This is a genomic window from Paraflavisolibacter caeni (assembly GCF_025628885.1).
GTDB classification, from domain to species: Bacteria; Bacteroidota; Bacteroidia; order Chitinophagales; family Chitinophagaceae; genus Flavisolibacter; species Flavisolibacter caeni.
Map to the genome: position 1 here is coordinate 115,344 of NZ_JAOTIF010000003.1, position 182,004 is coordinate 297,347.

The following is a 182,004-nucleotide window of genomic DNA, read 5'->3' on the forward strand; positions in this document are numbered from 1 at the left end:
TTTGTTTCACAGGGCAATGATTGAAGTGTCGTGGTCTATTGAGAATTTTGGATACAACCTGCCGGTTCTTATATCTACACTGCAGGGAAATTTGTATGAATTGACTCAGTTTACAGGTTTAAAGCTGATGGACCTGGACGTGCCGCCTTCCTTTGCACAACATTTCCATGGCCCCTGCTTTGGCATAGAAGGCTGCCGCCGGCTGACCAGTGTTGCAGACCGCCCTTTGATTGGTACCATCATCAAGCCAAGCATCGGCCTCTCGCCGGAGCAAACAGCTGCTTTGGTACAAACGCTAGTCGGAGCAGGAATCGATTTCATTAAAGACGATGAATTGCTTTCTTCTTCTGCTAATTCACCTTTTGATAAGAGGGTAGACGCTATCATGCGTGTAATTAATGATCATGCAGATAAGACCGGTAAAAAAGTAATGTACGCCTTTAATATCAGCGATGATACAGATGCCATGCTGAGAAATTATGAAAAGATCGTCTCTGCTGGAGGCACTTGTGCTATGATCAGCTTGAATAGTGTCGGATTGTCAGGGGTGAAAAAGATTTGTGATCAGGGACAACTGGCCATACATGGTCACCGCAATGGCTGGGGCATGTTGAACAGGCATCCACTGTTGGGCATTGAATTTCCTGCTTATCAAAAATTATGGCGATTAGCTGGTGTAGATCAGATCCATGTAAATGGCATCCAGAATAAGTTCTGGGAATCTGATGATTCGGTGGTGCGTTCCATTGAAGCATGTCTGAAACCGATGCTGGGAGGTTATTCTATTCTTCCGGTGGTTTCTTCCGGCCAGTGGGGCGGACAGGCACCCGAAACTTATCGCCGTACGCAAACCGTTGACTTGCTCTATATGGCTGGGGGCGGTATTATGGCTCATCCCGAAGGTCCTGCAGGTGGTGTTGTAGCTCTCCAACAGGCATGGCAAGCCGCAGTTGAAGGATTATCAATTGAAGAAGCTGCACAGCAGTATCCGCAATTTGCCCAATCAGTGGTAAAATTTGGCAAAATGGATAAAATAAAAAATGTGCAATAGGCAATCAATCATTACTCATCACTGATCATTCATCATGCGCTCCCTTCTTCTCACATACTACGGCGATGACTTTACCGGCTCTACCGATGCCCTGGAGTTCTTAAGCCGTGCTGGCGTTAAGACAGTGCTCTTTATAAAACCGCCAACACCAGAACAACTCGAACAGTTTCACGGCCTGCAGGCCGTTGGTGTTGCTGGCATTTCACGGGCTATGAAACCGCGGGAGATGGAACAGGAACTGTATCCTGCTTTTACAGCCCTTAACCAAATAGGTGCAAGGCATGTTCATTATAAGGTTTGCTCCACGTTCGATTCTTCTCCTTCCATCGGTAGCATTGGCAAGGCGATCGATGTTGGGGCGGAGATCTTTCAATCCCACTTTGTACCATTGCTGGTCGCGGCTCCGGCATTAGGGCGCCATTGTGTCTTTGGCAACCTGTTTGCCCGCTTGGGGATAGGGAGCAAGGGAAATATTTATCGACTGGACCGGCATCCTTCTATGAGCCGTCATCCGGTTACTCCTGCCGATGAAAGCGACCTTAGGCTGCATTTAGCACGGCAAACAGATAAGAAAATTGGTTTGTTGGATATTCTGCATTTACAACTTCCTTTGGATGAGGCTGCTGCAGTCTTGGAAAATATCATTGATGGCGGCAGTGAAATTGTCTTGTTCGATGCCATCCAAGAAGATCAAATGAGCAGGATTGGACAGTTAATTGACGCTTATGCTGAAAATGGAAAAACCCTTTTCTCCGTAGGTTCATCAGGCATAGAAATGGCCATCGGCGCATATTGGCAGGAACAGGAAATAGTGCATCCTCAAAAAAGCTGGCCTGATCCGGGAAATGCCGGTCCATTGTTGGTAATTTCTGGTAGTTGCTCACCTGTCACCGCCGGGCAAATTACCTGGGCGGTGGCTAACGGCTTTGTAGAGGTGCCTGTAACCATAACTGCTTTATCAGGCGAAAACGGAAATGAATTATCACTAAGCTGCGATCTTGAAGCTGTAATATCTTATTTGCAAAAGGGCCGTAGTGTGATTGTGCATACAAGTCGTGGCGCTGATGATGAAAGAATAATCCAAACAGCAGCATTATGCGCTCAAATAGAAATGGATAAATCAGAAACTGCAAGACTGTTGGGGACCTTTCTGGGCAGGATAGCACGGGAAGTGGTCACCCAGACAGGTGTCAAACGCCTTGTGATCGCAGGCGGTGATACTTCTGGTTATGCGGCCAGGGAAATGGGCATTGAAGCAGTGGAGATGATGGCGCCACTTGCTCCCGGCGCTCCATTGTGTAAGGCTTATGCGCCCGGATCTCCACTGGATGGCCTGCAGGTAAACTTCAAAGGTGGTCAGGTAGGAGGGGAGGATTATTTCGGACTGGCACTCCAGGGGACTACAACGTTAAATGCAGTAAAATAAACGATCTGCAATAGGCAATTAATCATAACTCATAACGAATCAAAAACTATAAAATCGTGGCAAAAACACTTGGACTGATACACACTTCGGCTACGCTGGTACCTGTTTTTCAGCAACTTTGTCAGCAATCACTACCTGGGGTAACCGTATTTAATATTGTTGACGACAGTCTGATCAAAGACGTCATTGCTAAAGGTGCATTAACAGCAAATACAGCAAGGAGGGTAGTTGATTATATTGGTTCTGCAGAAGATGCTGGTGCAGATTTTATAATGGTTACCTGCTCTTCTATCGGGGCCGCTGTTGAAGCTGCCGCCCCTTTAACAAAAGTACCTGTGTTAAGGGTAGATCAGCCTATGGCCGACCAGGCGGTTCAGTCCGATTCAAAAATAGGCGTCATAGCAACATTGCCTACAACCTTGAATCCTACCTGCGACCTGGTAAAGCGAAGAGCTGCTGCTATAGGAAAGGAAATTCAATTGATTGCTCATCTCTGCGAAGGCGCTTTCGAAGAATTAATGAGCGGTAATGCAGCCAAACACGATGAAATGGTTGCCGGCGCTTTACGTAAGCTTTCTTCTGAGGTAGATGTGATCTTGTTGGCCCAGGCTTCAATGGCGCGTGTTGTTGACACCCTTGCTCCGGAAGACAAAAAGGTGCCTATTTTGGCAAGCCCCCCATTAGCCGTACAACATCTTTCTTCTGTTTTATTAGATAATTAGACACCATCCCAACTGCCATTATGAAATCTCTACGAAAAATTTGCCTGGGCCTTAGTGGCCTTTCTCTTATTCTGTTAATTGCAGGAATTGTTTCAGCACAGCCTCATATCTGGCAGCCTGCGGCCGTTTGCCTATCTGTATTCTTTGCTATTGGGATTGGTTCGATTCCTGCTTTAAAAAGCTATCAATACACAGCCTGGATCATTACTGCGGTCGTAGCGGGCATGATATATCCGGCCGCTTTTCAAAAGTGGGGTGACTTTGACCTTCGCAACAAATGGTTGATCCTCTTGGTAATCCAAATGGTGATGTTTGGTATGGGTATTCAAATGAGTTTGCGTGATTTTACAGGTTTAGCAAGCACAGGCAAAGGAGTCTTGATAGGATTGATTTGTCACTTTTCAATCATGCCCCTCGTTGGCTTTTTGTTGACAAGGATCTTTCATTTTGATATGGAGATCGCTGCCGGCATCATTTTAATTGGCTCCTGTTCGAGCAGCCTGGCTTCTAATGTCATGGTATATATAGCACGCGCAAACCTGGTGTTATCTGTAACTGTAACGGCAATGGCTACTCTTGTTGCTCCTATTATGACACCATTCCTGATGAAGTTATTAGCAGGTACTTTGATCCAGGTACATTTTATCGACATGATGATGGAGATCATTAAGATAGTGATCGTTCCTATTGGTGCAGCTCTCTTGCACGATTACCTGAAAACTGCTTCACCTCAGGGCTGGAGAATTGTAAGGAATATAATAATGGCTTCAATTCTTTGGTTAGTTGCTCTGCCCTTTGGGTTGTGGCAGTTTTTGAAAGCGCATTTATCAGTCTCTATCCTTCAGTCATTCGAGATCCTGAGTTTTTTTGCAGGTGCTGTTCTGGCTGGTGTTGGTTATAACTTGCTGGCTAATCGGGTCTCGCGTTTCGACTCCTTTATGCCTTATTTCTCCATGTTTGGTATTGTTTATTTTACTACGGTCACTACGGCTGCAGGTCGCGATAATCTCATGCAAGTTGGCTTGCTGCTATTCTTTACCTCTGTTTTCCATAATGCAGCTGGCTATTTCTTTGGCTATTGGTTAAGCAGGATATTTGGTCTGGATAAGAACTCTGCTCGTACCATTGCTTTTGAAGTGGGACTGCAAAACGGTGGCATGGCTTCCGGTCTGGCTGGTGCCATGGGTAAGTTGGGTACTGTAGGACTTCCTGCTGCAGTTTTCAGTCCATGGATGAATATATCAGGATCTATACTTGCCAATTTCTGGCGTCGCAGACCAGTAAATGAAAGCGAGATAGTTGTTGAAGAAACAAAGGTTGCGGGCCCGGGCCCGGGTACTTGTACTACCACGTATGGTTAGTGATGCTGATGGTCTTCCTGATGACTGGGAAAAATCCAATGGATTGAATCCTCATGATCCAAAAGACAGTTCGGAAAAAGCAAAGGGAAAGCAAGGTTATACGAATATTGAAGTATTTATCAATCAACTTGGTGGCTTTACAAAACGTTTTTAAAGTAATTTATCAAAAGCCCCTTGATGAATATGCTGATTATCTAAAATAAGTTTCAAATAGAAATGGAATATTTGTTTTTTTTTAATAAATAAATAACATATAGCTGGAGGTTCAAATCATTTATATTTTGTTAAACAATAAAATAATTCAGCTTTCGTTTCTGCTAGTTGGCTTTAACCGCGCCTTTGAATTTAATATTTGAAAAATAAGAGATCTAATTGTTGGCAGAGTATTTGTTTATTAGGCCTCAACATCGTTAACCTGATTAAAACCAGGAAACATCATTAACCTTAAAAACACCAACATGAAGAAGAATCTTTTATTAGCAACTACATTCGTTGCAGGCTTAATTACCATGGGCGTTGCTCAATTACCTTCTAATACAAGTGCATCAGCCAAAAACTTAAATGGCTACATGACTTTAGATACCGTGCCTCAAAAGGACACTGTTCCTGGTAAATCTGATAGCAGCTCCGCTAATTTAACTAGCTTTAATAGCTATATGGCAAAGGATACAGTTCCTCAAAAAGATACTGTTCCCTCGAAGCCTGATAGCAGTTCAGTAAATCTGTAATCAGTTTTCATTAAAATAAAAAAGCACAATGACATATTATTTAAAGTCATTGTGCTTTTTTTTACTGCAATTTCTAGCCTCTTTGGTACTTAATGTGTGCAGAATTAATTGATAAATTCGTAATTTATCGCACTCAATTGCTTGCCGATGCCTAACGATTCTACTAACATCAATATCAATACTAAGAGCGTTGCACAAAATTCTTTTGATGCCATAGTGATTGGTTCAGGGATTAGTGGTGGCTGGGCCGCCAAAGAACTGTGCGAACACGGATTGAAAACACTGGTATTGGAAAGAGGCAGAAATATCGTTCACAATAAAGATTATCCAACAGCTTTCAAACACCCATGGGAGTTTACCCATAGGGGTCAAATGGCCCGGGATTTCAGGAAAGCAAATCCCTTGATCAGTAAAGCGGCTGGCTTTGGTGAGGATACCGCTCATTTTTTTATCAAGGATGCTGATCATCCTTATGTTCAGGAAAAACCGTTTGACTGGATCCGTGGTTACCAAGTGGGAGGTAAGTCCCTTACCTGGGGGCGCGCCTGTCAACGGTGGAGCAACTTTGAGTTTACAGCACCCGCACGATTGGGCTATGGTATTGAATGGCCTATCAGCTATTTGGATATTGCTCCGTGGTACAGCCATGTGGAGAACTTTATCGGCGTCTGTGGTCACAAAGATGGCTTGGAGGCTATGCCCGATGGAGAGTTTCTCCCTCCATTCGACTTGAATTGTGTCGAAACGCACATGCAGCAAAACATTAGGAAACATTATAAAGATCGCTACCTGGTTCATGCACGCTGGGCACACCTGACTTTACCTAAAGAGATTCATTTGCAGCAGGGTAGGGGCCGATGCCAGGCGCGAAATAAATGTATGAGAGGATGCCCGTTCGGTGGCTATTTCAGCTCTGTTTCATCTACTTTACCCTGGGCAGAAAGAACCGGAAACCTTGCCATTCGTCCGTTTTCTGTAGTCCATTCCATTATATACGATGAACAAAAAGGGAAAGCAATTGGCGTCCGGGTGATCGATGCAAATACAAAAGAATCAACCGATTATTATGCCCGCATTATTTTCTTAAACGCATCTGCTTTAAACAGTAATTTGGTTTTATTAAACTCCACATCTAACCGTTTCCCTAATGGTCTGGGAAATGAAAATGGGGTATTAGGCAAGTTTGTGGCTTTTCATAATTACCGCGCTTCTGTGAATGCAACAATTGATGGTTTTGAGGATAAATATTACTACGGCCGTAATCCTACTGAGCCGATTATTGCTAACTACAGGAACCTGCACACCCAGGATACGGATTATGTAGGAGGGTTTACCACTTTTATGGGGGCATTCCGTTCCGGAGTAGATGAAAGTACAATGACTGAAACCATAGGAGGTAACTATAAAGATGCCCTGACCGAACCTGGAGGGTGGAAAGTTTATATGTATATGCAGGGAGAAACCATTCCTAAGGAAACAAATCATGTCCGCTTGAGCAAAGACCAAAAAGACCAGTGGGGTATACCATTACTGGTGACAGCAGTAGACTATGATCAAAATGACGAAAAAATGATTAAGGATTTTTTAACGCAGAGTACTGAAATGATGGAAAGGTCGGGCTGTAAAAATATTAATCAGAATGACAGTAAGCAACCTCCTGGTTTGGATATTCACGAAATGGGCGGTGTGAGAATGGGAAAAGATCCCAAAACTTCAATGCTCAACAAATGGAACCAGTTGCACGCATGTCCGAATGTGTTTGTTACCGATGGTGCTTGTATGACCAGTACCGGGAACCAAAGTCCTTCTATTTTATACATGGCACTTACTGCAAGAGCTGCCAATCATGCAATAAATGAATTGAAAAAAGGAAACTTGTAACACCGTCAAACCATTTCATTACTAAGCCGGTTCTTTGGTAACTGGGCCGGTTCCATCTTAACGTGAAGGCCAATGATTTGAATTTTAAGCTTTCTTAACTAATATTTTGTTTTGATTACCAATCATTATTTATCTTCCCGCCTATTCAAAGAGATATTTATATATTCAATAGAAAACCAACCATTTTAAATCAAAACAACGATTGTTAAAATGTCAAAAACTAACGGCAAACGTCTGGCAATAATTCTTGTTACCTCATTGTTTTTCCTCTGGGGATTTGCACTCAATTTGAATCCTATTTTAATTCCTCACCTCAAAAAGGCTTGCCAACTGTCAGATACGCAGTCGGCATTTATTGATTCGGCTTCCTATATTGCCTATTTTCTAATGGCGATACCTGCCGGCCAGTTTATGAAGCGGTTTGGATATAAAGGGGGGATCATTGTTGGATTACTGCTTTTTGCATTTGGTGCCTTTCTGTTTTACCCGGCATCAACCACAAGGATGTATGGTTTCTTTTTGACGGCATTATTTATTATTGCGTGTGGACTTACTTTCCTGGAAACTGCGGCCAATCCATATATCACTGTGATTGGCGATCCTGATCAGGCTACCCAGCGTATCAACTTTGCCCAGTCATTTAATGGATTGGCAGCTACATTGGCTCCTTTAATTGGCGGTAATTTTATACTTTCAGGTAAAACACTTTCGGCAGAGCAGGAAGCTGTCATGTCTCCGCAGCAACTGAACGATTACTTGCAACATGAAGCATCTTCTGTTCAACTCCCTTTTATCATTATCGGGGTAGTGGTGCTATTGGTCGCCATTCTATTGATTAGAACACCTCTCCCTGAAATTGAGGAAGAGGAAACGACAGAGACAAGTCACAAGTCGATATTTAAAGAGAAAAACTTAATGCTTGGCGTACTTGCGCAATTCTTTTATGTGGGTGCGCAGGTTTGCGTCAGTAGCTTTTTCATTCGTTTCTCTCATCAGGTTGCTGGTATTGAAGAAAAATCGGCTGCATTCTTCCTGTCAGCTGCACTTCTGGGTTTTATGGCCGGACGTTTTATAGGTACCTTCCTGATGAAATATATTGCACCATCAAGGTTGCTGGCTGTCTATAGCGTTATTAATTTCTTGTTGTTGATATTGGCTGTAATGCTTGATGGTAAATTCTCCGTGTATGCGCTGATGGGAGTAGAGTTCTTCATGTCCATTATGTTCCCAACTATTTTTTCTTTAGCCATTCGCGGACTTGGACCAAAAACAAAAGAGGGGTCATCCCTGGTGATCATGTCTATAGTTGGAGGCGCTATTTTCCCTGTGATCATGGGACGTGTTTCTGATGCCACCAACATTCAGACTGCTTACTTGGTACCGGCTTGCTGTTTCCTGGTTATTCTTTATTTCGCTATGAAAAACATTACTGTTACCAAATTAAAGCTCGCTGTTTCCCACTAATCCTGGATGAGAACAGCAACCATAAAACATCTTAATTGGTTTAATATCCATATTACAGCCGCTCTTTATTGGAGCGGCTTTTTTATTATCTTCCTGCCATGGACCATTTTCCACCCCTTTGCAGTGCAGTAATGTGCCCACGGTACTAATGAAAAATGAATAATGAGTTGTCTGTAATGAGCATGCTTACTGATAACAGATCATTCATCATTCATCAACTTCCTTGGTTCCACTCTTTTCAGTTTCAGGTTGGTAACAGGTGCCACGATCAGCGGGAACTTTTCTACGGTTACCGTACTGACATCCAGTCCAAAGCCCCTTTCTTCTGAAAGACTCACCTCCTTCAACCAGAAGTAAAGTTTCATGACCATGCGCTCTAAGATCGGCAGGTCGTTATCCTGGCTGAGGTATTTTTCCATGACAATAAAGGAGAAGTCTCCCACAATATTGCTGCGCTCCAGGCTTTCATAGCGACTGGTGATGTTCACTTCCCTGTTGGCTACCAGGTCTTCCACCACTTTGCGGAACATCAGGTTGATGCGGGGCTGAACCCTGAAGCCTAATCTGAATTCCACACGGATGATATCGTTGGGAATGATGTGTTCAACTGTGTACTCTGAGGTATAAGGATCATCCAGGGTGTCCACATGCACAAACCAGTAGATATCCGCCCTTTTGGGCTTTTTGTTCAGTATAGAATAGATGATCTTGTGCTCTATTTCTTTAGGGTTATCGGCACTGGTCAGGTACACCAGGTGGGTAGCATACTTGGGCACAGAGCGGTCGTTGCTCAACTCCTGGATCTTGGGAATATAGTGCTCCAGCCGTACAAACTCCACATAGCGGTTCTTGATCTTACGGGCTTTGAACCAGGCATACATCACTAAGAATAAGGCGCCTCCAACAAACAGGGTAACATAGCCACCATGAGGGAACTTATCCATGTTTGCCCACAGGAAACTAAATTCAATGGTAAAGTAAATTGCCAGGTATAGATAGATCAAAATAGCCTTTGCTCTGTGCAGCACCAGGTAATTGGCAAAGAGAATGGAGGTGGCAATCATACAAAGTGTAATGGCCAGTCCATATGCAGCTTCCATACTCGAGGCTTTCTCAAAATGAAGTACAATCCCAACACATCCCGCATACAGTAAGAGGTTAATAGCCGGGATAAAAAGTTGACCTCTTTCCTCGGTTGGGTAAACAATTTTAAACTTGGGCCACAGGTTCAGGCGCATGGACTCACTGATCAGGGTAAAGGAACCGGAAATCAGTGCCTGGCTGGCAATGATGGCCGCTGCTGTGGCAATAGCAATACCAAAATAAAGGAACCACTCTGGCATCACACCATAAAACGGATTGAAACCATGCTCGATCATTGTGGAGGTAATAGGTTTACCATTGTAGTGGCTTATTAACCAGGCACCCTGTCCCAGGTAGTTCAAAATCAGGCAGGACTTAACGAATATCCAGGAATAGCGTATGTTCCATTTCCCACAGTGGCCCAGGTCCGAATAAAGCGCTTCGGCACCCGTGGTACAGAGGAAAACACCACCTAGGATATAAAAGCCTTTGGGATATGTTGTGAGCAGTTTGATCGCATAATAAGGATTAAATGCCTTAAATACTTGCAGGTCATCTGAAATGTGAATGAGTCCAAATAAGGCCAGCATCAGGAACCATAAGGACATAACCGGCCCAAAGAAACGGCCGATGAGGGCTGTACCAAACTGCTGAATGAAAAATAATACTGAAATAATGCCAATGACAATATAAACGATAGTGGTTTGTGTGATGCCGGAAAAAGCAGGTAACTGTTTCAAACCTTCAATAGCGGATGTAACTGAGATAGGAGGGGTGATCATGCCATCTGCCAGTAAAGAGGCTCCCCCGATCATGGCAGGTACCACAAGCCATCTGCGCCTTCTTCTTACTAAAGCGAAGAGTGAAAATACGCCGCCTTCACCCCTGTTATCCGCCTGGAGGGTAAGGATAACATATTTGACAGTGGTTTGCAAGGTAAGCGTCCAGATAATACAGGATAACGCGCCCACAATGAGCTGCTCGGTGATCACTTTCCCGCTGATGATGGCGTTCAGTACATAAAGGGGAGATGTTCCAATGTCTCCATAAATAATTCCCAGTGCAATCAGAAGTCCCGCAAATGTGACCTTATGATGTGATGTTGGCATTTTGATCTTTTAATAGAGCTTTAAAATTTATTTCTTTTCATATGGCCAAACATTAGATGTTATATCTACAATATCTTGCTATTTTATTTATTGTTCTTTACATATAAAACGATAACCAATTCCTGATTCCGTTACAATGATTTCCGGGCGGTTTGGATCTTTTTCTATTTTCTTTCTGAGTTGAGCAATAAATACCCGAAGGTATTGTGATTGGTTGATATAACCCGGACCCCATATATCACGTAAAAGGTATTGGTGTGTCAATACTTTACCTTCATTCTTGGCAAATAGTGCAAGTAAGGCATATTCTGTTGCGGTTAGCTTTACCAGTTCGTCATTCTTTTTAACAGTCCTTTCTGCCAGGTCAATTTGCAAGTCATCGCAAATGATTACTGGTTTGCTTTCCTCTAAAACAGAAGTCCGTAAAGCTGACCTGATGCGGGCGAGTAATTCCCCAGTACGGAATGGTTTAGATAAGTAGTCATTAGCACCATTATCAAGAGCCTTGATGACATCTGATTCGCTGTTCTGGACCGAAAGAATAATAACAGGATTTGTAAACCATTCTCTAAGCTTCTTTAATATGGTATGACCATCTTCATCTGGTAGCCCCAGGTCAAGAATGATCAGGTCAGGAGGGTGGGTGGCTGCAGTAATGAGTCCTTCTTTAGCTGTACTGGCGTGCCTGACTGTGTATCCATTACTTTGAAGTGTAATGGATAGCAGTTTTCTTATCTGCGCTTCATCATCTATAATTAATAAATCCGCTTTTGCCATTGATCAGTTTTTTTTAAGAGGGTGGATTCAGCAGGAATTATCAATGTAAATCTTGCTCCACCGGTGCTGACATTCTGAAGCAGAACGGATCCGCCCATCGCTTCTGTAAAACCTTTGACAATGGACAATCCAAGTCCCGTGCCCCCTGTTCTGGAAGTCTTTAAACGGTAAAATTTTTCAAATACATTTTTGATTTCTTCCTCCGGAAAACCATCTCCATTGTCCTCAATGACAATCTCTAAAAAATGGGGCTTATAAGTTGCCTTGAGTTGAATCATACTGTCTGGCGCAGTGTACTGACAAGCATTGTTTAAAAGATTATAGATGATTTGCTCCAACATGACTTTGTCCAGTTTAAGAACCGGCAAATTGGGACTGATATTTATAGTTATATGTTGCGTAGCTTTATTTTCTTCTATTCTTTTAACTGCATCATAAACAAGCTCATTGATATCGCACCAGTCTTTTTTAGGCTGTATAAAACCAGACTCCAACCTTGACATATTGAGTAGGTTTTCCACTTGCTGGTTGAGGCGGAATGAGGCAGTGGATATTTCAGCAAGGAGTTCCTCTTTGTCATTAGGAGTTAAATTGCTGCTGTTGGTTTGTAAGTTATCTGTAGCTGCAATAATAGTTGCAATTGGAGTCCGTAGTTCGTGAGATAAGGAGTTGAGTAATGTATTATACAGCTTTACTGTGTTGCTTTTCTCTTCTTTCTCTCTGGCTCCTTTTTCAATAAGTTTAATCTTATTGGTCAGTACAGCATTTACCATTGCAATGATAAAATACATAACAAACAAGATAGTATCTTCCGTTGACCCAACATGAAAAGTAAAACGGGGAGGAATAAAAAAGAAATTCCAGATCAAGGCACTGAGTACGGCGGCAGTCAATACCGGGAAGATGTCAAAAGTAATAGCGATCAGAGAAACAGTTACCAGGAGTATAAATGCTACTATTTTGTAGTCTATAAAATTTGCGAATACAAAGCATAAAAACGATACAATGCATACGAACAATAAACTGAGAAAATATTGCCTGGATTTGCTGACTTTATTAAAAAAAAACTCCGCCATTAATCTCTAATCAAACCACAAATGTAGAACAGCGTTCATAAGTGAAGTATAAAATATTTCCGTTCATGCATAAAGATTTTATAAAGAGGGCTTCAGTTGTGGATTACTTTTTTATGCTGCACTTTAAAAAAGAATGCGCATTTTCAGGAACAATATTATTCCCTGTTTATAAGTCTTTGCTTTTCATTGTATTAAGGTTAGAATATCCCGGTAAAAGGTGAGGCCGAATGTATATTGTGAGATACATATAACTCTGTGGAAAAATATTTGGAAGTATCTTAATGGGGGGAATGACAATTCTTGTTTTATCAAAAAAACTTCGGCCAAACCACTGCCTGGGGCTTTTAATTCTGCTCTTCTTTTAATATTTTTAGCCAGCACGTACTCTTTTGATGCGAAACCTAATGCAGCCGTCTTATGGGGTTTTTGGCCACCGTCCAACGAAGATTATTTTTATTAATATTAGTTATACTAGTATCTAATACAAACGCCTTTTGCCAGCTTAAAGCGGCTTTTACAGCGTCTCCTGTATCTGGATGTGCTCCTATAGTGGTTCAGTTTACAGATGAATCGACAGGAAATCCAACACAATGGCAGTGGGATTTGGGTAATGGGGTTATTTCATATTTACAAAATCCTTCCGTAACATATTTTACACCTGGTACCTATAAAATAAAACTGGTAGTGCGATCTGCCGATGCAGAGGATGTACTGATCAAGGACCAATATGTTACAGTTTATCCCAATCCAGCTGTTGATTTTAATGCTTCCGATACCATGGGTTGCTTCCCTTTGTCTGTACAGTTTAAAGACTTGAGCACAACTTCGAGTGGAACGCTTACAAATTGGAGCTGGGACTTTGGTGATGGGATAACTTCTCAGGATCCTGATCCAATCCATACGTATTTGGATGCAGGCGACTACTCTGTAACATTAAGAGTCACCAACAGTTTTGGATGTCAGAAGATTTTGAAAAAGACTCAGTATATAAAAATAGGAGATGGTGTGGATGCTGATTTTTCAAATAACAGTCCTGGAATATGCGGGGCTCCGGTATCGCTACAATTTACCAACCAATCTTCAGGACCTGGGTCCCTGACATATCAATGGGACTTTGGCGATGGTATTCGATCAACTGATAGGAATCCTCAGCATACCTATACAACAGGGGGAACCTATAACGTAAGTTTGGTAACAGTCAGCTCAAAAGGCTGTAGGGATACGATGTTAAAGGAAAACCTGGTCTCTGTGGGCACTGTTTCATCGGATTTTAATCTCCCCGATACTGTTTGTGCCGGACAAACCTTTTCTTTGACCAATGCGTCTTCCCCTGAACCCGGGCTTGTAACCTGGAATTTTGGTGATGGGACAATTTCTGAATCATTTATTCCTGTAAAAAAATACTCAGGTCCCGGAACCTATAAGATCAAACTGGTAAACAATTTTGGTGGCTGCCTTGATTCTATTACGAAAAGTATTATTGTGACTCCCAATCCAAAACCTTCTTTTACCGCTCCTCTGGTTTCCGGTTGTATAGCTCCTTTTACAGTTAAGTTTACAAATAATACTTCGGGTAACAATACTTATAAGTGGTTTTTTGGCGACGGTACTTCGTCTACCGATCGACAGCCGGAACACACCTATAAGGATACAGGCAGGTATACGGTTACCTTGATTTCTTTTAATGAGAACGGTTGTAGTGATACAACAGTGATGGATCAATTTATTAAGGTTCTGAAACCAACGGCAATCGTAAGCAACGTGTTGAAATCAGGGTGTTTGCCACTGGAATTTTCACCAATGGCAACTGTTGTTTCTAGTGAGCCTGTGACTTCCTATCTCTGGAAATTTGGCGATGGCACTACAAGCAATGATGTGCATCCGAGTCATATTTTTACAACTGCCGGTAAATTTGATATCACCTTAATTGTTGCTACTCAAAGCGGGTGTGCAGATACTGTTGTCATTAAAGAGGCTGTAAAGACTGCAGAAAAGGCAAAAGCAAATTTTTCAGTCAACCCCAAACTTGTTTGTGCAAGGGACCCGGCTACGTTTACAGATAACAGTACCAGTACTGGGATCATTGATGAATGGTTTTGGAAGTTTGGCGATGGCACGACTTCAACACAGCAAAATCCGGTTCATGAATACCAGGATACCGGATGGTTTTCAGTGACACTGATCGTAAATGGCAAAACTTGTCCTGATACTATTACTATTGACGATGTGGTATATATTAAGCCGCCGATACCAAGTTTTTCTTTTATCAATAGCTGTGATGATAAGTTTACTAAGAACTTTACAGACAAATCTGTTGGTGCACTAACCTGGGAGTGGACTTTTGGAGATGGATCAGGCTCAAAAGAAAGGAATCCCTCACATACGTATGCTTCACCGGGAAATTATTCTGTGAAACTGGATATTTCAAATGGATCCTGCACCCATACGACTGCACAAATTGTAAGAGTGATCAATGAAAAAGCTGCGTTCAGCCTCGATCCAGCTATCGTTTGTAAGGGAAGCCCTGTAAATTTTAAAGGGAAGGACTTCAATATAGCTAACATTTCTAAAATGGAATGGAATTTTGGCGACGGAAGTAATGCAATCGGCGCCATCAACATTGCACATACTTATTCTAAAGCAGGAAAATACGTTCCTTCATTGACTATCACAGATTTACTGGGATGTTCCGACACTACCACTGCTCCAGTTTCTGTTTATGGTCCAACGGCTGATTTCTACCCTAATGTTGAAGGTGCTTGCCTGGGTAGCAGCCTTATTTTATTTGCTGATTCTTCCAAAACTGACGGCATCAATGAAGTAGTCAAAAGAATATGGAATTTTGGTGATGATTCCATTGACTCCACATCTGGCGCCCCTTACAAGCATTTGTATACGAAAGCAGGTGAATATACCGTAACGTTTAAAGTAGTGGATAGTTATGGCTGTACAGACGTGATATCCAAGCCAAAAGTTGTGACCATTGCGCAACCTAAGGCCGATTTTATTTCTTTTGATTCTTCTTCCTGTACTGGTAAACCAGTTCGCTTCATTAACAGGTCAATTGGTTACAACCTAACGAGTCAATGGAGTTTTGGCGATAGTTCTTTTTCTGATCAGCTTAACCCCATTTATAGTTATAAGGATACGGGTTTATATTCTATAAAATTAGTAGTGACAGACAAATATGGCTGTAAGGATAGTTTGCTAAAAAATGAATATATTAAAATCACTTATCCAAGGGTGTCCTTCCTGGTTTCAGATACTTTTGCAACCTGCCCACCTTTATTGGTAAACTTTACTAATACCTCTGTCAACTATACAACAATCAAATGGAATTTTGATGACGGTGATCTATCAACATTTGGTTCACCTTCGCATTATTATACTTATCCTGGTGTTTACAATGCCAGTCTTACAGTAACCAGTCCGGGCGGTTGTGTGGAAACTAAGATCCAAAAGATTGTTGTAAAAGGTCCAACTGGCACATTGGAATACCCGGAACAAATTGGTTGTAATCCCCATACTGTTACATTAACGGCGCATACTTTAAATAACATTTCATTTATATGGGATTATAGTGATGGCAGCACTTTGGCGACAATAGACTCTGTAGTAAAACATACCTATACTCAAATTGGCAGTTACGTTCCCAGAATGATCCTTATCGATGACGCTGGATGTAAAGTTCCGGTTCAAGGGAAAGATACAATCAAAGTGGTGGACGTTATTGCAAAGTTTGGCCTTGATAATTTCAAGTTTTGCGATTCCGGATATGTCCGGTTTTCAGATTCCTCTTCTAGTGTTGAACCGTTAAAGTCATGGGAATGGAGCTTTGGTGATGGTAAATTCAGCAATGAACAGAATCCCGTATACCATTATAAGAATCCTGGTTCATTCACAGCACAACTGATTACCACTTCAAAAACCGGTTGTAAGGATACCGCAGTTATCAACAAAAAGATTGATGTATTTGAAAGTCCAATAATCGATATAGCAGGAGATCTTGAAAGTTGTAAGCCTGGGAAGTTTTTATTTAAGGGCAAAGTTATAAGGGGAGATTCCATGGTCCTGAAATGGACCTGGGACTTTGGAAACAGAAATACCTCCACCGTTCAGTACCCGGCGGAGCAGGTTTATACAGAAGATAAAACTTACCTGCTCACAGCAAGTGTAACAGATGATCATAACTGTAAATCTATTAATACAAAGGAAGTGGTCATTCATCCTCTTCCTATTGTAGATGCCGGACCTGATATTTTAATTTGCCGAGGCGATTCGGTGCAATTGAAAGGTTCAGGGGCAGTAACTTATGGATGGAGTACAGCTAAAGAATTGACCTGTTACAATTGTGCCAGTCCTAAAGCCTCTCCAATTGACACAACAATTTATGAGGTCACGGGGTATAACCAGTTTGGTTGCCTGGACATTGATTCCGTTAAGGTGGTTGTCAGGCAAAGGTTTGAAATCGATGCAGGGCCAAACGACAGTGTATGTGTAGGAAACAGTGTCCTTTTATCGGCCTGGGGTGCGGACAGTTTTTCCTGGTATCCTGCAACTGGTTTGGACAATCCCAATATTCATAATCCCAAAGCAAGGCCGCTTACTTCCACTTTATATACAGTGGTAGGGCGGGATATAGACAAGTGCTTTACTGATACTGCAACAGTATTTATTAAAGTGAATCCATACCCAAAGGTTGATGCGGGCCCTGATGTGACCATTCCCGTTGGAAATTCTGTACAGATCAAACCTGTTAGTTCTACTGATGTGGTCAGTTGGCAGTGGACACCCCCTTATAACCTGAGTTGCTTGCATTGTGAAACGACAAATGCTACCCCTAGAAGAAATACAAAATATACGGTAACGGTGAAAAACATAAGTGGTTGTACAAGTACTGATTACATGACGGTTTCACTGGTTTGTAATTCGGGTAATCTTTTTATTCCAAACACGTTTTCTCCGAACAATGATGGTAGCAATGATAAATTTTATCCTCGGGGTACAGGTATTTCGCTTGTACGTTCTTTAAGAGTTTTTAACCGCTGGGGTGAATTGGTATTTGAAAGGATGAATTTTAATGCCAATGATGATAAGTTAGGGTGGGATGGCATCTACAAAGGACAATTACTGACGTCTGATGTTTATGTATACACATGTGAGGTGATATGTGATAACATGGAAGTGTTATCCTATACAGGGGATATTGCCCTGATTAGATAAATGCTATTGATTCATAAATCAAAGTCCGTGACAATGGTGAAATTTTATATAAGAAGGCTGATGATGTGCATGGTCGCATTTTTTACAATAGCAGCAATGGCACAGGATATTCATTTTTCACAATTCACGGAAGCACCGCTTAGCCGCAACCCCGCGTTTGCAGGAATCGTCAATGGTGATATACGGGTACAGTCTGTATTCCGGTCTCAATGGAATAGTGTGGCCAATGCCTATAAAACAGCCTCTCTGGATGCTGAATATAAAATGAGGATTGGTAACTTTAATGACTTCATTACTACCGGTATCCAGTTGTTTCAGGATAGGGCTGGTACCATCGAAATGAATACTACTCATGTGTTGCCCGCTTTAAACTACCATAAATCGTTAAGCAGTGTCCACAATATTTATCTTTCTATGGCTTTTATGGGGGGATTGGTGCAACGGCGTTTTGACAAGTCAAAAATGACAACCAATAGCCAATATGAAGGTAGGGGGGATGGCGAGAGCATCACTAAGGCACGTTATTCTTATTTAGATGGGAGTGTGGGAATGAGCCTGAATGCAAACTTTGGCCAGAAACCGGAAAACAACTTATTGATTGGTGCTGCATATCATCATTTCAACCGGCCAAAGAACTCTTTTTACCGGGTAAACGAAATTGTGCTCAATCCTAAATATGTCTTTTCAGCAGGGCTTAAGTTTGGTGTTACAGAAATGACAACACTGAGGCTGGAAGCAGATCATATGATGCAGGGTACATACAGGGAAACATTAGCGGGGATATTATATGGATTAAAGATGGGAAGTGACTTTGAACGTCCGGATTATATGCTGCATGGGGGAGCATTTCTACGCTGGAATGACGCCCTCATCCCAACTATCAGGCTCGATTATAGCCCCTTTACGTTTGGGTTGAGCTATGATGTAAACATTTCCAAACTCAGAACAAGCACCTATGGCCGCGGGGGCTTTGAATTGTCTGTAGCATATATTGGTTTTCTCAATAAAGACAATTCCAGTATTGATGCCACATTATGCCCCAGGTTCTAAGAATCTTCAGTTTAATAATTGAACTTTAAAGTTTGATGCAATTAATTGCATTTTAATAGTTAATTTGACCTTTATTATTAAACCAAAAGCATTTTATAACTAAATGAAAAGATTGCTCTTCTACCCGGCAATGATCGGAATGCTCTGCCTCACCTTATTGTCATGCGGTTCAAATGACGCTAAAAAAGATGCTGCTGCTACTACAAAACAGGGAGTAACTCAAACCAGTTGGGGGCAGGCTGATGGTAAAGATGTTAACCTGTATACACTTACGAATAAAAATGGTGTTCAGGTGAAGGTTACTAATTATGGTGGTATTGTTACATCATGGCTGGTTCCGGACAAAAATGGCAAACAAAGCAGTATAGTAATAGGGTTTGATAGCCTGCAGGGGTATTTGCAGAAGCCTCCTTATTTCGGCGCACTGATTGGCCGTTATGGCAACCGTATTGGGAATGCCCGCTTTACGCTTGATGGAAAGACTTATACACTTGCTGCTAACGATGGTAAGAATCACCTGCATGGTGGTAATAAAGGCTATGATAAAGTGGTTTGGGATGCCGCATTTGCTGACAGTATTCCAGCTTTGACCCTTAATTACTTAAGCAAGGATGGAGAAGAAGGATATCCCGGAAACCTGAAAATTTCTGTTACCTATTCTTTGACTGATGATAATGAATTGGTGATTGATTACAATGCGGAAACGGATAAAGCAACACCTGTTAATTTAACCAACCACTGTTACTTTAACCTGTCAGGCGATGTGAAAAATACAATCCTTGACCACAGCTTGCAGATCGATGCGGATAACTATACTCCGGTTGATGCAACGTTGATTCCAACAGGGGAGATCAAAGCTGTAAAAGGCACGCCATTCGACTTTACCCAATCAACTAAGATTGGCGCCCGTATCGACCAGGTGCAAGGAGGTTATGATCACAATTTTGTATTGAACAGTAAAGACTCTACCCTTCACTTAGTGGCAACGCTGGCAGACAGCATCAGTGGCAGGAAAATGGAGGTTTATACTGTAGAACCTGGCCTGCAATTCTATTCAGGTAATTTCCTGGACGGTACTTTCAAATTAGCTGATGGCACACCCATCAACAAACACACAGCTTTGTGCTTAGAGACTCAACATTATCCTGACTCTCCAAATAAGCCAAACTTCCCAAGCACCATTTTACAACCTGGACAGAAGTATCATACTGTAACAAAGTATAAAGTTTCTGTAGAGAAATAGTAAGGCCGAGACTTTGTCTTAAAGAAGTTTTCAGAAATCCCATATCACACGATATGGGATTTTTTATTTAGCAGCAATATTTGCTACAGCTTCGAGGAGCTGAAGTTGATCGTTGATATGATTATGCTCGGCTTCAATATTGGTGTAAGCTATCTTTCTTCTGCCAAATAGAATACTTAGTGAACCGTCATCAGTAGCCGGTATTTCCTTTTGTAATACTACACTGATATCCCGTTTTTGCAATCCATTAAAAATTCTATGGTCTGTGGTAAAAACAAAATCATCCGGGTCCATTTTTTTGCTTACATGCACCTTTTCGGCTTCGCCCTGTAAGGAACCGTTGGGTAGGTAGGAGAGCACTGAGTAATTGTTCGCAGTATTGTTATGCATGGCAATTACATAACTTTTTGCCGGGATTTTTTGAAGAAGAGAATTGGCAAATCTTTCAACCTCCGGAACAGCTTTCTCGTCAAAAGGTTGAAGGATTTGCAGTGATTCAATGATGCCTTTCCGGGTGAGCATCCTGTTTGGATCGAAAGTATATGACCTCCCGTTAAAAGGAAAAGTGATCAGCCGTTCTCCATTATTTTGAATACTGATCAAAGTGCCACCTTGATGTTCCAGGAATCTGTGGGTTGCATTTTTTGCAGTCTGTTCATCATCGTGTATATGAACGAATATCAATCTGCTTGATGAATCAAAAATGCTAACCTGTATGGTAAAGGAGGTATCTCCTAAAGCAACGGAAAGATTACTTACAGCAGGTGTAAAATCCTTTGCCGGAGAATCGGTCCGTGCACAGCTACAAAATATAACGGTGCAGGTAATGAAAATAAAAAGGCTTCGCAATGGTGAAAAGATTTACCGCTTAAGCTACTAATTCTGCCTGTAGCTTTTGCAATATATCTTTTTCAATCATTTTTTGTGCCAATACAATCATATTCTTAAAAGCCTTTGCTTTTGAAATACCATGGCCGATTATTACTGGCTTGGATATGCCAAGAACAGGTGTACCGCCTACGTTTTCAAAATTAAAGCGTTCGAAATATTCGTGTTCGATTTGCTTGCGGTTGGTAATTTCAAACAATGACTCAGCAAATTTTAAAATAATATTGCCGGTATAGCCATCGCAGACCATTACATCAGCTTTATCAATCAAAAGATCACGGCCTTCAACATTACCAACAAAGTTGATATGTTTGTTTTCTTTTAAAAGAGGATAAGCGGCTTGAGCCAACAGGTTTCCTTTTCCTTCTTCCTCACCAATGTTCAGCAATCCTACTTTAGGATTTTCTATGCCAAGAATATTTTGAGCATAAACGCTTCCCATGACAGCGAATTGGTTCAGGTGTTCTGGTTTGCAATCGGAATTGAGACCAACATCCAGTAATAAGCCAGTTTTGCCGTCTTCTTTGGGAATAATGGTGGAAATCGTAGGCCTTAGCACGCCTTCGATAGGCTTTAAGCTATACACCGAACCTACCAGCATGGCACCTGTATTGCCGGCGCTAATAAAAGCATCGGTTTTACCGGTTGCCAGCAAGTGAAAACCAACCGAGATGGAAGATTTTTGTTTTTCTTTCAATGCCCGGGTGGGATGTTCGTGCATATCAATAACCTGTGGGGCATGCACAATAGTAAATGCCTCTTCAGGAAAGGAAAAATCTGAAAGCAGGGGCTTTATGACCTCTTCATTCCCAATCAAAAATAACTGTGCCGGATCTGCATTCTCTGAAAAATAACTCTGAATGCCCTTTAGGGCTTCCAGAGGGGCGAAGTCGCCGCCCATCATATCAATTCCAATCTTCATGGCAATCAGAAATAAAAAAATCCATAACCTAACTTTGACCGGTAAAGCCAAAGGTTATGGATTTTTTGTTCAGAAGTACTTTACGCTTTTAGAGGGGCTTTTTCTGAAACCACCTGTCCTTTGTAATACAACTTGCCTTCACTTACGTGAGCACGGTGGCGAACGTGGATTTCTCCAGTTGTTTTATCAGTAGAAAGCGTAGCAGCTTCTGCTTTATAATGTGTTCTGCGCTTTGCGCTCCTTTGCTGCGAGTGTCTGCGTTTAGGATTTGGCATGACTTAATAATTTAATAATTCTATTTTTTATTCACTATCCAGGCCTTTGAACTTTTGCAGGTTTTTCCAGATTGGATTTTCCTGCGGGTTCTCATCAGGCTTCATGTTATTGAGCATATCCCGTGCTGCTGGATTACAGTAAGGCCCGTCCATATTTTCATATTCACAGGTCTTCTGCATGGGAATACTCAGGTTAATAAATTCATAGATCCAATTCTTTACATTAATATGGCTTTCGCCTCTTGAAATGTAAAAAACATCAGCATCTTCTTCCTGCTCATTCATTTCATCCGGCTCTTCCACCATTTTAACGGTCATGGTGAATTCTTCGAATAACTGCATGGGCAGGTCGCTGTTACAACGGTCACAGGTTACTTCGGCCTGTCCGCCTATTTCAAAGCGGAGCCTCATAAAACTGTTGTTCTTTTCCAGAAACAGCTTTACATGTGCATTGCTGCTCCTGAAATCCTGTTGTTCATAACCCTCAAAGAACGAATCGTCGATTTCGTAATTAAACTCATGAATCCCGGGCTTTAAACCAACAAAAGCTATTTCAAATTCCCGGCGGCTGCTCATCTTTCGGTTTTTAGAGTTTGCAAAGGTATAGTAAATCCGACAAAATCTCATAGTTTCACCCAAGAAATTAACGAATTTGGAATATTAAACTATGTTCAGAAGTCTTTTACGTGATTATAAGCTGCTGTTGTTGCTCTTCCTGGCCCTTCTTATTAAAATTTTATCCTTTCAAAAGGCATGGGTAGAGCGTTATTACACTTATGGTTTTTACCCTTATATATCAAAAGTATTAAGAATCTTATTTGGATGGATACCTTTTTCTATTGGAGATCTATTTTATCTCTGTTTAATTTGTTTTTTGCTGTACAAAGCAATCCGGTTCGGTATTTTTTTAAAACGGCGAAAGGAGAAAAAGTTTCTAATCAGGGTGGTAGTGAAGCAAATTTTACATTTTGCCCTTTATGTTTATTTGGCTTTTAATATTCTTTGGGGACTTAATTATGACCGGCAGGGCATAGCAACCCAGTTGCAATTGGATGTTCAGCCTTATTCTGTAGAAGATCTGAGGTTGCTGACCTCTGTTTTGCAGGAGAGGGTAAACAACTATGCTACAGGAGTTGATTCGTTAAAGCGGGTAGAACTCAATAAGAGCAGGAATCTCTTTCGGGCAGCAGTGGCAAGCTACCAGCAGGTTAATGGCAAGTATCCATTTCTTGCTTATGAAGGGCCTTCTATTAAAGCATCTTTTTTCAGCAATATTGGCCATTACTTTGGATTTACAGGATATTATAATCCCTTCAGTGGCGAAGCCCAGTTGAAAACAACGATCCCTTTCTTCTTAAAGCCTTTTGTGGTAACTCATGAAATTGCACACCAGTTGGGCTATGGAAAGGAAAATGAAGCCAATTTTGTAGCCTTTCTTGTCGGTAGGCAAGCGTCCAATATCGAGATCAGGTATTCCATTTACTTTGAAATGTATCTGTATGCATTTAGTGATCTTTCGCGTAAGGATACAGCAGCTGCCAGGAAATTCAGGGAAACTTTGCATCCACAGGTAAAAAGGGATCTGGAAGCGTTTTCCAATTATTTATACCGTACCCGCAATATCATAGAACCTGTCGTCTCCAGTTTTTATGACCAGTTTTTGAAGTGGAACAGCCAGCCTAAGGGGAAAAAGACCTATAATGAAGTGGTGACCTGGCTGATTGCTTATGGGAAAAAATATGGCCTGAACGCAATCTAATTACTTCATTATATAAAAGCCCTCTTTAACTGGTAAGTCAAGGGCTCTTATTTATAAATATAATATTTCCTAGGCATTGCGACTCGGATGCGCTCCGCCCAAGGTGAACCGGGGTGGTAGTACTTAGCTTTGTCTAAAAAGAATTCTTCCACATCATGCTTTCAACCGGGCGGTTAGGTTGGCCGCTGTATTTCGCATTTGCCTTCTGGTTGTATTTTACCTCAATGTCACCCTCAACAGGGAAATAGATCAACTGGCCTACAGGCATACCGGCATAAACCCGAACGGGCTGCTTTACAGAGATCTCCAGGGTCCAGTTGCCACAGAAACCTACGTCGCCTTTACCAGCAGTGGCATGAATATCGATGCCCAGGCGGCCTGTAGATGATTTACCTTCCAGGAAGGGTACGTGGGCATGGGTTTCTGTATATTCGGCTGTGACGCCCAGGTAAAAAATATGTGGATATAATACAAAACCTTCTTCAGGTATTTCGAAATATTCAATCTGGTTGTGCTTTTTGGCATCGAGGATATGATTGCTGTAGGTTGCCAGCACTTTGCCAAGGTGAACATCATAGCTGTTACTACCCAGGCACTCGCGGCTGAAGGGCTGAACTTTAATCGTGCCTTTGTCCATTTCTTCCAAAATACGCTTATCAGAAAGAATCATGAATATTTGTAGTTTATATGTTTTAATTTTCTCCCGCTGGTTGTCGGGATTGCCGGCGGCAAAGTAATTCTGAAATTTTTAAAGATGCCTATTTTTTTTCAACAAGACATTGATAAAGATACAAGGCTGGCCATTTGGAAGATAGAGGAGGGAGAAGATTTCTTCCTTCAAAAAGCTGTGCCACAACGCAAGGTAGGGCATCCTCATAAAAGGGTACAACACCTGGCCGGCCGTTATTTGCTCCGGCATCTATTCTCCGATTTCCCTGTAGAACTGATCCGGATAGCAGATACAAGAAAGCCCTTCCTGGAGGATGAAGCCTATCACTTTTCCATTTCCCATTGTGGTGATTTTGCAGCGGCTATCGTAAGCAAAACCAAAAGAGTTGGTGTGGATATTGAAGAAGTAAGGCCAACGGTTGGAAAGGTACAGCATAAGTTTGTGGCAGAAATGGAATTGGAAGCAGAGAAGTGGGAGCTAGGAATAAAGACTACTAAGGGGGGTAGCGAATTTATAGAACAGCGTCAATCTCAAATAAATGGGTTGCGAACAATCGCTCCTGACCTGGAGACCCTGACTTTAATCTGGAGTTGCAAAGAGGCTGTTTATAAGTGGTTTGGCTGGGGCGAGGTGGACTTTAAGGAACATATTGTATTTCAGAGCGTAAAGCGGCTATCTGATACGCTTTATCATTCAACCATCCACTTTCAGAAAGTTGAGCCGGTTATACTTCAATTGAATTCCCGTTCTTTCGACGGAATCGTTATGAGTTATGTAGTGACGTGAAGCGGCAAATGGAAAAGGAATACGTTGGTTCGTTTTCCATTTGACGTTTCAAGATTCCTGTTATTAGAACTTTAATCCAGGCATTTCTTCTTCCACTTCACCATCTTCCAATAAAGGAATTTCTCCTATTGAAGCGCCGGCAATGCCTTTGATGGAGCCATACAGCCCGGAGGTGCTCAATAAAACCTTTTCCAGCTGTTTTTCCCGCTCTTTCCAAATTTTTTCCATTTGAACCCGTTCTTTGGAGATAGCATTTTTCATGGAAAGGAATCCTTCTACAATCGTTTCTATTTGCTGGCGGAATTCGGTGCCAGTCAGATAGCTATACAGCATCTGCATCTTCTCACCCTTGTTCTCTTCGGCCTTCTTGGTTTCTGAAACCCGGATAATGGTGTGACGGAGGGCGGAAGTTAATGCGATCACTTCGCTAAAGGAGCAGATCCAAACGCCGTCCCTTTCGCCAAAGCAGTGCATGTCTTTGGGGTAGATCTGTGTTACTATGATGGCCACATCTGCCTGCTGGTTGCGCATGTCTGTTTTCAGCTTTTCAATCCATACATTCTGGAACGCCTTTGTACGCTTACTTTCAAAGATGATCTTGCCACATTCAGCCCCGATGTGATTGCGAACTGTTTGCATACAATCTGCCCCTTCAACACCTTTGCCTACTTCGCTTATCTGGTCGTAAGGGAAATTGTCACGTAGCAATTCCTCTAAGAGCAGTTCCTGAACCTCTCCCTGAAGTTGCATAGAGCCTTGCTCCGCACGGCGTTTCATTTCTTCTGCCAGTTTGCGCTGGTCTTCCAGTTGTTTCTCCAGTTCTTTCAGTTTCAACTGGTATTCGGTTTCTTTCAGCATGATCCGCTCTGCTTCTTCCTTCCGGATCACCTGCATCAATTGATCCCTTTCGTGCAACAGCTTTTTCTGGAGCACGATTTCCAGTTCCTGTTCTTTATTTATTAGTTCCTGTTCTTTCTTCAGGTATTCAAACTCTTTCTGGCGGGCCGACTTTAACTTTTCCTCATTCTCCTGGATGTTTTGCTGTAAGAGCCTCAACTGGTTGTCGTAATCAGCGGTTATCGATTTGCGCAGTTGCTGCTGGATCTCAGATTCCAATTTGATCTTTTCCTGTTGCAGCTTTTGCTGGAACAACTCATTTTCACGCCTGCGTTTTTCTTCGAACAGCCTTTGTTCTTCCTGTAGTTTTTTCTTCTCCTCGTTGATCTGGCCAAGCGACTGCTGCAGCTGCTTTTCATATTGCTGCTTTATTTTCTGTTCTACATCGGCAGACAGTACGTTCTCGACGTCGAAAACAGTAGCACAGGCAGGGCATTTAATATTCGTAGGCATCCGGAAATATTTGGTACAAAGTAACGATGAATCCTAAAGTATTTAGCAGGGTGTGGATAATTTGAATGACGAATGGGGGAGAAGATGATGGATGATAGATGATAGATGATAGAGTTGATTTGGGATTTCGGATTTCGGAATATTGAGGTTTGGAATTGGGAGTTGTGGGCTGTAGGAGGGCAGTTGATACGGAGTAGACAGGGAGTTACTAGGGAGTTCCTATGGAGTTACACTGCAGTAATGTCTCTATAAAGTCTCTATAAGGTCTCTATAACATCTCTATAAGGTCTCTATTAGGTTGGGGAGGAAATGAGAAAAGTAGTATCTAAAATGTAGCATTTAAGCTGAGGGTTTGGGGCAAGGCAAATAAAAAATGTTAGGGAAAGGGAAGATAATGAAAATTGGATAGTGTGGCAAAAAGGATGTAGGGGCAAGTGTTTGAAAGTTCGAAGGATAGAGAAAATTCAAGATGTGTTAAAAAAAGTAGAAAAAAAATTTGTTTAAATGTTAGAATTACGTTTAAATTTATGTCTCGATCAGGAAATCATGCTGAATTCGCTGATTGACACTATAATACGATCCTGATTTTAAAAGTTTAAGTGACATTTAGAACATTGACTGAATTATAATTAGAACTTTTTAACCAAAGGAATTGCCATATGGAATTGACTAGCACATTACTACAATGTAGCACAGCTATGTTTGTGCGATCTCAGCAATCTTCTTGTCTTCAATTCTTTCAAGATTCATAATGAGGTTTAAGCAATAGCTTATTGCTTTGGTGCAAACATGTGTATTGTTCCTCTGAAGAGCACCAGGTAAAACGGCTGTAGCTGAAGATTAACATCGTTATTCCTTACTAAACAATAAACAAAATGAAACTTGTCTTGCCACAATGGACAAATTGTTTGTCCTGGAATGGGTATGCTATGTACCATTCCAAATTTTTCAGGCTATTAGTTTTAGCTTCTCTTGTTTTATTCACTTCAACTGTATTTGCCCAGCAACGACCCGTCTCCGGGAAGGTCAGTGTCGGTGATACGGCATTGTCCGGAATAACTGTACAAGTGAAAGGTACAGCCATCGCTACTCAGACAGATGCCAATGGCCAATATACCATTAATGCTCCGGCTGACGCTACGCTGATTTTTAGTTCGATCGGCTATGGAGTCCAGGAGGTGAAACTGGGTAATCACACTACGTTGAATGTCCAAATGAAATCCACTACGCAACAGATGAATGAAGTGATCGTAGTAGGATATGGTACGCAACGGAAGGGTACAGTAACAGGCGCTATCAGTAACCTGAAAGCTGAAGATATTGTAAGAACACCTGCTACATCGGTATCGGCTGCATTGGTAGGTAAAATGCAAGGTATTACTGCCCGCGCCCCAGATGCAAGGCCTGGTAATGGTACTAACATTCAAATCCGGAACATGGGTAACCCGTTGTTTGTAATTGATGGTATTCCATATACAGGTGGAAATACCGGTAATACTGGATTTGGTTTTAACCAGAGTTCTGGCCAGGATGTTTTTAATGATATAGGACTGGAGGATATAGAAAGTGTAACGATCTTGAAAGATGCCTCTGCCGCAATTTATGGTTTGCGGGCTGCCAACGGTGTGGTCTTGGTAACCACCAAAAAGGGTAAAAAGAACGAAGCGCCTACCATTAATCTTTCGGGCTATTATGGCTTGCAGGATTTTACACGTTATCCCAAGCCGGGTACGGCACCTCAATTTGTTCGCGCCAAATTGGAAGCAGAACAAAATAGTGGAGGTAATCCCGCTTCTGTGTTTACAAAAGACCAGTATGCTAAATGGCTGGCCGGTACTGATTCCGGATATAAGAGTTATGATTATTATGGAATGGTTACCCGCCGCAATGTGCCACAATATTATTTGAATGCCAGCGCTTCTGGTGGTTCTCAAAGGTCTAATTATTATTTCTCTATCAGTCATATTGATCAGGATGCTATGATCAGGGATTTTAGCTACCAGCGCACAAACCTGCAGGCTAACCTGAATACTCAATTAGCCAACAGGTTCCAGATTGGTACCCAGATCAGCGCCAAAGTTGAAAAAAATCACAACGTGGGTGTGCCTGGGCTGGATGACTATTTCAATCCCTTGCTGAGTGTTTTTACTATGTGGCCAACAGAAGCCCCATATGCTAATGATAATCCCAATTATATCAACCAAACGCATAACGTGAATGTGAATCCTGCCACGTATAAGGATGATGTAACCGGTTGGATCGATCAATATTGGCGCAGCATGAACGTGAACCTGAATGCGCAGTACGATTTCAAGTTTGGCCTGACTGCCAGAGGAACCTATTCTTACAATTTCCAGAACGAAGATTTTGATGGGTTTGAATATACCTGGAATGCTTACAAATATGATGCTGCAACAGGCACTTATTATACACAGCCTGGCTTTGGCAACCAGAATCCCTGGCGTGAAAGGCATAAGAGAAATGTGATTAACCGTTATGCCCAGTTCCAATTGAACTATAATAAATCCTTCGGCCTGCATACTATAGCTGCCGTTGCTGCTTACGAGCGTTCTGATTATGACAACTCCTATTTTGTTGTACATACCGTGCCTACAAGTAATTATGTGGAACTCCAGACTTTCGCTGAGCAAGATTATCTTGATGATGCATGGGGGTTGGAAGCCAGAGCCGGATATATCGGACGTTTCAATTATAACTACGGACAGAAATACCTGGTGGAGTTGATTGGCAGGTATGACGGGTCTTATTTATATGCATCGGACAAAAGATGGGGCTTTTTCCCTGCTGTATCAGTAGGTTGGCGATTGACTGAAGAAAGCTTCTTTAAGAATAACCTGGGCAGGATATTTAATGATTTAAAATTACGTGCATCTTATGGTGAAACTGGTAGTGAGAGTGGTATCGGTGCATTTGATTACTTGCCTGGATATAATTTCAATAATGGTAGTTCTGTTATAAATACTAATCTGAACAATAATGTATTGACAAATGGTTATGTTATTGGCTTGCGGCCTCGTGGATTACCTATAACCAACTTATCCTGGGTAACTAACCGTACCAAAAACATAGGTATTGACTTTAGCATATTGAATGGAAAAATTACTGGTCAGTTTGATTTATTTGAGCGCAAGCGTACTGGTTTGCCTGCTGCTAAATACGACGTATTGTTGCCAAGCGAAGTAGGTTATACTTTGCCGAATGAAAACCTGAATTCAGATGCACACCGAGGTGTGGAAGGCATTGTTACCTATACCAATAATGTAGGTAAGGTGAATTATTCTATCGGGGCAAATGCAACTGTGTCTCGTTTAAGAAGCCTAAGTACTTATAAACCCCGATTTGAAAATTCATGGCACGAATACCGCAACTCAATCGAAGATCGTTGGGCGGATGTGTACTGGGGCTATCATGTGATTGGCCAATTCCAAAACCAGGAAGAAATTGACAACTACGAAATCGATAATGACAGGAAAGGTAACCGTTCCATGCTTCCAGGTGATTTTAAATACCAGGATGTGAATGGTGATAAGATCATCAATGCGATGGATGCACGTCCAATCGGTTATGCCAGGGGTGCGCAGCCTTATATGAGCTTTGGTGTGAATGGTGATGTAAGTTGGAAGAGTTTTTCACTTGCCTTTGATTTTGCAGGTGCTAATATGCAATCGTTTATCAGAGATTGGGAGTTGAGATACCAATTCCAAAACGATGGTTCTGCTCCTGCTTATATGCTGGAAGACAGGTGGCATCGTGAGGATCCATATGATCCAAACAGCAAATGGATACCAGGAAAATATCCTGCGATCAGGAAACCAGATGGTTCACACTCCAATCATTTCATTGATGGCTTAACGAATGATTTCTGGCTGACCAATGTTCGTTACTTCCGCCTGAAGAACCTGGAACTTAGTTATACACTTCCAAAAGCATTAACCAAAAAAGCAGGTATATCCAAAATGAGGGTATATGCAAATGGCACCAACCTGTTTTCCTTTGATAACGTAAAAGATCTTGAGATTGATCCTGAGATCAGTTCCGCAAACGGTTTGGTGTATCCGCAACAAAGGCTGTACAACTTTGGTTTTAATGTAACCTTTTAATTTCTGCAATTATGAAAAAAGTAATATTCGTTTTTATATTAGGAATCAACATCCTTTTGCTCCCGGGGTGTAAAAAGAACTGGCTGGACAGGGAGTCTAAAACATTGGTGACAAATGAACAGGTGTGGAATGATCCCAAACAAATACTTGCCTTATTGGGCAACTATTATGATCGTTTACCTACTGATTTGGGTTTAAGGGACATTAACCAGAATGGTAATGGTAGTATTACCAAGCAGGAACAATGGCGCAATATGGCGAATTATGATGATGCGATGTGGTCGGGTTATTCCGGTGAAGATGGCCGGAACAACATCAGTTCTTATGCATTCAGTTCATGGCGCTATTGGGATTATACATTTATCAGGGATTGCAACCTGGCTTTGGAGAATATGGAAAAATATGGTACAGCTCTTTCTGCAGCTGAAAAGAAACAATTTACTGCCGAGTTCAGGTTCTTAAGAGCATTCATGTATTTTGAAATGGTGAAAAGAATGGGTGGTGTGCCATTGGTAACAAAGCAGCTGATCTATGATTACAGTGGTGATCCTTCACCATTGCAACAACCACGGGCTAAAGAATCGGAGGTATATGATTTCATAGGCAGTGAAATGGATGCGATCAAAGTAGACCTGGGGAATTTTGATGGTACTAAATCTGAGGCCAGCTATACACGCGCCAATAAATACACTGCAATGGCATTGAAAAGTCGTGCTATGTTGTATGCAGGTTCTTTGGCTAAGTATAACAGTCAAATGGCTTCGCCCATCACAACACCAGGCGGCGAAGTGGGTATTCCTGCTTCTAAAGCCAATGAGTATTATCAAAAGTCGCTTGATGCATCGAAAGAGATCATCAATAGTGGCATATATTCTTTGTATAAGTCAAATCCAAATTTGGGTGAGAACTTTTATGAAGCAATTACCAAGAAGACTAATAATAAGGAAGTCATTTTTGTTAAGGATTTCCTGACTTCCAAGGCAAAGAAGCATGGCTTTTCATATGATAATATTGCACGTAGTATTCGTGAAGATAACCTTGGATCTTCAGCTGTAACACCTGTATTGAACCTTGTTGAAAGTTTCGATTATACAGATGGAACCACAGGCACTTTGAAAACCAGAACTTCAGATAACAGTGATTTTATTTATTATGACAATCTTGCAGACATCTTTGCAAACAAGGATGCAAGGTTATATGGCACTGTTATTTATCCTGGCACGACCTTCAAAGGATTGCCAGTTCAAATGCAAGCAGGTGTAATGGTTTGGAATGGCAGTTCTTATACTACTGTAGAAGGAACAGACCTGAGTACGAATTATCAACCAGATGGTAAGTTGTTAACAGGAAGTGCAGGCCCGCACAGGTCTATTCAGGAAGTTTCCAATACAGGTTTTTATCTTAGGAAATTCATCGATCCAGGTGCATTGACTTCCTCGAGGGGTATTCAAAGTGATATATGGTGGATCTGGTTCCGCCTTGGTGAGATTTATATGAATGCAACAGAAGCCGCTTTTGAGTTGAACCAGGTTACTGATGCCTTAACCTATATCAATGCCCTTCGCGCAAGAGCAGGGATCACTGTTCCGCTTACTTCTGACAAATTAAGCATTAACAAAATCCGAAATGAGCGTCGTGTTGAGCTGGCTTTTGAAGACCACCGTTTGTGGGATTTGAAACGCTGGAGAGTAGCTCACGAAGTTTGGAATGGAGATGCAGGCAATCCTAATGCTATGTTGTATGCTTTGTATCCTTACAGAGTTGTACGTCCGGGCGATCCAAGAGATGGAAAATATGTGTTCGTAAAATTGGTCGCTCCAAGATATAAAGCTCCAAGGTTCTTCCAGATGGGTAATTATTATTCATCTATTGATCAGGCTGTCATCAACAACAACCCGAAAATCATTCGTAATCCATTCCATTGATATCAATTATTATTCTATCCATGTCAAATCAGTAGAGGTTTGATATGGATAGATTCGATGAAGATTAATAAACACTAAAAATATTTCAGATGAGAAACAAATTTTTTTCACTTTTAAGCGCCGCCATCCTTCTATTTTCTGCAGGATGTAAAAAGGATAATTACGAGGCTCCCAAATCGGTCCTTTCAGGCCGTGTTGTTTTCCAGAAGCAGGCTGTGAACGTACGTTCTAATGCTGTGCAATTGGAACTATGGCAATATGGATATAAGTTGCTTGGAAAAATACCAGTTTATATTGCTCAGGATGGAACTTTTTCAGCTGAGTTGTTTGATGGTAATTATAAACTGGTGCGCTTAGCTGGAGGGCCTTGGTCAAACGGCACTGACTCCATTGATGTAAAGGTAGATGGAGCAACAACCCTGGATGTGCCAGTTGATCCCTATTATATGGTAGGAAATGAATCGTTTACCTTCAACAAGGCAGATACCACCATTAGAGCGATTTTTAAAGTCAGCCAATTGTCATCAGCAAAAGCCATAGAGAAGATTTCCTTAAATATGGGCTTGACTCAAATTGTTGATCTTACGAATAGAATACCAATTACAGGTGATGACTTTAATCCGCCTTCTGATATTAGCCAGCCAATCACTTTAACACTTAGTGTTAATCCTGACAGGTATCCAGATCAGCAAGGCCTCAACAGAGCTGAGTTAAGACGTCAATTGAGCATGGCTCTGACAAAGAAATATGGGTATTTACGTGTAGGTGTTAAGGCAGCCGGTGTTGCTGAAAGAACTTATACACCAGTTAAAATGATTACATTACAATAAGAGCTTCTGTTTTTATAAATGAATTATACCAAAGCAATGCTTTGGTATAATTCATTTTTTTGGGAGATATAGCAAGTTGCTTATGACTCTTTCTAAACTCTTAATAATTAAACAATGAATAAATACCTTTTGATTTTTTCATCCTTACTGCTTTATTCTTTCAATGGTCATGGGCAAAAAACGGATTGGAAGATTGCAGAAGGAAAGATCATTACAGCCTGGGCTGAGAAAGTGGATCCCGGAAAACCTTTACCCGAATATCCCCGTCCGCAAATGGTGAGGGGAGAATGGAAAAACCTGAATGGGTTATGGGATTATGCGGTCATACCAAAGGCAGAAGCTAAACCTGCTGCATATGGAGGTAAAATATTAGTTCCATATGCAATAGAGTCGGCTTTATCGGGTGTTGCCAAAACTGTAGGTAAGGATAGTTCATTGTGGTATAAGACTACTTTCACGATGCCATCTTCCATGCAAAAGAAAAATGTATTGCTTCATTTTGGAGCCGTGGACTGGGAAGCGGAGGTGTTTGTGAATGGTATACCGGTAGGTAAACACCAGGGCGGTTACGATCCTTTTTCATTTGATATTACACCAGCCTTGAAGAAGGGCACACAAGTGCTTGAAGTTAGGGTGTGGGATCCTTCTGACGATGGTCCTCAGCCAAGAGGCAAACAGGTGAAAAGGCCTCATGGTATTTGGTATACACCTGTGACTGGTATTTGGCAAACCGTTTGGCTCGAAGGTGTTCCAAAAGCTTATATCGCTTCCACGAAGCAAACGCCTGATATTGATCAAAAGACCTTACGTGTTGCTGCTGCTGTTGCTAACGGGCAAGCGACTGATCGCATCCGTATAACTGCCTGGGATGGTAATCAGAAAATAGCGGAGCAGGAAGTTGCGGCCAGCAGCGAAGCCGTCCTGGCAATTGACAATCCAAAATTATGGTCGCCCAAAACTCCTTTTTTGTATGATATAAAGGTGGCCCTCGTACGCAACAATAAAGTGCTGGATGAAGTGAAAACCTATTCTGCAATGCGTAAAATTTCTATGGTGCCAGATGTAAATGGAGTGCAACGTATGCTGCTGAATAATGAGTTTGTTTTCCAGTATGGTCCGTTGGACCAGGGGTGGTGGCCTGATGGACTGTATACGGCGCCAACAGATGAAGCCTTGTTGTTTGATATTGTGAAGACGAAAGAAATGGGTTTTAATATGATCCGCAAGCATGTGAAAGTGGAGCCTGCCAGGTGGTACCGCTATACGGATAGTTTGGGGATACTGGTTTGGCAAGATATGCCTAGCGGCGATCTGGGTGCGCGTTGGGAATCCAGACCAGGAATCGTGGGTCTTGGAAGAGATATGGAAAGAACGGAGGAATCGGAAAAGATATACAGGACAGAGTGGAATGAGATCATGAAAGACCTGTACAACTTCCCAAGCATTATAGTTTGGGTGCCGTTCAATGAAGCCTGGGGACAGTTTAAAACTGAGGAGATCACTAAATGGACAATGGAGCAAGATCCTTCACGACTGGTGAACAGTGCCAGCGGAGGAAACTTTCATGCTGTTGGCCACATTATGGACCTGCACAATTATCCTGAGCCTTCAATGCCTGATCCAGGTATTTATGGTGGAAAACGTATTGTTGTTTTGGGAGAATTCGGAGGTCTTGGTCTGCCTGTAGAAAATCATACCTGGCAGAGCAAGGATAACTGGGGATACCAGAGTTTCAAAAACGCAGACGACCTGTTTAAAAGGTACGCTTCCTTTATTGACCGTTTTCCGGCATTAATCGAGAAGGGGCTTTCAGCAGCTGTGTATACACAGACTACAGATGTGGAGGTAGAAACAAACGGGCTAATGACCTATGACAGGAAAGTAATCAAAATGCCTGTAGAGCGGTTGAAGGAAATACATCAGAAGCTGTATGATACAAGAGTGAAAACTGTTGCAAACAGGTAGACCGCTCAGTCTCATATAAAAATAACAGCCGTTAAAATCCTCTACAATAAAGGACTTTAACGGCTATCGTTGTAATTGTAAAATCTTATTGCAACTTCATTTGTTGCTTTACAACATTCCAGCCACTCACTTGCAATACGGAACTTTCTTTCAGCGTATTTAAAGGAACAGTTACAGATACAGTCATGCTTTCTTTTGGTGCAAGTGTAACATAGTTAGATGACCAAAAACATGGCGCAATTTCATCGTTGGCGTTGTTCAACGATAAATTAATAAAGAATGCCAGTTGATTGGATGTATTGATTAACTGATAAGTAAAGGTCTTTTCATTTTTATTTACAACCGATTTTAGCAACTTAACTTCCACATTGCTTTTGCTCATATCCTGCATGGACTGGCAATTATTACCCGGCGCCAGCCAGTATATATTTCTTGAAATAACATTTCCATTGGCATCTTTAAGTCTCAATACAGCAAAATTGACACCTTTCGCTGATGTAAGTACATTAGCTAACGAAAGTGTTTCTTTCACATCAGTCGCAGGTAAATTAAGGTTACTGATATTCTTATTAAAAACAGATGTTCCATTTATATCATATACATTCACTTCTGCCGAAAGCCCCTGCTGTGCAACATATGATCGATTTACAAGAATAATGGAAGAGTCGTCATAGCAAAATTGGATATGCACGGGTTCACAGGCATTCTGCATGAAATAATAACCAGCATTGGGCTGCAAATACCAGTCGTAAATCTGCCATGCAACACTTGGAAATGCCGCATTCAGTTTCCACAACATCACACCGCCGGTTTCATTAAGCTTGTGATTTACCGCTTCAAAAATACCCCTGTAGCCAATGGCATTCAAAAGTTGCATTTTAATTGAAAAATCTTCAAGGCTTACCGCTTTTCCATAGCGGGTTTCCATTTCATTGTAATACCTATTGTAAAACATCGGGCTTGTGCAGGCATCATGATAACCCCATGTGTGGTTGAGCGGATAAGGCAAAGTAGTATCCCACACAAGGTTGGGTATAATTTTATGCAAGGTGGAAATTGGGGGCTGTGAAGGCAGTCCTGTTTCATCTTTAAAAACCCAATCTTTTCCAGAATTTACTAAATTGTAATAATCCATTGGGTCGCGCCATGCATAAGGTCCGCCGCTATACACGCCGGAAGCTTTATCGTCAGGCCAGGAGCGCTTCATATCTTCCGGAAATTTTGCAAAGCCGGATGAATTTGGAATAAAAGGTCGCGTGCCATCTATGCTTGCAACAGCATCACGCATGGCGTTGTAAATTTCTTTACGGGCGTGCCCTTCGTTTCCCCCGGTCCACACTAGCAAGCTGGGATGATTGCGAATGCGGTATATCGTATTCACCATATTGCGGATAAACACATTGGACTGGAACGGCCAGTCGGGGGATCCTTTAAATTCGCCCTGCGTATCGCCGGTAATCCAAAAGTCGGACCATACCATTAATCCCAAACGATCCGCTATATCAAAAAATACATCTGGCGGTGTAATGCCACCGCCCCAAATTCTTACCAGGTTTACATTGGCATTTTTGCAAAGACGCAGTTCATTATCAAAGCGAAGGCTGTCGCGGTTGAGCATCATATCGGGTACCCATGCGCCACCTACAAGATGAACTTTTTTTCCGTTTACATAAAAATCCCTGCGCAGCCATCCGTTAACATCAGTAGTCTTTGTGTCAATACTTCTTATACCAAACACAAAAGAGGTATCGTCGGAAGTAACACCGTTGCTACTGTAATTAATGCGCATACGATACAATTCCGGTTTACCATAACCTGCTGGATTCCATAAATGCGGATTTTTCATCACCAATTCTTTAGCGGTGTTTTTGTCCAGCGTTACTTTTGTTTCAGCCCATAAAGCAAGATTTATATTTTTAGTAATGACAACTGGTTTTCCTGTAAATGATTCAGGCGAAACAGTAATGGTAAGTTTCCCGTTTGTAACTGGTACCGGGCTGTTGTTTTTCAAAAACAAAGAAATTGATAAATCTGCAACGCTTGTATCGGGCAAGTTGGGCAGCTCCGTTTTGATTTGCACATTTTTAATTGTTGCATTGCCCGAAGTTCTTAAATAGATGGGTTGCCAGATGCCCATGTTGCGGTCGCGCACAGGAGGCATCCAATCCCATCCCACACTGCAAAGCATGGTAACGTTTTTACCAATATCACCTGTGGGGCCGCCATTGAGATAAAAACTTTCCAGTGCTTTCAGTTGCTCTTTATCAGGCTCGCCTGGAAAATCCAGGGGGAAAATTTTAACAGCCAGAGCATTATTCTCTCCTATTTTTATTTGTGGACTTACATCAAAATTGTAAGTGGCAAACATACCTGCCATCATTGAAGAATCAGCTACTTTTTGTCCGTTCAGCCAAACTTCAGCTCTGTAATTGATGCCTTTAAAAATTAGTTCAAAATGGCGTCCCTTATCGCTTTGGGGCACGGTGAATGTAGTTTTGTACCAGTAGGGTTTTGCCCAAGGGTTAGACTGATTGGGTAAATGACTGTATTGAAATAAATTATAACGCTGATTGAAGCTATCCGAAGCATCAGGTATTCGCATATTGTTCAAACCCTGATAAGGGTCGGGATAAACATTATTGGCCACAAGCCCTGTAAGTACCGTGCAAGGCACTTTTACAGGAAACCAGTATTCTTTTTCTTTAAATCCAGTAGTGGATAAATCCTTGCCGGAAGCCACAACAATTGATGATGACTGCAATTTAAAGTCCGTAAGTTTCATTTGCTTTACTTTGCCGTTTTGCGCAGCAGCATAAAACAAACCACCTTGTAATAGAAGCAACAAAACTATATTGTAAATTTTTCTTGTCATTTGAGAATGATTAATGTAAAATTATAGGGATGAATATCCAAAAATAATGTGATAATATAAAAGTAATTAGGTGTTGGGCTTTTAAAAGTTCAAAGTTTGATTGCTCTGATTCCTGGATAGGATTGAGACTTTTTGATGAAAAAATGATAAGATTTGTAGACATAAAACCATCTACTTATTTCGAACTTTAATCATCGAAAACTTGTAACGATTTACCATGCCAAATAAAAATCTCCTTACCAACATCCTGCTTGTCGAAGATGATGAAGATGATTGCTATCTTTTCAAATTGGCGATGGCGGAAATTAGTCCTCATACTATTATTAACTGCAGCCAGGATAGTGATCAACTGTTGGAAATGATAGGTAATGTAAAGCCCTCTTTGATATTTATCGATTACCATTTACCCTGCATAGGTGGTATTAATTGCCTGGAACAAATTAAAGATCACCCGGTTTATAAAGATATACCTGTGATCATGTGGAGCACAAGCTGGTACCAAACCAATGTGGCCGCCTGTTATCATATGGGAGCTCAACTATATATGGAAAAACCATGCACTAAGAGATCCCTGGTGGAGCAATTAAAATTTGTGATACAGCAAAATGGCCTGTCAACTATTTCAACTGCAACACCAGCAAATGATCAATATACAATTACTTTCTCTTAGGTTGTTTCATGTTCTGGTAATCTGAAGGCGACATCCCAAATTGCTTTAGAAAGTTTCTTCCAAAGTTGGTCTGGGAGCCATAACCAACCATTTCAGCTATTTCATAAATCTTGTATGATCCTTCTGCCAATAATTCTGCTGCTCTTTTTAAACGGGTTATATTGATCAACTCATTTGGTGTCAGGTCTGAGATCGATTTGATCTTACGATACAAGGTCGGCTTGCTCATGATCATGATCTTAGCCAGTTTTTCTACATCAAGTTCTGCATCTTCCAGGTTGTTGTAAATGACTTCATTCAGCTTTTCTAAAAATAGTTCATCTGCTTTGGAATAGGCCATGCTTTTAATGTGTACCAAAGGGGAGGAGGCAAAATATTCTTTGATCTTGCTGCGATTTGCCAACAGGTTGGCTATTTGCACTTGCAGGAACTCCGGTGAAAAAGGTTTTTCTATGTAGGCATCGGCACCTAATTCCAACCCCTGTATCTTGGATTGTAATGTGTTTTTTGCAGTCAGCAGAATGACAGGAATGTGGGTGTAGTCAAAAGTACTTTTTATGATCTTGCACAATTCAAAACCATCCATTACCGGCATCATCACATCGCTAACCACCAGGTGCACGGCTTCTTCATGCAACCGGTCCAGTGCTTCCTTTCCGTTGGTAGCTGTAATGACGGTGTATTTCTCGCTCAATACTTCGCCAACAAAGTCCAGAATATCTTCATGGTCGTCTACTAATAGAATAATTGGCTTCATCAGTTTTCTTTTGCAGATGTAATTAACGTTTTTTCATTATTACTCTTCATGTCAAATTCGTTTTCTTGTTGCATAGGCAGTTTCAATGCAAAAACGTTCATATTGTTTTGAGAATCCTTTAGTTCTAATACACCTTTATGAAGCTGCACCAGTGATTGGGCTAATGCCAGCCCTATTCCAGTGCCTTTTTGTTTTTCAGTTTCTCTTAAGCGGATAAAAGGCTCAAAGATCTTTTCCTTCATTTCTGCAGGGATCAGGTACCCATCATTACTCACTTCAATTGTAAAGAATTGATCCTGTTGATTGAAGGGTAGGAGGCGTACTAATACTTTGTTCTCTGCATACTTAACTGCGTTGCTAAAGATATTACTGAGTATTTTCTGGAAGGCCTCTGTATCAATTGATGCAATTAATACTTCTTTTGGCATTTCTAACTGATAGTCCAGGTTCTTCTGCTCTGCTAAAGTCTTAAAGTTGCAGAAGTGATCAGCAAGAACTTCAGAGATATTTGCCTTTTCAAAATTTAAGCGGAATCCCTGGATCTCTGTTTGACGGAAGTCAAGCAATTGATTGGTCAATTCGATCAATCGCTCAGTATTCCGTTCCATAATTTTCAGGCTGTTTTTGATTTCTATGATATCGCCGGCCTTTTGAATTACTTTCTCCAGAGGCCCCTTGATCAGTGTCAGTGGTGTCTTGATTTCATGGGCTACATTAGTGAAGAATTCAATTTTAGCATTCAGGATTTCTTTTTCTTTTTCGGTTTCGAGCAATTCAAATTTTCGCTTGTTTTTTTCTTCAACTTTTTTATGGTAGCTGATAATAAGGATGTAAAAACCTATAATCCCTAATAAGAAGTACAGACCATAAGCCCAACTACTCATCCACCAGGGCGGAAGAATCTGTATCAGCAGTTTTGTTTCCTGGTCATTCCATATGCCACTATTATTGGAAGCTTTTACCTTGAAAACATAGTTGCCCGGAGCCAGTTCTGTAAAATACACCTTCCGGTTCCTTTTCAGGTAGGTCCAGTCTTTTTCGAGCCCCTCCATTTTATAGGCATATTCTGTCATTTCCGGAGCAGTAAAACTCAGGGCTGCAAAGTCAATGCTAAAGGTTGACTGATTGTGTTCCAGGGTAATTTTTTCAGTGTAAGTAATGGATTTATGTAAAGGAGACCCATTTTGTGCAATAGCCAGTTCCTGGTTATTCAATTGGAAGCCGGTAATGTAGACAGGCGGGATGAATGTGTTTTGGATAAATTGATTAGGCTGAAAACTGATCAGGCCTCTGCCGCTGCCAAAATACATGGTGCCATTTTTGTCTTTGAAGGCAGAGTTAAAATTGAACTGGTCGCTAAGTAAACCGTTGGTCCTGGTATAAATAATAAATTTCTCCGTTTTGGGATTGAAACTTACCAAGCCTTTGGATGTGCTGATCCAAAGATTCTTTAATTCATCTTCCAGTACACAAAGAATGAAGTTGCTGGGCAATCCATTGAGTGTAGAATACCTTTTGAAGTTGTTTTGCTCGCGGTTGAAGAGGCAAAGGCCGTTTTCGGTAGCAAACCATAAGGTCTTGTCACTGGCTTCATAAATTGCATTTACCCTGTCGCTGCTTAGGCTGTATTTATCCTTGATATCATATTTGAAATTGCCGCTTTCATTAGTAGCAGTGTTATAGAAGTTCACCCCGTTACCATAGGTGCCGGCCCATACAACATCTTTTGAGTCTTTCAACAGAGCTGAATACCAGTTGTTCTGAGGCATACCATGAAGGGGCGTAAAATCGTCACTTGCGCGGTTATAAACAAAGGCGCCGCGGGTGGTGCCCAGCATGATATCGCCTTCCGTAGTCTGGTATATCGTATAAATAAAGTTGCTTTTTAGTGAGTTGGGACCTTGCCCCATTTCGTAATGACGCACCACTTTGCCCGATTTGATATTCAAGATATCAAGGCCATGTTCGAAGGTGCCAATCCATAGCTCATCATTATTGATCAAAAGACCATGTATGTTGGTATAGGATATGCTTTCCTTATTACCTTTTGGGAGGAAGTGGATAAATTGGCCAGTGGTTGCATCCAGTTTGTTTAAACCTGCATCTTCTGTACCTATCCATAGATTACCCGATTGATCCTGGCGTATTTCGCGTACAACATTTCCGCTGAGGGAATTTTCCCCAGTCATAGGAAAATACTTTTTGAAAGTAGTGTACTGTTTCCTGTAATAACTGATACCCCCAAAATAAGTGCCCACCCAAACTCCGCCTTCCTTGTCTTTGCAAAAAGTATAAATGGCATTGTCGGAAATGGAAAATGGGTCATTGTATTTTTTCTGCAGGTTTTCAGCCTTGCCCGTGGTAAGATTGTATATGAAAATGCCTGATTCTGTGGCAATCCAGAATTCGTCTTTGGCCGTTTGTGCAAAGTCCCTGACAAAAATGGCCGTTCTGTCCGTGTTGTAAGTGAGAATGTCCTGGTAGGTGAATGTTTTAGGATCGAATATTTTGGCACCCTGGTTGGAGGTGCCAATAAAAATGGAGCCATTGGAAGCGTGGATCTTTTCAATCCATTGAGCAACAACAGGTTGGGAATGGTCAAACAGATCGTAACTGGTAAAGGAGTTCTTGGCCGGATTATATTTTTTTAAGAGCCCGTTTGATGTAGATACCCAAAGTGTACCGTCGGGAGTTGTACATAGTGAGGTAGCTTCAAAATATTGGTTTTGATTGTAGTCTTCTAATTTCCTCTTTGCTTCATTGTATTTGTAGAGTGTAAACTCTTCAATAAACCAAAGGTTCCCGGACTGATCCATCATGATTTCCCGGATATGACCATGTGCTGTAGGTTCAACCAGTTGGAAACTTTCCGTGCTTTCATCATATTTATAGAGGCCTCTCTCTGTTCCAACCCATATTTTTCCATTTCTGTCTTCATATAAGCTATGTATGAAGTTGCTGCCCAGGCTGCCCTTTTCGTCTGGGTTATTACGGAAAACTTTAAAGGTATAACCATCAAACCTATTCAGTCCATCTTTGGTACCAAACCAAAGGAATCCTTTTTTATCCTGGATACTACAAATCACCGCGTTATTGGAAAGGCCGTTTTCTACCAGGTACCGCCTGAAATAATACGGTTGTGCACTAAGGCTGCACCAAAAGAAGAAACAGCAAGCTGCAAGCAAAAGTCCCTTATTCACAAATGCTCATATTAATGATGTAAAGATAAACTTCTACTAAGAACGGTATTTTTTACGGTTTAGAAGTCATGCAATTGCCTTGAAAATCCGTAATAAGCCATTTTGATAATTTTTGAAGAAAAACTGAGAAGATATGGATATACGAGAAAAGAAATAAGCGTCAATTTCACATTACCATTTGGAATTTAATTACTAAATCTTACAGTTTATGCGATTGACTTGTCGTTCGCTGTTGAAGAGCGGCTTATGCAGCCTTCTCTTTGCAGCACTAATCGTTCAGAGCCACACTGCTTCGGCTCAACAATCAGTAAAAAGAGTTTTTAAAGGAGTTGTTACTAATGTAAAGGGCGAACCTGTGTCGGGTGCTACTGTGATTGTGAAGGGAACATCCAATGGTGTCAGCACTGATGCGAACGGAGCTTTTATCATTGAGGCTCCTGAAAATGCTACAGTTGTTGTAACCAGTGTAGGTTTCCAGGGAGAGGAAATGGCTTTGAGAGGCCAGCAAATTTCAGTTCGGCTTAATGAAATTGCCAATAATTTGAATGAAGTAGTCGTAGTTGGTTATGGTACACAACGTAAAAAAGACCTGACAGGATCTGTGGCAGTGATTAAAGTGGATGATGCTAAGAAAACGGCCTCGTACGATGTTGCCAGGCAACTGCAAGGCCAGGCTGCAGGTATCTCCGTGCAAGGCTCTGGTGAGCCAGGCGGCTTTGTAAATATCCAGATCCGCGGTGCGAGCTCTTTTGCGGATAACAATCCTTTGTGGGTTGTGGATGGAGTGCCCTTGGGTGCCCCTTATGATTTTAACCCCAATGATATTGAAAGTATCCAGGTATTGAAAGATGCCTCTGCCGGTGCTATCTATGGCTCCCGTGGTGCCAATGGTGTTGTCATCATTACAACGAAGAAAGGTAAATCAGGTGCCTTAAGAGTTAATTACACCGGAACTTATGGTTTTCAGAGTGTTCCCAAGAAAATTCCTGTGCTGAACCGGGAGCAATACCAAAAATATGTATCGGTTGCGGAAAAGAATGCTGGAATTGCTACCCTGGCTCCAGCCAACGATCCTGCAAATCCTGCTTATGTCAATAACATCAATACCAACTGGCAGGACGAAATGTATAAAACCGGCACTATCCAGGACCATAATATCAACTTGTCGGGTGGTAATGAATTCATTTCATTCAATACATCGCTCGGTTACTTCGATCAAACCGGTACAGTAAGCGGTCCTCAGAAATATAACCGCTATACATTGAATAATGTTTTCCAGGGTAAAAAAGGCAGGTTAAGCTTCGGCGGAAAAGTAGCGTATACGCAATCGCATAAAGTGGGTTATGGTGTTACAGACGGACACGCTGTATTTGGTGGCACTGTCACAGGTATGCTGACCGCTATTCCAACAATACCAGTTTATGATGAAAAACGTTTAGGTGGTTATGGTGGTAGTGACCAGACAATTCACCGCGCTATCTCACAAAACCCCGTAGGTCTGAATAACATAGTGGAAGATGAGAACGACCGCAACAGGATGTTAGGAAACATCTGGGGTGAAGTAGAAATCGTTAAGAATCTAAAATACAAGTTAAACCTGAGTTATGATCGTGCAGACTGGTTCAATACGCACTTTGAGCCAAGATTTGATATGGGTTTTTACTACCTGAATAACAATTATTATTTCAGGGAACAAAGAGGATTTGATAACTCAAAGCTTGCTGAAAACACACTAACATACCTGTTACTGGCAGGAAAACACAAGGTTGACTTTTTAGCAGGTTATACTTACCAGGAGGACAACAATTCATGGACTTTAAACAAAGCCCAGGATGCTACAGATTTGCCAAAAAGAGCATTTTCTCAAATTCCTGGTAGTGCGAAGTCTACAGAAGACTGGAAAGCAACCCGTGTGTTACTTTCTTACCTGGGACGTATGAATTATAACTATGATGACCGTTACCTGCTTACAGTTAACGTGAGAAGAGATGGTTCTTCAGCCTTTGGCCCAGCAAACAAATGGGGTAATTTCGGTGGTTTTTCAGGAGCCTGGAACCTGAGTAATGAAGATTGGATTCAGCTTCCTGCCTTTATCAGTAGTTTGAAATTAAGAGGTGGTTATGGTTCACTGGGGAACCAGGGTCCTTTGCCTAACTATTCTTATTTGTCTTATATCAATACCAGCGCAAATTATTTGTTTGGCACTACCGGTTCCAGCAGTCAGCTTCTTGCTTTAGGTACATCTACAGTGACACAGGTAGATCCATCCTTAAAGTGGGAAGAGCGGAATACTACCAGCGTAGCTGCCGATATGGCTTTTTTGAACAATAAGCTGACTTTTACAGCGGAATATTACAAAAACGTATCAAAAGATATGTTGGCTACTATTCCAATCCCGGCTTCTGTAGGTTCTGTGCCTAGTTCTATCTGGACCAATGTTGCTTCCATGCAAAATACAGGTATGGAATTCACATTAGGCTATAATGGACAGGCAGGCCAGTTGAAATATAATGTCAATGCCAACGCTTATACACAAAAGAATAAGGTGATAGGCCTGGGGCCGACTGTAGAGTATATTGAAGGCGCAGGAAGCCGCACTGTAGTAGGCCGTTCTATTGGTGAATTGTATGGCTACCAGGTAGAAGGCATATTCCAAAGTGCCAGCGATATTTCCAAACATGCTTACCAGCAAGCTCAAACAGCTCCCGGGGATATCATGTACAAGGATATTAATGGAGACAAGAGAATAAGCGATGACAGTGACCGCGTTTACCTGGGTTCGGTAATTCCAAAGTTGTCTTACGGCTTCAACTTTAGCGCTACTTATAAAAACTTTGATTTCTCCTTCTTTATCCAGGGGCGTTATGGCAACAAAGTGAATAATGGTGTTTATGCTGCCCTGATGACTGGCGATTACGGTAACCAGCATGCTGATGCTTTGAACTACTGGACGCCGACAAATACCAATACCAATGTTCCGCGTCCGGTAATTGGTGATCCTAATAAGAACAACTGGTTCTCCAGCCGCTTTGTTCAGAATGGATCTTATGCACGCCTCCAGAGTATGCAGATCGGGTATACTTTGCCTGCCAGCTTATTGGAAAGAACTAAGGCGATTAAAAGCCTGCGTGTAAACCTGTCTGGTCAGAATTTGCTAACCATTACCAAGTATAAAGGTTACGATCCGGACTTCATCAGCAATGGTACGTTTGACAGGGGCTTTGACTATGGTTCTTTCCCTAATCCACGTTCTATCATTTTTGGTTTGCAATTAGGTTTATAAAATCATTTTTCAACACCAACTTATTATTATGAAATTCTTACGTTCAACATATATCGCCCCAATTTTAGGTCTGACGTTGCTTGCATCAAGCTGCAGCAAGAAGCTGGACCAGGAAAATCCAAACGCCGTTACTTCCGGCGACTTCTGGAAAACATCTGATGATGCCGTTAAAGGTGTGAATGCTGCTTACGGTAGCTTGTTGGTAGAAGGTACTTATATGCGTAGTACGCCTTTCTTACTAGATACACGTGGTGATGATGTAAAGAGTAACAGTCCCTGGGGCCAGATGCGTAATACAGGAAAGTTCGCTCTGGATATCAACGATGCGGCTCTGTTTGGCTGGGCCTTCAACGCCTATTATGAAGGTGTAGCCCGCTCAAACCAGGTTATTGATAATGTTCCTGGTATTGAAATGGAAGCGGCATTAAAAGATCGGGTTTTAGGTCAGGCATATTTCCTCCGTGGTTTGTATTTCTTCCACCTGGTGAATATGTATGGTAACGTTGCACTTCCTACGCACTTTCCCAAATCAAACGATGACTTCTTTGTGCTTCAGTCTACTGAGCAACAAGGATGGGAACAGGTGATTGCTGACTTTAAAAAAGCAGCTGAATTGCTGCCAGTTTCCTATACCAATGTTTCAGGTCCGGATCAAAACCAATTAGGTCGTGCTACCAAGGGCGCTGCTATAGGTTACCTGGGTAAGGCTTACCTGTTTACTAAAAAATATACTGAGGCTGCCGCCCAGTTCAAGGCAATCATTGACCTGAATGTATATGACCTGATGCCAGCCTACCAGGATAATTTCAGACTGGCTACTGAAAACAATAAAGAATCCATCTTCGAAGTGCAGTTTGACCGTGATGCAGGTGGAAAGGATCTTGGCTGGCAAGGTGTTCCCAACTCTTCATGGGGTAAAACATCTGCACGTGCTATTACCTATGGTCCTCCCGGCTTTGGTTGGACAGACGTACAGCCCACTCGCTTTATTTTTAACGAGTTTCAGAAAGAGAAGACCACTGCTGGTGCTGAGGATCCCCGCCTGACGGTTACCTTGTTTTACAACAAACCAGGGCTGAAACTGTATGGACAGGATTTTGCTACCTACTATGCAAATGATGCTGTCAAACTGAACGACCTGTTTGTTGCTAAATACCAGAACAGTGAAACAATGGCCAATGAATTTGACTGGCGCTCTGGTATGAATGAAAGACTGATGCGTTATTCAGACATCCTGTTGATGTATGCTGAATGTTTGAACGAACTGGGCCAAACTTCACAGGCTTATCCATATATTCAGAAAGTAAGAAGTCGTGTAGGTTTAGCCGACCTGGCTACAGTAAAACCCAATATGACACAACAACAAATGCGCGATCAGCTAGCGCATGAGCGTTTACTGGAGTTTAGCCTGGAAGGTCACCGGTTTGATGATATCAAACGCTGGGGCTGGCTGCAGGATGCAACAAAGCTGACGCAGTTAAAACAAAACGATCCAGAGTTTGAAGGCTATGTTCCTGGAAGGGAACTACTGCCCATTCCTCCAAGCGAGCTGAAAGTGAATAAAGGTTTTAAGCAAAACAAGGGCTGGTAATCCGTTTGAATCATTGTAATGTGCATGTCGTAGTATATATTGACAATAAGGGGAAACTGTTTGTCTGTTTCCCCTTATTCTTTAGAAAATAAAAGATGTAAAAGATTCTTTATAAATTAAAAAGCTGAGCAATAAGAAATAAGTTTATATATATGTCAAAAAGACAATTATATTTATAAATTATTCTAACGTTGTTTATTTTCTAACCATCAATTTTTTGAATCTTTTCATGAAAAAGACATTTTCAATTCTATTGCTTGCTTTCACTGCAAAGTTTTCTATTGCCCAAAACTCCGTTGTATTGCAAGCCGATTCTGCAAAAATTACCATCAGCCGTCATATTTACGGGCACTTTGCCGAGCACCTTGGCCGGTGTATCTATGATGGATTTTATGTTGGAGAGAATAACACTAAAATCCCCAACACAAATGGAGTACGCAATGATCTTGTGGAAGCTCTCAGGAAACTAAAGATCCCGAACCTGCGCTGGCCGGGTGGATGCTTTGCCGATACCTATCATTGGAAAGACGGTATTGGACCTAAGGACAAACGCCCATCCATGGTGAATACATGGTGGGGAGGTGTTACTGAAAACAATTCCTTTGGAACCCATGACTTCTTAAATATGTGTGAACTGCTGGGCACAGAACCTTACCTGGCAGGCAATATCGGTAGTGGAACAGTGGAAGAACTACGTGAGTGGGTGCAATATGTGAACTTCAGCGGTAAAAGCCCCATGTCAGATTTGCGCCGTGAAAACGGTCGCGATAAACCCTGGAAAGTAAAATTCTGGGGCGTGGGTAACGAAGCCTGGGGCTGTGGCGGTAACATGAAGCCAGAGTACTATACAGACCTTTACCGTAAGTATGCAACCTTCATGGTTGATTGGGACAATACAGGTGGTCTGTTCCGCATTGCTTCTGGTGCGAATTCTGCTGATTACGCATGGACAGAGACCCTGATGAAAAACATTCCGATCAATATGCTGAGTGGTGTTGCTTTGCACCATTATTCTGTGATCGACTGGAATAAAAAAGGGGCTTCAACAGGATTTGATGAAAAACAATATTTCACTACCATGAAGCGGGCCACCTTTATGGATACCCTTGTTGTAAAACACTCCGCCATTATGGATAAATACGATCCCAGCAAAAGGGTAGCCTTGGTGGTAGACGAATGGGGTGGATGGTATGACGTTGAGCCCGGCACCAATCCTGGCTTTCTTTACCAGCAAAACACAATGAGGGATGCTATGATTGCCGGCGTTACCCTGAACATCTTTCATAACCACGCGGACCGCGTGCGTATGGCAAACCTGGCGCAAGCTGTAAATGTATTGCAGTCGGTGATACTTACAGAAGGAGACAAGATGCTGCTTACGCCAACTTATCACGTGATGGAAATGTATAATGTGCACCAGGATGCCAAGCTCATTCCTATTACACTGAAAAGCAATGATTATGTTTTTGAAGGAGAAAAACTGGCGGCTGTTTCTGCTTCAGCATCGATAGATTCCCTGGGACGCACGCATATTTCTTTGGTGAATATTGATGCAAAGAAAGATCAGGAGATTACAATTGACCTGAAAGGTGCCAAATTCAGCAGCCTTTCAGGACGGATACTATCCTCCGCCAAGTTGCAGGATTACAACTCTTTTAGCAATCCGGATAAAATAAAACCACAAGCATTTAAGGGCGCAACTTTAAAAGGAAATTCACTTCAGGTAAAAATGCCGCCTTTTTCTGTTGTGGTGCTTGAATTGAAATAAAGTCCAGGTTAAAATAACTTTTAAAGAACATGAAAAAACAATTATTAAAACTTGCCGCATGTGGGTTATTGCTTGCATCAGTGAATGCATATGCTCAAACCCCCACAAAGACATTTGTGGTGAAAGCAGGTGAAGTGAAAGCTCCCATACAATCAACAATGTGGGGTGTGTTTTTTGAAGACATCAATTTCGGTGCTGATGGCGGCATTTATGCCGAGTTAGTCAAAAACCGTTCATTTGAATTTTCCAAACCTATGATGGGATGGACAATTCAACGGAAGGAATTCAAAGAAGGCGATGTGCTGGTTTTGAACCGTCAGCAAACAAATACTGCCAACCCTCGTTTTATACGTGTTACCGCAACCAATGCCGAAAAAGGCAGCCTGTCTTTAACCAATGAAGGCTTTCGCGGTATAGGTATCAAAAAAGATCTGCGTTATGATTTTTCAGTAATGTACCGCCAGCAAACGCCTGGCGTAAAGTTGAATGTTGAATTGATAAATGCAAAAGGTGATGTAATTGGAAGTACCGTTGTGAACCCTGAAGCTTCGGCAAGTGATTGGAAAAAAGCAACTGTCAGTTTCCTTGCAACAGCCACTGAGCCAAATGGAAAGTTCAGGATTAGCTTTGAAGGAAATGGAGTGATAGACCTGGATATGATCTCCTTATTCCCTGAAGATACCTGGAAGGGCCGTCCTGGTGGCATGCGTGCTGATATGATTCAAATGCTGGCGGATATGAAGCCTGGCTTTATCCGCTTTCCTGGTGGATGCATTGTAGAAGGATTCGACCTTTCTCAACGCTATCAATGGAAAAAAACCATTGGACCTGTAGAAGAACGTCAATTGTCCATCAACAGGTGGAATTTTGAATTCGCACACCGTCCTGCTCCGGATTATTTCCAAACATTTGGTTTAGGTTTCTTTGAATATTTCCAATTGGCTGAAGACATTGGCGCTGAGCCACTGCCTATCTTAAACTGTGGCATGTCCTGCCAGTTCAATACAGCAGAAGTAGTGCCTCTTGACCAGTTAGGGCCCTATGTTCAGGATGCCTTGGACCTGATTGAATTTGCTAACGGAGATGTAAACTCTACATGGGGTAAAAAGCGTGCAGAGTTGGGCCACCCTGCTCCATTTAATTTAAAGATGCTGGGTGTGGGCAATGAAAATTGGGGTCCTCAATATGTTGAGCGTCTGAAGATATTTACCAAGGCCATCAAGGAAAAATATCCCGATATCAAGATCGTGAACAGTTCTGGTACTGATCCCAATGGCGACCGTTTTGATTATCTGAACACTTCTTTAAGGAGCATGAAAGCCGACATTATAGATGAACATTACTATCGTCGTCCGGAATGGTTTTTACAAAATGCAAAGCGTTACGATCAATATGATCGCAATGGATCTAAAGTATTTGCTGGTGAATATGCTGCACAAAGCGACAAAACGGTTAGTGTAAATAACAGGAATAATTGGTTGACAGCTTTGTCTGAAGCTGCATTTATGACTGGCCTGGAAAGGAATGCTGATGTTGTGTTTATGGCTTCCTATGCACCTTTGTTTGCACATGCAGAAGGCTGGCAGTGGACGCCTGATCTGATCTGGGTTGATAACCTGAATGTGATCGGGTCGGCTAATTACCAGGTGCAAAAGCTGTATTCTATCAATAAGGGTACACATGTTGTTCCGATGTTGTTGAAAAACGAGGCAATTGCCGGACAGGATAGCCTGTATGCTTCTGCAAGCCTCGATAAGAATACAAATGATATTATCCTGAAAGTAGTGAATGCATCAGGAAAAGAACAGCAATCTGAGATTACATTGGAAGGTGTGAAAAAATTAGCAGGTAAGGCAACATTGTACCAATTAAGCAGTGAAGAGCTGGATAAAGTTAACACTTTAGGAAATCCACCTTCAATTGCACCTGTTGAAAAGCAACTTTCTTTGAAAGGCAAAAAAATGAAGCTTTCCTTAGCTCCATACTCATTTAGTGTGGTGCGGGTTAAAATGTAATAGTGAATGGTGAATTGACCATTCTCTAATAAACATTATCTGTATGCGTAAACTTTTGTTTTTATTCATCGCTTTCTCTGCTTTGCAAGGTTGGGCACAGCCTGTTCCGGTTGGTACGGTTACTGAAACTTTGCAAACACCCGTGCACGATCCTGTAATGATCAAGCAAGGCGATACCTATTACGTGTTTTGTACAGGTTTTGGCATTTCTGTTTTTTCGTCCAAAGACATGAAATCATGGAAAAAGGAAAAAGCTGTTTTCGACAAAGCACCTGAATGGGCGGTAAAAACTATTCCTGGCTTCAAAGGACATATCTGGGCCCCGGATATCAGCTACCAGAATGGAATGTATTATCTCTATTATGCAGTATCTGCTTTTGGTAAGAATACTTCCTGCATAGGGGTAGCGGTCAATAAAACATTGGATCCAACATCTCCTGATTTTAAATGGGAGGATAAAGGCAAAGTAATCCAATCAGTACCTGGCAGGGACATGTGGAATGCTATAGACCCTAACCTTGTCGTGGATGATAGGAGCACACCCTGGCTGGCATTCGGTTCCTTCTGGGAAGGTATGAAGCTGGTGAAGCTGAATACAGACCTGTTGTCTGTGGCAGAACCCCAAGAGTGGTATACTATTTCAAAAAGACCGCGTGAATTTTCCATACCGGATTCCTTGGCGGGGAATGCAGCAATTGAAGCCCCATTTATTTTTAAAAAGGGAAAGTATTACTACCAATTTGTTTCGTTCGACTATTGTTGCAGGGCTGAAAAAAGTGATTACAAAATTGTCGTAGGCAGAAGCGAAAAAGTGACCGGTCCTTACCTGGATAAAAACGGTACGCATATGGACATGAATGGAGGATCACTGGTGTTACAAGGGGATAAAGAATGGCATGGTGTGGGGCATAATTCTGCTTATACTTTCGATGGTAAAGACTACCTGATCTTTCACGGCTATGATGCCAAGGATAAAGGCCGGTCGAAATTGAGAATCGAAGAATTAAGCTGGGATGCAGAGGGCTGGCCTGTAGTCGGCAAAGCTTTGTCTGCTAAACTGTAGTGTAGTTAGTAATTGAATAGAAAAGACCTGTCGGTGTAAACCTGGCAGGTCTTTTTGTTTATTTGATGTACAGGTTTATACAACTTTTCGTTGAAATCTCTTTCGCCAATAAATTATCAGCCCTGTGAGTGCTATCAGCATCAATCCAAGTGTTGATAACATCAAAACAGCATTGCGAACAGTCTTGCCACTGTCTTTTCCCAACCACATTTCCCAGTAATGATGCATATGGAGATTGCTAAAGCTAAAACGCTCCAGCTTGTCGGAGGCGCTCGTGACAGCAGCCAGCCTGCCTGAAGAAGTTTCAATGAAATAACTGTTGCCATTATCAATACTTACTTGTACAACAGGCAATATTTTGTTCATCATGCTGTAATTATGGTCAAATGCATTGATGTTTTCTGTCTTATTGATATTGTGTGGTGTGTTTCCGGTGAATTGTTTGACTAGATAAATCGCATAAGCAGCATCGCCATTTTTCATTTCCTGTTGATCCTGCATGTTGAAATATCTCTTGTACCTTTTATTTCCCTGTTGAATGGCTACTTGCCAAAAGCTTTGATCATTTATTTTTATTGGAGAAATGCCAATGAGCTTTTCTTTCTTGTCCAATGATTCCTGGATTTCTTTCCATGAAAGATTCAGTTCTGTAGCTTTAAAAGTAGATGGGTTTACAATAGTTTTTGATGAGGGTTTCTGGGGCGCCTTGTTCCATGCATGCCAGGCACCACTGAAAGAAAAGAGTAGGGTAGTGGTAAGGAAAACTATACCCAGGCTCCGGTGCCATTTGCGATTCTTATGGGTAAAGGAAATGGCCTTGATTTTTTTCCTGTTGCTGATATAGTATGCATAAAATCCAAATACAGAAGTAAGAAAGCTTAGAGCAGAGAAAGCACCAAGCAATATACTTTTGGTCTTTCCAAGATCATTCAGGAAGCTCCAACTATGTGCCCAGGAAAAAAAGATATTGAATGCAGCTTTTCGGTCATCCATAGCCAGAGATAACCTGTCAGCGCCTGTTTCGATATAGAGCCGGATGTGATCATCCCGGTCAAAATCAATTCTGTAAACAGGCAGCAACTTGTTACTGCTTTTATACTCCTGATCAAACTGCCTGATCAGCTTAACGCGAGTAACAGGAGCCTGGTGAAACTGTGAAGGCTCAGTCATGGCAGTAACAACTTCCAGCGCACCTGCGGTTGCATGGTGATGGCCTTCATTTTTGTTTTTGTGTTCAGTAATGGGCTCAGATAAAAACCTTTGTGCCAGGTAAGCTGCGTATACTTGATCACCATTATTTAAAATAGAACCCGATTGGGTGTTAATATAAGTGAGCGTATCAGCCTTTGGTTGCTGCACCTGGTAATAGTAGTCCTTGTGAAGCCTCACAATCCGGAAATTATTCAGCGTCTGAATGCCGTTTTGCTGCAAAGCTTTTTGCAAAGGAATGCTTATCCTTGATGAATCAATTTCATTTGCTGGCAATGCCTGGTTTTTTACTGCAGGCTTAAATGAACTCATGAGCGGGTGTAAAAATCCGCTGATAGTCCACATCAGCATTGGCACCATCACAATGAGACTGGTGATCAGGTGCCATTTAAGAATATTACGTCTGATCACTGGAAGAAAATTTGAATGTTTTCACATGCACTCAATAAAAGAGCTTTCCGAAATCATAAGAAACACCAACATTGAAATGCCTGGGTTCAGCAGGGGTGTAACTATAAGATGTTGTACTTCTACTGGCATTGTAAGCATAATACCGGTCTGTTGCGTTCATCATGTTCACCCAAACCTCAACACCCTTGAATTGGTAACCTGCACGCACATGAAATACATCATAACCCTCGTACTTAGTTGTGTTTAAAGGGTCCATAAAGTAATTGCCTATTTTTTGCCATTCAATACCCATACGAAGGCCTTTTACAAAAGCAGGTTTGTACCATACTTCTGCATTATGCATCCAGCGGGGTGCTCCATTCATTTCATTTCCGTTATAATTATTACCCTTTTCAATGAACTCTGTAAACCGGTGTTCACTATAAGCTCCGCTGAAACGAATACTTACATTCTTGATAGGCGTTGCATTCATGCCTAATTCAATGCCTTTATGCGAAGTCTTACCAGTATTGCGATTCTCTGTAGAACCATCATCAAGGCGAACAGAAATGATCTCATTGGTGCCATTAAGCAGGTATGCGCTGAAATCCGCGCTTAACTTGTTTTTGATCACTTCCATCCATCCTCCAATTTCATAGTTGTAAAAAGTTGAGGGGTTCAGATTGGGAACTTTTACACCCTTGTACATTTCTGTTACCTGGGGCGGTACAAAGCCCTGGCTGTAGTTAGCATAAAAGCCTGACCTTTCAGACAAGTTGTAAGTAAAACCAACCTTAGGGCTGAAGGCGCTGAAGTTGTTAACCGTATCAGGCGAACCGCTGAAAGACGATGGCTTAAGATGATTGTCGAAGTGAAATTGAAAGAGGTCATAGCGAACGGAGGCCACAACTCTTAATTTTTGTACAGGGCTAAACTCAAAATTGACAAAACCCGCATAGTTGTTAATATTTGTTTTGTAATCAGTCAGCGTGCTGTCCTTTTGTTCATAGCCAGTATACTTGCGGCTAATCGTATCTTTTTTGATACGGATGTACTCAGCAAGGTAAGTGGAAGGGCTGAGGTCCGCACTTAAACCTCCAATCAGCACTGCATTCTTCCAGGCCAGGTTCTGACGGTGCTGTGCAATCAATGCATAGCTATTGAAACTGCTGTTGTTGATCTCTCCATGCGCAAGATCTTTTTTACCAGTAAATCCAGTGCTTGTCTTGCGGTAATCATCTTTGATACTATAGGCCGGATTTTGACCGATCGTATTATCACGGTAAATAAGGGAAGCCGATGTTTTGCTATTATTGTTCCATTGATGCGTCAAGGTAGAACGGTAGCGCAGCGCAGCAACTTTTCGGTATGTAAAAGTTTGCTGGCTTTTGAATGAATGGTTTGCAAACATGGTGCTGTCTATACTTCCAGACATATCGCTGTAGTAATCCATCCAGGTAAGGCTGTTAGACAAAGTTGTCCGGTCTGTAAAGTGGTAATCGATTTTTGCAGAGACAGTACTTTTGTTAAAGTCACTGAATTCAATAAAGCTATTTTGCTTTTTGGCGGTATAGCCGCTTAGAACAAAGCCCCACTTACCGGAAGTAAAACTGGCCTGGCCATCCAATCTTTTATAGCCGAAATTATTGCCTTGCAGGGAAAGCTTGGCTACAGGGGTGGCCGTTGGCGCCAGCGTGATGAAATTGACCACTCCCCCAATCGCTTCACTGCCATAAAGTGATGAAGAGGGCCCCTTGATAACTTCAATATTTTTTACGTTCGCCATGTTCATTTCCAGCAGTGCATTGTGATTGAACAAGCCAGTAGTGCGAACGGGTATGCCATCCTCCAGGTATAAAAACAAGCTCTTGGTGGTCATTGGCTGGCGTATGCTCATTTGGTGCTGTTCGTTGCCAAGATTGACCATATATACTCCGCTGACCTTGTTTAGTACCTGGTCGAATGAAATGGCTTTGGCATCCTGGAGTGTTTTTGCATTGATGCTGGCTATAGCAATCGGCGCTTGTGAACGCTGCATGCTTTCCCGATTGGCCGATACCACAACTTCCTGCATCAGCGATTGGCTGGGCACCAGGGAAATGACCTGTTCATGAGCCGACAGCTGTACATTTTGGGTTTCATATCCAATAAAGCTGACCTGTACTTCCGGCTTGTTTTCCGGTGACGTAAAGGAAAATGCGCCACTCTGGTTGGTCGAGCAGCCTGTTTTGCTGTTACTGTAGTTTACAGAGGCACCAGCAATGGCTTCCCTGGTTACAGCATCAATTATTTTTCCTTTATAAACATTTTGTGTGAACGAGGTATAGCTAATAAGTATTGTAAAGACAGCAATTGCCATCCTTTTTATGGTAGACATAAATAAGCAGTTTGAAGAATTGAGAATTGACCTCAAACAGGCATATATTTCCCATTAGGAGTCATTTAATCAATTATAAATAAGCAATAATTAATTAGCCTCACTTGAGGCATGAATTGGCATTAGATATTGCACAATTATCCAAGCGGCGGATGAAAAACGGAAGGTATAGGCGCAGTGTACGCTTTTAAGATATAAAGTGAATTGTGGACAATACTTTCTGTTGAAGGAGCTATTAATTGGATATTGCAAAAATCATCAAAGGGGAGCACTTCTGGTAAACTGCTCTTAGCCATCCCGTTTTCTGACCCCGAATTGCTGTTTTCAGTATCTTCTGCCATTTTTTTCATTAACTGGCACTTGCCATGGCATTTCAATTTTGGCTTCTCTTTATTGACACAAAGATTTTTAGCGATGTATTCCTTATTTACCGCATACTCCGCCAGCAACAGCCATTTGCTGAATACTTGCGTCATTACAAGCAGGACTAGTATGGATGCGATAAAAAGTCTCATCTGGGATACAAATGTCTTTTATAATTTAATATGAGACTTGATTATTTTCATAGCCGAATGATGATTTAAATCATCTTTTTTGCTGAGGCAACAAAAAAGATGTTAGGCAGGAATAACTCATTTTTGCATGATGGAAACGAGCGGGGCCTTTCTTTTGGGGCGTCAAAAAACAACGATATGTACTATTGACCGTTCAGAACGGTTGCAGCAAAGGCTATTATTATTTTCATTTGTCAACTTGTTTTTGACTTCCTGCCTGGGTATTTTACTGCGAACATTTCCGTACCTGTCTTTATTTCCCCTCAACTATAAAAATGTCTTACATGGACATTCTCATTTTGCTTTTGGCGGCTGGATAATGCCAGTATTGCTGGCTTTGGTATTAAAATGTTTCCCGGAATTGCGACAAACTGTTGCTTTCAAACATTGGCGCAACATCGCAGTGTTGATGCTGATCTCTGCCTATGGAATGCTGATTTCTTTTCCCTTGCAGGGCTATAAGGCAGTTTCTATTTCTTTTTCCACCTTGTCTTTAATATCCGGCTTTTACCTGGCTATGGTGTCATGGAAAGCCAGCCGGATCCTTTCACCCTCACTTTCTCAAAAGTTTTTGAATGCAGGCCTGTTTTATCATGTGTTGTCTTCTGCGGGACCTTTTGCTACAGCTCCTTTGATCATTTTGGGCAAGGCAGGCACTCCTGTATATTATGATGTTATTTACTTTTTCCTTCATTTCCAATACAATGGGTTTTTCACTTTTACGGTTCTTGCCCTGATCTATAAAATGCTGGAAAGGCAAAATGTTTCCATTAAAAGCGGTCAAAAGGTCTTTCTGTTACTCCAATTGGCTTGCATACCTGCCTATTTTTTGTCAGTGCTATGGCATGGACCTTCCCTCATTTTTAATATAATAGGAGGGGTGGCTGCCGGGCTACAGGTGATTGCAATGGTATTCTTGATCAGGGATGCCCGCTCTTTACAGTGGAAGAACCGTTTCATCAAGTTGCTCTTTACATTAGCAATCAGTGCATTTATATTGAAAAATATTCTTCAGTTTATGGGGGCTTTCCCATACATCGCCTCTATTAGCTATGGGTACAGGAACTTTGTCATTGCATACCTGCACCTTGTGCTTTTAGGTTTCATCAGTCTTTTTTCTTTCGCTGCAACATTTCAAAGCTTTGCCATCCGCATCACCAGGACTCTTTGCCTGGCAGTAATTTTATTTTTAGCTGCTTTCTTCACTACTGAATTACTCCTGGCTTCCTCAGCCTTGTCAGCCCTTTTGAAATATTATTTTTTCGGCATTACGCCATTACTGCTTATATGTAGTTGCCCGTTTCCCCTGGGTATCCTGATCATGAATCTGGAGCTCAAAACACAATTGGCCACACCCCAGTCCCATGTAGACTGATGATATATGTATTTATATCTCAATATCTTAATTTCCTGAATCTCACTTAGCTTTGGAGCCCATTAAATTTGAAACCAGTGAAAAAGTTATTGATCCTGTTTTTAGGTATTTTGAGCATTATCAATGTTCAAACTGTCTTGGCCAATGATAGTACAGTGGTAAAAACTACCCTTCCTGTTGACGACATTAAGCTTCCTCCCGGTTTTAAAGCAACAATTGTTGCCGGAAAGTTGGGCAGGGCGCGACACCTGGTGGTAAATACAAACGGAGATATATATGTAAAACTCGAACGTCTTAGGAATGGTAAAGGCATCGTCCGCCTTCGTGATACCAATGGAGATGGAAAGGCTGATGACTCCATGTATTTTGGTAACTATGTGGGTACAGGTATAACCATCAAGAATGGTTACTTGTACGCATCTTCTAATAGCGAGGTCTTCCGTTATAAATTAAATGAGAAGAATGAAGTAGCAAATCCTGATGCTCCGGAAAAAATTATCACCGGTCTTGTAGACCAGCGGACGCATAATTCTAAGTCAATTGTCCTTGATAATGACGGGAATATTTATGTAAATATCGGAGCCCCAACCAATGCTTGCCAGGTGCAGGACAGGACCAAAGGCTCTCCGGGACAGGAACCCTGCCCAATATTGGAGAAAGCTGGAGGTATCTGGCAGTTCAAGGCTGATGGTAAGAACCAATCTTATGGAGAGGGTGTTCGTTTTGCAACTGGCTTACGCAATGTGGTGGGCCTGGACTGGAACGGGCAAACCAATTCTTTATTTGTGATGCAGCATGGACGCGACCAACTCAGTAACCTGTATCCTGAGATGTTTAACGATCAGCAAAGCGCAGAACTACCTGCCGAAGAGATGTTTGAATTAAAGAAGGGTGCTGACTGTGGCTGGCCTTATTGCTATTATGATCAGCAGCAAAATAAGAAGGTCCTTGCGCCTGAATATGGCGGAGATGGTAAACAAGTAGGACGGTGTGAAGGCGTGACTAAGCCAGTGGTTGCATTTCCCGGCCACCTTGCTCCCAATGGATTGCTGTTTTATACTGGCAGTCTATTCCCCGAAAAATATAAAAACGGGGCTTTCATCGCTTTTCATGGCTCCTGGAACCGCGCACCCTTGCCTCAGAAAGGCTTTTTCGTAGCCTTCGTCCCCTTTAAGGATGGAAAGCCCAGCGGCGAATGGGAAATCTTTGCCGATAACTTTGCTGGCATGGAAAATATATCTTCACCAGGCCAGGCTGAATACAGACCCTGTGGATTGTCCCAGGGGCCCGATGGCGCTCTTTATGTTTCTGAAGATGCCAAAGGAACGATTTGGAAAATCACTTATAAACCATAAGCAACAAATAGATTCTTAATCATGAAAAAAAATGTGCTCCCTGTTATAATGTTTTTGTTTTTGGCTCCAGTCATATTGCATGCACAAACCAAAAAGCCAATTAGCCCTAAACCAAAGGCTGCGCCTGTATCCAAAGCAGTTATGGATCGGGGTAAGGAGGTTTATTTAATGAATTGCCTGGCCTGTCACCAGGCCGATGGTTCTGGCGTCCCTAATCTGAATCCACACCTTGTGAAAACGAAATGGGTGTTGGGCAGTAAAACCGTATTGGTAGAGCAAATATTGAAAGGCTCACAGGGAAAGGTTGAAATTGATGGCGAGACATTCAATAATGCAATGCCTCCGCTACCTCAATTAACCGACCAGCAGATTGCTGATGTGCTTACCTACGTACGTAATAGTTTTAGCAATAAAGCCAGCGTCGTATCAGCTGGAGAAGTAAAATCAATAAGGGCAAAGATCAAATAACTTAAAAGAGGAATAGATTCACCGTTATATAATGAAAAAAGTATTATTTATAGACCGCGATGGAACGCTGATCAAAGAAGCACCGCCTACCTACCAGATCGACTCCTGGGAAAAACTGGAATTTTATCCGTATGCTTTTAAATACATGAGCCTTATTGCCGCTGAATTGGACTACGAATTAGTGATGGTAAGCAATCAGGACGGCTTAGGTACGAATACATTCCCTGAAGAAGATTTCCTGCCCATACATAAGCACATACTGGCTTCATTCGAAAATGAAGGGGTTCATTTCCAGGCAATTCATATAGATCGTAGTCATCCTTCGGACAACCTCGATACCCGCAAACCTGGTATAGGTATGTTATTGGAATACCTAAATAGCGACAAATACGATATTAAAAATTCATACGTGATAGGGGACAGGATAACAGATGTTCAATTGGCTAAAAACCTGGGCTGCAAGGCTATTTGGTTGAACAGCAATCCCAATCTCGGGGCTTCGGAAGTAAGTCACCAGGCTGAAGAATTGCAGCAGGTGGTTGCTTTAGAAACCACAGATTGGAAGGAAATCTATGAGTTTTTGAAATTAGGTGAAAGGGTTGTCAGGCATACCAGGTCAACAAGCGAAACCCAGATTACAGTTGAAATCAACCTGGATGGTAAAGGAAAGGCAAACATCAAAACCGGACTTGGCTTTTTTGACCATATGCTCGATCAGATTGCCCGTCACGGTATGATCGACCTGACCGTGGATGTGAAAGGTGATTTGCATATCGATGAACACCATACGGTAGAAGATACCGGCATTACATTGGGCGAAGCTTTTGCCCAGGCTCTGGGTAGCAAAAGAGGTATTGAGCGTTATGGCTTTGCATTGCCTATGGATGAAGCGGAAGCCAAAGTGTTGATTGATTTTGGCGGTCGCAACTGGATCGTTTGGAACGCCCATTTTAGCCGCGAGAAAATAGGTGATGTGCCAACAGAAATGTTCTTCCATTTCTTTAAGTCATTCTCTGACGCAGCGAAATGTAATCTGAATATCGAGTGTAGGGGAGAGAACGAGCACCATAAAATTGAAGCCATTTTCAAAGCCTTTGCTAAAGCCATCAAAATGGCTGTAAAACGTGATCCTTTCAGCAATCAGTTACCATCTACCAAAGGTCTTTTATAGATGGAACAACAGACAAGCCATTAATCTATACATACAAGAGTTACAAGATGACCGGTTTATTCCAACCTGTCATCTTGTAACCCAAATCCGGACAATAACCCATTTATAATTCCCGCTATCTCATCACCATGTAAAACCTTGTCAGCAGCTTTTTGTCTGATGGCTTGAATCGGCATGTAGTTGACATTTGATGAATTGGGATATTATGGTGTCTATGAGCTTACAATAAATGTAGAACTATTGTTGCTTAACATGCGGATTTCTTTCTGTAAGTCTGTAGGGAAACCTTGGACAATCGTGCTGAGTATTCTTATTAATTCTTTCATGCTCGAGGGTTTCGTAATAAAGCATAATGCTCCTGACATCATGGTTTCTTCAATGTCTTTAGCCTGTGAAGAAGTTGTATACATAATAACTGGGATTCTGCTTAATTCTGAATCCAGTTTTAGTAATTTTAGACATTCTTTGCCATCCATACGGGGCATATTCAGATCTAAAAAGATAAGGTCCGGCAAAGAGGAATTTCTTTCCTTTAAAATTTCTATTGTTTCCTGGCCATCCCTGGCATATTGAAGGCTAATTGAATGATCAACTTCTAATAGGGCATCCTGAAATATTGAAGCATCATCTGCATCATCGTCCGCAAGTAAAAACGTGAGTGAATTCCGCATAGTTTAGTTTGCCTGGGTGTTTATTGTTAAAAAACTAAACTATAGTAAAAATCGCGCCTGCTTTATACATTGAATAAATAATCATTGTACTGCCGGGCTTGTTTTGTGATTGGCCTCACCTTCTTCTATAGATCCTGCCATCCTTCACCACTAATTTTACCTTTCTGATGTTTTTGATGTCGCTTAAAGGGTCTCCTTCCACAGCAATTACATCAGCCAGGAGGCCCTTTTTTAGTCTTCCGATTTTATCACCATAACCAAAAACATCCGCATTAACAGAAGTGGCTGACCGAAGAATATTTAATGGCTTCATTCCATATTCAGCCATCAATTCCATTTCTCTTGCATTTTCACCATGTGCAAATACACCAGCATCTCCTCCCATGCAAATGGTTACTCCACTTTGTAATGCTAATTGAAAGCTTTTCTTTTTGGTCGCTACTTTAATTGGCTCCGGGTCTATACCTTTTCGCCAGCCTTTGTATATTTCGTAAGCTTCTCCGGCTGCAAGAGTAGGGCAGAGCGCAACTTTCTTTTGTTTCATGAGTTGGTATACATCTGCTGTTCCCCCATCGCCATGCTCAATTGTCGCAGCTCCTCCCAGAACGGCTCTGCGCATGCCTTCAGGAGTGGTTGCATGTATGACTACCGGCCTCCCTCCGTTATTAGCTATTGCCGCAGCCGAAGCAATATCATCAACACTAAATGTTGGTAATACAGCACCGTCGATGCCCCAACCAAAATCTCCATAGATCTTAATAATGTCAGCACCTTTGTTAATTTGAGTTCTCACTTCTTCCATTAAGTCTTCAGTGCCTGCCACTTCTGCCGCACCTTGTGGTAAATCAAGATCCGGATTTACACTTCTGGGTGCATAAGTCCCCTTTGCTACGATTGCCCTGGTTGCCACGATCATTCTTGGACCGGGAATGACTCCCTTTTCAATAGCTATCTTTAGACCTGCGTCATCATAAAATGCACCTTCTGTTCCCAAGTCTCGTACAGTAGTAAAACCTGCCAGTAAAGTTGCCCTGGCGTGATTTACTGCCCTGGCTATCCGTTCTGCACGGCTTTCTTTCAATACCTGGTCCTCCCACAATGTTTCGTTATACGGATGTAAAAACAAATGTGAGTGACCCTCTATGAGTCCCGGTAACAGTGTACAGCCTTGAAGATAGATGACTTCCGCATTGGATGGATAGGACTGGATATTGCCGACATCTTCAATTTTGTTGTTCTTGATAAGCACTGCCCAATTGTTATGCATGCTTTCTCCATCAAATACACGGTCCGCTTTGAGTAAAATAAATTGATCACTCTGTGCAAGACCGGAGATAGATATAATTGTCAGCATAGCCAAAACGAAGACTCTCATATAAACAGGATTATAAAGCCAAAAGTTAAACCAAATGAAGAATAAGTACAAATGGACAGCCTCTTATCAAAGCCGCATTACAAAGGCGGCTTTTTTTATTGAAAAATATATTGATTCGTATTGTGTAGAAAGAAAAACTTTTCGGACATTTATAATAACCCTTCCTTTATAAACCAAATACCTATATACATGCGCACTCTTAATCATGCACTTTTTGCTGTGATTATCCTAGCCTTAATCTCTGGTTGCAGCAGCAATGAATCTAAAACAAAAGAGAAGGATATTTCTGCTGTAAGGCAGCATGAATCCGATGACATGGTTGCCAGGGGAGAGTACCTGGTTACGGTCAGTGGCTGTCACGATTGTCACTCGCCTAAAATTTTTAATGAAAAGGGAATGTCACTTGATTCTACAAAGTTACTATCGGGCCATCCAAGCACAGCACAATTACCTCCCATACCTGCAATAGCTCATCAGCCAGGACAATGGATTATTATGTCACCCGACCTCACCGCATTCCTTGGCCCATGGGGAACTTCTTATACCGCTAATTTGACACCAGATTCAGCTACTGGTACAGGGACATGGAGCGAAGAAAATTTCATTAATGCAATTCGTACAGGTAAACATATGGGACAAGAAAACGGGCGTCCAATAATGCCTCCTATGCCATGGGAATTTATAAGGAAAATGACAGATGAAGACTTAAAGTCAGTTTTCGCTTATTTGAGATCACTTCCACCAGTTAATAACCGTGTTCCAGCACCAACACCTCCTCCAGCTGCTGCTGCTGCACCAACAAAGACCCCTTAAAAGTAAAAGATAAATTTTTTTTGCTTAATAAAGATTCTACCCGATATTTGCAACTCAATGAAAAAAACAAATAATCAATACTGGTGGTGGCATACAAACTCTTAGGGGTGCTGTATTGTCATTTCTGTACTTGATGATTATATTCAGGCCCCGGCAAAACCGGGGCTTTTTATTTGCTTTAAATCGTAAAAATGAGTTCGCAAACGCTGAAAGAAACTTCTGGTAATAAAACCTCCAATTTAAGTTCTGGAGGTAAAAAGATCATCATCAAAACGGTGGTGAAAAAAATGCTGGCAGATATGTTCACGCCAGTGGGCATTTACCTCCGGCTGCGCGACCGCTTCCGTGATACGATTCTTCTGGAAAGTGCCGATTTTCACGTGGCGGAAAACAGTTATTCTTTCATCTGTATCAACGCAATTGCCGGTATAGAAGTAAATAATGAAAGTAATATAGAATATAAACTTCCCGGCCAGGCTCCTCAGAAAACCTCGTTACAAGATGAGCGAATTGAAGACCTGTTGTGGAACTTTATGCAGCGATTCGAAGGCGAAAGCGAGAACCCTAAGGCCGCTTCTTTTGCTCAGGGATTGTATGGCTATACCACCTTTGATGCCGTGCAATTGTTTGAAACTGTTCGTTTTAAGGGCGAAGGCAATGAACTAACCGGAATTCCAATGGCCCGCTACAGGCTGTACCAGTATGTGATTGCTATCAATCACTTCAGGGATGAATTATTGCTCTGCGAAAATGTGATCAGTGATGTTGAAAGTGAGGTAGTTGTCGTGGAGTCGTTGATCAAAAGCAAAGATGTGCCGGTCTATCCTTTTAAAACCGTTTCGGAAGAAACGTCCAATATGATGGATGCTGATTACAAGGATATGGTAAGGAAGGGAATCGCCAGTTGCTACAGGGGCGATGTATTTCAAATCGTGTTAAGCCGCCGTTATCAGCAATCATTCATTGGCGACGAGATCAATGTATACCGTGCTTTAAGAAATATCAATCCTTCTCCATATTTGTTCTTCTTTGATTACGGAGACTATAAATTAATAGGATCTTCTCCCGAATCACAGATCATTGTAAAAGATGGAAAAGCTATTGTTCATCCTATAGCGGGCACGTTTAAACGTAGCGGTGATGATGCTATAGATCAGAAAATGGCAGAAGCACTTTTAAAAGACCCTAAAGAGAATGCCGAGCACGTAATGTTGGTCGATTTGGCCCGCAACGATCTGAGTACTGTTTGTAGCAATGTTCAGGTAACCCATTACAGGCAGGTGCACTATTATTCTCATGTAATTCATCTGGTCAGCGAGGTGACTGGCGACGTGTCCGAAAAGACCAATCCTTTCAAGGTGCTTGCAAAGACTTTTCCTGCAGGAACTTTGAGTGGAGCTCCAAAATATAAGGCCATGCAGCTGATCAACGAATTAGAACCTACACCACGTAGCTTTTATGGCGGAGCTATAGGCTTTGTTGGACTGAATGGAAACTGCAATCATGCTATCATGATCCGTACATTCTTAAGTAAGGACAACACTTTATTTTGTCAGGCAGGCGCCGGTGTTGTTGCTGCTAGCAAGCCTGAAAGCGAATTGATGGAAGTGGAGAATAAACTAAATGCTTTGAAGAGCGCTATTAAAATGGCTGAAACTATAAGCTAGTAATTAATTATTGATTGAATAATCACCCCAATCCTGAATTGTAGAACAATGCCTAAAATATTAGTTTTCGATAATTACGACTCATTCACCTACAACCTGGTACATATGGTGGAAAAGATTTTGGGTCAAAAGGTGGATGTGTACCGTAACGACCAGATCCCATTGGAGAGGGTTGCTGAATATGATAAGATCATTCTGTCCCCAGGTCCTGGCATTCCAAGTGAAGCTGGTTTATTATTGCCATTGATCAAAGAGTACGCAAGTAGTAAATCTATTCTGGGTGTGTGTTTAGGCCACCAGGCTATTGGCGAGGCCTTTGGCGGCAAGTTGGTAAACCTGTCAACAGTATACCATGGCATAGCTACTCCGGTAAGAGTTAGCAATCAGCAATCATCAATTGGCAATGAGATAGATCCACCCGTTACAGTTCATCATGCACCTGTAAACCTGTTCGAAGGTCTGCCGGAAGAATTTGAAGTGGGTCGCTACCATAGTTGGGTCGTAAGCAATGAAAACTTTCCGGATGAATTGGAGATTACCGCTCTGGATGCCAACGGCCTCATTATGGCCTTACGCCATAAAACATATGATGTCCAGGGCGTACAGTTCCATCCCGAAAGTGTTTTAACACCTCAAGGCGAAGTCATTTTAAGGAATTGGTTAAAAAACTGAACAGCACTCAATTCACGATGATCTGAAATCCTATTTGTCCATCCTACAAAAAGCTCAGGTAAGCCTACGAATAAGATGAAAAAAATACTTCAGTTTTTATTTGAATATAAAACGTTAAGTCAATCCCAGGCCAAAGAGGTCATCATCAATTTGGCAAAAGGTCTCTATAACGATAGCGAAATAGCATCCTTTATCACTGTCTATTTAATGCGCAGCATTACTATAGACGAACTCCACGGATTTCGTGATGGCTTATTGCAGCTTTGTGTTCCGGTTGACCTCAACGGCCACGAAGTAATGGACATTGTTGGGACTGGTGGCGATGGAAAGAACACATTCAATATTTCAACCCTTGCCTGTTTCATCGTGGCAGGCGCAGGTCAAAAAGTTGCCAAGCATGGCAACTATGGCGCTACCTCTGTGAGTGGGGCATCCAATGTAATGGAGCAAATAGGCTATAAATTCAAGAACGATAATGATCGCTTGAAAGCAGAAATTGAAGAAGCCAATATCTGCTTCCTGCATGCCCCCATGTTCCATCCGGCCATGAAAATGGTGGCTGGTATTAGAAAGAACTTAGGACTGCGCACCTTCTTTAATATGCTGGGGCCAATGATCAATCCGGCTTCTCCTTCCTACCAATTAGTAGGTGTGTACAATCTGGAAATGGCTCGCATTTACAACTACCTTTTACAACAAACAGGTAAGCCATTTACAATCATAAACAGTTTAGACGGATATGATGAAATTTCGCTGACCAACGATACCAAAGTCATTACAAACCGTGGCGAGCGGGTAATGACGCCAATTGAATTAGGCAAAAGAATGGTTAGTGCAGAAGATATTTATGGGGGTAATACAGTAGATGAAGCTGCTGCGATTTTCAAAAAGATCATCAAAGGCGAAGGTACCTGGGCTCAGAATGCTGTCGTTTTAGCTAATGCAGCTATGGCTTTACATTGTACTGGTAATTATGCGTCTTACGAAGATTCGTATAATGCAGCCATCGAAAGCCTTGAAAGCGGTAGTGCTTACCAATGTTTACAGAAATTAATTGCATTACAGTAACAACTGAAATATAACAATTATTCACCATTGACCATTCACCTTTCACCATTCACGACCGCACCAAATACCATGAACATCCTCGATAAAATAATAGCACAGAAAAGAATTGAAGTTGCCCAGCGTAAGGCAGAAGTAACCATTGCGGAATTAGAAAAAGGTCCTTTCTTCAAGAGTGAGACCTATTCGCTCAAGGCCGCTTTATTGGACAATACGAAAACTGGCATTATCGCTGAGTACAAAAGAAAGTCTCCTTCAAAAGGAATTATCAACGACAAAGCCACTATTGAAGAAGTAACAATGGCTTATGCTACGTATGGCGCTTCCGGAATTTCAGTGCTTACAGATCATGAATTTTTCGGTGGTTCTTTAGCCGACCTTCAGAAAGCGGCAATTATCAACAAAATACCACTGTTGCGGAAAGACTTTATGATCGATGAATACCAGTTGCTTGAGGCAAAGGCTTATGGTGCTTCTGTGATATTATTGATCGCCGCTAACTTGTCGGTTGGTGAGGTTAAAAGTTTGGCCAGCGCTGCAAAGAACCTGGGATTGGAAGTGTTGCTGGAAATACATAATGAACAGGAATTGGAACACATCTGCGATGAGGTAGACCTGGTAGGTGTGAACAATCGTAACCTGAAAACTTTTGAGGTAAGCCTCGATACCTCAGTTCAACTGAGTAATCTGATTCCATTGGATAAACTGAAAATATCCGAAAGCGGTATTCATAAAGTAGAAGACATCCATTATTTGGAGCAATATGGTTTCAAAGGATTCTTGATAGGAGAAAATTTCATGAAGCAGGAAGTTCCCGGTGAAGCCTTCAGGTCTTTTGCCGAAGAGCTGAAAAACTACAAGGTTTCGAAAACTTCATAGTTAAAAACGATTGCCCATGCACAATTAATCTAACTTTTAAAACGAAAAACATTAAAAGATGCGAGTAAAAGTTTGCGGCATGACACAGACAGAACAAGTGAACGAGCTGGCTGGTATGGGCGTCGAGTTTGCCGGTTTTATTTTTTATCATAAAAGTCCCCGGTATGTGCTCAATCACATGACCACGGCACAGGTAAGAAAAATAAATAACATCAACAAGGTTGGCGTATTTGTGAATACTCCACTTGAAGAAGTAATGCGTATTGTTGATGAATGCCGTTTGCATATGGTTCAGCTGCATGGCGACGAGCCACCTAAATATTGCGAGCGCATTGCAGACTATATTTCTGTAGTAAAGGCTTTCCGGTTAAGTGATAATGACAGCATTGAATGGATGACCCGCCCTTACCTGGATGTATGTGATATGTTCATGTTCGATACGCTGGGTGCAGGCTATGGTGGCACCGGAAAGAAATTCGACTGGAGCATTTTAAAGGATGTCTACATGCCAAAGCCTTTCTTTCTTAGTGGGGGCATCGAACCAGGAGATGAAGAAAAATTGCATGAGTTTACACACGAACCCATAGCTAAACATTTATTTTCTATTGATATCAATAGCAAGTTTGAAGTGAGCCCGGGAGTGAAGGACCTGAAAAAAGTAAAGATTTTTGTAGATCAAGTTCATAATAATAATTCCAAATAATACATAAGTCCCAGTTTAACCATGGATCATAAAGTTTCATATCAGCGACCCAACGAGCAAGGCTACTACGGTAGGTTTGGTGGTGCGTTCATTCCTGAGATGCTGCACCCCAATGTAAAAGAACTTCAGGAACGGTATCTTGACATCATGTATGATGCTGCTTTCCAAAAAGAATATACAGAACTGCTCCGGGATTATGTTGGACGCCCTACTCCGCTCTATTTTGCGAAACGTCTGAGTGCACAATACAATACCAATATTTATCTGAAGCGGGAAGATCTATGTCATACAGGCGCCCACAAAGTGAACAATACTGTTGGGCAGATCTTATTGGCGCAACGCCTGGGCAAAAAACGTATCATTGCTGAAACTGGTGCTGGACAGCATGGTGTGGCAACAGCTACAGTTTGTGCACTGAAAGGAATGGAGTGCATTGTATATATGGGTGAAAAAGATATTGAACGCCAGGCTCCTAATGTTGCCCGCATGAAGATGCTGGGTGCAACAGTGATTCCTGCTACCAGTGGTAGTAAAACCCTGAAAGATGCTACGAATGAAGCGATTCGCGACTGGATCAATAATCCTACGGATACGCATTATATCATTGGAAGTGTTGTAGGGCCGCATCCTTATCCCGATATGGTCGCTCGTTTTCAGAGTATTATTTCTGAGGAAACGCGCTGGCAGTTAAAAACCAAAACCGGGAGTGAGTTGCCCGATTATGTAATGGCATGTGTAGGTGGTGGTAGTAATGCTGCCGGGGCATTTTATAATTTCCTTGATGAACCTACGGTGAAAATTGTGGCTGTTGAGGCTGGGGGCATGGGCATAGAAAGCGGCATGAGTGCTGCTACTACCCGTCTTGGCAAACCTGGTATTCTGCACGGTAGCAAAAGCCTGGTTATGCAAACTGAAGATGGACAGGTTGTAGAACCACATAGTATTTCTGCAGGCTTGGATTATCCGGGTATCGGACCTTTACATGCACACCTTTTTGATAGTGGTCGTGGTACTTTCTTACATGCTACTGATGATGAAGCTTTAGAAGCAGCTTTCCAGCTGGCCAAGTTAGAAGGTATTATTCCAGCACTGGAATCTTCTCATGCGCTGTCTGCATTAAAGCAGATACAGTTTAAGCAAAATGAAGTTGTGGTTGTTTGCTTATCTGGCCGTGGCGATAAGGACCTGGCTACTTATATGAAAGCAATGGGTGTGCATTCAAACGAAGTGACCGGTTAGTCACACATGCGCTTTTAATTTCAAAACCTGGGATTAATATCTCATTATTCACACTTTACAATGAGCCGAATACAAGAACTATTCAATCGGAAGAACAAAAAAATACTGAATGTTTATTGCACCGCGGGTTATCCGGAATTAGACAGTACGCTGGAAGTGATGAAAGCCTTACAGGATTCTGGTGCAGACTTGATTGAACTCGGTATGCCTTATAGCGATCCTTTAGCCGATGGTCCAATTATTCAGGAAAGCAGTAGCATTGCGCTGAAAAATGGCATGACCATTTCAAGACTGTTCAAGCAGTTAAAAGATTTTCGTACTGACGCCGCTGCCGGTGGTGCTGGCATTCACGTGCCTGTGGTCCTGATGGGCTATCTAAATCCTATATTACAATATGGCTTTGAAAGATTCTGTGCTGACGCTGAAGCAGTAGGAATTGATGGCCTTATACTTCCCGACTTACCGATTTACGAGTTTGAGACGGAATATGGCGAGATTATAAAGAAGCATAACCTTGATTTTGTTTTTCTGGTAACACCAGAAACATCCGCAGAAAGGATCAAAAAGCTGGATAGCTTGAGTTCTGGATTTTTATATGCAGTTTCATCCTCTTCAACAACCGGGAAGAACAAGGAGTTTGCATCCGCAGAGCAGTACCTGCAAAAACTGGCTTCTTTGAATTTAAAGAACCCGGTATTGGTTGGGTTTGGTATTAGGGACAGGGAAACTTTTGAAGCTGCTTGCAAACATACGAATGGTGCAATAATTGGTAGTGCTTACATCAAAGCTTTGAGTAACAGTTCAAATGTTCAGGAAGCTACAAAAGAATTTTTGGAAAGCATTTTAACTGAAGAGTGACGAAAAAATGAGCGGAAGACGGGACTCGAACCCGCTACCTACAGCTTGGGAAGCTGTCGCTCTACCAGGTGAGCTACTTCCGCGGTACAATTAATATGATTTGTAATGGAAAATGATTCTTAGGATACATTTTCAAATCACAGGTGAAAGATACAATGAACTTAGCAATAATAAAATATAACGCAGGAAATATTCAGTCAGTTTTGTATGCACTAGAAAGACTAGGCATACAGGCTGAGGTTACCGATGATGCGGAAAAAATCAAAAGTGCAGATAAGGTCATTTTTCCTGGGGTTGGTGAAGCCGGAAGCGCCATGCAAAGCTTGAAGGAAGGTAATCTCGACCAGGTGATCAAAGACTTGAAACAACCTGTCCTTGGCATTTGTGTGGGCATGCAACTCTTATGCAATCACTCCGAAGAAGCTGATACAAATTGCTTAGGTATTGTGCCTGTAGAGGTAAAGCGTTTCCCTGCAACTAAAATAGGGGAGGGGGTGTTAAAAGTTCCACAGGTTGGCTGGAATAGTATATATGACCTGAAGTCACCACTATTCCGGGACATTAAGGAGCACAGCTACATTTACAACGTACATAGTTACTTCGCCGAGGATAGTGAATACACCATTGCTCACTGCAATTATGGAATCCAATACGCCGCAGCCATTAATAAGGATAACTTCTATGGCGTCCAGTTCCATACCGAAAAGAGCGCACAAATAGGCGATCAAATCATCCAGAATTTTTTGAATATTTAAGCAACTTACACAACATGACAGATCCAAATAAAAAGAGCTCAGGAGCCCAACCGCTCTCCGCCTCAGGCGGAGAGCGGGGTGTGAGTGCCATCATCCCCGCCATCGACATCATCGATGGTAAATGTGTTCGCCTTACCCAGGGTGACTATAACCAGAAAAAGGTATACAACGAAAATCCTTTAGAAGTTGCTAAAGAATTTGAAGATGCTGGATTGAAACGCCTGCATCTGGTTGACCTTGATGGTGCTAAAGCTGGGCAGGTGCGCAACTGGAAGGTTCTGGAATCCATTGCCGGCAAAACAGGTTTGGTCATCGACTTTGGTGGCGGTGTAAAAGCTGAAAAGGATGTAGAGATTATCTTCAGCTCCGGCGCAGCCCTGGTTACAGTAGGGAGTATCGCTGTGAAAGATGAAGTTACCTTTGTAAGCTGGCTGAAGAAGTTTGGCGGTGACAGGTTTTTGTTGGGAGCAGATGTGAAGGATGAAAAGATCGCTGTCCATGGATGGTTAGAAACAACCGATGTTTGGATCTATGACTTTATCGAGAAGTATATCGAACATGGCGTGCAGCAGATTTTCTGTACCGACGTAGCTAAAGATGGTGCCTTACAGGGCCCTTCGATCGATCTTTATAAAAGCATCATTCAGAAGTTCCCTGACCTTCATTTCATAGCTAGTGGCGGTGTCAGCAATATCGGCGATGTCCATCAATTATTAGACATCGGTTGCAAGGGTATCATCATTGGCAAAGCCATTTACGAAGGCCGCATATCACTGAAAGAGTTGCAAAAGATCAATCTTCAATAACTTCTACATTAATTTAAAATGGATAATCAAAATAACACAAGCCCGGTGGCCCAGCCCTCCCCTTTAGGAGTAGGGGGTGAGCCTGGGCTCTTCGGTCTCACCAAACGCATCATCCCATGCCTGGATATCAAAGATGGGCGTACTGTAAAAGGTACCAACTTCGTTAACCTGCGCGATGCAGGAGATCCGGTTGAGTTGGGTGCAACATACGCGCAGCAGGGTGCTGATGAACTTGTGTTCCTGGATATTACGGCAACCGTAGAAAGAAGAAAAACACTCAGTGAATTGGTAAAGCGTATTGCCCGTCACATCAATATCCCTTTTACAGTGGGCGGTGGTATTAAAAGCGTGGAAGATGTCAGCGTTTTACTGAATTCTGGCGCCGATAAGATATCCGTAAATACTGCGGCTTTCAATTCTCCGGAACTGATTACTGGCATTGCCAATGCTGCAGGTAGCCAGTGTGTGGTTTTGGCCATTGATACCCGCCAGGAAGAAGATGGCGAGTGGTATGTTTACCTGAATGGTGGACGTACCAAAACAGATAAAAAATGTTTCGACTGGGCCAAAGAAGCCGTGGAAAGAGGGGCCGGAGAGATACTGCTGACTTCTATGAACCATGACGGCACTAAAGCTGGCTTTGCTTTGGATATTACGCGCAAACTTTCAGATAATCTGCCAATTCCGGTAATTGCATCAGGTGGTGGTGGCAAAATGGAGCATTTTGAAGACGTATTTCAACAAGCTCATGCAGACGCGGCATTAGCTGCTAGTATTTTCCATTTTAAGGAAATCGATATTCAGGATCTGAAACATTATTTAAAAGAGCGGAATATTGCGGTTCGACTCTAGCACTAAACTCTAAACCGCAATCCATTGCCATTCAATGTACCTTTGTGCACTTGTAGTTCAAAACTGAGGCTAAGAATTGCTAACATTAATTATATAAACAAACTTAAAAGCTCCCCTTTTGGGGCTGGGTATGAAAATAGACTTTGCTAAATATGCTGATGGGCTGGTTCCTGCTGTAATTCAGGACTATACAACAAATAAAGTGTTGATGTTGGGATTTATGAATGACGAAGCTTTGAAGAAAACAGAAGAACTGGGACTGGTTACTTTTTACAGCCGTTCCAAAAACCGTCTGTGGACCAAGGGGGAAGAAAGTGGTAATCACCTGCAGCTTCGTCAGATCCTAGTGGATTGTGATAATGATACCCTTTTGATTAAAGCTGAACCTAAAGGACCGGTTTGTCATACTGGAGCGGATACATGTTGGAGCGAAAAAAACCACAAGGACGATTTCCTTTATTATCTGGAGGATATCATCCGTCTTCGGCGGACCAGCAATGACGAAACTTCCTATGTAAGAAAACTGTTTGGCAAAGGAATTAACAAAATTGCCCAGAAAGTTGGTGAAGAAGCTGTAGAAGTTGTCATAGAAGCAAAGGACGTTAACCAAGAGTTATTTTTGAACGAAGCTGCGGATTTACTGTTTCATTATTTGATATTATTGCAAGCTAAAGGAAGTTCCCTTTCAGAAGTGATTGATGTTTTAAAGCAAAGACATCAGCCAAAGTAAATTCTGTAAGCCCTTTTGTAATTAAATAAAAGAGCAATGGGAAGCTCCACTTGAACAGTTTAAATAAAGTGAACAGTTAAATAATTTAATATAAATACTGGCTGATGAAAAAAGTGCTATTGGCCCTTGCCCTGCTTCCCTCATTATTGTTTGCGCAGACGTCTGGCTTTGTTCTGAATGGTAAGGTATCAGATTTGCCGGATGGCGCCGAAGTGAAAATTACGGACGCATTCACCAACAACCCGGTCGCTTCCTCAACAGTAAAAGGTGGAACGTTTACCGTCAAAGGCTCTATTCCTGAACCTGGTTTGTTTTGGATAACCATTGGGAAAGAACAGGCGCAGCATATTTACCTGGAAAATAAGAACATCTCAATTACCGGTACTCGTACAGACCTGAAACATATGAAAGTGGAAGGTTCCCAGTCTCATAAAGACTTTGAAGAGTTCCGGGACATTTTCAATCCGTTGGTTGGTAGCCTCAATGCGACCGCTGCCCAAATTGAAAAAACAGAAAATCAAGCAAAACGTGACGAATTAATGCAGCAATATTTTGCGCTCAGTCAAAAAGTTAAAGACGAGGTCGCAAAATTCATTGCTTCTAAACCATCATCATTTGTTTCTCCCTTCCTGCTTCACCTGACAGGTCAGTTGATTGACGATGTGAGTGTAACGGAAAAATATTACAATAGCTTATCTGAGAATGTCAGGAATTCACAAATAGGCAAAGCCCTGGCTGAGCAGATCGCGGAAAGTAAAATTGGTGCTGTAGGCACTGAAGCCATGGATTTTACCCAAAGCGATCCTGATGGCAAGCCGATTTCACTCTCTTCTTTCCGTGGTAAATATGTCCTGGTTGACTTTTGGGCAAGTTGGTGTAAACCTTGCCGGATGGAGAATCCTAATGTGGTAAAGGCTTATAATAAGTTTAGTAACAAAAACTTTACTGTTTTCGGCGTTTCTCTCGATAAAGAAAAGGATTCCTGGGTAAAGGCTATCGAAAAAGACGGACTTGTCTGGCCTCAGGTAAGTGATCTTCAATTCTGGCAAAACAGTGCAGCTGTTTTATACCGTGTTCAGGGCATTCCTCAAAACTTCCTGATTGACCCCAACGGAAAGATTGTAGCCAAAAACCTCCGCGGCGAAGAACTCGAATCCAAACTGTGCGAATTGCTCGGATGTAATTAAAAAATAAAAATCTAATTGATATAAAAAAAGGCTGGCTCCTATTTTTGAGCCAGCCTTTTTTTATATGATTCGCTACCAATGCTCAACATCCCCAAGCCAAAACCTCCTCGCCTCGCCACCCAATCCCACCATCATTCCCCTCCCTGCTCTTTCCGCTTTTGGACGCAAATGACCGGCTATAACATGTTTTGTCCGCTCTGGCAGAATCCATCCTTCGTACCTTAAGTATACCTGAAGCATACCATCAGTATACCTAAAGTATACCTAAAGTAGGGCTAGAGTATTCCAACAGCATCCCTCCATTCCCCCTACTTCCCCCATACTTACTCCATAGCTAAGCCGTACCATAGCCGTACTTAAGCCTAGGCTAGTTCGACCATCCTTCGATCATCCTTCGATCATCCTTCGACTATCCTTCGACCATCTTTCGACTATGCTTCGATCTGAATTGAGCAAATGCTCCTAAATATGGGAGGAAAACAACCTACAGGCAGAACGCCTTCAATGCCCTGAACGGAGTTAGGTGGAGCTGTGCCTAAAGATACAAAACCAACCCCCACCTTCCAAGTTTTGACCCATCATGGTACACTTCCCTTTATTCCTCATTCTAACCCCTTCTCCCTTTCCTCCAATTCACAATTCACGATTGACAATTCACCATTCGCACTTGTCCGCCCCTGGCGGATTCAATTCATTTGTTATTCCTTCCTCTCATCCGCGCTAAAGCATACCTCCTGTATAGATACTCCCAGGATACTCCCTACCAAAGCCCACCCAAAGCCCAGGATAAAGTATGAAAATGGCAATTTTTCTCCTTCCTGATCCACTAAATCCTTCAACTCATCCCTCATTACTCATCATTCCTTCCTCACTTCACTTCCAGATACCTGGCTCCATTTCACCCTTTTATTAATTCCATATAATACCGACTCCCCAATCTTTTTATGCCAGCCCCCAATCTTTCTTACTATCTATTCCTACACGCAAACATCCTCTTCCTCCTAATCTCCTTAATCCCTCAAATTCAGGTCTAGGTATCCTTCTAACAAGCTTCAGAAAATCTTAAAAATTTACTCCCAAGTCCTTTTTCTCCCTTCTTTCATCGTTCAAATCCGCGGTTTCTGGAAATCTGTGGTTAATTTTGCGCCCTTATGGATAATCAGCGCACGGTAGCATTTCATACATTGGGTTGCAAACTGAATTTTTCAGAAACTTCTATGCTTTCCAGGAGCTTGGAAGCTCAGGGCTTTTTGAAAAAGGAGTTTGAAGAAGAAGCTGATGTATATGTCATCAATACTTGTTCTGTTACAGATAATGCAGACAAGGAGTGTCGCCAGATTGTGCGTCGTATTCAACGAAGAGCGCCCCAGAGTATGGTGGTGATAACTGGTTGTTATGCACAGTTAAAACCGAAACAGATCGCTGAAATTCCGGGTGTAAACCTCGTATTGGGCGCAAAAGAGAAGTTTAACTTGGCTGCTCACTTAAAAGAATTGACAAAAGGGGACTCTGCCAAGATCTCCAGTTGCGATATCGAAGACGTTACCGGTTTCAATGCTTCTTACTCATTGAACGACCGTACAAGAACTTTCTTAAAAGTTCAGGACGGCTGCGATTATAACTGTTCCTTCTGCACCATTCCAATGGCTCGTGGTAAAAGCCGCAGCGACAGTATTGCTAATGTATTACGTAATGCCCGGGAACTGGCTCAAAATGGTGTAAAAGAAATTGTGCTAACGGGTGTTAACCTTGGCGATTTTGGAAAAGGTCCTGATGGTGCTAAAAAAAGTGAAGAATCCTTCTTTAGCCTGATTCAAGAACTGGATACTATTGATGGCATTGATCGTTACCGCATTTCTTCTATTGAGCCGAACTTGCTCTCAAAAGAGATCATAGAGTTTGTGGCAGGTAGCCAAAAATTTATGCCGCATTTTCATATTCCTTTACAAAGCGGTAGCAATGATATACTGAGCCTGATGCGCCGCCGTTATAAAAGGGAGTTATATGCCGAAAGGGTAGAGGTGATCAAATCATTAATGCCACATTGCGCAATCGGGGTTGATGTAATTGTTGGCTTCCCTGGCGAAAGTGACAATCATTTCCAGGAAACCTTCAATTTTTTGCATGACCTGGATATTTCTTACCTCCACGTTTTTACCTATTCAGAAAGAGACAATACCAAAGCGTTAGAAATAAAACCTGTTGTGCCAGTAAACCTCAGGCATGAACGAAATAAGCAATTGCGCAATCTTAGCTATATGAAGATGCAACACTTCACGGAACAGCATGTTGGTCAAACGCGGAAAGTATTATTTGAAGGCAGTGAAAAGAACGGCATGATGGAAGGGTATTCCGATAATTACATCCGGATTAGCACGCCTTACAAAGTAGAATGGGCAAATAAAATTGTTGATTGGAAAATTTAATTGAAAAAGTTCAGCAAAAAATTTGAAAGAATAAAAACATCCCTATATTTGCACTCCCAAAACGGGAATAACGGTTAGAAAATCAGTTCTTTATAAAATATTCGGGAGCATAGCTCAGCTGGTTCAGAGCATCTGCCTTACAAGCAGAGGGTCCGCGGTTCGAATCCGTGTGCTCCCACTAAATTCAGTTCAAAAACTGAATTCTACAAGTTCTTAAATAATGGGAGCATAGCTCAGCTGGTTCAGAGCATCTGCCTTACAAGCAGAGGGTCCGCGGTTCGAATCCGTGTGCTCCCACAGAAAAACCTCAGTGATAAACACACTGAGGTTTTTTATTTTATGCCATTTCCTCAGCTTCATATATCAAGATTCTTAACTTTGTAACGTATGGCAGGAACAAAGGAGCGCATAAGTCCCTCAGAAGTAGAAGATCTTCTTACCGATATAGAAGCTCCATACCAATTAATTGTGTGGAACGACGATGTAAATACTTTCGATTGGGTAATTGAAACCCTAATGGAAGTGTGCGACCATTCTTATGAACAGGCAGAACAGTGTGCATACATTATTCATTTCAAAGGAAAGTATGCAGTTAAAGAGGGCTCTTTCGACTTTTTAAAACCTATGTGTGATGCAATAACTGAAAGGGGTATTGGCGCTACCGTAGAAACTGTTCTTGCCTAAAAATGGTATAATTATTTTATATTATAAAATCCAATTGCTACTTCTGAAATACCTAAGCAGTTCTTTACAATTGCAGACAAAGATCCTATCCTGACAAGTATTATCCTTGTACTTCACCGGAAAATTATCCTGATCGTTTTAAATTTTACATTTAAATATTATCTTTCTGATCTTAAAAGCGTAAATCTAACCTCTTTACGTTTAGATTTATGTTTTTATAGAACACTGTTTATTTGAATTTATTGCAGAAGTCGCAGTTGTTTTATTGAAAATAAATTTAAAAAACAGCATTCTTTTATTCACCCTATTTTAATTATCTACCAAAAGCGCTTTAACCATAGTGAAAACACCAGGGATGAAGGATGGGAAGAGCAATAAAGAGTTTAGCTCTATGCAAGATATATTTCAGAAGAAAGCAAAAGTAAACCCCTTGATAAAAAATAATGATCGATATGAAAAGTTAACACTGGCGACTTCAGACATTATTTGGGATTGGGATTTGGAAACTGATGAAATTGTTTGGTCTGGAAATTATGCGCATTTATTCGGTTGGCAGTTGCCGGAAGATAATAAATTAATAGCTGCAGATAGCTTCTCAAGGTTTCACCCCCAGGATTATAAACGTGTATTTAATAAATTAATGGATGTTATCCATGATCCTGCAGAAACAAAATGGCAGGATGAATACCGCTATCAAAAAGCAGATGGCAGTTATGCATTCGTGATAGACAGAGGGTATGTTATCAGGGGCCAAAATGGAAAAGCCTGGCGTATGGTGGGCGCCATGCAGGATCATTCAGAAAAATATTATCAAACAGAGTTACTTGCACTAGAGCGTAAAATTTTTGAGCTATCCTCTAACCCTGAAATACTATTTATAGATATCATACAACAATTCCTGCGAGGTATTGAAGTGATCTACCCTCAAATGTTCACGGCTGTTATATCTATAAATAATGGTACAATTGAACAACTAATAGCACCAAATATTCCTGATGAGTTATTGGCCACTTTTTATGGAAGAAAGACCAGTATAGAGGAAAGGTATTGGGAGGATGCTATACGTAAGAAGCAAATGATCGTTGTAAAAGATATTGCTGCCGATCCTTTATGGGTAAATAATAAGGAGTTGCTCTTGAATTATGGCCTAAAGTCATGTTACGCATTACCTGTTATTCATAACTTGGGACAGGTAATTGGATGTTTCCTGATCTTTCATAAAGTAAAAGCTTTTGACTTATCAAAAGAGGAGTTCCAGATCATTGAAAGAGCGGCGAATATATTGAGAATTTTAATGGAAAATCGTCAGTCATTACGTGAGTTGAAAATGACAAATGAGAGGTTCGATGTCATTATGAAAGCTTCCAATGACCTTATTTGGGACTGGAACCTCGAAAAAGGCATAGTTTATCGCGATGTAGAAGGTGTGCAAAAGGTTTATGGTATAACCGACGATACAACAATCAGCGATATAAACGCCTGGATACAACGCATCCATCCTGATGACCGCTTGAAAGTGCAAAAAACTATTAAATCCATAGTAAAGTCTACAGAGCAGAACTCCTTTGAACTGGAATACCGGTTTATGCGTGAAGATGGTACTTATGCATTCGTATACGATAGGGGCATATTATTGCGAAATGAAAAGGGCAAGCCGTACCGGATGATTGGCGCAGCCCACGATATTACTGAGCGCAAAAGGCTGGAAAGAGAGTTGATTAATAAGGAACTTGAAAAACAAAGAGCCATCAACCAGGCTACTATTGATACGCAGGAGCAGGAGCGGACCGAGATAGGAAAGGAACTGCATGACAATGTGAACCAGGTTCTTACTACCACAAAACTTTATCTGGAACTGGCTTCAAGCAATCCGGAAATGAAAGACCAGTTAATAGAAAAGTCAATCAAAAATGTCATTTATGTTATCAATGAGATCCGGCAGCTTTCCCGCTCATTGATGAACCCGAGTTTAGGTGATTTAGGATTAATCGACGCTTTGAGGGATTTGGCCGAAAATATTCACTTTACAAAAAAACTTCACTTAAATTTAGATTTAAATGAGGAAGTTGATTCAAATTTAAATGAAAACCAAAAAGTAATGCTCTTCCGTATCGCTCAGGAGATTTTGAATAATACCATTAAGCACGCTCAGGCTACAACTGTTGACATGAAATTGGATCAATTAAATGATCAGGTAGTGCTGATGATCAAAGACGACGGGAAAGGATTTGATATTTCGAAAGTAAAAAAAGGTTCAGGGCTGAAAAATATCCAAAACAGGGTATATTTAGCCGGTGGAAACTTAGAAATTCACAGTAAGCCTGGAAAAGGTAGTACTACAATCGTAAAATGTCCTATAAAAACTCATTTGTAACCTAAGAACTATGGAAAAAATCACAATTCTTATTGCTGACGATCACACCCTTGTAAGAGAAACCTGGAGTTTTATTTTAAACACCGATCCTCGTTTTAGCGTAGTTGCCGAAAGCGGTAGCGGCGAAGAAGCCGTGGAGCTGGCAAATAAACTGCGGCCTCACATTGTTATTATGGATATCAACTTGCCCGGAATGAATGGTATCGAGGCTACTCAGTTGATTCGCAAATACTCTCCTGGAAGTAAAGTCCTGGGTGTATCTCTCCATACTCAACCTACATATGCCCGTAAAATGATCCAAAAAGGGGCTATGGGATATGTAACCAAAAATTCTTCCCGCGAAGAAATGTTTAAGGCACTTATGGAAATTCATAATGGCCGCAAGTACATCTGCGATGAAATCAAGAACATCTTATCTGAGCAGGTAATTAGCGGTGAAGATGCTCAAACAGGCCTGAATGCATTGTCTCAACGCGAAATTGAAATTATTGCTTACATCAAAAAAGGGTTCTCTTCTAAAGAAATAGCCGATGCCCTGCATATTTCAGTAAAAACCGTCGAAGTACACCGTTACAATATTTTAAAGAAGCTGAATCTGAAAAATGCTGCAGCACTTGTCAATTTTATTAACAATAGTCAATTGGACTTTGAAAGTTAATATACAAAACAGTATTTTCACTATATAACATCGTGAAAATACTGTTTTATCTTTTGTAACTGCATTGAAGCTGCGGTTCCATTAAATCCCGATATCATGTTAATGGATATCAACATGCACCCCATGAATGGATTTGAAGCTACCTCCGAAGTACTAAAAGTGAATCCCCAAATAAAGATCATAGGAGTATCAGTGAATAACTAGGTTTCCTATGTTCGCAATATACTTGATGCCGGAGCAAGGGGATATGTCACTAAAAATTCCAGCCGCGAGGAAATGATTAAAGCAATCAAGTTAGTATATGAGGGGCAAATTTATATCTGCGAAGAAATTAGAGGAAAAGTGGCAGATAATATATAATTAAATCTATAGACTCTAGAAGGTGTGCAATTGACTAACTTTGCACACCTTTTTATTTAATACAGCATGAGCAATACACTCCCTAAGAATTTTGAACCGCAGCAGGTTGAAGAAAAATGGTACAAGCATTGGACCGAACAAGGTTATTTCAACAGTACTCCCGATGACCGTAAACCATTTACAGTTGTCATTCCTCCACCAAATGTTACCGGCGTATTGCACATGGGCCATACGCTCAACGAGACTGTGCAGGATGTATTGGTCCGCAAGGCTCGTATGAGTGGTTTTAATGCGTGCTGGGTTCCCGGCAGCGACCACGCTTCTATCGCTACTGAAGCTAAAGTGGTGCAATTGCTTGAAAAAGAAAAAGGTATCAAAAAACAAGACCTTTCCAGGGAAGAGTTTTTGAAACATGCCTTTGAGTGGAAAGATAAATACGGTGGCATCATCAACCATCAGATCAAGAAGTTGGGTTGCAGCGTTGACTGGAATCGTGTCACCTTTACCATGGATGATCACTACTACCAAGCCGTAATTAAGGTATTTATTGACCTCTATAATAAGGGGCTCATCTACCGTGGTGCCCGTATGATCAACTGGGATCCCCAAGCCAAAACAGCTCTGAGTGATGAGGAAGTTGAATACAAGGATATCCAGGGTAAATTGTACTATGTTCGATACAAGGTTGCTAATGGAGCCGGCGATGAAAGTATATTGATTGCTACCCAGCGTCCTGAAACCATCATGGGTGATACTGCAGTTTGTGTCAACCCTAACGATGAACGCTACCAGCATCTTAAGGGTAAAAAGGTAATTGTGCCACTTGTTAACCGCGAGGTTCCGGTAATATTTGATGAATATGTAGATCCTTCTTTTGGAACAGGTGCTCTGAAGGTAACACCTGCTCATGATATTAATGACTATAATCTTGGTTTGAAGCATAACCTGCCTGCAATTGATACTCTGAACGAAGATGGTACGCTCAGTGCCGCTGCCCAGGTATTTGTTGGTATGGATCGTTTTGAAGCCAGGAAAAAGGCGGTTGAGCAATTAAAAGCAGAAGGCCTGCTGATGAAAGAAGAAGAATATCAAACCCGTCTTGGTTTTTCTCAAAGGACCAATGCAGTTGTTGAGCCTCGCATTTCCACTCAATGGTTTGTGAAGATGAGGGAAATGGCAGATGACGCTTTAAATGCCGTAACGAGTGGAGACGTTAAGATCCACCCGGAAGAACGCTTCCTCGCAACCTATAAATACTGGCTGGAAAATGTAAAGGATTGGTGTATCAGCCGTCAATTGTGGTGGGGACAGAGAATTCCTGCCTGGTATTTACCCGATGGTACATTTGTAGTTGCTGCAACGAGAGAAGAAGCATTTCAAGAATTTCAGAACCAGTGGGCTAAGGCAGGCAATCAATCCAATAGTACAGCAAATGATCATTCACCTTTTACTATCGACGACCTTACCCAGGATGAAGATGTGCTTGACACCTGGTTCTCTTCCTGGTTGTGGCCTATCGAAGTATTCAATGGTATCTCTCAGCCTAACAATCCTGATATCAATTATTACTATCCAACTTCTGTATTGGTAACCGGGCAGGATATTATTTTCTTCTGGGTAGCTAGGATGATCATGGCTGGCATGGAATACATGAAGGAGAAACCCTTTGAATATGTGTATTTCACTGGTATGGTGCGTGACAAGCAGGGCAGAAAGATGAGTAAAAGCCTGGGTAACTCACCTGACTTGCTGGAATTGATTGATCGTTTCGGAGCGGATGCAGTAAGGTTTGGTATCATGATCTCTGCGCCGGCGGGTAATGATCTGTTATTCGATGATAGCAGTTGCGAGCAAGGCAAGTTCTTTAACAATAAGATTTGGAATGCCTTGAAACTCTTAAAAATGTGGGAGACTAATGGCATTGCCTCTTATGACAGGAGCAAAGAGGGTTTTGAAAAAGCAACCTTTGCTGCTACCTGGTTCCAGGCAAGGTTAAACCAGGTAAAGAATGAAGTAGAGGCCCTGTATAAGGAGTTCAAGTTAAGCGAGGCGCTCAAAACCATTTACTCTCTTATTTGGGATGACTTCTGCAGTTGGTATCTCGAATGGGTTAAACCTCCTTTTGGGCAGCCCATCGATCAACATTTGTACAACAGTACATTAGACTATTTTGAGCAACTGATGCAGCTGTTACATCCGTTCATGCCTTTTGTAACTGAAGAAATCTATCATCACCTGCGCGATAGGGAGAATGGTAATGATTTAGCAATTAGCCAGTTTGGGGATTTAGGGGAACAACAAGCTGTAGTATCAAGCTTGCAGGATAATGTAGTATTGCTTTTGGGTAATAGCCTAAAAGATGCCATTACAGCCATCAGGGATGTTCGGAATAAGAACAATATGAAGCCTAAGGATGCGATCAAACTTTATATACAATCTGACAATCAAAAAGGATATGAATTGGTTGCTGATATATTGGCCAAGCAGGTCAATGCTGATGAGGTGAATTTTGTTGCAGATGCAGTTGCAGGTTGCATTACAACTGTTGTTGGTAAGGATAAGTTTTATATACAATCAGAGGTTGCGGTTGATGCTAACGTACAAAAGGATCAGTTGTTAAAGGAATTGGAATATCAGAAGGGCTTTCTGGAAGCGGTAAACAAGAAACTTTCTAATGAACGGTTTGTACAAAATGCAAAGCCTGAGATTGTAGAAAATGAACGCAAGAAACAAAATGATGCAGCGCAAAAGATCAAGGCTATAGAGGAAAGTTTGGCCACTTTGGGGTAAGAACTGTTCGTCCTATTCTTTTGCTAAAAATATAGCTTACGCCTTCGCAATTTCTGCGAAGGCGTTTTCTTTGCACTATGCCAGAGGCAAAGCCTATAATAAATAAAGAGCAACTCAAGGTCTTCAAGCAGTATTTGCAAAAGGCGGATAAAAACAAAGTGCTCCGCCAATTGCCAGACTTGCATGAAGAGGCCATGGAGAAAGTGGATTGCCTGCAATGTGCTGCCTGCTGTAAGAATTACTCGCCCCGTTTCAAAACGCCTGATGTAAAACGCATTAGTAAGCATTTAAGAATGCGTGAAAGCGAGTTTATTGATACTTATCTTAGGGTAGATGAGGACGGTGACTTTGTAGTCAAAGCTTCTCCTTGTCCTTTTTTAGGTTCTGATAATTTCTGTTCTATTTATGATGTGCGGCCTTCTGATTGTGCCCGTTTTCCTTATACAGATGAAGATGTTTTATTAAAGCGCCAGGCTTTAACCTTAAAAAATGCAACTTTCTGTCCCATCGTATTTCATGTATTGAGCCGCCTTTCAGTTTAGAATTGGGGGATTTTTTTGTTACATTTAATATTAAAACCCCTTTTATGCCACGCTACATTATTGAAAGAGAATTGCCAGGTGCTGGCAATTTGTCACACGATGAACTCCGCGCAATTTCACAGAAATCCTGCAGTGTTTTGGATGAATTAGGTCCAAAGATTCAATGGGTGGATAGTTATGTTACAGAGAATAAAATCTACTGTATTTATAACGCTCCTAACAAAGAAATTATTGAAGAGCATGCCAAAAGAGGAGGTTTCCCTGCCAATAGAATTGAGGAAGTGAAAAATATGATTAATCCTGTAACGGCGGAGTGAGTTAGCTATTCAATTCATCGTAAGATTGCAGCTAATGGGCATTCTATGTCATCTACCTGCCTGGCGGTGACGCTGGGCAGGTTTTTTTTGCTGCGACGCATATTGGAAATTTAAGGGTGAATTGATTAGTATTCGAATTTGCGTAACCCCGGTGCTCTTAACCATGTAATTATAACAACAAGGAGTGTCATGGAGCCGCCGAAAATAACAGCAGGTGCCGTACCAAAAAGGCGTGCAGTGAAACCACTTTCGAATTGCCCCAACTCGTTGCTTGAATTAATGAACATCGAGTTTACCGAACTTACGCGGCCACGCATTTCATCGGGTGTGGTTAGTTGTAAAATCGTTCCCCTTATCATCACACTGATGCCGTCCATCATACCTGCAATTAACAGGGCCGCAAAAGACAGGAAGTAAATGTTGGACAGTCCAAAGGTAATAATACAAATACCAAAGCCTGAGACTGCAAACAGCAGTATCTTTCCCTGGTTTTTATGAAGCGGTTTTAAAGTAAAAGTTGTAATCATAATAATAGATCCAATGTCAATGGCAGCGTTCAACCAGCCAAAGCCAATGGGACCCACCTGTAAGATGCGCTCAGCGAATTCCGGGATCAGGGCCACTGCGCCACCAAAGAGTACAGCGAATAAATCAAGAGATATGGCACCCAGCATGATCTTGTTTTTGAAAACGTATCGCAAGCCTTCTTTAACGCTTTCCCAAGCGCTGATGGTAATATTGGTATGTACGATTGGTTTCTTTTTGATCCTGGAAACAAAGAATGAGGCCATTAAGATATAACCAAGGATTATTATAAAGGTGTTATTGACTCCGAACCATGCGATGAAGAAACCGGCTGAAGCATGGCCAAGGATGGAACCTGCTAACCAGGTTGTAGAGCTGATGTTTGCTGCATAATGAAGAATTGGCCGCCGTACTAACTGTGCGATAATCGCGTTAGATGTTGGTCCCGCAAAAGAGCGGATAATTCCTGTAAAGAATATAACTCCATAAATACATAAAGGCAATGCCCTGGTACTTAGCTTGCTTTCTACATATGGATGCGTGACTGTGATCAGGGCCAGGATGCAAGCAGAGTAGGATAGTATGCCTTTTAATAATAGGGTGCGCTTGTCCGATTTGTCAATCACATGACCTGCATATAGTGCTAAAGTAAATACAGGTATAAATTCTGACAGACCTACCAGGCCTATTGAAAAGGAATCTTTAGTGATCTGAAACAGTTTGTAGGCTACTACTGTAGTCACCATGCGCAAAGCCATGATGTAAAAGAAACGGGAGCCTATGTACCATCTATATTCGGTTTCTTGTAAAGGTGCTAAGGAAGAATTTGAACGTATTAATCCTTGGAGGTTAAACATAAGTTTGCAATAAAAGCTGCAAAGGTGCGAAGAAAGTAGGTTCAAACAAATAAATCCAATATTAAAACTCCTACCAGGCCTATTATAGCCACTAATGTTTCCATCAATGTCCACGATCGAAAAGTTTCCTTCATGCTTAGGTTGAAGTATTCTTTGAACATCCAAAAGCCTGAATCGTTGACATGCGAACATACCAAACTGCCAGCACCAATGGAAAGTACCATTAGGCTTGGATTGACATGTGCTTGTGTAATGAGCGGGGCTATAATGCCTGCGGCTGTTAAACCGGCTACCGTTGCAGAACCGACGCAAATGCGAATGAAGGCTGCAATCAGCCAGCCTAAGATCAGGGGTGCGATGTGCAGGTGTTGCATCATTTGTGCAATTTCTTTACTGATACCGCTATCAGCAAGTACCTGTTTCAATGCACCGGCTGCACCAATAATGAGGAGGATCAATGTAATATCCTTTAAGGACTCTCCGTAAAAGGACATGATCTCTTTGATGCTTTTACCCATGCTTACACCCAGTGAGAAAGTGGCGACAATCAATGAAATCAGCATTACGATTGTTGCATCGCTCAGGAAGGAAAGGGCGTTTTTGATAATAGAGTTATTGATAGTTACAAAGTAGGTTAAGGAGGTGACTACCAGCAAAAAGACAGGTAATAAAGCAGTGAGAAAACTGTTTGCTGTTCCCGGTAATTTATTAGGGGGCAAGTCATTTGGTCGAAAAGTTTCAAGTGGCGTTGCTGTAATGCTTTTTACAGTTTTGGCGAAAATTGGACCTGCAATGATGACTGTTGGGATAGCGATGATAATGCCATAAACCAATGTCAGGCCAATGCTTGCTCCGAATTGAGTGGCCAGGGCTACAGGAGAAGGGTGTGGAGGTAGAAAGCCATGTGTTACAGACAGTGATGCGATCATTGGCAAGCAGATGTATACAGCAGGCAGCCTGTACTGATAGACAACGGAGAAGGCCAGCGGTACCAATAGCACAAAACCAACTCCATAAAACAGGGGGATACCCAGGATGAATCCTGTTATCATCAATGCCCATTGAATGTTCCTGGGACCAAAAAGGCGCATTAACACGTCTGAGATTTTTTGTGCAGCCCCACTTTCTGCAACTAGTTTGCCTAACATGGCGCCCAGGGCAATGATCAATACAATTGATCCCAATGTATCACCAAAGCCTTTTTGAATGGATGCTGTTACCTTGTTGGCAGGAATCCCCAATAGCAACCCTGCTGTAAAAGATATTAATAATAAAGCAAGAAAGGGATTGACTTTACCCCAGGAGATCAGCAAAATCAGTAAGATGATGCAGACCAGAATTATGAGCAGGGACATGGAGGGTTGGGAGTTTGAAGTTAGGGGATTAGGAGTTCGTTTAAGGGAGGAATCTTGTGCTCACTTTCAGGTCTTTACTTCCTGGTGTATAGGTATAGAAGCCTTCTCCACTTTTAACACCAAGCTTTTTGGACATTACCATGTTTACAAGTAGAGGACAAGGTGCGTATTTAGGGTTGCCAAAGCCTTCATGCAATACATTTAATATACTGAGACAGACATCCAGACCAATGAAGTCGGCCAGTTGTAAAGGGCCCATAGGGTGAGCCATACCTAATTTCATGATCGTATCTATTTCTTCAACGCCCGCAACTCTTTCATACACACAGTAAATGGCTTCGTTAATCATGGGCATTAATATCCGGTTTGAAATAAAGCCTGGGTAATCGTTGACTACACAGGGCACTTTCCCTAATTGCTTGCTCAGGGATACGATTGTATCGGTTACTTCCTGCGCTGTTGCGTAACCGTTAATAACTTCCACCAGCTTCATTATGGGTACCGGATTCATGAAGTGCATACCGATTACTTGCTGGGGACGGCTGGTAGCCGCAGCGATTTTTGTAATAGATATAGAAGATGTATTGGTAGCAAGAATACTTTCCTCTGAGACTATTTCATCTAACTGTCTAAATAAGTCCAGTTTTAATTCTGTTAGTTCTGTAGCCGCTTCTATAATTAATGAGGCATCCTGTACGCCTGCCGCCATAGAGGTGTGCAGCGCGATATTTTGGAGGGCCATTTCCTTTACTTCTGCAGCAATACTGTTTTTTGCCAGCTGGCGGTCAAGGTTCTTGGTTATAATGTCCAGTGCCTTATTCAACTGGTTCTGTGAAATATCGATCAGGGAAACAGAAAATCCATTCTGGGCAAACACATGTGCTATGCCGTTACCCATAGTACCTGCGCCAATGACAGCTATTTTCTTCATGCAACCGTTTTATTGTAACAAGTTACATGAATTTGGGATTAGAAGTTGAAAGATCCGGATATTGTTACAATTGCTTAATTACATCATAGGTAAAGCGTAGGAGAGTGGCTATGACGATGCAGAGAAAGAAAATGCGGATGAATTTATTTCCTTTTGCAATGGCCAGGTTTGCACCCAAGTAGCCGCCAAGTGCATTACTGGCTGCCATTGGCAGAGCTATGGCCCAGATGATCTTTCCTTTGATAAAAAAAAGAAATATGGAGCCGAGATTTGTAGCCAGGTTTACCATCTTGGCATGTGCTGATGCATTTAGAAAGTCGAAGCCCAGCCAGGAAATAAATGCCAGTATGAGGAAGCTGCCGGTACCAGGACCTATAAATCCATCATAAAAGCCAAGCAGCAAGCTGGTGGTAATTGCTAAAAGAAGTTCTGTTTGAGGAGAATGGTTCTTTATGACCTTTTGACCAAAGTTTTTCTTAGTATAGGTGTAGATGGCTACACCTAAAAGTACTATTAACAAGACTGGTTTCATGAACTGATTACTGACCAGAGTAAGCACTTGTGAGCCAGCAAAAGAGGCAAAAAATGCAAGAGTACAAATGATGGTGATCAGCTTCCAGCGAATAGGTACCTGGCGTACATATTGACTTGTGGCCATGCTGGTTCCGCTGAAAGCGGGAATTTTTAAAGAACCTATGACATTTACAACTGGGAAATAGGGAAGTATTACAAGTGCTGCCGGTGTTTGTATCAATCCGCCCCCTCCAACAATGGCATCAACAAAGCCTGCTGCAAAAGCTGCTATACACAATAGAACAATTTGCCAGAAATGGATCTCCATAAAAAAGTAGGCAAGCTAAGAAAGAAAATGCTTAGAAAGTGGGAGAGAGGTAAATGACGAATAAAGGGAAGTGTAAAGGGAGGGGGGGCAACACTTGGAAAGTGGGGATTGGTGTTGTACCTTTAGGCGCAGTTCCATTGCCTCCGTTCAGGGCTTTTCAGGGCGTTCTGCCTGTAGGTTGTTTTCCCCTTATTTATGAGCATTTGCTCAATTCAGATCGAAGCATAGTCGAAGGATGGTCGAAGGATGATCGAAGGATGGTCGAAGTAGCCTAGCCTTAAGTACGGCTGATGTATACTTAAAGTACGCCTATGGTACGGCTTAGGTATGGAGTAGGTATCGAGTCAGTATGGAGTAAGTAGAGGGAATGGGGGATGCTGGTGGAATACTTTAGCCCTACTTTAGGTATACTGATGGTATACTTATGGTATACTGAAGCTACGAAAGATGAATTGGTTTTGGTGGACAAGACAAGTCAAAAGCGGTCGTTTTCGGTTAAAAGAGACATGGCTAACTTGTATATGTATAGGTAGAAAAATTGATATTGAACTGAAATGTTTAAAATGAAAAAGTGCACTTATACAAGTGCACTTTAAAATGTTTTATTTCCTTCAACTTTTCACATTATTCCTTCCTCATTGCTTAGTTCCATGTTTCCACGGTTTTCGGAAGTAACTCTACTGCTTCCACGGTTACGTCCACCGCCATGTGAGTTTTGGCCACCTTTTCTGCCTGCTTCTCTAGCTTCATCGGAGTTCCATTCATGGGCTACACCCTGACGGTGTGCCGCACGACCGCCCTCGCTAGCGATAGATCTTTGTTTTTGGGGATCCATAGAAGCAAACCCGCGCCTGGAAGTGTTTCCACGGCTTGAGGGTTCCCGCATAGAGGATTCCTGCGGGCTGTTGTCAAGTCTGTCTTCTGCCATGATCGATAGTTTTTAGTTAAACAATTACATCAATAATGTTTTCTTTCTAATAGGATGCCAGCCTTTTTCAGGCAGGACACATGTAATTGCTGAGGAAATTTTGCTATACAGATGCCCATTTTGTTGACCTTTGGGGAATGCAGCAATCTTAGCACCAAAAAGCAGAGCTTTTCGTATTTATTAGCAAAAAAATAGTGATGTGCTGCTGAAAAGGATCTAAAAGGCGTTTGATTTATTGCGCTGGTAGATATTTATTTTCTTTTTTATTGCTGATTTGCAGTGCCTTACAGTTTAATTTCTATTTTAAATCATTGATTGTTGAGTTATTTTAAAATTTTATAGATTTTAAATTTTTTTTGCACGATTTTTTTCTATTGAATATAACAAGCTTGAAATTTTTGAAGTGGATAATATAGAAGTCAGTAGAATTGTAGAAATGTTAATGGTCCAAGGTGAGCAATAAACTTTTTCAGGTCATTGGAGTCAAAATTTGTAGCGTAAAAACTATGAAAATGAAGTTATTATTTATTATATCAGGATTTCTTTTCTTTTCGGTTTCTTTAAATGCTCAGACTGTACGCGAAAAAATTGATCAGCAAGCGAAGGATCCTAAAGCAAAGGAAAATGCCGCCAAAGCAGATGTTTATATTGCTAAACAAAAAGAGATAGCTGACAGTAGTAAAATGAAATCTGATCGTTACAATAGTTGTAAAGCAAGGAAGGAACGAAAAGCAGAAAGCCGGAGAGCGCGCAAGAGTGTAAACAAATAGGTTCACTCTTGCCGGCTTCCGGCTATATTTAGAAAGTATTTTAATCTATTACATGCCTCTAGGATCAATCAAGCCTTTGAAAGATGATCTTTCTAAAACTTCATTTCCAGCTTTAACCTTTGGTTGTTCAACATAAGAGTTGTCTTCTTCTCTTGAAGCAATTCTTGATGTAAATGAACCAGTTGTGAGGTAACGAATTGACCGGGCCAAACAAGCTTCCTCTAAATCGCCCCAGTCTTTGTTCAGGTCATCTTTAACCTGGCTATTGACTGCGAGCCCATTAAAGAAATTGCCATCTCCATTCTTGTTAGTACTTCTAAATGATATAGGGAAAATATCCCAGTCACCAACCTCTATAGGGAAATAACCGACGGGTTTACCATAAGTATTGCTTGGGCCAACCAGTTTCACCTCCATGTATGGCTTCAGGTTGTTGATCAGCAGTTCACTGGCGGAGGCTGTACTATTACTTACGATGAAGATAATGCGAGGGAGGTTTAACGTTCCGATTTTTTCAAAATAGTCCGTGGTGTTGTAATCCGGGAACTTGTCATTAAATGTTTGCTTCATCATCAAGCCGCCATTGGCTGAATTTGGTGCCAGATAATTGGCCAACTTTTGCTGAACAGATACATAACCACCACCATTGTATCGCAAGTCAACTATTAGGTCTGAGATCTTGGCATTAGCAAAGCGGTTAAATGTTTGCAGGAACTGTTCATAGATTTTTACTGTGTCGCCCAGGAATGAATTGAAAACAAAGTAACCAATCTTTTTACCTCCGTAATTATAAACAGTATCTAAATAAACTGAATGGTCCTGGGTAGAAGTTGTAGCCAACCTGATGTTGGTTGTAGTACCATCAGGCTTTAAAAAGGTAAATGAGGCGGTAGGGCTATTTAAAACATTGTTTGCAATAAAGTCTGCATTATCCGTAGAAATGTTGGAGTTGCCGTTGATAGCAATTATTTGCCAGCCTCTGCGGATGCCTGCTTTCCCTGCGGGAGAAGAAACGTCAACGGCTTTTACCCGTAAGTCCTTTTCTTCATTGAAAGATACGTTTAAGCCAAAGTTGCCAGAGCCACCAGAACTAATTTGAGCCCATTCTTCTTTTTTAATAGCAAAACTCCAACGGTCTACCGGGTTGGAGAAACCGCTTTCCTTGCTGTATTGGCGTATACCTTTCATTAAGCCAGCGAGATCGCTATAGCTTCTTGCATTGAAGGTCGATGGAATTTGACTGTACCACAGGTAGAGGTCCTTTGAGAACATCAAAGCCGTGTCTTTTTGCTTGTTTGCAATTTCTGTTAAAGTATCGTTAGTGTTGGGTTCCGGAGCAAGCGAATCCGTCATGTCTTTTTTGCATGCCGATAAAATGCTTATCACCAGCAAAGCAGTTAATATAAATTTTGAGGTTTTGATCTGCATAAAGTTAATGGGAGGTGTTTTTATAATGGTTTATATAACAGCAAATAATAGGCAGAAATTGTGGGACGGGTTAGTTTTAACAAGAAGTAAGGCAATAAAGGTACATGATGGAAAGGATAATTGGATATGGCTTGTGGTGGAGAAGAGCAAGATTGCTTTAAAAAATGTTAGTGTTCAGATAAATGAGCGGATGGGATAAAATATGGCCTTATGTTTGTGTTTTTTAGACATACTGAATTGATGACATACATTTGTACTTCCAATTCTATCTTTGCGGGCTCCAAAATGTCCTGCTTTGTATTGTTCCCGCCGTATGGAAGTTTACATTAAGTTTTAATTAGGATTTCACCCGTTAATAATTCACGTTTAGATATGTCTGAATTTGTTCTTTCTCTTCGGCATTCCAATAGGGCTTACAGGATTGCAGTTGGCTTACTATTTTTTATGCAAGGTTTGTGTTTTGCCAGTTGGGCATCACGTATTCCGAGCATCCAGGAACATTTACATCTTTCTGATGCAGCCTTAGGCATTGTTTTGTTTGCCTTGCCTGTTGGTTCTATGGCGGCTTTGCCCCTGGCTGGTTGGATGGTCAGCAAATTCGGGAGCAAGAGAATGGCGGCCAATGCCATAGTACTTTATAGTATTATGCTGGTTGCACTAGGACTTGCATCCAATATTACTGTTCTTGTACTCAGTTTAGTTGTGTTTGGAATGGCTGGAAATGTGGCCAATATAGCTATTAACACCCAGGCTGTTGGCGTGGAAGCAAGATATGGGCGGAAAATTATGGCTTCATTTCATGGATTATGGAGCCTGGCCGGGTTTACTGCTGGTGGTATTGGGACTTTGATGATCGGAAAGGGCATTATTCCGTTTCATCATTTCCTGGTAATCATGTCGATCATACTTTTTGGGATTGCAGCAAGTTTTCAATATTTATTGCCTCATGAAAAGGGCAGTACCGGTACAGGCCGGCTTCTTGCAATGCCTGACAAAACACTATTCAGGTTGGGAATTATTGCTTTTTGTTGTATGATCTGCGAAGGTGCGATGTTTGACTGGAGTGGGATTTATTTTCAAAAAGTGGTAAGGGCGGAAAAGGAGTGGATTGGACTTGGGTATACAGCTTTTATGTGTACTATGGCAGCCGGGCGTTTTATAGCAGACTGGGTGACACATCACATAGGTTTTAAGAAGACCATTCAGGCCAGTGGCTTATTAATTACAACTGGCTTGGCTATTTCTATACTGTTTCCATTCATGGTTCCTTCCGTTATTGGATTTTTTCTGGTAGGATTTGGTGTTTCATCTGTAGTGCCATTGGTTTATAGCGAAGCTGGTAAATCGAAGCGATTATTACCAGGTGTGGCATTGGCTGCGGTTTCGAGCATTGGATTTTTAGGTTTCCTGATTGGGCCACCATTAATTGGTGTTGTTGCTGGCATGGCTGGTTTGAGAGTGTCTTTTATGATTATTGCCATCATGGGCTTTTGTGTGAGTTTGATGGTAAATGGGAAGGAAAGATAGATGTAGTGTTTCAAGTATAACAAATAAAAATCCCTCTACGTAAATGTAGAGGGATTTTTATTTGTTATTCCTATAAGTTTTAAAGGTTGATGAATTTCGTTTTTGAACCTCAGGAGGTGTTAATTGTCTGAAGGCTGTGTTTGATTTAGGGCCTTAGGCCAGGCAATAAATCCTCCGTTTCGTGTCCGGCGTTTTAGTTTTTCGTCAATGTTAACTGTTTCATTGATCTTTTTTATTACCAGATAATTGTTGTTTATGCTGGTATTTTCTTGCTTATAGCTTTTGTTTTCTACATTACCGTTCATAAGTTTTCGTTTTTTTGTTACGAGTTATGCACAGTAAACCAGTTTAAAATTGCTATTAAAAATCTTACAATGGTTTTACTACGCTACAACCCAAATGTTCCTCTTTCCATGGCAAGTTTTAATACAGCAAACGATCATTTTTAATTGTTTTAGGTTTTGAGTTTTTATTGTTTCCTTCTTGTTGACTGCAGAACTAAATGATTGGCGCCATAGATTTATTTTACATGATTCGCACCTGTTTTCCTGCTTGCAACGCTTCCCCGATAAAATTCATGTCATCTGCTTTGGGTGAAAGGACAAGAATAAAGTCAATGGTTTTATCTTCCAGGATTGCTGATTTATCTTTAACAATCTCTGCTTGCGGGCATTTCATCTGGATAATTCCTTCAGAAGATTTATCTATTACATATGCTTTAGTAATTGAATAGCCATTCAGATGGCTTGTATGCTCAAGGTGAAATATTTCATCCGAGACGCCACATTCAATGAGCCCGGTATTATTTATAGCTGTTTTATTTATAGTTGAGTTCATGATTTTAAGTTTTAATGTTTTGCTTTGGTTGATTAATAACTTCAAATTTAGTTATTTTGTTTAAACGATTAAACACTACTGTTCAAAAACTAGGCCAACAATAATAATGAGTATTATGCACTGATCCCGCAAGGATTTTATTTGTTAGAGGAACATTTGTAATTATTGATTGAACTGAACCTGAAGTTTTGTGTTTTTGAGTTGCTTTAGGTGTTCTGATCTTCTTATTTAACGATGAGATACCGTTTGCAGCTATCTGTAAATGAGTAGTTTAAACTAAAAATATAACTATAGCATAACTTAAGTAGCTTTGCTTTAATGGTTGAGTTGTCAATCAGCCATATTTACTGAAATATTCCTTTTGCAGCAGATCGTCATCTGAAGTAGACAAAATGGCGCTTATTTTGAAATCTCGACAAATAGGTAGCTATTACGGTATCATTCAATTGGCAGAGTTTTAACTAAAATACATTGTTTAAAGTGATGTTAACAGGTCAGTAATCATGGTAAAAAGGATTTCTTTAAAAGACATAGCTAAGAAGGTGGGTGTATCCACTGCATTAGTTTCTTATGTGCTCAACAATAAAAAGGAAGGTAGGATCAGCAAAGAGGTTGCCCAGAAAATAAAAGATGCGGCAAAGGAGTTGAATTATACGGCCAACCAGATAGCCAGGAGCCTGAAAACAAATAAAACCTTTACCATTGGACTGATTGTATCGGATATTTCTAATCCTTTTTCATCAATTCTGAACAGGATCATAGAAGATGAAGCTGAAAAAAGCAATTATCTAGTTCTTTCCGGAAGTTCTGATGAAAGCAGTGATAAATTATGGAAACTTACGAGGGTATTGCAGAATTATCAAGTAGACGGGTTCATCATTTCTCCGGCTGAGCATTCAGCGCCGCTGATACAACAACTTCAGGAACAAAATATCCCATTTGTATTAATTGACCGTTATTTTCCAGAGATCAAGACGAATTATGTAACGATAGACAATTATAAGGCCGCCTATGAAGGTGTGAAGCATATGATTGAAAATGGTTACAGGCAAATTGGATTGGTGGGACTTGATATTGCGCTCTTTAACATGCAAGAGCGCAGGAGAGGATATATGGACGCATTAAAGGAACATGATCTGCCCATAAAGGAGGAGTGGATCAAGAGGGTAAAGCGTGAACATGTTAAGGAGGCTGTTCCTAAAGCGATCGATGAACTGATGGCGTTGGATGAACCAGTTGATGCCGTTTTGTTTACGAACAATGTTGTTTCTACGCAGGCATTGAAGTATATCAACACTTTGCCGATCAGGGTTCCGGATGACCTTGCTATTGTATCATTTGATGAATCGGATGCTGCAGATCTTTTTTATGCTCCAATAACGCATATCAAACAACCCTTGCAAGAAATGGGGCGATTGGCTGCTGATATCTTATTGGAAAATATTGCAGAAAGGCAAGAAATCAAGCAGGTAAAAATGGAGGCAAAGCTTATTGTGAGAAAGTCTACAGAAAGAAAGGGTAAATTAGGGCGGATACTTTAAAAGGATGCTGATACAACAGATTATTCATTATTTTTTACACTTTATTTTCCCAGTTGTTATTGCTTATGCTTTTTATAGGACAGAGTGGAGGAAGGTTTATTTTGTTCTGCTTTTAACAATGCTGGTGGATATAGATCATTTGCTAGCCAATCCTATTTTTGCACCCTGCAGATGCAGTATTGGATTTCATTTATTACATAGTTACCCTGCAATTGCTGTTTATATACTACTCTTATTTTTTAAGCCGACCAGAATAATAGCAATTGGGCTGCTGTGGCATATGATCACCGATTCTATTGATTGCATGATGCAGGCCGTTCATTGTAATTGAAACCAATAAAATATGATGAATTGTGTTTGAAGGTGTATAAAAGATGAGTAGCTTAGAAGGGCAAAAGACGATTTTATGAGAACAACTTCGAAGATCCTTTTAGGCTTATTGATTGTATTAATTGCTATTCAGTTTATTAAACCTACGCGCAATATCAATCCACAAACACAACAGGGTAGCATTATCAACTACATGAGTGTTCCTGAAAATGTACAAGGCATCTTAAAAAAAGCTTGTTATGACTGTCATAGCAACAATACCAAGTATCCATGGTATGCTAATATTCAGCCAGTAGCCTGGTATTTGGCTCATCATGTAAATGAAGGAAAAGAGAAACTGAATTTCGATGAGTTTGCCAGTTATAAAGCCAAAAAACAAGACCATAAGCTGGAGGAAGTTGTTGAAACCGTTGAAAAGGGAGAAATGCCTGTATCTTCCTATACCTTCATCCATAAAGAAGCTAAGCTCTCGGAACAAGAAAAGACTCTACTTATTGGTTGGGCAAAAAAAGCAAGAGCCAGTTTATCAGTTGCGGCATTAAATCATTAAAAGACTTTGAACATCGGTCAAGTATTGATTCGGATGTTTACTTGAAGCAAATGGGAGGATTTTATAATAGGGTAAATCGCAATTTCAGTTATGCAATACTGAAATTCCAATTTGCAGGAACCTGGTTAAGGCAGTGAAAATGAGATTTTAGGACTTATATTTACTGCGACAAAAATTAATACATTATTTACTGTTTAAGTTCCCATGAAAAAAGTATTTATTCTTTTGCTCCTGTTTTTCTTTGCATCTTCCATTTTTGTTTCATCTAACGCACAATCTGCACCCGATACCCGAAAGAGTCAGCACAAGGAGAAGAAGTGGTTCAAGAAAAAAGAGTGGCTTGGCGGATTAAAAATACAACCGCATTCATCAGTTAATGTCCATGAGTTTGCCCGACAATACCAACTCAATAAGGCGTATTGGGATAAGGCATTCGCATTTCTTAAGGAGAAGGATCTAAAAACTTTGCCTAATGGTAAGTATACTATTGAAGGTGACCAGGTTTTTGCGTCCGTAACTGAAAATCCAACCAAAAATTATGATAGTACGCAATGGGAGTCTCACAAAAAATATATCGACATCCAATATGTTATAGCAGGTGAAGAGCGCATGGGTGTAAATCCAGTGGCACAATCTACAGTAACCAAAAGCTATAACGAAGCAAAAGATGTGGCTAATTATTCTGGAGAGGGGAAGATCTATAGTGCTACTCCTGAATATTTTTTCATTTTTTTTCCTACAGATGCACACCGTCCTAATATAACTCCAGGAGGAAACAAGCCGGATAAGAAAATCACCATCAAGGTCAGGTATACTGAATAAAAGAGTTTAATTAAGTGCCCTTTGTGGCAACCTATTCATTTAAGGAAGCTGGTATCGACGCCAGCTTTCAGTCTTTATAAAATCTTTATTCCATTTGAAGGTTTCTTTATAACTACTTTACAAGCGTTGATTTAATTTTGTTCTGCTGTTATATAATGGCAGAACTCTTCATCAATAAGATCAGTAAACCTAAACAAAGCCTTCTTAGTTTATTATCTGTAGGTGTTGTATCGCTTGTTTGCACCATTTTTTCTGCATTTTTAGGATACAGGGTAGTGGCATTGATATTATTAGTAACCGTTTCATTGCTAGCTATTTCTTTTGATATTTTACCCGTATTGATTGCAGCAGTGCTCAGTGCATTAGTCTGGAACTTTTTCTTTATTCCTCCCCGATATACTTTTCATGTTGGTTCAACAGAAGATTTGATCTTATTTGTAATGTATTTTGTCATATCGTTAGTGAATGCTGTGCTTACCTATAAGATCAGACTCATACAAAAGGGCACGAAGCAAAAAGAGGAAAAAGCAAGTACAGTTAAGCTGTACAATACTTTGCTGAATTCGTTGTCGCATGAATTGCGAACACCTATTGCCACTATCATTGGTGCTACAGATACTTTGCTTGCCAATAATACAAAACTTAAGCAGGAAGACAGGGGAGAGTTGTTAGCTGAAATTTCAAAAGCATCCTTTCGTTTAAACCAACAAGTAGAAAATCTCCTGAGTATTTCCAGGCTTGAATCAGGCTTTATTGAGCCCAAAATGGACTGGTGTGATATTAATGAGGTGGTTTATAATGCTATAAAAAGAATTGAGGAACATAAGTATACCCAACTGATATCTGTAAACATTAACCCCAATTTCCCGCTCTTCAAACTAGACAAGGGAATGATGGAACAGGTGATATATAATCTCCTGAATAATGCCTGCCTTTATACACCCTGGAACAGTGAAATCAATATTACATCATTGAACCATGCCAATATTTTAGAAATCATTATTGAAGACAATGGGAATGGCTTTCCTGAGGAAGAAATCAAAAAAGTCTTTGATAAATTTTACCGATTGAAGGATTCCAGTACAGGGGGCACAGGTTTAGGTTTATCCATTGTTAAGGGATTTATAGAAGCATTAGGAGGAAGTATTTATCTCGAAAACGTGCGCACAGGTGGAGCGCGGTTTACCATTAATATTCCCGCAGATACAGTGCAATTCGATAGAAAACCAGAGTTATGGCTAAGACGGAAATTTTAGTAATAGATGACGAACCCCAGATCAGAAAGCTGCTGAGTATTACTTTAGGCAGTAATGGATATTTTGTAAAGCAGGCAGCTTCGGCAAAGGAAGGTATGATGAATATAGCTAATGATCCTCCGGATATGGTGATCTTGGATTTGGGTCTCCCTGATGAATGTGGACATACAGTACTACAAAAGCTAAGGGAATGGTATACCAATCCTATCCTCATTCTTTCTGTTCAAAATAGTGAAGATGATATAATTAATGCCCTGGATAGTGGCGCTAACGATTACCTGTCAAAACCTTTCCGGACAGGTGAATTATTAGCCCGAATACGTTCGGCCCTAAGAAGTACTATCCAGGAAGAATGTTCGCCTATCATTACCTGTGGGGAATTACAAATTGATTTAAGTGAAAGAACAGTAAAAAAGAATGGAGAACTGATCAAGTTAACGGCCACAGAATATGCATTGCTGGCATTATTTGTCAGAAACGAGGGTAAAGTTTTGACACACCAGTATTTATTGCGAGATGTGTGGGGGCCTGGTTATATCAATCAATCCCAATATTTAAGAGTATTTATTGCACAACTCAGAAAGAAAATTGAAAACGATCCTAACCGCCCGGAACTGTTCCTGACAGAGTCGGGCGTTGGTTATCGCTTTATCTGTAAAAACAATGAATTGTAGGAAACAATTGTTAAAACCTTATTTAAAATTAAATGTCTACAAGTCAAAATAAAGTTACTCTAGCGGGTCTCCTTATTGCTCTTGGAATTATTTATGGAGACATTGGTACCTCGCCACTTTATGTATTGAATGCCATTATGAATGGTAAATCAATTTCAGAAGAACTAGTGATAGGGTCGTTGTCTTTAATTATCTGGACACTCACACTACAAACGACCTTAAAGTATGTAGTGCTGACGCTGCAAGCTGATAACAGGGGGGAAGGTGGAATCTTTTCCCTGTATGCACTGGTGCGGAGAAGGAAGAGGTGGTTAGTCATTCCTGCAATGATTGGAGGGGCTGCACTTCTGGCTGATGGCATGATCACTCCCCCGATCTCTGTTACATCCGCAATAGAGGGTTTAAAGCAAGTACCTGCCTTGTCGCATATTACTCAACAAACCATTATTTATATTGTTATCGGCATCTTATCAGCCATGTTTTTTTTACAACAGTTTGGAACTGCTTTTATTGGCAGATCGTTTGGGCCTATCATGTCTATTTGGTTCCTCATGCTGGCAACTTTGGGCATTGTCCATATTTCTGATGATTTGCATGTATTTAAGGCGCTCAATCCATACTACGGAATCAATTTATTGATTACTTACCCCAAAGGTTTTTATATCCTAGGTGGTGTTTTCCTCTGTACCACGGGTGCCGAAGCGCTTTATTCGGACCTGGGCCACTGCGGGAAATGGAACATACGCTATTCCTGGATATTCGTTAAAAGCTGCCTTATAATGAACTATTTGGGACAGGGTGCATGGTTATTGAGCAATTATATGGGGCAACGTATTTCACCTGAATTAATTGAAAAGGGCTTCAATCCCTTTTACGGCGTGATGCCAGAGTGGTTCCTTTATTTTGGTATTGCCATTGCCACAGCAGCGGCCATCATTGCCAGCCAGGCACTGATTTCCGGTTCTTTTACCCTGATCAGCGAAGCCATGCGACTGAACCTGTGGCCTAAGTTCAAGATTGTCTATCCAACTGAGGCAAGGGGGCAGCTGTTTATTCCTGCTATTAATATGTTGTTGTTCGCAGGGTGTGTTGGCATTACACTTTATTTTAAGAAGGCTTCAAATATGGAAGCTGCTTATGGACTGGCCATTACACTTTGCATGATTGCCACCTCCATGCTCTTTGCCAATTACCTGGTGCTGCACAGAGCAAAGGCTGGTTTGATATACTTATATCTTGTAGTTTATCTTACCATAGAGTTTAGTTTCCTTTCTGCAAACATGGAGAAGTTTCATCACGGTGGATATGTTACCCTGTTTGTTGGTGGCGCCTTATTCTTAGTTATGTTTGACTGGTTCAAAGCCCGTAAGATCAAGAACCGCTATGTGGAGTTTGTACGGCTGGAGCACTATATTCCCAAGATCCAGGAATTGAGCAACGACCGCTCGGTACCCAAGTATGCCACCCACCTGGTGTACCTGACCAGTGCCGACAACCCTAAAGAAATAGAGCACAAGATCATTTACTCCATACTGAACAAAAAGCCCAAAAGGGCGGACATCTACTGGTTTGTGCATGTTGACACCCTGGATGATCCTTATACCTCAGAGTATGCCGTAGAACACATTATTCCCAACGATATTATCCGAATTGAGTTTAAGCTTGGCTTTCGTGTACAACCCCGCATCAACCTGATGTTCCGCAAAGTGGTGGAAGACCTGGTGGCCAACAGGGAAGTGAACATCACCAGTCGCTATGAAAGCCTGGAGCGCAGCAATATTGTGGGAGATTTCTCCTTTATTGTCATGGAAAAATTCCTCAGCCAGGATAACGACCTGCCGATCTTAGAGCGCATGGTCATGAAGTTTTATTTTTGGCTGAAGGAGGTCAGTCTTTCAGAGGAAAGGGGCTTTGGACTGGATGTCAGTACGGTAACCGTAGAAAAATTCCCGCTGATCGTGGCACCTGTTACCGATCTTAGGCTGAAGCGTTTAAAATAATGAGTCTAAGGCTTTATAATAAAAAAGATTAGCATGAACATTGGCAAGATTCTGATTGTTGATGATGAGGCGCAATTACGTAGTTTATTAGCACGGATCATCAAATTGGAAGGATTCCTGGTAACCGAAAAAGAAGATATAAACTCTGCCGTAAAACTTCTTGATAAAGAAGAAATAGATGTTATCCTTTGTGATGTTAAACTTCCGGATGGCAATGGTGTTGATTTTGTAAAGGAAGTAAAATCCAAATACCCTATCATTGAGATTATCCTGCTTACTGCATTCGGGAATATACACGATGGCGTTCAAGCAATGAAAAATGGCGCTTTTGATTATATTACAAAGGGTGATGATAATGATAAAGTGATTCCTCTCTTACATAAGGCATTGGAAAAAGTCATGCTTCAAAAAAGGGTATTGCAGTTAGAAAAACAAGCTGGAAAACGATACAGTTTTGAAAACATCATAGGTAAGTCTGATGCCATTAGAGCGGCTATTTCTTTTGCTCAAAAAGTAGCGCCTACTGATGCTACTGTTTTGTTATTAGGAGAAACGGGAACCGGCAAGGAAGTGTTCGCACAAGCAATACATTATGCCAGTCCCAGAGCCAAGAAAATGTTCATGGCACTCAATTGCAGTGCATTTTCCAAGGAGTTGCTTGAAAGCGAAATCTTTGGACATAAGGCAGGAGCTTTTACTGGTGCTACAAAAGACAAAAAAGGCTTGATTGAGGAAGCTAATGGTGGTACTTTATTCCTGGATGAAATTGGTGAAATGCACCTCGACCTTCAAAGCAAACTGTTAAGGGTACTAGAAACTTCCGAATTTATCAAGGTAGGGGATACTAAGCCTACAACAGTAAATGTGCGGATTATAGCTGCTACCAACCGGAACCTGGAAGAAGAGGTGAAAATTGGCAGATTCCGGGAGGATCTTATTTATCGCCTGAATGTTTTTACAATCAGTTTGCCATCCCTCCGGGACCGCAGGGAAGATATACCCTTATTGGCTGAAAATTTTTTGCAGATGTATGCACTACGCTCTAACAAACGCATTACCGGAATGAATAAAGATTTTATTCATCATTTGACGAATCATTACTGGCGGGGAAACATTAGAGAACTGAAAAATGTAATTGAACGATCTGTTATTCTAACGGAGGGAGATGAATTAACAACTGATTCATTACCTCTGGAACTTCAAATATCTTCATTAGCTCAATCGAGTTCTTCTTTTGATTTAGCAACAATTGAAAAGGTACACATACAAAAAGTATTACGACATACAAAAGGTAATAAAACCAAGGCGGCAGAACTCCTGGGTATTGGTTTAACTACTCTTTACCGTAAAATGGAAGAATACCAGTTGTCTGCAAATTAGTTGTTTTTGCAAGGGTGCAAAAACAAGCATGATCAAACCCTTTCAAAATGAAAAATGACCATTTCATTTTGAAAGGGTTTTCTATTCTACGTTTTTCTATCTCTTTACATAATACATCTTAATGAGAGCCACCAGCCTGCATTTCCAAGCACTTCGCTCTAGAGATTAAGTTTTGGTACGCATTTATGCTATCTAAAGCAAAGAGAAAATAAAAACAAAGTACCAAGTAAATATCCAAATGGGAATTAGAAATCCAAATATCAAGTCTATAATGATAATTACCCTTGCCTGGCTGTTGTCCATAGCACTTATCATTATTGCAGTTGTAAAAATCAAAATACTATTTCACTAAATAAATACTATATGTTATTAACCATTTTGTTGTTTTTGGCCGGTCTAATAAGTTTCTGGCTATTTTATAAATCGATCCACTTTTTTGAAAACATTTAAGCTATGATGAACGCATTATTCATTTTATCCATTCTGGTTTTTTTCTATCTCGTTTACGTTTTGCTGAAACCAGAAAAATTCTAATTGTAAATCCACCCCTTACAACTCACAATTATGAATACAGAATTATTAGGAGTAATTATTACATATGTTCTAACGGTCTTACTCGCCATTCCGTTAGGAAAGTACATTGCAAAAACTATTAAAGGCGAGCGGACCATTCTGGGCTTTATGGCGCCGGTAGAAAGGTTTATATTCAAGATTTGCGGTATTGATCCAAATAAGGAGATGAACTGGAAGCAGCACCTGAAAGCCTTGCTTACTATCAACTTCATCTGGTTTATTTATGGGTTTATTATGCTCATTACACAAGGCTCATTGTTCTTAAATCCGGATGGCAATCCATCGCAAACACCCGACCTGGCGTTTAACACTGTTATCTCATTTATTGTAAACTGCAACCTGCAGCACTATTCCGGGGAATCTGGCTTGACTTATCTGACACAGCTATATGTGGTTATGTTTTTCCAATTTGTTTCGGCCGCAACAGGTATTGCAGCCTTATTTGTGTTGTTTAAGGCTTTGAGGGATAAGGTGACTGATCAACTGGGTAACTTCTGGGTATTCTTTGTACAATCAATCACCCGATTACTGTTGCCATTGAGTATTATTGTTGCTATTGTCCTGGCTTTTAATGGTACACCCACTTCTTTTGAAGGAAAGGATAGTATTGTAACACTGCAAGGCGATAGCGTGCAAGTAAGCCGTGGGCCTGCGGCCGGTATGATAGCTATTAAACAATTAGGTACGAATGGAGGAGGATGGTTTGGTGTCAACTCTGCGCATCCGCTGGAAAATCCCAATTATTTCACCAACGTAGTTGAGAATATTGCTATTCTGCTGATACCTATCGCACTTGTATTTGCGCTTGGTTATTATTTGAATCGAAGAAAACTGGCAAAGGTTATTTTCGGAGTAATGACGGTTGGATTCCTATTCATTCTATCTACTTCAGTATACTCAGAAATCAAGGGCAATCCTGCTCTTTCAAAAATGGGTGTTTTACAACCTACTGGTAGCATGGAAGGTAAAGAAGCTCGTTTCGGGCCGGCTGCATCCGCTCTTTGGGGTATAAGCACTACAGCCACTTCCAATGGTTCTGTAAATGCGATGCACGACAGCATGACGCCAATGTCCGGCGCTATGCAAATGCTGGATATGATGATCAATGCTTTTTATGGCGGTATCGGTGTAGGCATTTTGAACTATTTCGTTTTTCTCATTGTAGCTGTTTTTATTTCTGGTTTAATGGTGGGAAGGACACCAGAATTCCTGGGCAGAAAGATAGAAGCTAAGGAAATGAAGATTGCCTCTGTCATTGCATTATTACATCCACTGCTTATTTTGGCAGGAACAGCCTTGTCTTCCTATATCATAGTGCATCATCCAGAAGCAGACTGGGCAGTCAAACCTGCTAACTGGCTGAACAACCCAGGATACCATGGCTTCGGCGAAATGCTGTATGAATACACATCCTCAGCAGCAAATAACGGTAGCGGTTTTGAAGGCTTGGGTGATAACAATATTTTCTGGAACGTAACCACAGGTTTTGTGCTGATTTTGGGAAGATTCCTGCCCATTGTTGGGCCAATAGCCATAGCCGGTATTTTAGCACAAAAGAAATATATTCCGGAATCGGCAGGTACACTGAAATCTGATAGCTATACTTTCGGTCTGATGACGTTTGCTGTAATTGTCATCATTGCAGCCCTTGCTTTCTTCCCGGCCTTAACATTAGGGCCTTTAGCTGAACATTTTTCACTTAAATAATTCCGAACTCGTTATGTCAATACATAGAAGAAAAACGCACGGTTTATTTGAACCTGCGCTCGTGAATACGGCGCTTAAGCAATCTTTTGTCAAACTAAGTCCACGACTGATGGTGAAGAACCCCGTCATGTTCACTGTGGAGATCGGCACGCTTGTGATGATGCTGGTTGTAATTTACTCTATTGTTACCGGAGATACCAATGAAGGTCCATTATGGTACAACATCTCCATATTTATTGTGCTGTTCCTAACTGTTTTGTTTGCCAACTTTGCTGAGGCCATTGCGGAAGCAAGGGGCAAAGCACAGGCTGAAAGCTTGCGCAAAACAAGACAAGATACACCGGCAAAGAAGATATTTCCAGTTGGAGAAATGTATGTAAATGAGGTTAGGGTGGTACATTCATCAGAACTCCAGTTAGGAGACATGTTTGAATGCGAAGCCGGAGACATCATTCCTATGGATGGTGAAATAGTAAAAGGTATTGCTACTATTGATGAAAGCGCCATTACAGGAGAGTCCGCTCCAGTAATCCGCGAAGCTGGTGGAGATAAATCTTCAGTTACGGGTGGTACCAAAGTGTTGTCAGATAAGATCATTGTGAAGGTAACCACACAACCTGGTGAGACCTTCCTGGATAAGATGATTGCATTAGTAGAAGGTGCTAACCGTCAGAAAACACCTAATGAAATTGCATTGACCATTTTGCTGGCAGCTTTTACACTGGTGTTCATTATCGTATGTGTGACACTGAAGCCTTTTGCCGATTATGCAAATACGCCAATAACCATTGCCGCTTTCATATCTCTTTTTGTCTGTCTCATACCCACAACAATTGGGGGTTTATTATCAGCTATTGGTATAGCAGGCATGGACAGGGCGTTAAGAGCCAATGTGATTGCAAAATCAGGTAAAGCGGTGGAAACCGCAGGTGATGTGGATACGCTTCTGCTGGATAAAACAGGGACCATCACCATTGGTAACCGTAAAGCTACCCACTTTTATACTGCTAATGGAATCGGAGAGCAGGACTTTGTCGAACTGGCTGTATTAAGCTCTTTAGCCGATGAGACACCGGAGGGTAAATCCATCATTGAATTAGCCCAGGCAAAAGGCATTAACAAAAGCCGCGAAGAAGATATGCACTTCATCAACTTCACTGCTGAAACAAGAAGCAGTGGTGTGGATTTAAAAGACGGCAGAAAAATACGCAAAGGCGCTTTCGATGCTATCCGCAACATGGTGACAAAACATGGTGGTACTGTTCCTAAAGAAGTGGAAGAAAGAGTGAAAACCATTGCTGCTAATGGAGGAACACCTTTGGTAGTTGCTTTGAATAATGAAGCAAAGGGTGTGATTGAATTGCAAGATATTATCAAGCCAGGTATGCAGGAGCGGTTCCAGCGTTTGCGCAAGATGGGTGTGAAGACAGTAATGGTGACTGGCGACAATCCGCTGACAGCCAAATACATTGCTGAAAAAGCTGGTGTAGATGACTTTATTGCTGAGGCTAAGCCGGAAGATAAAATGAACTATATTAGAAAAGAACAGCAAACCGGTAAATTGGTAGCTATGATGGGAGACGGTACTAACGATGCTCCGGCATTAGCACAAGCTGATGTAGGCGTGGCCATGAACAGCGGAACACAGGCTGCCAAAGAAGCCAGTAATATGGTGGATATGGACAATGACCCTACCAAACTGATTGAAGTGGTAGAAATTGGTAAGCAGTTACTCATTACCCGTGGTACGCTGACTACATTTTCTATTGCTAACGATGTGGCCAAATATTTTGCCATTGTTCCGGCTTTGTTCGTAGCCTCTATCCCGGCACTGCAAGGCTTGAATATCATGAACCTAAAAAGCCCGGAAAGCGCTATTCTTTCAGCCGTTATTTTCAATGCCATCATCATTCCATCGCTGATTCCGCTGGCTTTGCGTGGCGTAGAGTATAAACCAATTGGCGCTTCAGCATTGCTACGCAGGAACCTGTTGATTTATGGATTTGGTGGAATCATCGTACCATTTATTGGTATTAAGTTGATTGATTTAATTATTGGATTTTTTATTTAAAAGTATTTACAAAATGAAAAAATATTTATGGCCTTCTCTTAAAATGACCCTTGTGATGCTGGTTTTGTGTTGCCTGCTTTATTCACTTGTGGTTGCCGGAATTGGCAAATTGACACCAGGCGGCGGTGACGGTGAAAAAATCACAGTAAATGGTAAAGTGGTGGGCTATGCCAACATTGGGCAAAAGTTCACTGAAGATAAATATTTCTGGGGCCGACCTTCTGCCGTTGATTACATTGCTTCCGGTTCTGCCGGCAGCAACAAAGGCCCCAGTAATCCTGACTATTTAAAAATTGTTCAGGATCGTATTGACACATTTTTAGTACACAATCGTGGCATCACCAAGGAGCAGATTCCAGCTGAAATGGTAACGGCTTCGGGTAGTGGATTGGATCCCAATATTTCTCCGGCTTCCGCATATATCCAGATAAAAAGGGTTGCAGCAACCCGTGACCTGGATGAAAGCAAGGTAAAATCATTAGTTGACCAGCGTATTGAAAAAAATCCTATTGGCCCGGATGTGATAAACGTTTTGAAACTAAATGTGGCTTTGGATCAGTTGAATCAAAAATAGGCTAACTTAACTAGTATTACCATTAAGCAAAACAAAATGAAGAAGTTGATGGCAGGCTTGGCTGTAACCTTGGCACTTTCTGCTACAGCACAAGACAGCACCGTACAAGCACAAGCTGAATCCAATCCTTTGAATTTTAGCGGTTTTATTGAAGGCTATTACTGCTACGATTTCAACAAACCTGAGGACAATACCCGGCCGGGCTTTCTGTACAGCCATAACAGGCATCATGAGTTTAATGTGAACCTTGCTTTTTTAAAAGGAAGCTATAATACGGATAGAGTACGGGCCAACCTGACATTAGCTGTTGGAACATATATGAATGCTAACTATGCTGCAGAACCGGGCGTATTGAAAAATATTTATGAAGCCAATGCCGGATACAAGTTAAATCGCAATCAAAACCTATGGTTTGATATCGGAATAATGCCATCGCACATTGGCTGGGAAAGTGCTCACGCTCCAAGTTGCTGGACATTAACCAGAAGTATCGCGGCTGAGAATTCACCTTACTATGAAAGTGGTGCAAAATTGACCTATAATACCAATGATGGTAAGTGGCTATTCAGCGCTTTGGCATTGAATGGCTGGCAGCGAATACAAAGAGTAGATAGCAATTCACTCATGAGTTGGGGCACACAAGTACAATTCAAACCTTCGGACAAGGTTTTGATCAATTACAGTACATTCTTTGGTACAGACAAACCAGATGCAGAAAGAAAATGGCGTTATTTCCATGACCTGTATGCTATACTCCAACTCACTGATAAAATAGGTGTGATTGCCGGGTTGGACTATGGTCAGGAGCAAAAGGTGAAAGATGGCGACGACAAATCAGACTGGTTCACACCCGTTGGAATTGTACGCTTCACGCCAAACGATCATTGGGCAATGGCCCTACGTGGTGAATATTATAGTGATGAAGATGGCGTAATTATCAGCACAGGTACTCCAAATGGTTTTAAAACTGCCGGATTCTCTGCCAATGTTGATTACTGGCCAATGAAAAACATTTCACTGCGGTTAGAAGGAAGAACATTGAACAGCAAGGATGAAATTTTTGTAAAAGAAGGAATATCCAGAGACAACAATACAGCTATTACATTTTCAACTGCTATTAATTTTTGATGGACGAAAAAAATCATACAGCAGAAGAATGGTTGCAGCGTGTAAAGCAATCAGAAAAAGGGAAATTGAAGATTTACATTGGCATGAGTGCCGGTGTAGGTAAAACATACCGCATGTTACAGGAAGCGCATGCTCTTTTACGCAACGGAGTCAATATCAAAGTAGGGTATGTAGAAACGCATGGCCGCAAAGAAACAGAAGCATTAATTGAAGGCTTACCTGTAATACCGAGAAGAGAAGTTTTTTACAAAGGCAAAAGACTTGAAGAACTGGATGTGCAGGCTATTCTATTGTTGCAACCGGAAGTAGTCATTATTGATGAGCTGGCTCATAGTAACATACCCGGTAGTAAAAATGAAAAGCGCTGGCAGGATGTGCTGGATGTGCTTGAAGCTGGCATCAATGTTATTACTGCTGTGAACATTCAACATATAGAAAGCATAAATGAAGATGTGAAGGCTATTACTGGTGTTGAAGTAATGGAACGGGTGCCTGACAAATTGCTGCAAATGGCCGATGAAGTAGTGAATATTGACTTAACTGCAGATGAACTGATCACTCGTTTAAAAGAAGGAAAGATATATGACCATGGCAAAGTACAGCAGGCATTGACTAACTTCTTCCAACCACAGAAGATTCTGCAGCTACGAGAGCTCGCTTTAAAGGAAGTAGCAGGACAGGTTGAGCGTAAAGTAGATTACGAGATTACAGCCAGGCAAACTCCCTTTCGGCATGAGCATTTCCTGGCCTGTATTTCTTCCAATCATGAAATTGCACAAAAAATTATACGCAAAACAGCGCGTTTGGCTTCTTATTATAATAGTCAGTGGTACGTACTGTATGTACAGACACCAAAAGAAACTCCTGATAAAATTGCCTTAGCTGCTCAACGGCATTTAATCAATAACTTTAAAAATGCCATAGATTTGGGTGCTGAGGTGATTCAAGTAAAGGCAACCAACGTTGCCGAAGCTATTATGGAGACTGTTCAGGCAAAAGGTATCACTACCGTTTGTCTGGGAAAGCCACACCTAAGCCTTTTTCAGATCATATGGAAAACAGGTGTGTTCAGCCAGTTATTAAAGACGCTTTCAAAAAATGATGTTGATCTTGTAATCTTATCTTAATGGCTGCGAGTGTAAAAAATAAAATCCGATTCGGCACGCTTTTCCTTTTCTTCCTTCTGTTGCTTTCTGGCGGTGTAGGCATCTTTTATTTAGTGAAATTTAAAAACGATGCCAAGGATATTTTAAAAGATAACTATGAATCACTGGATTATTGCCATACGATGCTAAATGCATTGGATAGTATAGCTTTAAATCCGCCAATTTATTTAGCCAAATTCGAAAAGGTTTTGCATGATCAAGAAGCAAACCTTACAGAACCTGGTGAAGAAAAAGCTACAACTATATTACGAGTTCAATTCGATAAACTCAAGGCAGGTGATACTTCTTTTGGGGTAAGACCAATCATAGCTCAACAATTGCAACATATCCTAGCGGTTAATATGGTGGCTATCTATCAAAAGAACCAAAAAGCAGAAGCTGCAGCAAATAAAGCATTAGCGTATATTTCATTGATCGGTGCCGTTGTTTTTTTAATTGCCTTTACTTTCACAATCAATTTTCCTTTTATAGTTACCGAACCAATAAGACAACTAACTGAAGCCATAAAACAAGTTGGGAGTAAAAATTATAAACACCGGATACATATTGACAGTAAGGATGAATTTGGCCAACTGGCAGATGCTTATAATGAAATGGCAGAACGATTAGAATATTTTGAAAGTAGTAACCTTAATAGATTAATGTTTGAAAAAAGCAGAGCTGAATCTGTGATTAACAGTTTGAAAGATGCCAGTATTGGTATTGACAAAAATAACAACATACTATTCGCCAATTTCCAGGCTCTGCAATTATTGGGTGTTGAAGCAAGAGATGTTGTAGGAAAATCTGTTGACGAAATCACTAATAAAAATGACTTATTCCGCTATTTGATTGATAATAATAATTCCATGCCCTTTAAGATCGTTGTAGAGAATAAGGAAAATTACTTTGTAAAAGAGGTAATTGATGTGCCGTTACAAGATTCAAAAAGTACGGTTATTGTTTTGAAAAATATTACTTCCTACAAAGAACTGGATGTGGCCAAAACAAATTTCATTGCCACCATATCACATGAATTAAAAACTCCATTGGCTTCATCTGATTTCAGCTTAAAATTGTTGGAAGATGAACGAATTGGGCATCTTACTCACGAGCAAAAAGAATTGATACAGCATTTAAAACAAGACAACCATCGCATGCTGCGTATTCTAAGCGAGTTGTTAAACATGTCGCAGGTAGAAGCGGGGAAGATGCAGTTGGATATAAAAGAGGTGCATCCTCATTCAATTGTCGATAATGCCATCAATGCAGTCAACACCGCTGCAAAAGAAAAGAGAATTATCATTCAGAAAAATATACCGGAGCAAATGCCCGCCATTGCAATTGATGCAGAAAAGACAATTTGGGTATTAAATAATTTTTTGACCAATGCCATTAAATACAGTCCGGAGAACAGCAACATAAACATATCAGTAAAAAAGGCAGATCACAAAATTGTTTTTACTGTAACTGATCAGGGTCCAGGTATTCCGGAAGAGTACCTCCCAAAAGTATTTGACCGCTATTTTAAAGTCCCCGGTTCAAAAGCAAAGGGCACAGGTTTAGGTTTGGCCATCAGTAAAGAATTTATTGAAGCACAAGGCGGAAATATCTGGGCCGAAAGCGAATTGGGAAGGGGATCTTCTTTTAATTTTAGTTTAAATGCCTTATAAGGTTGCTGTAGTTGACCTTCACGTGGATGGATTCCTGATAAAAGGTATCGCCAGGATGGCATCATTTTTTTCGATGTATTTCAATTTTTAAGCTGGACAAATCCTATTGCCGGCTTATCTTTGCTTAAGATTGATCCTTTCATGTGCAGTTCAGATTTAAGTTGTCAATTTCCGATCCCAAACTCTGACAATAAGACTGCATAGTAACTTAAATTGAAACGATTTGACACTTCACTCCATATTTAAAGAGTCTGTCAATTTACATGGCCAACTTTTTGAAGATAATTTAGAATTATTTATTAAATGCAGTTCAATAGATGATGGAAAAAGTTCAAATCGACCCAGATGTAATGATACCAGAAATCCCAAATGTGTATGGAGGAAATGCGCAGGGGGAGGATCTTGTAAAGCAAGGAGATGGGCATAGCCATCATAGGATTCTGGGACCGAAGACTGAGTTTATTTTTAGTTTGATTTGTGGCTTACTGTTATTAACAGGTTTTTTTCTTTCTCTTCATAAGGGAGCCGCTCCTGCGATTCCCATTTACTTTTATATAGGGGCATATCTCTTTGGTGGCTTTTATACAACCAGGGAGGCTGTCGAGTCTATTAAAAAAGGCGAATTTGAAATTGACTTTTTGATGCTTGTAGCAGCGATCGGAGCAGGCATATTAGGGCAATGGAGTGATGGAGCCCTGTTACTTTTTCTATTTAGCATGGGTCATTCGCTTGAACATTTTGCCATGGAGAAGGCCCGCAAATCGATTGCCGCTTTGGCTGACCTGGCGCCCAAGACAGCTTTACTAAAGATTGATGGAGATGTGAAGGAGGTTGGAATTGAAGAGCTTTCTCCCGGCGATATTATTGTTGTGAGGCCCCATACCAAAATATCCGCTGATGGTATTGTTGTTGGGGGTAACAGTTGTGTGAACCAGGCGCCCATCACAGGTGAAAGTATTCCTGTTGATAAAAGAGCGGTGATTGATCCCAATTTTGATATTTCCAAAGCCAAGGAAATCGATGCTGAGCACCAGGTGTTCGCTGGTTCTATCAATGGCAATGAATCTTTAGAGGTGAAAGTAAGTAAGCCAGCAAGTGATTCCACTATTTCACGCCTGGTCAGGATGGTTCATGAAGCCCAATCACAAAAGTCGCCCACCCAACATTTCTCCGATCAATTTGAAAAGTACTTTGTTCCTTTTGTATTAATCCTGGTAGTGCTTCTTTGTTTTGCCTTTTTGGTGATCGATGAGCCGTTCAGCAAAAGCTTTTACCGGGCCATGACGGTACTTATAGCTGCCAGTCCATGTGCATTGGCTATATCAACGCCCAGTGCCGTATTAAGTGGTGTAGCAAGGGCTGCGAGGGCTGGTGTATTGATCAAAGGAGGTAAGCCTCTTGAAGATGTGGGAACTCTTAAAGCGATCGCTTTTGATAAAACAGGAACCCTTACTGAGGGTAAACCAAAGCTAACACACATCATTCCATCACAGCATACTACAGAAAAGGAGTTATTAATCATAACGGTTGCAGTGGAAGCATTGAGTGATCATCCCCTGGCGAAAGCTATTGTTCGTGATGGATTGGGTAAGCTTGGAGCACAAAATATACCACAGGCACAAAATCTTGAAGCAATCATAGGGAAAGGAATAAAGGCGTCATTAGATAATGATGTCGTATATATAGGCAACCTCAGATTATTTGACTCTTTGGATGCTTTCAAGCCTTCTGATGAGCTTATTAAAGAAGTTAAAAAACTTGAGGATGCGGGTAATACGACAATGATTGTTCGAAAAAATGAAGAATATGCTGGTATTATCGCTGTTATGGATATTCCAAGAAAAGAGGCGAAAGAAACCCTAAGGCAGTTAAAAGAAGTTGGCATCCACAGGATGGTCATGCTGACCGGAGATAATCAAAAAGTTGCAGATGCCGTAGCCAAACAAATAGGTATTACTGATGTCTGGGGCAGTTTATTACCGGAACAAAAGGTTGAAGCTATCAAAAAGCTTAAACAAAAGGAGAAGAAAGTTGCTATGGTAGGTGATGGTGTAAACGATGCACCTGCAATGGCGCTCAGCACAGCAGGGATTACTATGGGGGCTGCCGGAAGTGATGTGGCTTTGGAAACTGCGGATATCGCTCTTATGGGTGATCAATTGAACCTTTTGCCTTTTGCCATTGGTTTAAGCCGGCAAGCAAAAAGGATCATCAAGCAAAATGTATTTATCAGCTTAGGTATGATTGCAATCTTAATTCCATTAACGATTACAGGAATGGCAAGTATTGGCCCCGCAGTTATTGCACATGAAGGTTCTACGATTGTAGTTGTTTTAAATGCTTTAAGATTATTGGCTTATAAGAAGTAAAAAATTATAAACTGAGTAGATTCTGAAGGATCGTAGAAAGGTTGAAAGATGGAGAGCATTTCATTTTTAAATGAAATCCATTTGATCATTTCCATGCTCTCCAATTATGATTTTGATTAAGCATTGATCCAGCTGAACTTGTAGGAAGTTGGCTGGGGTGTCATTCTTTCTGTCAGTTTATGCAACCTTGCGGGTAAGGCCATTATATAATCTCTTGCCTTTTCACCTGCTTCATTCAGGCCGCAAATTTTTTCAATGTGCCATTCTTTAATCAAGGAATGCAATATATGGATATAGTCTTTTCCTGTATACACGCCAATTCGTTGAGCTACTTCAGAAAAATGGCGGAAGGCGTCACCTCTAGGCGTTCCCTTTTCGCGCAGGAAGTGGGCTGGCATTACAATTTTTTTTCGCATCATGTCTTCAAAGGCAATCATCATTTCGCTTGGATCTACTTCAAATATCTTTGACACAAATGATTTATAGGCACTGGCATGCCTGGCTTCATCGGAAGCTACATTACCACAAATTTTCGCCAGCAGGTCGTCTCCTTCTTTTTTAGCAAACTTCGCCACTCGTCTATGTGATAAGTTGGTTGCTAATTCCTGGAAGGAAGTATAAACAAAATTCCTGTAAGGGTCTTTGGTTGTACCGATGTCGAAGCCATCTGCCAACAGGTATTGGGTAGAAATTTCCATTGCCCGCATATTGATGCGGCCTGAAAGGTATAAGTACTTGTTTAAAATGTCTCCATGCCGGTTTTCTTCTGCTGTCCAGGCTCTTACCCATTGATTCCATCCTCCTTCTCTTTCTTCATTTATAGGGTGCAATGAAGAGAGCCAGGACTCATATGTAGGTAGCGCTTCCTCTGTAATTGTATCGCCGATCAGGACTACAAGTAAATCATAAGTGAGGTTGCTTGCTTTTTTCTGAAGTTCTTTTATCTGATCATAAAATTCTTCATGTTCAGACTTTGGTAACAAGTCTGCAGGTTGCCAAATGTCATCGATTGGTTTTAAGTAAGCAGGAATTGCATCTAAAACTCCTTTGTCCAGGTGTTTCATTACTTCTGCCCGGGATACCTTTTCTGCCATTGAGTAAATTTTTAATGCATATTAAATAATATTTATCAAATGATGTACCGTTCTATTCTCAGCGGTATGAATTACAATGAGTTGAGCATCAGGGAGGCTGAGGGCAAAGCCTAATATTGATGATTTATTATTAATAATTTATATATTGTTTCGTTTTGGTTAAAACAACTATGGTTTGTAAGTTGTTGAGGTAAAATTAACTATAATCTACATACGCTGAATTACATTAATAACTAATTTGGTAGTCTTCTCCTAGCCGTTAAAAATCAGCGAGTTGAACACGGTCCTATTAAATTGTGTCTATGAAAACTAGTATTGTAATTCTCCTCTTTACTTTACTATTTTGTACAAGTTGCGTTAAATCAATTGCAGGTGAAGAAGAAACTATTGATGATGAGTTCTTGCACAACAGGGAACTCCAATGCAAAATGGGCATCAAGATGAAACTCACTCTAGCCATTGTAATAACCGTAAATGTTTGATGTATTATAGTATTGGTACCAAAGATAAATTTGGATATCTGATCAAAAGTAACATTCCGGAACTGGATGAAAACTGTTTGGCTGATCTTAGGGCAAATGGTGGAAAATAAGTGGAATGACAAATGAATCTAATGACGAATGGGGGAGTGATTATTGTTTTTGGGATTTGGTGGGATGTGGGAAACTGGTTTTAAAGCCATAGACTCTACTTTGATTTATGAGTAGTGCCTATGGCATATTATTTTAGTAAGATTGTAAATATTAGATTCTATAACAAATAGCGTTTATGTTCATGCCTGCGCCTACGGAAGCAAACAGGACCACGTTACCCTGATCTACACTGTGATCATCATCTTTACCTTTTAATACAATGTCATATAGCGTTGGGATTGTGGCTACTGAGCTATTCCCCAGGTAATGTATGCACATTGGCATGATGTCGTTTGGAGCTTCGTTGTAGCCATAGAGGCGGTACATGGACTGAACGATTGCTTCATCCATTTTTTCATTTGCCTGGTGGATGAATATTTTTTTGAGGTCTCTGATATCAACGCCACTATTATCAAGGCATTCTTTCATGGCTTCCGGCACGTGTTTCAGGGCATACTCATATACTTTTCTGCCTTTCATTTTAATGAACCTTGTATTGGCGTCGACTTCTGGATTATTAGATGGGTGCATGCTGAGGTAATATGTTTCATCTATGCAGTGACTGAGTGCGCAGCTTGACAAAATACCACTTCCATTTTCTTCTACATCTTTGTATTCTATAACAGTTGCACCAGCTCCATCGCTGAAGATCATACTATCCCTATCGAATACGTCAATCACTCTTGATAAGGTTTCCGCACCGATGATCAATGCTTTTTTTGCCATGCCAGCTTTGAAAAAAGCATCAGCCTGGATAACTCCCTGCACCCAACCGGGGCAACCAAATAAAACATCAAAAGCAACACACCTTGGATTGCTGATCTTTAAGTTGTGTTTGACACGGTTTGCTAAAGAAGGAACTACGTCTGTTTGAATTGAATTCTTTAAGACGTTACCAAAATTATGGGCAACAATGATCAGATCGAGGGTTTCCATGTCGATCCCGCTGTCTTTAATTGCGTCCCTGGCTGCAAGTGTAGCTATATCAGACGTGTTGAGATCGTCTGTGACATAGCGTCTTTCCTCGATACCAGTAATTTTTTTGAACTTATCGATAATGATATTCGACTTGATACCTATTAGCGTGTTATCTTCAGCATAAAAGTTTTGAGCAATAAAGTCTTCATTAGTTTTAGTGTGAGAAGGAATATAGCACCCTGTTCCAGTTATTACAGACCTGAGCATGTTTTTTATAAGATTTTTTGGAGCGCTCAAGATATTTATTTCTTTCTAATTATTTCTTGATTTCCCTCGTCGTACTGTTATTTCCCAGGTCTATAGCATTATTTAACTTGAAATTGTTTATTTCCGTTATACTTAATTATGCCTAATCTTTTGCTTGTTTTCAATTATATTATATTCAATATCTGTGATTTCCAATTTGTACCAGGTAAAGTCTCCTTCTGCAAGTTGCCAGGTAGCTTCTGATTTTACGGGCATTCTAATGCCATTCATGACGGCGAATCCTGTTGAGTTCACTACCCATTTTTCCAGAGTAGCACCTGGGCCGCTTCCTTTAAACCTGTCTGCTTTGCAACTGACCATATCGCCAAGTTTATTAAAGTAAAATGTTACGCTTCCTTTAGTGCCATGGTAAGTCATTATAGCGGTAGCTGTACTATCATCTATGGGTTGCCATATGATGTATGGGCTCAATGCCGCAGAGGGAAACCAACATATTTCTGCCAGGTAGCGTTGCAGTGTTCCCTGGTCTATTTTTTCATCTTCGTCATTTACTATGTTTACCAATGAAAACGCTTTGATCAACATTTGCCCTTTACCATCAACAAACTTATCGCGTCCAGAAACAGAAACTAGAGGCATCATCTGCATTTTCACATGCCAAATGAATGCAGGTTTGTCTGTAGTAAAATATTGTTCTGAGGTAGCTTCTATCCAGTTCTTCTTGTCTGGAGCCATACGCATCCATCCTTTTTGCTTCAGGTGCACAGAGTGGATCATTTCCCTGCCCATAATTCCTGAATTCCTGAGCCATCGTTGCACAGGTGTCGGCAAATTTTTGATCATATCTTCTGTAACAATATTTTTTTTAAAATGATCAATTTGCCGTAGTGCCCGGTCTTCCTGTTGCATGACCTGTCTGATCTCCTGTTGCACTTTTTTGTTGAAGTCCCATTTTGCCCATGAAACCAAAGCAACCAGGAAAATTATGATATTCGCTACAGTTCCAGCTTTAGCATCATGCCAGTAGATAACCACCAGTATTTGAGATAAAAGCAATGCCATTGCGGCCAATATCCACCAACTGCCTTTATCTAAAAGAAAAACAAAGGCAGAAGTAATAAATAAGAAACAACTTAACAGCCAAAGAAGACCTGCGGGTTTTGAAATATTGCCAGTTATTCCAGAGGTTTCATTATACTTGAAAGCCTTCGTAAATCCCATTAAGTGTATCAAACCGTGAAGAATCATGAGAGCTGCAAAAATGTAGCGTATCATAGCGGTGATTTTAAATGGTCAAAATTGTGATTTCACGGAGATGATCTGAAAAGGATGGATGGAATGACGACTGATTTGAATGACAAATTGAGGAGCAGTAATCGTCATTCGAATCAGTCGTCATTCGTTTATAATTGTGTTTTATAGTTTTTTACCAATTCTTCTATGCCTTCGATGGAATAGGCGTCTTTGAGGAGGAAGTTGCCGATGCGCGTACGACATAATTTGCTTAAGTGACCGCCTACTCGAAGCATTTTGCCAAAGTCGTTAGCCAGGCTACGTATGTAAGTACCTGTAGAGCAAACCACGCGAAAATGTACAACCGGCATTGCGATTTCTGTAATTTCAAATTCGGAAATTGTGACTGGCCGAGGTTCCAGTTTTACTTCTTTTCCTGCACGGGCCATTTCATATACCCTTTTGCCTTCTTTCTTTATTGCTGAATGAATAGGTGGAATTTGTAATATGTCACCTGTAAAAGATTGGGCAGCTTGCTGCAGTTGTTGTGCCGTGATGTGCTCATAGGGTTGAAAGTTTTCCGGTTCACTTTCCAGGTCATATGTCGGCGTTGAGGAGCCAAGGGTTATGCTGCCCGTGTATTCTTTTTCCTGCGCCATGTATTCATTTATCTTCTTGGTATATTTTCCGGTACACACAATGAGCATTCCTGTTGCCAGGGGATCGAGTGTGCCAGCATGGCCAACTTTTTTTGTTTTGGTAAGATAGCGCACTTTGCGAACCACATCGAAAGATGTCCATTCAAGTGGCTTATCGATTAACAACATTTGTCCTGTATCGAAAATTGTTTCAGCTTTCATCGGTGCAAAAGTAAACCACGAATTTTAAGGATGAAGCAGGAATGGCAGGAATTCTAGCGAGGTGGTTATTTTTATATATTTAAAATCTGAAATGGTATTAATATGCTCGTCAGATCGATTGCCTGTTTTTTAATTCGAGGTATTTGTTTAGTGCATTGATTGTCAATTTTTGGGGGGCAGTGAGAATGGAGATGATACCGTGTTTCTGGAGTTCTTTTGCGATCAATCTTTTTTCATGGTTGTATTTTTCACCAATTGTTTTTATATAGATGTCTTCAATTGTAGCAGTATTGCCTTCTGTCAGTAGTTTCAATTCGGTATTTTCAAAGAAAATCAACATCAGTAAATGATAATGTGCAATCCTTTTCAAAGACGGAAGGTCCCGTTCCAAACTTTCGATTGATTCATAGTTCGTAAAAAGGACCAGGAGGCTGCGTTGCGTAATGCGGTTGCGAATAATGGAAAATAGCTTTTCAAGGTCCGGTTCCATAAATTCAGTTTCCTGTTGGTAAAGCAATTCCAGCAGCTGATTCATCTGTCCAGGTTTTTTATCTGCGGGCAGGAAAGTATCAATTTGTTCAGCAAATGTGATCAATCCTGCTTTATCCTGTTTAAAAATGGCAGTATTAGAAAGAACCAGTGTAGCATTTATGGCATAATCCAAAAGCGTCATCCCATCGAAAGGCATCTTCATGGCGCGTCCCTTGTTCACCAGACAATAGATCTGCTGGCTTCGCTCGTCAGTGTAGCTGTTGACCATAAAATCGCCTCGACGGGCCGTAGCTTTCCAATTGAGCGTGCGGTAATCATCACCTCTTACATATTCTTTAATTTGTTCAAACTCCATACTATGACCCAATTTGCGTAATTTTTGCACACCAGCCTCCTGCAAACGATTAGCGGCGGCAAGCAGTTGGTACCGGCGCATTTGTAAATAGGAGGGATACACTTTTACGTTTTCCTCCTGTTTGAAAGAAAACCGGCGGATACTCAGGTTTAAGGGAGTAGACACATATAAATTGATGTTTCCAAAGTTAAAGACGCCTCTTTGTACAGGTTTTATTGAATAATCTATTGTAACGGCTGTTAAAGCCTCCATATCAAATTTACGTTTCCAGTTCCTTTCCTGTAACTGGAAAGGCAGTTCATCTATGAGCTGACTATGAATTTTAAAATGGTAATCGTTTACGACTTCTATAGATATTTTATTATCATCACCATTGCTGAGGCGTTCAGGAGTCACTCTTTTTGCGGTAATAGCGTTCTTATGGCTGTACAATAGAAAAATATCAATCAATATCGCAACCGATATTAGTGCAAGGATTGCTATTGCCAGTTCGAACAAGAAAACAATAAAATAACTAAGTACAAACAATACCGATACCATTAAGAGAGTGTAGTACACTCTGCGATGGAGATAAAAAGAAGAAGTATCATAAAACCGTATGACTGATCTGTACGTCATTAGCCGAAGATTTTCAGGAATATTTTATGGCTTTGATTTTAAGGATTCTACCCAATTATATTATCTCGGAACGTCCATTGACTGAATAATTTGTTTGATTACGGCATCTTCGGATATGCCTTCCATTTCTTTATCAGGTGATAATATGATGCGGTGTCGTAAAACCGGTGGTACCACATCGAGGATATCTTCCGGCGTAACAAAGTCGCGGCCTTTGATTGCGGCCATAGCTTTTGATGCATTCATTACAGCTAGAGAAGCCCTGGGAGAAGCTCCCAGGTAAATATCCTTGTGATTACGGGTATGGGTTACCAGTTTTGCTATAAACTCCAGCAAGCGTTCTTCAATAATCAAGGTTTTTACTTGCTTGCGTATTTCTGCAATCTGCTCAGCCTGCAACACAGGTTCTATTTGTGCCACTACATCAATATTGCCCATCTGGTGAAAACGGGTAAGTATTTCCAGTTCCTCAGCTTCTGTTGGATATGGAACTATGATTTTGAATAAGAAACGGTCCAGCTGCGCTTCAGGTAGACGGTAGGTACCTTCCTGTTCTATAGGATTTTGCGTTGCTACTACCATAAATGGAGGTTGCATGCGATAGGTCCTGCCATCAATAGTGGCTTGTCGCTCTTCCATTATTTCGAAAAGGGCTGATTGGGTTTTTGCCGGAGCCCTATTGATCTCATCAATTAATACTATGTTGCTGAATACCGGGCCACGTTTGAACTCAAATTGCGCTTCTTTGGGATTAAAAACCGGTGTACCCAGCACGTCGGAAGGCATGAGGTCGGGTGTGAATTGTATACGGGAGAAATGGACATTAAGGCAACGGGCCACCAATTTGGCTGTAAGCGTTTTAGCTACCCCTGGTACTCCTTCAATCAGTACATGCCCGTCGGCCAACAGAGCAGCAATGATCAGTTTTACCATTTCATCTTGTCCAACAATGATCTTTTTTATTTGTTGTCTTATAGAAAGTACAGCTTCACTCAATTGCGTCAGGTCGGTACGTTGTATAAATAGTTGCTCTTCCATTTTATGCGTTTTGATAAAAGTTTTCAAGTTGAAGGTAGAATTCAGATAATTGTTCGTCTGAAATAAACTTTGCGGTATCTGTAAACCGGATAAATCGGGTAATCTGTTTCAGGTCTTCCTTAGGATAGTCTGTTTTAGAATGAACAGTAGCTACAAAAGACTCATCCAGCACCTGCGTTGTTATTTTGTAGTGATTTCGCAAGTGGTCAAGGAAATATGCGGACATTTTCTTTGCGAGGTTCACATGGTCATTCTGATCATAATACAACCGTCCAATGGTTTTTATAAAGTCAAGCGAATCATTTATTGGAGGTGTTATTTCAGGAATCATCCGTTGCTTACGGCGCATTTCGAGTAATATAAAAAGCAATAACGCCCCAAGTGCTGTAAGCAGGCCCCATTTAAAAGCCGGGTATTGAAATAACACACGGTAGAGGCTTGGATCCTTTTCCTTTTTATTGCTTCTTTTTACCAGAAAATATTCATTCCATACAATCTTGTTAACTTGTGGCGGAATTACTGAAAGCACTTGCTCGTAGTAGTGAATATTGTCTTTATGCAACAGGAAATAATTGCTAAATGCAAGGGGGGCCAGATGTAAATAAAAGTGCCCCTTGCCCGTATTCATTTGTATAAAATTGACCTGTTTTTTTTCATTGCGGCCCATAATATTAGTACGCAATGTATCTATTTCAATAAAGGAGGCTTCATACTTTCTTCCAGGGTATTGATAGGCAAGATGGTTGATAAAGGGTGGGTTTTCCAGATTAAGTTGCAGGCTATCCAATCCTTCACCAAAGTATTCATCAAATACCAGGTCTTTTGTACGCGTGTGGAAATACCGGTTGGCCTCATACGAAAATGTATTGGCAATGATGAAAACATAATTGCCATTTTGTGCAAAGTCTTTTAGTGGCTCCAATTCCCATACTTCAGCATTGAAATCTTTTGTTACAATAATAACTGCCTGGTTGCCAGTTTTATAATCTAGGGAGTCCCAGTCGCCAGGGCGTTTTTTATCGTAACTGACACTGGCATTTGGAAATAATGCAGGTAGTAATTGGTATGCAACATTAGTTCCATAAGGGATTTTTTCATTATGCCTTAATGTAATCCGAGGATTAAATTTACGAGGTCTGTTTTTAGCTGAAATTAGCAGCAAGCTCATAAATGCTATCACCGACACCGCAACTATAAAAAAGAGGCTGTATTTTTTCATATGCGGTTATTGAAGGATGTGAAATCTTTAAGAATGGTTTGAAAAGCTTCTGCTGAGATATCGAATTTACCATACCAGGTATAATCAAAATCTCTTGTAAGGCGAAAAAAATCCTTGTAGAAAGCAGTTCCCTGTAATTGCCATAAATAATCACTATTTGTTTTTTCAGCTTTGTATTGAATAATATCTTTATCTGCCATCAATTTTAATGTTTGTAAATATAGGAGGCGGATGGCAAGGCGATAATTGTTTGTATTTAGCGCATTTTTGATATCTGTATCATAATTGATAGAATATATATCATTAGTCTCCACTTCTTTACTCGCATTGCTAATACTGATAGCGGATTTTCGGAACAGGCGGACATTACTCACCTCTAGGTACCAGATCAATACAGCAACAAATGTCCCTATAATAAAAATCCATAACATTGTTTTGAACCAGGGCTGACGATAGAATGATATACCTTCTGATGGTTGTTCTTTAGCTTCTGTCTTTTTCATTTTTACAGGTGCTGTATTTGCATACCAAAAGTCCGGATTATTTTTCAGCGTATTGACAAGGCTGTCCGGCACACTGCGCAGGTGTATATAAGGTGCTACGGATATATTATCAAAGTAGAAAGTAGTGTCATCACTTGCTGTTACAACCGAAGGCACATCTATCAAGGTGTCAAGTAGTGTAATTGTATCATCCTTTTCCTGTGCGTGAATGTTCGGTGCTGCAATCGTAAGCATTGCCATGTAGCAAAACCGGAATATTATGATTATATGTTTAGAACTCTTATTCATGTATTTTAGGGAAACGGTTTTGCCGGGTATTTACCAGCTTACGGTATAATTTAACAGGATAGATTATAAAGTACCAAATGATAAAAGATGCAGATGCTGCTAATAATAAAAGGCTAAGCGCAAGTGGCATGTTATAATAGCGAGTGATAAATCCTTCAAAAAAAGCTGCGACGATAAAGATTGGCATTAATCCTACAACTATTTTAACTCCATCTTTGAGTCCAATGCGCAGAGAGTCCCAGCGTTTGATAGTGCCTGGGAACAAAAAGCTTTTACCAAGGACAATGCCCGCGCTACTGGCAATTATGATGGCAGTTAATTCCAGAATGCCATGAATTAAAATTGTAATAGTCGCTTTAGTGCCAAGGCTCTTAGCATAAAACATGAACTCAAAAGCCCCAAGTCGCATAGCTTCCTTGATGAGCGATGAAATGGTAGGGATACCAAAAAAAATGCCTTTTGCAAAATACATAAAAGACACAACGATATTGTTGATCATCAGTCCCAGCCACATTAAAAAGGAATTACCCATCATATAGACTCCGAAAGGGTTGCCTTCTTCAATATTACGTTCGGTCATGTCCACATAAGCATCGCTGAGTACTTCTCGTACAAAGGTTGGGTCTTTGTAGGAAGAGAAGAAGCCTACAATAAAGAAGATGATGAAGAGTACAAATGCCAAAAGTATGATGAGGTGATGTTTTTGGATTGTTAAGGGGACATCATACTTCCAAAATTTGATCAACCGGTTGGATTCTTCCTTTCGGTTTTGATAAATGTTCAGGTAAATGCGGGCTGCCAGTCCATTGATATATGGTGTCACTTTCCCGTTGGGGTAAAAGGTTTTGGCATAGGCCAAATCATCGACAAGCCGGGTAAAGTCTTTTGCCACCTCATCGGCATCTTTAGAGGCCCCATTTTGAATGCGTTCCCAGCGATCTTTGTTTTTCTTTATGAATAATCCTTCACGCACTTAGAAAGTTTGTATTAAATAGTTAGTTATTTGGGGTTTGAAGCTAATGAAAAAATGGATAAGCTGTGTCTGATTGGTAAATCAATCTTCAGTCATTTTGTCATTGAAAATCGCTGGTAGAGATTTTGTGCAGAGATTCCAAATATTCTTTATGGAAAACAGTTATTCTGAAATAACCGATGCCTATTTATTGGATGAATATTCCAAAACAGTTGTGGGGGTGGCTGAACGCACAGCGGAGAGTGTAGGTCATATTGAAGTACTGAAGCAGGTATTCAATAACCGAACTGGTAAAAACCATTTGCAGCCAGCATCCGGCTCAGGTTTTTTGATTTCTTCAGACGGATATATGATCACCAACAATCATGTTATTGAAAAAGCTGAAAGCATTTTGGTGACATTTCCGGATGGAAGAAAAATTTCTGCCGAAATAATTGGTGCTGACCCCTCTACAGATATTGCTGTATTAAAAATATATGCTGAAGGTTTGAAGGCTTTACAATTTAGTGATTCCAAGCAAATAAGGGTTGGCCAGATAGCAATTGCCTTAGGCAATCCTATGGGCTTGCAACATACCGTAACAACAGGAGTGGTGAGTGCACTCGGTCGATCATTACGTGCCAACAATGGCCGTTTGATTGATGATGTGATCCAGACTGACGCAGCTTTGAATCCGGGTAATAGTGGTGGCCCTTTGCTGGATTCTTCAGGCCGGGTGATTGGCGTAAATACGGCTGTAATTGCAGGTGCCCAGGGGCTGTGTTTTGCAGTTTCTTCAAATCTGGCAGCTACCGTTACAGGTCAGCTGATCTTGCATGGAAAAGTAAAGCGGGCGCAATTAGGTATAGCCGGACAGTTGGTCAACTTGTCAGCAAGGATGATCGCTGTTAATCATCTTAACAATGTAACTGGTGTTTATGTTTTTGAAATTGTTGCAGATTGCCCTGCTGATAACCAGGAATTACGTGTAGGAGATATTATTGTTGCTTTTGATGGCGTTAGTGTTTCCAGCGTTGATGATTTGCACCGTTTTTTGAATGAAGGAGCTATCGGCCGTAAAGTGGGGTTGAGCGTACTGCGTGGAGGTAGAGCACAGGAGATTACCGTTGTTCCAGGCGAGATATGCTAAGCAGCATTGATATTCTTATTAGGAATTGGGGACGTTGCGTAAATAACATGGTGTATTCAAATAAAATGATAACTTCAAATTATAAATCGTAATCTTTTAAGTTCAAACCTGCTCCATGTCGATTGTCCGCATCAGTACCAACTTTAATATTGATATTGATTTTGAGACGCCGCCTTTTCATCAAAGACTGTTTGCTTGGGCGATTGATTTATTCCTGCTTGTTTTTTACATTATCGTGGCCAGCAAGTTTATTAATTGGCTGGAACAACGGGTAGGCTATAGTAAGGATAGTTTATATAATCTATGGGCAGTGGGATTGTTGCTCATTTTGCCTTTCTTTTTATATCACATTGTTTGTGAGGTGACCATGAATGGTCAGAGTATTGGCAAAAAGTTGATGGGTATCAGGGTTGTAAGTGAAAATGGGGGTAGGCCAAGCATCAGCCAGTATATAATACGGTGGCTGATACGCACCTCTGACTATACAGTGCTTATTATTATCATTTATGCACCTTATATAGCCGTTTACGGTCCAATGTTCTTTTGGGCCCTGGGTGGATCTGTTCTTTTGTTGTTTGTTGATATTGTTTTGGTTAATTCCAGAAAGCAACAACGGCTGGGTGATATCCTTGCGCATACTTTACTGATCAGGACAAAGCAAAATATGACCATCAATGATACTATTTTCCAGGCTATAGCCAGTGATTATATCCCTTATTTCCCACAGGTGATGCAATTGAGTGATCGAGATATTAATACCTTGAAATCAATACTTACCAGGGCTCAGAAAAGTAATGATCTATTGTTAGCAGCTAATACAAGTGAAAAAATTAAAAAACACCTGCATATTGAAACTTCAATGTCTCCGTTCGATTTCCTAGATGCATTGCTGAAAGATTATAATTATTTATCAGGAATATAAAGGTTTGCCTGGTTTTAAGAAAACATAGAAGTCCCGATAACAGCGAAAATGATTCCGATGGCATAGAAAGCTAATAGAATGATCGTAATTATACCCAGGTAGCGAAAATAAGCTTTCAAATTTTGAAATGAATAATTCAACGCATGCTGGTCGTTTCCATTTAAAGAAGCGCTCATTCGGTTGGCAAAACGTAACAAATAAAGAAGTGGAAAAAATATGATTAGGGCGCTGATGATATAAATAAAAGCGAACGCTCCCATGCCAAAAGTTCCAAAAATATTGGAAGAGCCGTATTCCTGACTTATGCTGCTACTCATTTCAGAGGACATGCCAATCAACATAAAAATACCCATGACCAACATAAACGCAAGAAGGATGAAACCGCAGATTGCCAGGAATTTTGCCCACCGGGCAGTATCAGCAAGATGAGCTTTCGTTACAGGGTCGATGGACAGGGAAAATAAAGAAGAAGTAGGTTCCATAATTATTAGGGTTTGATAAGATTAAATTTAACAGCATCTGTGTATTTATGCAAGTTTAATTTATCACCCAAGAGTCCCCAGTCCCTGCAAAAGGGCACCAGGTTATTGTTGTAAACTGTTATAGGTGTTTTAAAGAAGATATAAAAGAAAAGGTTCTGAGCCTTATGGCTGCAGAACCTTTTAAATATTAGATGTAGAAAAATGAATTGCTCTTTTTCACTCCCGTTAATAGGCCCGGGCAAAGAGGACGCGTTGTTTGGATGGCTTACCGGTTAGTATGCACTTGCCTTCTTCATGTGTATTGTTCAGAGGAATGCAGCGAATGGTCGCTTTGGTCTTTTCCTTGATCGCGTCTTCCGTTTCTGGTGTTCCATCCCAGTGAGCTGATACAAAACCTCCTTTTTCGTCCAGCATTTTTTCAAATTCTTCCCAGCTATCTACTATTGTGGTATGTTCCTCGCGGTAAGTATTAGCTTTTTGGTACAGGTTCTGCTGGATATCATTCAATAATTTCTGGATATTCTCTGCCAGGTTATCTAATGAAAGAGATTGCTTTTCTTTTGTATCCCTACGGGCAACTTCGGCAACATTGTTTTCCAGGTCTCTTGCTCCCAATGCAATCCGCACCGGAACACCCTTCATTTCATATTCGGCAAATTTCCAGCCTGGTCGGGTGTTGTCATTGTCGTCGTATTTGACACTGATGCCCATAGCTTTTAATTGGGAAATAATCTCGCCCACCTTGGCGTCAATTTTTGCTTTTTGTTCTGCGCCCTTGTAAATGGGAACGATTACTACCTGAAGCGGTGCAATTTTGGGTGGCAGAACTAAACCATCATCATCGCTGTGCGCCATAACGAGGGCTCCAATCAGTCGGGTACTCACGCCCCAGCTGGTAGCCCACACATATTCCTGTTTGTTTTCGCGGCTGAGGAACTTAACTTCAAAAGCTTTGGCAAAATTTTGTCCCAGGAAGTGGGAAGTTCCAGCCTGCAAAGCTTTCCCATCCTGCATTAGTGCTTCAATGCAATAGGTGTCTTCAGCACCTGCAAAACGTTCATTCGGCGTTTTTACGCCTTTTACTACAGGCAATGCCATATACTCTTCGGCAAATGTGGCATATACATCCAGCATTTTCTCTGTTTCAACAATGGCTTCTTCGGCAGTAGCATGGGCCGTATGGCCTTCCTGCCAGAGGAATTCAGCTGTGCGCAAAAAAAGCCGGGTACGCATTTCCCAGCGTACTACGTTGGCCCATTGGTTGACCAGGATAGGGAGGTCGCGATAAGATTGTATCCAGTCTTTATAAGTATTCCAGATAATTGCTTCACTGGTTGGACGTACGATCAGTTCTTCTTCCAGTTTTGCCTCAGGATCTACAATTAATTTGCCTTTGTTGGAAGGATCTGTTTTCAAGCGGTAGTGAGTAACAACGGCGCACTCTTTTGCAAAGCCTTCTGCGTTTTTCTCTTCAGCCTCAAACAAGCTTTTGGGGACAAAAAGAGGGAAGTAGGCATTTTGATGCCCGGTTTCCTTGAACATTTTATCCAGCACATCTCTCATATTTTCCCAAAGCGCAAAGCCATAAGGTTTTATCACCATACAGCCTCTGACAGCAGAGTAATCTGCCAGTCCGCCTTTGATCACGAGGTCGTTATACCATTGTGAGTAATCCTGTGACCGTGAAGTAATTTCCTTGCTCATATATTGGTTTGAAGTTTGGAGTTGTCAGTTTGGAGAACTGATAACTATTCTTTTCTTTATCATTAGTTTAACAGCAAACTGCTGTAACTTAGATAAGGATGGTAATTAAATTTGATGCGCAAAAGTAGGCATCTTCCACGTTTAAATACGACTGCCATGAAAACAGTTTTACCGCTTCTCGCCCTTATTACCTTCTTCACCAGCTGCTCGACCGCATATAAATCAGGACAAACACCTGATGACGTATATTATTCACCTGAGCGACCACAAGTTGTCCGTAATGAATATGCCCAGGTAGATAAAGAAAATGACCGTCAGTATCGCGGCAGCAGAAGAAATGAATACCAGGATGATTATTATAACGACAATTACTACAATGACCGGTACCTGCGCATGATGGTACGTAACCGTAGAACATGGTCTGATTTGGATTTTTATTATAGCGATCCTTATGCTTACAGGTATAATTATCCTAACTATTTCTCCAACTACTGGAGTCCGTATAGTGCCTGGAACTCGAATTCATACTGGAATTATTACTATAATCCATATTGCAGCCATTTTTATAATCCTTACTATTATACCAATACTTATTATGGCGGTAGTTATGGCAATGTAATTATCGTGAATCCGAAGAGTCCGGTTTATAACCGGCCTCGAACTGCTAACCTGCAGGTGTACAATTCACCGCAAAAATCGCAGGGCACTCGCCAGCAGAGTTATGGAAATTATAAAAGTGGAGATGCTCCTGTTTACTCTACTCCTGCACCAAGACGCAGCAGTAATACAGGAAATGAGCTGAGAGATATTTTTGGAAGCAGTAATTCATCTTCCTCTGGCAATAATTCCTCTATTTCGCCCTCAAGGCCCTCCAGTAGTAGTTCTGGTAATTCAGGTAGCTCCGGAAGCTCTAGCAGTAGTTCGGGAGGTGCAAGCCGGGCCCCATCACGCAGTTTTTAAAGATATTTGAATCGTAAAAAGGTTTTATGGGTGTTGGCAGCGGCATCTATAGAACCTTTTTTATAAAGCATAGTTTGAAAAGTACAATATGAAAAAAATATTACTATTAACAGTCGGTTATTTACTGTCACAATCAATATTGGCACAAGAGCCTTCTGATGCGCTCAGGTTCTCCTGGACAGTGCCCAGTGGGACAGCCCGCCAACAGGCAATAGGGGGCGCTATGGGGTCTTTGGGAGGGGATATTTCAGCTGCTTATGTTAATCCTGCAGGCTTAGCCTTTTATAAGACCGGTGATTTTGTTTTTAGTCCTATATACCAGGTACAAAGGGCAAAGGGATCTTATCTGGGCTATAATGAAAGCGAGGTGAAAAGGAAAATGCTTTGGGGAACAACAGGATTTGTGACCGGATCGGGTGGAAATGGACGCAAAGTAAAGAGCACTTCTTTTGCGCTTGCTTATAACCGCAGTGCAGATTTCAACAGCAATTTTACTTACAAGGGTGCAAATAATACCAGCTCTTATTCGCAGAAATATCTCGAAGAAATAGCTGGTGATAAAAGCGGTAATAGTGTGAATGTCAACTATCCATTTGGGGCCAGCCTGGCATTTAGAACCCTATGGATCGATACCGTTGGTGGAGGTACTGAACCAAACTTTGATTTTCAAAGCCGGTCCCAGAATATTTTGACTTCCGCTGGCCTATTACAAAGGCAAACATTTCAATCGAGGGGTGGTATCCATGAATTTGCCATTGCGGGTGCAATTAATTTAAATGATAAAGTGATGCTGGGCGGAACTCTTGGAATTCCTGTTTTAAGTTATCATCGTAACACGCAGTTCGCAGAGGCCGATGCCACCGAAAACAGCTCGAACCAATTTAATTTTGCAACAGTAGATGAGGATATTGATGTAAGCGGGGCTGGCATCAATCTGAAGGCAGGTGTGATTTTTAAGCCGGAAGAATACTGGAGGATAGGTTTCGCTTTTCATACACCTACACTTTACAGTTTAACGGATCATACGATGATCACTGTTACGGCAGATGTGGAATCGGCTGATGGGACATTGTTTACCAATAACGAAGATATTACCGGCGCTCCTTCTGAGTTTAAATACACTTTTACTTCTCCATATAGGGCAATAGCCAGTGTTTCGTATGTATTGCGGGAAACCCAGGATATTTCACAACAGAAGGGATTTCTTACCGCTGATATTGAATATGTGAATTATAAGGCTTCCTCTTATGAGCCCGATCAGGAAAGTGCATACGATACAGGTACCACGGAATATTTGAAATCCCTTAACCGGGCTATTGACAATGCTTATAAGGGCGCTTTCAATATCAGGGCCGGTGGCGAACTGAAGTTTACCACTTTTATGGTTCGTGCTGGTGCTGCGTACTATGGCAATCCGTATCAAAACATTAATGGTGAAAAAGGCAGCAAGCTAAATCTGAGTGGTGGGATTGGCTATCGGGATAAGGGTTTTTTTGCTGATCTTACCTATGTGCATTCTATACAGAAAGATACTCATTTTCCTTACCGCCTGATTGATCCCAGTCAGTATTATGGAGCTCAAATCAAGTCGAATGTGGGCAATGTGCTGATGACGGTGGGATTGAAGTTTTGAAAGGTGAGTGTTGATCATGAAAAGTCCTGAAGTGGATTTGTTTAAATGAACAAGGCACTTCAGGACTTTTTATTTATAGATTAGCTGGATCGCAGCCATCGATATTAGTTAAGTAATTATTGCTTTTTAAAGGTCGCGGTAACATCAACCTGTCCCAAAAGAGGGGCATTTTGCTTGTAACCAACTCTTAAATTTGTGCCATCAAAACTTATGATGTTTAATGTTTGATCCTTAATGGTGATGGTAGAGCTATTGGGTAAACTCCAAGTTCCATTATCACTTCCATCGGGAGAACATTTTGTACCAGCATCTGTGGAAACGAAGGTGTTATCTGTTTTTAAGGTTAAGATATCATCTTTTTTGCAAGCAGGAAGAATGGTTGGGTAGCTAGTAATATCTATATCTATACCATTGACTTTTCCTGTTGCAGAAACTAACATGTAGCTGCCGGCAAGGTTTTCTTTTGTAATGGCTGAGGGGTCATTATTGTTGTCATCATCTTTATTACAAGAAGAGACCAAAAGCAGAAGGCTACAAATGGTTAAGAGGTGTTTTATCATTTTAGATAGATTTAATTGTCTTTGTATAACTATAAATCTAAGGTTGGAATTTAAAAATTACTGGCACGAGTAACTATAGCTGGCTAACACAACACCTCCTATTTTTAAATCCTTTAAATTCTTCTTATCATCTGAAACATAATCAATCTGGGTGTTCTCAAGTTTAGTTACATTATTTTCACTGAAAGCCATTGGCAATAGAGATCCTTGTGAATCAAATAAAAGAGGGTTGAAGAAAAAGTCAATCTGATATGTCTGGCTATTTTGTTTTTTGAAAAGATTGGGATTCGTATCATAAGTATAATTGATAGTTCCCTGGGTAGTATCGGTATAGTCTACATAACTTAAAGAAGTGATGTTGTTCCCTGTATAAGTATAGGTATTTTCCACCAGGAGGTCAGAAGCCCCGCCAGTCACATCTAAATACCTTACTTTACTGAGTTTTCCGCCGGTATAAACGAAGTCAAGCCGATAGACTGATGAATAAGTGGAACTTGTATTTGATTTAGAAAAGGTTTCAATTTTGCTAACTGTATTATCACTATTATAACTTATCTGGTCATAAGCTTCTGGAGATGATCCCGCTGAAAAGAAATAATTGCGTTTAGAGACATTATTACCAGTATACTCGAAAGTAAAATTGTAATCGTTGAATTGGATTTTCGATACCTGGTTGCCTGTATAAGTATAAGTACCAGTTTCAATAACCTGGCCGCTGTCGAAATATTGCACATTTGAAACCTTACAAGCATTTTCTGAATTTCCCCCATTGTCATCATCTTTCTTACAGGCCGCAAAAAAAGTTGAAGAAAATAGAGTGAGAATCAAGGCGATTTTAAGGTGATTCATGAGAGGGTGTTTTGAAATGTTAAATTAATTACAATCTACAAAAAAATAACATTTAAAACTAATGTAGATAAAAGTATATTATAACAAGGTGGGCAAAATATTGGCTAGTACTGAATAAATTTTTAATTATTAATTAATAATTTACAGATGGTGTCAACATCGCGAGGGTCTAACCATTGATATTCCTTGTCTTTCCGGAACCAGGTCATTTGTCTTTTTGCATACTGGCGGGTGTTTTTTTTGATGTCTTCTACAGCCTCTGACAATGTGATCTCCCCTGAGAAATAAGTAAAGAGTTCTTTATATCCAACTGTTTGTAAAGCATTCAGTTGTTGATAGGGAAGGAGGGACTGCACTTCTTCCAGCAGTCCTATTTCCATCATATGATCCACCCGGTTATTGATATTTTGGTGCAGTAGTTCTTTGGGAAGTTCCAGGGCAATTTTTTCTATTTTGAAATCCCGTGTAGCTTTAGCTCCCTTTCTATAATCCAGGATTGACCTCCCGGTTGCTTTTTTTACTTCCAAAGCCCTTATCAGGCGGTGTGGATTTTGGATATCGGCTTTCAGATAAAATTCTTCATCGAGGTTCTGCACCTGCTCCTGTAACCAGGTTAATCCATGCTGTCGATATTGATCGTTGATTTCATTTCTTACCTGTATGGGTATATCAGGCATTTCATCCAAGCCATCACAAAATGCTTTAATATATAGCCCTGTTCCGCCTACCATTACAGTAACATCATACTTTGAAAAGATCTCCTTGCATTTTTCCAAAGCATACTGTTCAAAAGTGGCAGCATTTACATTTTGATGAACGGAATGGGACGCAATAAAGTGGTGTTTTACTTCGGCGAGTTCTTCTTCCGAAGGTCTTGCCACACCTATATTCATTTCTTTATAGCACTGACGGCTATCAGCGGAAATGATCTCTGTGCCCAATTGTTTGGCCACAGAGATAGCAACAGATGTTTTACCTACAGCTGTAGGACCTGCGATTATAATGACGGTTTTCAAATATTTTTTTTAATATTCGTCCTGATGATCTTCGTGTCGTTCCTCAGTGTCATTGCCGTGGGTGTCGTCCTCGCCTTCTTCGCCAAAGCCTTCAGCGTCTTTTGTGAGGTCATACTTTTCTTCAACATCAGCAAAGCGTTCGCCCAGCAAACTTTTTGTACCGTACTGACTAGGTGGAATACCTTCTTTGCGTACAACGGCCGGGTAAGTAAGCTTAGGATTTTCTTCTTTGGTAACATTGATCAATTGAACCAGAAACGTCCAATTTTTATTGAAATCATAGACATAGATGAATTTCTGATTTGGATCCCGAATTTCTGAACCTATGGCTGTCTCCTTCATGAGCAGCGGCGGCGCTTTGTACTGTTTGTTGTACACGTCCAAAGAGATTTCCCGACCACGCTGCCAGTTATCGTTACTGCGGTAAAATGTAGCATCATGCTTTTTGTCAAATTCATATGCCTTCAGGATTGACTCGTGCAGGTCAAAGAAATTTTGGGTGTGGCGAATGGCAACATCTCTATAAATGCTATCATCTTCTTCGAAATAGATCCTGAATTTCAATATAGCCATGTAGATATTTTAAATAATATATCAAACAAAAGTAAGAGGGAATAATTTGAAAATATGAAAATGTAACAATTAGCAAGTAAACGTACCCCCTATGCCTTGTCTGTGGCCTTCAAATTTCGTTCCTTGCCTTTTGCGAGCATAAATTGAAAAGCGGCTTCAAATTGGTTAGGAATATGACCGTCCAAAATTGCCTCTCGTATTGCATTCTTAATATCACCAACATGCCTGCAAGGTCCGATGCCAAAGGTCTGCATTATCGTTTCTCCAGTTATTGGTGGCTGCCAGTTACGGAGGCGGTCTTTTTCTTCTACTTCGTGGCAGCGTTCGCGCACATGTTCGAAGTTTTCAAGGTAGCGCTTTACTTTTTGCTTGTTCTTAGAAGTAATATCCGATTCGCATAGTATCATCAGGTCGTCAATGTCTTCCCCGGCATCGAAAAGCAATCTTCTTATTGCAGAGTCTGTTATGTTTTCCTTACTTAGGCTTATGGGACGTAGGTGCAATTCCACCAATTTTTTCACATACTTCATATTTTCACCCAAAGGAAGTTTGAGTTTATTGAAAATCTTGGGGACCATTTTGCCGCCCACCACTTCGTGCCCGTGGAAAGTCCAGCCGTGTTCTTCTTCAAATTTTTTTGTTGCAGGTTTGCCAATGTCATGCAGAATAGCAGCCCAGCGTAACCAGAGATCGAGTGACTTTGCAGCAACGTTATCCAGCACCTGGAGGGTATGGTAGAAATTATCTTTATGTCCGATGCCGTCGATGTTTTCGGCTCCGGAAAGCGCTTCCATTTGTGGAAAAATATAGTGCAGCAAACCAGTTTCAAACATCAATTTGAATCCTATTGATGGTTTGGTGCTCATGATAATTTTATTCAGCTCATCGGTTATGCGTTCCTGGGAAATGATCTTGATCCGGTCGGCATTTTTAGTAATAGCATTTAATGTATTTTCTTCAATAGTAAACTTTAACTGGGTTGCGAAGCGTATTGCCCTCATCATGCGTAAGGGATCATCGCTAAAGGTTTGTGAAGGATCCATGGGGGTTTTGATGATCTTGTTTTCAATATCATCTAAACCAGTGAATGGGTCGATCAGTGTTCCGTAATCCGCTTTATTCAAACTAATTGCAAGTGCATTAATAGTAAAGTCGCGACGGTTTTGATCGTCTATGAGCGTTCCTGGCATTACTTCCGGATTGCGGGAGTGCGACTGGTAACTTTCTTTGCGAGCACCAACAAATTCAATATCAAAGCCACTGCTCAGTTTAAAATGAGCAGTGCCGTAGTGTTTAAATAAATTAACCTGCGGAGCAGGGTGAAACTGTAATGAAGCTGTTTTTGCCAATTTCAGACCGTCTCCCACACAAACAATATCAGCATCTTTAGTAGCCCGGTGCAGAATCTTGTCGCGCACAAACCCACCTATAAGGTAGCAAGGCATGTGCAATTGTTCTGCAGCTGCAGATATCTTTTTTAATATAGCCTCTTCCTTTTCTGTAAAATGAATCTCCATAGATCAACAAAGATAGGTATACACTTCCCGACAAAACCATACCCCAGTCCGCCTGAGGCGGAGAGCATCAGTACACAACGTCTTGTGCATAATTGCTACCATAGAATTAGAATGGGGAGTATATTATGCTCTGATGATGGTTTTCGTGCCATCATTATTCCACTTAATGATTTGGGAAGGCAGAGACGGTGTTACATCGTCCTTGCGCCATTGTACCACATAATCTACCTGTTGGCGTACAATCTCCGTGATTTGTGAAAAAGTTTGTGGTGTTGGTTCCCCGCTAATATTGGCCGAAGTGGAAACTAGTGGCTTATGCAATCTTTTAATGAGGTGCCTACAAAATTCATCACGAACGATCCGAATGGCAATGGAGCCGTCCTGCGCTACCAGATTTGAAGGTAATCCTATAGCATTTTCAAAGATGATCGTTGTTGGTCTTGTTTGTTCCTGTATAAAATCGAAAACGCCTGGATCCGGAGCTGCTACGTATTGAAGGATATCCCGTTCATCTGCCACCAGTACGATCATGCTTTTGCTGTCTTCTCTTTTTTTTATTTCGAACACTTTGCGAATAGCGAATTCATTGGCTGCATCGCACCCTATGCCCCAAACAGTATCGGTAGGGTATAAAATTGTACCCCCATTGCGCAGAACCTGCAAGGCTCTTTCTACTTCCTGGTCAAAAAGTTGTTTCATTGTCTCATTGGCTAATCCCGTAGAGCGGGAGAGGTTAAAATAATATTATGATTCAGAATATTATGATTCAGTTTTCTAATTAAGGGTTCAATTGTTTTACTACTTTCGAAATGATCATTTCCATATCCAATTGTTGCATACATTGGGGGACTTTGTACAACTTGCAAACATTTTTTACGCAGGGCTCACAAGATAATTTTCCAAGTCTTATACCAGTTAGCAACTTTGCATTATAAGGCGCTGTATTGGCCTCATTGCCTGCACCGAAAAGAACAATAGTATTTGTGCCTAAAGCATTTGCCAAATGTGCTGGACCAGAGTCGGTGGTCAGCATCAGTTGCGCAGAAGCTAATAATTCAACAAGTTGGGGAAGGTTCGTTTTTCCAGCAACATTTTCTATGTTACTCTTATTTTCTAACTTGTTCAAAACTTCATCTATAAATGGTTTTTCTTTAGGCGCCCCAATCAAATAAATAGGATGTTTAATATTCTTCCGCAACAATTTGAGCTCTTCGACAGCTTTGGGCACAGTAAGTCTGCGTGAAGAAGCTTCGGAGTTGATATTGACAACAACGTATTGTTTCTTTTGAAAGTTATGGTGAAGTGAGACATTGGGAGTTATTGCTTTTTTTCCTGTAAACATTTCAAGTAAGGCAATATATTCTTCAACACGGTGCAAGTGTCCCGGCTTTGTGTATGTATGTGTCATTACCAAGCCCCGCATCTCTTTTTTAAAGCCTATTCTCTTTTTGGCACCAGAAGCCCAGCCAATAATGGCGGATGAAAAAGAATCGGGTAATGAGAAGAAAAGATCGAACTGATCCGTTTTTTGAATTTCTTTTCCAAATTTCCAAAGGCCTTTTATTCCCTTGTATTCATTTTTATTGAAAATAAACTGATGTTCAAATGAAGGAAAATATTGTAATAGGTCGTGAATTCCTTTTTTAGCAATTACACTAATAGATGCACCAGGATAAAATTGTTGCAATTGGTGGATAAACCCTGTTGACATGACCAAATCTCCCAACCAGTTGGGCAAACGAACCAGAATCTTCATGCAAAAAATTGAGGTGGCAAATTGTGTAAAGTTGCGCTATTTTCAAATTCTGCTATGTTTGCAGCGCAAAAACTTCACATTAAACTATAAACAACAATGAAAGTACGTGAGTCTATTGAACAGGTATGGCAAAACAGGGAGCTGTTATCACAAAAGAATTTCCAGGATGATATTCGTTCTGTAATTGATCTGGTAGACAAAGGCCAATTACGTGTGGCAGAACCTACAGAAAATGGCTGGCAAGTGAATGAATGGGTAAAACAGGCCATCCTGCTTTATTTTGGCATTCAGCCTATGCAAACATGGAATGTAGAGCCTTTTGAGTTCTATGACAAAATGCTTTTGAAGAAGAATTATAAAGAAATCGGTGTGCGCGCTGTTCCTCATGCCGTTGCTCGTTATGGTGCCTTCCTGGCAAAAAATGTGGTATTGATGCCGTCTTATGTGAATATTGGCGCATATGTGGACGAAGGAACTATGGTTGATACTTGGGCAACAGTTGGTAGCTGTGCACAAATTGGAAAAAATGTGCATTTGAGTGGTGGCGTAGGTATTGGTGGCGTTTTAGAACCTTTGCAGGCTTCTCCTGTTATCATTGAGGATGGATGCTTTTTAGGGTCCCGTTCTATTGTTGTAGAAGGTGTTCGGGTTGAAAAAGAAGCTGTATTGGGTGCAAACGTCGTTTTGACCCAATCTACTAAAATTATTGATGTAAGTGGTAGTGAGCCTAAGGAATACAAAGGTGTAGTTCCTGCACGTAGTGTTGTAATTCCGGGTAGCTATCCGAAAAAATTCCCTGCTGGCGAGTACAATGTAAACTGTGCCCTGATCATTGGACAACGCAAGCCTAGTACAGATTTAAAAACAAGCTTGAATGATGCACTGAGAGATTTTAATGTCGCAGTATAATCAGTAAGACAAATGATTTGATTGACGAATAAGTTGGGGCTGTAAAGGCCTTACTTATTCGTCTTTTTTATGGTGTACTGTCCCTGGCAATTTTTAAAGTATCTGGCCGAGTTGTAACCCGGCTACAGGCAGTTAAGATCAAAGAAATGATGGCTGTTATGAATAAACTTTTCATACTGGTCTGAATTGATATAAGTTTTATTTATCCAATAAAGTGCCGGTATGATGTGATGGCATAATTCTTTCATCTTTTATTGCTATTGGTCAACTTTAAAATTTTGATTATGCAGGATCACAAGAAAGAAAATACTGGTGAAAAAGATAAATCCCAACAAATTGGGCAAGATCGCCCTACACAGGAAAGTTATGGTCCCTTTGAACCAATTAAAATTGATCGACAGGAAGGAAATATGAACCATGGAACTTTAGGCGGAAATTTTGGAGAGGATGCTGCAACCAAAGCTGATGATCAGTTAATGAATGATCATACGGATGAGCCTTTTAGTCCACCTTAATAATTCCATCTTAATAATAATATCACATAGGTGTGGGGTTAGAAGCACTGAGTTAAATTATATAATTTATAAGATAATCAGTAAATAAGCCCCCGCAATACGCGGGGGCTTATTTACATCAATTGGAAAATGGATTGTTCCTTTATTAAAAACTTAAGGTCTATAATTATCGTTTTTGCTGTTGGTTTTTCTTAGGAACAGGTACTAAAGCTGGTTTTTTCAATCCCAACAAAATCGCTATAAAATCTCTCAGTCTCATAGTATTATTTTAGTTATTAAAGTTTGATCAATCTGCGGTTATAGGGGTAACCACTCGTTGAAAACTAAATTACGGAATTAACGTTGAGTTTTATGTTAAAGACAAAAGAAGTATGGATTTTAACAAAGAAGACTTAAGTTTCTTGTCTTAATACTTCTAAAGGCGGTTTTATGAATACACTGCGGCTATTGGTTAGGCCTATGATTACTGTGAGACAACAAACCACTATAAAAACGACAAATATGGGTAATAATTGAGGCGTAAAGGTTGTTTCAAAAGTGTAATGAGCTAAGGCCCAGCTTGCTGCAAGTGATAAAACGATGCCTGTTGCTGCAGCCAGTGCACCTAAAAAGAAATATTCAAGGGCTGTAATAACCAGGATTTGCTTACGGCTGGCACCTAAAGTGCGCAATAAAACACTTTCCTGCATCCGTTGGTACTTACTGATGAGAACCGAAGCTATTAAAACTACTAACCCGGTGAAAATGCTAAATCCCGCCATGAACCGTATGACAAATCCAATTTTGTCCAGTATTTCATCAAGAATATTGAGTACAAGGCCCAAATCGATTATTGAAACGTTTGGAAACTGGCGCACCATTGCCTGTTGGAAGCGGGCTGAAGCCTGAGGGGATTGTACACGGGTAAGGAGGACATGAAACTGCGGAGCTTCTTCCAGCACCCCTTTGGGGAATACTACCAGGAAATTGGTTTGGATTCGGTTCCAGTCAACTTCTCTAAGGCTTCCTACAATAGTAGAGATCAATGCTCCCTGCACATTAAAAGTCATCGTATCACCAATTTTTATTTTATTTCGTCGGGCGAAATTTTGCTCGAGAGAAATAGGAATGGTAGCGCTTTTGGAAGTTCCTGCCCATTTACCTCCAACTATTTTTTCTGAGCTGATCAGTGAATCGCGGAATGTAACGCGGTATTCACGAATAAAGATTCTGCGCGGAAGATCCAGGGTTGTGTCCTTTAATAGTTGTGCATCGGTAACACCATTAACAGCTTCCAATCGCATATTGACAATAGGTACACTTTGGAGTACCGGAAGTCCAAAGGAATGTGTTAATTGCTCAACTTTTTCTTTTTGTTTTGGCTGTATGTCGAATAAAACAAAGTTAGGTTGATTGCCACTTGCAGATAATTGTACCCTATTGAGTAAAATTCCTTGAACTAAAAACAAGGTACAGATGAAAGCCGTTCCCAATCCGATAGAAACCAGCAAAATAGTTGTTTGGTTATTAGGTCGTTGTAAGTTTGCCAGGCCTTGGCGCCATAAATAACTCCATGATACTGGAAAAAAACGGCGAACCATCCAAATGAGGATAACAGCTATTGCGGTAAGTATCAGGAAAGATGTCAGTAGACCTGCTGTAAAAAAGAATGTTTCTGCCCAGTTCTTTAACTGCAGGTAAGTAAAACCTATAACAAATAGCAGGATCAGGCCATAGACCATCCACTTCAAAACATCTTTCTGCAAGCTATGATGTTCAAAAGAAAGACGAAGGGTATGCAATGGAGATATTTTACGGATCGATATCAATGGGCTGAGGGCAAACAGGACAGAAATAATCAGTCCTAAAGCAATGCCTTGTCCGATAGCACTCCATGAAATTTGGGTAGTCAGCGAAATGGGGAGAAAGTCCTGGAAAACTGTAGGCAGGAATCTTTGAATGATACTCCCTAATAGAGCACCAACCAGCGAGCCTAACAATCCGATGCCTATGATCTGGATAAGGTAGATCAGAATTGCTTGTAAAGCACTTGTCCCGAGGCAACGCAGAATTGCAATTGCAGCAACCTTTTCACGCACGTAAATATGTATGGCACTAGCCACACCAACACATCCCAGTAACAAGGCTATGAAGCCAACAAGTGCCAGAAAATCTGCGAGGTCCTTGAAAGCCCGGCTGGTGTCTTCTTTCTGACTTTGGATGGTATCATAGTTCAGGCCTTCTGCTTCCAGTTGAGGTTCAAGCTTTTTTACTACCTGCTCTATATTGACTTTGTGGTCATATTTAAAATAATGACGGTAGGTAATGCGGCTGCCTTTTTGAGACAACCCGGTCTGATCCAAATAGTGAAGTGGAATATATACAGGTGGAGAAACGGAGGTTGAAAAGCCTGTTTGTCCCGGCATCTTTAGAAGTGTACCTGCAATAGCAAATGAGAGGCTCCCCAACTTAATGGAATCGCCAACCTTTACGCCAAATTGAAGCATAAGCGATTGATCAACCAAAGCCGCTCTGGCATTACGGAATGTTTTATGGGCTGTGGCAGGTTGGGTTTCCAATTTGCCGTAATAAGGAAAATCACCTTCTAATGCCCGTACCTGTACCAATCTTACTCCATTGGTCTTAGGAAATAAAGCCATGGAGACAAAGCTTCGTTCCTCGGACCTGCGGTCGCCTAGAGATGCAAACAGGTTTTGAGCTTTTGGTGTGGGGCGGTTATTGCCTGAAATCTCTAGATCTGCTCCAATTAATTCTGCGGCCTGGTTGTCAATTTCCTGCTGCATATTATCTCCCAGTGAATAAATGGCAACTAAGGCTGCTATGCCCAGGATAATTGAAGATATAAACAGTAATAATCTTGATCGGTTTCGGCGACTGTCACGCCACGCCATGCGTATGAGCCAGGAAAGATGTAAAGAGGAGTTGGGTTTCATGGTGAAAATGAAATGGTGAATTGGCTTTAATTAAATTTCCTGAAGGAACCTGCTGCAGAGGCCTGGAATACATCGGTGTTTTCATCAGAAATTAATTTACCTCCTTTCAGGCGAATGATACGTCTGGTTTTGGAGGCTAATTCAAGGTCATGGGTTACAAGAACCAAAGTGGTTCCTGCTTGTTTGTTAATTTCAAAGATCAATTCGATAACCTTTTCACTGGTTTCAGCATCGAGATTGCCAGTAGGCTCATCTGCAAAGAGAATACGTGGCCTGTTAGAAAATGCCCTTGCAAGGGAAACTCGTTGCTGTTCGCCTCCACTTAACTGAACAGGGTAATGATGACTGCGTTCTGCAAGCCCCACCCTGCCTAACAGGTCCATTGCACGTGCCTTAATGTTTTTTTCGCCCCTTAATTCCATCGGGACCATTACATTTTCCAATGCAGTTAAGGTGGGCAATAATTGGAAGTTTTGAAAAATGAAGCCTACATATTGATTGCGTATCTGTGCCCGCTGATCTTCATTTAAATGATCTAAGCGGATGTTCTCTAATTCAACAGTGCCGCTGCTAGCACGGTCCAGGCCGGCACAAAGACCAAGCAATGTCGTTTTCCCACTGCCCGATGGTCCGACTATTGACATGGTAGATCCATGTTCAACAGAGAATGTAATGTTGTCTAGTACGGTTAGGGTATGTTCTCCGCTCTGGTAAGTTTTGCTGACATTTCGTATGTTAAGAATCGGTTCCATTGTTGCTGTTGTTCTGCTAAAAATACTTTTTTAGTAGAACAATAAATGTTGCAGGAATGTTTATATCTTTTTGGTAAAAGCTGACAGTATGTATAAGATCAATGTATTAGGGCTTTTTTTTATGTGGTTGGTGATGGCTGCTTCATGTGGGGGTAAGGAAAAGACTGCCAGTGAATCAAAGAAAACAGTCCCGGTATCAATAGGAAGTAGTAATCTAAAAACGATTCTGTTTTTTGGGAATAGTCTTACGGCTGGTTATGGCGTAGAGCCTTCACAGTCTTTTCCTGCACTCATTCAAGATAAAATTGATTCTTTGCAGCTTTCATATAAGGTGATTAATGCTGGCGTGAGCGGGGAAACATCTGCTGGTGGAAATAGTCGGATTGACTGGATTTTAAAACAGCCTGTAGATGTATTTGTTCTGGAGCTGGGAGCCAATGATGGACTAAGGGGGGTGCCGGTAGATGAAACCCAAAGAAATCTCCAATCTATCATTGATAAAGTGAAAGCAAAATATCCTGATGCCAAACTGGTGTTGGCTGGCATGCAGGTGCCACCCAACATGGGGCAAAAATATGCTTCTGATTTCCAGTCTATTTTTCCTGTTTTGGCAAAGAAAAATGGAATGGCTCTGATTCCATTTTTACTGGAAAAGGTAGGAGGGGAAGCAAAACTGAATCAGGAAGATGGTATACACCCTTCTCCTGAAGGCCACAGAATTTTGGCGGAGAATGTTTGGAGCGTATTGGAAAAGGAATTATGAGCGTGATGAAACTCGGCAAATGACTGGTAAGTTGTCAGGTTATTTTTTCTGAGATTTTCTATCCCTGATATTGAGCCACAAGCTCATTGCCAGGCTGATGATGAAACCTATCAGGGTGACAGTTTCAACCAGATGTTCATTAAATTCAATACCAGTAAGCTTGAATAACAGGAAACGTATATAAGATCCTTGCTGGTCATGGTATCCTAATATTTCTCTTACTTTATAGTGCCAGTCAGTACATAGGCAATAACCCCAGCCATACCAGATTCCTAAAACAAACCAGGAGAAAGCTGTTAAAATAAGTGTGAAAAGATTCCACTTCCGGGTAGCTGGAAATATCCAGCCTGATAAATTGAACAGGGTGAGTAGGGTATGAAATATAAAGAAGAAGGAATTAAGGAAATAATACCACATCTGGGGTGGGTTGAAATTTTTATTTTTCTAAAATACAACTTGCATTTTTAGGAAGGAAGGTCCCATGGCGGGATGGGGAATTAGGCTCTGGAAAAAAAACTTTTAAAATTTGCATTCTGGAATAGGGGTAAAAAACAGTTGTGTTGTTATCATAGAAAAGACCAATTGGCGGAAGCTGTTTTTCAAATACCGGTGTTCCAGGCATTCAGGATGGAAAGTAACGAAAGAGAATTGATTTCATTACTTGAGTCAAGGAACGAAGCTGCTTTTGAACATGTGTTTAAGTCACATTTCAAAGGTCTGCACGGTTATGCATGTTCAATACTGAAAGATGAGGCGGCCGCTGAAGAAATGGTGCAGAATGTCTTCTTCAAACTTTGGGAGCGCACTGGCAATCTTTCTTTAAGCGGTTCATTGACTGCTTACCTGTACAGGGCGGTAAACAATGAATGTCTAAATTACCTGAAGCATCAAAAAGTAAAAATGAAACATGGTCTCTTTGTTGCACATAGAAAAGAAGAGCTGGCAGAAAGTGCTTCCGGAAAATTGCAATTAAGAGAATTGGAAGCGCGCCTCCAAAGTGCGATGAATGATTTGCCTGAACAATGCCGTATGATTTTCCAGCTGAGCCGGTTTGAGGAATTGCGCTATCGAGAAATTGCAGAACAACTAGGGCTTTCCATAAAAACTGTAGAGAATCAAATGGGCAAAGCCTTAAAGATATTACGGGAAAAATTGGCAGACCTACTGCCTGCAGCCATACTTTTTCTTTTTCAAATTTTAAAAAATATTCCTTGAGTCCGGAATTGAACCATATTAACGATGATCTCCTTGTCAAATACCTGTTGGGGGAAACAACCCAGGAGGAGGCTTTGCTGGTAAGAAGTTGGATATCTGCCCATCCTGATCATCAAAAGCAGTTTGATCAATTAAAAATAATATGGCAAGAAAGCGGGAAGTATTCTAGCAGTGTAAATGAAAACGATGCATGGGTCCGGTTTAAAAACCGTATCCAGCAATCTCAGAATAAAAAAGGTTCTGTCCGTAAAATATATCGCTATAGCTGGCTGCGCATTGCTGCATTGTTTGTGGTGATTGCCGGAAGTGCTTTGGCCTATTTTCTATCTCAAAAAGAACCTGTACAGACTCTAACGGTACAAACTAGATCACAGCCCTTAACAGACACTTTACCTGATGGTTCTGTAGTGACATTGAACAGGAACTCAGCAATTAGCTACCCTGAAAAGTTTGCCAAAGAAAGTCGTAAAATAGCTTTGAAAGGAGAAGCTTTCTTTAATGTAACTCCAGATAAAACTTCACCTTTTGTGATACAGGTAAATGATGTCACCATACGGGTAGTAGGTACCTCTTTTAATGTACGTAGTGAAAAGGGGACAACAGAAGTGATCGTAGAAACGGGCGTAGTGCAGGTGATTAAAAATCAAAAAGTTGCTGAATTGCACCCTAAGGAACGTATCCAAATTGACCAAAATGATTCAGTACTTGTTAAGTCCGTAGAAAAAGACCAGTTATACAATTACTACCGTACTAAGGAGTTCGTGTGTGATAATACTCCATTATGGAAACTCGTGAATGCGCTGAATGCGGCTTATAACAGTAATATATTGATAGGTCGGGCTTCTTTGCGAAACCAGCCCCTGACGGTAACTTTTGAAGATGAATCACTGGATACCATCCTGAATATTATTAGCGAAACCTTGCAAATTGAAGTCGTAAAGAAGAATGGGCAAGTGATTTTACAATAACGTTCAATCAGTAATCGATCTGCAGAAAGATGATCTGATCATTTACCATATCCATTTTTATTAATAAATCTTTCAATTAATCAGCTTTTTATGAAGAACTCGGCTTTTGCCTGGAAAGCGTTTTTCTTATTCCTTTGTTTTAGTTCTATGGTGCTCGTTGGGATGGCTCAAAGCAATCTAAATAAAGTGATTCCTCTGAGTGCATCCAATCAAAGAATAGATAATGTTTTAGAGATTTTGAGCAACAGGGGTAATTTCTACTTTTCTTACAATTCCAGTATTATCAAAAGGGATAGTGTGGTTTCTATTGATGCAACCAACAAAACGGTAAAGCAGATTTTAGATGAATTGTTTGGAAATGGGTATGAGTTTAAAGAAAGTGGCAATTATATTATCATAAGGAGGGCACCTGTAAAATTGACAATGGTAACCAATAAAGCGGTAACTGAAGATAAGTCTTACGTGGTTAGTGGTTATGTATTGGATGACAATACAGGAGCACAAATTGAAAATGCCAGTATTTATGAAAAAAAGCTTTTAGTTTCAGCGCTTACTAATGAAAATGGCTATTTTAAGCTCCGGTTAAAGAATAAAGCCAAATCAGCTGCATTGACCGTAAGTAAGGAATTTTATGAAGATACGACTGTGTTCATTGAGCCAAAGTATAACCAACAGATTACTATTACCCTTTTACCTTTGGGAGCGCCGGATATAACAATAGTAAAGCCTGAAGATTATTTTGTCCCAGACTCATTACGTGTACGGATTACTACTCCGTCAGGGATCACAGAATATACTTATGTGAAGTCTCCTGATTCTGCCAGGCTTGAGAAAACAGCTGTAGGTAAATTTCTGATTTCATCTGCACAAAAATTCCAAAGTCTTAACCTTAAAAAGTTCTTGGCTGAACGTCCATTTCAGGTATCCCTTACGCCAGGGTTAAGCACACATGGAAAAATGAGTGGTCAGGTGGTTAACAATGTTTCATTTAATGTGTTTGGAGGATACGCAGGAGGTGTTGATGGATTTGAGCTGGGTGGCCTTTTCAACCTGGACAAACAAAATGCTCAATATGCCCAAATTGCAGGACTGTTCAACATTGTTGGAGGTAATGTGAAAGGGGTGCAAATTGGTGGTATCAGTAATACTGTATTAGGAGATTTTAACGGTTTACAGATTGGTGGCATTAACAACTTTGCCAAGAAAGGATTTAATGGCTTTCAGTTAGCTGGCGTGCACAATCATACCCCTGATAGTGTTAAAGGTTTACAGATTGCAGGGGTGAGCAATTTTTCTATGTATAAGACAGGTGGTGTACAGATATCAGGAGTTGCTAATATGGCTCATGGAAATATGGATGGAGTGCAAATCAGTGGTGTGTTCAATTATACAAAACGCTTAAGGGGTTTACAGATCGGCCTGATCAACATTGCCGATACATCAGAAGGATATAGCCTTGGATTGGTAAATATTATATTGAAAGGATATCACAAACTATCTTTCTCTTCAAATGATATTACGAATGTAAATGCTGCCTATAAATCCGGTAACAGGAAATTATACAGTATATTACAGGCAGGGGCAAACTTAAAAGAAAATGAAAAGGTGTATACATTCGGTTATGGTTTGGGTAGTGATTGGCCACTGACCAACTGGCTTTATATTAATCCCGAGCTTTCTGCGAATTATTTGTACTTGGGCGCCTTTGATTATGTAAATATATTAAGTAAAGCAAACCTTCACCTTAACTTCAGACTGAGTAGGAACTTTTCAATTTTTGCAGGACCTACATTTAATGCCTATTATACTGATCAGGATGTAGAATTTAAAGGATACAAGTTTCCTGTTCCAGATGTCCATCGTAATACTTTTAAATTGCATAATAAGGTGGTTGGGTGGATTGGTTGGAATGTCGGAATTAATTTATTCTAAAAAAAAGGAAAATGAATAGGGGTAAAGAAGGATTTGGTTGTTGATTATATAAAGACAAGTATTTCGAGGGAATCATAAATCCAGTAGGGAATACTTGTTTTTATAATCTAACAACCAACAAAAAAATGAACATGAATAAAGTAACGATCCTGCTTTTTTTAGTGATAGCGATTTCAATTTTTTCTTCTTGTAAGAAAGTGATAGGTAAGGGTCCTGTTGTGACTGAAACAAGAAACATCAGTAATTTTTCTGGTATAGATCTGCGGGTTTCCGGTCGGGTGAATTACATCCAATCTCCTGATTATAAAGTGGAAGTAAGTGCACAGCAAATTATCCTCGGTTATCTCGAAACCTACGTATCGAATAATAAGCTCGTGATTAGATTTGATAATGATGTGCGCGTGCGTTCTCATGAAGACGTATTGGTAAATATTAGTGCACCGGATTTGAGCAGTCTAAGGGTAAGTGGCTCTGGTGACATCATGGCTAACGGCAACCTGACACCTGAATCAATGGACGTAGAGATCAGCGGTTCTGGTAACATCACAATAACCAATCTGGAGACTGGTTACCTGGGATCTGACATCAGTGGCTCTGGAGATATTAAAATATTACATGGCACCGCTACAGAAGAAAAGTTAAAGATCAGTGGTAGTGGAGGTATGGATTTTTCCAATGTTTTGTCTAAATATGTAACCACCAATACAAGTGGGTCGGGTGATATGCGCGTTTATGCAACTGACAAGTTGAATGTAACAATATCAGGAAGTGGATCAGTGTATTATAAAGGCCAACCTCTGATTAGTACACAAATATCTGGCTCCGGAAAAGTAAGGCCAATGTAATAATGTATCCAGAAGTTACCGCCTATGGCATTTCCTGCCATTTATATACAAATTGTCACCCCCAATGGCTCAGTTTTAAGATACACATTTTGCTTTACAAAATCCTATATTCCTTTTCTGTTTAGTCCAAAGACTTTAAATAGCCTCATATTATAAAAATATATCTGTAAGGTATTTATGTTCTACAGAGTTGATGTGAGTTAGGATTGAGCGATTTTCTTTCCGCAAAATGCTAGTAGTTACTATTCCTATTTAAAAACAAAGGCAACCCGGAGAAAAAATATACGTACTGTTTAAGCATATAGCCAATTAATGGACAATAGGAATTTAATAAAAAATGTCGGAGCCCAGCAGCCTTCAGAAGTTGCTATTGTATCTGTAAAGAGGAATAAATTATCTTTTATTAAGAGCAAAAAAACTCCCTTGCCAATAAAGTACGTCGGGTTTTATTCGCCACTTGATAAACATGTAAATGTTGTAGGTAAAAGGCTGTTTGATTTTTTCTTGTCTTCTATATTCATATTGTTTTTTCTTTCCTGGCTGATTCCCGTTTTTGCACTATTGATAAAACTTGATTCTAAAGGCCCAGTCTTCTTTTTACAAAAACGATATAAAAGGAACAAACAATTATTTACTTGCATTAAGTTTAGAACGATGATTGTAAACGATAATGCGGATATACAGGTGGCAGGTTTTGATGATGCCCGGATTACATCTATCGGCAGATTTTTAAGAAAATTTCATTTGGACGAATTGCCACAATTATTTAATGTTTGTTGGGGTGATATGTCCATAGTTGGTCCCAGGCCTTATATGATTATTGAAAATGACAACTTTGAAGAAATGAGTATCTCCTACTTGTTTCGATATAAAGTGAAGCCCGGAATTACAGGATTAGCGCAATCTTTAGGAAATTTTGGCCCTTTGATGAGTGCAGATAAATTGATGGAAAGATTAGAGTTAGATCTCCAATATATTAGGAAGTGGTCGGTAGGGTCGGACCTTCTAATTATTTACCGGACGCTATTATTAATGATTTCATCCAGCAATTGCAAATACAATTAATTATAAACAATAAAAAACAAGAATTATAAGCCTGAAAAAGATTGTACATAGTATGCTTTCAATTTTAAATGCCAGGGAAAGACGTCGGTTTTTCTTTCAGATAGCTATTGACGTTTTTATGAGTTGTATAGATATAGTTTTCCTGGCCTTACTGATTTTCATAGTTAATTCATTTGTTCAGGATAATGTTGCCGGGCGTTCTGCTGAATTGAGGAAATTATTGAACCAGAACGCATTATTATACCTCGGCGCTTTTGCTTTTCTATTCTTCATAAAAAATTTATTAGCTTGTTTTCTAATTGAAAAACAACAAAGATTTGTTTATAACGTTGCTTCCAGGATCTCCCATCATCAGCTTTCCGTGTATTTTCATTCAGACTTTAGTCATTATGTAAAAATCAACTCATCCCTACACATAAGAAAAATCAGTCAGGAGCCAATTGAGTTTTGTCATTATGTTTTAAGCGGACTTCAACAAATGGCTAGTCAATCTATATTGGCTTTAATAACTATAACGGTTATACTTTGTTACAATTTGCAATTATGTGTCCTGCTTTTTTTGATATTAGCTCCTCCCATTTTCTTCATTGCCTTTCATTTCAAAAGAAAGGTTAGTTGGTTACGCGGTAATATTAAAGACAGTAGCGCTAAATCTCTCCAATATTTACAGGAAGCTCTATCCGGATATGTGGAAAGCCACCTCTATGGTAAAAAAGATTTTTTCGTTAACAGGTATTCACAACAACAGGACCAGCTTAACAGGTATCTTGCTATACTGCAAACCATGCAAAGTTTTCCAACACGGCTGATGGAAGCATTTGCCGTTTTAGGTTTTTTTGCCATGATAGTAATTAACCAGCAGATTTTTAATGGAACTGTTTCTTTTGTTACTATTGGTGCTTTCATGGCGGCTGCATATAAAGTGATTCCTGCTATTGTTAAAATATTCAATTCAGCCGGGCAAGTGAATGCCTATGCTTTTACGATCAATGATTTATCTAATGACAGTCATACAGTAACAAAGAATAGATCACCTGAAACGGGGGGCGAAATAGAAAAGATTTGTTTTAAAAATGTATTTTTCTCGTATACGCGTCCAGTTCTTAAGGATTTCAACTTTTCCTTTAAACGTGGCGATTTTATTGGTATTTCGGGTGTTTCTGGTATAGGGAAAACAACTTTGGTGAATTTGTTATTAGGTTTTTTAACACCTGATTCTGGTGAAATTATTTTTAATAATACAGTTACTACCAGTGCCATCCGGAAAACTTTTCATAAAAGGATATCCTATGCAAAACAACAGAGTTTTTTATTATACGATTCATTACTGAATAATATTGTTTTTGAAGAAGCCGGGTATAATGAAAGAAAGTTTATGAAAGCAGTTTCTGCTGCGGGCATTAATAAAGTAGAAAACATACATAGTTTCATAAATGTTAATGAAGTAAGTGAAAACGGGAAAAATATCAGCGGCGGACAACGTCAACGAATCGCATTGGCCAGGGCATTTTATAAAGACTTTGATTTAATTATTTTAGACGAGCCCTGCAGTGAGTTAGACAAACAGTCAGAATTAAAATTGCTCCAAAATTTACAACAACTAACAAAAGAAGGTAAAATAGTATTGTTAATTACCCACAACCAAAATAGCTTATCTTTTTGCAACAAAATTATTTCAATGGATGAAGGCGCGTGAGGCTTTTGTAATTCTTACACCTGGTTTTCCTGCTAGTGAGTCTGATGATACATGCTTGCCGGAGCGGCAGGTATTTGTTCGATCATTAATAAAACAATATCAGGATATAGATATAATTATATTAACCTTTCATTATCCTTATACCGCAAATCAATACAAATGGTATGGCGCAGAAGTAATCAGCTTTGGAGGTCAAAATCACGGTAAATTCAAAAAACTTAATATTTGGTTTCAGGTATGGCAAACATTAACTCGCCTTAACCAACAAAAAAGAATAATTGGCGTACTTAGTTTTTGGTTGGGAGAATGCGCGTTTGTTGGCAATTTTTTTTCTCGCCGTTATCATAGAAAACATTTCTGTTGGTTGTTAGGACAGGATGCAAAAAAGGGAAATCGGTATATACAATTAATAAAACCTCATTCAGAATCATTGATCGCAATCTCTGATTTTATTGCTGAAGAACTTCATCGTAATTATAAAATCAGGCCCGCTCACATTATTACTTCAGGAATTGATACAGATCTCTTTACTCAACAAAGTTTCGATAGAGAAATTGATGTTTTGGGGGCTGGTTCCTTAACTACTTTAAAGCAGTTTGATATTTTTATAAATATTATACATGAATTGAATAAATTCATTCCTGGATTAAAAGCTGTTCTTTGTGGTAAAGGGCCGCTAAAACAACACTTATTACAACAGATAAAGGATCTCCATTTAGAATCTTCTATCACCTTACTGGATGAAATCCCACACAAAAATGTGTTACAATTGATGCAAAAGACAAAAGTATTTTTACATACTTCCAGCTATGAAGGTTGGAGTACTGTGTGTATGGAAGCATTGTATGCTGGTGCCCACGTTATAGCCTTTTGCCGGCCTATGAATGAATCTATGCCTCATTTCCATATTCTTTCTTCAAAAGCAGATATGATTAAAGAAATTGGAGCGATCCTGCAAGATCAGGAGAGAGCGCATACATCGATATTCCCATTTCCTATACAGCAAACTGTCAAAAAGGTCATGGACCTTTACGCTCGATAAGACTTTTGCTTGTTGCATAAATTGTATCTGCAATATGCTGAAAAGAAAGGTTTTCTTGGAAATGAAGTTGAATAGCTGCTGTAAGTTGGGTTTTGCAAATTGAATTAGTAGCACAAAGTGATTGATATAAAGAGTCAATATTCCCTGTTTCATATAGAAATCCGAGTTTTCCGTTGCTTGTAATTTTTCTGAATGATGGAATGGAAGTAACAATTGGAATGCAGCCGCAAGCCATGGCTTCTATCAATGCATATCCACTGCCTTCCTTATAACTGCCAGAAATGTAAAAATCTGCACTGCTGTACCAATATACAAGTTCTTCGTGCGCTTTCTTGCCCACTAAAACAACAGATTGCCTTTTTGGATCTTCTTTTTCTAAGATTGATAACAACTCCTTTTCAAGATCATTTTGCTGGTAGATCATATAAAGCCGGGCAGATGGATTTGATTGGGCATATTTTAAAAAAGCCTTTACTACCAGGATTGGATTTTTATTATGGTCAAGCCTGCCAACCCATAAGAAATTTTCATCGCCGCTGATACCTGATATGCTTTTTGCCTTTTCCTTGTTAATTCGGGCAAAGTGTGTAGAACCTTCTACCATTTCTATTACTTTATTTAGGCATTTGATCACTCCCTTTTCTACCCATGGTAATGCTAGTTCTTTTGTTGTAAATAAATAAGCATCAATACATTGATCTGCCATTTTTTGAAGGAAACCTCTTTTCCCGCCTGTAGGTATTTCTGCATGATGCTGTACAATGATTTTAACATCCTTTCCCAACTGCCACCTGAGCAATATGGTTTGCAGTGGATATACCAAACCATGAAGGATAATAACAGTAGGTTTTAGTTGCTTGATAAAATTGTGTTTGGAATAGGGTATCCAGTATTTTGATGAATGACCATGGAAATAATAATAACTGACGCCATTCATTTCTTGGCTGCCTTCGGAATTCATAAACTTTATAATGGAGGTATGGCAACCATAAGGTAGGTATTTAACGTATTCAATGTTTGGGCGGTGCTGTTGTAGCAACAGGTCTGGATCCTGAATGTTTACTGAATGATAATAGGAGAGATCAATAATATTCATGTTTGATTCTATATATGGTAGTAATAAATGAAACTTTTTAAAAAAATATTAAGCAAGTTCAATGGCTTACAATATAATCAGGAATATTTGTGCCTTGCAAAGGAAAAACTTGTCTCTCCGCTTCATGTATATATAATTAAAAATAATCTGGTATTGGATGATATTACCTCAGATCATTTGTTTGTTGGCTATAGTCCTTTGATTTTTGCATTGCCCGATAAAAAAGAGCTTGACACACACATAACCGTTTGTCTAACTGCTAAGCCACAACTTCCTAATACATCTATACGTAAAAAAGAGGTGATCGCACAACTCGTACTCCAAAAAAAATATCGGCAGTGCTGCGAGGGTATAACAATTTTGTACTACGTCGGTTTAAATGGCCGGCACCAGTTTTTATCGCCTCTGCAACAAAGTATTAATGATATTTATAATCTATTATATAATCAAAGGAAGGATAATGTATTTTTGAATAGTAACTTATATAAACAGGTCCAGATTGCTTATTCATTGCCTAGGGTTATTTCTTTAATTACAGTAGGCAATACCATTCAATTGTTTAATCTTTTTCCTACTGATCTGCAAGGGCCATTTGAGGACCATTATCTCATTTCTTTACGGCACGAAGGCAAAGCATGCGCCCAGGTAGAGGATGCAAAAAGGATTCTTTTATGCAATGTAGATGCATCATGCTTTTCTTATGTGTACCAGCTGGGTAAAAATCATATGCAGCCGCTGAAAGAAAAAAGTAGCTTTCTTTTTAGCAAGGTCGAATCAATCACATTCAACTTGCCAATACCTCAGCATGCATTAAAGTACCAAGAATTAGAATTGAAGGACGCTTTTATTTGTGGGATACATAAAATACTTCTCTTTAAAGTGATCCATGTTGAAACTTTGAACAATTCGCCATCTACTTTGGCCCATATCCATAACTACTATGCAACCTGGCGAAAAACAAAGCAGTTGGAAGGCAACTATTTATTTCGCTAACCGTATGTATTATATCGATATAAACATACCGGATGCCTAAAGTTTTATTATTTAATCCAAGAAGTGCGCAGTATAAGCCAAGAATACCTAATTCCATACTGAGTATTGCAGCATCCATAGATGGCATTTTTGATTATGTGATCGTGGACGGAAATTTGGAAACTGACCCCGCGTCTAAAATTCTTGGATATTTAGCGAAAGGAGATTTTAAGTATTTTGGTTGCACCTGCATGCCGGGCCCACAGTTAAAACAAGCCATTCCTATTTCCAGAAGTATACGGCAGATTTTTCCGGATGTAATTACAATATGGGGTGGTTACTTTCCTTCCAATCAACCGAAAGTCGTATTAAATTCCGGGTATGTTGATTTTATTGTAAATGGCCCAGGAGACAAAAGTTTTCTGGCCTTACTGCATGCTATTGAAAAAGGAGAGCCCTATGAGCAAATCCGTAACCTGATTTACAAAAAGGGCGACCAAATGATCAGAACTCCAAAAGATGAGTTGTACGACCAGGATGAGCTGCCATTGTTACCTTATGAAAAGCTCGATAGTTTTTATCCTATCAAAAAGTACCTGGGCAAGACCTACCTTGGTACAAAAACAATAGCATATCATTCTAGTGTTGGTTGCCCTTTTAAATGTTCCTTTTGTGCAGTAGTACCTATTTATAATGCCAGGTGGAAAGGCAAATCAGCCAGGTTAATTTATCAGGATATAAAATTTCTGAAGGAACGTTATGGGGGGAATGCTATTGAATTTCACGATAATAATTTTTTTGTTTCTGAAAAACGAACGCTCGAATTTTCAAAGTTGATCGAAAAGGAAAATATGATATGGTGGGGCGAAGGTAGAATCGATACTATCGACAAATATGCCGATGAAACTTTGGCTCTTATGAGGAAGTCAGGCTGCAAGATGATTTTTTTTGGAGCAGAGACTGGCAATGATGCTATATTAAAGAAAATGGCTAAAGGCGGTACTCAATCCAGCGCTGAGATCAAAGCGTTTGCTGCACGGATGGCAAAGTTTGATATCGTTCCAGAGTATTCATTTGTGTTAGGTACGCCAGCCGATTCTCCTGATCAGATGATGAAGCAGATAGATGATGATATAGCCTTTATAAAGGAAATAAAAACCATTAATCCAAAAACTGAAATCATTATTTATGTATACAGCCCGGTGCCGAATGAAGGATCAGAAATGTACCAGGAGGTATTGCAAAAAGGTTTCCAATTTCCTGAACAATTGGAAGATTGGATCAGTCCTCACTGGGAAGCATTTGATTTGCGAAAGAACCCTTTAACGCCCTGGCTATTGCCTGAAATGATCGATAAGATCAAAGATTTTGAAACTGTACTTAACTGTTACTATCCTACAGTATCCGACCTGCGGTTAACAACTTTCAAACGGAAATTCATGCGTGTAATGTCTTCATTGCGATACAAAACAGGTATTTATTACAAGCCATATGAATTAAAAGCGATGCAGCTGCTGTGGAAATACAGGCAACCGGAAATAGAAGGATTTTAAACCATTTTCGTGAATAAGATGATTAAATATGTTGTCGAAACTACTTATAAGCCAATATTGGATAAATACCTTTCTTGTACCCGTAATTACAATTATAAGGGGATAAGACTGCAAATACCTCCACAGGTATTTCATCCAGGCTTCTTTTTTAGCACTCAATTGTTATTAAAATTTATCAACCGTTTGCCTCTACAGCAAATGAGGGTTTTGGAGTTAGGAGCCGGCAGTGGTTTGATAGCCATAGAAGCAGCACGGAAAGGGGCCTGTGTGACTGCTTCTGATATTAACCCCATAGCCATTGATTATTTAGAAAAGAACAAAAAAGCTAATGGTGTTGAATTTACGATCATTTATTCTGATTTATTTGCATCTATCCCGGAACAGCATTTTGACATGATCATAATTAATCCTCCTTACTATAAAAAGCAACCAATTACGTCCTATGATTATGCGTGGTACTGTGGGGAAAATGGCGAATACTTTGAAAAGTTATTTAGTAGTATAGGGAATTATGTACTACCTGAATCAACAGTGATTATGACCTTGTGTGATGGATGTGACATTGAAATGGTAAGAGCATTTGCTTCAAAAAATAATTTTCAAATGAAGTGTGTTTATTCCAGGAAGAATCTTATTGAAAGAAATTTTATTTACCAGATAAAACCAGTCGGATACTGGTAAATGTGCGTATCACAAGTGTCAGTTAACCATTTTGTTCTAAATTGATTTAACTCCCATGAATGTTGCAGCAATCATTATTACATACATATAAAAGATATCGTACACTGCATACAAATGATATTAAGGCGTTGCCTATTGTTATACTCATGCCACATAGCGCCTGTAATTGCCGTTGTATCATGTGCGACATCTGGAAAAGCAACCTGCATTTAAGGCAACTGAAAGAGTCTGATATCAGGGATTTGATTGCAACTTTAAAAAAGTTAGAAACAAGGCAGGTAGTGATGTCTGGTGGGGAAGCCTTGCTTAACCCTGATTTTTTTCTTTTTTGTGAAATGCTTCGTAAGGAAAATTTGCATATAACCCTTTTAACGACTGGACTTTCGCTTAGTAAACATGCTGCTTCATTGTTGCAACTGGTGAATGATATTATTGTTTCCCTGGATGGTGATGAACAGACGCATGATACCATACGAAATATTAAAGGTGCTTATCAAAAGATGAGCGAGGGTGTTCAGTACTTAAAAGCCATAAACCCTTCTTACCGTATTTCAGCCCGAACTGTTATTCATAGGCTTAATTATAAAGTATGGAAAAGAATAATCAAAAGCGCAAAAGAAATCGGTCTGAACCAGATTAGCTTTTTACCGGCAGATGTAAGTAGTCATGCCTTCAACCGCCCAATCCTGTGGAATGACGACCGGCAATTGGAAATAGCCCTGCACGAAGAAGAACTGCCTGAATTGATGCAGATAATCGATGAATTACTTAGTGAATGTCAGAATGATTTCTTACAACATTTTATTGCCGAATCACCAGAAAAGATAAAAAAGATTTATAACTTCTACAGTGCCTTATATAACAAGTGTGATTTTCCTTACAAAAAATGCAATGCACCATGGGTTTCAACAGTAGTTGAAGCAGATGGTGTGGTAAAACCTTGTTTTTTTCATTCAGAAATAGGCAATATCCATAATAATTCCTTGATCGATATTTTGAACGGCCAAAGAGCTAAGCAATTCAGGAAGAATTTAAATGTGGAAAAAGACGAAACCTGCAAACGTTGTGTTTGTTCCCTAAATCTGCCTGCCTGGTTGAATCCTGTTGTTACAACAAAAAACTGAAAAAGATGAAGCGAATTTTGTTTACTCATTCTTATTTTTTAAAACTTGATGTAAAGCAGTGGCAACTAGGACAGCCTTATGCTCCTTTAGGAACTTTATATGCAGCGGCCTTGATGCGTGAAAATAAATATGAAGTAATGCTGCATGATACAATGTTTGCCGACGCTTCAGCGGAAATCATTCCTGTTATTAAATCCTTCCAGCCGCATTATGTTATTATTTATGATGATGGGTTCAATTACCTGACAAAGATGTGTTTGTCCAATATGCGGAATGCGGCTTTTGAAATGATAAGATTAGCAAAAGAAAACCAGTGCACTGTAATTATATCTAGTTCCGATTCAACTGACCATTTTGAAAAATATCTTCAGGTAGGGGCTGATTTTATAATCTTAGGTGAAGGCGAGCAAACACTTTTGGAGTTGATTGATTCACTGGAAAGTAAAGTTGATGATTTTTCAACCATTCCGGGAATTGCTTTCAAGTTGGATTCTGAAATAAAAAAAACAGCAAAGCGACCGGTTTTAAAAGATTTGGATATCCTGCCACTACCTGCATGGGACTTGGTCGAAATAGAATTGTACAGGAAAACCTGGATGAAACATGCGGGGTACTTCTCCATGAACATAGGCACCACCAGGGGATGTCCGTTTAAATGTAACTGGTGTGCCAAGCCAATATATGGAAATCGCTATCATGCCCGTTCTCCGGAGGCAGTTGTAAAAGAGTTGATCTTTTTAAAAGAAAGTTTTGGTTTCGACCATATCTGGTTCTGCGATGATATTTTTGGATTAAAGCCTGGCTGGGTAGCTGAATTTGCTGAATGTCTTCAAAAGGAAAACTTGAAGTTTAAGTTCAAGATACAATCAAGAGCAGATTTATTAGTGCAGGAAAACTATGTGTATCATCTTTATAAGGCAGGTTGTGATAATGTTTGGATGGGAGCTGAGAGTGGGTCACAAAAAATCCTAGATGCAATGGATAAGGGCATCACTATAGCCCAGATTCGGGATGCGACTACTTTATTGAAAAAACATCAGATAAAACCTTCATTTTTTATTCAATTTGGTTACCTGGGAGAAACAAAGGAAGATATAGCCTTAACCATTAAAATGATTAAAGAATTGCAGCCATATGAGATAGGAATTTCAGTCTCCTATCCACTACCCGGAACAGTTTTCTATGAAAAAGTAAACGCTCAAATGAAGGAAAAAACTAACTGGACAGACTCGGATGACCTGGCGTTGTTATTTGTAAATACATACCCTCCCTCTTTTTATAAAAATCTTCATCGTTATGTTCACCATAGCTTCAAAGTATACCGGGGAAAAGCTTTAATTCTGAAAGCCTTCCAGTCTCCTTTTTCATTGAATGGAAAGGACTGGAAAATAGCATTAGCAACTTTTTGGTATGCTTATAAGCAATTGATCAATAAAATACAATTAAAAAGCTATGTGCCAAATTGATGAAACGCCCTTCGATGCTGTTGCAGCAACGTATGATGACTCTTTTTCTCAGACACTTATTGGACAGCAGCAACGTCTAGCTGTTCGGAAAAATATAATGCCAATTTTAAAAGGTAAAAATGATTTAAAAATTTTAGAGATAAATTGTGGTACAGGTGATGATGCTTTGTGGCTGACTTCATTAGGACATGAAGTAATGGCAACTGATGCGTCGGCTCAAATGATAGAGAGAGCTATAATGAAGGCTTCCATGGTTGTTGCTCCTGGCAATGTTAGTTTCCTGCAATGTCCTTTTGAAAGATTGTATTCTTTATTAAAAGGGCAAAAGTTTGATGTTATCTTCTCTAATTTTTCCGGATTAAACTGTATATCTTTTGGGGAATTACAAATACTGAATAATGATTTAAGTTCTTTACTAAAGCCTAATGGCTACTTGGCTGTTATTTTATTTGGCAAATATACATTTTGGGAAACCCTTTATTATCTTGTTCAGTTGGATCTAAAACAAGCCTTTAGAAGGTGGAGTAATAAAGCGGTAAAAGTGAATTTAAGTTATGGTATAACGCAATCTGTATACTATTACTCTGTTGGTCAATTTCAAAAATTAATGTATCGTTTTCAATTAGTGCAAAAGAGGCCTGTTGGTTTGTTTGTCCCGCCCTCTTATTTAGAAAATTGGGTAGTAAAAAAGCCTGGCTTTTTTAAAGCATTAAATAAAATGGAACTTAAGTTTTCGAAAGTACCTCTTTTATCAGGCCTCTCAGATCACACATTTTTACTTTTTAAAAATAAAGTACGATGAAGATACTTTTCACGCACGGGTATTTTATTCATGAAGATGAAAGAGAATTAAAGATAATGCGCCCATATGTTCCTCTGGGCATTTTATATATTTCTGCATACCTGGAGCAACATGATTATCCAAATGCTGTATTTGATAGTACCTTTTCTTCGTTTGACAAGCTTTGTGATGAACTGTTGCAAACTAAGCCTGATGTGGTAGGCATTTATACGAACCTTATGACGAAGCTGAATGTATTACGCATCATACAATTTATAAAAAATCAACCAGAATTAAATCATACATCCATTGTTCTTGGCGGGCCTGAAGTTAGAAACCATATTCATAATTTTTTGGAGAACGGTGCAGATTACCTTGTGTTGGGAGAAGGAGAACAAACTATGTTGGAACTAGTAAAATGGTTGGATGGAGAATCCTCTGCTGTGCTAAGTTCTATTGATGGCATTGCTTATAAAGACAAAAATCAACTCGTGCAGCAGAACAATGAAAGATCTAAACTTAAAAATCTAGATGAATTACCATTACCCAACAGGAAAAAAGTAAATCTGCAGAATTATTTTGATGTATGGAAAAGTAAGCATGGAACGAGTGCTATTTCAATTAATACAATGAGAGGATGTCCTTATAGTTGCAAATGGTGTAGTCGTGCAGTATACGGGCAAAGTTACCGTAGAAGAAGTGCTGTGAGAGTTGCGGATGAAATTCAATCAATCAAAGAGAATTATCAAGTTGATAGCATTTGGTTTGTTGATGATGTCTTTACAATAAGCCATAAATGGATGCATGAATTTACCGAAGAGGTGATAAGACGTAATTTAGTTACCCCTTATGAATGTATTACCCGCGCCGATCGTTTAAATGAAGAGGTGTTGAAAGACTTAAAAAGGAGCGGCTGTTTTCGGGTGTGGATTGGCGCAGAAAGTGGTTCCCAAAAAATTATTGATTTGATGGACCGCAGGGTTGAGGTGCAACAGGTTAGAAATATGATTCGATTAGCAAAGAAATTTGGATTACAGGCTGGTACCTTTATAATGGTTGGCTATCCAGGTGAAACAAAAATAGATATATGGGAAACAGTGAATCATTTAAAACTATCCGATCCTGATCTGTTTACTATTACAATCGCTTACCCAATTAAAGGAACCCCATTATACGCAGAAGTGGAAGAACGGTTTATCAAATCCTTGCCTTGGGAAAAGAGTACCGATAGAGATATTGATTTCAAAAGAACTTACAAGAGAAAGTATTATGATTATGCAGTTAAAATGATTAATAACGAAGTAAGCTTCCATAAAGCATGGAACAGTGCTGAACACAATTGGCGCGAATTGATAAGATTTAAACTGAAGTCCATGTGGGCAAAAGGTCGAATGTTGATGTTAGAAAAATAATAGGATTTTAAATAAAACTTGAAAACTAATATTAGGAACGATCAATTTATAGGTTCCAGGTAATTTTCATATTTATTCATTATAGATAGAAGTCGTTTTTTATAGATTTCAAGCAACTGTGTCTGAAAAACCATAGGATTTGGTTTTGCGTATTTCTTTCCCGCATCCATGCTCATAACGATTCCTCGGTTATTTAATTTTCTTTGTTGTGTTTTCTTATGCCATCTTCTAGTTGTTATTTTCATAAACAGATTATCTAAATAGTTGCCCACAACATGGTTAAACATAAACTCTATAGTTCTCTTAAATAAAGGAAGAGGCGTTTCCTGAATGCAGGTAGTACTTATGAATTGATTGGGTAAATACACGCTACTCCAGGTATTGCTTTTATAAAAGTTAGCAAAAACTGTAATTCCATATAAAGGCAATAGGGTAACCACTTCGATGGCTGTATAGATGTTTTTTTCCCTTATTTGAAGCATCTCTTCATCTATGTAGTAATTCATGCAGAAAAAATGCTGCTTATGAAGCAGAAAAGTTAATTTCTTAAAACAGTGCATCATTGTTCTTGCTAACCATAATCTATTGCTTGCCGTTATAATAAACAAATCAATATCAGATTGATCATCTGCAAAGTTTTTTGAAAGTGAACCGGAAATGCCAATACCACGGACAAAAGGAAAATAGGATAGAAAATGAGCTATTTTATGCGCTGTTTTTAATAACTTTTTGGCTTTGTCATTTCCGGCTTTTCTTCTTCTTGACAGGTTAGCTTTATTTTGGATAGAATAAAATTCATCAAACTGGTAAATGCAATTTTTTAATTCAAGGGCTTCGATTGATGTTTTTACAGATGTGATTGGATATTTATTGGGTAGAAATAAAAATATTTCCTCTTCTGTAAGAGGATAATCAAACATGTCAAAATAAGATAGAACCGCTAATATGTCTCGCTTGATGCACAACTGATGATAAATTGATATTGTTATTAAATATCGTTATTATTATTACGTTAGTATTGATTGACAGGTTGCCGCCTGTATTTGATTGAAATATAAGATCATTGTAATCGTTGCTCAGGCCTGCAGCTGAATACAAAAAATGAAAAGAAAAAGCTGTAAAAAAATAAACTTTTATTTGCGTCTAAAATGCTTTCGGAAAAAGATACAATTGTAATTAGTAATAAAAAGCTAAGAAATAATATATTTCTCGATTGCAATGCTAGTTTGTAACCATATAATAACGTATATAAATAAACCAGTAAACCTATAATTCCAAACTTGATCCATATACTAAGATATTGGTTATGTGCATTTAAATGGTGTAAATAGGAGTCATAGAGCTTTTTCTGGAAATACTTGGCTTTTAATAGATCTACTTCGTCTCCCGATCCATAGCCCACGATTGGAGAACTCCAGATCAATTCTATAGCAGCTTTCCATCTTTCTATACGGGGGTCGGCAATTGTTGTTATGGCTTCAGTGCTCCATTCGGTCTTTAATCCATCAACATACCTGTTCCTGAAACTGCCCAAATTTAGGATGGCAATGACGGCTATAGATGAAACCATTAATGTGACTAATGCGGCTTTAATTCTATTGGACGAAGAATAACAATAAAAAGGTATTAAGATGTTTAAGATGAGCAACTCAGTGAACCAAATTGATTTACATCCTAATTGAACCAATCCGCACCATAAGATAGCGGATCCCATTAGCAAAAGTATTCTATTTGTGATGGTTCTGGATTTGATGAACAAAAGCAAATAATAATTTAATGATAGTGCTACATAAAATGAAAAATAAGTAGCATGTATATCAATTGGCTTGGAAAAATTTTGGTTAATAAAGTGATAGGAGAAAAGGTAGGATATTGGAAAGTGATTGAATATGATCACATTCAACGCATCAAAATATAAATAAAGAACGATAATAGTAACGGATAGGGAAAAGCCTGTTAATAGTTTAAATTGATATTTATGAAAGTTCAATCCATTTAGTTCAAATAAAATAGGAAAAAGAAATGCCACTAATAATCGGCCCCAATCAGAAAAGGCTTGTTTAAAATTAGAGGTGTATACAGACCCAATAATAGTAAGTAAATAAATCGATTGTAGAATGAGAACTTTTCGACTCCATGCACCTTTAAATTGGCCCTTTTTTAAGTGTATCATGGTGTGGATGAAGAAACTCACTAAAATTAATTCGCAATAAAAACGATCAAATGGAAGAGTTACCAGGAAAAACAGCAAATGATAAAAGCTGATTTTATTGGTGAGTGTATCTTCAATATTCAGATTCATAAATTCTTTTTAAATTGATGATAACAAGCACAAATAAATTCATGATACGAATCAATTACTTTTTCCCAGCTAAACTGTTCTTGTATCTTTTTATAGTTATTGTTGATCATATTAATTTCTGTATCGTTTCTTTCAACTGAGTTGATTAAGTATTGCGCATCTTGAAAGTCAGAAAAATAAAATGCATCATTATGTAATACGGATTTGTTGAAGTCATTTTCATGTGCAGCAATCAACACCTTGCTTGCCATAGCCTCAAGTAAAGAAGGATTAGTGCCACCAACACTGTGACCATGGAAATATAAATGTGCATTGGTTCGTATGGCATGTACTATAGATTGGTCAAATACGCCTCCTAAAAACTTAATACGATCATCTCTAGTATATTTATGAGCTATATATTGACCATATCGCTCCTTGATATTGCCTATAACCATAAATTTCTTTCCTGAGTTACTTTTATGAAATCCTTCAAGAACTGTTTCTATATTATTTTCAGGCTCCATTCGGGCCATTAACAAAAAGTAATTCCATTTGGTTAGGCTATAATTATCCAATGCGTCCTCTTTGCAATTATTATATAAATCAGCCCCATATGGAATGTATTTACACTGAATTTTATAATGATTATCTAAATAGTCCTTTATTACTTCAGAATCGGCAATATAATATTGGCTGAACTTGACAGCCAGGTATTCTGCATATTTTAAATAGTATTGTACTGGTTTTGAGTATTTCGATCTTTTCCATTCCAGGCCATCCATATTAGAAATAATAGCACAGTTGTTTGGAAAGATTTTGCCCCAGATAGAGCTGCTTGTATAGCCCATAAAGAGTACAACATCAAAATTCCTTTTCCTGGCATCCCTGATGCAGTTATAGTCATAGATAAACTGGCCTGGCGTTTTGATGATGTATTCCGGATCATAACAGTGAATGATATGCACGCCATTCCAGGTGCTTTTTTGATAGGGGTGGTTATGCGAATTATATACGCTTACCTCATGTCCTCTTTTCATTAATCCCTCAGAAAGGAATTCTGTAGCCTGCTCAAAGCCTCCATAGTGATTTGGAATGCCTCTTGTACCAATTATGGCAATCTTTAATTTCATTGAACGTAGCTTTGCTTAATTAGTTGGTAGAATTTTTGAGCACTTTGCGCCCATGAATATTGATCTAGAATCTTTTTTTGTATGGAGACAAGAGTTTGGTGTGTCAAAGGCTCTTTAAGCATGCGATGCAACTTTTCCTTGAACTCTAGTACATTGTCAGGGCAGAAAGTGTAAGGGTTGAAGAAAGAAAAACTTTCCATAGCAGTAGTAGAGGAACATAATACAGGAACATTACACAATGCTGCTTCTAATGGTGGTATGCCAAAACCTTCTGCTTTGGAAGGATACACAAACAAAAGGCTGGCATTGTAAAAAGCCTGTAGCTCCAGGTAATTTACTTGTTCCAGCCAATAAACCTGACTTTCACTACTTTCTAATTGTTCCTGAAGTTTCTTCCGGAATTTTGGTGTTGGAATAGATTCTTTTCCTATAAATACAAGCGCAATATTCTGGTTTTGTAAACCTAGTTGCAAGTAAGTATCTAAAAGAAGCAGTTGATTTTTCCTGGGTTCAATCCGGCTGACACATAAAATAAAGTTTTGAATACCATATTTTGTACTGATATAATTTTGTGCGGCCGATTTTGATGAAAAAATAGTGGTTGCTGGTTTGTTTACCGCATTTGAAATAATGGAAATTTGATGTGGTGATATTTTATAATGATAGCATATTCTTTTTAATGAATATTGTGAAACTGTAGTTTTTATCTGCGCTTGTTTGAAACTTCTCTTAAATAGCCAATTCCTTGAGTAACGATAGCTTTTGGGAAAATCCTGTTTATAATCATTAAACAAAACGTCATGTAATGTTACAATGTGTCGACTCCTTCCGTTAAAGACAGGCGCAATATTTTGAAAATGGGCAAAGTGAAAGGCATGTTTGGAGAGGATAGCAGGGATGTCAAAGAATAACCGGAAGTAAGGCAGTTTATGCTTTTGATAGGGTAGAATCTTTGATGGCTCGATAAAGGGCAAAGCTTGACTGATTCTATCCGGATAACGGCTTCCAAAGTAAATATCTAAATCATCCTGTTGTTTGCTCAATTCAGTATATAGTTCTTTTACAAAAGTTTGGGTGCCTTGGTACTCTGTGTCAAAGCAATGAGCGTCAACAAATAGTTTGATCTTTTTTCTCATTTTTAAGCGTTCAAAAGTTTTTGATCTTATCCCATACCACGTTTTGTACAACTTGCACAATTTTCAATGAGTGTATTTTTAATATCTTTAGCTGTGTAAGTGCTGTTTTATTCTTCTATAAGTTTTTTGTAAAAGCGAACTTGGTAAAAAAGAAAGTATATAGAAAATATAGCCGTTCCAGTTCCACTTATTTAGTAATAAAGCTTTTCTTAGGTTCAATCTGGCTCTTTGTGGTTGCGGGTTATTCCATAAATATTTCTTGGCAAGTAATGCGTAATAAGCCCCCTCTTTAATTTGCCTTTTATTTTGTTGCAGAAGTGCCTGCTGCAATTTTTTGGCTTCAGCTTCTGTTATTTCGTTTTTTCTCAGTGCTTTATATTTAATTCTCCGAAAGTCATGGGTGCGCCACTTTTCATCAATTGTAATGGAATTAGGATTCAGTCGTACTTTTACCATTGGCTCCTGTAAATTATATCCTTTGCTTTCTTTTAAAACATTAATCCATAATAAGTGATCTTCAAAACTTAAAGCGAACGAATTATATCCTCCATGTTTCAGAATTGTATTTTTATGATATAATACACTTGAATGTATAAACGGACAAGTATGATGCATGGTTGCCTTCAAGGATTCAAAAGACCGTGCAGAAGGGTAGTAGGTAAAAATATATCCCCCTTGTTGTTCTATGTAATCTACAGCAGAGCCTACGATAACATATTCAGGATGACTTGAAAGAAATTCATATTGCTTTTGCAGCCGGTATGGATAACAAATATCATCTGAATCAAACCTTGCTATATACTCAGCGCGTGCATATTGCAGGCCTGTATTCAGCGCACTGGCAATGCCTTTATTTTCTTGCTGAATAAATACAATTCTGGGATCATGAAAAGATTGAACAATTGCAGCAGTATTATCTGTTGAACCATCGTCAATGATAATGAGTTCAAATTCGGTAAAGGTTTGGTTAAGTACCGATTTAATGGCTTCTGCAATAAATTCGCCGGTATTATAAGCAGGCATTAAAACAGAGATTTTTATTATTGCATCCATCATCTTTATTGTTTTAATAACGCTTCTTTTTTATCCAATAAGAGCAATAACTCAAAAAGAATGACAATGGATAATTGCTCAAACCAATAATCTATGAAAAAAAGGCTGAACAATATGCATGCTAACGGGAGTCCATAACTAAGTTTGCGATATGATTTCAATATGTAACCGGCGTAAAAAATAAGGAAGACCCCGAAGCCCAATATTCCGTATTCACTAATTAACTGATCATAAACAGAATTTGGACTATTCGTAATCGAATGTTCATCTGCTGTTTTGCTAAAATAGGATAGGTATAAGCCTAAATGATTCTCCTCGAAATCAGGATGCATGTAGGCGAATTTTGCTGGGTATCCACCAGCAAAATGTAGTGCCGTTGTTCGAAAAGCAAGTTTTGAGGAAAAATTGCCCATACCTGCACCTGTCATTAGCTTTTGAGGATTTTGCTCAAAGAAATGAATGGTTTGATTTAAGGCTAAAAGCTTCCCGATTGAGGCAATTGAATGATGATTGGAGGCTGTTGTGATTTTAGTATGTTCTGAAATAAACTGAAGCAATTCTTTGCGGACAGCATTAGTATCGTTTCTATGCTGATAAGGAGCACTATGAATATTGGCCTGCGGTATTGTAGGCCTTCCGTTTACATAATTTGCAAATTCAAACGATTGTTTCTTTTCTTTAGAATCGCTAAAATAATTTTGGTAGCGTATCTTTCTGATACTATCTAAATACAAAGTAGCTATCTTCTCTTTCCGTTGCTCAGTAGTTAACTGATTGTCAGGTTGCTCTGTAATGGGTATTTCTTTAACTGGCTGTTGTCTGGCAATGAGTTTTTTATTCGTTATTCTTTCTAAGGTTTCCATTATATAATTGCCATTTTGCGGTGATATTTTACCAAAAAAAATGGCCATAAAGAGACAACAGGCGATAATAATACTCTTTTGGTCTTTATCAATTTTAAAAGCAAACAAAGCCGCAAAAGTTGCAATCAGAAGTATGTTAACCAAATTGCTGGCAGCCATCAACAGTGTTGTCATGCACAACAGCACCATTAATATATTTCGTTTATATAAAAAAAAGATAATACCAAAGGCATTTAAGGCGGCATTTGTAGTGGAAGTATCGAATGTTATGCCTTTGATATAATCACCTGTACTGATAAAATATTTCTGAAATTCTCCCTGGTAACGGTATGGATTGATAGCTCCTGTTTCCAAAATAATTTGTGTTATTTGTACAAACGACCATAAAGAATTTATAATGAAAAAGACTGCAATTGTTCGATAAATAATATGGGGGTTTTGTTTTTCTGTAAAAGCCTTTAGTTGATGTATTGCCAGCAGACATAGTAACCAATGTGCCATTCCTACTATAAAGACCACATCATAATTTACCTGGAAGAAGCCTTGATAAATAATGAGATTGATGATTGCTATGAGACAAATAAATGGATAAAATAATGGCAAGCGTGAATCCTTCCACCTGAAGTCAAATGTAAAGTCAGGTTGCATCAAAAATACGATGATGATGGCTGCTACCTTAACAGCCAGCTTAACATTTAGAAATAGTAAAAGGAAGACGAGCAGTTTCCAATCTATTTCTTTTAGCCAGTTTCTTATCCTAAGAACACCATTTTTAGTGTTCATTCCATATTATTTAAGAGTGCTGAAAAAAATGATATAATTTATTGAATACGGAAGAATGTAAAAGGAGGTTGTCTGTGAAGTAAATTCTTTTGTTACTCTATGGCTCTTTTAAGCATTTTCCAGTCGTTTTGCTTTAATTGAGTAGTTAACAAAAGAAAGACGCTATAACTGAGCAGAGCCACACCTAAAATGAACCAAAGATTCATTGGTAAGCTTTTGCTGATAATGCCACTGAGTAAGGCGCAAAAGGCGCAAATTATAATGGAAGGCCACGGAACAGTAAATGTTCTCTTAGTTTTTAGAATGTAAAAGAGGCTTTGGGAAAATATGGCTAAAAAATAAGCGGTAGCGGCACCTTCATTCTGAAAGGTGGGAATGAGTAAAAGGTTAGATAATAAGTTTACAAAAAAGGTTACAGCAAAAATTTGAAGGATCATCCTTAGATTTCCCTTGGAGAAATGAAGGCTCCATAAAAAATTATTCAGGTAAAGAAAGGGCATGGAAAGCGTTAAAATAAATAGGGTATAACGATTTACTTCCCCATACTTGCCATTGGTCAGCGGATCAATTACCGGCGACCATGCTAAATTTAAAATTAAAGCAATAAAAGATGCAATGATGATTTCGAAGCGTAATAAGGTAGATAAGGAGGAATTCATTGGCTCCATATCTTGCTTCAAATGCATCCTGGTAAACCTGGGGACTAATATGGGAGCAATCGCGAGCAGTGGTAAGGTGGATACTTCAATGATCTTATACGTAAAACTATACTCAGCCAGTTTAGAGGTAGAGGAAAAAATCCCAATAAGTATCCAGTCCAGGCGGGCCAATGCAGAAGAAAATAAAACCACGCCCAGTTGGGGTAAGGCTTCTTTTAAGAGCTGGGTGTAAGCTTTTATTCGAATAATGCCAAAGCGGATGTTTGCTTTTAAATTGTTTTTTATAATAAAATGGCAAGCTACCATTTCTGCAAAATCGCCCAATACAAAGATGAGAACAACATTTCTAAAGGTAAAGGTGTTCAAACTTGCGATGATGATCAATCCTATGCCTTTGATGAAATTCGAGCAGGTTGACATGAACAGGAGCAAATTGAACTGCTCCAGTCCATTGGCTGTTTGCTTGTATGGTGTTGAAAAAAAGAAGAATAATTTTCCTATTCCTAGAACAAGTAGAAAATAGTGTTGTTTGAGGCTAGGAAAGAAAATAAAACTGGTAAACAAAAAAATGTAAAATAGTAGCCCAGTGATGACCACATGTAAGAAATATAAAGAAAGTTGTAATGTGGCATCTTTGCCTTCTGCAATCCTTTTTATCAATACCTGGTCAATTCCAAATGAAAGGATATTGAAAGCAGTCAGGAGCACCGCCAGGCACCAGTTTAATTCTCCAAAGTCTTCCTTGGTAAGACCTTTAGATAAAAGGTAAAAAACAATTAAGCCAAAAAACTGATTGATTACAAGTTGGAGTACATTAAAAGAAATATTGCGAATAAATTTTTGTCTCATTTTATAAACCAAACGAAGATCTGGCTCGAGGGGTTGCCTTATCGTAATTTTAGTATTGTACCAATAGGACTTATAAAGCTATGTATCAATAGGAGAATCGATTAAATAATCTGACAGGGTCAGTAAAATATAAAAGTCATAATAACAAGTGATTTTCCAATATACCTTTATGAATATTAATAAAATAACGCTTGTATATATGAAATGGATTATTTATGCGATAATGCTTTTCCTGTTGACAGGAAATGCATATGCTCAGAAGAAAACTGATGTGCCCATGTATAAAAATGCTACCCTGCCAATAGAAGAGCGTGTCAAAGATTTGCTTGCAAAAATGACGTTAGAAGAAAAGGCCGGTCAATTGAATCAATTGAATGGCGGCGCTTTTACTGGTCCTGCACTTAATGATGCTGGGCAAAAGGCAAAGATGCAAATGGTGCGCGATGGTAAAGTTGGCACCTTGCTCAATGTAATTGGAGCTGCAGAAACAAAAGCAATTCAAACCATTGCTGTTGAACAAAGCCGCTTAGGGATACCCTTGCTTTTCGGCTACGATGTAATACATGGTTACAAAACAATATTTCCTATTCCATTGGCAGAGGCCTGCAGCTGGGATCTGTCTCAAATAGAAAAGAATGCATCTATTGCAGCCAGGGAAGCTTCTTCCGCAGGGATCAATTGGACATTTGCTCCTATGTGTGATATCAGCAATGATCCACGCTGGGGCCGGGTTATGGAAGGTGTCGGTGAAGACCCCTGGTATGGCGGGCTGGTCTCTGCCGCAAGAGTGAAGGGTTTGCAGGGTAACCTGGATAACAACCACATCCTGGCGTGTGTGAAACATTACGCAGGTTATGGTGCTGTTGAGTCAGGCAGGGAATACAATTATGTTGATGTTTCAAGGGTTGCTTTATGGAATAAGTATTTGCCTCCGTACAAAGCTGCTGTGGAAGCAGGTGCTGCAACGGTAATGAATGGCTTCAATGTATTTGAAGGCGTGCCGGTTAGTGGATCTAAATATTTAGTGACAGATGTATTAAAGGATAAATGGGGTTTTAAAGGTTTCCTGGTGAGTGACTGGGCCTCATTTGGAGAAATGGTAACCTGGGGATATGCAGCTGATGGCAAAGATGCAGCCTTGAAGGCATTCAAAGCTGGTAGTATGATCGATATGGAATCCAAGATCATGGGGCAATTTGTGCCGGAGCTAGTGAAAGAAGGAAAAATAACTATGCCGGAGCTGGACGAAGTTGTAGGCAGGATTTTGTATTACAAATTTAAATTGGGACTGTTTGATAAGCCTTACCAATATAGTGATGCTAAAAAGGAGGCGGCTACCTTATTTACTGCAGCTCATCGCAAGGAAGCCTTGGAGGCTGCCAAGCGTTCTATAATATTGCTTAAAAATAACAATAATATTTTGCCTTTAAAGGCTTCCCCACTGAAAATCGGTTTGGTTGGATATTATGCTGCCAGCAAGAGTGATCTTTTTGATTTTTGGATCGCTCAGGGGGACTTTAAAAATGCTGTTACACTGCAGGAAGGGCTAGGACAGGTTTGGGGGCAAAGCAGCATCTCCTTTTCCAATGGTTATAATGCCGATGCAACGACTACCGATGCCCTGATTGGTGAGGCTGTTAAAAGCGCTCAGTCAGCAGATGTTATCGTAGTAAATATTGGTCTGTCAGGTAAACTGGCAGGTGAAGATCGCTCTCTTGCTAATCCCGTGATTCCACAAGGACAGGTTGAATTGTTAAAAGCATTAAAACAAACAGGAAAGCCCATAGTTGCAGTTGTTTCAGCTGGCCGCCCATTGGTGCTCACTCAAGTTGAACCGCTTGCTGATGCTATTGTATATAGCTGGATACTGGGTACCGAAGGAGGAAATGCTATGGCAGCCGTTTTATCCGGTGCGTACAATCCATCTGCAAAAACGGTGATAAGTTTTCCTTATGCTGTTGGCCAGATACCTGTTTATTATAACCATTTTAATACCGGTAGGCCTGTTCAAACAGATGGTCAGGGAAACTGGTTCAGCCGTTACCGTGATATTCCACGAGAGGCATATTATCCTTTTGGGTATGGGTTAAGTTATACCAAATTTGATTACAGCAACCTACAATTGAGTAGCCCGGCGATCAGTAAAGGAGAAACATTGAAGGTGAATGTTACGGTGAAGAACAGTGGCAATTTTGATGGTGAGGAAGTAGTTCAGTTATACATCAGGGATATTGCTTCAAGCATTATCCGTCCTGTAAAAGAATTAAAAGGCTTTCAGAAGGTTTCCTTGAAGAAGGGGGAAAGTCAGACACTCACATTCGAACTGGATAACGGCAAACTTTCTTATTTTGATGAGGCTGGCAATACTGTTTTGGAGCCTGGCAAGTTTAGTGTTTTTGTTGGTGGTAATTCAAGGGATGTTCTAGAAAGTTCATTTGAACTCAAATAATCTTCCACCACAACCCAAGCCTGGAGGATCATGCACTCCTGGCAAAAGAGTTGGAGCCATTTTTTAAAAGGTTGTTACAATAATCTATATTACTTTATAATTGTAATTACACACATTTGATCGTATGAAAAAAAGAAGTTTCTTGTTTACATTCATGTTCTCATTGCTGGTCGGTATGTCACCATTATTTGCACAATTACGATTGCCTGCAATTATAGGTAGCCATATGGTACTGCAACAAAACAGTGCTGTGAAAATTTGGGGGTGGTGCAATCCTTCTGAAAAGATTAGGATCAATACCACCTGGGATACTACCACCTATTCAACCGTTGGTTCAGGTAATGCAAAGTGGAGCATTGTGATCAAAACACCTGCAGCAGGTGGGCCTTATAAAATCTCGATTAAAGGAAACAGCTCTATAGAGTTGGAGGATGTGATGATTGGTGAAGTTTGGGTATGCAGTGGACAAAGCAATATGGAATGGAGTGTGAACTTGGGTTTACCTTATAGAGATGAGGCAGCAAATGCTCTTAATAAAAGTATTCGCTTTTTCCATATCCCAAAAACAACTGCTGAATATCCGCAGGATGATGTGACTGCAAAATGGATAGTTTGTAATCCAGAGGATATGAAGCGTTTTAGTGCCGTAGGATATTTTTTCGGCGATAAATTGCAAAAGGAGTTGAAGGTACCCATAGGTCTGGTAAATGCCAGCTGGGGCGGTACACCTGCAGAAGTATGGACTCCTGAAGAGGTAGTGGAAAAGGATGCCGTTTTGAAACAGGCAGCCAGCAGATTGACTGCTGCACAGTGGTGGCCAGTAGTCCCGGGTGCAACTTATAACGCTATGATTAATCCGCTAACCAACTATAATATAGCAGGTGCCATTTGGTACCAGGGAGAAAGTAATACGGGTACAGCAGCTTCTTATCAACAGCTTTTTACATCAATGATTGGAGCCTGGCGTAAAGCTTGGCAAAAAGATTTTCCTTTCTATTATGTACAGATCGCTCCTTATGCAGGTTATGGAAATAAAAATATAGCGCCCTTATTAAGGGAAGCACAAACGAAGAGCATGGTTTATCCAAATACCGGGATGGTTGTAGTGAGCGACCTGGTGGATAATATCAATGACATCCATCCCCGGATGAAGAAAGAGGTAGGCTTTCGTTTGGCTAACTATGCGCTTGTTCAGACTTATGGGAAAAGTGGTATATCCAATAAAAGCCCTTTTTATCAACGGATGCAAATAGAAAAGGATAAAATCCGGATATATTTCGAAGGCGCAGAAAATGGATTAGTAAGTAAAGGTGGAGCACCAACTGAATTTTATATTGCAGGTGAGGATAAAAATTTTATACCTGCTCAAGCAAAAATTGAAAGAAATACAGTAGTTGTTTGGTCTAAAATTGTGATGAAGCCGGTTGCTGTTCGTTTTGGCTTTAGCAATGAGGCTATGCCAAATCTATTCAGTAAAGAAGGATTGCCTGTTAATTTATTCCGGACTGATGACTGGCCGGTAGATACTGGAGAAGTAAAGAAATTGGCCATTGCCACTGGAAAATAATACCATTCATCTTTCACAAAAGACCATTCACTTAAATTAAAAAAGCGCAGTTTCAACAACTGCGCTTTTTTAATTTATCATTATTAGCCGGATTAATGAACCCGTCCATCTTTTTTATCCATATCGCGGCCAATAATGGCACCCGCTCCAGCTCCAACTGCACCACCAATAATGGCTCCTTTTGTACGGTTCTTTTTATTAATAACCGCTCCTGTACCTGCACCAACAACACCGCCAATCACTGCACCTTTGGCTGTTTTGCTCCAGCCTTTTTTAGCTTCAGCAGTATTGCCTGATTCTGAAGAAATAGCCCCGGAGCTGCTTTCCGAAGAACGGCTATGATGAGTAGTTCCGGAAGATTTACTTGGCGCTGTTTCATTTTTTTCAGCGAGTGCAGCTGCATGTTCGATGGAATCTTTTTCATGTTGCGCCTTAAATGCTTGGTACTCAGCCATACCTACTGTGTCAACCGGGGTAGATTCGGCTGTATTGCCTTTGTCATTGTTACATGAAGCAATTAAGATAGCTGCAGAAAGACCTAAAAAAACAGATTTCATAGTTTTCTTTTAGAGTTAGAATAATTTGTCTCAATCTAACGCAAGAAATAGTCCAAAACTGTACCAAAAGCTCAACAATTTAAAGAATTAAGAAATTTTATCGATTTCGAATAGGTAAATACCATTTTGAGGCTTTTATCTTTACCGGATGGATTATTTTAAGAGGTTGCTCCAATTGTTAAATCTTGAGCGGGAGGAAGATCGAAAAGCTTATGAAAACATCATTAATACGTTACCTGTGCAAGAGCGCAGGGCTAGTGGTTTGACCTGGTATCCCATTGTAATCAAAGACACAGAAATGGGTCATGGTGATTTTTTAACAGTTGAGGTGGAGCGCCCAACACACCAGGATATTATTCATCAATTTAGATTTGGTACATCGGCTGCTCTTTTTTCCAATTATGAACCTGAAAATAATAGGGTAGAAGGCATAATCTCCTACATTGCTGGAAACCGGTTGAAAATAACCTTGCGTACTGACGAATTACCCGAATGGGCTCGTGATGGTAAGCTAGGTATTGATGCTGTATTTGATGAGAATAGCTACGAGGAAATGCAAAATGCTTTGAAACAGGCATCAACGCTGGCCGAAAAAAGGGAAGAGGGGCATTTGATCAGGTTACTCCTGGGAGAAGAAAAGTCAAGCTTTCATAATGATATTCCAAAACTGGCTGATCATAAATTAAATTCTAGTCAGCAGGCTGCTGTCCAGAAAATTCTAACTGCCAATCAACTCGCTATTGTTCATGGACCTCCTGGTACCGGGAAAACTACGACCCTGGTTCAAGCCATCAAAGCAATCTTACAACAGGATCGCCAGCAGCTATTGGTAGTAGCACCTAGTAATACTGCCGTTGACCTGCTCAGCGAAAAATTGACTGATGAAGGACTGAATGTTGTTAGGGTAGGGAATCCCGCGCGGGTTTCAGAGCGTTTGATGTCGCTGACCCTTGACAGTAAAATGGCTTTACATCCTGACATGAAAGAAATCAAAAGATTGAAAAAGCGTGCTAATGAATTCAGGGATATGGCTCATAAATATAAGCGCAACTTTGGAAGAGAAGAACGGGAGCAACGTAAAGCATTGTTTGCAGAAGCGCGCAATATCAGCAAACAGGTTGAAAATATGGAACAGTATATTGTTGATGACGTGTTGTCGAAGGCTAATGTGATTACTGCTACCCTGGTTGGTGCCAATCATTATACTGTTCGCCAATTAAAATTCAATACTGTTGTTATTGATGAAGCTGGCCAGGCATTAGAGCCAGCCTCATGGATCCCTATCCTTAAAAGTAAAAAAGTAGTATTAGCAGGAGACCATTGTCAACTGCCGCCAACAATTAAGTCAAATGAAGCTGCTCAGAATGGGCTTAGCAGTACTTTGTTGGAGAAATGTGTGGCACAGCATCCGGAAGCTGTTGTATTATTGGAGGAGCAATACCGGATGAATGAGTTGATTATGGGATATTCTTCACAAGTTTTCTATAATAGTAAATTGAAAGCGCACCCAACTGTTGCACAACAATTGCTGTTTCCGGAAGATCGTCCTCTTTCATTTATAGATACTGCCGGCTGTGGTTTTGATGAGAAGTTGGAAGGTACCAGTATCTGTAATCCGGAAGAAGCTTCTTTCCTGTTGAAATATTTACAAGACCTGGCTTTAAAGCTCAATGATTATTATGCACCTGGTAACTTTCCTTCTATAGCAGTGATATCACCTTATAAGCATCAGGTAGAAATGCTTAAAGAGCAAATGCTGCTTGTATCTGGTTTGGCGCCATTCATCAATTACATTTCTGTCAATACAATTGATAGTTTTCAAGGGCAGGAGCGTGACGTCGTTTGCATCAGTATGGCCAGGAGCAATACTGAAAATGTAATTGGTTTTTTATCAGATATCCGTCGGATGAATGTTGCCATGACCCGCGCTAAGAAAAAACTTGTTGTAATTGGAGATAGTGCCACTCTTTCGCAACTACCATTTTATGCAGACTTTATCAATTATACACAGGAACAAGATGCCTACCAGAGTGCGTGGGAGTTTAACTATCTTGGATAAACGTAAACTATCAATTAGCACTTATATTTCTGGCTCGGATTTTTATAATAGTTAAAATGCTACTATATAAATACTCTATTACCTTGGGCTAAGTGTAAATACTAGTTGATTGATTTTCAGGATTTTTATAAATAATTCTTACCTGTTATATAGGTTGTTTTAGCCCTGATATTCCTCTTTTCACCGAAACCTGAAAGTTAACTACTGATCTTGATACTAGCTTTGTGTCATCAATGATCCGATATCCTTTAAAACTGGAAAATAAAATCCAATTACCCTAATGAGAACCAAAACTAGTTGCATTTTATTCTAAAGAAGCCCGTTTGTTAATCCGCGGGTACCCATTGAAAACTAGGCGTCCGTTATGCAATGAAAATTGTGTTGAATTTTTTTATCGCCTAAACTGTCCCCTCTATTTGGAGGGGATTTTTTATTACAGATCCTGTTGTCGTAAGTATGAAAATGTGAAAATGTGGAAAAAATATTTTGGTCAATTAAAAGTCATGCTGCATCGGTGTTTTTAACTGTGTGAATAATCTGAATATTCCCTGAAGTAGGAACTGAGTTGACCAATGTTATTGTTGAGCTTGACAAATGTTATGTATACTTGTGTCCGGTAACGATAAATTTGGCTCCAATATCTTATAAAAGCAATTATCCTTTATCCTTTCAACTTTATTGCAAATTCCAATTTCCCTGAAAAGCTAACTACTTATTGACCAAATCCTGTAAGACCAATCAAACGAGAATTTGAATTTTTAAAATCCATTTATCCCTCCAAAGCCCGTTTTTAGGTCCGAGCATTCTATTGAAAACAAGATCCAATCCTATCAAACTAAGGCGTCCGTTGTCCGATGAAGAAAGATATTAAATAATTTCTGAGCGCCTTATAAATGATCCCCTCTCTTTGAGGGGATTTTTATTTGCATTTATTGTTCACCGTTACTTTTCCTATAATTGCTTTTGGTAGTGCTCCAATTCATCAAGCATGCCATCTTGTGTTAATCTAACAATTACCAGGTTGTCTTTATCTTCCAGGTTAATGACCCATGCCTTCACACTCCCTATGCTTACTTCACTTACTTTACTAATGGTATAATCAATATAACTAAATTTAATTTGGTTCTTTTGTTCTTTACTTAGATTTTCCTCATTGCCATAGCTTATTGCATAATATATATATCCATTTTGTGCAATCAATGCCCTGGCATTTCTTCCTTCATTTGTAGTAAAAGTCGCCAGGTATTTGTTTTTGTAAATAGAAAACCATTGTAGATTAGTTACATTCTTAAAATATCTTTCAAAAGTTCTTACGGCTTTTGAACTCACTTCATTAATAGCGAGGGCTCTTGATTCCTTATTGGGCTTTGTGCTGTTCAATGTGTTTGCAAGCTTCGTTTTCTGTATGCCGTTAGTTGAAGAAAGCGTTGCGGCTGTTTGTGCAAAAGAACAGGAGGTGCTAACTAATAGGGTACTAAGCCCTATTAGTCTTGCAATGATTGCTTTTTTCATGGCTTTTCGTTTGTTGGTTAGGAGTATTGTTTACGCCACCAAATTATTTGCCCCTGGATGGAAATCAAAGGCTATCTACATTAGTGGTACGCGACATCGAAATTGTAGTTGATATCAACAAAATGTTATAAATGGACCAAGCCTAATAAAACCGTACTAAAGACGAAAAAAATACAGGGGAAGCATTTACATGTATAAATATTGGATCGAATTGTAAAAATGTTAAATAGGCATTTCGATAGGAAGAGCGGTAAGTAGGAAAAGTATGACTCGGAAATGATGTAATATGAAAAAGGCCCTTTAAGCTGTTGACTTAAAAGGCCTTTTTCATATTAGTGCCCAGGACTGGATTCGAACCAGCACACCTCGCGGCGCCGCCACCTGAAGACGGTGCGTCTACCAATTTCGCCACCTGGGCATCCCGTGAAATTGGAGTGCAAATATAGGGGTTGCTCACAAATCAAAACCTAAATTTTTCTTTAAATCTTTTTTTCTTTCCAAGCTAACAACAAAACTCCTGATAAAACTAGGGCGGTCCCAATCAATTGCTCGGTAAAGATCTTTTCACCAAGGAAATAATGAGCCTGGAGAATGGTAGAAACCGGACCGATACTGGAAATGATAGCGGCATTGCTGGAACCTATCCTTTTTATAGCGTTGGACGTAAGAAAGGTGGGGAGCACCGTTGCTGCGATAGCGAGCAATACGCCATACCACCACAGGTTGCTGCTTTGTTGCACTACATCCCACTTCCCTCTGATGACAAAATGGGTGAAAACGCCAAGTGTAGCAGAAAGCATGGCATATGCCGTGAATTTGGAAGCTCCTACCTCCGAAATGATGCGTCCACTGCCCACTAGGTAAATGGCGAACGTAATGGAGCAAAGAAAAATGAGAAAACTGCCCCAAAAAAATTGTTCGTTACCGGCATCAATCTGCAATTCGCCCATAAAGGCAAGTCCTATTCCCATGTAAGTCAGTATCAGCGCTATCAATTGATTTCGTTGTATTTTTTGACGATAGACCAGTGCATTGATGAGAACGGCAAAAGTGGGATAGAGGAACAGGATCAGCCGTTCAAGTCCTGCTGATATATACTGCAAGCCAATGAAATCAAAAAGACTACTTAGGTAATAACCAAATAATCCCAAAAACAATAAAATTGACCATTGCCGGCTGGTAAGTTTTATATTGGATTCCTTACTACTGACCAGGTAAGCTGCTACCAGGTAAAAGGGCAGTGAAAAGATCATGCGGATGGTAAGAAGCGTCAGGGCATCTACCTTAACTTCTGAAAATGCTTTTTTGACAATGATAGCCTTGGTTGAAAAAAGAATAGCTCCGGTAATAGCCAGTATAAATCCCTTGATATTGATAGTTTGTTTAGTCGTATCAGTAACTTCCATAATAATTTAAAGGGCTAAGGAGTAATTTCTGTATCTTGATCGGGTATGAGGCGCGAAGTTATAAGTTAGAATGAGCGATTCTGCATTTTATTGGAAATTGAAAACTTAAAAAAGACGAATAGGTATATTAATGGTGCTCCCAATAACTTTTGTTAATACAGCTCAAATCAATTTAGATTTGCACGTTTTTTAGCCAAACTCAATTTTCAACTATAATCATCAATCATGAGTATTTTAAATCAATTTGAACTTAAAGGCAAAACTGCCCTGGTCACCGGTTGCGATACCGGACTGGGACAGGCGATGGCCATTGCCCTGGCAGAAGCTGGTGCCGACATCGTGGGCGCCTCCAACGTGGAAGCGGTCAA

General features: G+C 40.2%; 149 protein-coding genes and 4 tRNA genes (1 of these 153 cut by a window edge). 93 read left to right on the plus strand and 60 right to left on the minus strand.

The window, feature by feature from the left end; translation table 11 throughout:
- The 8 genes from OCK74_RS06935 to fucP all read left to right on the plus strand — a co-directional run.
- Positions 1-1,051: the 3' portion of a ribulose-bisphosphate carboxylase large subunit family protein gene (locus OCK74_RS06935; protein WP_279296291.1), read on the plus strand. It extends 215 nt beyond the left edge of the window; 1,051 of the gene's 1,266 nt are visible here — the last part of the coding sequence; its start codon lies beyond the left edge, outside the window; the stop codon is at positions 1,049-1,051.
- A 34-nt stretch (positions 1,052-1,085) separates the two neighbouring features.
- Positions 1,086-2,477, plus strand: a complete 1,392-nt coding sequence (locus OCK74_RS06940; RefSeq protein ID WP_279296292.1) for a four-carbon acid sugar kinase family protein — start codon at positions 1,086-1,088, stop codon at positions 2,475-2,477.
- A 56-nt stretch (positions 2,478-2,533) separates the two neighbouring features.
- A complete protein-coding gene (locus OCK74_RS06945) occupies positions 2,534-3,199 on the plus strand; it encodes an aspartate/glutamate racemase family protein (protein ID WP_279296293.1) in 666 nt (221 codons plus the stop codon).
- 20 nt (positions 3,200-3,219) lie between these two features.
- Complete coding sequence (locus OCK74_RS06950) at positions 3,220-4,560, plus strand: bile acid:sodium symporter family protein (protein WP_279296294.1); 1,341 nt, start codon at positions 3,220-3,222, stop codon at positions 4,558-4,560.
- Positions 4,553-4,714: a hypothetical protein gene (locus OCK74_RS06955; RefSeq protein ID WP_279296295.1), complete on the plus strand. Its 162-nt coding sequence runs from the start codon at positions 4,553-4,555 to the stop codon at positions 4,712-4,714. Before OCK74_RS06950 ends, OCK74_RS06955 begins: the two co-directional genes overlap by 8 nt.
- 304 nt (positions 4,715-5,018) lie before the next feature.
- Positions 5,019-5,288 (plus strand): hypothetical protein, encoded by a 270-nt coding sequence (locus tag OCK74_RS06960; RefSeq protein ID WP_279296296.1) that lies wholly within the window; start codon positions 5,019-5,021, stop codon positions 5,286-5,288.
- A gap of 147 nt (positions 5,289-5,435) precedes the next feature.
- Positions 5,436-7,169: a GMC family oxidoreductase gene (locus tag OCK74_RS06965; RefSeq protein WP_279296297.1), complete on the plus strand. Its 1,734-nt coding sequence runs from the start codon at positions 5,436-5,438 to the stop codon at positions 7,167-7,169.
- A gap of 210 nt (positions 7,170-7,379) precedes the next feature.
- Positions 7,380-8,633: an L-fucose:H+ symporter permease gene (gene fucP / locus OCK74_RS06970; protein WP_279296298.1), complete on the plus strand. Its 1,254-nt coding sequence runs from the start codon at positions 7,380-7,382 to the stop codon at positions 8,631-8,633.
- A gap of 200 nt (positions 8,634-8,833) precedes the next feature.
- Here the strand turns inward: fucP and OCK74_RS06975 are convergent, their stop codons facing one another.
- The 3 genes from OCK74_RS06975 to OCK74_RS06985 form a co-directional block, all read right to left on the minus strand.
- Positions 8,834-10,825 carry a KUP/HAK/KT family potassium transporter gene (locus tag OCK74_RS06975; protein ID WP_279296299.1) on the minus strand — a complete coding sequence of 664 codons (1,992 nt, stop codon included), beginning with the start codon at positions 10,823-10,825 and terminating at the stop codon, positions 8,834-8,836.
- A gap of 87 nt (positions 10,826-10,912) precedes the next feature.
- The gene (locus OCK74_RS06980) at positions 10,913-11,602 is read right to left on the minus strand and encodes a response regulator (RefSeq protein ID WP_279296300.1); all 690 of its coding nucleotides are present in this window, start codon (positions 11,600-11,602) and stop codon (positions 10,913-10,915) included.
- Complete coding sequence (locus tag OCK74_RS06985) at positions 11,581-12,678, minus strand: sensor histidine kinase (protein WP_279296301.1); 1,098 nt, start codon at positions 12,676-12,678, stop codon at positions 11,581-11,583. Before OCK74_RS06985 ends, OCK74_RS06980 begins: the two co-directional genes overlap by 22 nt.
- Positions 12,679-13,095: 417 nt before the next feature.
- Between OCK74_RS06985 and OCK74_RS06990 the strand changes: the two genes are divergently transcribed.
- The 3 genes from OCK74_RS06990 to OCK74_RS07000 all read left to right on the plus strand — a co-directional run bounded on the left by OCK74_RS06990 (position 13,096) and on the right by OCK74_RS07000 (position 20,194).
- Positions 13,096-17,901 (plus strand): PKD domain-containing protein, encoded by a 4,806-nt coding sequence (locus OCK74_RS06990; RefSeq protein WP_279296302.1) that lies wholly within the window; start codon positions 13,096-13,098, stop codon positions 17,899-17,901.
- Positions 17,902-17,934: 33 nt separating this feature from the next.
- Complete coding sequence (locus OCK74_RS06995; protein WP_279296303.1) at positions 17,935-18,951, plus strand: PorP/SprF family type IX secretion system membrane protein; 1,017 nt, start codon at positions 17,935-17,937, stop codon at positions 18,949-18,951.
- Between the two features lie 103 nt (positions 18,952-19,054).
- On the plus strand, positions 19,055-20,194 hold the full coding sequence (locus OCK74_RS07000) for an aldose epimerase family protein (RefSeq protein ID WP_279296304.1): 1,140 nt from the start codon (positions 19,055-19,057) through the stop codon (positions 20,192-20,194).
- A gap of 63 nt (positions 20,195-20,257) precedes the next feature.
- Here OCK74_RS07000 and OCK74_RS07005 read toward each other — a convergent pair whose 3' ends face one another.
- The 4 genes from OCK74_RS07005 to OCK74_RS07020 form a co-directional block, all read right to left on the minus strand.
- Positions 20,258-21,043: a hypothetical protein gene (locus OCK74_RS07005; protein WP_279296305.1), complete on the minus strand. Its 786-nt coding sequence runs from the start codon at positions 21,041-21,043 to the stop codon at positions 20,258-20,260.
- Positions 21,044-21,062: 19 nt separating this feature from the next.
- Entirely contained in the window at positions 21,063-22,004 is a 942-nt protein-coding gene (gene plsX / locus OCK74_RS07010) for a phosphate acyltransferase PlsX (RefSeq protein WP_279296306.1), read from the minus strand.
- A gap of 80 nt (positions 22,005-22,084) precedes the next feature.
- Entirely contained in the window at positions 22,085-22,279 is a 195-nt protein-coding gene (gene rpmF / locus OCK74_RS07015; protein ID WP_279296307.1) for a 50S ribosomal protein L32, read from the minus strand.
- A gap of 27 nt (positions 22,280-22,306) precedes the next feature.
- Positions 22,307-22,855: a YceD family protein gene (locus OCK74_RS07020; RefSeq protein ID WP_279296308.1), complete on the minus strand. Its 549-nt coding sequence runs from the start codon at positions 22,853-22,855 to the stop codon at positions 22,307-22,309.
- Positions 22,856-22,946: 91 nt separating this feature from the next.
- Here OCK74_RS07020 and OCK74_RS07025 point away from each other — a divergent pair, with 91 nt between their 5' ends.
- Complete coding sequence (locus tag OCK74_RS07025) at positions 22,947-24,038, plus strand: DUF3810 domain-containing protein (RefSeq protein WP_279296309.1); 1,092 nt, start codon at positions 22,947-22,949, stop codon at positions 24,036-24,038.
- A gap of 133 nt (positions 24,039-24,171) precedes the next feature.
- Here the strand turns inward: OCK74_RS07025 and dcd are convergent, their stop codons facing one another.
- Positions 24,172-24,708 carry a dCTP deaminase gene (gene dcd / locus OCK74_RS07030; RefSeq protein WP_279296310.1) on the minus strand — a complete coding sequence of 179 codons (537 nt, stop codon included), beginning with the start codon at positions 24,706-24,708 and terminating at the stop codon, positions 24,172-24,174.
- 84 nt (positions 24,709-24,792) lie between these two features.
- Here dcd and OCK74_RS07035 point away from each other — a divergent pair, with 84 nt between their 5' ends.
- Positions 24,793-25,494, plus strand: a complete 702-nt coding sequence (locus tag OCK74_RS07035; protein WP_279296311.1) for a 4'-phosphopantetheinyl transferase family protein — start codon at positions 24,793-24,795, stop codon at positions 25,492-25,494.
- A 63-nt stretch (positions 25,495-25,557) separates the two neighbouring features.
- Here the strand turns inward: OCK74_RS07035 and OCK74_RS07040 are convergent, their stop codons facing one another.
- Positions 25,558-26,844 carry a DUF2130 domain-containing protein gene (locus OCK74_RS07040; protein ID WP_279296312.1) on the minus strand — a complete coding sequence of 429 codons (1,287 nt, stop codon included), beginning with the start codon at positions 26,842-26,844 and terminating at the stop codon, positions 25,558-25,560.
- Between the two features lie 875 nt (positions 26,845-27,719).
- On the opposite strand from OCK74_RS07040, the gene OCK74_RS07045 reads away from it, so the two are divergent.
- The 4 genes from OCK74_RS07045 to OCK74_RS07060 all read left to right on the plus strand — a co-directional run bounded on the left by OCK74_RS07045 (position 27,720) and on the right by OCK74_RS07060 (position 35,685).
- Positions 27,720-30,965, plus strand: coding sequence for a SusC/RagA family TonB-linked outer membrane protein (locus tag OCK74_RS07045; protein ID WP_279296313.1), 3,246 nt, complete (start codon positions 27,720-27,722; stop codon positions 30,963-30,965).
- An 11-nt stretch (positions 30,966-30,976) separates the two neighbouring features.
- Complete coding sequence (locus OCK74_RS07050; protein ID WP_279296314.1) at positions 30,977-32,890, plus strand: RagB/SusD family nutrient uptake outer membrane protein; 1,914 nt, start codon at positions 30,977-30,979, stop codon at positions 32,888-32,890.
- Between the two features lie 89 nt (positions 32,891-32,979).
- Positions 32,980-33,720, plus strand: a complete 741-nt coding sequence (locus OCK74_RS07055; protein WP_279296315.1) for a DUF3823 domain-containing protein — start codon at positions 32,980-32,982, stop codon at positions 33,718-33,720.
- Between the two features lie 114 nt (positions 33,721-33,834).
- Positions 33,835-35,685 (plus strand): glycoside hydrolase family 2 protein, encoded by a 1,851-nt coding sequence (locus tag OCK74_RS07060; protein ID WP_279296316.1) that lies wholly within the window; start codon positions 33,835-33,837, stop codon positions 35,683-35,685.
- Positions 35,686-35,770: 85 nt separating this feature from the next.
- On the opposite strand, the gene OCK74_RS07065 is transcribed toward OCK74_RS07060, so the two are convergent.
- On the minus strand, positions 35,771-38,557 hold the full coding sequence (locus tag OCK74_RS07065) for a glycoside hydrolase family 2 protein (protein WP_279296317.1): 2,787 nt from the start codon (positions 38,555-38,557) through the stop codon (positions 35,771-35,773).
- A 217-nt stretch (positions 38,558-38,774) separates the two neighbouring features.
- Between OCK74_RS07065 and OCK74_RS07070 the strand changes: the two genes are divergently transcribed.
- On the plus strand, positions 38,775-39,227 hold the full coding sequence (locus OCK74_RS07070; RefSeq protein WP_279296318.1) for a response regulator: 453 nt from the start codon (positions 38,775-38,777) through the stop codon (positions 39,225-39,227).
- On the opposite strand, the gene OCK74_RS07075 is transcribed toward OCK74_RS07070, so the two are convergent.
- The gene (locus OCK74_RS07075) at positions 39,214-39,984 is read right to left on the minus strand and encodes a response regulator transcription factor (RefSeq protein ID WP_279296319.1); all 771 of its coding nucleotides are present in this window, start codon (positions 39,982-39,984) and stop codon (positions 39,214-39,216) included. The genes OCK74_RS07070 and OCK74_RS07075 overlap by 14 nt on opposite strands.
- On the minus strand, positions 39,984-43,184 hold the full coding sequence (locus OCK74_RS07080) for a ligand-binding sensor domain-containing protein (RefSeq protein WP_279296320.1): 3,201 nt from the start codon (positions 43,182-43,184) through the stop codon (positions 39,984-39,986). The genes OCK74_RS07075 and OCK74_RS07080 overlap by 1 nt, the downstream gene beginning before the upstream one ends.
- A 208-nt stretch (positions 43,185-43,392) precedes the next feature.
- On the opposite strand from OCK74_RS07080, the gene OCK74_RS07085 reads away from it, so the two are divergent.
- From OCK74_RS07085 to OCK74_RS07105, 5 genes are all read left to right on the plus strand, one after another.
- Positions 43,393-46,467, plus strand: a complete 3,075-nt coding sequence (locus OCK74_RS07085) for a SusC/RagA family TonB-linked outer membrane protein (RefSeq protein ID WP_279296321.1) — start codon at positions 43,393-43,395, stop codon at positions 46,465-46,467.
- Between the two features lie 28 nt (positions 46,468-46,495).
- Positions 46,496-48,058, plus strand: a complete 1,563-nt coding sequence (locus OCK74_RS07090) for a RagB/SusD family nutrient uptake outer membrane protein (protein ID WP_279296322.1) — start codon at positions 46,496-46,498, stop codon at positions 48,056-48,058.
- Between the two features lie 229 nt (positions 48,059-48,287).
- Positions 48,288-49,826 carry an alpha-N-arabinofuranosidase gene (locus OCK74_RS07095; RefSeq protein WP_279296323.1) on the plus strand — a complete coding sequence of 513 codons (1,539 nt, stop codon included), beginning with the start codon at positions 48,288-48,290 and terminating at the stop codon, positions 49,824-49,826.
- Positions 49,827-49,855: 29 nt separating this feature from the next.
- Positions 49,856-51,841 (plus strand): alpha-L-arabinofuranosidase C-terminal domain-containing protein, encoded by a 1,986-nt coding sequence (locus OCK74_RS07100; RefSeq protein ID WP_279296324.1) that lies wholly within the window; start codon positions 49,856-49,858, stop codon positions 51,839-51,841.
- A gap of 43 nt (positions 51,842-51,884) precedes the next feature.
- A complete protein-coding gene (locus OCK74_RS07105) occupies positions 51,885-52,904 on the plus strand; it encodes an arabinan endo-1,5-alpha-L-arabinosidase (RefSeq protein ID WP_279296325.1) in 1,020 nt (339 codons plus the stop codon).
- Positions 52,905-52,979: 75 nt separating this feature from the next.
- Here the strand turns inward: OCK74_RS07105 and OCK74_RS07110 are convergent, their stop codons facing one another.
- From OCK74_RS07110 to OCK74_RS07120, 3 genes are all read right to left on the minus strand, one after another.
- The gene (locus OCK74_RS07110; RefSeq protein WP_279296326.1) at positions 52,980-54,524 is read right to left on the minus strand and encodes a PepSY domain-containing protein; all 1,545 of its coding nucleotides are present in this window, start codon (positions 54,522-54,524) and stop codon (positions 52,980-52,982) included.
- 31 nt (positions 54,525-54,555) lie between these two features.
- Positions 54,556-56,880 (minus strand): TonB-dependent receptor, encoded by a 2,325-nt coding sequence (locus OCK74_RS07115; RefSeq protein ID WP_279296327.1) that lies wholly within the window; start codon positions 56,878-56,880, stop codon positions 54,556-54,558.
- 137 nt (positions 56,881-57,017) lie between these two features.
- On the minus strand, positions 57,018-57,356 hold the full coding sequence (locus OCK74_RS07120) for a hypothetical protein (protein WP_279296328.1): 339 nt from the start codon (positions 57,354-57,356) through the stop codon (positions 57,018-57,020).
- A 166-nt stretch (positions 57,357-57,522) separates the two neighbouring features.
- Between OCK74_RS07120 and OCK74_RS07125 the strand changes: the two genes are divergently transcribed.
- From OCK74_RS07125 to hisB, 4 genes are all read left to right on the plus strand, one after another.
- Entirely contained in the window at positions 57,523-58,809 is a 1,287-nt protein-coding gene (locus OCK74_RS07125; RefSeq protein WP_279296329.1) for a hypothetical protein, read from the plus strand.
- Between the two features lie 77 nt (positions 58,810-58,886).
- A complete protein-coding gene (locus OCK74_RS07130; RefSeq protein ID WP_279296330.1) occupies positions 58,887-60,164 on the plus strand; it encodes a PQQ-dependent sugar dehydrogenase in 1,278 nt (425 codons plus the stop codon).
- A gap of 21 nt (positions 60,165-60,185) precedes the next feature.
- The gene (locus OCK74_RS07135; RefSeq protein WP_279296331.1) at positions 60,186-60,632 is read left to right on the plus strand and encodes a c-type cytochrome; all 447 of its coding nucleotides are present in this window, start codon (positions 60,186-60,188) and stop codon (positions 60,630-60,632) included.
- A 31-nt stretch (positions 60,633-60,663) separates the two neighbouring features.
- Positions 60,664-61,803: a bifunctional histidinol-phosphatase/imidazoleglycerol-phosphate dehydratase HisB gene (gene hisB / locus OCK74_RS07140; RefSeq protein ID WP_279296332.1), complete on the plus strand. Its 1,140-nt coding sequence runs from the start codon at positions 60,664-60,666 to the stop codon at positions 61,801-61,803.
- 212 nt (positions 61,804-62,015) lie between these two features.
- Here hisB and OCK74_RS07145 read toward each other — a convergent pair whose 3' ends face one another.
- The gene (locus tag OCK74_RS07145) at positions 62,016-62,474 is read right to left on the minus strand and encodes a response regulator (RefSeq protein WP_279296333.1); all 459 of its coding nucleotides are present in this window, start codon (positions 62,472-62,474) and stop codon (positions 62,016-62,018) included.
- Between the two features lie 115 nt (positions 62,475-62,589).
- Positions 62,590-63,849: a metal-dependent hydrolase family protein gene (locus tag OCK74_RS07150; RefSeq protein ID WP_279296334.1), complete on the minus strand. Its 1,260-nt coding sequence runs from the start codon at positions 63,847-63,849 to the stop codon at positions 62,590-62,592.
- A 189-nt stretch (positions 63,850-64,038) separates the two neighbouring features.
- Here OCK74_RS07150 and OCK74_RS07155 point away from each other — a divergent pair, with 189 nt between their 5' ends.
- From OCK74_RS07155 to trpA, 8 genes are all read left to right on the plus strand, one after another.
- Complete coding sequence (locus OCK74_RS07155) at positions 64,039-64,662, plus strand: c-type cytochrome (RefSeq protein WP_279296335.1); 624 nt, start codon at positions 64,039-64,041, stop codon at positions 64,660-64,662.
- 191 nt (positions 64,663-64,853) lie between these two features.
- Positions 64,854-66,329 carry an anthranilate synthase component I family protein gene (locus OCK74_RS07160; protein ID WP_279296336.1) on the plus strand — a complete coding sequence of 492 codons (1,476 nt, stop codon included), beginning with the start codon at positions 64,854-64,856 and terminating at the stop codon, positions 66,327-66,329.
- A gap of 48 nt (positions 66,330-66,377) precedes the next feature.
- Entirely contained in the window at positions 66,378-67,001 is a 624-nt protein-coding gene (locus OCK74_RS07165) for an anthranilate synthase component II (protein WP_279296337.1), read from the plus strand.
- A 75-nt stretch (positions 67,002-67,076) separates the two neighbouring features.
- The gene (trpD, locus tag OCK74_RS07170; protein ID WP_279296338.1) at positions 67,077-68,069 is read left to right on the plus strand and encodes an anthranilate phosphoribosyltransferase; all 993 of its coding nucleotides are present in this window, start codon (positions 67,077-67,079) and stop codon (positions 68,067-68,069) included.
- Between the two features lie 27 nt (positions 68,070-68,096).
- On the plus strand, positions 68,097-68,945 hold the full coding sequence (trpC, locus tag OCK74_RS07175) for an indole-3-glycerol phosphate synthase TrpC (RefSeq protein WP_279296339.1): 849 nt from the start codon (positions 68,097-68,099) through the stop codon (positions 68,943-68,945).
- Positions 68,946-69,003: 58 nt separating this feature from the next.
- Positions 69,004-69,648 carry a phosphoribosylanthranilate isomerase gene (locus OCK74_RS07180; protein WP_279296340.1) on the plus strand — a complete coding sequence of 215 codons (645 nt, stop codon included), beginning with the start codon at positions 69,004-69,006 and terminating at the stop codon, positions 69,646-69,648.
- A 21-nt stretch (positions 69,649-69,669) separates the two neighbouring features.
- On the plus strand, positions 69,670-70,887 hold the full coding sequence (gene trpB / locus OCK74_RS07185) for a tryptophan synthase subunit beta (RefSeq protein WP_279296341.1): 1,218 nt from the start codon (positions 69,670-69,672) through the stop codon (positions 70,885-70,887).
- 60 nt (positions 70,888-70,947) lie between these two features.
- Entirely contained in the window at positions 70,948-71,745 is a 798-nt protein-coding gene (gene trpA / locus OCK74_RS07190) for a tryptophan synthase subunit alpha (protein WP_279296342.1), read from the plus strand.
- A 10-nt stretch (positions 71,746-71,755) separates the two neighbouring features.
- Here the strand turns inward: trpA and OCK74_RS07195 are convergent.
- A tRNA-Gly gene (locus OCK74_RS07195) sits at positions 71,756-71,828 on the minus strand.
- Between the two features lie 72 nt (positions 71,829-71,900).
- On the opposite strand from OCK74_RS07195, the gene hisH reads away from it, so the two are divergent.
- The 5 genes from hisH to OCK74_RS07220 all read left to right on the plus strand — a co-directional run bounded on the left by hisH (position 71,901) and on the right by OCK74_RS07220 (position 76,075).
- Positions 71,901-72,500: an imidazole glycerol phosphate synthase subunit HisH gene (gene hisH / locus OCK74_RS07200; RefSeq protein WP_279296343.1), complete on the plus strand. Its 600-nt coding sequence runs from the start codon at positions 71,901-71,903 to the stop codon at positions 72,498-72,500.
- Positions 72,501-72,514: 14 nt separating this feature from the next.
- On the plus strand, positions 72,515-73,306 hold the full coding sequence (hisA, locus tag OCK74_RS07205) for a 1-(5-phosphoribosyl)-5-[(5-phosphoribosylamino)methylideneamino]imidazole-4-carboxamide isomerase (RefSeq protein WP_279296344.1): 792 nt from the start codon (positions 72,515-72,517) through the stop codon (positions 73,304-73,306).
- Between the two features lie 18 nt (positions 73,307-73,324).
- Positions 73,325-74,158, plus strand: coding sequence for an imidazole glycerol phosphate synthase subunit HisF (hisF, locus tag OCK74_RS07210; protein WP_279296345.1), 834 nt, complete (start codon positions 73,325-73,327; stop codon positions 74,156-74,158).
- Positions 74,159-74,288: 130 nt separating this feature from the next.
- Positions 74,289-74,888 (plus strand): bifunctional phosphoribosyl-AMP cyclohydrolase/phosphoribosyl-ATP diphosphatase HisIE, encoded by a 600-nt coding sequence (gene hisIE / locus OCK74_RS07215; RefSeq protein ID WP_279296346.1) that lies wholly within the window; start codon positions 74,289-74,291, stop codon positions 74,886-74,888.
- A 104-nt stretch (positions 74,889-74,992) separates the two neighbouring features.
- A complete protein-coding gene (locus tag OCK74_RS07220; protein WP_279296347.1) occupies positions 74,993-76,075 on the plus strand; it encodes a redoxin domain-containing protein in 1,083 nt (360 codons plus the stop codon).
- A 72-nt stretch (positions 76,076-76,147) separates the two neighbouring features.
- Here the strand turns inward: OCK74_RS07220 and OCK74_RS07225 are convergent, their stop codons facing one another.
- Complete coding sequence (locus tag OCK74_RS07225) at positions 76,148-76,315, minus strand: hypothetical protein (protein WP_279296348.1); 168 nt, start codon at positions 76,313-76,315, stop codon at positions 76,148-76,150.
- A 911-nt stretch (positions 76,316-77,226) separates the two neighbouring features.
- On the opposite strand from OCK74_RS07225, the gene mtaB reads away from it, so the two are divergent.
- The 10 genes from mtaB to OCK74_RS07270 all read left to right on the plus strand — a co-directional run bounded on the left by mtaB (position 77,227) and on the right by OCK74_RS07270 (position 86,226).
- Positions 77,227-78,501 carry a tRNA (N(6)-L-threonylcarbamoyladenosine(37)-C(2))-methylthiotransferase MtaB gene (gene mtaB / locus OCK74_RS07230; protein ID WP_279296349.1) on the plus strand — a complete coding sequence of 425 codons (1,275 nt, stop codon included), beginning with the start codon at positions 77,227-77,229 and terminating at the stop codon, positions 78,499-78,501.
- Positions 78,502-78,604: 103 nt separating this feature from the next.
- A tRNA-Val gene (locus OCK74_RS07235) sits at positions 78,605-78,679 on the plus strand.
- Positions 78,680-78,723: 44 nt separating this feature from the next.
- Positions 78,724-78,798: transfer RNA gene (locus tag OCK74_RS07240), tRNA-Val, on the plus strand.
- Between the two features lie 90 nt (positions 78,799-78,888).
- Positions 78,889-79,185: an ATP-dependent Clp protease adaptor ClpS gene (locus tag OCK74_RS07245; protein ID WP_279296350.1), complete on the plus strand. Its 297-nt coding sequence runs from the start codon at positions 78,889-78,891 to the stop codon at positions 79,183-79,185.
- A gap of 391 nt (positions 79,186-79,576) precedes the next feature.
- The gene (locus tag OCK74_RS07250) at positions 79,577-81,559 is read left to right on the plus strand and encodes a PAS domain-containing protein (protein WP_279296351.1); all 1,983 of its coding nucleotides are present in this window, start codon (positions 79,577-79,579) and stop codon (positions 81,557-81,559) included.
- Between the two features lie 10 nt (positions 81,560-81,569).
- Entirely contained in the window at positions 81,570-82,217 is a 648-nt protein-coding gene (locus OCK74_RS07255; protein WP_279296352.1) for a response regulator transcription factor, read from the plus strand.
- A 63-nt stretch (positions 82,218-82,280) separates the two neighbouring features.
- A complete protein-coding gene (locus tag OCK74_RS27925; RefSeq protein ID WP_423803144.1) occupies positions 82,281-82,421 on the plus strand; it encodes a response regulator in 141 nt (46 codons plus the stop codon).
- Positions 82,422-82,643: 222 nt separating this feature from the next.
- The gene (locus OCK74_RS07260; RefSeq protein ID WP_279296353.1) at positions 82,644-85,367 is read left to right on the plus strand and encodes a valine--tRNA ligase; all 2,724 of its coding nucleotides are present in this window, start codon (positions 82,644-82,646) and stop codon (positions 85,365-85,367) included.
- A gap of 77 nt (positions 85,368-85,444) precedes the next feature.
- Complete coding sequence (locus tag OCK74_RS07265) at positions 85,445-85,909, plus strand: YkgJ family cysteine cluster protein (RefSeq protein ID WP_279296354.1); 465 nt, start codon at positions 85,445-85,447, stop codon at positions 85,907-85,909.
- Positions 85,910-85,953: 44 nt separating this feature from the next.
- Complete coding sequence (locus OCK74_RS07270; protein ID WP_279296355.1) at positions 85,954-86,226, plus strand: DUF4242 domain-containing protein; 273 nt, start codon at positions 85,954-85,956, stop codon at positions 86,224-86,226.
- Between the two features lie 125 nt (positions 86,227-86,351).
- On the opposite strand, the gene OCK74_RS07275 is transcribed toward OCK74_RS07270, so the two are convergent.
- The 5 genes from OCK74_RS07275 to OCK74_RS07295 all read right to left on the minus strand — a co-directional run bounded on the left by OCK74_RS07275 (position 86,352) and on the right by OCK74_RS07295 (position 91,663).
- Complete coding sequence (locus tag OCK74_RS07275) at positions 86,352-87,608, minus strand: MFS transporter (RefSeq protein ID WP_279296356.1); 1,257 nt, start codon at positions 87,606-87,608, stop codon at positions 86,352-86,354.
- A 41-nt stretch (positions 87,609-87,649) separates the two neighbouring features.
- Positions 87,650-88,963 carry a gluconate:H+ symporter gene (locus OCK74_RS07280; RefSeq protein WP_279296357.1) on the minus strand — a complete coding sequence of 438 codons (1,314 nt, stop codon included), beginning with the start codon at positions 88,961-88,963 and terminating at the stop codon, positions 87,650-87,652.
- A gap of 40 nt (positions 88,964-89,003) precedes the next feature.
- The gene (locus OCK74_RS07285; RefSeq protein ID WP_279296358.1) at positions 89,004-89,894 is read right to left on the minus strand and encodes a 3-hydroxyacyl-CoA dehydrogenase family protein; all 891 of its coding nucleotides are present in this window, start codon (positions 89,892-89,894) and stop codon (positions 89,004-89,006) included.
- A 64-nt stretch (positions 89,895-89,958) separates the two neighbouring features.
- Complete coding sequence (locus OCK74_RS07290) at positions 89,959-90,735, minus strand: sulfite exporter TauE/SafE family protein (protein ID WP_279296359.1); 777 nt, start codon at positions 90,733-90,735, stop codon at positions 89,959-89,961.
- A 619-nt stretch (positions 90,736-91,354) separates the two neighbouring features.
- Positions 91,355-91,663, minus strand: coding sequence for a con-10 family general stress protein (locus OCK74_RS07295; RefSeq protein WP_279296360.1), 309 nt, complete (start codon positions 91,661-91,663; stop codon positions 91,355-91,357).
- A gap of 512 nt (positions 91,664-92,175) precedes the next feature.
- Between OCK74_RS07295 and OCK74_RS07300 the strand changes: the two genes are divergently transcribed.
- Positions 92,176-92,433 (plus strand): hypothetical protein, encoded by a 258-nt coding sequence (locus OCK74_RS07300; protein ID WP_279296361.1) that lies wholly within the window; start codon positions 92,176-92,178, stop codon positions 92,431-92,433.
- Between the two features lie 48 nt (positions 92,434-92,481).
- Here the strand turns inward: OCK74_RS07300 and OCK74_RS07305 are convergent, their stop codons facing one another.
- A complete protein-coding gene (locus OCK74_RS07305; RefSeq protein ID WP_279296362.1) occupies positions 92,482-93,786 on the minus strand; it encodes a S41 family peptidase in 1,305 nt (434 codons plus the stop codon).
- On the opposite strand from OCK74_RS07305, the gene OCK74_RS07310 reads away from it, so the two are divergent.
- Positions 93,785-94,060: a hypothetical protein gene (locus OCK74_RS07310; protein WP_279296363.1), complete on the plus strand. Its 276-nt coding sequence runs from the start codon at positions 93,785-93,787 to the stop codon at positions 94,058-94,060. The two genes, OCK74_RS07305 and OCK74_RS07310, sit on opposite strands and share 2 nt — an antisense overlap.
- 173 nt (positions 94,061-94,233) lie before the next feature.
- On the plus strand, positions 94,234-95,388 hold the full coding sequence (locus OCK74_RS07315; RefSeq protein ID WP_279296364.1) for an MFS transporter: 1,155 nt from the start codon (positions 94,234-94,236) through the stop codon (positions 95,386-95,388).
- Between the two features lie 119 nt (positions 95,389-95,507).
- Here the strand turns inward: OCK74_RS07315 and OCK74_RS07320 are convergent, their stop codons facing one another.
- Positions 95,508-95,693 carry a hypothetical protein gene (locus OCK74_RS07320; RefSeq protein WP_279296365.1) on the minus strand — a complete coding sequence of 62 codons (186 nt, stop codon included), beginning with the start codon at positions 95,691-95,693 and terminating at the stop codon, positions 95,508-95,510.
- 220 nt (positions 95,694-95,913) lie between these two features.
- Positions 95,914-96,270, minus strand: a complete 357-nt coding sequence (locus OCK74_RS07325) for a hypothetical protein (RefSeq protein ID WP_279296366.1) — start codon at positions 96,268-96,270, stop codon at positions 95,914-95,916.
- Positions 96,271-96,728: 458 nt separating this feature from the next.
- Here OCK74_RS07325 and OCK74_RS07330 point away from each other — a divergent pair, with 458 nt between their 5' ends.
- From OCK74_RS07330 to OCK74_RS07400, 16 genes are all read left to right on the plus strand, one after another.
- Complete coding sequence (locus OCK74_RS07330) at positions 96,729-97,766, plus strand: LacI family DNA-binding transcriptional regulator (protein ID WP_279296367.1); 1,038 nt, start codon at positions 96,729-96,731, stop codon at positions 97,764-97,766.
- Between the two features lie 4 nt (positions 97,767-97,770).
- A complete protein-coding gene (locus OCK74_RS27930; protein ID WP_423803142.1) occupies positions 97,771-98,097 on the plus strand; it encodes a DUF6122 family protein in 327 nt (108 codons plus the stop codon).
- 75 nt (positions 98,098-98,172) lie between these two features.
- Positions 98,173-98,646 carry a heme-binding domain-containing protein gene (locus tag OCK74_RS07335; protein ID WP_279296368.1) on the plus strand — a complete coding sequence of 158 codons (474 nt, stop codon included), beginning with the start codon at positions 98,173-98,175 and terminating at the stop codon, positions 98,644-98,646.
- A 204-nt stretch (positions 98,647-98,850) separates the two neighbouring features.
- A complete protein-coding gene (locus OCK74_RS07340; RefSeq protein WP_279296369.1) occupies positions 98,851-99,468 on the plus strand; it encodes a NanQ anomerase/TabA/YiaL family protein in 618 nt (205 codons plus the stop codon).
- 155 nt (positions 99,469-99,623) lie between these two features.
- On the plus strand, positions 99,624-100,724 hold the full coding sequence (locus tag OCK74_RS07345; RefSeq protein WP_279296370.1) for a sensor histidine kinase: 1,101 nt from the start codon (positions 99,624-99,626) through the stop codon (positions 100,722-100,724).
- Positions 100,703-101,398, plus strand: coding sequence for a response regulator (locus OCK74_RS07350; RefSeq protein WP_279296371.1), 696 nt, complete (start codon positions 100,703-100,705; stop codon positions 101,396-101,398). Before OCK74_RS07345 ends, OCK74_RS07350 begins: the two co-directional genes overlap by 22 nt.
- 32 nt (positions 101,399-101,430) lie before the next feature.
- Positions 101,431-103,398 carry a KUP/HAK/KT family potassium transporter gene (locus OCK74_RS07355; RefSeq protein WP_279296372.1) on the plus strand — a complete coding sequence of 656 codons (1,968 nt, stop codon included), beginning with the start codon at positions 101,431-101,433 and terminating at the stop codon, positions 103,396-103,398.
- 33 nt (positions 103,399-103,431) lie between these two features.
- Positions 103,432-104,778, plus strand: a complete 1,347-nt coding sequence (locus tag OCK74_RS07360; protein WP_279296373.1) for a sigma-54-dependent transcriptional regulator — start codon at positions 103,432-103,434, stop codon at positions 104,776-104,778.
- 456 nt (positions 104,779-105,234) lie between these two features.
- Positions 105,235-105,312: a potassium-transporting ATPase subunit F gene (locus tag OCK74_RS07365; protein WP_279296435.1), complete on the plus strand. Its 78-nt coding sequence runs from the start codon at positions 105,235-105,237 to the stop codon at positions 105,310-105,312.
- A 30-nt stretch (positions 105,313-105,342) separates the two neighbouring features.
- The gene (gene kdpA, locus OCK74_RS07370; RefSeq protein WP_279296374.1) at positions 105,343-107,058 is read left to right on the plus strand and encodes a potassium-transporting ATPase subunit KdpA; all 1,716 of its coding nucleotides are present in this window, start codon (positions 105,343-105,345) and stop codon (positions 107,056-107,058) included.
- A 13-nt stretch (positions 107,059-107,071) separates the two neighbouring features.
- Entirely contained in the window at positions 107,072-109,129 is a 2,058-nt protein-coding gene (gene kdpB / locus OCK74_RS07375) for a potassium-transporting ATPase subunit KdpB (RefSeq protein ID WP_279296375.1), read from the plus strand.
- A gap of 13 nt (positions 109,130-109,142) precedes the next feature.
- Positions 109,143-109,703: a K(+)-transporting ATPase subunit C gene (locus OCK74_RS07380; protein ID WP_279296376.1), complete on the plus strand. Its 561-nt coding sequence runs from the start codon at positions 109,143-109,145 to the stop codon at positions 109,701-109,703.
- Positions 109,704-109,739: 36 nt separating this feature from the next.
- The gene (locus OCK74_RS07385; RefSeq protein ID WP_279296377.1) at positions 109,740-110,831 is read left to right on the plus strand and encodes a porin; all 1,092 of its coding nucleotides are present in this window, start codon (positions 109,740-109,742) and stop codon (positions 110,829-110,831) included.
- Positions 110,831-111,958 carry a sensor protein KdpD gene (locus tag OCK74_RS07390; RefSeq protein ID WP_279296378.1) on the plus strand — a complete coding sequence of 376 codons (1,128 nt, stop codon included), beginning with the start codon at positions 110,831-110,833 and terminating at the stop codon, positions 111,956-111,958. The genes OCK74_RS07385 and OCK74_RS07390 overlap by 1 nt, the downstream gene beginning before the upstream one ends.
- Positions 111,958-113,649 carry a HAMP domain-containing sensor histidine kinase gene (locus OCK74_RS07395; RefSeq protein ID WP_279296379.1) on the plus strand — a complete coding sequence of 564 codons (1,692 nt, stop codon included), beginning with the start codon at positions 111,958-111,960 and terminating at the stop codon, positions 113,647-113,649. The genes OCK74_RS07390 and OCK74_RS07395 overlap by 1 nt, the downstream gene beginning before the upstream one ends.
- A gap of 317 nt (positions 113,650-113,966) precedes the next feature.
- The gene (locus OCK74_RS07400; protein ID WP_279296380.1) at positions 113,967-116,018 is read left to right on the plus strand and encodes a heavy metal translocating P-type ATPase; all 2,052 of its coding nucleotides are present in this window, start codon (positions 113,967-113,969) and stop codon (positions 116,016-116,018) included.
- A gap of 116 nt (positions 116,019-116,134) precedes the next feature.
- Here OCK74_RS07400 and OCK74_RS07405 read toward each other — a convergent pair whose 3' ends face one another.
- From OCK74_RS07405 to OCK74_RS07445, 9 genes are all read right to left on the minus strand, one after another.
- A complete protein-coding gene (locus OCK74_RS07405) occupies positions 116,135-117,112 on the minus strand; it encodes an acyl-ACP desaturase (protein WP_279296381.1) in 978 nt (325 codons plus the stop codon).
- Positions 117,113-117,855: 743 nt separating this feature from the next.
- Positions 117,856-118,929 carry a 3-oxoacyl-ACP synthase III family protein gene (locus tag OCK74_RS07410; protein WP_279296382.1) on the minus strand — a complete coding sequence of 358 codons (1,074 nt, stop codon included), beginning with the start codon at positions 118,927-118,929 and terminating at the stop codon, positions 117,856-117,858.
- Between the two features lie 132 nt (positions 118,930-119,061).
- Positions 119,062-120,204, minus strand: a complete 1,143-nt coding sequence (locus OCK74_RS07415) for a DUF6544 family protein (RefSeq protein ID WP_279296383.1) — start codon at positions 120,202-120,204, stop codon at positions 119,062-119,064.
- Between the two features lie 128 nt (positions 120,205-120,332).
- Positions 120,333-121,022: a tRNA pseudouridine(55) synthase TruB gene (gene truB / locus OCK74_RS07420; protein WP_279296384.1), complete on the minus strand. Its 690-nt coding sequence runs from the start codon at positions 121,020-121,022 to the stop codon at positions 120,333-120,335.
- Between the two features lie 109 nt (positions 121,023-121,131).
- Positions 121,132-122,487 carry a DUF58 domain-containing protein gene (locus OCK74_RS07425; RefSeq protein WP_279296385.1) on the minus strand — a complete coding sequence of 452 codons (1,356 nt, stop codon included), beginning with the start codon at positions 122,485-122,487 and terminating at the stop codon, positions 121,132-121,134.
- A 60-nt stretch (positions 122,488-122,547) separates the two neighbouring features.
- Positions 122,548-123,525 carry an AAA family ATPase gene (locus OCK74_RS07430; RefSeq protein WP_279296386.1) on the minus strand — a complete coding sequence of 326 codons (978 nt, stop codon included), beginning with the start codon at positions 123,523-123,525 and terminating at the stop codon, positions 122,548-122,550.
- A gap of 1 nt (position 123,526) precedes the next feature.
- A complete protein-coding gene (locus OCK74_RS07435) occupies positions 123,527-124,744 on the minus strand; it encodes a DUF4350 domain-containing protein (protein WP_279296387.1) in 1,218 nt (405 codons plus the stop codon).
- Positions 124,741-125,487, minus strand: a complete 747-nt coding sequence (locus OCK74_RS07440; protein WP_279296388.1) for a DUF4129 domain-containing protein — start codon at positions 125,485-125,487, stop codon at positions 124,741-124,743. The genes OCK74_RS07435 and OCK74_RS07440 overlap by 4 nt, the downstream gene beginning before the upstream one ends.
- Before the next feature lie 40 nt (positions 125,488-125,527).
- Entirely contained in the window at positions 125,528-126,508 is a 981-nt protein-coding gene (locus OCK74_RS07445; protein ID WP_279296389.1) for a stage II sporulation protein M, read from the minus strand.
- 151 nt (positions 126,509-126,659) lie between these two features.
- On the opposite strand from OCK74_RS07445, the gene OCK74_RS07450 reads away from it, so the two are divergent.
- On the plus strand, positions 126,660-127,637 hold the full coding sequence (locus OCK74_RS07450; protein WP_279296390.1) for a S1C family serine protease: 978 nt from the start codon (positions 126,660-126,662) through the stop codon (positions 127,635-127,637).
- 115 nt (positions 127,638-127,752) lie between these two features.
- A complete protein-coding gene (locus tag OCK74_RS07455; protein WP_279296391.1) occupies positions 127,753-128,559 on the plus strand; it encodes an RDD family protein in 807 nt (268 codons plus the stop codon).
- A gap of 14 nt (positions 128,560-128,573) precedes the next feature.
- Here the strand turns inward: OCK74_RS07455 and OCK74_RS07460 are convergent, their stop codons facing one another.
- Both OCK74_RS07460 and proS read right to left on the minus strand, forming a co-directional pair.
- A complete protein-coding gene (locus tag OCK74_RS07460) occupies positions 128,574-129,041 on the minus strand; it encodes a DUF5362 family protein (RefSeq protein WP_279296392.1) in 468 nt (155 codons plus the stop codon).
- 225 nt (positions 129,042-129,266) lie between these two features.
- Positions 129,267-130,745, minus strand: a complete 1,479-nt coding sequence (proS, locus tag OCK74_RS07465; RefSeq protein ID WP_279296393.1) for a proline--tRNA ligase — start codon at positions 130,743-130,745, stop codon at positions 129,267-129,269.
- A gap of 156 nt (positions 130,746-130,901) precedes the next feature.
- Here proS and OCK74_RS07470 point away from each other — a divergent pair, with 156 nt between their 5' ends.
- Both OCK74_RS07470 and OCK74_RS07475 read left to right on the plus strand, forming a co-directional pair.
- Positions 130,902-131,705: a hypothetical protein gene (locus OCK74_RS07470; RefSeq protein WP_279296394.1), complete on the plus strand. Its 804-nt coding sequence runs from the start codon at positions 130,902-130,904 to the stop codon at positions 131,703-131,705.
- Positions 131,706-131,793: 88 nt separating this feature from the next.
- Entirely contained in the window at positions 131,794-133,338 is a 1,545-nt protein-coding gene (locus tag OCK74_RS07475) for an OmpP1/FadL family transporter (RefSeq protein ID WP_279296395.1), read from the plus strand.
- 116 nt (positions 133,339-133,454) lie between these two features.
- Here OCK74_RS07475 and OCK74_RS07480 read toward each other — a convergent pair whose 3' ends face one another.
- The 7 genes from OCK74_RS07480 to OCK74_RS07510 all read right to left on the minus strand — a co-directional run bounded on the left by OCK74_RS07480 (position 133,455) and on the right by OCK74_RS07510 (position 139,609).
- Positions 133,455-133,898, minus strand: a complete 444-nt coding sequence (locus OCK74_RS07480; protein WP_279296396.1) for a lipocalin-like domain-containing protein — start codon at positions 133,896-133,898, stop codon at positions 133,455-133,457.
- A 57-nt stretch (positions 133,899-133,955) separates the two neighbouring features.
- Positions 133,956-134,747 carry a hypothetical protein gene (locus OCK74_RS07485; RefSeq protein WP_279296397.1) on the minus strand — a complete coding sequence of 264 codons (792 nt, stop codon included), beginning with the start codon at positions 134,745-134,747 and terminating at the stop codon, positions 133,956-133,958.
- Positions 134,748-134,869: 122 nt separating this feature from the next.
- A complete protein-coding gene (miaA, locus tag OCK74_RS07490) occupies positions 134,870-135,763 on the minus strand; it encodes a tRNA (adenosine(37)-N6)-dimethylallyltransferase MiaA (protein WP_279296398.1) in 894 nt (297 codons plus the stop codon).
- A 9-nt stretch (positions 135,764-135,772) separates the two neighbouring features.
- A complete protein-coding gene (locus OCK74_RS07495; protein WP_279296399.1) occupies positions 135,773-136,336 on the minus strand; it encodes an IS1096 element passenger TnpR family protein in 564 nt (187 codons plus the stop codon).
- An 89-nt stretch (positions 136,337-136,425) separates the two neighbouring features.
- Positions 136,426-137,853: a CCA tRNA nucleotidyltransferase gene (locus OCK74_RS07500; protein ID WP_279296400.1), complete on the minus strand. Its 1,428-nt coding sequence runs from the start codon at positions 137,851-137,853 to the stop codon at positions 136,426-136,428.
- Between the two features lie 123 nt (positions 137,854-137,976).
- A complete protein-coding gene (locus OCK74_RS07505) occupies positions 137,977-138,552 on the minus strand; it encodes an L-threonylcarbamoyladenylate synthase (protein WP_279296401.1) in 576 nt (191 codons plus the stop codon).
- A gap of 79 nt (positions 138,553-138,631) precedes the next feature.
- Positions 138,632-139,609, minus strand: a complete 978-nt coding sequence (locus OCK74_RS07510; RefSeq protein ID WP_279296402.1) for a glycosyltransferase family 9 protein — start codon at positions 139,607-139,609, stop codon at positions 138,632-138,634.
- Positions 139,610-139,705: 96 nt separating this feature from the next.
- Here OCK74_RS07510 and OCK74_RS07515 point away from each other — a divergent pair, with 96 nt between their 5' ends.
- Entirely contained in the window at positions 139,706-140,518 is an 813-nt protein-coding gene (locus OCK74_RS07515; protein ID WP_279296403.1) for a 2,3,4,5-tetrahydropyridine-2,6-dicarboxylate N-succinyltransferase, read from the plus strand.
- Positions 140,519-140,802: 284 nt separating this feature from the next.
- The gene (locus OCK74_RS07520; protein WP_279296404.1) at positions 140,803-141,033 is read left to right on the plus strand and encodes a hypothetical protein; all 231 of its coding nucleotides are present in this window, start codon (positions 140,803-140,805) and stop codon (positions 141,031-141,033) included.
- A 392-nt stretch (positions 141,034-141,425) separates the two neighbouring features.
- On the opposite strand, the gene OCK74_RS07525 is transcribed toward OCK74_RS07520, so the two are convergent.
- Positions 141,426-143,966 carry an ABC transporter permease gene (locus OCK74_RS07525; RefSeq protein ID WP_279296405.1) on the minus strand — a complete coding sequence of 847 codons (2,541 nt, stop codon included), beginning with the start codon at positions 143,964-143,966 and terminating at the stop codon, positions 141,426-141,428.
- A 26-nt stretch (positions 143,967-143,992) separates the two neighbouring features.
- The gene (locus OCK74_RS07530) at positions 143,993-144,718 is read right to left on the minus strand and encodes an ABC transporter ATP-binding protein (protein WP_279296406.1); all 726 of its coding nucleotides are present in this window, start codon (positions 144,716-144,718) and stop codon (positions 143,993-143,995) included.
- A gap of 88 nt (positions 144,719-144,806) precedes the next feature.
- On the opposite strand from OCK74_RS07530, the gene OCK74_RS07535 reads away from it, so the two are divergent.
- Positions 144,807-145,481 carry an arylesterase gene (locus tag OCK74_RS07535; RefSeq protein WP_279296407.1) on the plus strand — a complete coding sequence of 225 codons (675 nt, stop codon included), beginning with the start codon at positions 144,807-144,809 and terminating at the stop codon, positions 145,479-145,481.
- A gap of 39 nt (positions 145,482-145,520) precedes the next feature.
- Here OCK74_RS07535 and OCK74_RS07540 read toward each other — a convergent pair whose 3' ends face one another.
- Positions 145,521-145,898 carry a DUF2784 family protein gene (locus OCK74_RS07540; protein WP_279296408.1) on the minus strand — a complete coding sequence of 126 codons (378 nt, stop codon included), beginning with the start codon at positions 145,896-145,898 and terminating at the stop codon, positions 145,521-145,523.
- Positions 145,899-146,063: 165 nt separating this feature from the next.
- On the opposite strand from OCK74_RS07540, the gene OCK74_RS07545 reads away from it, so the two are divergent.
- The 7 genes from OCK74_RS07545 (at position 146,064) to OCK74_RS07575 (ending at position 154,244) form a co-directional block, all read left to right on the plus strand.
- Entirely contained in the window at positions 146,064-146,696 is a 633-nt protein-coding gene (locus OCK74_RS07545) for an RNA polymerase sigma-70 factor (protein ID WP_279296409.1), read from the plus strand.
- Complete coding sequence (locus tag OCK74_RS07550; RefSeq protein ID WP_279296410.1) at positions 146,693-147,664, plus strand: FecR domain-containing protein; 972 nt, start codon at positions 146,693-146,695, stop codon at positions 147,662-147,664. Before OCK74_RS07545 ends, OCK74_RS07550 begins: the two co-directional genes overlap by 4 nt.
- A gap of 90 nt (positions 147,665-147,754) precedes the next feature.
- Positions 147,755-149,596, plus strand: coding sequence for an STN and carboxypeptidase regulatory-like domain-containing protein (locus tag OCK74_RS07555; protein WP_279296411.1), 1,842 nt, complete (start codon positions 147,755-147,757; stop codon positions 149,594-149,596).
- 131 nt (positions 149,597-149,727) lie between these two features.
- The gene (locus OCK74_RS07560) at positions 149,728-150,441 is read left to right on the plus strand and encodes a head GIN domain-containing protein (protein ID WP_279296412.1); all 714 of its coding nucleotides are present in this window, start codon (positions 149,728-149,730) and stop codon (positions 150,439-150,441) included.
- Positions 150,442-150,753: 312 nt separating this feature from the next.
- Entirely contained in the window at positions 150,754-151,506 is a 753-nt protein-coding gene (locus OCK74_RS07565) for a sugar transferase (RefSeq protein WP_279296413.1), read from the plus strand.
- A 784-nt stretch (positions 151,507-152,290) separates the two neighbouring features.
- Positions 152,291-153,202: an ATP-binding cassette domain-containing protein gene (locus OCK74_RS07570; RefSeq protein WP_279296414.1), complete on the plus strand. Its 912-nt coding sequence runs from the start codon at positions 152,291-152,293 to the stop codon at positions 153,200-153,202.
- Complete coding sequence (locus OCK74_RS07575; RefSeq protein WP_279296415.1) at positions 153,189-154,244, plus strand: glycosyltransferase; 1,056 nt, start codon at positions 153,189-153,191, stop codon at positions 154,242-154,244. The genes OCK74_RS07570 and OCK74_RS07575 overlap by 14 nt, the downstream gene beginning before the upstream one ends.
- Here OCK74_RS07575 and OCK74_RS07580 read toward each other — a convergent pair.
- A complete protein-coding gene (locus OCK74_RS07580) occupies positions 154,222-155,340 on the minus strand; it encodes a glycosyltransferase family 4 protein (RefSeq protein ID WP_279296416.1) in 1,119 nt (372 codons plus the stop codon). The genes OCK74_RS07575 and OCK74_RS07580 overlap by 23 nt on opposite strands.
- 27 nt (positions 155,341-155,367) lie before the next feature.
- Here OCK74_RS07580 and OCK74_RS07585 point away from each other — a divergent pair, with 27 nt between their 5' ends.
- From OCK74_RS07585 to OCK74_RS07615, 7 genes are read left to right on the plus strand one after another with little or no spacing between them, the layout of a single operon-like run.
- Entirely contained in the window at positions 155,368-156,333 is a 966-nt protein-coding gene (locus tag OCK74_RS07585) for a hypothetical protein (RefSeq protein WP_279296417.1), read from the plus strand.
- A gap of 32 nt (positions 156,334-156,365) precedes the next feature.
- Positions 156,366-157,865 (plus strand): B12-binding domain-containing radical SAM protein, encoded by a 1,500-nt coding sequence (locus tag OCK74_RS07590; RefSeq protein ID WP_279296418.1) that lies wholly within the window; start codon positions 156,366-156,368, stop codon positions 157,863-157,865.
- 18 nt (positions 157,866-157,883) lie between these two features.
- On the plus strand, positions 157,884-158,546 hold the full coding sequence (locus tag OCK74_RS07595) for a methyltransferase (RefSeq protein WP_279296436.1): 663 nt from the start codon (positions 157,884-157,886) through the stop codon (positions 158,544-158,546).
- A gap of 59 nt (positions 158,547-158,605) precedes the next feature.
- Positions 158,606-159,670 carry a radical SAM protein gene (locus OCK74_RS07600; protein ID WP_279296419.1) on the plus strand — a complete coding sequence of 355 codons (1,065 nt, stop codon included), beginning with the start codon at positions 158,606-158,608 and terminating at the stop codon, positions 159,668-159,670.
- 5 nt (positions 159,671-159,675) lie between these two features.
- Positions 159,676-161,136, plus strand: a complete 1,461-nt coding sequence (locus OCK74_RS07605; RefSeq protein WP_279296420.1) for a B12-binding domain-containing radical SAM protein — start codon at positions 159,676-159,678, stop codon at positions 161,134-161,136.
- Positions 161,123-161,938, plus strand: a complete 816-nt coding sequence (locus OCK74_RS07610) for a class I SAM-dependent methyltransferase (protein WP_279296421.1) — start codon at positions 161,123-161,125, stop codon at positions 161,936-161,938. Before OCK74_RS07605 ends, OCK74_RS07610 begins: the two co-directional genes overlap by 14 nt.
- Positions 161,939-161,994: 56 nt before the next feature.
- A complete protein-coding gene (locus tag OCK74_RS07615; protein WP_279296437.1) occupies positions 161,995-163,329 on the plus strand; it encodes a B12-binding domain-containing radical SAM protein in 1,335 nt (444 codons plus the stop codon).
- Between the two features lie 41 nt (positions 163,330-163,370).
- Here OCK74_RS07615 and OCK74_RS07620 read toward each other — a convergent pair whose 3' ends face one another.
- The 7 genes from OCK74_RS07620 to OCK74_RS07650 form a co-directional block, all read right to left on the minus strand.
- A complete protein-coding gene (locus OCK74_RS07620) occupies positions 163,371-164,249 on the minus strand; it encodes a hypothetical protein (protein ID WP_279296422.1) in 879 nt (292 codons plus the stop codon).
- A gap of 140 nt (positions 164,250-164,389) precedes the next feature.
- The gene (locus OCK74_RS07625; RefSeq protein ID WP_279296423.1) at positions 164,390-165,043 is read right to left on the minus strand and encodes an O-antigen ligase family protein; all 654 of its coding nucleotides are present in this window, start codon (positions 165,041-165,043) and stop codon (positions 164,390-164,392) included.
- Between the two features lie 584 nt (positions 165,044-165,627).
- Positions 165,628-166,743: a DUF1972 domain-containing protein gene (locus tag OCK74_RS07630; RefSeq protein ID WP_279296424.1), complete on the minus strand. Its 1,116-nt coding sequence runs from the start codon at positions 166,741-166,743 to the stop codon at positions 165,628-165,630.
- On the minus strand, positions 166,740-167,879 hold the full coding sequence (locus tag OCK74_RS07635; protein WP_279296425.1) for a glycosyltransferase family 4 protein: 1,140 nt from the start codon (positions 167,877-167,879) through the stop codon (positions 166,740-166,742). The genes OCK74_RS07630 and OCK74_RS07635 overlap by 4 nt, the downstream gene beginning before the upstream one ends.
- Positions 167,880-167,966: 87 nt before the next feature.
- Entirely contained in the window at positions 167,967-168,935 is a 969-nt protein-coding gene (locus tag OCK74_RS07640) for a glycosyltransferase family 2 protein (protein WP_279296426.1), read from the minus strand.
- A gap of 2 nt (positions 168,936-168,937) precedes the next feature.
- Positions 168,938-170,578, minus strand: coding sequence for a hypothetical protein (locus OCK74_RS07645; RefSeq protein WP_279296427.1), 1,641 nt, complete (start codon positions 170,576-170,578; stop codon positions 168,938-168,940).
- Between the two features lie 92 nt (positions 170,579-170,670).
- Complete coding sequence (locus OCK74_RS07650) at positions 170,671-172,086, minus strand: lipopolysaccharide biosynthesis protein (RefSeq protein ID WP_279296428.1); 1,416 nt, start codon at positions 172,084-172,086, stop codon at positions 170,671-170,673.
- Between the two features lie 199 nt (positions 172,087-172,285).
- Between OCK74_RS07650 and bglX the strand changes: the two genes are divergently transcribed.
- Together bglX and OCK74_RS07660 are read left to right on the plus strand one after the other, a co-directional pair.
- Positions 172,286-174,535, plus strand: coding sequence for a beta-glucosidase BglX (bglX, locus tag OCK74_RS07655; protein ID WP_279296429.1), 2,250 nt, complete (start codon positions 172,286-172,288; stop codon positions 174,533-174,535).
- 124 nt (positions 174,536-174,659) lie between these two features.
- Positions 174,660-176,102 (plus strand): sialate O-acetylesterase, encoded by a 1,443-nt coding sequence (locus OCK74_RS07660; RefSeq protein ID WP_279296430.1) that lies wholly within the window; start codon positions 174,660-174,662, stop codon positions 176,100-176,102.
- 92 nt (positions 176,103-176,194) lie between these two features.
- Here the strand turns inward: OCK74_RS07660 and OCK74_RS07665 are convergent, their stop codons facing one another.
- Positions 176,195-176,659 (minus strand): YMGG-like glycine zipper-containing protein, encoded by a 465-nt coding sequence (locus tag OCK74_RS07665; RefSeq protein WP_279296431.1) that lies wholly within the window; start codon positions 176,657-176,659, stop codon positions 176,195-176,197.
- A 148-nt stretch (positions 176,660-176,807) separates the two neighbouring features.
- On the opposite strand from OCK74_RS07665, the gene OCK74_RS07670 reads away from it, so the two are divergent.
- Entirely contained in the window at positions 176,808-178,718 is a 1,911-nt protein-coding gene (locus OCK74_RS07670; protein WP_279296432.1) for an AAA domain-containing protein, read from the plus strand.
- Between the two features lie 951 nt (positions 178,719-179,669).
- On the opposite strand, the gene OCK74_RS07675 is transcribed toward OCK74_RS07670, so the two are convergent.
- From OCK74_RS07675 to OCK74_RS07685, 3 genes are all read right to left on the minus strand, one after another.
- Entirely contained in the window at positions 179,670-180,230 is a 561-nt protein-coding gene (locus OCK74_RS07675) for a hypothetical protein (protein WP_279296433.1), read from the minus strand.
- 336 nt (positions 180,231-180,566) lie between these two features.
- Positions 180,567-180,648, minus strand: a tRNA-Leu gene (locus OCK74_RS07680).
- A gap of 61 nt (positions 180,649-180,709) precedes the next feature.
- Positions 180,710-181,636: a DMT family transporter gene (locus OCK74_RS07685; RefSeq protein ID WP_279296434.1), complete on the minus strand. Its 927-nt coding sequence runs from the start codon at positions 181,634-181,636 to the stop codon at positions 180,710-180,712.
- Between the last annotated feature and the right edge of the window lie 368 nt (positions 181,637-182,004).

Bases quoted from the DNA above. Each gene is read 5' to 3' on its own strand.
- OCK74_RS07600 (WP_279296419.1), top strand. From the start codon at position 158,606: ATGTTGCAGCAATCATTATTACATACATATAAAAGATATCGTACACTG.
- OCK74_RS07260 (WP_279296353.1), top strand. From the start codon at position 82,644: ATGAGCAATACACTCCCTAAGAATTTTGAACCGCAGCAGGTTGAAGAA.
- OCK74_RS07090 (WP_279296322.1), top strand. From the start codon at position 46,496: ATGAAATTCTTACGTTCAACATATATCGCCCCAATTTTAGGTCTGACG.
- OCK74_RS07380 (WP_279296376.1), top strand. From the start codon at position 109,143: ATGAAAAAATATTTATGGCCTTCTCTTAAAATGACCCTTGTGATGCTG.
- proS (WP_279296393.1), bottom strand. From the start codon at position 130,745: ATGAGCAAGGAAATTACTTCACGGTCACAGGATTACTCACAATGGTAT.
- OCK74_RS07340 (WP_279296369.1), top strand. From the start codon at position 98,851: ATGAAAAAAGTATTTATTCTTTTGCTCCTGTTTTTCTTTGCATCTTCC.
- OCK74_RS07495 (WP_279296399.1), bottom strand. From the start codon at position 136,336: ATGGCTATATTGAAATTCAGGATCTATTTCGAAGAAGATGATAGCATT.
- hisIE (WP_279296346.1), top strand. From the start codon at position 74,289: ATGAAAATAGACTTTGCTAAATATGCTGATGGGCTGGTTCCTGCTGTA.
- OCK74_RS07115 (WP_279296327.1), bottom strand. From the start codon at position 56,880: ATGTCTACCATAAAAAGGATGGCAATTGCTGTCTTTACAATACTTATT.
- OCK74_RS07565 (WP_279296413.1), top strand. From the start codon at position 150,754: ATGGACAATAGGAATTTAATAAAAAATGTCGGAGCCCAGCAGCCTTCA.
- OCK74_RS07625 (WP_279296423.1), bottom strand. From the start codon at position 165,043: ATGGGATCCGCTATCTTATGGTGCGGATTGGTTCAATTAGGATGTAAA.
- OCK74_RS07475 (WP_279296395.1), top strand. From the start codon at position 131,794: ATGAAAAAAATATTACTATTAACAGTCGGTTATTTACTGTCACAATCA.
- hisF (WP_279296345.1), top strand. From the start codon at position 73,325: ATGGATAATCAAAATAACACAAGCCCGGTGGCCCAGCCCTCCCCTTTA.
- dcd (WP_279296310.1), bottom strand. From the start codon at position 24,708: ATGATTCTTTCTGATAAGCGTATTTTGGAAGAAATGGACAAAGGCACG.
- OCK74_RS07150 (WP_279296334.1), bottom strand. From the start codon at position 63,849: ATGAGAGTCTTCGTTTTGGCTATGCTGACAATTATATCTATCTCCGGT.
- OCK74_RS07530 (WP_279296406.1), bottom strand. From the start codon at position 144,718: ATGGAACCGATTCTTAACATACGAAATGTCAGCAAAACTTACCAGAGC.
- OCK74_RS07320 (WP_279296365.1), bottom strand. From the start codon at position 95,693: ATGAACGGTAATGTAGAAAACAAAAGCTATAAGCAAGAAAATACCAGC.
- OCK74_RS07500 (WP_279296400.1), bottom strand. From the start codon at position 137,853: ATGGAGATTCATTTTACAGAAAAGGAAGAGGCTATATTAAAAAAGATA.
- OCK74_RS07310 (WP_279296363.1), top strand. From the start codon at position 93,785: ATGTCTTTTTTGCATGCCGATAAAATGCTTATCACCAGCAAAGCAGTT.
- OCK74_RS07450 (WP_279296390.1), top strand. From the start codon at position 126,660: ATGGAAAACAGTTATTCTGAAATAACCGATGCCTATTTATTGGATGAA.
- OCK74_RS07125 (WP_279296329.1), top strand. From the start codon at position 57,523: ATGATGGAAACGAGCGGGGCCTTTCTTTTGGGGCGTCAAAAAACAACG.
- OCK74_RS07585 (WP_279296417.1), top strand. From the start codon at position 155,368: ATGAAACTTTTTAAAAAAATATTAAGCAAGTTCAATGGCTTACAATAT.
- OCK74_RS07595 (WP_279296436.1), top strand. From the start codon at position 157,884: ATGATTAAATATGTTGTCGAAACTACTTATAAGCCAATATTGGATAAA.
- OCK74_RS07335 (WP_279296368.1), top strand. From the start codon at position 98,173: ATGAGAACAACTTCGAAGATCCTTTTAGGCTTATTGATTGTATTAATT.
- OCK74_RS07345 (WP_279296370.1), top strand. From the start codon at position 99,624: ATGGCAGAACTCTTCATCAATAAGATCAGTAAACCTAAACAAAGCCTT.
- OCK74_RS07360 (WP_279296373.1), top strand. From the start codon at position 103,432: ATGAACATTGGCAAGATTCTGATTGTTGATGATGAGGCGCAATTACGT.
- rpmF (WP_279296307.1), bottom strand. From the start codon at position 22,279: ATGCCAAATCCTAAACGCAGACACTCGCAGCAAAGGAGCGCAAAGCGC.
- hisB (WP_279296332.1), top strand. From the start codon at position 60,664: ATGAAAAAAGTATTATTTATAGACCGCGATGGAACGCTGATCAAAGAA.
- OCK74_RS07620 (WP_279296422.1), bottom strand. From the start codon at position 164,249: ATGTTTGATTATCCTCTTACAGAAGAGGAAATATTTTTATTTCTACCC.
- OCK74_RS07385 (WP_279296377.1), top strand. From the start codon at position 109,740: ATGAAGAAGTTGATGGCAGGCTTGGCTGTAACCTTGGCACTTTCTGCT.
- OCK74_RS07365 (WP_279296435.1), top strand. From the start codon at position 105,235: ATGAACGCATTATTCATTTTATCCATTCTGGTTTTTTTCTATCTCGTT.
- OCK74_RS07525 (WP_279296405.1), bottom strand. From the start codon at position 143,966: ATGAAACCCAACTCCTCTTTACATCTTTCCTGGCTCATACGCATGGCG.
- OCK74_RS07025 (WP_279296309.1), top strand. From the start codon at position 22,947: ATGTTCAGAAGTCTTTTACGTGATTATAAGCTGCTGTTGTTGCTCTTC.
- OCK74_RS07245 (WP_279296350.1), top strand. From the start codon at position 78,889: ATGGCAGGAACAAAGGAGCGCATAAGTCCCTCAGAAGTAGAAGATCTT.
- OCK74_RS07485 (WP_279296397.1), bottom strand. From the start codon at position 134,747: ATGAATCACCTTAAAATCGCCTTGATTCTCACTCTATTTTCTTCAACT.
- trpB (WP_279296341.1), top strand. From the start codon at position 69,670: ATGGATCATAAAGTTTCATATCAGCGACCCAACGAGCAAGGCTACTAC.
- OCK74_RS07275 (WP_279296356.1), bottom strand. From the start codon at position 87,608: ATGTTTAACCTCCAAGGATTAATACGTTCAAATTCTTCCTTAGCACCT.
- OCK74_RS07630 (WP_279296424.1), bottom strand. From the start codon at position 166,743: ATGAAATTAAAGATTGCCATAATTGGTACAAGAGGCATTCCAAATCAC.
- OCK74_RS07675 (WP_279296433.1), bottom strand. From the start codon at position 180,230: ATGAAAAAAGCAATCATTGCAAGACTAATAGGGCTTAGTACCCTATTA.
- OCK74_RS07265 (WP_279296354.1), top strand. From the start codon at position 85,445: ATGCCAGAGGCAAAGCCTATAATAAATAAAGAGCAACTCAAGGTCTTC.
- OCK74_RS07665 (WP_279296431.1), bottom strand. From the start codon at position 176,659: ATGAAATCTGTTTTTTTAGGTCTTTCTGCAGCTATCTTAATTGCTTCA.
- OCK74_RS07300 (WP_279296361.1), top strand. From the start codon at position 92,176: ATGAAGTTATTATTTATTATATCAGGATTTCTTTTCTTTTCGGTTTCT.
- OCK74_RS07065 (WP_279296317.1), bottom strand. From the start codon at position 38,557: ATGACAAGAAAAATTTACAATATAGTTTTGTTGCTTCTATTACAAGGT.
- OCK74_RS07455 (WP_279296391.1), top strand. From the start codon at position 127,753: ATGTCGATTGTCCGCATCAGTACCAACTTTAATATTGATATTGATTTT.
- OCK74_RS06950 (WP_279296294.1), top strand. From the start codon at position 3,220: ATGAAATCTCTACGAAAAATTTGCCTGGGCCTTAGTGGCCTTTCTCTT.
- hisA (WP_279296344.1), top strand. From the start codon at position 72,515: ATGACAGATCCAAATAAAAAGAGCTCAGGAGCCCAACCGCTCTCCGCC.
- OCK74_RS07250 (WP_279296351.1), top strand. From the start codon at position 79,577: ATGCAAGATATATTTCAGAAGAAAGCAAAAGTAAACCCCTTGATAAAA.
- OCK74_RS07280 (WP_279296357.1), bottom strand. From the start codon at position 88,963: ATGTCCCTGCTCATAATTCTGGTCTGCATCATCTTACTGATTTTGCTG.
- OCK74_RS06965 (WP_279296297.1), top strand. From the start codon at position 5,436: ATGCCTAACGATTCTACTAACATCAATATCAATACTAAGAGCGTTGCA.
- OCK74_RS07220 (WP_279296347.1), top strand. From the start codon at position 74,993: ATGAAAAAAGTGCTATTGGCCCTTGCCCTGCTTCCCTCATTATTGTTT.
- hisH (WP_279296343.1), top strand. From the start codon at position 71,901: ATGAACTTAGCAATAATAAAATATAACGCAGGAAATATTCAGTCAGTT.
- OCK74_RS07510 (WP_279296402.1), bottom strand. From the start codon at position 139,609: ATGAAGATTCTGGTTCGTTTGCCCAACTGGTTGGGAGATTTGGTCATG.
- OCK74_RS07045 (WP_279296313.1), top strand. From the start codon at position 27,720: ATGAAACTTGTCTTGCCACAATGGACAAATTGTTTGTCCTGGAATGGG.
- OCK74_RS07180 (WP_279296340.1), top strand. From the start codon at position 69,004: ATGCGAGTAAAAGTTTGCGGCATGACACAGACAGAACAAGTGAACGAG.
- plsX (WP_279296306.1), bottom strand. From the start codon at position 22,004: ATGAAGATTGGAATTGATATGATGGGCGGCGACTTCGCCCCTCTGGAA.
- OCK74_RS07085 (WP_279296321.1), top strand. From the start codon at position 43,393: ATGCGATTGACTTGTCGTTCGCTGTTGAAGAGCGGCTTATGCAGCCTT.
- OCK74_RS07405 (WP_279296381.1), bottom strand. From the start codon at position 117,112: ATGGCAGAAAAGGTATCCCGGGCAGAAGTAATGAAACACCTGGACAAA.
- OCK74_RS07390 (WP_279296378.1), top strand. From the start codon at position 110,831: ATGGACGAAAAAAATCATACAGCAGAAGAATGGTTGCAGCGTGTAAAG.
- trpD (WP_279296338.1), top strand. From the start codon at position 67,077: ATGAAAAAAATACTTCAGTTTTTATTTGAATATAAAACGTTAAGTCAA.
- OCK74_RS07055 (WP_279296315.1), top strand. From the start codon at position 32,980: ATGAGAAACAAATTTTTTTCACTTTTAAGCGCCGCCATCCTTCTATTT.
- OCK74_RS07560 (WP_279296412.1), top strand. From the start codon at position 149,728: ATGAATAAAGTAACGATCCTGCTTTTTTTAGTGATAGCGATTTCAATT.
- OCK74_RS07440 (WP_279296388.1), bottom strand. From the start codon at position 125,487: ATGGCAATGCTTACGATTGCAGCACCGAACATTCACGCACAGGAAAAG.
- OCK74_RS07060 (WP_279296316.1), top strand. From the start codon at position 33,835: ATGAATAAATACCTTTTGATTTTTTCATCCTTACTGCTTTATTCTTTC.
- OCK74_RS07650 (WP_279296428.1), bottom strand. From the start codon at position 172,086: ATGAGACAAAAATTTATTCGCAATATTTCTTTTAATGTACTCCAACTT.
- OCK74_RS07020 (WP_279296308.1), bottom strand. From the start codon at position 22,855: ATGAGCAGCCGCCGGGAATTTGAAATAGCTTTTGTTGGTTTAAAGCCC.
- OCK74_RS07075 (WP_279296319.1), bottom strand. From the start codon at position 39,984: ATGAAGCCAATTATTCTATTAGTAGACGACCATGAAGATATTCTGGAC.
- OCK74_RS06960 (WP_279296296.1), top strand. From the start codon at position 5,019: ATGAAGAAGAATCTTTTATTAGCAACTACATTCGTTGCAGGCTTAATT.
- OCK74_RS07670 (WP_279296432.1), top strand. From the start codon at position 176,808: ATGGATTATTTTAAGAGGTTGCTCCAATTGTTAAATCTTGAGCGGGAG.
- OCK74_RS07050 (WP_279296314.1), top strand. From the start codon at position 30,977: ATGAAAAAAGTAATATTCGTTTTTATATTAGGAATCAACATCCTTTTG.
- fucP (WP_279296298.1), top strand. From the start codon at position 7,380: ATGTCAAAAACTAACGGCAAACGTCTGGCAATAATTCTTGTTACCTCA.
- OCK74_RS07640 (WP_279296426.1), bottom strand. From the start codon at position 168,935: ATGATGGATGCAATAATAAAAATCTCTGTTTTAATGCCTGCTTATAAT.
- OCK74_RS07460 (WP_279296392.1), bottom strand. From the start codon at position 129,041: ATGGAACCTACTTCTTCTTTATTTTCCCTGTCCATCGACCCTGTAACG.
- OCK74_RS07425 (WP_279296385.1), bottom strand. From the start codon at position 122,487: ATGACGTACAGATCAGTCATACGGTTTTATGATACTTCTTCTTTTTAT.
- OCK74_RS07100 (WP_279296324.1), top strand. From the start codon at position 49,856: ATGAAAAAACAATTATTAAAACTTGCCGCATGTGGGTTATTGCTTGCA.
- OCK74_RS07505 (WP_279296401.1), bottom strand. From the start codon at position 138,552: ATGAAACAACTTTTTGACCAGGAAGTAGAAAGAGCCTTGCAGGTTCTG.
- OCK74_RS07435 (WP_279296387.1), bottom strand. From the start codon at position 124,744: ATGAAAAAATACAGCCTCTTTTTTATAGTTGCGGTGTCGGTGATAGCA.
- OCK74_RS06980 (WP_279296300.1), bottom strand. From the start codon at position 11,602: ATGGCAAAAGCGGATTTATTAATTATAGATGATGAAGCGCAGATAAGA.
- kdpA (WP_279296374.1), top strand. From the start codon at position 105,343: ATGAATACAGAATTATTAGGAGTAATTATTACATATGTTCTAACGGTC.
- OCK74_RS07145 (WP_279296333.1), bottom strand. From the start codon at position 62,474: ATGCGGAATTCACTCACGTTTTTACTTGCGGACGATGATGCAGATGAT.
- OCK74_RS06995 (WP_279296303.1), top strand. From the start codon at position 17,935: ATGGTGAAATTTTATATAAGAAGGCTGATGATGTGCATGGTCGCATTT.
- OCK74_RS07615 (WP_279296437.1), top strand. From the start codon at position 161,995: ATGCGCCCATATGTTCCTCTGGGCATTTTATATATTTCTGCATACCTG.
- OCK74_RS07355 (WP_279296372.1), top strand. From the start codon at position 101,431: ATGTCTACAAGTCAAAATAAAGTTACTCTAGCGGGTCTCCTTATTGCT.
- OCK74_RS07610 (WP_279296421.1), top strand. From the start codon at position 161,123: ATGTGCCAAATTGATGAAACGCCCTTCGATGCTGTTGCAGCAACGTAT.
- OCK74_RS07290 (WP_279296359.1), bottom strand. From the start codon at position 90,735: ATGGAGATCCATTTCTGGCAAATTGTTCTATTGTGTATAGCAGCTTTT.
- OCK74_RS07330 (WP_279296367.1), top strand. From the start codon at position 96,729: ATGGTAAAAAGGATTTCTTTAAAAGACATAGCTAAGAAGGTGGGTGTA.
- OCK74_RS07255 (WP_279296352.1), top strand. From the start codon at position 81,570: ATGGAAAAAATCACAATTCTTATTGCTGACGATCACACCCTTGTAAGA.
- kdpB (WP_279296375.1), top strand. From the start codon at position 107,072: ATGTCAATACATAGAAGAAAAACGCACGGTTTATTTGAACCTGCGCTC.
- OCK74_RS07395 (WP_279296379.1), top strand. From the start codon at position 111,958: ATGGCTGCGAGTGTAAAAAATAAAATCCGATTCGGCACGCTTTTCCTT.
- OCK74_RS07480 (WP_279296396.1), bottom strand. From the start codon at position 133,898: ATGATAAAACACCTCTTAACCATTTGTAGCCTTCTGCTTTTGGTCTCT.
- OCK74_RS07165 (WP_279296337.1), top strand. From the start codon at position 66,378: ATGCCTAAAATATTAGTTTTCGATAATTACGACTCATTCACCTACAAC.
- OCK74_RS07410 (WP_279296382.1), bottom strand. From the start codon at position 118,929: ATGCTCAGGTCTGTAATAACTGGAACAGGGTGCTATATTCCTTCTCAC.
- OCK74_RS27930 (WP_423803142.1), top strand. From the start codon at position 97,771: ATGCTGATACAACAGATTATTCATTATTTTTTACACTTTATTTTCCCA.
- OCK74_RS07095 (WP_279296323.1), top strand. From the start codon at position 48,288: ATGAAAAAGACATTTTCAATTCTATTGCTTGCTTTCACTGCAAAGTTT.
- OCK74_RS06990 (WP_279296302.1), top strand. From the start codon at position 13,096: ATGGGGTTTTTGGCCACCGTCCAACGAAGATTATTTTTATTAATATTA.
- OCK74_RS07430 (WP_279296386.1), bottom strand. From the start codon at position 123,525: ATGGAAGAGCAACTATTTATACAACGTACCGACCTGACGCAATTGAGT.
- OCK74_RS07540 (WP_279296408.1), bottom strand. From the start codon at position 145,898: ATGTGGTATTATTTCCTTAATTCCTTCTTCTTTATATTTCATACCCTA.
- OCK74_RS07635 (WP_279296425.1), bottom strand. From the start codon at position 167,879: ATGAGAAAAAAGATCAAACTATTTGTTGACGCTCATTGCTTTGACACA.
- OCK74_RS06985 (WP_279296301.1), bottom strand. From the start codon at position 12,678: ATGGCGGAGTTTTTTTTTAATAAAGTCAGCAAATCCAGGCAATATTTT.
- OCK74_RS07555 (WP_279296411.1), top strand. From the start codon at position 147,755: ATGAAGAACTCGGCTTTTGCCTGGAAAGCGTTTTTCTTATTCCTTTGT.
- trpA (WP_279296342.1), top strand. From the start codon at position 70,948: ATGAGCCGAATACAAGAACTATTCAATCGGAAGAACAAAAAAATACTG.
- OCK74_RS07070 (WP_279296318.1), top strand. From the start codon at position 38,775: ATGCCAAATAAAAATCTCCTTACCAACATCCTGCTTGTCGAAGATGAT.
- OCK74_RS07415 (WP_279296383.1), bottom strand. From the start codon at position 120,204: ATGATACGCTACATTTTTGCAGCTCTCATGATTCTTCACGGTTTGATA.
- OCK74_RS07535 (WP_279296407.1), top strand. From the start codon at position 144,807: ATGTATAAGATCAATGTATTAGGGCTTTTTTTTATGTGGTTGGTGATG.
- OCK74_RS07590 (WP_279296418.1), top strand. From the start codon at position 156,366: ATGCCTAAAGTTTTATTATTTAATCCAAGAAGTGCGCAGTATAAGCCA.
- OCK74_RS07305 (WP_279296362.1), bottom strand. From the start codon at position 93,786: ATGACGGATTCGCTTGCTCCGGAACCCAACACTAACGATACTTTAACA.
- OCK74_RS07570 (WP_279296414.1), top strand. From the start codon at position 152,291: ATGCAAAGTTTTCCAACACGGCTGATGGAAGCATTTGCCGTTTTAGGT.
- OCK74_RS07155 (WP_279296335.1), top strand. From the start codon at position 64,039: ATGCGCACTCTTAATCATGCACTTTTTGCTGTGATTATCCTAGCCTTA.
- bglX (WP_279296429.1), top strand. From the start codon at position 172,286: ATGAAATGGATTATTTATGCGATAATGCTTTTCCTGTTGACAGGAAAT.
- OCK74_RS07580 (WP_279296416.1), bottom strand. From the start codon at position 155,340: ATGAATATTATTGATCTCTCCTATTATCATTCAGTAAACATTCAGGAT.
- OCK74_RS06940 (WP_279296292.1), top strand. From the start codon at position 1,086: ATGCGCTCCCTTCTTCTCACATACTACGGCGATGACTTTACCGGCTCT.
- OCK74_RS07040 (WP_279296312.1), bottom strand. From the start codon at position 26,844: ATGCCTACGAATATTAAATGCCCTGCCTGTGCTACTGTTTTCGACGTC.
- OCK74_RS07685 (WP_279296434.1), bottom strand. From the start codon at position 181,636: ATGGAAGTTACTGATACGACTAAACAAACTATCAATATCAAGGGATTT.
- truB (WP_279296384.1), bottom strand. From the start codon at position 121,022: ATGAAAGCTGAAACAATTTTCGATACAGGACAAATGTTGTTAATCGAT.
- OCK74_RS07270 (WP_279296355.1), top strand. From the start codon at position 85,954: ATGCCACGCTACATTATTGAAAGAGAATTGCCAGGTGCTGGCAATTTG.
- OCK74_RS07520 (WP_279296404.1), top strand. From the start codon at position 140,803: ATGCAGGATCACAAGAAAGAAAATACTGGTGAAAAAGATAAATCCCAA.
- OCK74_RS07400 (WP_279296380.1), top strand. From the start codon at position 113,967: ATGATGGAAAAAGTTCAAATCGACCCAGATGTAATGATACCAGAAATC.
- OCK74_RS07470 (WP_279296394.1), top strand. From the start codon at position 130,902: ATGAAAACAGTTTTACCGCTTCTCGCCCTTATTACCTTCTTCACCAGC.
- OCK74_RS07295 (WP_279296360.1), bottom strand. From the start codon at position 91,663: ATGGCAGAAGACAGACTTGACAACAGCCCGCAGGAATCCTCTATGCGG.
- OCK74_RS07160 (WP_279296336.1), top strand. From the start codon at position 64,854: ATGAGTTCGCAAACGCTGAAAGAAACTTCTGGTAATAAAACCTCCAAT.
- mtaB (WP_279296349.1), top strand. From the start codon at position 77,227: ATGGATAATCAGCGCACGGTAGCATTTCATACATTGGGTTGCAAACTG.
- OCK74_RS07285 (WP_279296358.1), bottom strand. From the start codon at position 89,894: ATGAAGAAAATAGCTGTCATTGGCGCAGGTACTATGGGTAACGGCATA.
- OCK74_RS07350 (WP_279296371.1), top strand. From the start codon at position 100,703: ATGGCTAAGACGGAAATTTTAGTAATAGATGACGAACCCCAGATCAGA.
- OCK74_RS07135 (WP_279296331.1), top strand. From the start codon at position 60,186: ATGAAAAAAAATGTGCTCCCTGTTATAATGTTTTTGTTTTTGGCTCCA.
- OCK74_RS07225 (WP_279296348.1), bottom strand. From the start codon at position 76,315: ATGCTTCAGGTATACTTAAGGTACGAAGGATGGATTCTGCCAGAGCGG.
- OCK74_RS07605 (WP_279296420.1), top strand. From the start codon at position 159,676: ATGAAGCGAATTTTGTTTACTCATTCTTATTTTTTAAAACTTGATGTA.
- OCK74_RS06975 (WP_279296299.1), bottom strand. From the start codon at position 10,825: ATGCCAACATCACATCATAAGGTCACATTTGCGGGACTTCTGATTGCA.
- OCK74_RS07575 (WP_279296415.1), top strand. From the start codon at position 153,189: ATGAAGGCGCGTGAGGCTTTTGTAATTCTTACACCTGGTTTTCCTGCT.
- OCK74_RS07645 (WP_279296427.1), bottom strand. From the start codon at position 170,578: ATGAACACTAAAAATGGTGTTCTTAGGATAAGAAACTGGCTAAAAGAA.
- OCK74_RS07660 (WP_279296430.1), top strand. From the start codon at position 174,660: ATGAAAAAAAGAAGTTTCTTGTTTACATTCATGTTCTCATTGCTGGTC.
- OCK74_RS07315 (WP_279296364.1), top strand. From the start codon at position 94,234: ATGTCTGAATTTGTTCTTTCTCTTCGGCATTCCAATAGGGCTTACAGG.
- OCK74_RS07035 (WP_279296311.1), top strand. From the start codon at position 24,793: ATGCCTATTTTTTTTCAACAAGACATTGATAAAGATACAAGGCTGGCC.
- OCK74_RS07000 (WP_279296304.1), top strand. From the start codon at position 19,055: ATGAAAAGATTGCTCTTCTACCCGGCAATGATCGGAATGCTCTGCCTC.
- OCK74_RS06955 (WP_279296295.1), top strand. From the start codon at position 4,553: ATGGTTAGTGATGCTGATGGTCTTCCTGATGACTGGGAAAAATCCAAT.
- OCK74_RS07120 (WP_279296328.1), bottom strand. From the start codon at position 57,356: ATGACGCAAGTATTCAGCAAATGGCTGTTGCTGGCGGAGTATGCGGTA.
- OCK74_RS07105 (WP_279296325.1), top strand. From the start codon at position 51,885: ATGCGTAAACTTTTGTTTTTATTCATCGCTTTCTCTGCTTTGCAAGGT.
- OCK74_RS07515 (WP_279296403.1), top strand. From the start codon at position 139,706: ATGAAAGTACGTGAGTCTATTGAACAGGTATGGCAAAACAGGGAGCTG.